The 230,686-nt window shown below is 66.8% G+C and carries 204 protein-coding genes and 2 pseudogenes (2 of these 206 running past the window's edge); 90 read left to right on the top strand and 116 right to left on the bottom strand.

Translation table 11 applies throughout. The annotated features are described in order from the left end of the window. Together JOF56_RS34720 and JOF56_RS34715 are read right to left on the bottom strand one after the other, a co-directional pair. Window positions 1-1,856 carry the 5' portion of an ABC transporter ATP-binding protein gene (locus JOF56_RS34720; protein ID WP_209643670.1) on the bottom strand. 13 nt of this gene lie to the left of the window's left edge, so 1,856 of the gene's 1,869 nt are visible here — the first part of the coding sequence; the start codon lies at window positions 1,854-1,856; its stop codon lies off the left edge, out of view. After that, window positions 1,853-3,583, bottom strand: a complete 1,731-nt coding sequence (locus JOF56_RS34715) for an ABC transporter ATP-binding protein (protein WP_209643669.1) — start codon at window positions 3,581-3,583, stop codon at window positions 1,853-1,855. The genes JOF56_RS34720 and JOF56_RS34715 overlap by 4 nt, the downstream gene beginning before the upstream one ends. A gap of 91 nt (window positions 3,584-3,674) precedes the next feature. Between JOF56_RS34715 and JOF56_RS34710 the strand changes: the two genes are divergently transcribed. Beyond that, window positions 3,675-4,268 carry a TetR/AcrR family transcriptional regulator gene (locus JOF56_RS34710; RefSeq protein ID WP_209643668.1) on the top strand — a complete coding sequence of 198 codons (594 nt, stop codon included), beginning with the start codon at window positions 3,675-3,677 and terminating at the stop codon, window positions 4,266-4,268. Window positions 4,269-4,273: 5 nt separating this feature from the next. Here JOF56_RS34710 and JOF56_RS34705 read toward each other — a convergent pair whose 3' ends face one another. Further along, complete coding sequence (locus JOF56_RS34705; protein WP_307855387.1) at window positions 4,274-5,092, bottom strand: AraC family transcriptional regulator; 819 nt, start codon at window positions 5,090-5,092, stop codon at window positions 4,274-4,276. A 65-nt stretch (window positions 5,093-5,157) separates the two neighbouring features. On the opposite strand from JOF56_RS34705, the gene JOF56_RS34700 reads away from it, so the two are divergent. The 5 genes from JOF56_RS34700 (at window position 5,158) to JOF56_RS34680 (ending at window position 10,807) form a co-directional block, all read left to right on the top strand. Beyond that, window positions 5,158-6,045 carry a DMT family transporter gene (locus JOF56_RS34700; protein ID WP_209643666.1) on the top strand — a complete coding sequence of 296 codons (888 nt, stop codon included), beginning with the start codon at window positions 5,158-5,160 and terminating at the stop codon, window positions 6,043-6,045. Between the two features lie 75 nt (window positions 6,046-6,120). Beyond that, window positions 6,121-6,669 (top strand): hypothetical protein, encoded by a 549-nt coding sequence (locus JOF56_RS34695; protein WP_209643665.1) that lies wholly within the window; start codon window positions 6,121-6,123, stop codon window positions 6,667-6,669. Further along, entirely contained in the window at window positions 6,666-9,212 is a 2,547-nt protein-coding gene (locus JOF56_RS34690; protein ID WP_209643664.1) for a BRCT domain-containing protein, read from the top strand. The genes JOF56_RS34695 and JOF56_RS34690 overlap by 4 nt, the downstream gene beginning before the upstream one ends. Window positions 9,213-9,461: 249 nt before the next feature. After that, window positions 9,462-9,869 (top strand): nitroreductase family deazaflavin-dependent oxidoreductase, encoded by a 408-nt coding sequence (locus JOF56_RS34685; protein ID WP_307855386.1) that lies wholly within the window; start codon window positions 9,462-9,464, stop codon window positions 9,867-9,869. Between the two features lie 17 nt (window positions 9,870-9,886). Next, window positions 9,887-10,807 (top strand): SAM-dependent methyltransferase, encoded by a 921-nt coding sequence (locus JOF56_RS34680; protein WP_209643663.1) that lies wholly within the window; start codon window positions 9,887-9,889, stop codon window positions 10,805-10,807. Between the two features lie 36 nt (window positions 10,808-10,843). Here the strand turns inward: JOF56_RS34680 and JOF56_RS34675 are convergent, their stop codons facing one another. From JOF56_RS34675 to JOF56_RS34665, 3 genes are read right to left on the bottom strand one after another with little or no spacing between them, the layout of a single operon-like run. Then, entirely contained in the window at window positions 10,844-11,866 is a 1,023-nt protein-coding gene (locus JOF56_RS34675; protein WP_209643662.1) for an LLM class flavin-dependent oxidoreductase, read from the bottom strand. Window positions 11,867-11,901: 35 nt separating this feature from the next. After that, window positions 11,902-12,936, bottom strand: a complete 1,035-nt coding sequence (locus JOF56_RS34670) for a ferritin-like domain-containing protein (protein WP_209643661.1) — start codon at window positions 12,934-12,936, stop codon at window positions 11,902-11,904. Next, the gene (locus JOF56_RS34665) at window positions 12,933-14,762 is read right to left on the bottom strand and encodes a hypothetical protein (protein WP_209643660.1); all 1,830 of its coding nucleotides are present in this window, start codon (window positions 14,760-14,762) and stop codon (window positions 12,933-12,935) included. Before JOF56_RS34665 ends, JOF56_RS34670 begins: the two co-directional genes overlap by 4 nt. Before the next feature lie 290 nt (window positions 14,763-15,052). Here JOF56_RS34665 and JOF56_RS34660 point away from each other — a divergent pair, with 290 nt between their 5' ends. Beyond that, window positions 15,053-16,798, top strand: coding sequence for a ferritin-like domain-containing protein (locus JOF56_RS34660; protein ID WP_209643659.1), 1,746 nt, complete (start codon window positions 15,053-15,055; stop codon window positions 16,796-16,798). A gap of 3 nt (window positions 16,799-16,801) precedes the next feature. Here JOF56_RS34660 and JOF56_RS34655 read toward each other — a convergent pair whose 3' ends face one another. The 3 genes from JOF56_RS34655 to JOF56_RS34645 form a co-directional block, all read right to left on the bottom strand. After that, the gene (locus JOF56_RS34655; RefSeq protein WP_209643658.1) at window positions 16,802-17,980 is read right to left on the bottom strand and encodes a low temperature requirement protein A; all 1,179 of its coding nucleotides are present in this window, start codon (window positions 17,978-17,980) and stop codon (window positions 16,802-16,804) included. 110 nt (window positions 17,981-18,090) lie between these two features. Further along, window positions 18,091-18,963, bottom strand: a complete 873-nt coding sequence (locus JOF56_RS34650; RefSeq protein ID WP_209643657.1) for a universal stress protein — start codon at window positions 18,961-18,963, stop codon at window positions 18,091-18,093. 67 nt (window positions 18,964-19,030) lie between these two features. Further along, window positions 19,031-21,844 carry a helix-turn-helix transcriptional regulator gene (locus JOF56_RS34645; RefSeq protein WP_209643656.1) on the bottom strand — a complete coding sequence of 938 codons (2,814 nt, stop codon included), beginning with the start codon at window positions 21,842-21,844 and terminating at the stop codon, window positions 19,031-19,033. Between the two features lie 223 nt (window positions 21,845-22,067). Between JOF56_RS34645 and JOF56_RS34640 the strand changes: the two genes are divergently transcribed. Further along, the gene (locus JOF56_RS34640) at window positions 22,068-22,754 is read left to right on the top strand and encodes a sigma-70 family RNA polymerase sigma factor (RefSeq protein ID WP_209643655.1); all 687 of its coding nucleotides are present in this window, start codon (window positions 22,068-22,070) and stop codon (window positions 22,752-22,754) included. Here the strand turns inward: JOF56_RS34640 and JOF56_RS34635 are convergent. Continuing rightward, complete coding sequence (locus JOF56_RS34635) at window positions 22,729-22,917, bottom strand: hypothetical protein (protein ID WP_209643654.1); 189 nt, start codon at window positions 22,915-22,917, stop codon at window positions 22,729-22,731. The two genes, JOF56_RS34640 and JOF56_RS34635, sit on opposite strands and share 26 nt — an antisense overlap. 160 nt (window positions 22,918-23,077) lie before the next feature. Here JOF56_RS34635 and JOF56_RS34630 point away from each other — a divergent pair, with 160 nt between their 5' ends. The 3 genes from JOF56_RS34630 to JOF56_RS34620 all read left to right on the top strand — a co-directional run bounded on the left by JOF56_RS34630 (window position 23,078) and on the right by JOF56_RS34620 (window position 27,873). Beyond that, window positions 23,078-23,791: an alpha/beta fold hydrolase gene (locus tag JOF56_RS34630; protein ID WP_209643653.1), complete on the top strand. Its 714-nt coding sequence runs from the start codon at window positions 23,078-23,080 to the stop codon at window positions 23,789-23,791. 91 nt (window positions 23,792-23,882) lie between these two features. Then, the gene (locus tag JOF56_RS34625) at window positions 23,883-25,415 is read left to right on the top strand and encodes an NB-ARC domain-containing protein (protein ID WP_209643652.1); all 1,533 of its coding nucleotides are present in this window, start codon (window positions 23,883-23,885) and stop codon (window positions 25,413-25,415) included. Next, complete coding sequence (locus JOF56_RS34620) at window positions 25,402-27,873, top strand: tetratricopeptide repeat protein (protein WP_209643651.1); 2,472 nt, start codon at window positions 25,402-25,404, stop codon at window positions 27,871-27,873. The genes JOF56_RS34625 and JOF56_RS34620 overlap by 14 nt, the downstream gene beginning before the upstream one ends. A gap of 49 nt (window positions 27,874-27,922) precedes the next feature. Here the strand turns inward: JOF56_RS34620 and JOF56_RS34615 are convergent, their stop codons facing one another. Beyond that, a complete protein-coding gene (locus JOF56_RS34615; protein ID WP_209643650.1) occupies window positions 27,923-28,438 on the bottom strand; it encodes an RICIN domain-containing protein in 516 nt (171 codons plus the stop codon). Between the two features lie 218 nt (window positions 28,439-28,656). On the opposite strand from JOF56_RS34615, the gene JOF56_RS34610 reads away from it, so the two are divergent. Then, window positions 28,657-29,619 (top strand): helix-turn-helix transcriptional regulator, encoded by a 963-nt coding sequence (locus JOF56_RS34610; RefSeq protein WP_209643649.1) that lies wholly within the window; start codon window positions 28,657-28,659, stop codon window positions 29,617-29,619. Window positions 29,620-29,623: 4 nt separating this feature from the next. Here JOF56_RS34610 and JOF56_RS34605 read toward each other — a convergent pair whose 3' ends face one another. Next, complete coding sequence (locus JOF56_RS34605; RefSeq protein WP_209643648.1) at window positions 29,624-30,559, bottom strand: hypothetical protein; 936 nt, start codon at window positions 30,557-30,559, stop codon at window positions 29,624-29,626. A gap of 75 nt (window positions 30,560-30,634) precedes the next feature. Continuing rightward, complete coding sequence (locus JOF56_RS34600; protein ID WP_209643647.1) at window positions 30,635-31,825, bottom strand: cytochrome P450; 1,191 nt, start codon at window positions 31,823-31,825, stop codon at window positions 30,635-30,637. Window positions 31,826-31,901: 76 nt separating this feature from the next. Between JOF56_RS34600 and JOF56_RS34595 the strand changes: the two genes are divergently transcribed. Both JOF56_RS34595 and JOF56_RS34590 read left to right on the top strand, forming a co-directional pair. Further along, complete coding sequence (locus JOF56_RS34595) at window positions 31,902-32,426, top strand: SigE family RNA polymerase sigma factor (RefSeq protein ID WP_209643646.1); 525 nt, start codon at window positions 31,902-31,904, stop codon at window positions 32,424-32,426. Next, on the top strand, window positions 32,416-33,354 hold the full coding sequence (locus JOF56_RS34590; RefSeq protein WP_209643645.1) for a hypothetical protein: 939 nt from the start codon (window positions 32,416-32,418) through the stop codon (window positions 33,352-33,354). The genes JOF56_RS34595 and JOF56_RS34590 overlap by 11 nt, the downstream gene beginning before the upstream one ends. On the opposite strand, the gene JOF56_RS60300 is transcribed toward JOF56_RS34590, so the two are convergent. The 4 genes from JOF56_RS60300 to JOF56_RS34570 all read right to left on the bottom strand — a co-directional run bounded on the left by JOF56_RS60300 (window position 33,338) and on the right by JOF56_RS34570 (window position 36,483). Then, window positions 33,338-34,540 carry a cytochrome P450 gene (locus JOF56_RS60300; protein ID WP_307855385.1) on the bottom strand — a complete coding sequence of 401 codons (1,203 nt, stop codon included), beginning with the start codon at window positions 34,538-34,540 and terminating at the stop codon, window positions 33,338-33,340. The two genes, JOF56_RS34590 and JOF56_RS60300, sit on opposite strands and share 17 nt — an antisense overlap. 95 nt (window positions 34,541-34,635) lie before the next feature. After that, a complete protein-coding gene (locus tag JOF56_RS34580) occupies window positions 34,636-35,076 on the bottom strand; it encodes a hypothetical protein (protein WP_209643643.1) in 441 nt (146 codons plus the stop codon). A 122-nt stretch (window positions 35,077-35,198) separates the two neighbouring features. Beyond that, window positions 35,199-35,747: a hypothetical protein gene (locus JOF56_RS34575; RefSeq protein ID WP_209643642.1), complete on the bottom strand. Its 549-nt coding sequence runs from the start codon at window positions 35,745-35,747 to the stop codon at window positions 35,199-35,201. Window positions 35,748-35,781: 34 nt separating this feature from the next. Next, a complete protein-coding gene (locus JOF56_RS34570) occupies window positions 35,782-36,483 on the bottom strand; it encodes a hypothetical protein (RefSeq protein ID WP_209643641.1) in 702 nt (233 codons plus the stop codon). 246 nt (window positions 36,484-36,729) lie between these two features. On the opposite strand from JOF56_RS34570, the gene JOF56_RS60295 reads away from it, so the two are divergent. After that, entirely contained in the window at window positions 36,730-38,043 is a 1,314-nt protein-coding gene (locus JOF56_RS60295) for an alpha/beta hydrolase (RefSeq protein ID WP_209643640.1), read from the top strand. Then, window positions 38,040-40,478, top strand: coding sequence for a rhomboid family intramembrane serine protease (locus JOF56_RS34560; protein ID WP_209643639.1), 2,439 nt, complete (start codon window positions 38,040-38,042; stop codon window positions 40,476-40,478). The genes JOF56_RS60295 and JOF56_RS34560 overlap by 4 nt, the downstream gene beginning before the upstream one ends. Window positions 40,479-40,483: 5 nt before the next feature. Here JOF56_RS34560 and JOF56_RS34555 read toward each other — a convergent pair whose 3' ends face one another. The 5 genes from JOF56_RS34555 to JOF56_RS34535 all read right to left on the bottom strand — a co-directional run bounded on the left by JOF56_RS34555 (window position 40,484) and on the right by JOF56_RS34535 (window position 46,246). Then, the gene (locus tag JOF56_RS34555; RefSeq protein WP_209643638.1) at window positions 40,484-41,653 is read right to left on the bottom strand and encodes a hypothetical protein; all 1,170 of its coding nucleotides are present in this window, start codon (window positions 41,651-41,653) and stop codon (window positions 40,484-40,486) included. After that, window positions 41,650-42,282: a CHAT domain-containing protein gene (locus JOF56_RS34550; protein ID WP_209643637.1), complete on the bottom strand. Its 633-nt coding sequence runs from the start codon at window positions 42,280-42,282 to the stop codon at window positions 41,650-41,652. Before JOF56_RS34550 ends, JOF56_RS34555 begins: the two co-directional genes overlap by 4 nt. Further along, window positions 42,275-43,090, bottom strand: coding sequence for a CHAT domain-containing protein (locus tag JOF56_RS60290; RefSeq protein WP_209643636.1), 816 nt, complete (start codon window positions 43,088-43,090; stop codon window positions 42,275-42,277). The genes JOF56_RS34550 and JOF56_RS60290 overlap by 8 nt, the downstream gene beginning before the upstream one ends. 21 nt (window positions 43,091-43,111) lie before the next feature. Beyond that, entirely contained in the window at window positions 43,112-45,025 is a 1,914-nt protein-coding gene (locus tag JOF56_RS34540; protein ID WP_209643635.1) for an NACHT domain-containing protein, read from the bottom strand. 369 nt (window positions 45,026-45,394) lie between these two features. Further along, entirely contained in the window at window positions 45,395-46,246 is an 852-nt protein-coding gene (locus JOF56_RS34535; RefSeq protein ID WP_209643634.1) for a cytochrome P450, read from the bottom strand. A gap of 184 nt (window positions 46,247-46,430) precedes the next feature. Between JOF56_RS34535 and JOF56_RS34530 the strand changes: the two genes are divergently transcribed. Further along, window positions 46,431-47,060 (top strand): TetR/AcrR family transcriptional regulator, encoded by a 630-nt coding sequence (locus JOF56_RS34530; RefSeq protein ID WP_209643633.1) that lies wholly within the window; start codon window positions 46,431-46,433, stop codon window positions 47,058-47,060. 2 nt (window positions 47,061-47,062) lie between these two features. Here JOF56_RS34530 and JOF56_RS34525 read toward each other — a convergent pair whose 3' ends face one another. The 7 genes from JOF56_RS34525 to JOF56_RS34495 all read right to left on the bottom strand — a co-directional run bounded on the left by JOF56_RS34525 (window position 47,063) and on the right by JOF56_RS34495 (window position 54,492). After that, window positions 47,063-48,016, bottom strand: coding sequence for a hypothetical protein (locus JOF56_RS34525; RefSeq protein WP_209643632.1), 954 nt, complete (start codon window positions 48,014-48,016; stop codon window positions 47,063-47,065). A gap of 9 nt (window positions 48,017-48,025) precedes the next feature. After that, window positions 48,026-48,688, bottom strand: a complete 663-nt coding sequence (locus tag JOF56_RS34520) for a DNA alkylation repair protein (protein WP_209643631.1) — start codon at window positions 48,686-48,688, stop codon at window positions 48,026-48,028. Between the two features lie 30 nt (window positions 48,689-48,718). Next, entirely contained in the window at window positions 48,719-49,006 is a 288-nt protein-coding gene (locus tag JOF56_RS34515; RefSeq protein ID WP_307855384.1) for a hypothetical protein, read from the bottom strand. Window positions 49,007-49,083: 77 nt separating this feature from the next. Continuing rightward, window positions 49,084-49,626, bottom strand: a complete 543-nt coding sequence (locus JOF56_RS34510) for a hypothetical protein (RefSeq protein ID WP_209643630.1) — start codon at window positions 49,624-49,626, stop codon at window positions 49,084-49,086. A 60-nt stretch (window positions 49,627-49,686) separates the two neighbouring features. Beyond that, window positions 49,687-50,622, bottom strand: a complete 936-nt coding sequence (locus tag JOF56_RS34505) for an alpha/beta hydrolase (protein WP_209643629.1) — start codon at window positions 50,620-50,622, stop codon at window positions 49,687-49,689. Between the two features lie 90 nt (window positions 50,623-50,712). Next, window positions 50,713-53,007: an ATP-binding protein gene (locus JOF56_RS34500; protein ID WP_209643628.1), complete on the bottom strand. Its 2,295-nt coding sequence runs from the start codon at window positions 53,005-53,007 to the stop codon at window positions 50,713-50,715. 33 nt (window positions 53,008-53,040) lie between these two features. Continuing rightward, a complete protein-coding gene (locus JOF56_RS34495) occupies window positions 53,041-54,492 on the bottom strand; it encodes an aldehyde dehydrogenase family protein (RefSeq protein WP_209643627.1) in 1,452 nt (483 codons plus the stop codon). Window positions 54,493-54,680: 188 nt separating this feature from the next. Here JOF56_RS34495 and JOF56_RS34490 point away from each other — a divergent pair, with 188 nt between their 5' ends. Beyond that, complete coding sequence (locus tag JOF56_RS34490; protein ID WP_209643626.1) at window positions 54,681-56,303, top strand: sialidase family protein; 1,623 nt, start codon at window positions 54,681-54,683, stop codon at window positions 56,301-56,303. A gap of 56 nt (window positions 56,304-56,359) precedes the next feature. Here JOF56_RS34490 and JOF56_RS34485 read toward each other — a convergent pair whose 3' ends face one another. The 5 genes from JOF56_RS34485 to JOF56_RS34465 all read right to left on the bottom strand — a co-directional run bounded on the left by JOF56_RS34485 (window position 56,360) and on the right by JOF56_RS34465 (window position 61,412). After that, window positions 56,360-57,838 carry a serine/threonine-protein kinase gene (locus tag JOF56_RS34485; RefSeq protein ID WP_209643625.1) on the bottom strand — a complete coding sequence of 493 codons (1,479 nt, stop codon included), beginning with the start codon at window positions 57,836-57,838 and terminating at the stop codon, window positions 56,360-56,362. Between the two features lie 68 nt (window positions 57,839-57,906). Beyond that, the gene (locus tag JOF56_RS34480; RefSeq protein WP_209643624.1) at window positions 57,907-58,446 is read right to left on the bottom strand and encodes a hypothetical protein; all 540 of its coding nucleotides are present in this window, start codon (window positions 58,444-58,446) and stop codon (window positions 57,907-57,909) included. Window positions 58,447-58,459: 13 nt separating this feature from the next. Further along, on the bottom strand, window positions 58,460-59,623 hold the full coding sequence (locus JOF56_RS34475) for an ABC transporter permease (RefSeq protein WP_245380406.1): 1,164 nt from the start codon (window positions 59,621-59,623) through the stop codon (window positions 58,460-58,462). Window positions 59,624-59,661: 38 nt separating this feature from the next. After that, a complete protein-coding gene (locus JOF56_RS34470) occupies window positions 59,662-60,345 on the bottom strand; it encodes an ABC transporter ATP-binding protein (RefSeq protein WP_209643623.1) in 684 nt (227 codons plus the stop codon). Then, window positions 60,342-61,412 carry a peptidoglycan-binding protein gene (locus JOF56_RS34465; protein ID WP_209643622.1) on the bottom strand — a complete coding sequence of 357 codons (1,071 nt, stop codon included), beginning with the start codon at window positions 61,410-61,412 and terminating at the stop codon, window positions 60,342-60,344. The genes JOF56_RS34470 and JOF56_RS34465 overlap by 4 nt, the downstream gene beginning before the upstream one ends. 90 nt (window positions 61,413-61,502) lie before the next feature. Between JOF56_RS34465 and JOF56_RS34460 the strand changes: the two genes are divergently transcribed. Together JOF56_RS34460 and JOF56_RS34455 are read left to right on the top strand one after the other, a co-directional pair. Further along, a complete protein-coding gene (locus JOF56_RS34460; protein ID WP_209643621.1) occupies window positions 61,503-62,204 on the top strand; it encodes a response regulator transcription factor in 702 nt (233 codons plus the stop codon). Next, complete coding sequence (locus JOF56_RS34455; RefSeq protein ID WP_209643620.1) at window positions 62,194-63,906, top strand: sensor histidine kinase; 1,713 nt, start codon at window positions 62,194-62,196, stop codon at window positions 63,904-63,906. Before JOF56_RS34460 ends, JOF56_RS34455 begins: the two co-directional genes overlap by 11 nt. A 7-nt stretch (window positions 63,907-63,913) precedes the next feature. Here the strand turns inward: JOF56_RS34455 and JOF56_RS34450 are convergent, their stop codons facing one another. The 5 genes from JOF56_RS34450 to JOF56_RS34430 form a co-directional block, all read right to left on the bottom strand. Beyond that, window positions 63,914-65,131, bottom strand: a complete 1,218-nt coding sequence (locus JOF56_RS34450) for an alpha/beta hydrolase (RefSeq protein WP_209643619.1) — start codon at window positions 65,129-65,131, stop codon at window positions 63,914-63,916. A gap of 13 nt (window positions 65,132-65,144) precedes the next feature. Further along, window positions 65,145-66,452, bottom strand: a complete 1,308-nt coding sequence (locus JOF56_RS34445) for a hypothetical protein (protein ID WP_209643618.1) — start codon at window positions 66,450-66,452, stop codon at window positions 65,145-65,147. Between the two features lies 1 nt (window position 66,453). Then, a complete protein-coding gene (locus JOF56_RS34440) occupies window positions 66,454-67,809 on the bottom strand; it encodes an nSTAND1 domain-containing NTPase (RefSeq protein WP_209643617.1) in 1,356 nt (451 codons plus the stop codon). Continuing rightward, a complete protein-coding gene (locus JOF56_RS34435) occupies window positions 67,806-69,845 on the bottom strand; it encodes a CHAT domain-containing protein (protein WP_209643616.1) in 2,040 nt (679 codons plus the stop codon). The genes JOF56_RS34440 and JOF56_RS34435 overlap by 4 nt, the downstream gene beginning before the upstream one ends. Before the next feature lie 155 nt (window positions 69,846-70,000). Next, window positions 70,001-70,918 carry an NAD-dependent epimerase/dehydratase family protein gene (locus JOF56_RS34430; RefSeq protein ID WP_209643615.1) on the bottom strand — a complete coding sequence of 306 codons (918 nt, stop codon included), beginning with the start codon at window positions 70,916-70,918 and terminating at the stop codon, window positions 70,001-70,003. 74 nt (window positions 70,919-70,992) lie between these two features. Here JOF56_RS34430 and JOF56_RS34425 point away from each other — a divergent pair, with 74 nt between their 5' ends. Then, on the top strand, window positions 70,993-71,898 hold the full coding sequence (locus JOF56_RS34425; RefSeq protein WP_209643614.1) for an AraC family transcriptional regulator: 906 nt from the start codon (window positions 70,993-70,995) through the stop codon (window positions 71,896-71,898). Window positions 71,899-71,947: 49 nt separating this feature from the next. Here the strand turns inward: JOF56_RS34425 and JOF56_RS34420 are convergent, their stop codons facing one another. After that, a complete protein-coding gene (locus tag JOF56_RS34420; protein ID WP_209643613.1) occupies window positions 71,948-73,069 on the bottom strand; it encodes an FAD-dependent oxidoreductase in 1,122 nt (373 codons plus the stop codon). Between the two features lie 78 nt (window positions 73,070-73,147). On the opposite strand from JOF56_RS34420, the gene JOF56_RS34415 reads away from it, so the two are divergent. Next, a complete protein-coding gene (locus JOF56_RS34415; protein WP_209643612.1) occupies window positions 73,148-73,849 on the top strand; it encodes a TetR/AcrR family transcriptional regulator in 702 nt (233 codons plus the stop codon). Between the two features lie 7 nt (window positions 73,850-73,856). On the opposite strand, the gene JOF56_RS34410 is transcribed toward JOF56_RS34415, so the two are convergent. The 3 genes from JOF56_RS34410 to JOF56_RS34400 all read right to left on the bottom strand — a co-directional run bounded on the left by JOF56_RS34410 (window position 73,857) and on the right by JOF56_RS34400 (window position 76,129). Beyond that, window positions 73,857-74,468: an FMN-binding negative transcriptional regulator gene (locus JOF56_RS34410; protein WP_209643611.1), complete on the bottom strand. Its 612-nt coding sequence runs from the start codon at window positions 74,466-74,468 to the stop codon at window positions 73,857-73,859. Between the two features lie 118 nt (window positions 74,469-74,586). Next, complete coding sequence (locus tag JOF56_RS34405; protein WP_209643610.1) at window positions 74,587-75,444, bottom strand: NAD-dependent epimerase/dehydratase family protein; 858 nt, start codon at window positions 75,442-75,444, stop codon at window positions 74,587-74,589. A 10-nt stretch (window positions 75,445-75,454) separates the two neighbouring features. Then, window positions 75,455-76,129, bottom strand: a complete 675-nt coding sequence (locus JOF56_RS34400; RefSeq protein WP_209643609.1) for a TetR/AcrR family transcriptional regulator — start codon at window positions 76,127-76,129, stop codon at window positions 75,455-75,457. Window positions 76,130-76,213: 84 nt separating this feature from the next. Here JOF56_RS34400 and JOF56_RS34395 point away from each other — a divergent pair, with 84 nt between their 5' ends. Next, on the top strand, window positions 76,214-76,759 hold the full coding sequence (locus tag JOF56_RS34395) for a DUF4386 family protein (RefSeq protein ID WP_209643608.1): 546 nt from the start codon (window positions 76,214-76,216) through the stop codon (window positions 76,757-76,759). Beyond that, window positions 76,756-77,364, top strand: coding sequence for a DUF4386 domain-containing protein (locus JOF56_RS34390; protein ID WP_209643607.1), 609 nt, complete (start codon window positions 76,756-76,758; stop codon window positions 77,362-77,364). Before JOF56_RS34395 ends, JOF56_RS34390 begins: the two co-directional genes overlap by 4 nt. Window positions 77,365-77,429: 65 nt before the next feature. Here the strand turns inward: JOF56_RS34390 and JOF56_RS34385 are convergent, their stop codons facing one another. Both JOF56_RS34385 and JOF56_RS34380 read right to left on the bottom strand, forming a co-directional pair. Beyond that, window positions 77,430-78,176 carry a DUF4241 domain-containing protein gene (locus JOF56_RS34385; protein ID WP_209643606.1) on the bottom strand — a complete coding sequence of 249 codons (747 nt, stop codon included), beginning with the start codon at window positions 78,174-78,176 and terminating at the stop codon, window positions 77,430-77,432. Window positions 78,177-78,272: 96 nt separating this feature from the next. Beyond that, window positions 78,273-80,597: an SGNH/GDSL hydrolase family protein gene (locus JOF56_RS34380; RefSeq protein ID WP_307855383.1), complete on the bottom strand. Its 2,325-nt coding sequence runs from the start codon at window positions 80,595-80,597 to the stop codon at window positions 78,273-78,275. Between the two features lie 183 nt (window positions 80,598-80,780). Here JOF56_RS34380 and JOF56_RS34375 point away from each other — a divergent pair, with 183 nt between their 5' ends. Then, window positions 80,781-81,416: a TetR/AcrR family transcriptional regulator gene (locus JOF56_RS34375; protein WP_307855382.1), complete on the top strand. Its 636-nt coding sequence runs from the start codon at window positions 80,781-80,783 to the stop codon at window positions 81,414-81,416. Here JOF56_RS34375 and JOF56_RS34370 read toward each other — a convergent pair. Continuing rightward, a complete protein-coding gene (locus JOF56_RS34370; RefSeq protein ID WP_209643604.1) occupies window positions 81,405-82,037 on the bottom strand; it encodes a LuxR C-terminal-related transcriptional regulator in 633 nt (210 codons plus the stop codon). The two genes, JOF56_RS34375 and JOF56_RS34370, sit on opposite strands and share 12 nt — an antisense overlap. Before the next feature lie 165 nt (window positions 82,038-82,202). Here JOF56_RS34370 and JOF56_RS34365 point away from each other — a divergent pair, with 165 nt between their 5' ends. From JOF56_RS34365 to JOF56_RS34255, 23 genes are all read left to right on the top strand, one after another. After that, window positions 82,203-82,544 carry a helix-turn-helix domain-containing protein gene (locus JOF56_RS34365; RefSeq protein ID WP_209643603.1) on the top strand — a complete coding sequence of 114 codons (342 nt, stop codon included), beginning with the start codon at window positions 82,203-82,205 and terminating at the stop codon, window positions 82,542-82,544. Between the two features lie 14 nt (window positions 82,545-82,558). After that, window positions 82,559-82,825, top strand: coding sequence for a hypothetical protein (locus tag JOF56_RS34360; RefSeq protein ID WP_209643602.1), 267 nt, complete (start codon window positions 82,559-82,561; stop codon window positions 82,823-82,825). Window positions 82,826-82,836: 11 nt separating this feature from the next. Beyond that, window positions 82,837-84,786 carry a phage tail sheath family protein gene (locus JOF56_RS34355; RefSeq protein WP_209643601.1) on the top strand — a complete coding sequence of 650 codons (1,950 nt, stop codon included), beginning with the start codon at window positions 82,837-82,839 and terminating at the stop codon, window positions 84,784-84,786. A gap of 22 nt (window positions 84,787-84,808) precedes the next feature. Further along, on the top strand, window positions 84,809-85,309 hold the full coding sequence (locus tag JOF56_RS34350; protein WP_209643600.1) for a phage tail protein: 501 nt from the start codon (window positions 84,809-84,811) through the stop codon (window positions 85,307-85,309). A gap of 6 nt (window positions 85,310-85,315) precedes the next feature. After that, complete coding sequence (locus JOF56_RS34345; protein ID WP_209643599.1) at window positions 85,316-86,197, top strand: T4 family baseplate hub assembly chaperone; 882 nt, start codon at window positions 85,316-85,318, stop codon at window positions 86,195-86,197. Next, a complete protein-coding gene (locus JOF56_RS34340) occupies window positions 86,184-87,374 on the top strand; it encodes a hypothetical protein (RefSeq protein ID WP_209643598.1) in 1,191 nt (396 codons plus the stop codon). Before JOF56_RS34345 ends, JOF56_RS34340 begins: the two co-directional genes overlap by 14 nt. Further along, window positions 87,371-88,210 (top strand): Pvc16 family protein, encoded by an 840-nt coding sequence (locus JOF56_RS34335; protein WP_209643597.1) that lies wholly within the window; start codon window positions 87,371-87,373, stop codon window positions 88,208-88,210. Before JOF56_RS34340 ends, JOF56_RS34335 begins: the two co-directional genes overlap by 4 nt. Then, window positions 88,207-90,378, top strand: a complete 2,172-nt coding sequence (locus tag JOF56_RS34330; RefSeq protein ID WP_209643596.1) for an ATP-binding protein — start codon at window positions 88,207-88,209, stop codon at window positions 90,376-90,378. The genes JOF56_RS34335 and JOF56_RS34330 overlap by 4 nt, the downstream gene beginning before the upstream one ends. A 4-nt stretch (window positions 90,379-90,382) precedes the next feature. After that, entirely contained in the window at window positions 90,383-91,282 is a 900-nt protein-coding gene (locus JOF56_RS34325) for a hypothetical protein (protein ID WP_209643595.1), read from the top strand. A 14-nt stretch (window positions 91,283-91,296) separates the two neighbouring features. Further along, window positions 91,297-91,647 (top strand): hypothetical protein, encoded by a 351-nt coding sequence (locus JOF56_RS34320; protein ID WP_209643594.1) that lies wholly within the window; start codon window positions 91,297-91,299, stop codon window positions 91,645-91,647. Next, window positions 91,644-92,324, top strand: coding sequence for a hypothetical protein (locus tag JOF56_RS34315; protein WP_209643593.1), 681 nt, complete (start codon window positions 91,644-91,646; stop codon window positions 92,322-92,324). Before JOF56_RS34320 ends, JOF56_RS34315 begins: the two co-directional genes overlap by 4 nt. A 6-nt stretch (window positions 92,325-92,330) precedes the next feature. Beyond that, window positions 92,331-92,840 (top strand): hypothetical protein, encoded by a 510-nt coding sequence (locus tag JOF56_RS34310; protein ID WP_209643592.1) that lies wholly within the window; start codon window positions 92,331-92,333, stop codon window positions 92,838-92,840. Window positions 92,841-92,845: 5 nt separating this feature from the next. Then, window positions 92,846-93,961 carry a phage late control D family protein gene (locus tag JOF56_RS34305; protein ID WP_209643591.1) on the top strand — a complete coding sequence of 372 codons (1,116 nt, stop codon included), beginning with the start codon at window positions 92,846-92,848 and terminating at the stop codon, window positions 93,959-93,961. Beyond that, entirely contained in the window at window positions 93,958-94,725 is a 768-nt protein-coding gene (locus JOF56_RS34300) for a phage baseplate assembly protein V (protein ID WP_209643590.1), read from the top strand. Before JOF56_RS34305 ends, JOF56_RS34300 begins: the two co-directional genes overlap by 4 nt. Beyond that, window positions 94,726-95,109: a hypothetical protein gene (locus tag JOF56_RS34295; RefSeq protein ID WP_209643589.1), complete on the top strand. Its 384-nt coding sequence runs from the start codon at window positions 94,726-94,728 to the stop codon at window positions 95,107-95,109. It abuts the gene before it with no gap. Further along, window positions 95,106-95,468 (top strand): GPW/gp25 family protein, encoded by a 363-nt coding sequence (locus JOF56_RS34290; RefSeq protein WP_209643588.1) that lies wholly within the window; start codon window positions 95,106-95,108, stop codon window positions 95,466-95,468. The genes JOF56_RS34295 and JOF56_RS34290 overlap by 4 nt, the downstream gene beginning before the upstream one ends. A gap of 9 nt (window positions 95,469-95,477) precedes the next feature. Continuing rightward, entirely contained in the window at window positions 95,478-97,019 is a 1,542-nt protein-coding gene (locus tag JOF56_RS34285; protein WP_209643587.1) for a baseplate J/gp47 family protein, read from the top strand. Window position 97,020: 1 nt separating this feature from the next. Beyond that, a complete protein-coding gene (locus JOF56_RS34280; RefSeq protein WP_209643586.1) occupies window positions 97,021-98,958 on the top strand; it encodes a hypothetical protein in 1,938 nt (645 codons plus the stop codon). A gap of 10 nt (window positions 98,959-98,968) precedes the next feature. Continuing rightward, the gene (locus JOF56_RS34275) at window positions 98,969-101,233 is read left to right on the top strand and encodes a DUF6519 domain-containing protein (protein ID WP_209643585.1); all 2,265 of its coding nucleotides are present in this window, start codon (window positions 98,969-98,971) and stop codon (window positions 101,231-101,233) included. 15 nt (window positions 101,234-101,248) lie between these two features. Then, on the top strand, window positions 101,249-103,879 hold the full coding sequence (locus JOF56_RS34270) for a choice-of-anchor X domain-containing protein (protein WP_209643584.1): 2,631 nt from the start codon (window positions 101,249-101,251) through the stop codon (window positions 103,877-103,879). A gap of 186 nt (window positions 103,880-104,065) precedes the next feature. Continuing rightward, on the top strand, window positions 104,066-105,073 hold the full coding sequence (locus JOF56_RS34265) for a GlxA family transcriptional regulator (protein ID WP_245378503.1): 1,008 nt from the start codon (window positions 104,066-104,068) through the stop codon (window positions 105,071-105,073). 64 nt (window positions 105,074-105,137) lie between these two features. Further along, window positions 105,138-106,289, top strand: coding sequence for an epoxide hydrolase family protein (locus JOF56_RS34260; RefSeq protein ID WP_245378502.1), 1,152 nt, complete (start codon window positions 105,138-105,140; stop codon window positions 106,287-106,289). 6 nt (window positions 106,290-106,295) lie between these two features. Next, window positions 106,296-106,814, top strand: coding sequence for an alpha/beta fold hydrolase (locus JOF56_RS34255; protein WP_209643582.1), 519 nt, complete (start codon window positions 106,296-106,298; stop codon window positions 106,812-106,814). Between the two features lie 379 nt (window positions 106,815-107,193). Here JOF56_RS34255 and JOF56_RS34250 read toward each other — a convergent pair whose 3' ends face one another. From JOF56_RS34250 to JOF56_RS34235, 4 genes and pseudogenes are all read right to left on the bottom strand, one after another. After that, window positions 107,194-107,439 (bottom strand): hypothetical protein, encoded by a 246-nt coding sequence (locus JOF56_RS34250; RefSeq protein WP_209643581.1) that lies wholly within the window; start codon window positions 107,437-107,439, stop codon window positions 107,194-107,196. An 81-nt stretch (window positions 107,440-107,520) separates the two neighbouring features. After that, window positions 107,521-107,994 (bottom strand): annotated as a pseudogene (locus tag JOF56_RS34245) (transposase); the annotation flags it as partial. A 13-nt stretch (window positions 107,995-108,007) separates the two neighbouring features. Next, complete coding sequence (locus JOF56_RS34240) at window positions 108,008-110,131, bottom strand: ISAzo13 family transposase (protein ID WP_209643580.1); 2,124 nt, start codon at window positions 110,129-110,131, stop codon at window positions 108,008-108,010. Window positions 110,132-110,184: 53 nt separating this feature from the next. Beyond that, window positions 110,185-111,003, bottom strand: a pseudogene (locus tag JOF56_RS34235) (IS256 family transposase); the annotation flags it as partial. Between the two features lie 642 nt (window positions 111,004-111,645). Here JOF56_RS34235 and JOF56_RS34230 point away from each other — a divergent pair. Then, on the top strand, window positions 111,646-113,505 hold the full coding sequence (locus tag JOF56_RS34230; RefSeq protein ID WP_209643579.1) for a reverse transcriptase/maturase family protein: 1,860 nt from the start codon (window positions 111,646-111,648) through the stop codon (window positions 113,503-113,505). Here the strand turns inward: JOF56_RS34230 and JOF56_RS34225 are convergent. Next, the gene (locus JOF56_RS34225) at window positions 113,496-114,179 is read right to left on the bottom strand and encodes an SAVMC3_10250 family protein (protein ID WP_209643578.1); all 684 of its coding nucleotides are present in this window, start codon (window positions 114,177-114,179) and stop codon (window positions 113,496-113,498) included. The genes JOF56_RS34230 and JOF56_RS34225 overlap by 10 nt on opposite strands. Window positions 114,180-114,297: 118 nt before the next feature. Between JOF56_RS34225 and JOF56_RS34220 the strand changes: the two genes are divergently transcribed. Further along, on the top strand, window positions 114,298-115,038 hold the full coding sequence (locus tag JOF56_RS34220; RefSeq protein ID WP_209643577.1) for a peptidase inhibitor family I36 protein: 741 nt from the start codon (window positions 114,298-114,300) through the stop codon (window positions 115,036-115,038). A gap of 439 nt (window positions 115,039-115,477) precedes the next feature. Here JOF56_RS34220 and JOF56_RS34215 read toward each other — a convergent pair whose 3' ends face one another. Then, complete coding sequence (locus tag JOF56_RS34215; RefSeq protein ID WP_209643576.1) at window positions 115,478-115,624, bottom strand: hypothetical protein; 147 nt, start codon at window positions 115,622-115,624, stop codon at window positions 115,478-115,480. Window positions 115,625-116,304: 680 nt separating this feature from the next. On the opposite strand from JOF56_RS34215, the gene JOF56_RS34210 reads away from it, so the two are divergent. The 4 genes from JOF56_RS34210 (at window position 116,305) to JOF56_RS34195 (ending at window position 120,575) form a co-directional block, all read left to right on the top strand. Continuing rightward, entirely contained in the window at window positions 116,305-117,630 is a 1,326-nt protein-coding gene (locus JOF56_RS34210; RefSeq protein ID WP_245378501.1) for an NF041680 family putative transposase, read from the top strand. Between the two features lie 19 nt (window positions 117,631-117,649). Further along, a complete protein-coding gene (locus JOF56_RS34205; RefSeq protein ID WP_209643575.1) occupies window positions 117,650-119,200 on the top strand; it encodes a transposase in 1,551 nt (516 codons plus the stop codon). A gap of 254 nt (window positions 119,201-119,454) precedes the next feature. Beyond that, window positions 119,455-119,865, top strand: coding sequence for an alpha/beta fold hydrolase (locus JOF56_RS34200; RefSeq protein ID WP_209643574.1), 411 nt, complete (start codon window positions 119,455-119,457; stop codon window positions 119,863-119,865). Window positions 119,866-119,966: 101 nt separating this feature from the next. Next, on the top strand, window positions 119,967-120,575 hold the full coding sequence (locus tag JOF56_RS34195; RefSeq protein WP_209643573.1) for a TetR/AcrR family transcriptional regulator: 609 nt from the start codon (window positions 119,967-119,969) through the stop codon (window positions 120,573-120,575). Window positions 120,576-120,670: 95 nt separating this feature from the next. On the opposite strand, the gene JOF56_RS34190 is transcribed toward JOF56_RS34195, so the two are convergent. Together JOF56_RS34190 and JOF56_RS34185 are read right to left on the bottom strand one after the other, a co-directional pair. Beyond that, window positions 120,671-120,982, bottom strand: a complete 312-nt coding sequence (locus JOF56_RS34190; RefSeq protein ID WP_209643572.1) for a YkvA family protein — start codon at window positions 120,980-120,982, stop codon at window positions 120,671-120,673. A 14-nt stretch (window positions 120,983-120,996) separates the two neighbouring features. Beyond that, window positions 120,997-121,143: a hypothetical protein gene (locus JOF56_RS34185; protein WP_209643571.1), complete on the bottom strand. Its 147-nt coding sequence runs from the start codon at window positions 121,141-121,143 to the stop codon at window positions 120,997-120,999. Window positions 121,144-121,154: 11 nt separating this feature from the next. Between JOF56_RS34185 and JOF56_RS34180 the strand changes: the two genes are divergently transcribed. After that, window positions 121,155-121,763: an SMI1/KNR4 family protein gene (locus JOF56_RS34180; RefSeq protein ID WP_209643570.1), complete on the top strand. Its 609-nt coding sequence runs from the start codon at window positions 121,155-121,157 to the stop codon at window positions 121,761-121,763. Here JOF56_RS34180 and JOF56_RS34175 read toward each other — a convergent pair. After that, window positions 121,739-122,926, bottom strand: a complete 1,188-nt coding sequence (locus tag JOF56_RS34175; protein ID WP_307855812.1) for an RNA-guided endonuclease InsQ/TnpB family protein — start codon at window positions 122,924-122,926, stop codon at window positions 121,739-121,741. The two genes, JOF56_RS34180 and JOF56_RS34175, sit on opposite strands and share 25 nt — an antisense overlap. A gap of 101 nt (window positions 122,927-123,027) precedes the next feature. Here JOF56_RS34175 and JOF56_RS34170 point away from each other — a divergent pair, with 101 nt between their 5' ends. Beyond that, window positions 123,028-123,555, top strand: a complete 528-nt coding sequence (locus tag JOF56_RS34170) for a hypothetical protein (protein ID WP_209643568.1) — start codon at window positions 123,028-123,030, stop codon at window positions 123,553-123,555. 30 nt (window positions 123,556-123,585) lie between these two features. Here JOF56_RS34170 and JOF56_RS34165 read toward each other — a convergent pair whose 3' ends face one another. The 3 genes from JOF56_RS34165 to JOF56_RS34155 all read right to left on the bottom strand — a co-directional run bounded on the left by JOF56_RS34165 (window position 123,586) and on the right by JOF56_RS34155 (window position 127,409). Continuing rightward, window positions 123,586-124,200 carry a class I SAM-dependent methyltransferase gene (locus tag JOF56_RS34165; protein ID WP_209643567.1) on the bottom strand — a complete coding sequence of 205 codons (615 nt, stop codon included), beginning with the start codon at window positions 124,198-124,200 and terminating at the stop codon, window positions 123,586-123,588. Further along, window positions 124,197-125,699, bottom strand: coding sequence for an MFS transporter (locus JOF56_RS34160; protein WP_209643566.1), 1,503 nt, complete (start codon window positions 125,697-125,699; stop codon window positions 124,197-124,199). Before JOF56_RS34160 ends, JOF56_RS34165 begins: the two co-directional genes overlap by 4 nt. A gap of 246 nt (window positions 125,700-125,945) precedes the next feature. Further along, window positions 125,946-127,409, bottom strand: coding sequence for an FAD-dependent monooxygenase (locus JOF56_RS34155; protein WP_209643565.1), 1,464 nt, complete (start codon window positions 127,407-127,409; stop codon window positions 125,946-125,948). Window positions 127,410-127,469: 60 nt separating this feature from the next. Between JOF56_RS34155 and JOF56_RS34150 the strand changes: the two genes are divergently transcribed. Continuing rightward, window positions 127,470-130,658 carry an ATP-binding protein gene (locus tag JOF56_RS34150; protein WP_209643564.1) on the top strand — a complete coding sequence of 1,063 codons (3,189 nt, stop codon included), beginning with the start codon at window positions 127,470-127,472 and terminating at the stop codon, window positions 130,656-130,658. On the opposite strand, the gene JOF56_RS34145 is transcribed toward JOF56_RS34150, so the two are convergent. From JOF56_RS34145 to JOF56_RS34130, 4 genes are all read right to left on the bottom strand, one after another. After that, a complete protein-coding gene (locus tag JOF56_RS34145) occupies window positions 130,648-131,856 on the bottom strand; it encodes a M14 family metallopeptidase (protein ID WP_209643563.1) in 1,209 nt (402 codons plus the stop codon). The genes JOF56_RS34150 and JOF56_RS34145 overlap by 11 nt on opposite strands. An 81-nt stretch (window positions 131,857-131,937) precedes the next feature. Next, window positions 131,938-132,234 (bottom strand): hypothetical protein, encoded by a 297-nt coding sequence (locus JOF56_RS34140; protein WP_209643562.1) that lies wholly within the window; start codon window positions 132,232-132,234, stop codon window positions 131,938-131,940. Between the two features lie 92 nt (window positions 132,235-132,326). Further along, a complete protein-coding gene (locus tag JOF56_RS34135; protein ID WP_209643561.1) occupies window positions 132,327-132,986 on the bottom strand; it encodes a lytic polysaccharide monooxygenase auxiliary activity family 9 protein in 660 nt (219 codons plus the stop codon). Between the two features lie 113 nt (window positions 132,987-133,099). Beyond that, complete coding sequence (locus JOF56_RS34130) at window positions 133,100-133,945, bottom strand: alpha/beta fold hydrolase (protein WP_209643560.1); 846 nt, start codon at window positions 133,943-133,945, stop codon at window positions 133,100-133,102. A 246-nt stretch (window positions 133,946-134,191) separates the two neighbouring features. Between JOF56_RS34130 and JOF56_RS34125 the strand changes: the two genes are divergently transcribed. Further along, complete coding sequence (locus JOF56_RS34125; protein WP_307855381.1) at window positions 134,192-135,379, top strand: FAD-dependent oxidoreductase; 1,188 nt, start codon at window positions 134,192-134,194, stop codon at window positions 135,377-135,379. Here JOF56_RS34125 and JOF56_RS34120 read toward each other — a convergent pair. Further along, complete coding sequence (locus JOF56_RS34120; protein WP_245378500.1) at window positions 135,367-136,566, bottom strand: hypothetical protein; 1,200 nt, start codon at window positions 136,564-136,566, stop codon at window positions 135,367-135,369. The genes JOF56_RS34125 and JOF56_RS34120 overlap by 13 nt on opposite strands. Window positions 136,567-136,747: 181 nt before the next feature. Between JOF56_RS34120 and JOF56_RS34115 the strand changes: the two genes are divergently transcribed. Genes JOF56_RS34115 through JOF56_RS34100 form a run of 4 tightly spaced genes read left to right on the top strand, consistent with a single transcriptional unit; the run spans window position 136,748 to window position 140,624 of the window. After that, window positions 136,748-137,662 (top strand): ABC transporter ATP-binding protein, encoded by a 915-nt coding sequence (locus JOF56_RS34115; RefSeq protein ID WP_209643559.1) that lies wholly within the window; start codon window positions 136,748-136,750, stop codon window positions 137,660-137,662. Continuing rightward, window positions 137,659-138,435, top strand: coding sequence for an ABC transporter permease (locus tag JOF56_RS34110; RefSeq protein ID WP_209643558.1), 777 nt, complete (start codon window positions 137,659-137,661; stop codon window positions 138,433-138,435). Before JOF56_RS34115 ends, JOF56_RS34110 begins: the two co-directional genes overlap by 4 nt. A gap of 42 nt (window positions 138,436-138,477) precedes the next feature. Beyond that, a complete protein-coding gene (locus JOF56_RS34105) occupies window positions 138,478-139,167 on the top strand; it encodes a response regulator transcription factor (protein ID WP_209643557.1) in 690 nt (229 codons plus the stop codon). Further along, window positions 139,164-140,624 (top strand): HAMP domain-containing sensor histidine kinase, encoded by a 1,461-nt coding sequence (locus tag JOF56_RS34100; protein WP_209643556.1) that lies wholly within the window; start codon window positions 139,164-139,166, stop codon window positions 140,622-140,624. The genes JOF56_RS34105 and JOF56_RS34100 overlap by 4 nt, the downstream gene beginning before the upstream one ends. On the opposite strand, the gene JOF56_RS34095 is transcribed toward JOF56_RS34100, so the two are convergent. From JOF56_RS34095 to JOF56_RS34080, 4 genes are read right to left on the bottom strand one after another with little or no spacing between them, the layout of a single operon-like run. Then, window positions 140,613-141,431 carry a carbohydrate ABC transporter permease gene (locus JOF56_RS34095; RefSeq protein WP_209643555.1) on the bottom strand — a complete coding sequence of 273 codons (819 nt, stop codon included), beginning with the start codon at window positions 141,429-141,431 and terminating at the stop codon, window positions 140,613-140,615. The two genes, JOF56_RS34100 and JOF56_RS34095, sit on opposite strands and share 12 nt — an antisense overlap. 5 nt (window positions 141,432-141,436) lie before the next feature. Then, on the bottom strand, window positions 141,437-142,366 hold the full coding sequence (locus tag JOF56_RS34090; protein ID WP_209643554.1) for a carbohydrate ABC transporter permease: 930 nt from the start codon (window positions 142,364-142,366) through the stop codon (window positions 141,437-141,439). A gap of 46 nt (window positions 142,367-142,412) precedes the next feature. Next, the gene (locus JOF56_RS34085) at window positions 142,413-143,705 is read right to left on the bottom strand and encodes an ABC transporter substrate-binding protein (protein WP_209643553.1); all 1,293 of its coding nucleotides are present in this window, start codon (window positions 143,703-143,705) and stop codon (window positions 142,413-142,415) included. Between the two features lie 15 nt (window positions 143,706-143,720). Beyond that, complete coding sequence (locus tag JOF56_RS34080; RefSeq protein WP_209643552.1) at window positions 143,721-144,749, bottom strand: carbohydrate kinase family protein; 1,029 nt, start codon at window positions 144,747-144,749, stop codon at window positions 143,721-143,723. A 123-nt stretch (window positions 144,750-144,872) separates the two neighbouring features. Here JOF56_RS34080 and JOF56_RS34075 point away from each other — a divergent pair, with 123 nt between their 5' ends. Genes JOF56_RS34075 through JOF56_RS34060 form a run of 4 tightly spaced genes read left to right on the top strand, consistent with a single transcriptional unit; the run spans window position 144,873 to window position 151,266 of the window. Further along, window positions 144,873-145,625: a DeoR/GlpR family DNA-binding transcription regulator gene (locus JOF56_RS34075; RefSeq protein ID WP_209643551.1), complete on the top strand. Its 753-nt coding sequence runs from the start codon at window positions 144,873-144,875 to the stop codon at window positions 145,623-145,625. After that, the gene (locus tag JOF56_RS34070) at window positions 145,622-146,956 is read left to right on the top strand and encodes a 6-phospho-beta-glucosidase (protein WP_209643550.1); all 1,335 of its coding nucleotides are present in this window, start codon (window positions 145,622-145,624) and stop codon (window positions 146,954-146,956) included. The genes JOF56_RS34075 and JOF56_RS34070 overlap by 4 nt, the downstream gene beginning before the upstream one ends. 19 nt (window positions 146,957-146,975) lie before the next feature. Then, a complete protein-coding gene (locus JOF56_RS34065; RefSeq protein WP_209643549.1) occupies window positions 146,976-150,002 on the top strand; it encodes an alpha-mannosidase in 3,027 nt (1,008 codons plus the stop codon). 16 nt (window positions 150,003-150,018) lie between these two features. After that, a complete protein-coding gene (locus JOF56_RS34060; protein ID WP_209643548.1) occupies window positions 150,019-151,266 on the top strand; it encodes an alpha-L-fucosidase in 1,248 nt (415 codons plus the stop codon). Here the strand turns inward: JOF56_RS34060 and JOF56_RS34055 are convergent. Genes JOF56_RS34055 through JOF56_RS33985 form a run of 15 tightly spaced genes read right to left on the bottom strand, consistent with a single transcriptional unit; the run spans window position 151,259 to window position 168,590 of the window. Continuing rightward, window positions 151,259-152,521, bottom strand: a complete 1,263-nt coding sequence (locus JOF56_RS34055) for an APC family permease (protein WP_209643547.1) — start codon at window positions 152,519-152,521, stop codon at window positions 151,259-151,261. The genes JOF56_RS34060 and JOF56_RS34055 overlap by 8 nt on opposite strands. Next, the gene (locus JOF56_RS34050) at window positions 152,518-153,744 is read right to left on the bottom strand and encodes a glutamate synthase-related protein (RefSeq protein ID WP_245378499.1); all 1,227 of its coding nucleotides are present in this window, start codon (window positions 153,742-153,744) and stop codon (window positions 152,518-152,520) included. Before JOF56_RS34050 ends, JOF56_RS34055 begins: the two co-directional genes overlap by 4 nt. Window positions 153,745-153,749: 5 nt before the next feature. Next, on the bottom strand, window positions 153,750-154,760 hold the full coding sequence (locus JOF56_RS34045; RefSeq protein ID WP_209643546.1) for an asparagine synthetase A: 1,011 nt from the start codon (window positions 154,758-154,760) through the stop codon (window positions 153,750-153,752). Then, on the bottom strand, window positions 154,761-156,089 hold the full coding sequence (locus JOF56_RS34040) for a methylaspartate mutase (RefSeq protein ID WP_307855380.1): 1,329 nt from the start codon (window positions 156,087-156,089) through the stop codon (window positions 154,761-154,763). It abuts the gene before it with no gap. Continuing rightward, window positions 156,086-156,499, bottom strand: coding sequence for a cobalamin B12-binding domain-containing protein (locus tag JOF56_RS34035; protein WP_209643545.1), 414 nt, complete (start codon window positions 156,497-156,499; stop codon window positions 156,086-156,088). The genes JOF56_RS34040 and JOF56_RS34035 overlap by 4 nt, the downstream gene beginning before the upstream one ends. Window position 156,500: 1 nt before the next feature. Next, entirely contained in the window at window positions 156,501-158,288 is a 1,788-nt protein-coding gene (locus tag JOF56_RS34030; protein ID WP_209643544.1) for an ABC transporter substrate-binding protein, read from the bottom strand. A gap of 34 nt (window positions 158,289-158,322) precedes the next feature. After that, window positions 158,323-159,624 (bottom strand): ATP-grasp domain-containing protein, encoded by a 1,302-nt coding sequence (locus JOF56_RS34025; RefSeq protein WP_209643543.1) that lies wholly within the window; start codon window positions 159,622-159,624, stop codon window positions 158,323-158,325. Continuing rightward, window positions 159,621-160,754 carry an NAD(P)/FAD-dependent oxidoreductase gene (locus JOF56_RS34020; RefSeq protein WP_209643542.1) on the bottom strand — a complete coding sequence of 378 codons (1,134 nt, stop codon included), beginning with the start codon at window positions 160,752-160,754 and terminating at the stop codon, window positions 159,621-159,623. Before JOF56_RS34020 ends, JOF56_RS34025 begins: the two co-directional genes overlap by 4 nt. Before the next feature lie 4 nt (window positions 160,755-160,758). Next, on the bottom strand, window positions 160,759-162,393 hold the full coding sequence (locus JOF56_RS34015; protein WP_209643541.1) for a class I tRNA ligase family protein: 1,635 nt from the start codon (window positions 162,391-162,393) through the stop codon (window positions 160,759-160,761). Further along, window positions 162,390-162,767: a cupin domain-containing protein gene (locus JOF56_RS34010; protein WP_209643540.1), complete on the bottom strand. Its 378-nt coding sequence runs from the start codon at window positions 162,765-162,767 to the stop codon at window positions 162,390-162,392. The genes JOF56_RS34015 and JOF56_RS34010 overlap by 4 nt, the downstream gene beginning before the upstream one ends. A gap of 2 nt (window positions 162,768-162,769) precedes the next feature. After that, a complete protein-coding gene (locus JOF56_RS34005) occupies window positions 162,770-164,266 on the bottom strand; it encodes a hypothetical protein (protein ID WP_209643539.1) in 1,497 nt (498 codons plus the stop codon). Between the two features lie 19 nt (window positions 164,267-164,285). Continuing rightward, on the bottom strand, window positions 164,286-165,611 hold the full coding sequence (locus tag JOF56_RS34000; protein WP_209643538.1) for a SidA/IucD/PvdA family monooxygenase: 1,326 nt from the start codon (window positions 165,609-165,611) through the stop codon (window positions 164,286-164,288). 46 nt (window positions 165,612-165,657) lie between these two features. After that, window positions 165,658-166,893, bottom strand: a complete 1,236-nt coding sequence (locus JOF56_RS33995) for a cytochrome P450 family protein (protein WP_209643537.1) — start codon at window positions 166,891-166,893, stop codon at window positions 165,658-165,660. Further along, window positions 166,877-167,293: an avidin-fold protein gene (locus JOF56_RS33990; RefSeq protein ID WP_209643536.1), complete on the bottom strand. Its 417-nt coding sequence runs from the start codon at window positions 167,291-167,293 to the stop codon at window positions 166,877-166,879. The genes JOF56_RS33995 and JOF56_RS33990 overlap by 17 nt, the downstream gene beginning before the upstream one ends. 1 nt (window position 167,294) lies before the next feature. Next, on the bottom strand, window positions 167,295-168,590 hold the full coding sequence (locus JOF56_RS33985) for a SidA/IucD/PvdA family monooxygenase (RefSeq protein WP_209643535.1): 1,296 nt from the start codon (window positions 168,588-168,590) through the stop codon (window positions 167,295-167,297). Between the two features lie 420 nt (window positions 168,591-169,010). Here JOF56_RS33985 and JOF56_RS33980 point away from each other — a divergent pair, with 420 nt between their 5' ends. The 5 genes from JOF56_RS33980 (at window position 169,011) to JOF56_RS33960 (ending at window position 174,959) form a co-directional block, all read left to right on the top strand. Then, window positions 169,011-170,036 (top strand): ParB N-terminal domain-containing protein, encoded by a 1,026-nt coding sequence (locus JOF56_RS33980; RefSeq protein WP_307855379.1) that lies wholly within the window; start codon window positions 169,011-169,013, stop codon window positions 170,034-170,036. A gap of 140 nt (window positions 170,037-170,176) precedes the next feature. Continuing rightward, the gene (gene ddaH / locus JOF56_RS33975) at window positions 170,177-171,028 is read left to right on the top strand and encodes a dimethylargininase (protein WP_372448293.1); all 852 of its coding nucleotides are present in this window, start codon (window positions 170,177-170,179) and stop codon (window positions 171,026-171,028) included. A gap of 46 nt (window positions 171,029-171,074) precedes the next feature. Continuing rightward, entirely contained in the window at window positions 171,075-172,382 is a 1,308-nt protein-coding gene (locus JOF56_RS33970; protein ID WP_209643533.1) for a cation:proton antiporter, read from the top strand. Window positions 172,383-172,415: 33 nt separating this feature from the next. Then, window positions 172,416-173,666 carry an ATP-grasp domain-containing protein gene (locus JOF56_RS33965; RefSeq protein WP_245378498.1) on the top strand — a complete coding sequence of 417 codons (1,251 nt, stop codon included), beginning with the start codon at window positions 172,416-172,418 and terminating at the stop codon, window positions 173,664-173,666. Between the two features lie 15 nt (window positions 173,667-173,681). Then, window positions 173,682-174,959 (top strand): MFS transporter, encoded by a 1,278-nt coding sequence (locus tag JOF56_RS33960; RefSeq protein ID WP_209643531.1) that lies wholly within the window; start codon window positions 173,682-173,684, stop codon window positions 174,957-174,959. 12 nt (window positions 174,960-174,971) lie between these two features. Here JOF56_RS33960 and JOF56_RS33955 read toward each other — a convergent pair whose 3' ends face one another. The 4 genes from JOF56_RS33955 to JOF56_RS33940 all read right to left on the bottom strand — a co-directional run bounded on the left by JOF56_RS33955 (window position 174,972) and on the right by JOF56_RS33940 (window position 178,376). Then, window positions 174,972-175,682, bottom strand: a complete 711-nt coding sequence (locus tag JOF56_RS33955) for a hypothetical protein (RefSeq protein ID WP_209643530.1) — start codon at window positions 175,680-175,682, stop codon at window positions 174,972-174,974. A gap of 553 nt (window positions 175,683-176,235) precedes the next feature. Continuing rightward, the gene (locus JOF56_RS33950; RefSeq protein WP_209643529.1) at window positions 176,236-176,691 is read right to left on the bottom strand and encodes a hypothetical protein; all 456 of its coding nucleotides are present in this window, start codon (window positions 176,689-176,691) and stop codon (window positions 176,236-176,238) included. Window positions 176,692-176,924: 233 nt separating this feature from the next. After that, window positions 176,925-177,590 carry an SDR family NAD(P)-dependent oxidoreductase gene (locus JOF56_RS33945; RefSeq protein ID WP_209643528.1) on the bottom strand — a complete coding sequence of 222 codons (666 nt, stop codon included), beginning with the start codon at window positions 177,588-177,590 and terminating at the stop codon, window positions 176,925-176,927. A gap of 120 nt (window positions 177,591-177,710) precedes the next feature. Then, window positions 177,711-178,376: a DsbA family oxidoreductase gene (locus tag JOF56_RS33940; protein WP_209643527.1), complete on the bottom strand. Its 666-nt coding sequence runs from the start codon at window positions 178,374-178,376 to the stop codon at window positions 177,711-177,713. Window positions 178,377-178,467: 91 nt separating this feature from the next. Between JOF56_RS33940 and JOF56_RS33935 the strand changes: the two genes are divergently transcribed. After that, window positions 178,468-179,028: a TetR/AcrR family transcriptional regulator gene (locus JOF56_RS33935; RefSeq protein ID WP_209643526.1), complete on the top strand. Its 561-nt coding sequence runs from the start codon at window positions 178,468-178,470 to the stop codon at window positions 179,026-179,028. Window positions 179,029-179,062: 34 nt separating this feature from the next. On the opposite strand, the gene JOF56_RS33930 is transcribed toward JOF56_RS33935, so the two are convergent. After that, window positions 179,063-180,484 (bottom strand): NAD(P)/FAD-dependent oxidoreductase, encoded by a 1,422-nt coding sequence (locus JOF56_RS33930; RefSeq protein WP_209643525.1) that lies wholly within the window; start codon window positions 180,482-180,484, stop codon window positions 179,063-179,065. 128 nt (window positions 180,485-180,612) lie between these two features. Between JOF56_RS33930 and JOF56_RS33925 the strand changes: the two genes are divergently transcribed. Next, entirely contained in the window at window positions 180,613-181,209 is a 597-nt protein-coding gene (locus JOF56_RS33925; RefSeq protein WP_209643524.1) for a TetR/AcrR family transcriptional regulator, read from the top strand. 34 nt (window positions 181,210-181,243) lie between these two features. Here the strand turns inward: JOF56_RS33925 and JOF56_RS33920 are convergent, their stop codons facing one another. From JOF56_RS33920 to JOF56_RS33890, 7 genes are all read right to left on the bottom strand, one after another. After that, window positions 181,244-182,806 carry a class I adenylate-forming enzyme family protein gene (locus JOF56_RS33920; RefSeq protein ID WP_209643523.1) on the bottom strand — a complete coding sequence of 521 codons (1,563 nt, stop codon included), beginning with the start codon at window positions 182,804-182,806 and terminating at the stop codon, window positions 181,244-181,246. Window positions 182,807-182,839: 33 nt separating this feature from the next. Continuing rightward, window positions 182,840-183,331, bottom strand: a complete 492-nt coding sequence (locus JOF56_RS33915) for a hotdog family protein (protein ID WP_209643522.1) — start codon at window positions 183,329-183,331, stop codon at window positions 182,840-182,842. Between the two features lie 78 nt (window positions 183,332-183,409). Then, on the bottom strand, window positions 183,410-184,207 hold the full coding sequence (locus JOF56_RS33910) for an ATP-binding cassette domain-containing protein (protein WP_209643521.1): 798 nt from the start codon (window positions 184,205-184,207) through the stop codon (window positions 183,410-183,412). After that, on the bottom strand, window positions 184,204-185,208 hold the full coding sequence (locus JOF56_RS33905; RefSeq protein ID WP_209643520.1) for an ABC transporter ATP-binding protein: 1,005 nt from the start codon (window positions 185,206-185,208) through the stop codon (window positions 184,204-184,206). The genes JOF56_RS33910 and JOF56_RS33905 overlap by 4 nt, the downstream gene beginning before the upstream one ends. Further along, window positions 185,205-186,038 (bottom strand): ABC transporter permease, encoded by an 834-nt coding sequence (locus JOF56_RS33900; protein ID WP_209643519.1) that lies wholly within the window; start codon window positions 186,036-186,038, stop codon window positions 185,205-185,207. Before JOF56_RS33900 ends, JOF56_RS33905 begins: the two co-directional genes overlap by 4 nt. 4 nt (window positions 186,039-186,042) lie before the next feature. Further along, a complete protein-coding gene (locus JOF56_RS33895; RefSeq protein WP_209643518.1) occupies window positions 186,043-186,963 on the bottom strand; it encodes an ABC transporter permease in 921 nt (306 codons plus the stop codon). A gap of 64 nt (window positions 186,964-187,027) precedes the next feature. Then, window positions 187,028-188,680 (bottom strand): ABC transporter substrate-binding protein, encoded by a 1,653-nt coding sequence (locus tag JOF56_RS33890; RefSeq protein WP_209643517.1) that lies wholly within the window; start codon window positions 188,678-188,680, stop codon window positions 187,028-187,030. A 144-nt stretch (window positions 188,681-188,824) separates the two neighbouring features. Between JOF56_RS33890 and JOF56_RS33885 the strand changes: the two genes are divergently transcribed. From JOF56_RS33885 to JOF56_RS33865, 5 genes are all read left to right on the top strand, one after another. Next, window positions 188,825-190,246: an amidase gene (locus tag JOF56_RS33885; protein WP_209643516.1), complete on the top strand. Its 1,422-nt coding sequence runs from the start codon at window positions 188,825-188,827 to the stop codon at window positions 190,244-190,246. Window positions 190,247-190,255: 9 nt separating this feature from the next. Next, entirely contained in the window at window positions 190,256-191,872 is a 1,617-nt protein-coding gene (locus tag JOF56_RS33880; protein ID WP_209643515.1) for a CocE/NonD family hydrolase, read from the top strand. A 43-nt stretch (window positions 191,873-191,915) separates the two neighbouring features. Next, on the top strand, window positions 191,916-193,376 hold the full coding sequence (locus JOF56_RS33875; RefSeq protein WP_209643514.1) for an FAD-binding oxidoreductase: 1,461 nt from the start codon (window positions 191,916-191,918) through the stop codon (window positions 193,374-193,376). Between the two features lie 150 nt (window positions 193,377-193,526). Further along, window positions 193,527-194,540, top strand: a complete 1,014-nt coding sequence (locus tag JOF56_RS33870) for an agmatine deiminase family protein (protein ID WP_209643513.1) — start codon at window positions 193,527-193,529, stop codon at window positions 194,538-194,540. A 7-nt stretch (window positions 194,541-194,547) separates the two neighbouring features. Then, window positions 194,548-195,486 carry a nitrilase-related carbon-nitrogen hydrolase gene (locus JOF56_RS33865; RefSeq protein WP_209643512.1) on the top strand — a complete coding sequence of 313 codons (939 nt, stop codon included), beginning with the start codon at window positions 194,548-194,550 and terminating at the stop codon, window positions 195,484-195,486. A 35-nt stretch (window positions 195,487-195,521) separates the two neighbouring features. On the opposite strand, the gene JOF56_RS33860 is transcribed toward JOF56_RS33865, so the two are convergent. The 4 genes from JOF56_RS33860 to JOF56_RS60285 all read right to left on the bottom strand — a co-directional run bounded on the left by JOF56_RS33860 (window position 195,522) and on the right by JOF56_RS60285 (window position 199,713). Then, entirely contained in the window at window positions 195,522-196,442 is a 921-nt protein-coding gene (locus JOF56_RS33860) for a UbiA prenyltransferase family protein (protein WP_209643511.1), read from the bottom strand. Further along, window positions 196,439-197,926, bottom strand: coding sequence for an AMP-binding protein (locus tag JOF56_RS33855; protein WP_209643510.1), 1,488 nt, complete (start codon window positions 197,924-197,926; stop codon window positions 196,439-196,441). The genes JOF56_RS33860 and JOF56_RS33855 overlap by 4 nt, the downstream gene beginning before the upstream one ends. 112 nt (window positions 197,927-198,038) lie before the next feature. Next, on the bottom strand, window positions 198,039-198,434 hold the full coding sequence (locus JOF56_RS33850; protein ID WP_209643509.1) for a hypothetical protein: 396 nt from the start codon (window positions 198,432-198,434) through the stop codon (window positions 198,039-198,041). A gap of 58 nt (window positions 198,435-198,492) precedes the next feature. Further along, window positions 198,493-199,713 carry a cytochrome P450 gene (locus JOF56_RS60285; protein WP_209643508.1) on the bottom strand — a complete coding sequence of 407 codons (1,221 nt, stop codon included), beginning with the start codon at window positions 199,711-199,713 and terminating at the stop codon, window positions 198,493-198,495. A 132-nt stretch (window positions 199,714-199,845) separates the two neighbouring features. Here JOF56_RS60285 and JOF56_RS33840 point away from each other — a divergent pair, with 132 nt between their 5' ends. Further along, complete coding sequence (locus JOF56_RS33840; RefSeq protein WP_209643507.1) at window positions 199,846-201,072, top strand: cytochrome P450; 1,227 nt, start codon at window positions 199,846-199,848, stop codon at window positions 201,070-201,072. A gap of 24 nt (window positions 201,073-201,096) precedes the next feature. Continuing rightward, window positions 201,097-202,584 carry a prenyltransferase/squalene oxidase repeat-containing protein gene (locus tag JOF56_RS33835; protein ID WP_209643506.1) on the top strand — a complete coding sequence of 496 codons (1,488 nt, stop codon included), beginning with the start codon at window positions 201,097-201,099 and terminating at the stop codon, window positions 202,582-202,584. Between the two features lie 3 nt (window positions 202,585-202,587). Here JOF56_RS33835 and JOF56_RS33830 read toward each other — a convergent pair whose 3' ends face one another. Genes JOF56_RS33830 through JOF56_RS33810 form a run of 5 tightly spaced genes read right to left on the bottom strand, consistent with a single transcriptional unit; the run spans window position 202,588 to window position 208,431 of the window. Next, a complete protein-coding gene (locus tag JOF56_RS33830) occupies window positions 202,588-203,067 on the bottom strand; it encodes an NUDIX hydrolase (protein ID WP_209643505.1) in 480 nt (159 codons plus the stop codon). Then, window positions 203,054-204,244, bottom strand: coding sequence for a flavodoxin-dependent (E)-4-hydroxy-3-methylbut-2-enyl-diphosphate synthase (ispG, locus tag JOF56_RS33825; protein ID WP_209643504.1), 1,191 nt, complete (start codon window positions 204,242-204,244; stop codon window positions 203,054-203,056). The genes JOF56_RS33830 and ispG overlap by 14 nt, the downstream gene beginning before the upstream one ends. Beyond that, a complete protein-coding gene (locus JOF56_RS33820) occupies window positions 204,241-206,058 on the bottom strand; it encodes a 1-deoxy-D-xylulose-5-phosphate synthase (RefSeq protein WP_209643503.1) in 1,818 nt (605 codons plus the stop codon). The genes ispG and JOF56_RS33820 overlap by 4 nt, the downstream gene beginning before the upstream one ends. Then, window positions 206,055-207,395: a 4-hydroxy-3-methylbut-2-enyl diphosphate reductase gene (gene ispH, locus JOF56_RS33815; protein WP_245378497.1), complete on the bottom strand. Its 1,341-nt coding sequence runs from the start codon at window positions 207,393-207,395 to the stop codon at window positions 206,055-206,057. The genes JOF56_RS33820 and ispH overlap by 4 nt, the downstream gene beginning before the upstream one ends. A gap of 7 nt (window positions 207,396-207,402) precedes the next feature. Further along, on the bottom strand, window positions 207,403-208,431 hold the full coding sequence (locus JOF56_RS33810; RefSeq protein WP_209643502.1) for a polyprenyl synthetase family protein: 1,029 nt from the start codon (window positions 208,429-208,431) through the stop codon (window positions 207,403-207,405). Here JOF56_RS33810 and JOF56_RS59655 point away from each other — a divergent pair. Then, window positions 208,424-208,552 (top strand): hypothetical protein, encoded by a 129-nt coding sequence (locus JOF56_RS59655; RefSeq protein WP_281065524.1) that lies wholly within the window; start codon window positions 208,424-208,426, stop codon window positions 208,550-208,552. The two genes, JOF56_RS33810 and JOF56_RS59655, sit on opposite strands and share 8 nt — an antisense overlap. 87 nt (window positions 208,553-208,639) lie before the next feature. After that, window positions 208,640-209,617 (top strand): ABC transporter substrate-binding protein, encoded by a 978-nt coding sequence (locus JOF56_RS33805; RefSeq protein ID WP_209643501.1) that lies wholly within the window; start codon window positions 208,640-208,642, stop codon window positions 209,615-209,617. Here JOF56_RS33805 and JOF56_RS33800 read toward each other — a convergent pair. From JOF56_RS33800 to JOF56_RS33790, 3 genes are all read right to left on the bottom strand, one after another. Next, window positions 209,614-210,636: a FecCD family ABC transporter permease gene (locus tag JOF56_RS33800; RefSeq protein WP_245378496.1), complete on the bottom strand. Its 1,023-nt coding sequence runs from the start codon at window positions 210,634-210,636 to the stop codon at window positions 209,614-209,616. The two genes, JOF56_RS33805 and JOF56_RS33800, sit on opposite strands and share 4 nt — an antisense overlap. Further along, on the bottom strand, window positions 210,633-211,613 hold the full coding sequence (locus JOF56_RS33795) for a FecCD family ABC transporter permease (protein ID WP_209643500.1): 981 nt from the start codon (window positions 211,611-211,613) through the stop codon (window positions 210,633-210,635). The genes JOF56_RS33800 and JOF56_RS33795 overlap by 4 nt, the downstream gene beginning before the upstream one ends. Window positions 211,614-211,684: 71 nt before the next feature. After that, complete coding sequence (locus JOF56_RS33790) at window positions 211,685-212,395, bottom strand: NAD(P)-dependent oxidoreductase (RefSeq protein ID WP_307855378.1); 711 nt, start codon at window positions 212,393-212,395, stop codon at window positions 211,685-211,687. 84 nt (window positions 212,396-212,479) lie between these two features. Here JOF56_RS33790 and JOF56_RS33785 point away from each other — a divergent pair, with 84 nt between their 5' ends. The 4 genes from JOF56_RS33785 (at window position 212,480) to JOF56_RS33770 (ending at window position 216,498) form a co-directional block, all read left to right on the top strand. Continuing rightward, window positions 212,480-213,163, top strand: a complete 684-nt coding sequence (locus JOF56_RS33785) for a TetR/AcrR family transcriptional regulator (protein ID WP_307855377.1) — start codon at window positions 212,480-212,482, stop codon at window positions 213,161-213,163. A 73-nt stretch (window positions 213,164-213,236) separates the two neighbouring features. Then, a complete protein-coding gene (locus JOF56_RS33780; protein WP_209648478.1) occupies window positions 213,237-214,013 on the top strand; it encodes a transposase in 777 nt (258 codons plus the stop codon). Between the two features lie 88 nt (window positions 214,014-214,101). Next, the gene (locus JOF56_RS33775) at window positions 214,102-214,851 is read left to right on the top strand and encodes a dienelactone hydrolase family protein (protein ID WP_209643499.1); all 750 of its coding nucleotides are present in this window, start codon (window positions 214,102-214,104) and stop codon (window positions 214,849-214,851) included. 66 nt (window positions 214,852-214,917) lie between these two features. Continuing rightward, on the top strand, window positions 214,918-216,498 hold the full coding sequence (locus tag JOF56_RS33770) for a long-chain-fatty-acid--CoA ligase (protein ID WP_209643498.1): 1,581 nt from the start codon (window positions 214,918-214,920) through the stop codon (window positions 216,496-216,498). On the opposite strand, the gene JOF56_RS33765 is transcribed toward JOF56_RS33770, so the two are convergent. Genes JOF56_RS33765 through JOF56_RS33755 form a run of 3 tightly spaced genes read right to left on the bottom strand, consistent with a single transcriptional unit; the run spans window position 216,462 to window position 219,554 of the window. Then, the gene (locus JOF56_RS33765; protein WP_209643497.1) at window positions 216,462-217,994 is read right to left on the bottom strand and encodes a tripartite tricarboxylate transporter permease; all 1,533 of its coding nucleotides are present in this window, start codon (window positions 217,992-217,994) and stop codon (window positions 216,462-216,464) included. The genes JOF56_RS33770 and JOF56_RS33765 overlap by 37 nt on opposite strands. A 9-nt stretch (window positions 217,995-218,003) precedes the next feature. Beyond that, window positions 218,004-218,516: a tripartite tricarboxylate transporter TctB family protein gene (locus JOF56_RS33760; protein WP_209643496.1), complete on the bottom strand. Its 513-nt coding sequence runs from the start codon at window positions 218,514-218,516 to the stop codon at window positions 218,004-218,006. Window positions 218,517-218,549: 33 nt separating this feature from the next. Then, window positions 218,550-219,554: a Bug family tripartite tricarboxylate transporter substrate binding protein gene (locus JOF56_RS33755; protein WP_209643495.1), complete on the bottom strand. Its 1,005-nt coding sequence runs from the start codon at window positions 219,552-219,554 to the stop codon at window positions 218,550-218,552. Between the two features lie 157 nt (window positions 219,555-219,711). Between JOF56_RS33755 and JOF56_RS33750 the strand changes: the two genes are divergently transcribed. Next, a complete protein-coding gene (locus JOF56_RS33750; protein WP_209643494.1) occupies window positions 219,712-220,623 on the top strand; it encodes a LysR substrate-binding domain-containing protein in 912 nt (303 codons plus the stop codon). A gap of 2 nt (window positions 220,624-220,625) precedes the next feature. Beyond that, window positions 220,626-222,038 carry a hypothetical protein gene (locus JOF56_RS33745; RefSeq protein ID WP_209643493.1) on the top strand — a complete coding sequence of 471 codons (1,413 nt, stop codon included), beginning with the start codon at window positions 220,626-220,628 and terminating at the stop codon, window positions 222,036-222,038. Here JOF56_RS33745 and JOF56_RS33740 read toward each other — a convergent pair. Both JOF56_RS33740 and JOF56_RS33735 read right to left on the bottom strand, forming a co-directional pair. Then, window positions 222,035-222,919: an SAM-dependent methyltransferase gene (locus JOF56_RS33740; protein ID WP_307855376.1), complete on the bottom strand. Its 885-nt coding sequence runs from the start codon at window positions 222,917-222,919 to the stop codon at window positions 222,035-222,037. The two genes, JOF56_RS33745 and JOF56_RS33740, sit on opposite strands and share 4 nt — an antisense overlap. A 91-nt stretch (window positions 222,920-223,010) precedes the next feature. Continuing rightward, window positions 223,011-224,216, bottom strand: coding sequence for an oxygenase MpaB family protein (locus JOF56_RS33735; protein WP_209643491.1), 1,206 nt, complete (start codon window positions 224,214-224,216; stop codon window positions 223,011-223,013). Window positions 224,217-224,342: 126 nt separating this feature from the next. Between JOF56_RS33735 and JOF56_RS33730 the strand changes: the two genes are divergently transcribed. Both JOF56_RS33730 and JOF56_RS33725 read left to right on the top strand, forming a co-directional pair. Then, entirely contained in the window at window positions 224,343-224,993 is a 651-nt protein-coding gene (locus JOF56_RS33730; protein WP_209643490.1) for a TetR/AcrR family transcriptional regulator, read from the top strand. Between the two features lie 48 nt (window positions 224,994-225,041). After that, entirely contained in the window at window positions 225,042-226,406 is a 1,365-nt protein-coding gene (locus JOF56_RS33725; RefSeq protein ID WP_209643489.1) for a sulfatase family protein, read from the top strand. Here JOF56_RS33725 and JOF56_RS33720 read toward each other — a convergent pair. The 5 genes in view from JOF56_RS33720 to JOF56_RS33700 are tightly spaced (at most 17 nt apart) and all read right to left on the bottom strand, a layout consistent with a single transcriptional unit that may run on beyond the window. Beyond that, entirely contained in the window at window positions 226,369-227,076 is a 708-nt protein-coding gene (locus JOF56_RS33720) for a methyltransferase (protein WP_209643488.1), read from the bottom strand. The two genes, JOF56_RS33725 and JOF56_RS33720, sit on opposite strands and share 38 nt — an antisense overlap. 17 nt (window positions 227,077-227,093) lie before the next feature. After that, the gene (locus JOF56_RS33715; RefSeq protein ID WP_209643487.1) at window positions 227,094-227,861 is read right to left on the bottom strand and encodes a cyclase family protein; all 768 of its coding nucleotides are present in this window, start codon (window positions 227,859-227,861) and stop codon (window positions 227,094-227,096) included. 12 nt (window positions 227,862-227,873) lie between these two features. Next, a complete protein-coding gene (locus JOF56_RS33710; RefSeq protein WP_209643486.1) occupies window positions 227,874-228,788 on the bottom strand; it encodes an aminotransferase class IV in 915 nt (304 codons plus the stop codon). Beyond that, window positions 228,785-230,386, bottom strand: coding sequence for an FAD-dependent monooxygenase (locus tag JOF56_RS33705; RefSeq protein WP_209643485.1), 1,602 nt, complete (start codon window positions 230,384-230,386; stop codon window positions 228,785-228,787). The genes JOF56_RS33710 and JOF56_RS33705 overlap by 4 nt, the downstream gene beginning before the upstream one ends. Beyond that, window positions 230,383-230,686, bottom strand: partial view of a tryptophan 2,3-dioxygenase gene (locus JOF56_RS33700; protein WP_209643484.1) — the 3' end only. Its footprint extends 899 nt past the window's final position; the window shows 304 of its 1,203 coding nt (coding positions 900-1,203); its start codon lies off the right edge, out of view; its stop codon occupies window positions 230,383-230,385. Before JOF56_RS33700 ends, JOF56_RS33705 begins: the two co-directional genes overlap by 4 nt.

Here is a 230,686-nt window from a genome sequence, read left to right as displayed (position 1 = left end):
GCCGCGAACTGCGCCGAGTACAGGCGGTAGTAGGCACCGCGTTGGTCGAGCAGCTCCTCGTGGGTGCCCTGTTCCACGATGCGGCCCGATTCCATCACCAGGATCAGGTCCGCGTCACGGATTGTGGACAGGCGGTGGGCGATCACAAAGCTGGTCCGCGACGAGCGCAAAGCCGCCATCGCGTGCTGTACCAACGACTCCGTGCGGGTGTCGACGGAGCTGGTGGCCTCGTCCAGGATCAGCAGCGACGGACTCGCCAGGAAGGCCCTGGCGATGGTCAGCAGCTGCTTCTCCCCTGCCGAGACGTTCGAGCCTTCCTCGTCGATGACCGTGTCGTAACCGTCCGGAAGTGTCCGGACGAAACGGTCGACGTAGGTGGCCCGCGCGGCCGCGATGATCTCCTCCTCGGTGGCGCCTGGCTTGCCGTAGGCGATGTTGTCGCGGATGGTGCCGCCGAACAGCCACGTGTCCTGCAGGACCATGCCCGTCTGGGCACGCAGGTCTTCCCGCCGCAGCGCGGTGATGTCCACGCCGTCGAGCGTGATCCGGCCGGCGTCCAGTTCGTAGAAGCGCATGATCAGGTTGACCAGTGTCGTCTTGCCCGCGCCGGTGGGCCCGACGATCGCGACTGTCTGGCCCGGTTCGGCCACCAGCGACAGGTTCTCGATCAGCGGCTGGTCCTGCTTGTAGGAGAACGACACGTTCTCGAACTCGACCCGGCCCCGCCGCTGGGCCGGCAGCGCGGCGTCCGCCGGGTCCGGCTCCTGCTCCTCGGCGTCCAGCAGCTCGAACACCCGCTCGGCCGACGCGACGCCGGACTGGAGCAGGTTGGCCATCGACGCGACCTGGGTCAGCGGCTGCGTGAACTGCCGTGAGTACTGGATGAACGCGGTGACCTCGCCGAGCGTCATCGAGCCCGAGGTGATCCGCAGCCCGCCGACCACCGCGATCAGCACGTAGCTCAGGTTCGACAGGAACATCATCGACGGCATGATCAGGCCGGACACGAACTGCGCGCCGGCCGACGCCTGGTACAGCTCCTCGTTGCGGCGCCGGAACTCCTCTTCGGACTCCTGCTGCCTGCCGAACGCCTTGACCAGCTGGTGGCCGGTGAAGGACTCCTCGATGTGAGCGTTGAGCGCGCCGGTGTGCTTCCACTGCGCGATGAACAGCTTCTGCGACCGCTTGCCGACCGTCCTGGTCACGAACACCGACGCCGGGATCACCAGCAACGCGATCAACGCGAGCAGCGGGGAGATCGTGAACATCATGATGAGCACGCCGATGACGCTCAGCACGGACGTCAGCAGCTGGCTCATGGTCTGCTGCAACGTGGTCGAGATGTTGTCGATGTCGTTGGTGACGCGGGAAAGAAGCTCACCACGCGGCTTGCTGTCGAAGTACCGCAACGGAAGCCGGTGCAGCTTCGCCTCGACGTCCTCGCGCAACGTGTAGACCAGCCGCTGCACCACGGTGTTGAGCAGCCTGCCCTGCGCCCAGCTGAACAGCGATGACGTCAGGTAGAGACCCAGCACCCAGGCGAGCACGCCGGCCAGCGCGCTGAAGTCGATGCCTGCGCCGGGCACGCCCCGGAACCGCGCCATGACTCCGTTGAAGATGATGTCGGTGGCGTGCCCGAGAACCTTCGGTCCCGCGACGGTGAAGCCCACGGCGAGTACGCCGAGCCCGATCACCAAGGCGATGGAGACGCGTTCCGGCCGCATGCGGGCGAGCAGCCGTTTCGCGGACGCGCCGAAATCGTCGGCTTTGCTGACGGGCCCCTGCATGCCAGGGAAGCCGCGGCCGATGGGGCCGGGAGCGGGCTGGGGCCGGCGGGTGACGGCTGGGGTGCTCATGCTGCCTGCTCCGGGGTGAGCTGGGACTCGACGATCTCGACGTAGGTGGGACATGCGCCCATCAGCTCGCGATGGGTTCCGGCACCGACCACTTCGCCGTTCTCCAGCACGATGATCTGATCCGCGTCGAGCACAGTGGACACACGCTGGGCGACCACGATGACCGCGGCCCGTTCGGTGAGCGGCCGCAGCGCGGCTCGCAACGCGGCGTCAGTTGCCAGGTCCAGCGCGGAGAACGCGTCGTCGAACAGGTAGATCTCCGGCTTGCGCACCAGCGCCCGAGCGATCGACAGCCGCTGCCGCTGGCCGCCGGAGACGTTGGTGCCGCCCTGCACTATGGCCGCGTCGAGACCGCCCATCTGCTCGACGAAGTCCTTTGCCTGTGCGATTTCCAGCGCTTCCCAGAGTTGTTCGTCAGGAGCGTCCGGATTGCCGTACAGCAGGTTGGACCGCACAGTGCCGGTGAAGAGATAGGCCTGTTGCGGCACGAGCCCGATCCGGCCGCGCAGCACTTCGGGGTCCAACTCGCGGACGTCCGTCCCGTTGACCTGGACCTCGCCTGCCGTCACGTCGATGAACCTCGGGATCAGGTTCACCAGTGTGGTCTTGCCCGCGCCGGTGCTGCCGACGATCGCGGTGGTCTTGCCGGCCTCCGCGCGGAACGAGATGTCCCGCAGCACAGGGTCGGCCGCGCCGGGATATCGGAATTCCGCGCTGGTGAAGGAGACCTCGGCCCGTGCCGGCAGCTCGACGACCGCGGAGCCGGGTGGCCGCACCGACGGCTCGGTCTCGATCACCTCCATGATCCGCTCGGCGCAGACGGCGGCGCGCGGGATCATCATCGAGATGAATGTGGCCATCATGACCGACATCAGGATCTGCAGCAGGTAGGACAGGAATGCGGTGAGCGCGCCGATCTGCATCTCGCCGGAGTCGACGCGGTGCGCGCCGAACCACAGGACCGCGACACTGGAGACGTTGAGGATCAGCATCACGGTCGGGAAGATCATCGCCTGCAGCCGGCCGACCCGTACCGCGGTATCGGTGAGCCGGCCGTTCGCATCTCCGAAACGATCGGTCTCGGCCTTCTCACGCACGAACGCGCGGACCACGCGGATGCCCAGCAGTTGCTCACGCAGCACGCGGTTGACCTGGTCGATGCGTTCCTGCATCAAGCGGAACTGCGGCACCATGCGCGAGATGATCAGGCCGATCGAGATGACGAGCGCCGGCACACAGACCAGCAGCAGCCAGGACAGCCCGACGTCTTCCCGCAGCGCCATGATGATACCGGCCACGCACATGATCGGCGCGGTGACGAACATCGTCGCCATCATGACGACCAGCAACTGCACCTGCTGCACGTCGTTGGTGGTGCGGGTGATCAGCGACGGCGCTCCGAACGTGGCGACCTCGCGCGCGGAGAACTCACCGACCCGGTGGAAGATCCCGGCCCGGACATCCCGTCCGAACGCCATCGCGGTACGCGCACCGAATCGGACAGCCACGACCGAACAGACAATCTGAAGCAGCGACACGGCAAGCATCCAGCCACCGGTCGACACGATGTAGTCGTTGTCGCCACGCGCGACGCCGTTGTCGATGATGTCGGCATTGAGGCTCGGTAGATAAAGCGAGGCGATCGTGCCGACGAGCTGCAACACGAGCACGACCGCCAACTCTCTGCGGTATGGCCGCAGATAGGTGGACAGCAAGCGGTTCAGCACCAGTTCCCCCTGGGAAGAAACGACCCGTATCTTATATTGAGGCAAGATAGACCACTCATGTAAGACACGCAACGTATCTTAGGGAGCTCGGGTGACGGACACCAGGACACGGCGCCACGGCACCGAGCTCGAGCGGGCCATCCTGGATGCCGCCTGGGCCGAGCTGACCGAAGTGGGCTACACGGCATTGACAATAGAGGCCGTGGCAAAACGGGCTGGGACAAGCAAACCTGTCATTTACCGCAGATGGCCCAGCCGCGCGGCCCTCGTCATCGCCTCCTGGGCCCAGCGCCAGCCGATCCAGGAAACAGTTCCCGACCTCGGCACCCTGCGGGCAGACCTGCTATGGCTGTTCACCCGGGTCGCCACCCGCATGGACGTCATGATGAGCCAGACAATCGCAGGCGTGATGGCCGAAGCGTTCAAACACCCCGAGGTCCAGGAACTACTGCGAGAGCGCCTCGACTCCGCCCCACTGACAAAGTCCGTCTGGCGCATCGTCGACAACGCCGTCGCACGCGGCGAACTACGCCCGATAGCCTTGCCGCGTCGCGTCCTGCGCCTCCCCCTCGACCTCCTCCGCTCCGAAGCCGTCATCTGCGGCAGCCACCTACCGGAAGCAACCCTGACCGCCCTGGTGGACGAGGTCTACATCCCCCTGCTCAAAGGCCTGGCACTCGACTGAGCCCGTCACCTGCCGGCGGTGGAGAACGTGCCTGGAGTGATTCCGTAGGTGCGGCGGAACCAGCGGGTCAGGTGGGCCTGGTCGGCGAAACCGGCCAATGTTGCCGCGGAGGCCACGGGATGTCCGGCGGCGATCAGGCGGCGGGCCTCGCGCACTCGGAGCATCCGCTGATAGTCGCTTGGCGACATGCCATAGGCGGCCTTGAAGGCCCGGTAGAGCGCGAATCGGCTGCAACCGGTCGCCACGGCAAGTTCATCAGCGCCAAAGGAATCCAAATAGGACTCTTGAATGAGCTCCCGGACTCGTCGTGCGGCGACAATGGAACCGCCCGGAGAAGGCTCCATAGCGACGGGAGCACTGTGGGCGGCACGCTGGACAAGCGCGGACACAGCCGAAGCCAGTGCCTCATCCCTGGCCAGGGTTGTCGCTGAGTCGCCGAGGCTGTTGTAGAGACGCCCCAATGCCTGCGCGAGTACGGGGTCGTGCAGCACGGGGTCGGCGAACAACGGCATTCCGGTGACCCGCCCGGCTCTGTCGGAGAGTACGTCCGTGATCAGAGATGGGCCTATGTGGACGATTCGGTAGGTGAATCCCTGCTCTGCGGCGGCGCGGCCGTCGTGGGGCTCGTCGGGGTTGAAGGCCATGATCATGCCTGCCGAGCTGGTCCGGGACTCGCCTCGGCATCCGAAGGCCTGCGCGCCGAAGTCTGTCAGCCCGAACGAATAGCTCTCGTGCGAGTGCACGTGGTACGTGTGCTGCTCGAAATGGGCGTGCATGGTCTCGACTGGTCTGTCCGGCAGTCGCCGGTAACGCACCCACTCCACTCGTCCATTGTGCGCGCACGAGCGTTCAAGACCGCCGCCGCCGGCCGGGACCACCATCCTGACCTGTGCGTACGTATTCAATGTTGGTGCTGGTCATGGTGTTCTGGGCAAGCGCGTTCGCTTCGTCGAAGATCGCTGTCCACGAGATCCCGCATGAGGTCGCGGCCTTCTTCCGGTTCGGGCTGGGTGCGGTTATCCTGCTGTTGGTGCATGCCGCGCGTGGCCGGGCCCGGCTCACGCCGCGGGATCTCGGCACTGTCGCCGGTCTGGGAATGCTCGGGATGTTCGGCTACAACACGTTCTTCTTCCTCGCGTTGTCGCTCGCGCCGTCGGCGGACGGGAGCGTGATCGTGCCGGTGAGCGCGCCTGTCATCACCGTCGCGGTCACGGCTCTGCTTGGCCGCCGTCGGTTGTCCACGCGCAAGCTTGCGGGGCTCGGGGCAGCCGTGGCCGGGGCGACGGTGTTCTTCGTGGGCATCCCGGCTGGCGGTCACGACCGTTTGACGGGTGACCTGCTGTTCCTCGGGGCGGCCGCGTGCTGGGCGGCGTACACGATGTGCGGCGCGCCTGTGCTTCGCCGCCTGCCCGCGTTCACCGTCACGACCTACGCGACGACTGCGGGCGCGCTCGCTCTGGGCGTAATGGCGATCCCGGCGTTCGACGACGTCGTGTGGTCTGGGCTCGGTACCGGGTTCTGGCTCAACCAGCTGTATCTCGCGGCTTTGCCGACCGCGCTGGCATATGTCATGTACTACCACGCCGTGGGACAGGTTGGCCCTGCCACGGCGTCGTCGATGATGTTCCTGGTCCCGGTGCTCGGGTTGACGTCCTCGTGGCTGCTGCTCGACGAGTCGATCACGCCGACGCAGGGTCTCGGCGCCGTGTTGATGCTTACCGGAGCGTGGTTGGCCACGATGAGCGAAATCGGCACTCGTGACCGCAGCAATGCCTGAGATCGTCTTTGGCGAAACCGGGCCCTGCTCCCCTTGTCCGTGGGTACTTTGGGAGCGACCGAAACGAGGTGATCTGTGCCGGACCCGTTGACCCTGGGCGTACTGGGCGGTGTCGCGCTTTCGGAGGGCATCAAGTTCCTTTATGGGCAGGCCACTGAGCTGCTCAAACGGCGCCGCGAGCGCAAGGACGCCAAGAAGGCCGCCGAGCCGGTCGAGACCCCGCAGCTGGAGGGCGAGCTCAAGCAGCCACTCGAAGTGGACGCGGAGGCGTTGGAACGGCTCGCACCGGACCTGCTGGAGCTGCGGCGTGAGCTCAACGAGTACGCCGACGACCTCAAGCCGGTCGACCCGCAGGACCCGCAGCTTCTGGCGACCGCGGACGCCGTCCGGCAGATCCTGGAAGCCGTCTACCACCAGCGGATCACGTTCCGCGGCGAGCAGCGTGAGGCCTCCGGGCCGCTGGTCGAAGGCCGGGTCGACGTCACCACGGTCGCCGGTTACGCGGCTGCCGTTCGCGCCAAGTCCGTCACGAGCGGGACGGTGCACGGTGGTGCGAAAGCCGACGAGGTGCAGGAAGGCGGCCGGTTGATCGGCGTCGACATCGACCGCATCGGCGAGCCGTGACCCCTCGGTTGACCTCGGCCGATCTGCTCTACGAACCACTGATCGCCCAGTACCTCGGGCCGGGTTTTGTCGAACGTGAGTGGCTGGTCAGCCGGGTCGAGCAACACTTCGCCGACCCGGACTGCCGGTTCGTGCTGCTCTCGGGCGGGCCGGGGACCGGCAAGAGCGCGTTCCTCGCGTGGTTGTCCAGGCGGCACGCGTTGTCGCCGCGTTACTTCCTTCGCCGGTTGAGCAGCCATCCGCTGGCCAGTGGCGACGCGTCCTCGTTGCTGCTGAGCATCGGGCATCAGCTGGCCGTGCTGCGACCGGACATGATGCGTGCCGACCTCGATGTCCAGGTCGAGCAGACCGTCGGCCAGGTGGCGGCCGGGGGTCACGTTGTGGGCGTGCGCGTCGGCGTTCTGCACATCTCGCCGTTCCAGCGCACCGCTGTGCAGGTGGAGCAACAGGCGGACCACGTCGAGGGCACAGTGGTCGGGTTCGAGATCGAGCGGATGATCGTCGACCCTCGCCTCAACGACCTGGGCACCCTGCAGAACCTCGCGCTGCTGGAGCCCGCGATCCGGCTCGCCGCCCAGGATCCGACCGGGCTGGTGGTCGTGCTCATCGACGCCGTGGACGAGCTCCGGTACCAGTTCGCCGGCCGTGGCGACATCCTCCAATGGCTGGCCGAGTGCCCCGAATTGCCCGCCAACCTGCGGATCGTGGTGTCCTGCCGTCCCGACCGGCAACTGCTGCACCGATTCCGGCTCGCCCAGGCCGACCGGTTACGGGAAGAGACGATCGAGCCGTCGGCCGCCGAGGTCACCGCCGACCTGATCGTGTACGCCGAAAGCGTGCTCGACGACCCCGCTCTCGCGGGTGTCCGGCGGATGAGCACCCGGCGCCTCGCCGAACACGCCCGCGGCAGCTTCCTCTACCTGGTGTTATGGGCACGGGGACTGCGGGACGCGGTCAACGACGGCGACGAAACCCGGATCGCGGCGCTGACGGACCTCTCCGTGCTGCCCACCGGCCTGGACGGGATCTACGAGTACTTTCTCACCCTGGTCCGGGATGCCGTCCGGCAACGCGAAGGCCGGGCATGGACGCGGGCGTGGAAATACGTCTACCGCCCGCTGCTCGCGGTCCTGGCCGTGGCCCAGGCGCCGCTGAGCGAGCGGCACCTGTTGCTCCTGGCCGATCTGGAGCGTCCGGACCTCGCCGAGGCATTGACCGATCTCGAGCAGTTCCTGATCGAGGACCAGAACGGCATCCGGCTGTACCACCTGACCGTGGCCGAATTCCTCGCCGACCCGCGGCGAAACCGGGATGATTGGTTCGTGGACGCCGAAGAGAGTCACCAGCGAATCGCGGAGCGCCTGATCGACGAGCACGGTGCCGCGTGGTCGGCCTGTGAGGACGAGTACGCGCTCACCCACACCGTCACACACCTGGTCGCCGCCGGGTCCACCGGACCGCTGACCGGTTTGCTGAGCGCGCCGGAGTTCGGGGTCGCCAAGGCGCACAAGATCGGCGTGGACGCGATGCTGCTCGACTACGTCGCCGCGAACGCCGCGCTGCCCGACAACGCCGAACTCGCCGCCGGACTGACCAAAACCTTGGCACAGCTGGTGAACGAAGGCGTGCCGAACGTCGCGGACACGCTGCAGGCAGTCGTGAGCTACCGGCGTGACGCGGCTGAGCTCAACGAGCGGGTGCTCAACCGGTTGAGCGATCCCGCCTACCTCGAACAGTCCATTGAGAACACAACCAGCCGGGCCGCCGCGCTCATCGCCTTCTCGCAAGGCCAGGCGACCCGGTTGCGGCGCGCCGGCGACCTCGACGAAGCCCGCCGGATCCTCGTCCAGGCGGTGTCCGGCGAGGACATCACCAGCGTGACATCGGCCAAACAACGCTCAACCCTGTGTTACGAACTCGGTTACCTGGACTTCCTGTACGGCGACACGGAACAGGCACGCGACTGGTTCCGGCGCTCGATAGAAGCCGCTGAGGAAGCCGGCGAACGAACCAGTGCCTACATCTCCCGGCTCGTCAACGCACGCGTCGGCCTGCTCAACGGATCAGTGCCGGCTGAGGAATACCTCGCCACGGTCGAGGAAGCGTCCGCCTACTTCAGCGACCCGGACGTCGCCGGTCCGCATGTGGCGCGCTGGCTGATGGCCGTGCAGGGCTACTTGCTGGATCTGGCGCTGTGGACGGAGAACACCGAGCTGATTGCCACCCAGCTACGGGTGCTGGCAGAGGATTCCTGGATCCAGCAGACCGGCCGCCACGACATCGTCCAGAAGCACCGCGCCCGCGCAGCCGCTATCACCGGCGACTGGGCCGAGTCGATCGCCCTCTTCGAAGCCCTGCTGGCAGAAGCCCCGCCACACCAGGAAGAACTCGCCCGCGAGCTCTACTACTACGGCCGTGCCCTGCTCGGCTCAGGAGACGCGGCCGAGGCCCGCGAGGTCTGGGAACGCGGCCTGCGGACGCCGGACAACGCCGCGAACTGGCCCTGGAAACCCAAAATCAGCACAAGCATCGCGCAGCTCTAGCTTGTGGCGCGGCCAGGCACAAAATCTTGCGCGCACAGGCACATCCCCAGGTCTCTGTCACGGGCACTGAGGCAGCACGCAGGGCAGGTCCGGTCTGGGCCTGCCCTGCGGCTTTTGGCTACGGATGTCGAGAACGTGATGCTGGCTGCGTCCCAGGGGCACGAGGGTCGCGCGACCAATGCCTTCCGGGCCTGAAAGGATCGCAGCCATGGCTGTTGCCGATGATCTCGACCGCGCTACCGACTCGCAGTGGACTGGGTCGCTGAGCAGACCCGTGCGTATCTGGCCTCGGGCGGAACTGAAGGACACGAGTCGAACGGTGTGTACACGCTTGTGCTTGCCACGACCGGGCGCAAGACCGGTGTGCCGCGTCGCACGTGCCTGATCTACGGCACCTCGGGGGACGACTTCGTCGTCGTGGCCTCCAAGGGTGGCGACGATGACGATCCAGCGTGGTTCAAGAACCTCCAGGTGGACCCGAGCGTCGGGGTGCAGGTCGGCACCCGCCGGTTCACCGCCCGCGCCCGTGTCGCGTCTCCGGCTGAGCGCGGGCCTCTCTGGGCCCAGATGGCGCGCATTTTCCCGCTCTACGACGAGTACGCACAGAAGACTGACCGTGTAATCCCGATTGTCCTGCTCACCCCGCACGAGTCCTAAGAAAGGCAGGGCGGCGTATGGCTTCCGCCAGGTATGACGGAGACACCTGGGACCTGGCGTCCAGCGTCGGAGCGACCGCCACCGCGGCTGCGGCGGCCCGGGCGATTGCGACCCGCGCGGATCGTTCGCTGATCGATGACCCGTTCGCCGAACCGCTTGTCCGGGCGGTCGGCATCGATCTTCTTACTCGGCTGGCGACCGGGGAGATGTCCCCCGGCGACTTGGTCGAGCAGGTGTGGATCGACGTTGCCAAGGTACGTACCAAGTTCTACGACGAGTTCTTCCTCGACGCGACGAACGCGGGTGTCAGGCAGGCCGTGATTCTGGCTTCAGGGCTGGATTCCCGCGCGTACCGGCTGCCCTGGCCATCCGGGACCGTGGTGTACGAGGTCGACCAGCCGCAGGTCATCGAATTCAAGACCCGCACGCTGGCCGAGTTAGGGGCTGTGCCCACCGCCGACCGGAGAGTGGCCGCGGTCGATCTGCGCGACGATTGGCCCGCCGCACTGCGGACCGCCGGATTCGATCCGGCCTTGCCGACCGCATGGAGCGCCGAAGGCCTGCTGGGCTACCTGCCGCCCGAGGCGCAGGACCGCCTGCTGGACACCCTCACCGGGCTCAGCGCGCCGGGCAGCCGGGTGGCCACCGAGAGCAGGCCCACTCCGCGACCGGGTGACGAGGACAAGACGAAACAACGCCTGCACAGCATGTCCGAACGCTGGCGGACGCACGGTTTCGACACCGACATGGCGAGGCTGCGATATTTCGGTGAGCGCAACGAAGCCGCTCCCTATCTGACCGACCGCGGCTGGGCGCTGAACGCGATCACCATCCGAGACCTGTTCGCCGCCAACGACCTTCCGCCACTCAAGGACGACGACCTGCGCACAGGCGACACGCTCTACGTCAACGGCACCCTCGACAAGACCGCGATCTAGGGCTGCCCGGCCCCGGTCGGCGGGGCCGGGCTGTGCTCAGCGCCAGCCGAGTTCGGGGGCGACGTGGGTGAGGATGTTCTCGATCAGGTGGGCGTTGTAGTCGACGCCGAGTTGGTTGGGCACTGTGAGCAGGAGTGTGTCGGCCTCGGCGATTGCCTCGTCCTCGGCCAGTTGCGTCACCAGTGCGTCGGGCTCGGCGGCGTAGGAGCGGCCGAAGATCGCCCTGGTGTCGGCGTCGATGTAGCCGACCTGGTCGGTGCTCTTGGCGTCACCGCCGAAGTACTGGTGGTCCTGTTCGGTGGTGAGCGCGAAGATGCTGCGCGACACCGACACGCGAGGCTCGTGCTGCCAGCCGGCCTCTCCCCAGGCCTTGCGGAACGCCCGGATCTGCTCGGCCTGCTGGACGTGGAACGGCGCGCCGCCCTCGTCGTTCTTCAGGGTCGAGCTCATCAGGTGCATGCCCTGCTCTGCTGCCCACACCGCGGTGCCGTTGGATCCCGCACCCCACCAGATCCGGTCGCGCAGCCCTGGCGAGTGAGGTTCGACACGCAGCAGCCCAGGCGGGTTGGCGAACATGGGACGTGGGTTGGGCTGGGCGAACCCTTTGCCTTGCAGCACCGTCAGCAGCACCTCGGCGTGCTTGCGGGCCATGTCGGCGTCGGTGTCGCCCTCGCTCGGCTGGTAGCCGAAGTACCGCCAGCCGTCGATCACCTGCTCGGGTGATCCCCGGGAGATGCCGAGCTGCAGCCTGCCGCCGGCGATGAGGTCCGCCGCGCCGGCGTCCTCGGCCATGTACATCGGGTTCTCGTACCGCATGTCGATCACGCCGGTGCCGATCTCGATGCGTTCGGTCTTCGCCCCGATCGCGGCCAGCAGCGGGAACGGCGACCCGAGCTGCCTGGCGAAGTGGTGCACCCGGAAGTAGGCGCCGTCCGCACCCAGTTCCTCCGCGGCCACAGCCAGGTCGATGGACTGCAGCAACGTGTCCGACGCCGTCCTCGTCTGCGAGTACGCGCTGTCCGACCAGTGCCCGAAGGACAGGAAACCGATCTTCTTCATGCCCTGTGTAACGCACCACCCCCTTAATTGATTCCTCAACTACCGAGGCTGCCGTACGTCCAGCAAGGTGTGACGCACTTGTCGGCGTGCTCGGGTCTGGGGTCGGGCGTCTTGGTCATGGCGATGACCTGCAGGCGCAGTTCGTACATGATTCCCATGGCCGCGTTGAGGGCCGACGGGCGCCCGGAGAAGGTCTTCTGCAGGGCGACCAGGAGGTGACGGAAGGTCCGGCCGAACTGTTCGGTGAGCCGTCCCGCGGTCGTCCCGGGCGGGTAGAACGCGGTTTTCGGGTCCGTGATCATCGGATGGACGCCGGACGGGGTGAACACGACCGGATCGCCGGTGTAGGAGAAACCTTCCGGCGCGCTGGGATCAGGCACCAGCCGACGGCCGTGTTTGATCTCGGCGAACCGGTAGTAGTGAGCGAGTTCACCCTCACCGTCGCCGTCCTCGGGGCTTGAGGTGGTGCCCTCGCCCTGTTCGACGACGACGCCGAGCGCCCTGGTGGCGGAGGCGACATCCGTGACGGCGAACAGCTGCCTTGACCCGAACCATGGCGCGGTGACCTGCGGCGCGGACGGCGTGGCGAAGGCGGGCTCGCCGAACTCCTTGATCTTCTCGATGATCGCGGCGTAGAAGTCACCGATGGTGACCACGTCGTCACCGGGCCGGTCGGCGATGGGATCCTCGGGCTGCTCGATCGCCATGAACAGCTCGGTCTGGCCGATGGACATAGGTCCGATGTGGACCTTCAGGCCGCTCACGGTGCCCATCGGCAGCGGGGCCGGGTAGTCCAGGACCACCTCGCGGCTGTCGAACACCGGACATCCGCCGACGGCGTTGAGCACGTTGGCCGCGATCGTCAGGTGCAGCATCTCCTCGATGACAACCGACCGGACGAGGTCGGCGACGTCGTCGTTCTCGCCGGGCTTCAGGCTGTAGTACGCCGTCAGGTACGGCGGTATGGTCGCCAGTTCCAGGACGACGGCGGCCTGCAGCGACTTGTGCAGATCCCGCGGGGTGGTCGCTGCTCGTACCGCGTCGAGGTACGACTTCTCGATCTCGATCACGGCTCGGTCCTTTCGATTGCCCCGGCGGAACGAAGGTAGGCGCGGGCGAACTGTCCTTTGGAGTCGGTCGGGTCGACTGTGTCGTCCTCGACGGCCTCGGCGACTCTTGTGTCCGGTTTGGATACAGGTCGTGGACGGCCTGTGCCGACCGGGAGATCGGGCAACGCCAGCCAGTTGAGGATCATCCGGCGCTTGGCACGGGACAGATCGCGGGTGACCGGCATCGCGTTGGGATCGCCGATGTCGCGCGAGAAGGCGAACTGCAGGATCGCCCGATGCTCACGCACTGCCTCGTAGTCGTCCAGCCGGATCAGGCGTTCGCTCATGATCGGGTACAGGTTGGCGTACTGCTTGAAGATCGGCTGTACGTCGTCCAGCCAGGTCGGGCCGGCCGGGATCTCGTAGTCGTCGAAGACCAGCGCGGTGATCGGCTCCAACGGGTTGTGCCGCAGCCTGTCCACGTCGACGCCACGGATGCCCAGCACCATCTGGTAGATCTGCCCGTCGATGTAGCCGCGTGGGGTGCCCGGATCCGAGCACCGAACCCGCAGGGTCGTCTGACCGTCCGCGTCGGTGCGCTCAGGGCGCTCCGCTGTGAAGGCGGTCGCAGGCGTGCCCGTCGGCGGCAGCGGGCCCACTTTGGCCGGTCCCAGCAGCAATGGCGTCACCTCGGCCCGTGGGGCGGGACGGCCGAACCGGGCCACGTGCACCCGAGTCTTGAGTGTGTCACCGGATTCGGCGCGGTGGATGTGCTTGTCGGCGCGCACCAGCCACCCGTCCAGCGTTTCCCTGACCACGACCGTGTGATCGGCGGCGTTGGCCCGCAACAGCGCCAACGGCCGGGCGGCGATGTCGACCCGCGGCGGGATGGCGATGGTGGCGATTCCACCGGTGTCCAGCAGCCATCCGGGATCGCGATACGGCAGTGGATCGCCGAGCGCGGTGAACCCCACGCCCTCGACGACAGTGGCCCCCTGGTCGGTCGCGGAGTCCGGCAGCACGCCGAAACGGAGTTCACCCTGATCGACGACAGTCCCCTTGTCGTCCAGGATCGGCAGCGCGTTCGCGAGGTCGACGACAAGCTGTTTGCCGGAACGGACGACACCGTCGAAGTAGTTGACGCCGGCTGAGTTCGTCCCGTTCTGGTCGACGATCGGGGCGAACCGGCGCCCGGTGACGAAGGTGTGCGGTTCGTCCGGGCGGTACGGCCCGATGGCGCCGACGACCGAACCGATGGTGAAACGCGGCGAGCTGACGTTGCCGTTGAAGGCGAAGGTCATCAGGCGGATCGACAACTTGCCGCCGGTGGACGCCTCCCGCAACCGGTCGGCGATCCGGGACACCCCGGGCCGGGCCCACACGATGTTGTGCAGCACCGACTGGAAACGCGCGGTGGGTCTGGGGCGCTGGGTGCCGAACACCGGCGGGAACCAGATGTCGCGGAACGAGGCCGGCTCGAAATCACCGGCCAGGATCAGGTTCTCGTCCGCCCGCAGCTCCACGCGCAGGCCCCACAACGCCGACGACAGCTGCCACTGCGGATCAAGGTCGACGATCTTGGCCGACACCCGGTCGACGGATCCCGCGATCACCGCGGTGAGCACCGGATCCTCTTTCGCCCCAGCCTCTTCCCGTTCACCGGGCGCGTCCCGCACCCGGCAGTTCAGCAGCCGGAACGCCGCACTGCCAGTCGGGTTCCACGCCCGATCGGCGCTCCCCGGGTCGAACGTGTCGATATCGAAGTTCCGCACGTCGTTGTTGACCGTGGACACATCCGCCTGGAAGTCCCCGTCGAAGATCACGCGCGGCAGATCCAGATAGCTCATAGCGACATCCCCCCACGACGTCGATCCCCCAAAATCGGGTCCCCAGTCCCGATTTCGAAGGTATCGCGAACCCTGGTGCCGGTCAAAGACACTCAGCTGCCCAAATGGCCTGTGAACGCACGCCTATCCCCTGGTCCACAGGGTCGTCACGACAGCCCGTGGCAGCCGGAGCTCCACACGTGTGGGTGAACTGCCGAAAATCTATGGCGTGTCACAAACCGAGGCGTTGTCCGGTCTGAGCTGTCGTCCCGACACCGACATCGTCCAAGCAAGGGGATCCGAAGAACGACATGGACACCACTGGCACGCACGCGATCGACACGCTCGACGATCTCCGCCGCCACCTGCAGTGGGCGATCGAGCTTGAGCACGCGACCATTCCGCCTTACATGTGTGCACTTTACTCACTGGATCCGGAACGCAACGGGGAGGCTGTGCATGTGGTCGGCAGTGTTCTCGCCGAGGAGATGCTGCATCTGGCACTTGCCGCGAACCTGCTGAACGCCGTGGGAGGGCGGCCTGAGCTCGACACGCCACGGCTTCTGCCGGCGTATCCGCATCCGCTCCCCCACGGCGATCGGTCCGTGGAGGTTCACCTGGCGCCGTTCGGGCCGCAGGCCCTTGACCTGTTCCTGCGGATCGAACAACCCGCGTCGGCCGACGCGCCGCCGCAATCCGACCAGTACCAGACGATCGGGCAGTTCTACGCGGCGATCGAGGCCGGGATTGGGAGGCTGTGCACCGAACTTGGCGAGGCCGAGGTCTTCTGCGGCGACCCGGAACGGCAGATCGGCGCGTTCCACCTCAGGGGCGGTGGTGGCCAGGTCATCGCCGTGCACGATCTCAAGTCCGCGATGGCCGCTTTGGCGGAGATCATCGAGCAGGGCGAAGGGGCCGCGCGCACGGACGTGTGGGACGGCGACCACGACGTCTTCCACCCCGAACGCGAGGAAGTCGCGCACTACTACCGTTTCCAGGAACTTCGGCTCGGCCGCCGGTACCGTACCGGTGACACACCGCAGTCCGGGCCGACCGGCGAGCAGATCACGGTCGACTTCGACGGCGTTCTTCCCATGCGGCACAACCCAAGGATCACGGACTACCCGCACGACAGCGCGATACGCGTTGCCCAGGAGGAATTCAACCACACCTACAGTACGCTGCTGCATCTGCTGGAAAGGGCATTCAACGGCAGCCCGTCGCTGATGCGCGTGGCCACAGGAATGATGTATGCCTTGCGAGCGCAGGCAAAGGCTCTCATGTCGATGCCGACGGGTGACGGACAGACCAACGCGGGCCCGACCTTCGAGTACGTGCCGCCGGAGCGCAGGCATTGGAGCACGGGGAACTCCCGGCGAATCACGTTGCTGGAGAATGGCCCGTACCTGGTGTATGGGCAGATTCCGCTGCGCCGCAAGAAGAAGATCGTGTCCGAGGAGGGTCAGTCGCTGACGTGGCAGACCCATGAGGACATTCCCACCGAGGAGACGTACGCCCTGTGCCGGTGTGGACGGTCCGGCGCCAAGCCGTTCTGCGATGGAAGCCATGCCCGCCCGGACTCGGAAGGAAAGCCTTTCGACGGCACCGAAGCGCCGAACATGCGTCCGTACGCCGAACTTCAGCACATCCACGACGGGGAGGGCATCTCGGCACACCGGGTCGGCGAACTCTGCATCCACGCCGCGTTCTGCATCGGCCGCACCCGGCCGATCGCCAAGATGCTCGACGACTCCGGTGATCCCGATGTCCGATCGCACATCATGGGCCTGATCGACCACTGCCCGTCCGGTTCGTACGCCTACAGCCTCAGCCGGGACACCGAGACCATCGAGGCGGACCTTCAGCCGGCGATATCGGTCCTGGAGGAGGAGAACGGTCTCGCCAGCGCCCTCTGGGTCACCGGCCGGGTTCCCGTCGAACGCAGCGACGGGCAGCCGGTCGAGGCCCGCAACCGGATGACGCTGTGCCGTTGCGGGCACTCGTCGAACAAACCGTTGTGCGACGGAACCCACCGGCAGATCGGGTTCCACGAATAGGGCTCACGCCTTCAGTTCCAGTTCCCGCCGTTGGCGGGACGCGATGGTCAACGCGGTGACCACGACACAGACCACCGCGATCAGGGCCACGGTACCGGCCGTCCCCACGGCTGGTACCGCCTGAGGCGAGAGCATGACGGCTACGGCACCGAGAAGCGGGCCGATGTGCCGGACAACCGACCGCCGGATGAACGGTGCGTGGACCGCCCACAGGAGTATCAGGAATCCGGCGACCGGGATGGCTACCGCGTAACTGGCTGTGGCCGGCGAGACTCCCGCGTGGTGCCCGCTCTGTGCGACGGCGACTTCGAGGCCCGCGCCGAGAGCCGCCAGCGCGGCGAACAGTCCGAAATGGCCGTAACCCCACTGGTACGAACGGTCTCGCAGGGCGGCCAGTGCCTCGCCGCCCGGTTCGAGGGAGTACAGCCACCACAGCGCGAACATCAGAACGAGCCCGGATCCCGCGACGATGATCAGCGACCACGTCCACCCGTCCCGCACCGCGGTACCGACACCCGTCGACGCCGCGAGCAGGGTCTCGCCGAAGAGGATGATCGTGAACAGGTTGTACCGCTCGGCGATGTGATGGGGATGCCAGTTCGTCGGGCTGGTCCGCTCGGCCCAGCGCGGCACCGCGAGCTCGAACACGGCGAGAACGACGAAGGAAAACAGCAGCGGCCCGCTGCCGGCGAGAACACCGGATTCCGCCAGCACCAGCCGCGCCAGCCAGCCGACCTGCAGGACGGAGAAACCCGCCGCGTATCGCAGCGCGGTACGTCGGCCTGTCGGGTCCTCGATCGCCGCTCGCACCCACTGCCCGACCAGTGCGATCCGCATGACGATGTAGCCCAGCGTCACCGTCCGGAAATTGCCTTCGTCAGCGGCCGCGGGCACCCCGGCGGCGAGGATGAGCACGCCCGCCATCTGGACCATGGTCATCAAGCGGTAGGCGACGTCGTCGGTGTCGTATGAGGACGCGAACCATGTGAAGTTCATCCACGCCCACCAGATCGCGAAGAACACCTCCAGGAACAGCAGGACGCCGGACGACGCGTGACCGGCCTCGACCGCGTGCGCCAACCGGCTGACGGCACTGGCCACCGCGACCACGAAGGTCAGGTCGAACAACAACTCCAGCTGGCTCGAGACACGATTCGGCTCTTCGATCGAACGCGCGCTCATCCGGATGCGGATGCTGATGGCCCTCACCTCTGTTCACTCGGGTCACCCGTGAGACAGGACAGGCCGCTTCGTTGTGACACGAGATACTGGTCGTCACACCTGGCACGGATTCACGACGGTTCGGGGCGGACGAATGCGACCGGGCACGGTGAATGGTGCAGCACAGCGTGGCTGACGGAGCCGAGCACGAGTCCGGCCGCGCTGCCCCGGCCGTGTGATCCGACAACCACGAGCTGGGCGTGGGCTGCCTGCCCGATCAGCGCGTGAGCGGGCCGGTCCCGTACGACCACACGCTGGACCGCGACGTCGGGATACTTCTCGCTCCACCCCGCGAGGCGCTCGGCGAGCAGCCGGCGTTCTTCGGTCTCGATGGCGTCCCAGTCCAGCAGGGGCGCCACGGCAGCGTCGAACACGCTGTCGGTCCAGGCATGTACCGCGATCAAGGGCACATTGCGCGAATCCGCCGCATCGAAGGCGAATGCCAGTGCGGCCTCGCTGACCGGTGAGCCGTCGATGCCAACCACAACCGGGCCGGTATCAAGCGGTCGTTCACCGCGCACGACGACGACCGGGCATTCCGCGCGGGCGGCCAGTCCGACCGCGACCGAACCGACCAGCAGGGAGGTGAAACCGCCAAGGCCACGGTCACCGATCACGATCAGTCCGGCCTGGCGCGACTCGGTGACCAGCAACGGTACCGGGAAGCCGTTGTTGACGAGTTCGGAGATCTCGACACCCCCGGCGGCCTCCGCAGCCGCCTTGGCGGCCATCGAGACAGCTTCCCAGGTGGTTCGCAACATCGTCTCGTGGTAGTTGCCGAGTCCCGGGTCGCCGAGATGCCGTGTCCCGGACCAGCCGAATGCGCTGATCAAGTGCAGTGGGGCGCCACGGCGCGTGGCCTCGCGTGCTGCCCACCGGGCGGCGTCGAGCGCCGACGACGACCCGTCGATGCCTACGACCACTGGCGCGTTTCTCTCTCGCATCTCTCGCTCCTGTCCCGCTCGAATGGGTCACAACGAGGACAGGACTGGGCATCGCGTTGTGACACTGTCAGTGAGAGGCCAGCGCTCCGCGGAGTTCCCTGCGCGAGTTGACGTCGAGCTTGGTGAACACCTTGCGCAGGTGCCATTCGACGGTACGGGGGCTGATGAAAAGCTCGGCGCCGATCTCGGAGTTGGTCATCCCGTCGCCGGCGAGCCGGGCGATCTGGGTCTCCTGCGCGGTAAGGCCATCGCGTGTCTCGGCCGCGCGTTGGCGTACCGGCTCGCCGATGGCCAGGAGTTCGCGTCGAGCCCGCTCGGCGAAGGCGTTGGCGCCGAACCGGTGCAGCATCTCGTAGGCGGTTCGCAGTTGCTCGCGTGCGTCGACGCGCCGGTTCTCGCGACGCAGCCATTCGCCGTACACCAGGTGAGTGCGGGCGAGGTCAACGGCGATCCGGCAGCGCGAAAGGCGCTCGATGGCCTCGCGGTACAGCAGGTCGGCGGCCTGGCCGTCGCTGAGCAGCGCTCTCGACCTGGCCAGCACCCCGAGGGCCCAGTCCGTGCCACTGGCGGTGGCTCGTTCCTCCAGTTGTCCCAGGGCAGCCGCAGCCGCCTCGGGAGCGTCACTGCGGGTGCCCGCCTCGACCAGCTCGGCGAGCGCGAACCCGAAGACACCCAGATCGTCGTGCTCGCACGCCTTTTCCGCGCACACAAGGGCGGCCTGGTACTGGCTGCGGCCGTTGTACAGCAACGCGTTCAGGTAGTTGCCCAGACCGATCGCTCGCCCCTCGCCCCAGGAGCTCGCCCACCGTGCACCGGACTGCATCAGCCCCGACGCACCCACCTTGCCGGACGTCCCGGTTGCCGTGACCGGCAGGATGTCACGGAGCCGTCCGGCGACAGAGCCGGGCTCCTGGTCATCCCCGCCCCGCCAGGCGATGAGCAGCAACGTGCCGTATCCGAGGTGCGAGTTGCCGATCGCCTCCGTGATCGCCTCGGACTCCTCGATCAGCGTCAGGGCCAGGTCGAACTCCCCGGCATGCACGTGTACGGCGGCCCGGTAGACGAGGGCCAGCGGAAGGAAGTTGAGCGCGCCGGTCTCGCGAGCCGTCCGGACCGCGCGTGTGGCCAGTTCATGCCACGCCTCGTCGTCCCACATGTCGCCTGCGGCCAGCCATGTGAGCCAGAGCCACCGCATGCTGTCGTCTTCGTTGTCTCCGGCGTCCCGCAGAGCGCACTTCAAGAGCGAAGCGCCTCCGACGTATCCCTCGGCGAACCGCGCCGCCAGGCCATCGAGAAGCGCGTCGGCCAGGCGTGGTGGTCGCGGTCCTTGCGGTGCGGCGCGGGCGGCCTCAGCCACCTCCCGCACGCCGCCGTTTCCGTTGAGGCGGCCTCCGAAAACCGCTGATCCGATTGCTTCGAGGTACGCCTCACGCGCTTGTCCGTCGTCGAGGTGCTCCAGCCGGTTGGCCGCGTCGAGCAGCATCGGCAGAGCCTCGCCACCGCGCCTGCGCGCGAACACGATCTGGCCACGCAGCCGCGCCATCCGCCCACGCTGAAGCTCGTCCAACGGGCCCATCTCCGCCGCGGCGAGCAGCTCAAGTGCCGCGTCGGGGGCCCCGGCCTCGAACGTGGCCTGCGCCGCGGCCATCGCTCTCGCTCCGCGTCTGACCGGATCAGGCGTCAGCCCGGTCGCACGCCGCAGGAACGCGGCCGCCGCCGCGATACCGCCGCGGGCCTGGGCGCGGTCGGCTGAACGCGCCAGTTCGTCGGCGACGGCTTCGTCCGGTTCGACCGCCGCGTGGGCGCGATGCCAGGCTCGGCGATCCGGGTCGGATTCCGGATCGGTCGCCGCGGCCAGCGCACGATGCACGTCCCGGCGTTCTCCGGCGTCTGCCGCGCGATAAGCCGCTGAGCGCACCAGCGGGTGGCGAAACCGCACCCGCGCACCGAACTCGATCAGCCCCGCCGCCTCGGCCTCCGACGCGGCGTCGGCGCCTATGTCAAGCCGCTCGGCCACCCGCCGCAACAACCACAGATCCCCCACCGGCTCGGCGGCCGCCACCAGCAGAAGCCGTTGTGTCGCAACCGGAAGCGACGCGATACGGCGAAGAAAGCTCTGCTCGATCCGACTCGCCAGCGGCCGCGTGTCCGGGTGCCCGAACCCACCGGCCAGCTCCGCTGCCGTCCACCCCTGCGGCAACTCCAGCAGAGCCAGCGGGTTACCACGGGCCTCGGCGACGATCCGGTCCCGGACGTGCTCGTCGACTCGTCCCAGGACCACCGAGCCCAGCAGCGCACGTGCATCGTCGTCGCGCAGCCCCTGAATCTCGAGCTCGCGCAATCCAGCCAGCTGGTCGTCGACCGTCTGGGTGCGTACCGCGAACACCAGCGCCACCCGTTCGGCGAAAAGCCGGCGCGCGACGAAGGCCAGCGTCTGTGCGGAGACCCGGTCAAGCCACTGAGCGTCGTCCACCACGCACACCAGCGGCTGCTCGTCAGCCGCCTCGGCCAGCAGGCTGAGCACCGCCAGCCCGACCAGGAAACGGTCCGGCGGGCTGCCCGTACTCAGGCCGAACGCGATGGTCAACGCGTCCCGCTGCGGGTCCGGAAGCCGGCTCAGATACCCCATCAGCGGCGCGCACAGCTGGTGCAACCCGGCGAACGCCAACTCCATCTCGGACTCGACACCGGCGGCCCGTGCGATCCGGCAGCCCGCCGCGCCGGCCACCAGGTATTCTACCAACGCGGACTTGCCGATTCCCGCCTCGCCGCGCAGCACCAGTACCTGGCTCTGACCAGTCTTGGTGTCCGCCAGCAACTGATCCAGCGCCGCACACTCGCCGTGCCTGCCACGCAGCCGACGAGGGTCGCTGCTCGACATCCACCACCACCGCGCGGGTCGCGGCAGCCCGACTCCGGTCAACGCGGGCCGCCCGGCTTCCGATCTTAGAAGCACCCGGTGCCCGGGTGATCCGTGTCGGTGATCACGGGCGGGCACGTGTCCCTGGCCGCGCAGGCCCAGGGATTTACCCGGGCGCGGCAGGACCCGCGCTGGCGCGACGGTGGTAGTGCCCCACCCAGCCACGACGAAGAGGACAATCCTCATGCGTTTGACGAACGTCAGCAACGCGTCAAAGTCACCTCGCCCGTCGCCGGACGCGGACGCGGCGGACTTCCAGAGCGTTCGTCCGCGCCTGTTCGGGATCGCGTACCAGATGCTCGGCCGGGCCGCCGACGCCGAGGACGTCGTCCAGGACGTCTGGCTGCGCTGGCAGGGCGTGGACCGGACACTGGTACGCGACCGGGTCGCGTTCCTCGTCAAGATCACGACCCGGGTCACGCTCAACGTCCTGGGCTCGGCCCGCGTCCGCCGCGAGGTTCTCGTGGATCGCTGGCTGCCGGGCCAGGTCCTCTCCCCCGAGGACCCGACACAGGCGACCGAACGGTCAGCAGACGTCGAGCAGGCCGTTCTGCTCCTGCTCCAGCGCCTGTCCCCGACCGAACGCGCCGTCTTCGTGCTCCGCGAGGCGTTCGACTACCCGTTCCGCGACATTGCCGAGACACTCCGGATAAGCGTGGCCAACGCGCGTCAACTTGGGCGACGAGCCCGCGTGCATCTCGCCGGGCCACGGCACGAGCCTGTCCACCCGGCTGCCCGCGACCGGTTGATGACAGCCTTCCTCAACGCCGCGCAGGCCGGCACCGTGGCGCACTTCGAACGCCTGCTGGCTGATGATGCCCGTGCTCAGTCCAGCCGCCGGCAGCTCACAGCTCAGCACCGAGCGCATTGAACAGGTCGTCCGCGGTCAGTCCGAGCTCGGACAGCAGTTTGGCGTGCGCGGCGTTGTGCAGGTCGATCCGGTCGGGCAGGCGCTCTGCGAGGGATTCGGCCCGGTCAGGTCCGTACACACGACGGACGACGTTGAGCGCGTGGGCCTTCGAGAAAGCAGTCATGGGGGCCTCGTTCCAGGACGGTGTGGCGGCTCCAGCTAGGACCAGGACGCCCTGCGGTCTGTGACGGACCGGGCGAAACGTGCCATCGCGTCACAAAACCCGAGCGCCGCGCTGTCTTCCTCCACAAGACACTTCGCCGACTTACGAGAAGAGAACGACCATGAAACCGACCGTTGTCCTCGTCCACGGCGCCTTCGCCGAATCCGCGAGCTGGTCCGGCGTCATCGAGCGACTGCACGACCGCTCCCTCAACGTCGTCGCGGTCGCCAACCCGCTACGCAGCCTGCCCGGCGACGCCGCCTACGTCCGGGACGTACTCGCCGCGATCGACACACCCGTAGTGCTCGTCGGCCACTCCTACGGCGGCATGGTGATCACCGAGGCCGCCGCCACGAGCGACAAGGTGACCAGCCTCGTCTACGTCTGCGCGTTCGCGCCGGACCAGGGCGAGTCCGCGCTCGAACTGTCGAACAAATTCCCCGGAGGCACCCTCGGCGAGGCACTGACGGCGTACCCGATCACCAACGGCGGCAACGAGTTCGCCATCCGCCCCGACGCATTCCACCACCAGTTCGCCGCCGACGTCCCCCGCACCGAGGCCGCCGTGATGAGTGCCTCCCAGCGGCCCGTCACAGAAATCGCCCTCACTACAGGGCTTCCGACGAACACACCGGCCTGGCGATCGATCCCGTCGTGGTTCGTCTTCAGCGACGCGGACCTCAACATCCCGGTCGCCCTCCACCGCTTCATGGCAAACCGCGCCAGTGCCAAGGCAACCCGCGAAATATCCGGCGCATCCCACGCCCTCAGCGTCTCGCAGCCTGAAGCCGTGACAGCGATGATCCTCAACGCCGTCCACGCACTCGCGCCCTGACCCAGCAGCCGAAACACCCGGACCTTGACGTCGGAGCAACGCTATTGGCGGGCGCGGCGATTACAAGGGACAGTCCGAGGGTGGAGCGTGCATGGCTGAACTTGTGGTGACGATCGCCGGGGCGGCGGGTCGGCTTGCTGGGCAGTTGCTGGGGCCGCGGCTTGCGGCGGCCGCGTTCGGGCCTGCTGAGGAGCGGGTCTTGCGGAAGGTGCTGGAAGAGGCGTTGAAGGCGTCGCTGGCCGCACAGTTGCGCGGGGCCGGGGAGCAGGCCGCGATCATGGTGATGCATCTGGAGACCTTGCTGGGCCGGTTCTTCGCTGATCCGGCTGTGGCGAAGGCGCTCGTGGATTCGGCCCTGGCCCGGACCGAACCGCCGTTGCCGGAGCTGCTGGCGAGTTTCGACGCCCAGGGTATGGACTCGGCCACGGTGGGCATTGATCTCCCTGCCCTGCTCAGCGCGATGAGCGCCGCGGTTGCCGAGCAGATTCGCGTGGAGGCCGGCAAGGCCGGCAGTCCGTTGTTCAACTTGCTTGTTGTCAATCATCTGGAACGGCAGGACGGCCGGGCCAGCACGCCTCGAATTGTCGGTATGGCGCCTCCGCCGCCGCAGTCGTTTGTCGGCCGGGGTGGGGATCTCGAGCAGTTGCGGGAACGGCTGACGGGCGGTGACCGGCAGCGTCTGCAGGTCGTCACCGCTGTTCGCGGGTGGCCGGGTGTCGGTAAGACGACGACGGCCGCGGCGCTGGTTCACGACGCCGCGCTGGCGAGTGCGTTTCCCGGGGGCGTGCTGTGGGCGCGGATCGGGCAGACCGATCGGGTGCGGACCGAACTGATCGCCTGGCTGCGCAGTCTTGACGAGGAGCCGGACCCCGATCTGGATGTGCCGCACCTGTCCTCGCGGTTGTCCGCGCTTCTGCGTGACCGCGCGATGTTGCTTGTTGTGGACGATGTCTGGGATCCCGCGCACGCCGCGCCGTTCCTCGTCGGTGGCGCGGACTGCGCGACGATCATCACCACGCGGGCCAAGTCCGTGGCCGAGGCGGTGGCGTCGTCGCACGACCAGGTGTACCGGTTGGAAGTCCTCGATGAGGAATCATCGATACGGCTGCTCGCGCAACTGGCGCCGCAGGTCGCCTCCGCGCATGAGCAGGGTCTGCGTGACTTGGCTCGTGCGGTGGAGGGTCTGCCGCTCGCGCTGCAGGTCGCGGGCCGCATGCTGGCTGCCGAAGCGGGCCGCGGGCTGCCGGTGGACGAGTTGCTTGCTGAAGTGACACAAGGCTTTCGGTTGTTCAGCGCGTCCGTGCCCGCGCATTTGGCGGGGCTGGCCGAGGAAAGCTCGGCCACGGTCGCCGCGGTGCTCGATCGCAGCGTGAGCAGCCTCGACCCGGCTGACCGGCTGCGGTTCATCTGCCTTGGCGCGTTCGCGCCCAAGCCGGCCACGTTCTCGATAGCGGAGATCCTGGGTGTGTGGGGTGCGATGAGCCTGACCGCTGACCTTGACGGCCTGCGAGTACTGGTCGACCGTGGCCTGCTCGAACCAGCCGGGAACGGTGACTACCAGATGCACGCGTTGATGGCCCTGTTCGCCGATTCGCTTTCCCAGGCGCTCGATGAGCCTTCATGAGCGCGTCCGGCACGCCCACGCCGAAGTGCAACTGGCCCGCTTCACGCAATTGGCGGAGCAATCCGACACGCTCGGGCTGGCCGGACCGGCCCAGGACGACGCCGCACGCATGTGGCCGCAGGTCGAACACGCACTGCGTTGGCTCGCATCCCAGTCTGACGAGAATGACACGGCCGCGGCCCAGCTGAGCACGGTCATGCGCGGCGCAACCGGGATGCTCACGATCGAGTCGGCGTCCCTCGATCAACGCGAGGATTGGACGCGAGCAGCGATCCGGGCAGCGCAACGGCTTGGCCGTGAGCGTGATGTCTGCCTGCTCTACGGCAACCTGGGGACGGTTCTGCTGGACCGCGACGATTTCGTGCCCGCGGTGGAATGCTTCGAGTCGGCGCTCAGACTGGGCAGCCAGTCCGAACCGATCCTGCGGGCACAGGACTTCGACGGTCTGGCAACGGCTTATGCCGCACTGGGCTGGCAGTCCGAGGCGGAGAAGCTGTTCGACGCCGCGCTGACGGTTTTCGCCGAGACCGCGCACCACAGAGACGAGGTCGCCACCCGGCTCCATCGGTGCCGGGCCCGCCTGTCATGGGAGGAACCCGGCGGCGCCCTGGAGGACATGCAGGTCCTCCGGCGCCTGATCGACGAGGACGGCGCCACATTCGCCAGTTCCGAGGTCCTGCGCCTGCAGCTCGAAGTCTGGGCACACGCCGGGATGGCCCGGCACGCGCTGGACCACGCCGACCGCTGGGTCGACGCGATGCGCGAGGCAGGCGAGCTGTCCCTGGCCGAAGTGCGGCTGGCGCGAGCATCCGTCAACTTCATCCTCGGCCGTCCGGACGCGGCCGTGCCCGATCTGACTGCGGCACAACAGATTGTGCAGACCAACCACGCCGACCAGATGCTGTACGAAGTCCTCACGCTGCTGGGAGCGTCCTATCGGGACACTGGCCGGTTCGACGACAGCCGCTCGGCCCTGCTTCACAGGCGGGATCTCGCCGCGTCCGCCGGGACGAAACGCCGGTGGCAGGCGGCAACAGACCTCGCCCATTCAGCGGCCGCGGCGGGCGACCTGGCAACGGCACGCACCTTCCACCAGCAGGCGCTCGACCTCGTCACAGCGGACACCGCGACCATCACAACCGTGGGAGAAAAGCGTTTCCCGGACGCGACGTATCAGATATACGACCAGCGCGCCAAAGCGCTGTCACTCTCGGCGCTGGCAGACCTCGACGTACGGGCGCAGAACTCAGCCGAGGCCTGGCAGGGCCATGACGCCGCGATCGACGAATCCTGGACCAGTGTTCGCCTGTGTGTCCGGATACTCGACCAAGCCGGGCGGAGCGCCTTTGCTGTCGAGGACTACGAACGTGTGCTGACCTACCAGCAACGCCGCGCGGAGATCCTTGCGGAACTCGACGACCCACGCGCGCTCGCCCACGCGTTCGGCGAATGCGCGGACGCACTCAGGCTGCTCGGCCGGTACGCCGAGTCGATCAGCCACTACGAGCGGGTCACCGAACTCGACCGGGAAGTGGCCAACCACCACGACGAGGCCCGCTCCTTGTGCGACATCGCTAACGTGCACGCGATTCTGGGCAATGCCGATCTCAGCGTGGAGTACTACGAGCGTGCCGCGCGCCTGGCCGCCTGCCACGACTACCGGATGATCCGCGTGCACGCGCTGGCGGGAATCGCCGAAGTGACAACGGATCCTGTGATCACCGCTGCCTCGCTGCTACGCGCATGGCTTCTGGCCACTGCGATCGAGTACGACGGCGGCATCGGCCACACCTCCGAACGACTGTCCGCGTTGCCCGACGCCGACCTGGACTTGTGGCGCACTCACGCGATCGCCGAGCAGGAACTCGCCACGACCAGTTCCCCGGAGCAGGCCGTCGAACACTTGCGCTCAGCTGTCAACTTCGCTGCGGCCTCACGTGACCAGACAGCCCTCTGGGACGCGCTCGACAATCTGGCGGGAGCCGCGCAAACGGTCGGAGACGTGGCGCTCGCCGTCGAGACGCTGCTCGATGCGGAGGCACTCACAGTCGTCGCAGACGCGCCTGACATCGAGGATGCAGTTCTCGACCACGTGAGCCTGCTTGTTGGCAGGCGCCTCGAAAACACCGACGCCGCAATCAGCATTCTCCGGCGCAGACTCGACCGCGCCACAGCACGCGGCGACACACGCGCCAGAATGCGGTCGCTGATCCGTCTGGCCCAGTTGCACGTCAACACAATTGACGAGGACAACGCACACGCGATGCTTGAGGAGGCACTACACCTCGCGCGGGCGCTGGGCGATCCGGTCGGCGAAGTCGATGTGCTCGGCCTGTCCGGTGCCATCGAACGACGTCACGACCTCGGTGACACACCGGACACATTGGTCAGAGCCATCTTCCTTGCCGAGCAACATTGTCCTGAGGCCGTCGAAAACCTGCGACTGCTCGCTCAGTGATTTTGCCGGGAAGGGAGCCCTTCCCGGCAAAGTCACGAATTGCTCCGGATCACCGGCGGATGAAGGCCCACCGCTGGTCGGCGTAGCTGGGCTCACACGTGAAGGGGCGTGCGGCGCCATTGATGGTAGGTGCCGCCAGGCATGTCCCGCGCAGGTGGTTGTACAACTGGTAGGTGTTGTATCCCGGCACGGGATCCAGGCGCCACCACTGGTCGTTGTAGCTGTCGACACAGCCCGACATCCGGACGTGCCCGTTCTTCAGAATCGCCGCGCATTGTCCCGAGGCCACATTCCGCAGCCGGTAGAATCCCGCCGCGGCGACCGGCTCGAGATACCAGTACTGGTCGGTGTAGGAGACCTCGCAGTGCGCGATGTTCACTCTGTCGTTGTTTCGCCCGGCAAGGCACTCACCGCTGTGCCACTGATTGCTCAGCCGGTATTGCACCCCCGGTGTCGGGGCGTCGAGCACACTTGACTGCGCGTTCGCATAAGCGGGGGCGATCATGGTGATCAGGGCTGTGACAACGCCGGACAGCAGCGCCAGCCCACGGGCGGACAGCTTCATGGAACCTCTTTCTCTCCTGGAATCAGGCAGACCGAAACCTTGGGAATTCCGGTGTTCGTGATATCCGGAGGCTGCGGGAAATCTTCTCGCCGCGGCCTGCGAAAGGGGAGCTTATTGCGTTTCGCAGGCCCGTGAGGTGCCGATCCCGTGGCCATCAAGGCCATTGGCCGGATGCGGCCTGCCCCCGCTACACTCGCCGGGGCGCTGCGGGAGGGTGAATGAGGACTGGCTTGACCAGTGTGCTTTCCGCGTCGGCCGCCACGCTCTACGAGCGCCTGATCGTCAGCGGTGGCCTGTCGCTCGTCGAGCATCCGGACCTGCCTGCCAGCAGCGAGGCCCGGGAGCTGATCGACAAGGGGTTCGCCCGGGAACGCTACGTGGACCTGCCCCGGCTGGTGCCGGTGGAGCCGATCCGGGCCGTGGACAACGCGATCCTGACCAAGCAACGGCAGATCCTGGACCAGTACCAGACTTTGCTGCACATGCGCGACGAGATGCAGGCACTCCAACAGGTCTACCGATCGTCGGTGTTCTCCGGCGAACCCGGCGACCTCGTGCGAGTGATCACCGACCCGCAGGAGATCGGGGCGCTGTCGGTGGAGCTCTGCCTGTCGGCGCAGTACGACGTGGTCAGCCTGGAAACCGAGCACTTCACCCGGCCGCCGGATCCACGATCGGCCCGGTCGCTGCCCGCGGAGGTGCTCGAGCGCGGGGTGTGTTTCCGTAACATCTATTCCCGTGCGGCGCTGGAGGTTCCCGGCGCGACGGAGATGCTCCGCAAATCCCAGGAATCCGGCTGGCTGTGCCGGGTGTACCCACATCTGCCGATGAAGCTGGTGCTCGTGGACGAGCGAGCCGCGTTGCTGCCACTCGGCCCCACGGGCATGGAAGGCGCGGCGCTCGTGCGGTCTCCCGTGATCACCGCGGCGTTGCGGACGTACTTCGAGCTGCTGTGGAGCCGGGCGGTGTCCATCGACGGCACGCCAGCGAAAGTACCGCCGGAACAGGACCAAGTGCTGCGGCTGGTGCTGACGGGCATGACCGACGGAGCCATCGCGCGCAGTCTGGGAATCAGCGAGCGGACCGTGCGCAGGCACGTCCAGGCGCTGCTCAAAGCACTCGGCGCGACCAACCGGGTGACCCTCGCCGTCGCCGCCGTCCGCGAGGGCTGGGTGGACTGAACCACTACTGCCATTCCCACGGATCGAGGTCGGGGCCATTGCCACCGGTGCAGGCTCGAAGCAGCCGCGGATCCATTTGCGGTGTCGGGGCCATTGACGGCCGCACGTCCGCATTTGCGCGCACCGGCACGACCACCCGGCTGAAGCGTCCCGGCGCCCGAGCCGACACCCGCCAGTCGTGACGGTTGGCGATCCGGCAGAGGGACAACGTCTGCTCCAGCAGCACCACGCCACCGGATTCCACGCCGTAGAGCTCGGTTCCGTCCCCAGTCACACCACTTACACCGGCGGGCAGCTTCCCGCTCGCGTACCACACGTCGTCGTGGGTGCCGCCGGATTGGCGCCACACGCGGTACTCCACGCCATCCCAGTTGCCCAGAGCGTTGCCTGCGCCTGTCACTGCGGTAATGGCCGGTCCATGGAAGATCGTGAGGAGCACACTGTCCTCGGATACCACCGTCCCGCCCGAGGACCACCCCTCGTGCCGGAACGTACGCACCGGCCCGCCGAAGTCACCGAGCTCGAGATAACCCGGACTCGCCACGAAAACCACGTCGTGCCGCCAGTCGACCGTGTCGCCGACTCGCACCGGCGCGCCCAGCGTCGCACCGGAAGCCGTCTGCCGGCGCCACCACAACTCGCCGGAAGCGGTGACCGCGTACAGGATCGCCGCGTCCCCGTCGTATGCCCCGAACACCTTCGAGTAGGTCCGCCAGTCGGCCGAGTCCACTTCCCCCATTGGCCTCAGCTGCCACGAATCGCCGGTGAAGCAGCGCCGGATCTCTCCCAGGTGCCCGGTTTTCGCGTCGACCGTGAACACCCTTGTGGTGGTCGGGCAGACGGTCTCCGCCGCGGACGGCGTGACCACGCCGAGCCCGAACACGGCAAGCACCACGAGCAGGCACCCGACTCGGTTGAGGACGCAGCCACGAAGTGTCACGGCGTCAACCTTAGGAACCGCAGGCACATCCGGACTGACCGGCGACGGCCACTGGCCTGAACCGGACAGGACGGGCTACCAGGCGACGTTCAGGCCCCGTGCGCCCCGCAGCAGCCGGTCGGACACCCACTCCACCTCCCTCGCAAGGCGTAGTCCGGGCAGCCGCCGCACCAGCGCCTCGAAGATCACGTGCAGTTCCAGCCGGGCCAGTGGCGCACCCAGACAGTGGTGCGCGCCGTGCCCGAAGGCGATGTGCGGGTTCGGGTCACGGGTCAGGTCCAGCTCGCCGCCGTCCGGGAACACCGCGGTGTCCCGGTCAGCGGAATGCAGCTGCACCAGCACGGCGTCGCCCGCGGGCACCACCTGGCCACCCACTTCGACGTCCTCGGTCGCGACCCGCGCGAAGTCCACGGACAGCGCCATCGGCGTGTAACGCAACAGCTCCTCCACAGCGGCCGGGACCGCACTGGGGCCCGCCTCGACCAGTCGCGACCATCGCTCGGCTTCGCTCAGCAGGAGGTACGCGAAGTTGCCGATCTGGTTGGCCGTGGTCTCATGCCCGGCGACCAGCAGTGTCAGCAACAGCCGCACCAACTCGTCCTCGCTGAGCGCGTCGCCTTCGTCCCTTGCCACGACCAGCGCGCCGACCAGGTCGTCGGACGGATGCCTGCGGCGTTCCGCGGCCAGACCAGCCAGGTAGTCCATGAGCCGGATCCGGGCGTCGGTGATCTGCTCGACCGATGTGCCGGCGCCCAACGCCAGTGTGCGTTCGGTCCAGCGGCGAAGATCCGCCCGGTCGTCGGCGGGCACCCCGAGCAGCTCCGAGATCACGATCATCGGCGTGGGCCAGGCCACCAGCTCGACGAAGTCCGCGGGCGGCCCGGCATCGGTCATCGCGTCCAGCAACTCGTCGACGACCTGCACGACCCACGGCCGCAACAACTCGACCCTGCGGGCAGTGAAAGCCTTGGCCACCAACCGCCGCAGCCGCGTGTGTTCCGGGGGATCCATGCTGAGCATCGACTCCGGTTCGTCGATCAGGGGCCGGGCCCTCGGCGAATCACGTCCCGCGGCCGCCGCCCGCGAAAACCGCGGATCGGCAAGCACTTGACGGGCGTCGTCGTATCGCGTGGCCAGCCACGCCTCGCCGCCATAGGGCATCCGGATGCGCGCCAAGCCAGGTTCAGCGCGCAACCGGGCGTACTCCGGGTGTGGCACAAGGCCTTCTTCGACCGGACCGAACGGATAAGCCTGCGCGTCGCTCACCCACTCGACGCTATCGGCCGCGTGGGAGTTGCGCGAGCGTGTCAACCCGTTCCGGCGGGCTGACGTTCTAGGAGGTATGCGGGTAGATCCCAGCTTCGAAACGTTTGTCGACGACAGATCCACGGCACTGCTGCGTACCGCGTACCTGCTCACGGGGGATCGGGGGCACGCCGAAGATCTGTTGCAGACAGCGCTGTTACGCACCGCGCGACACTGGTCGCAGGCGCGCGACTCCCCTGAGGCGTACGCACGCCAAGTGCTGGTGAATCTCTCCCGGGACCGGATCAGGTCGCTGTTCCGACGGCCACGCGAGGCGCCCATGCCGGAGGATCCGGACACATTGCGCACGGTGGACGGCGGGTACGAGCGGGTGACCGAACGCCGGGTGGTGGTGCGGGCGCTGGCCCAACTGCCCATCCGGCAACGGCAGGTCGTCATCCTGCGGTTTTTCGAGGACCTGTCGGTGGAGCAGACCGCTGAGCTGATCGGCTCCTCTACCGGCACGGTCAAGACGCACACGTCCCGAGCACTGGCCAGGCTGCGCGAGCTGCTGGCCGACTATCACGAGCCCTTTCCCATGGAGGTCCCCCATGCCCACTGAGCAGGAGTACGGCCAGGAACTCGGCACCAGGCTGAGGCACGAACTTCAGGACGTCCGCGCTTCCCCTGACCTGGCAAGGAAGCTACGCCGCCGACAGGCCAAACGCGCGTGGACGATTCGTACGGCGATCGCAGTCCCGGCAACCGTCGTGGCCGTTGCCGCCGTCATGGTGGCAACGACTACGACCGTGCAGAAATCCCCGAGCGAGGCCGTCAACAACCCGCCACCGGTGGAGAACGTGCCTGTGGAGAACGTCGCGCAGGTGCAGGCGCAGACCATCAAGGCAGTGAGCCAGGCCCCGCAGTACGTGATCCAGTCGAAAAGCACCTATGCAGGCGGCTACTACGACGAGTGGGTCGACAAGGCCACCCAGCGATATCGCAACGACGTCTACAACCGGAGCAGCGGCGTGTCTGTGCCGTCGTCAGACCGGAAGATGACGTTGCCCGCGGGGCCGGACACAGGGCCGCCGGCCCCCATCCATCTGAACCAGTCGCACGCCGTCAGCGGCCCGGACGGCGACCAGGACATGGTCACCGTCGACTACGACCTCAAGACGTGGTCCACCGACCACATGACAGACCGCAAACCTACCGACATACCGGACATCACCGACGCGGACAGCGTCCGCAAGGCGATCTCCGACGGCACACTGGAGTTGGTGGGCAAGGAGAACATCGACGGCATCGACACCCTGCGCCTGCGTCTCTACGGCCCGGACCGGTCCTACCGGATCGACATGTGGGTGGACGGCAAAACGTATCTTCCGGTCAGGAACATCGCGACCAAGGGCACGGGCGAGCCCGGTGACAAGGAGTTCCCGGCCTCAGCCGCGACGACCACGACCTACAAATGGCTGCCGCGCACCGAAGAGAACCTCGCACGTCTGGTACTGATCCCTCCGCCGGGTTTCAAGAAGACGAAGTGACCCACTCGACGGGAAGCGACCGGACTCCTCTGATCACCCCGTAGGTCCGCTCGGGCTCGGCCCCGTCCGCGAGCGAGAAGTCCGGGATGGCACGGAGTACCTCCTCCAGCACCACACGCACCTCCAGCCGGGCCAGGTGCATCCCCAGGCACCGATGCGCGCCGGCGCCCCAACCCAGTTGTGGCACCGGCAAACGCCCTCGGTCCAACCGGAACTGCGCACCGTCGGGGAACCGCTGTTCGTCCCGATTGGCCGAACCCCATGCCAGCAGAACCCGGTCCCCCGCCGACAGCGGCACGTCGCCAAGGCTCGTGTCCGCCCGGACGGTACGGCCTGTCGCTGCCACAGCGGATTCGTGCCGGACACTCTCCTCGACAACCTCTGCCAGCAACGACAGATCAGCGGTCACCCGGCGCCGCAGCGCGTCGTCCTGCGCCAGCACCAGCAACGTGTTGGCGATTGTGTCCACGGTGGTCAAGTGCCCGGCAGCCACCATCAGGAACGCGAGCTTCAGCAACTCACCATCTGTCGCGTGCCGGCCACCGATCTCGGTGTTCACCGCCGAGGTCAGCAGATCGTCGCCGTCGCGGCCACGCCGGGCCTCGATCTGCGCCAGCAGGAACTCCGCATAGTCGCGCCCGATCCGTTGCGCCTCCTCGACTGTCCCCGCTCCGAACAACCCGACTGTCAACGAACTCAACGCCGGCCGATCTGCCTCCGGAACACCCAGCAACGCACCTACGACGAACGGCGGTATGCGCTGCGCCAAATCCGTCACGAAATCCGCCCGCCCCAGCGGGGCCAGCCCGGCAACCGCCTCCTGGGTGAGCCGTCGAATGTACGGCTCGTGACGCGCTGCTCCCACCGGCGAGAAGAACTCCTGCAAATGCCTGCGCCAGAACGTGTGCTCCGGCGGATCCAGCTCGAACAACGGAGCCAGCACCCCGTCGACTCCAGGCACCACGACCACCGCGCCAAGCCCGTCCACCGCGGAACTGAACAGGTCCGCGCGCTGAGCGACATGCTTGATGTGGTCATACTTCGTCACTACGTAGAACCCGCCGTGCGCCGCACTGTGCGCCACCGGACACGATCTGCGGAACAACGCCAGGACATCGTGTACCCGGGGAGCGGTCCGCGGATCGAGGTGATCGAAGTCCTTGGGCACATCGCTGGTGGTGCTCACAAGTCTCCTCACCGTCGCATGCCGGAGCCGGGCACGAGTCTAATGAGGCACAACGACTTCATGCGACTCTTGACATCCTGGCCGAGACGCGCGTGCTAGCTCGCGGTGAGGGCGTCCCGCAGGGCGACGAACGCCTCGTACTCCGCCTTTTGGTCGACCGGCAGCTGGTAGGCGATCGACAGCACCTTCGGCACAGACGGGATGATGCTGAGCCGGAACGTCTGGCCGTCGGTGGTCTTGAGCACGAACCGGCCCTGCAGGTCACGCTTCTTCACCGACGCCCGGTTGGCGTCGGTGATCGTCAGCGGCACGCCGGGCGTGATCGTCCCGTTCTTCTCGTCGACCGGCACGACGACCAGGTCCGTCCCGCCCGGCTTGAAGCCCACGACGAAGTTGCTGACGGTGGTGGTGCGGAACACGATGAAGTTCTTCTGCTTGATCTCCGCCGCGTACACCTTTGTGTAGCTCGCACCATTCCCGACCACCGACTCGAAAGCGGCGTGCATGGCGGCCTTTAACTCTTCTTTGCTTGGCACAGGCGCACTCCCTCAAGATCTCTCCGACATGTGGGAGCGCACTATATCCACGCCTGATTCCGCCATTACGGCAACCGCCCACGTACAGTTTCACCGCAGCCGGTCGACTATTGGTTAATAACCTACCTGTCGATCAACGGCGCGAACACCGTGCGCCAATTGCCCTGCAGGGTGTCCGAAAGCGCCGCGAAGTACCGTGCCACCACCAGCTGCGCGTCCGGATCAGTCAGCTCCATGCAACTGTCGACGGAGTCCCAATCCTCGTCGTGGTCGAGGCCGAGCCGCTTCAACGCGGCGACAACCTCGTCGTCCTCGAACAAGCCTGTGTCCCACGAGCTTGCCGCGCCCAGCAGGTAGCGCAGATGGTACGTGGTCCTGCCTGCGCTGAGCTCCGAGCTGAGGAAGTCGCAGTCCTCCGGCTCTGCCAGGCTCGAGCATTCGGCCGCGTCGGCCACGAGTTCCGACCAGTAGGCCTCATCGTGGGCACCGTCGACCTGCGTCATGTATTTCGCGGCGTACGCGGCCATCGGGGCCTGGTCGTCGATCAACGGCGAGAGAACCAGGTCGCTGCTGTAGTCGAACCCGAAGAAGTAGCGCTTGCCGTCCAGGGTGAGCGACTCGATCCCGCCGACCCAGCCGATCCGATCGGCGTCCAAAGGCTCCACATTCACGCGGCCATTATCCATTTGTCCCCACCGGAGAACCTCAGAGGTCGAACTCGTCGTCGAATCCGGCGTAGCCGATCGACTCGAACGCTTCCTGTTGGCCTGCCTCGAAACCGGACTCCCATGAGCCGATGTCCGGGATACCCGGCATGCCCGCGAACAGCGAGCCGAACACCAGCGCCGATCCGAGACCGGCAGCACCGCCGATCAGGGCAGGCTTCCACCACGGCTGGCTGTACCAGCCCTGTGGCACCTGCCGGCCGTCGACCTCGCCGCCCGGGTGGTAGTGCGGAGTGGACGCTCCCGGCCCGGGCGAGACCTCGTAGGTGTGACCGTCGACGTCCACCTTCCGGTGTTCGGTGACCATGCCGGCTTGCTGGCGTTCCGCGTCACCGGGCAGCGCGGGACCGGGATCCAGACCCATCGCGATCCGTGCGGCCCGGATGTAGTACAGCCCTTCCAGCGCGGTCTGCGTTGCCAGCTGCGCCTGCTGTGTGGTCGACGCCAGCTCGAGCTGGGACCCTGCCGCGTTCAGCCGCTCGGAGGCGTCCGCGAGTGCCTGGCGCGACGCGGGATCGGTGCCAGTCAGCTGTACTATCTGCCCGCCGAGCCGTTCCACCCAGCGACGGGCTTCCGCCTTCGAGTCGTCCAGCTCGCGTCGCCTCGCCGCGGCTTGTCCACGCACGAGCATCACCCCCGCCACCGCGAGGCCCACAGCGACAATCACGAACAAGATCACCATGACCCGCTCCCCGATCGATCGTTCATGGATCCAGGTTCGCCAGTCCGCGCTGGATTTCCCATCCACAGGACGTCCGGTTCGCACCCGCCTGTCGGCTGGTGGCACCCCCGCCACCTGGATGCCCGGAAACGGTTCCCCAGCAGATCACTACCCGCCAGGTGACCGGCACCACAACACCTGATCCCGCATTACGTTCGTTGGCATGTCGAGAAATGAGCGTCCGGGTCAGGATCACGCTGGTGCCCGGTGAGCGGAATCCTGGACTGGGACCTGGTCCGTGGTGCCGTACCGGCTGTGATCACGACTATAGGGACGCTCGCGGGAGCGACGCTGCTGGCAAGGCGAGAGCGTCGTTGGTGGACACGCACGGTTCCGCTGATCGCAGCCGGAAGCGTACTGGCCTGCCTGCTGATCTGGTGGATCGTGGACGGACTGTGGCAGCCCTTTCCCGATTCCGTCCCCTTTGCGGTGATGGCCTGGATCGGGGCCGCGTTCTTCGCGGCCGGGCTGGCTGTCGCGACACTGCCGGTCAGCCGGTGGCGACGGCGAAGTGCCGCGCTGCTGGCCGCACTGCTCGTCGTGATCACGTCCGGCGCGCAGGTGAACGTCTACTATGGACAATTTCCGAGCTTGCGGGCGGCCTTCGGACTGCCTCCTGGCAACGAGATCGACTACAGCCGGCTCCCGGCGTCGTCGCCGAGTCCATTCCGGGCACAGCCGGGACACCCGCTCGCCGACGGCTGGCGGCCGCCTGCGGACATGCCCCGGCAGGGCGCGGTGACCCAGGTCGCCATCCCGCCGCAGGAGTCCAAATTCAACGCGACCAGGAACGCTTATCTCTACGTCCCACCGGCCTATCAGACACGTGACCGGCCATTGCTGCCTGTGCTCGTGCTGCTGCACGGGCAGCCAGGCGGGCCGAGCGACTGGATCAATGGCGGCCAGATCGCGACGATCATGGATCGCTTTGCCGAGGCGCACAACGGTCTCGCGCCGGTGGTGGTCATGCCGGACACGACCGGCACGGCTTTCGGCAACCCGCTCTGCCTGGACTCACGTCTCGGCGCGAGCGAAACCTACCTTACCAGGGACGTACCCGCTTGGATCGGGCAGAACCTCCAGATCGACACGGACACCCGGCACTGGGCGGTCGCGGGTTTCTCGTACGGCGGGACATGTGCGTTGCAGTTCGCGCTGCGTAAGCCGGATCTGTTCCCCACCTTCGTCGACATGTCAGGCCAGGAAGAACCAACCCTCGGCAACCGCAAGAAGACCGTCACGGAAGCGTTCGGCGGTGACGAAGCGGCGTTCCGTGCGGTGAATCCGCTCGACATGTTGACAGTCAACAAGTATCCGCGCTCAGCCGGCGTCATCACTGTCGCGGTGTCCGACAGCACCTACCGGCCACAGCAGCGCCGCGTGTTCGAAGCGGCCAAGCGCAACGGGATGGACGTCACCTGGCTGGAAGTCCCCGGCTCGCACAACTGGCATGGCTGGGCCGGCGGTCTGACGCACTCCCTCGGCTGGCTCATGGGCCGGATTGGACTGACCGCGTCATGAAGGACCGGCTGACGAGACTGCGCCAAGTGCCGTTCACGGTCACGTTCCTGGCCGTCTTGTGGATCATTGGAGCGGCCAGCGGGAGCCTGCTGTCCGGACCTCCGCAGGAGCTGCTCACCCGGATCGGTCTCGGCGCGGGACAACTGGCCGACGGGCGGTGGTGGACTCCGGTCACCTCACTGTTCTGGGCCGGCGGACTGTGGCAGTACATCGCCAACACCGTCCTGATCGCTGTGCTGTGCGGACTGGCGGAGCGGCGAATCGGCACGGCGCGGACCGCGTTGATCTTCCTGGGCAGCCATGTGGCCGGCGCGCTGCTGGCCACCGGGCTGGTCAACGTCGGCAAGGCCGCGGGCGACCTGTGGTCGGCCGATCTGGCCTCGACTGTCGTGACAGGACCGTCGAGCGCGGCGTTCGGCGTCGGGCTCGCCATCAGCGGCGGTGTGTTTCCCGTGTGGGGCAGGCGGCTGCGGCTGACCTTGGTTCTGACCATGGTCATGCTCGCGCTGTACATGGGGTCCATGATGGACCTCACCCGGTTGCTCGCAGGCCACACCGGGATGGTGATGCTGGGCCGTAAGCGGAGTTCTCCGAGCACCGCGCCGTCCAGAGTGGAGGGACGGCTCCTGGTCGCGATGGTCGTCGCGGCATCGGCGATCGGGCCGTTGCTGGCGACCATCTCCCGGACGAGTCAGGGTCCCCTGTCGGTGCTGCAGTTTCTGCTGGTCGGCGAGCAGCAGCCGGATCCCGCTGACGTGGCTGCCGTGTGCGCCGATTCGGCCGATGCGTCGATCTGCCGGCAAACGCTGGCCGCACTGCGGATGAGTGGCTTCTCCTCCGCGATCATGTCGGTCATTCCCGTGCTGTTGCTGCTGGTGACAGCCGAAGGGCTGCGGCGCGGCCGCCGGTTCGCGTGGTGGGCGGCGCTCGCGCTGAACGTGGTACTGGCCTGGCTGGGCATTGAGCTGACATCGTTCTATGTGGACGACTCCGTTCCGAGAACGGCCCAGGACTGGGTCCAGCTCCTGGTCCCGTTGCTGCAACCTGTGCTCGTACTCGTCCTCCTGCTGGCCAACCGACGGAAGTTCGACGTCGCCGCGCCACCAGGCACCTACCGCCGCTTCATGGCAATCGTCCTCGCCACGCTGACGGCATGTACCGCGGTCCATCTCGTGGGCGCCTTGCTGTTCCGCGACCAGTTCGAACGCTCACCGGACCTCGGCCAGATCCTGGCCGACCTGCCGGCCAGGTTCATCCCGCCCAGCTACCTGGACGCGGCCGAGTTCACGGTGTTGCCCAACGGCCCGGTGACAAGCCTGCTTTATCAGTGGACCAGGGTCGTGTTCTGGCTCGTGGTGATCATCGGCGGCCTGATCACCTTCCGGCGCGCGTGGATCACAAGCCGGGAGGCCGACCGCGCACGAGCCCACGACATGCTGGCCACACACGGCGGCACCTCGATGTCGCACATGATCACCTGGCGGGGAAACAACTACTGGTTCTCTCCCGACGGCGAAGCGGTGATCGCCTACCGCGTCATCTCCTCAGTCGCCCTCACCACAGGCGAACCAGTGGGCGCGCCCGACGTCAGGAGCGCCGCGGTCGCACAGTTCTCCCAGTTCTGTGCCGCCAACGGCTGGACACCATGCTTCTACAGCGTCAGCGAACAGCTGCGCGCCGAAATGGCATCCTGGAGCTCGGTCCAGGTCGCCGAGGAAACCGTGCTCGCACTGGACGGGCTGGAGTTCCGCGGCAAGAAATGGCAGGACGTCCGCACCGCGTTGAACAAGGCCAAGAACCTCGGCGTCACCGCCGAATGGACCACCTACGCGGGCGCCCCGGCCTGGATGACCCACCAGATCCGTTCGCTGTCCAGGGCGTGGCTGACCGACAAAGGCCTGCCCGAGATGGGTTTCACTCTCGGCCGCATGGAGGAACTCGCCGACGAGGACGTCCGCTGCATGGTCGCCGTCGGCCAGGACCAGAGGGTGCACGGCATCACCAGCTGGCTGCCGGTCCGCCGGGACGGCGAAATCGTCGCCTGGACACTGGACTTCATGCGTCGCAGCGCGGACGCCTTCCCCGGCGTGATGGAATTCCTGATCGCCTCCATGGTCGCCCGTTGCCGCGACGAAGGCGTCGAATACCTCAGCCTCTCCGGCGCACCACTCGCCCGCCGCGACCGCGGTGAGCTCACCGCACCCCTGCAACGTCTGCTCGATCTCACCGGCAAGGCACTGGAACCCGTCTACGGTTTCCATTCCCTGCTGGCGTTCAAAGCCAAATTCCAGCCACAGTACCGCCCCCTGTTCATGACCTATCCGGACGCGGCCGCCCTGCCCAGCATCGGCAACGCCATCACCCGCGCCTACCTCCCCAAGATCACCTTCAACCAGGCGGTCCGCTTGATCGGAAAACTGATCACCCGCCGATGAACGGTTCAGGTACCGAAAACACGGGACATCTCGGTCATGAGCTCGGCGGTTTGCCAGTAGGCGGAGTGCGTTGCCAGGCCTGTGGTGTACGAGTGCCGCACTTCTACATCCTTCGGTTGCGTGCCGTCGTACATCCTGAACACATCGCTGGCGAGAAACGCCAGTGGATCCGCTGGCTCCCACAGGTTTGTCCACCGGTTGACGGTTTTCGGAAGGCGTACGACTCCCTCTGCCTCGATCGCGACAAGGTTCGGGTGCCGAGGGTCGCACAGGTGGAACAATGGCCACGGTGAGCCGAATGTGATCACCGAGTCCGTCCACAATGGAGGGGATTCGGGCTCCATGGCACCGATGGCCATGTCGAGTGCGATGGTCGCGCCGAGACTGTGGCCGATGAGGTGCACGCGGTGCTTGTCGTCCGTGCCCAGAGCCGGATCGACCGAGGCGATGACCTCGCGCACGCGGTCGTGGATCTCACGCCACCTCCGCTGGTAGACGATCACGTCGCCGAAGTTCCGGGCCATCGCCGGCGCCAGCCTCCTACGGGTGTAGGCGTTGACATTGCTCGCGACTCTCTTGAGCGCGGCGCCGACAAGGTTGTCGAGCGAGTCGAGCCGGCGGCGCACCGCGTCGTGCAGGCGCGTCTCGTCACGCAGTTCGATCTCTTCGAGTGCGTCGGTGACGTCCTCGACGAGGAACTGGCCGATGGCACGCAGCAGCGTGGGATCATCGACCTGACTCAACCAGAATCGTTCCGGTGACCAGGTCTGAGCGGTCGCTTCAACGATCGAATCGGCCAGCTCGTCGGGGATCGGCCATCCATCGGACACGGTGGTTCTGATGCCCTGTTCGACAGCGGCCAGTTGTGTGCGCTCATCCGGCTCCACGGGCGTGGAATCGGAATCCAGTGCGCGTGCCAACGAAATGGCGAGCAGTTCGACGTCGTCGCTTTCCGGCCCGGGCTCATCTCCATCCCGGACGTCCTCGCGCCCGCGGCGGGTCGAGTCTGGCAGGATGCGGTCGAACCACTCGTCCTGCGCGCCGAGGTCACCCCAGTACACGGGGACCAGCTGCCATCGTTCACCGGTGGCAGCAGCCAGCTCGCTCACCCGGGTCCGGATGATCTTCGGGTCGCGATTGGACGTCCCATGCAGTACGAAGATCGGCTTGGTCATGTCTCACCGCTCCCGGCCACGGTCGACTGTGCCGAGCCATAGACCGCGTAGGCTGGCCAGGTGGGATCGTGTCCACTCCGGACCTCCGCTCTGGCGGCCAGAGATGCCGCGCCCAAGGTGCCACCAGGACTGATCAGCTTACGGTAGAAGGCTTCCGCGAAGAGTCGCGCCGTGCGGCTGCGCACCGGCCAGCTGGAGCCGACGAACGCACCAGCGCCTGCCCGCAGGAACGCCGCTGCCCAGGATGCCTGCATGGCATCCATAGTGCCTCCCGAAGTACTGCACGCGTTGAAGAACACCAAAGGGCGGTGGCTGTTGACCGGCTGCGCCGCCATCTCCGCCTGGGCCAGGTCATACGGGGTGAAGTGCTGGTCGACCAGCGGGATCCGATCCCACTTCCCCTTGCCCATCACGTTGTGCGCCGCGATATGCAGCAGGTCGAACCCGCGGTCGTTGATCAGGGCGCGAAGCTCCCGGTAACCGCCGATCTGTCCCAGGTTCTCCGATCGGTCACGGAGCAACACACGAATCGCGTCGAGCTCTTCCTTCGCGCCGGACGGTGCCGATCGCGGGAGTACGTACGCCGCGCGTGCCACCGACAGCCGTTGTGCCAGCCGGGCGCTACTCACGGCACGGACCAGCGGGATCCGTGCCGAGCATCGCCACCCCGTGACAGCCGAACTGCAGGATCTGGGCGTTGCCCACAAGGCGTTCGACGGCCTCCAGATCCGCGTCGGCGTGCCGCAGGATATCGGCTTCGGGGAAGCGCGCGGCCGCAGCCGCGGCTTCCCACTCGGTGTCCGGCAGCGCGTCGGGCCCGTCCGGGTTCGGGTCGACGACCGCGAGCAGTCTCCGTCCCATGATCGTCGCGGCGCGTCGCTCGCATTCCTGGTGTGCCTGCGCTTTGGCGGCGTAGGAAACGGCCGTCGCATCAACGACGTACCTGCGCCCGGTTGGCAATGACGCGTCCGGGGTCCATGCGGCGTGCAGCGGGAGCAGTCCGAACTGACCGCACGCGACCAATGTCGTTTGAGCAGCACCACCGACGGCGTCCAGCACCGGCCCCATGGCGGCGTCCCACAACCATTGCGTGACGCCGTCCAACGCCACCTGCCACCGCTCGTGGTTCGGCTCGGCCGGCTCGTGACGCAGCGCTTGGTAGGCGTGAAAATACTGGTGGACTTGTGTTCGCAGGTCTCCGGCGGTGAGGCCCAGCACGACCGGGACAACGTCGCCGCCGCGCACCACCAGTGCCGTGCCGGACGATTCCGTGGCGGTCAGGTAGACCAGCGGACCGCTGCCCGCGGCCGCGGCCACGGTGTCGAAAGCCGGTGCCGCGTGCACATCCCGGAACTCGGCGATCGCCTGGATCTCACGAACCACCTGGTCGAACTCCTCGCGGGCGGCAGCCAGACCGTCGAGCGGGTCCTGTGTCACCGGCGGCGCCGTTCGTGCCGGTCAGCCCGCGGTGGCCAACAGCCGTGTCTGGAGTCTGGCATGGCGGAATTCGTACACGGGTCCAACCTGGCGCAATATCCCCCGTTCGTGCGATTCGACCAGGAAGGCGGCCAACCTCCACGGAAGCTGTCCGGTGACGGCGAAGTAGCTTCTCGCGACGAGGAACTTGCCCCAGGCGGTATGCGCGAAGCTGCCTGCCACGACCGTCGCCAACAGCGCGAACGCGCTGACGACACCGATCGCGGGCGCTGCGGCGACGGCAACGACGACGCCACGGGCAAGGCCACGGCTGAGCGCGGACGTTCGGTCCTCCCGGAGCACCGTCCACGGATCGGGCGCCCGGCTGATGTCGCTGGGCACGTCGAACCAGATGTCGAGCAGGACAGCGAACGAAATGCCGGCGATCGCGCACACCAGGCCGACCGGCCCGGTGGCCACGCCCAACGCGACCACCACTGCGCCACCTCCGACAACCCAGCCGATCAGCCCTGCCGACCGCAGCGGATTTCCGGCCCGTGGCCGCATCGCGAACCGGAGTCGCAGGGTGCGCAGACTTCCACGGAGCCTCAGCCGCACTACCGCAGGCTCGGTGTGCTGCGGCAGCGTGATGAGCAAGGCGAACAGTGCCACCACGATTCCGCTGGGCAGTGCCGCTTGCACACCGGCGATCAGCGCCACAGTCAATCCGGTGCAGATCCCCAGAGCTGCGGCAACCAGCGCACTTATGCCCTTCGGCATGGCATGGTGCAACTGCCACCAGGCCAGCTCCCGCGCGTTCCTCCGGGACAGCACGGTCGCCAGCGTGGTCGCCCATCGACGCACGTCTCCATCGTGCGTGCCGCCGCTGTCGTCGTCCAAGTCCGGGTACATGGACGGAATGAGCTCGTCGAGCAGATGATCGGCAAGCCGGTCGGCGGACGGAAATCGTTGCTGGTCCAGCAGGTCCAACGGCTCGGCGCGGGTCTCGCTGTACGTCAGGCGTGCGAGCGATGCCATCAGCGGCGTCGCGAGAACCTCGCGTAACGCCGAGCCCTTCGCTCCGACCAGCGCCATGATCACGGGTTCCCACAGGGAGGCCTTGCCCTGCGCCTCCCGCACGCGACGAGTGGTGCGTGGCAGGTACTGCGCAAGCGCCTCGATACCCAGCGGCTGCAACTCCACCACCGCTGCCCCGGTGAGGACGTCGTCAGTGCTGACCAAGGCGCGGTACTCCTCGGTCCGGCAGGTCAGCACTATGGGGTCGCCAAGGTGAAGTTCAGCGTTGCACCTGCGGATCGCCCGCGTCCGCAGGCCCGGTGTGATCTCGTCAAGACCGTCGAGCACCGGCAGGACGTGACCGTTCTTGACGAGGTGGTCCGCCACCGTGCCATTGGCCCCATGTCGCTTGCGCAGAGCCGGGTAGTCCGCCGCGAGGCGGTGCGCGATCCACTCGTGGAGCCCGTGCCTCCTGGGATCCCAGGTGGCCGCCGAGAGCAGGACCGGCACACGCTGACCTGACGTTCTCCGGTCCAGCAAGGCCAACGTCAACCTGGTCGCGAGAACGGACTTGCCCGCACCGGACCTGCCGAGCACCACCATCCGCCGCGACGGGATGCGCTCGAAGATCTCGTGCACATGATCGATGCCGCCGTCGAGCTCCATGGGTGCGACGCGGCCGTCACCGGCCACGTTGATCCAGTGATCCTGCACCGGTGACTCCGGCGACTCGGTTCTCCACGTGACCGGCATCGGCACAGGGTCGTGCACGCGGCGGGTCGTCTCCTCGTGCCGCCACTGCGTGCGAACCGATGAGGCCAGCTCGTCACAGAGTTCCTCCACAGAAGGCTCAAGCGCGCGGAGCGGTCTGGTGCGTGCCAGAACCACCACGACGATCAGCAGGCCGACGGCGATCAGCACGAGTAGGTTCCCGCTCATCGGCACTGTTGGTCCTCCTAGGTGCGCTCCAGAATCATTCTCGGGTACCGGATCGACGCCGGATTCTGGAGGGCACGAGTGAAGCGCGGCCACAGGTGGTTGCTGAACCGGCTGGTAATGACGCGCTTCTGGTGGACACGGGCGTGGTTGCTGCGGTGGTTTGCATGGCTCACCACCGACGAGGCCCTCGAAGCCTTGTGCGCCCTGCGAAAGGACTGCGAAGCCGACGAAGAATGGAGCAATGTCCGCGTCGTCGAGCAGATCCGCGCGTCAGTGATCAGAAGCCGGCACATCGGTGTGCGGGCGGCGATCGCCGAAGCCCGAGTGGTGAGTTCGCTCGTGCCGGCGATGCTGGAGAACGCCACTGAATCACTGACCGCCCCCGACGGGGACGTCGGCGAAGCCGTGACCCTGCTCCGGGACACGGCCAAGATCGCGGTACCGCCCTACCCGGACAGAGCCGTGGCGCTTTGCTTGCTGGGCTACGCCTTGTTGCTCCGATACGAGGTCGGTGGACGACGTCAGGACCTGCACGACTCTGCTGCGGTGCTGGACGAGGCGTACCAGGCGGCCGGGCTCGATCCCGACAACAGATGTGCTGTGCTGGTGAACTACGCCAATACGCTGCTCGCGCTGGCGGCCACTGGTAGCGGAGACCTCGACCGCGCCGGAGATCACCTTGGGGTCGCCGGTGTCACGGATACGGACAAGGGTTCCCGGATTCTCCAGCAGGGCCAGGGTTCCGAGGCCGATCATGTTGGCTGTGGTCTCGTGGCCGGCCGACAGCAGGATGAAGCTGTTCATCGCGATGGTCTCGCGAGCCAGCTCGCCGGTCGGCAGGTACTCCTGGATGAGACGGCTGATCAGGGCGTCGTCCGGTTCACCTTGCTTACGCGCCACCAGTTCGTACAGATAGCCGAAGATCTTTCCGTTGGCCTTCCGCTTTTCTTCTTCCGTTGCGGTGCGGCTCATCAGGACGCCGGTGATGTCCTGGAAGAACTGGTGATCGGAGTACGGCACGCCGAGCAGCAGCGAGATCACCAGCGACGGGATGGGTAACGCGTAGGCCTGTACCAGGTCCGCGGTGTTGCCTCCGGCGATCATCGTGTCGATGAACTCGCCTGCCATCTTCTCGATCTCGGGGCGCAGCGCGTTGACCCGTTTGACTGTGAAGTCCTTGGTCAGCATCCGCCGCAGCACCGCGTGCTCCGGGTCGTCCATATTCCCGGTATTCGGGCGCCGGGTCGAACGGGCAACGGGCGGCGCGTTCGCCGGGGAACACCGGCAGATCGGCTGTGCTGGTCATCAGATCTCCTCGCACAAGATCTTGCATTCGACTGCAAGTTCATCCTGCCGCCGAAGCTGGCACAAGTTGCATTCGACTGCAGGTTGCTACCCTGTGGTAGTGATTCCCGATACCGAGCGCCCGCTACGCGCTGACGCGGCGCGCAACGCCGAGCGCATCCTGCGTACCGCGCGTGCGGTCTTCGCCGAGCTCGGTCCGGACGCGCTGCTCGAGGAGATCGCCCGCCGCGCGGACGTACGCATCAGGACGCTGTACAACCATTTCCCGGCAAAGGCGGACCTGGTCCGGGCCGCTCTTGATCAGAGCATCGCCGAAGACCTCACCCCCGCCACCGAACAGGCACTCGCCGACGAGGATCCATTGCACGGCCTCGTCAGCCTGATCGAGGCCGCGATGCGCCTGGCCGCGCGGGAGTTGAACACCCTGGCCGCCGCCCGCAACGCCGGCACCATCACCGCAGAGGTCTACACCCCGTTCTACGAGTCGCTGACCACACTCGCCCAACGCGCACAGGACGTCGGCCAGCTGCGCGCCGACCTCGTCCCCGACGACCTGACCCGGATCATGGCCATGCTGACCAGCACACTGTGGACCATGGACCCCAGCACCGACGGCTGGCGGCGCTACCTCGGACTCGTTCTCGACGGCCTGGCCCCTGCTGCGGCAAACCCCCTGCACCCGCCGGTCGCCCTGACAAAGGAGCCGAAGACGGGCTCCTGGCCACTCTGACCTCAGCGGGGAATGCGCACCAAGACGTTGGGCAGGCCGGCCTGGGGCCAGGCGACGATCAGGTCGAGTGTGTCGCCTTCCGGACGATGCGTCGCGAACTCCTGGACGGCGACAAAACTGTGATCTCCTCCGGAGGAGGTTGCCTCCTGCGCGCCGAGCCAGAGGGCGTCGTTTCCTCTGACGACAGCCAAGGACGGACCTTCCCACTGGTGCGCCGGGGGAAACGCCTCCGCGGTCAAGGTGTCGGCCAGCGATCCCGTTGCGGCGCCGAATAGTTCGATCGACAGTGCCGAGCCGATCGCGGTCAGCCGAGTGAGGGCTACTACCGCGTGGTCGCTACGGTGCAGCACCCGAGGCTCCGCGATGACTGTGCCTGCCTCGATCCGCACCGGTAGGTGGTCGTTGGTGTGGTGGTCGGTCAACGGTGTGGTGACCGGCAGTGCGTCGACGGGTGCTTGCCAGATCGACGTGGTGCCCTGCTCGACGGTGGCCTGATCCGGCAGCGGGATCGTGATGGTCGTTTCCTCGAATCCGATCTCCGGCCAGGCCAGTACCAGCGACAGCTGGTCGAACATCGGCGGCAGGACACAGATGCAACGCCAACTCGGGCCGTCGGACCCGGTGTGGTCGTCGCCGCTCCACGACCACACCGTGGAGCCGTACTCCCAGCGCGCGTGCCCGGCTTGGTCAAGCCAGCCGAGCCGCAGGTTCTCTCCCTCGTCGTGGTCAGGGAGGAGCCGGCGGGGCGCGACCCGTACTGGCTCATCTCGCCGCAACCGAATGTCCCGTTGCCGCTGTGTCGCGTCGCGACGGTCCAGTGGTTGCCGGGCAATCACCTCGACCGTCAGCCCTGAGGTTCGCGATACCGCCTGGATGACCCCGACTGTCAGCTCCGGCCGCTGCACCAGCAGCCCGCCGCGGTGTGCCACCACGCCCAGAGTCAGATCCGCATCCATGGCCCAGCCCTACCTGGCGTTCTGCCGGCGCACCATCTCGTTGATCCAGATGGGCGCGAACGGGGATGTGCAGTTCGGCGGCGTCGGATAGTCCTTGAGCACTTCCAGGCGCTCACCGATGTCGAGTGCGCGGGCGCGATGGGCGGCGTGCTCGATCCCGATCTGGGCCAGGCAGTGGTTCATCGCCCACCGCAGACGATCCGGCGCGTCCTTCATCTCGGCCTCGATGGCGTCGAGCAGTCCCTTGAGGTCGAGGCCTTCGGGCTTCTTCGCCACGCGCTCGGTGGTCAGGGCCCAGCCCGCACTCGCGACAACGGGATCCGGATCCTTGAACCAGGCCAGACGCAGCTCTTCGGCGTACGGGCTCTTCTTCACCACGTAGTTCACGAGCCAGTCGTGCACCTTGGGAGTACGCGCCTCACGCAGCATGACGTCCAGTTCGTCACGCTCGAACGCCTTCGGGCGGCAGATCAGCAGCGCGAGCAGTCTCGCCGCGGTGTCGTCGGTCTCCCAGAGCCGACGCGCGAGTTCCTGCTGTGTCTTCAGCCGCTTCGCGACCGCACGCAACTTGCCGAGGTTCACACCGTGATCGTCACCGTGCTTCTTGTTCACCTCGCGGGCTTTGGGGTCATCGAGTGCGGCCAGCTCAGCCATCACCTCGGTCAGCGTCATCCCAGTCTCCCCTCAGGTGTGCGGCTCAGCCTACGAGGAAAGCTGACGTAAGATCTTCGACACCCAGTCCAGAGCGGCCGTGCACATCGCGGCTTCGTCACCCCGGGCGTGGGCGACCACCTCTTCGTCCCGCCACACGATCAGGGCGACAGACGACTCCGCCGGGGTCAGACCGACCACCCACTGGTGCCCGGCGTGCTCGAACGAACGCTCGGCAACACCCCACCGGCCGCCGGCCAGGACACTGACCCGCCAGCTGGGATCGGCAGCCAGGCCGGCCACTCCCCGAGGGCCGTCGGGACTCTCAAGGCCGTCCACCCGAGCCCACCTCTTTGGTGTTCACCTCCAGTTCATCTTAAATACACCTGACGCACAGTGAATACCAGGAGGACGTCTCAGCGACCGGGGCGGCCTCGGCAGCCCTTGACGTCAGGGAGTGACGAGGCGGACGGCGCATCGAGGTAACGAGGGCAGTTGGTCACGACGACAACGCACCACTGCTCATCCTTGCTGTGTAGCAGCAGGACGAGATCCATGTCTGGACGCTTGGTCGTTGTCAGCGTTGCCGTCGCCACGCCGTCGCGTTCGGAGGACACATCGAGCACGCTTGTGCTGCCCATCTGCGTCCACGCATCGGGTATCTCCAGCTTGCCGCTGTCACAGACATACGACCTGAAGTCGGACATATCAGCGTCAGTGAGCGACTCGGCGACCAGCTTTGCCGTGCCGCGTGCGGACTCGCGCGGATCCGGCCCCTTGACGATGAACATGATCGCGATGACCGCCGCCGCCAGCAGCACCACGAGTCCGGCGGACTTCCACCACCAGGAAACCGGCGCGGGTTTCGGCCGCGACATCCGCACGTAGCCCGGTGGCAGATCCGCCTGCCCGGGCTCGTCCCCAGGCTCGTCGGCCGATCGCGATGCCTTCGGACTCATCCCGGCATCCTAGGCACCGCGGCCGACAGCGAGGGTCGGTAGAAATCAGGCCACCGGCGGCTACGCCCAGGCGTCCCGCAGTGCCTGCACCACACGTGCCCGCGCTTGCAGGGCTGCCTGGATCACCCCGGACAGTTCGAAGAACGCGTGGATCTGCCCTGGGTAACGGGCATGGTCCACGGTTGCTCCCGCTTCGCGGAGCCGTCGCACGTACTCGACGTTCTCGTCCCGCAACGGATCGAGGTCTCCCGTGATCACGAGGGTGGGCGGCGCCGTGGCCAGGACCTCAGGCGAGGCGTAGAGCGGGGAGAGACGCGGATCCGTCCAGTCGGCACCGGCGGCGTAGTGGTTGCGGAACCACTGCATCGCTTCCTTGGTCAGCAGCTGGCTGTGCCCGAGCTCGCTGATCGAGGCGTGGTCGAGGGTGAGGTCGGTCGCGGGATAGACCAGTACCTGCGCGGCGAAGGTGCCCGGCAACTCGTTGGTGACGACCGCACTCAGGTTGCCACCGGCGGAGTCGCCGCCGATCGCCAGCCGAGCCGGATCGCCGCCCAGCGAGCCGATCTCTTTGATCACCCACTCCGCTGCGGTGCGCGCGTCATCGACACCGGCCGGGAAAGGATGCTCGGGCGCCAGCCGGTAGTCCACGCTGACCACCATGCAGTCCGCTCCCTGACAGAGAGCACGCGCCGTTCGGTCGGCGGCTTCCACACCGCCCACGGTCCAGCCGCCACCGTGCAGCCAGATCAGCACCGGGTGGGTGCCGTCGCCCTCTGGCCAGTACACGCGGGCCGGGACGCCGTCGGCCGACATGTCCGAGACCCGCCCGACCAGAGCCGGATCCCCGCCAAACGCGGCTGTCTGGTCGTAGACCTCACGCGCCACTGGCAACGGCAGCTCGTGCAGAGGTGGCGCCCCCGACTCCGCGATCATCGCCAGCAGTCCCGCCGTGGCCGGGTCCAGCCCTGGCAGCGCAATGGGCTCGGGAACTGTCATCGGGTGTTCTCCTCGTCGTCGAGTGGCCGGACGTCGAGAGTGCCGGATCGCCACCCCGCTCACCAGGGTGGAATCACCCATTTCCGGCCGTCACCGGTGAGCGTGCTCGGTGACCCAGGCGGCCACCTGCGACCGGGACGTGAACCCGAGTTTCGCCAGGATGTGCTCCAGGTGACCGTCCACTGTGCGGGGTGAGATGACCAGGGAGTCGGCGATCATCCGGTTGCTCAGTCCGCGCGCGACCAGCTGGGCGACCTCGTGTTCGCGACGAGTCAGGGCCGGCTTGCCGACAGGTGGCTCGGTTGTGGTGGCCGCGGCCTCGTCCAGGGCGCACGTGATGGCCTGGCCAAGATCGAGCCTGCCTCCCTGCGCAATCGCGGTGGCGAACGCACTGGCCTTCAGGGCATGGGCAACGTCCCGTTCACAACGGTCGTGATGGTCGGCCAGATGTGGCCCGAACGCCGCGATGGTCGTACCGATCCGTTGCCAGATGGCACGCAACGAACCGAGCAGCCGGGCCGCATGGCGGGATTCGCCTTTCGATGCCGCGACCCAGGCCAGCAGTTCGATCATCAAGGCGGTGCCGACGTGGTCGTTGAACCCGCTCTGGATGGCCAGACCGGCCCGGGTCAGTTCGGCGGCGGAATCCAGTTCCCCGCGTACCCAGGCGTCGAACCCCAATGACCACAGGGCATACGAGCGGCACCATAGCTCACCGCACTCCTCGCTGAGCATGATCGCGCGTTTCGCGGTGTCCGCGGCACGTGCGTCGCCCGCACAGGCCTGGGCGATGGCGAGCTGGAAGAGCGTCATCAGCACGCCTCGTCCGTCGTTCACCGCCGTGAGCTCGCCGATGGCCTGTTCGAACCGGTCGATCGCCTCCGCCAACCGGCCCTGAAAATTCGCCAAGGTGCCGCGCAGGCTCATCACCTGACTGCGGGCCGACGCGTCGCCGAGTTCTTCGCACTCGTCAAGCCGTTCGGCGGCGGTCTGGTAGTCGCCCTGCAGCAACGTGGCCCACGCCGCGACCCACAACGCTGTCGCCCTGGCCGGACAGTCTCCGCCTGGACGTGCCAGAACTCGGTCCAGCCACCGCCGGCCCTCGCTGAGGAAACCGTCCGCGCACCAATGGAACCGCAGGGCCGAGACAAGGGCCAGCGCGGACGGTGTGCGGTCCGGGTCGGACACGCAGTACTCCAGCGCGGCGCGAAGGTTGTCCTTGTCGGCACGCAGCCGGGCCAGTCCGGCCGCCTGGCCGCCACCGTTCCAGCGTGCCGCGATGCCTTCCGCCAGGTCGAGGTAGAAGTCGCGGTGCCGCGACCGCAACCGCTCCAGCTCCCCCGCCTCCACCAGCCGTTCCCGGCCGTACTGGCGGATCGTCTCCAGCATCCGGTACCGCACCTGCCCGTCGGAGTCGACGAGGAGGACCACGGACTGGGTGATCAACTGACCGAGCAGGTCGAGCACGGCTTCCTGCGGGACGTGTTCGTCGGTGCAGACGCCCTCGACGGCGTCCAGGCTGAACCCACCGGCGAACACCGAAAGCCGCGCCCACAACAACCGTTCTATCGGCGAGCACAGGTCGTAGCTCCAGCTGATCAGTGCACGAAGCGTCCGCTGACGCGGCTCGACAGTCCGGCTGCCCCCGCCCAGCACCGTGAACCGGTCCTCCAGCCGCTCCACCAGTTCATCGAGGGACAGCACACGCAGCCGCGCCGCCGCGAGCTCGATCGCCAGCGGTATGCCCTCAAGCCGGGCACAGAGCTTGGTGACCGTGTGCCGGTTGCGTTCGCTGATCTCGAATCCCGGCTGAATGGTGATCGCGCGCTCGGCGAACAGGCGGACTGATTCGTAGCCCTCGAGCTCCTTGAGCGGAGATGTCTGGTCAGGTTCGGGCGTCGACAACGGCGGCACTATGTAGATGTGCTCGCCGTAGACGCCGAGGGTGCGTCGGCTGGTGGCGAGCACACGCAGCCGTGCACCGCCGCGGAGCAACCGGTTCATGAGCAGAGCACACGCGCCGACGAGGTGCTCGCAGTTGTCGATCAGGATCAGGGCCTGCCGCTCGGACAGGTACTCGGTCAGCTGTTCCTCGGCGGGCTTGCTGGATTGGTCGGGAATGCCCAACGCGGTCACCACAGCACGCGGTACGAGCGCGGGCTCGCCGACCGGAGCGAGATCGACCAGCCACACCCCGTCGGCAAAGGCCTTGCGTGCCTCGGCCGCGACCTCAAGAGCCAGCCGGGTCTTGCCGACGCCGCCCGCACCGGTCAGGGTCAGCAACCGGGCGGTCGCCAGCCGGGCGCGGACGTCAGCGATCTCCTGTCGCCTGCCGACGAAACTCGTCAACGCGACGGGCAGGTTTCCCGAGATCCGACCAGTCATGAACACCGCAGCATAGCTGCGGCAGATCACGAGTCAGAGTGCGACGACGACCGACTTCGTCCGCAGGTACTCATCAAGCCCTTCTGGACCGTTCTCCCGGCCGTAACCGGACTGTTTGCAGCCGCCGAACGGCATCGCGACGTCCAGCATCGCCCACCCGTTGACCCAGACGATCCCGGCCTGTAAGGCGGCCGCCACCCGGTGTGCCTTGCTCACGTCGCGTGTCTGCAGCCCGGCCGCCAGCCCGTACGAAGTGCCGTTGGCCAGCCGGACCGCCTCCTGCTCGGTGTCGAAAGGCTGGACGGTCAGTACCGGGCCGAAGATCTCCTCCTGCACGTAGCGGGACTCCTGCCCGGCACCGACCAGCACTGCGGGCGCCACGAAGAACCCATCCGAAGTGGACGGAGCGGCGCCGCGGATCACCCTGATCCCGTCATCCTCCGCGGTGTCCAGGAAGGACTGGACCTTGGCCAGGTGCCTCGGACCCGCCATCGGGCCGACGACGGTCTCCGGCGCGCGTGGATCACCGACCCGCACCTGGGAGCAGGCCTGGGCGAGCGCGTCCACGACGTCGGCGTAGACCGGCCGCTCGACGAGCAGGCGCGTCCCGGCCATACAGAACTGGCCGGTGTTGAACACGAAGCCCGACATGGCCGTGTGCACCGCGGCGGCCGGATCGGCGTCCGCGAAGATCAGATTCGCGCCCTTGCCACCAAGCTCGACAGTCACCTTCTTGAGCGTCTCCCCCGCCTGGGCGACCACCCGCTTCCCGGTCGACGTAGAGCCGGTGAACGCGACCTTGTCCACACGGGCGTCCCGGACCAGCGCCTCGCCGGCCGACGCACCCCCGGTCACCACATTGAACACACCGTCCGGCACACCCGCGTCCTGCAACAGCTCAGCGAGCCGCAACGCCGTGAGCGGAGTTTCCTCGGCCGGTTTGTGCACGACCGTGTTCCCGGCCGCCAATGCCGCCGCGATTTTCGTACAGGAGAGAATGAGCGGGAAGTTGAAGGGTGTGATCGCGGCGACGACACCGATCGGCTCGCGTCGGGTGTACGCCATGGCGGGGAACGCGGTGGCACGAACGGCACCTTCGATCCCGGCGGCAAGACTGCCGTAGTACTCGAACGTCTCGATGGCGGTCGGTACGTCTATGTTGCGCGTGAACGTGATCGGCTTGCCGACATCCGTCGACTCCAGCTCGGCGAACTCCTCGGCCTCATGCCGTAGCAGATCGGCTACACGCAGGAGGATCCGGCCACGCGCCCGCGGGCTCAGTCCCGGCCAGACACCGGAATCGAACGCCGTCCGGGCCGCCTGCACAGCACGGTCCACATCCGCGGGCCCCGCATCGGCCACTGTGGTGAGTACCCCGCCCGTCGCCGGGTTGAGGATTTCCCTACCGGCGCCTGACATTGCCGGTACCCACCGTCCGGCCACGAACAGGTTCCCCTGCGGAATCTGCAGGTGCGCCACCGTCATGACCACGACCTCCCTTGTCACACGCCTCATCGCGGGTCCCGTGAGCGTCACAGAGACCGGCACCGCGGGGCATGGGTGAAACCACCCCTTTTCGCGGGGGCGCCGACAATTGCGTTATCCGGCAAAGGCTGTCCGATTCGATCACGCGGTGGTACGAAGCTCGCGCACGATCACCACTGGGAGGATCCTTGAAGCGCTCGAAAGCCTTCAGCAGGCTGATTGTCCTGACGCTGGCCGCCACCGTGCCGGTGTTGATCCCTGGTACCGCACACGCCGCGGTCCGTACGTTCGACAATGAGACTGTTGGGCAAGCACCATCCGGCACACGCACTTATGGCACTGCCACTGTGCAGAACGTGACGGTCGGTGGGGTGCAGACGCGGGCGGTGCGGGTCGTGGACTCCACCTCCAGCGCGCAGTCGCGCGTGCTCTTCCTGCAGAACGGCCTGCCGGCGAAACGGTTCACGTTCGATCTGCTCGCCAAGAGCACGAGCCAGTCCACGATCCTCGCGGTGCACGGCAGCGGCGCGAGTGAGGACACGGGGGCGTGGCGGTTTCTGATCCGGCCCCCGGCCGCAGGCAGCACGACAGGCGTGATCTCCGTGTACGACGGCACAGCCTGGCGAGATCTCGCGACCGTTGCCGGGCTGCACAATCCGAACGCGTGGACGCGGGTGGTCATCGATGCCTCGGCCACGTGGGCGGGCATCACAGTCGCGGGCAAGCAGTACCGGACCAGCGTGCGCGCCGACGCTGCCGGCGACATCACCAGCTTCGAAGTGGCGTCCTCCGGTACCCAGCCGACCGGGACCGACACCTACATCGACAACCTCGACATCGTCTCCACCGGGTCCGTGGTGGCGACCGAGCCGGCCGGGATCGAGGCCCGCTTCCCGGATCTGATCAAGCTCGCCGACGGCCGCATGATGGCCGTCTACCACTCGGCGGCCGGACACACCGAAGCCAACGGTGTCATCAAACTGACCTATTCGTCCGACAACGGCAGGACGTGGACCCCGCCAACGGTCGCGGTCAGCAACGCCTATGACAACCGCGACCCCAAACTCACGCAGCTCGCGGACGGCACGGTGTTGCTGAGTTTCTTCCAGACAGACTGGACCGGCTCCGGTTCGTCGAACCGCGGCAGTTTCGTGGCACGGATGGCCCCTGGCAGCACGACGTTCGCCACCCCCGTCAGGATCGCCAGCAACCAGGGCGGGAACTGGCTGCACGCACCAGCAGTGGAGATCCCCGGCGGGGATGTCCTGCAGCCGCTGTACGGCTCCGGTGCCTATGTCGCGCGCAGCCACGACGGCGGCCGCACCTGGGACGCCTCAGCCGAAGTGTTCGCCGCCCGCGACAACGACCGCTACCTGTACCAGGAACCCAACGTCACGCGCCTGCCCAGTGGGCAACTGGTGATGCTGATCCGCTCGTTCGACAAGATCCAGAACAAGAACGTGCCGTCGTTCATCACCCGTTCCAACGACGACGGCCGCACCTGGACCCCGCTCACGCAGTCGGACATCACGACGGCCTCCCACCACCAACTGCTCACGAGCAGCGGTGCACTGCTGCTGACCTACGGCGATCCCGGCGTGGCCAACCGCCCAACCTTCGGCGCCCTGATCGCCGACCCAGCCGGACCCTGGACCGGTTATCCGAAGACCTTGCTCTACAACTCCGGCCACGGCGACCAGGCCAACCCCACCAGCGCCGAAATCGCACCAGGCCGGTATCTGACCATGAGTTACAACGTCACCACCCGGCAGCTGCTGGCCTTCGAGACCACCACCGCCACGTATCGCTAGGGTTCGAGCGATACGTGGCGGCCACTCTTGCCGCCTGGGTGGACCGGCCCGGAACGTCACTTGTCGGCGACGACCGGGTCGGTCAGCTTTCCGCCGTCGGCCTTGCCGACGAAGCAGTAGATGATGCGGTCCGAGGTGCGGTAACCACCGCTTGTCGTCTTCAGCTGCCATGCCGTGGCGGTGGGGACGATCACCCAGTAGCGCAGGGTGTCCTCTTTGTTCTGGCCGGTCACCTCGGCGGAGAGGAACTTCTGGGTGCATTCGCTGCCGCCCCGTCTGGCCAGCTCTTCGAGGGACGGATAAGGCACGTCCTTCTCCGGCTCGGCGTTGACCAGGATCGAATCCAGCCATTCCACGTCGTGTGGCCCGTAACAGCCGACTCTCGACTTGGGATCCGGCACGCCTTTCGCGGGTATCCAGTTGTTGATGCAGCTTTCGCGGTACGCCCCGAGCAGCTCGCTCTTGATGTCCCCGTCCGGTCCGACGGTCAGCACGGGCTGCATGGCCCGGGACGAGGCCGCCGGCACTGTGGTGGACGTGGTCGTATTGCCGGACCCGGCTCTGCCGCCGGTCAGGCCGAACAGGCTGCCCTGGTTGAGCACAAGGAAAACGACGGCCCCGACCAGCACCGGAAGCGAGAGCCCGACACCGATCGCCATCGCGCGGCCGCGTTTCACGGGCCGCGGGCTGGGGCTCACGCGTTGGGTCGGCAGGTCCACCGGCTGCGACTGGCCGGCGATCCGGTTGATCAACTGCTGCGCCTGGGGTGCGCGCAGCCGCAGTCCGGGGTCCGGCTCCAGCAGTCCCATGATCAGCTCGACGAGCGGTCCGCTGGTTAATCGCGGTTCCGGGCGTTCGGTCATCACCGCGAGAATGGTCGCCGAGGTGCTGTCGCGTTCGAACGCACCACGTCCCTCGGCAGCGAAGAACAACGTCGCGCCCAGCGCCCACATGTCCCACGCGGGCGAGGCCGCCCCGCCGGAAACCCGTTCCGGCGACATGTAGGCGGGCGAACCGATCAGCGAGCCGGTCGCAGTCAGTCGCGGATCGTCCAACGCCTGGGCGATGCCGAAGTCGGTGAGTTTCGCCGACCCCTTCACCGGCACCATCACGTTGCCCGGCTTGACATCCCGGTGCACCACGCCGGACTCGTGCGCGGCTTCCAGCGCCGACAGCAGTTGCCCCGCGAGGGCGGCCACGGCGGCAGTGCTCAGCGGACCGTCACGGTCGACGAGCTCGGTCAGGGTCGGGCCCTTGATCAGCTCCATCACGATGTACGTCTGGTCGTGCTCCTTGATCAGGTCGTAGACCGTGACCACGGCGGGATCGGCCAGCCTGCTGGCGATCCGCGCCTCCCGCAGCACCCGTTCCTGGTAGACGGCGCGCTCGTCATGCGGAACGCCACCGGGCACCATCAGCTCCTTGACGGCGACCTCACGTCCCAGCATCGTGTCGAGCCCGAGCCACACCGCCCCCATACCGCCGCGGCCGAGTTCGCGCACCAGCTGGTACCGGCCGTTGCCCACCTCTCGCATGGTCGGCAAGTTTTCCAGCCGGGCCGGGCAGGCTCACCATCGCCTGGCCCGCGGCCACCTGTGAATGCCTACTTGCGGGAGGCTGCGATCTCGCACTCCTTGGAGTACTGGAGCCCGAGTGTGATGGACTGGGAGTCGTTGTTCGGGCCGCCCAACGCGTAGCTGACCGCCTCCTCCCCCGGCTGGTTGTCCACCTCGACGTAGCGGACGCCCTTGCCGCGCAAGCACTGTACGACGCGCTGGGCGAAGTCCACCGCTTCGGGGTTGTTCGCGTCCTTCTCCCATGGCGGCAGCGGGTTCTTCGACAGACATGCCTTGTTCGCGGCATCCATCACCTCCTTGGACGGGACGCCGCTCTTCTCGAACTTGCTCTTGTCCACACCGTGTTCCGCCTGACAGCGGCTGTACACCTCGTACAGCGCGTCGATGTCCTCCGAGGTCATGTCCAGCCGTTCCCGGGGGCGTTGCTCGGTCGTCGTGGTGGTGGCGGGAGCAGAAGGGGCTGCGCCGCCCGTGTTCAGCGACGCGATTTCGGGTGCCTTCTGCTCGGGCGTCGAGCACGCGGCCAGCGCCGCGGCCAGCACCAGCATTCCAGCGAGTTGTCTCATTGTGGACTCCGTATTACTGGGCGGAAAGTGCCTGCGTCGGGGTAAGCCGGGCAGCGCGAATGGACGGGTAGAGACCGGCGACGATCCCGACGACAACAGCGGCGAGTACGCCGCCCGTCATCGCCGTCGCCGGTATGACAGTGGGCCAGGCCTGTGCGGTGGCGTAGCCGAACGTGGCAAGCACACCGAGCGCGGTGCCGACAAGTCCACCCAGGCCGGACAGCAGAACGGCTTCGGTGAGGAACTGTCCGCGAATCTGGCCGCGAGTCGCACCCAGGGCCCGGCGCAGGCCGATCTCCTTGCGCCGTTCCAGCACCGAGATGACCATCGTGTTCGCTACCCCGACGCCACCGACCAGCAACGCGACCCCGGCCAGACCGAGGAACAGCGCGGCGTACGAATTCTGGGTGGCGCGCTTGGCGGCGAGCGCGTCGGACGGACGACTCACCTGTACGAGGCCTGGAACCTCGGAGTACAAGGTGGCCGGTATCACCCGGCGGACGTCCTCAATGGACTCCTCGTGCGCCTTGACATAGACCACCGTGGGGTGGCCGTCGAATCGCAGTTCCTTGCGGGCCGCGTCCCAGCCGACGAGTACGGACCGTTCGATGTCGGGCGCCAGCGGCATCGGGCCGAGCACGCCGACCACCGTGAACCAGCGATCGCCGATGTAGACGGCCGGTTTGGCGTCGCCATCGGGGATCCGGTCTATCCCCAGCCTGCCCGCGGCCACGTATCCGAGCACCACCACGGGGAACCCCGCGTTCGCGTCGGTGAGGAACCGTCCGCTTTGGACTTGTCCGTTGACTGTTTCCAGCAGGCCGAGACTGCTGGCCAGCACGGTGAGGTCCGAGCTGTGGCTGGGATCCAGCCGATCGGAACGACGCACCCGCGTGTGTGTGTTGGCTACCGCCGCGGCCGCGGTGACCGGTCCGATCCGTTCGACCATCCCGACCGAGGCCTCGGGCAGCAGCACTGGTGTCTCCTGGCGCTGTGCCGGTTGGGCACGCAACATGTTGGTGCCCAAGGACGTCAGCTCGTCCATCAGTGCGCGCTGGCTGGACGCCGGGATGCCGGTCACGACGACCATGGTCGCAATGCCCAGCGAGATGCCCAGCGCAGACAGCGCCGCACGCATCTTGCGGGTACTCAATCCGAGCAGGCCGAGCCGGAACATGTCGCCGAACGACAACCGCGCCGGGTGAAGCTGGTCTGTCAACGCGGTCCCCTACGGGTGTCAGCGACGATCCGCCCGTCGCGTATCTCGATCTGGCGCGGCAGCATCGCGGCGACATCCCGGTCGTGGGTGATCACCGCGATCGTCGCGCCCTGCCGGTTGAGCTCGATCAGCAGGTCGAGCACGGCCCGGCCGTTCGCGCTGTCCAATGCGCCGGTCGGCTCGTCGGCCAGGACGAGCGCGGGCTGGTTGACCACAGCCCGGGCGATGGCGACACGCTGGCGTTCACCGCCGGACAGCTGCGGCGGAAGGTGGTCGGCACGGTGTGCCAGCCCGACGCGTTCGAGCGCGGCCACGGCGAGCGCCTTGCGCTTGCGGCGCCGTACCCCGGCGTAGAGCAGGCCAGTGGCCACGTTTTCGGTCGCGGTGAGCCCGTCGGACAGGTGAAACTGCTGGAAGACGAAGCCCAGACGGCTGGACCGCAACGCCGAGAGCCGGCGGTCCGACAGCCGCAGGACGTCGTGCCCGTCGATCTCGGCGACACCCTCGGTGGCCAGGTCGAGCGTGCCGATGATGTTGAGCAGGGTGGTCTTGCCCGAGCCCGACGGCCCCACGATGGCCAGCAGCTCACCTGCCATGACCTTCAATGACACGCTGTCCAGCGCGGTCACGCCGCCGGGATAGCGCTTGCTGACTCCGCGTAGTTCAAGCACGGTATTCATGAAGCGGTCACCACTTCGAGGCCCTCGGTGATGCCCGATCCACTGACCTCGACCTTGTCCTGCGAGTACAGGCCCGTCTTGACCGCCCGCAGTTCCCCGCCGCGCAGTTGCACGGCGTACCCGCCCTCACGCAGCGCGACCAGCGCTTCGACGGGCACGGTCAGCACGCCGGAGCGGCTCTCGGTGGTGATGTTCAGCTGGATCGGCGCCGGGGCGAGGTCGGCGACGTCGGCCGGGTCGTCCGCGACCATCACGACGTCGAGTTTCTGCTCGGCACCGGCACCACCCTGTGCCTCGGGATTCGGCACCGCGGGGGTAGCCGACTGGATCTTCGCCGGGACCTGCCTGGAGTCGGGCCGCACGAGCGACACCGAGGTGCCGGCTTTGAGCCCGCCCGCCTCCGTCATGGGCACCGACATCGTGACCACCCTGCTGTTCGGCGTCACCGTGAACAGCTGCTCGGTCGCCGCGGCGCCCGGCTGGGCCTGCACGGACGCGACCCGCACCTGGGTGTCCAGGACGAGGATCTGGCCGACGTCGACCGTGCCTGTGTCCTCGAGCCCGGCCTTGCGCTGCCACTTCTTGATGGCCTCGATGACGGTCGGCGTGAGCTCGGCCTTGGTGTCGTCCTTGGGCCTGCGACCCACCTGGTAGCCGAGCCGGGCGAGGTTGTCCATCATCATGGCCACGTCGGAGCCCTTGGCGCCGGGCGCCTCCAGCTTGCGGAACAGCGGAGTGGGGCCGAAGAACACCGGGACGGGCTGGTCATTCACCCAGTACAGCGGTTTGCCGGCCTGGGCGACGTCGCCGACGGCGGGCAGCCTGGTCACCACTCCCGTGCCGGTCCCCTTGATCTGCCGGGGCGTGCCGAATCCGATCATGGCCTGCATGGACTTCGTGTTGGCCAGATCCGCCTTGCGCACGGTAGCGACCTTGACCTGGGGCGCTCCGGCGGGCGTGGGCTCCGGTGGGCGGTTGTGGACGATCAGTGCCACGGCGGACGCGATGACGACCGCGATGAGTGCGGCCGTCACGACAACAGTCGCACGGCGGCGGGACTTCGGCATGCGGAGATGATCTACGAGACTTGTGAGGAACCTGTGATCCCGTGATGCGCTTCCGATGCGCCCGGCCGCGGCCTGCCTATCATCGCCAAGGTGTGCGCACTCATCCTGATCGCCGAGGACAACGCGGATCAGGCCGAACTGTTGCGGCGCTACCTCGAGTCCGACCACCACACGGTGGTGCTGGCGGCCGACGGCCGTCAAGCCATCGACTCGGCGCGCCGCCACCGGCCCGATCTTCTCGTCCTGGACCTGATGCTGCCTGAAGTGGACGGTCTGGACGTCTGCCGTGTGCTGCGGGCCGAGTCGAACACGCTGGTGCTCATGCTGACCGCGCGGTCCACAGAGGACGACATGCTGCTCGGGCTCGCCCTTGGCGCGGACGACTACATGACAAAACCGTTCAGCCCCAGGGAACTCGTTGCCCGCGTACGGACCCTGCTGCGGCGGGGACAGCAGGCACCGGCTCAGCCTGACCCGTTGCTGCGCGCGGGATCGCTCGTCATCGACCCGGTCCGGCACGAGGTCAGCGTCGCGGGCAGACAGATCGAATGCACGCCCGGCGAGTTCCGTCTGCTGCAGACGCTGGCGAGCGACCTGGACCGGGTGTTCACGAGGGAACAGCTGCTGGAGAGCATGCACGGCTTCGACCGTTACATCACCGGCCGGACGATCGACGCGCACGTCAAGAACCTGCGACGCAAGATCGAGGTGGATTCACGCCGGCCCAAGCGCCTGCTCACTGTCTACGGCTTCGGATACAAGCTGACGGCCGGCGGGTCTGATGCGCCGTAGCATCTTCGTCCGCATCCTCGCGGTGACCGTGCTCGTCGCCATGTGCTCGATCGCGGCGACGGCATGGATCGCGGCGCAGATCACCCGCACGACGCTGCAGCAGGAGCAGGGCCGGGAACTGGCCGCGGACAACAACATCTACACATCGCTGCTCACCTACGCGGTGACGCACAAGGACTGGTCCGAGGTGCGGTATGTCGTCAACGGGCTCATAGACCAGCACCCGAACCGACGGATCGCACTGCTCACAAAGGACCGCAAGCCGATTGTCGACTTCGGTGGCGATGGGGCGCCGTTGCCCGCGACAGCGTCGGCGGAGGTGGACGCGCTCGCCGTGAACCCGCTGCTCGTGCCGGACGCGCCCGCCGACCGGATCGACAAGCGTGTGCTGGGACCGTTCCGGACACCGATCAACGACCGCGTCCGCGAGGACAACACCGACACGCTCACCTGTCTGCGGTTCAACAAGACCCAGGCCAAGATCACGCCTGGGTTCGAGCCGAAGGACTGTTTCAGCGTCCGGCTGCCCACCGACACGGCCGCGGACTTCCAGGCCCTGATGGCGCTGGAGGACCTGGTCAACGTCTGCCTCGCCCGGCGCAACCTGCCGCCGGTCGAGCTGAACCTGCACTACACCCCGGCGAGATCGCAGAGCAGCGGGCGGCCGATCCCGGACGAGCCCACGGTGGCGGCCTGTGTGAAGTCGTCCCGGCAGGAACAGCTCGCGCCGTACGTGGCGCCCGCCGCGCTGTTGTTCGTCACCAGCCCGACCGGTACACCGACCACATCGTTCGATCTGTCGTCCGGCAACTGGGGGTGGATAGCGGGCGTGGCAGCGGCGATCCTCCTGGTCGTGGTGGCCGTCACGGCGACGGTGTGCATACGGCTGGTCCGCCCGCTGCAGGCCCTGACCAGCGCGGCTCACCGGATGGCGGCCGGCGACGCGACCCCGCACGTGCCAGTCCGCGGCCGAGATGAGATCTCGCAGCTGACCACGGCATTCAACACGATGACGGAGAACCGCGAGCGGCTGGAACAGAGCCGCAAGGTGATGGTCAGCGACATCGCCCACGAGCTGCGCACCCCCTTGAGCAACATCCGTGGCTGGCTGGAGGCCGCACAGGACGGAATCAGCGAACGCGACCCCGCATTGATCGCACTGCTGCTCAAGGAGTCGTTGATGCTCCAGCGCATCGTGGACGACCTGCAGGACCTGGCAGCGGCCGACGCCGGAAAACTGCATCTGCACCAGGAACAAATACTGGTCACGCCCGCACTGCAGCAGCTGCGTGCCACTTACCTCCCCCGAGCCGCACAGGGTGAGATCACACTGTCGGCGTCCGCACCGGAGAACCTGACCGTGAACGCGGACCCCGTACGCCTCCGGCAAATGCTGGGCAATCTCGTCACGAACGCCCTGCGCCACGTCCCGCCAGGCGGCTCGATCACGGTGACCGCCGAGCAGGACGGCCCGGACGTGGTCTTCAAGGTCGTGGACACCGGCACCGGCATCAGCCCGCAGGACCTGCCCCACGTGTTCGACCGCTTCTGGCGCGCGGAGAAATCCCGCAGCCGCCAAACCGGCGGAAGCGGCCTGGGCCTGGCCATTGTCCGCAAACTCGCCGAGACCCACGGCGGCACCGCCCAGGCAACTAGCGTGCTGGGTCAAGGGTCGACCTTCACCCTGCGGATTCCCGTCTGAGCCCCGCTCAGCGACTGGCAGCTACTGCCTGCCAGACCAGATGTCCCAGCTCAGGATGGCAGATGTCGTTGTGTGCGCCTGCGATACCGTCAGTCGTGGCTATCACCGTGCGAGCGTCCACATTGTGCACCTTGCCCGGCGTCAACTCCCCCAGTGCCCGTACGTCCTGGTGCTCCACCACATCGACATCCGGGCCATGCAGGCCGTGCACACCGATGCCGCCATATCGGGGCCACTCGTCTGCCTCGAACGCCAGCTGCTGACCCGACCACGCGCCCAGCGGATAGAATGTCCCGACTGCCCGATCGAACACCGACCTGGTCACCACGACCGGGCCACGTATCATCCGGTTGGCCACAAGCGGCCGGAAATGCCCGGCCATCGCCGGTCGCGCGGGCACGGCGGAACAGAACGACCACAGCGACATCGCGCCCTGGATCAACGAGAGCGAAGCGACCGGGCGGGCGGCGCCCATTGCCGCGGCCGACGTGACGATGCAGCCGAAGCTGTGTCCTACCAAGTGAATCCGCGCGTCCGAAGCCGCTTGCTGCAATTGGCCCACGAGCGCGGCCGCACCGGTCTCACCGAAGGTACGGGCTCGTTTCTTCATCTTCCAGAAGGACAGCACGCGCAGCGGCGCGAGTATCCCGCCGAAACCGAAGCTGCCGAACGACACCGGATCGTCCTCCAACCGGCATCCTTGGTAAAGCTGCTCGGCGTCGAACGGGACCCGATCGCCTTCCGTTGACTTGTCGTCGTCCAGGCCGTCCAGCTTCTCGTAGGCGCTGACCACCTCCGGTGGCAGGACCTCAGGCTCGATGTCGGTCATGGCATGGTCGACGATCGTCCCGATCGCCGCGCGTGCCTCGGGACTGCCACCGAACCGCTCCACCACCGGGTCGGTGCCGATTTCCTCATCGCCCCAGGCCTTGCTGGGCCAGTGCAGCCCGACCAGCAGCGATCGGAACCCGCCTGGCGAGTCGTGGGCGCGTTCGCGATCGGCTGCGCAGGCCGCCATGGTCGCGATCCATCGGCCGTACTGGGATCTGGCCGCCGGCACGTCGCCGTTCCAGCCATGGCTGAAAACGAACAGGTCAGTCGGCTGTTCGGCCTCGGCTCGGGCCAGGACCTCACGGCTGCCGGAACCGCGTTCGCGGCCTTGCTCGTCGAAATTCAGCAGGTTGTAGGTCAGATCGTCGTGACCGGGCACGGTTTCCTGCGACATCGGGCATCTCCGTTCAACCGGCGCGTACGGCGGGATCGCCGAGCAACACGTAGTTGCGGGCGTCGCTGCTCGCGGTCCACAGCCAGGCAAGCTCGCGCTCGTCGACGTTCTTGCGTTCCTTCAGTTCCTCCAGGCGCACAGTCAGTGTGGCCGCGATGGTCCCCCACCGGATGTTGAGGTCTTCCATCGCGTTGCCGATCCTGCGTCCTTTATGGATGGCCAGGACGCAGCTCATCATGGCAGTGATGTGCGCGCTCGAACCGCTCCACAGGAACGAGTAGCCCCACGCCCGATCGATATGACCGACGAACGCGAGAGCACCATGGGCGAGCAACCGCTGCGGCAGCCGCGCGACATACGGCTCAGTCGGAAATCCCGCGCTGTAACAGGCAAAGGAGAAGACCACGCGGGGCGCGACGGGGCCTGTGACGTCAGTGCCCGAGTAGTAGTGTCCGGGCAGTATCCCGTTCGCGGCCAGCGGTCCAGGCCAATCCTGGCACACCAAGGCACCCTGGATGTCCCGCGCTTCCCCGTTTGCCCTGCCAAGCCCGTGCGATGCGGTGAACAACACGGCAGGGCCGCCGGATATCAGCTCGGACAACCGATCCTTGGTCGCCTGCTCCCCGATGTCCTTGGTCACCTGGATTCCAGGCGCGAGTTCGATCAGTTCCCGTGCCAGCGGCTCAAGCAGCTGCGTCGAGCTCAGCTTCGTCGGCCGGTCCCCGGGATTGCAGGTGCCGAACAGGTGAACAGGCAGCTTCGCGCTGTCCCGCGCCTCCGCCTCGCACACCGCCAGGGCGTAGGCCTCGTACTCCGCCACCGAATCGAAGTCGATCCGGCCGACTGCGTACTGAACGTCCAAAAGGTACTGAAAAGTGAACGGCACCTCCGTGGGCGGGCCGACGATCAGCAGGTAGTACGGCACCTTGCGTGGATCAGCCGGATCCGGCCCCATCCCGTGGCGCCGCAGAAAAGTACTCGCGTCGTCACCCGGACTTACCACGAACTCCCGGTAGTAGCTGCCGGCCTGGCTCTTGCGCAGGTCCAGCAATGGCCGCAGCGCGTCCAGCACTCGCGGGTCGGCGTCCTGTGCCGACAGAACGCCCCAGCCAGTCTGCCCGAGGTCGTCTCTGTCGTCCGCAAAGGACGCCACACCATAGTTCGCTTCCGCGAGGTCGTGGCGGTAGCACATCGCCCGCAAGAATGGCGACGCGGTGTCCTGGCTCCGGACGGCCGCCACGAGCTCGTCGAGCGACCGCCCCGGGAACAGGTATCCACCGGTGTCCGCGTCGATTCCGTTGAACTCCACCAGGTCGCCCATGTCACAGCACCACCAGCAGGATGATCACGACGAGCTCGATCAGCACCAACGGAACCAGGACACGCGTCATCGTCGCCGCGAGCTTCGCCCGCCACTTCACTCCCTTGGAGGATTCATGGAGAAAGGCCTGCTCGTGCTCCAGCAGCCGGCTGACGCTCAGCGGAGCATAGTTGAGCTTTTTCTTGGGCAGCAGGAAGCTGGGGTCGCGACCGTGCCGGTCCCACTCGTACGCGGCCACCTGCCAGCTGTCGAGGTGATGCAGCTGCCAGCTCTGGTTGTTCTCCAGCACGACTCCCACGAGCCGGTCGTGCGCGAGCTCGTACCACCGAGTCTGGGCCCGCGTGTCACCGCGGATGAGATACATCTCCTCCAGGCGCGAGAGCACCTCCTGCTCGAGGTCCCCCACATCCGGTCCGCGCATTGTCTGGACCCGGAGACAATCCTTGATCAAGGCGTATTCGAACCAGTCGCGGATCACCCGTTCAGGCACATTCGCCTTGGCGACTATGTCGGCGACACACCGCGAGTAGTACTTGCCCAGAGCGCGGTCGATGTCCACCTCCTCGACCTCACTCACCTCGATCGTGGCCGCGGCCGGATTCCGGTCCCGCCAGAGCTGACGGCACACGACCTGCAGCTGGAACGGCTCGACAAAACCGCCGTTGCCGGCCAGCCGGTCGACCAGCTGTTCGGCCACGGCGTCCGGGAACTCCACGCCACGCTCCAGCGCCGGATTGCGCACAGCGGCCAGTGCGTCCTCACGCCCGAGAAAGTCCAGGCGGTAGGTCATCCGCATCTGACCGGGTATGAACTGCAGAAAGCGTTCCATGCCACCGAGATAGTCCTCGCGCACAGCCAGCAACGCCCACAGCGAGTGTTTCTCGATCGCCTCGCCGAGCTGGCAGAAGAACTCCTCCTTGGCCGGCAGGTCACTGGGATCCAGGGTGAGGATCTCCTCGAGCTGGTCGATGACGATCACCCGGTAGTCGCGCTTGCCGATCGCATGCCCCAGCACTTGCGACAGGCTCATCCCCGCCAGCCGCTCCAGGCCGACCTCGTCCGGCCCCAACAGGTTCAGCGCGAGCGAGAAGACATACCTGTTGCAGTTGCCCACGGACGGTCGCGGGCATTGCACCCGCAACGCCGCGGTGGGCGTGAACTTCAAGTCCTGCAACTGTTTCATCACCGATGTCTGGATCAGCGAGGTCTTTCCCGCGCCGGACGGGGCGTGCAGCAGCACCACACGCTCCGCCAGCACCAGGTTGACCAGCTCGCTGGCCTCACGATCGCGGTTGGGCAGTTTCTCGGTCGTCCGGAAGGCACGTGGCCCGATGTAGGGGTTGCTCGTCCTGCTCATCGCCGCGACTCCATCTGCTTGCGCAGCTCCGCCATGAACGTGGTGGTGTCGCTCCAGAAGATCTTGACGTCCGCGAGCGCACACTCCAGGTACCGCTGGGCCGCCTCCGGTTCGATCACGTCCACGTCCGGCATGAGCTGCACGCCGACGTTCTTGATCCTGCGGTCGCGGCCCTCGAAGGTCTGGATGCCCTGGAAGAGCACCTGGAAGTCCCATTCCCGCAACTGGTAGCCGACAAAAAGCAGCTTGCGCACGCTCAGGGCGGTCTTCAGATACGACAAAGACGGGGGCAACTGGCTGCGTTTGCCCACCCACGCGGTGAGCCATGCGAAGTAGTCGTCCTCGGTGAGCACGAGCGACCGTGGGTCGTCCAGGCGCCCGAACAGGTGGCACACCCAAGGTTCGCTGACAGTCGGCGCGGCCGTCTGCCGGGCCCCGGCGATGTCCTGCCACGTCTTCTCGCGATGCCAGGGATAACATATCGTCAGTGGTCGTTTTCCCTGTTCCTGCAACGCATCCTGCAGGAGGTTGGTCCAGCCGGTGGTGACGAAGATCGGCACCGGCAGCCCGGCGGCCACCCGGAACGGGTCGTCGGGGTCGTCCTGGCGCATCCGCCTGCCGACCTCCAGGATGACCTCCACCGGGTCGGCCTCCTCCAGCAGCCGCGCCGGCAGTCCGCGGAACGCCTGGTGCGGCGGGGTTTCCACACGCTCACGCAGATCCGACATCAGGAACTGCTTCAGATACAGCGGCACCATGTCGGGGTCCTTGGTCACCCGCAGGTACTGCGCGACCTGGGCCAGGTTGCTGCGCCCGTGCCAGACGATCGGCATCTGCCAGCGCAGGGCCCACCGCCGGGCGATCTCCGAGCGCGAGCCGACAATGCGCTCGGCCAGGCCAGGGCCGAGCACCGGGGTCACCATTTTGCCGGTCAACGCCAGCGACAGATTGTCCCAGAGGTCGCCGGCGTCCTCCGGGAACGTGGTGACGTGATAGGCACGACCGGACCGCAGCCGGGAGAAGAGCACAGGCGCCCACCAGTCCCGCCGGTCCCGCACGGCCAGCCGGGCCTTGGTCATCGCCCGGTCGACGAACGGGTCGTCGCGGAAGGCGTCGAAGAACTCGGTCACGAACGTCTGCGCGGTGGTCATCGTGATGTTGCCCTGCATCGCGACCACAGCAGGGATCCCCGCTCCCGAGAGCCTGGGCCCCAAGCCCGCCAAGGCGCCGGAGTCCGAGCTCTCACCGGCGTTGGCGGACTGGCATGAGACAAGCATGGCGAGCGTCGGTTTGTTGTCCAGGGCGTGAACGCGTTCGGCCAGCCTGCGGGCGTCGACCATGTCTCCCGTGCCGTCGGCCTTCTCCAGCAGCAGGCGCGGAACATCGTCGGTGAGCCAGCCGTGCGCGACGAGGTACAGCACCTCGAACCGCTCCTTGTCCAGCCGCGAGGCGATCTGCTGCAGGCTCGCCACCTGAAGCTCCTCCACGCGGTAGTTCGCCAGCGCGGCACGCGCACGCTCTATTTCGGCCTTGCGGTCCACTGGCGCTCGTTGCCACCCGTCCACCACGTCGCTGGGCGCTGCCACCGCGATCAGGGCGCGCCGATCCCGTTGCCGCCTGCTGGGGATCAGCGGCCAGTTCTCACCGCTGAGATACCGCGAGAACAGGAACTTGCCAGTCGTGGCGATCGGCGTGGCATTGTCGCCAGGCGCACGCAGCGATTCCCACCGCAACTGGTGAAACCGCGGCGGACCGCTGAGATGCAGGCGGAAATGCACGTTCTGGTCCTGCGCTGAGCGCACCGCGTTGTGGTAGTAATCCTTGATCTTCTGCCGGGCGAAGACCATATCGCTCAGCCGCGCGCCGTATTGGCGTTCGTCGTAGTGCAGCTCGCGCAGTTCGTCGGCGTCGATACTGATCGCGTGCGACAGGAAATCGACGTCATCAAGGCCGTTCGCCCCGCTCAGGCGCAGGTTGACCTCGAAGTCCGACTGGTCGGCGTCCCAGACCAACCCCAATTCCAGATCGACTGTCATGGCCCTCACCCAACCCTGCAGTCCGTGTATCGGACCTATCCGGCTCAGCGCGGGACGCGTGACAGCACCTAACAAGAATAACCCAAATGGAGTAGCGACGGCACCCGAACGTGGCATGCGGCGCCGTCGCACTTCCACACGGCCAGAATTCGTGGCTAACGCAGTACCGCCGCGGTCTCGCGCAATACGTCGTCCAATGGGGTGGGCTTCAAGTCGAATGCCGCCGCCGTTCGTGACCAGTCAATGACCGACGGCCGGAGGTACAGATACTGCATTTCCGCCGACTCGGCCATAATCGGGTCCGCCAGGACCGCGGTATGCAGTTCCAGCGGAGTCATCTCGCGAATCTCGGGCGCCGGTACCCCGGCCGCCTCGGCGAACCGGATCGCGATCTCCCGGACTGACATCTCGGACGTCTGCGGCGTGTGCCACGCCCGGCCCCACGACTGCTCGGACCTGGCCACAGCCACCAAGGTGCTGGCCACGTCGCCTATGTACGTCCAACTGCGTGTCGCGTCCAGGTCCGCGGGGAACACCACTTCCTTGCCCGCCAACGTCTGTGGGCCGATCAACAGGTTGAACATCGCGATCGCGTCGCCGCCCAGGAAGTCACCCGGCCGGACCTCCGCGAACCGCAACCGGCCCGCCTCATGCGCAGCGAGGCCGTCGAGGTACATCCGCGCCCGCACCCGGCCCTTGATCGTCGTCGGTCGCATCGGCAGGTCGTCGGACAGCGAGCCGTCGACCGAGCCGTAGCCATAGATGTTGCTGAGGTTGACGTATCCCGCGCCGGTCCGCTCGGCCGCACCCAGCAGCGCGGCGGACAGTGCGGGTGTTTCCTCCGGCCACCGGTTGTACGCCGGCGCGGCGCAGTTGATCAGTGTGGCCGCGCCCTCGGCCAGCGCGGTCAGCGTGTCGGCGTTCGAGGCATCAGCGGCGACGAGCTCGATCCGGGCATGGGACGGGCCGGTACCGCGCCGGGTGATCACCCGGACATCGTCACCGGATTCGGCCAGTCGCAGGGCGGTCGCAGTGCCGGTCGGACCGGCGCCGAGTACTACGTGGAATGTCATGTCCTTCACGTTATGGAGCTTTGACGAGCGTGTGGATGGTTCAGAAGCTCGAAAAGATGTCCTAGAGTCTTCGCATGGACGTACTCAGCGACGTGCTGGTTGCCATGCGCACCGGTCGGCCGTCCGCGGCTCGCACCACCAGCCACTCGCCATGGGGTGTGCGCTTCGATCGAGGCACGGCCGCCGGCTGCCATGTTGTCCTGTCCGGTTCGTGCTGGCTGTTGTCCCCGCAGCGCGAACCACTCACGCTCGGCGTCGGCGACGTGCTGTTCACTCCGCACGGCGACGGCTATGCCCTCGTCGATCAACCAGGCAGCCCAATCGTCGATTTCAAACCGGAAACCCACGACACCGCGCCGCTCGACGAGATGCACATCAGCGGCACCGGCCCGGCGACCGAGTTGTTGTGCGCCTACTACACGTTCGACCCCACCCGCCCGCACCCTTTGCTCGCCGACCTGCCGATGATCATCCACCTGCCGAACCGCGTCGGGCAGCACCCGTCGCTACGCAGTGCGGTCGAACTGCTCGGCAACGAACTGAGCGACCCACGCGCCGGCACCGAGGCCGCGCTGCCTCCACTCGTCGACATGCTGCTGCTCTACGTCCTGCGAGCATGGCTCGACGAGCAGCCCCGCGACACAATCGGCTGGGCAAGCGCCCTACGCGACCCGGCGATCACCACAGCACTCCACCAGATCCACCGCCATCCAGACAAGCCGTGGACAGTGACCGACCTCGCGGCCCAAGCCGGCCTGTCCCGAGCGGCGTTCGCCAAACGCTTCACCACAATCGTCGGCCAAACCCCGTTGGCGTACTTGACTTGGTGGCGTATGACGACCGCCGCACGCATGCTCCGCGAGTCGACCGCCCCGCTGCGCACCATCGCGACCCGCTGCGGCTACAGCTCGGAATACGCCTTCGCCAAGGCATTCAAACGTGCTTACGACGTGGCACCCGGCCAGTATCGCTCGCTCTAGGCCAACCCCCTCGGACGAAAAGGGGGCAAGGCACAGCCGGTCCAACTGTTCATGGGGTTTGCTCGTGTCCGGTGACCATGTCGATCATGCTCTGGGGTGTGTTGTCGCCGAACATGATGCCGTGGAGGTTGACGCCCTCGGCGGCGGCCACGGCGCTGCGGGGGAACAAGGCCTGCTCGTATTCGGTGAGTGCGGCCTCGATGTTGTCCGGGTGTGCGGCGAGGGCTTTGCCGAGTTCGGCGCCGTCGTACATGGCCAGGTTGGCGCCTTCGCCGTTTGGGGCTGCGAGGTGGGCGGCGTCGCCGAGCAGGGTCACTCCCGGCACGCGATCCCACCGGTGCTCGACAGGCAGGGCGTAGATGGTGCGCAGGACTGGCGCGGTGTCGCCGTCGGTGATCAGTGCCGTGAGTTCTGGTGCCCAGCCGTCGAACTCCTGCACTAACCGTGCGGTGGCCGCGACTGAATCGGTGAAATCGATACCGGCGAACCAGCCCTGCGACTGGGAGAGCGCTACGTACGTATGGAGCGTTCCGCCGCTTTCCCGGTGTGCCTGGATTCCCTTCCCCGGCTCAAGCGCGAACATCGACCCGCCACCGACTGCTTTCGCGGTGGCCGGGTGCCGGGTGTCACTGTCGAACAGGTAGGTCTCGATGTACGACCTGCCGACATACTCCGGTACCGCATCCGACAGCAGCTGCCGGACCCGCGACCACGCCCCATCTGCGCCGACCAGCAGGCTTGTGGTGACGCTACCGCCATCGGCAAAGGTGACCGAGTAACGGCCCTCACCGAGGGCACGGACGCCGCTGACTTTGTGTCCCCATCGGACAGTGCCGGCCGGGAGCGACTCGATCAGGATCCGTCGCAGCTCGCCGCGCAGCACCTCAGGCCGCCCTCGCGTGCTGTCGTCGTCGAACAGGACGGTCCCGTCCGAGGCGAGGACCCTGGTGGCCTCGCGGCCCTCCAGGATGAGGCTGCGGAACTCGTCGATCAGGCCTGCGGCTTGGAGAGCCGGTTGGCCTGTGTCGTCGTGGATGTCGAGCATGCCGCCCTGCGCCCGTGCCGCCGGTGACGGCTCCGCTTCGTAGACCGTGGCTGGGATTCCGTGGCCGTGCAGGACGCGGGCGAGCGTGAGGCCGCCGAGGCCGGCGCCGATGATCGTGACGTTCATGGTGACTCCTTCAGGTTATGGAATGCCGTTCCAGTCGACCATATTGGAACAACGTTCCAGACATGTCAAGATGGGGGCATGGCACAGCGCACACAGCGGACACGCAAGTCACGTACTGATGCGCTCTCCCGGGAGCGCATCGTCGAGGCCGCCGTCGAACTGCTCGACGCGGACGGCGAGGGCGGGCTGACGTTCCGGGCACTGACCGAACGCCTCGCCACCGGGCCCGGGGCGATCTACTGGCATGTGCGCAACAAGGACGAAATGCTCGGCGCGGCAACAGATGCCGTCGTGGCCGCCGCTCTGGACATCGAGCCCGCCGAGCCTCCGGCCTCGCCGCAGGACGAGATCCGTGCGGTCGCACTAGGTCTGTTCGACGCGATCGACTGGCACCCGTGGCTGGCCACACAGCTGGCCACGCAACTTTCCCGCAGCCCCTGGTCGTCGGTGACGCCGCGGATCATCGAAAGTATCGGCCAGCAGGTCCGCGCGCTGGGTGTGCCAAAAGGCAGCTGGTTCACAGCGTCTTCCGCGTTGATGCACTACATCCTCGGCGCCGCAGGGCAGAACTCCGCGAACGGCCGCGTTCTCGGCGCCGGAGTGGATCGCAGCGAGTTCCTCGACTCCGTATCCACCGCATGGGAGAAGCTCGATCCCGATGACTACCCGTTCACCCGGGCCGTCGCCGACCAGTTACGCGAGCACGACGACCGCGAGCAGTTCCTCGCAGGGATCGCGCTCATCCTCACCGGCATCACCACGGCCTACCCGCCCGCGTAGTCCGCCGTCACCGCCTGTGGTGTTCGACTGCGGCCGCGCTTACCTCGTCGCCGGACTGCCGGAGTCCGGCGATCACGCCGTCGATGTCGGCGGGCGGACGGTTCTGACTGAGCTTGAACTTGGCCTCGATCCGGGTGATGGCGACCTCGATGCCCACGATGGCCCGCAACTGCCCAGTGAAGAACTTCGCCGGCACGTCGTCGGCCGACCACGGATCCGGCCGGCCGCCTTCGTGGTGACTGGTGAGGCGGCGCACCACATCAGCCACCCAGTCCGGATCATCGTGCACTGTCAGCGTTCCGTACACATGCGCGGTCACGTAGTTCCATGTGGGCACGACCCGCCCATGCTCGGCTTTCGAGGCGTACCAGGAAGGCGTGATGTAGGAGTCGGGGCCACGCATGATGATCAACGCCTCGCCCTGTGCCGGTTGGCGCCAGTGCTCGTTGTTACGCGCCACGTGCCCGAGCAGGCGGTTGCGCTCCTGATCGTAGACAAAGGGCAGCAGGGTCGCGACCAGACCTTGGGGCGTGGAGGTGACCAGATCGGCAGCGCCGTGATGGGTCAGCAACTCCTGCACCGCGTCGTCGTCGGGGGCGAAGTGGGCGGGAACGTACATCGGGATGGGTCCTCGTCAGCAGTGGCCGGCTTCTCCCTGAAGCCTGCGCGTCAAAGCGGCATCCCCAAAGGGCCATATTTCACCGATTCCGAGATGCCACTTTGTCAAGCTGTCCGGATCAGCCCTGGTGGTCGCGCCAGGAGTGCCGCGGGTTGAAGCCGAGTACAGCGCGGGCGCGGTCGATGGACAGCAGCGTCTCGAACTCACCGATCTCCTTGGTCAACGGCGTGTCCGGGAACACCTCCCGCAGCAGCTCCGCCGACGCCCGGTTCATCACCGTGTCCGCGGCGGCGATGATGTAACTGCTGGCGCCCGTGACATCGGCTTCCAGCGCCACCCTGGACGCGGCCGCCGCGTCCCGCTCGTCGATGTAGCCCCAGAGATTCCACTTCCGAGCCGTCGCGTCCTCCCAGTACGACGGGAACCGCTCGTACTCCGCCGGCCCAAGGATGTTGGAGAAACGCAGCGCCACAAACGGAATCCCGGACCACGCAGCGAAGTGCTCAGCCAGCGTCTCCGCAGTGACCTTGGACAAAGCGTAGGACGAAGTCGGATGCGGGTAGTGCGCCTCGTCAATCGGGGCGTAGCGCGGCGGCACATCGAAGGGCAACCCGATCGTGGTCTCACTCGACGCCCACACCACCCGCTGCAGGCCAAGCGTGGTCGCCGCGGTGAACACATTGTAATTCATGCTGGTATTGGCCGTGAACGTGCTGACCGGTGTGTGGATCCCCGGCGCCGGGATGTTCGCGAGGTGAACCACCGCGTCCACGCCCTGAAGGACCTCGATCGCCTGCCCGTAGTCGGTCAGATCGGCGCGCAGCACCTGAACACCAAGGTCCTCTTTGGGCGCCACCACATCCGTTGCGACCACCTCGTACCCATGCTCAAGCAGGTCGCGGACAGTGACACGGCCGGCTCGCCCGCTGGCGCCGGTGACACAGATCGTGGCCATGGCCCGGATCTTCGCAGCCACGCGGCCGGCCTCACAATTCGGCCGCCGGGCCGATCGCCCGCGCCAGGCCGTCGAGGATCAGCTCTAGGCCGTACTCGAACTCCTTGCCGTAGTCGTAGCCGGGTTTGAGGACGTGTTCGACTGCCAGTTCGGTGAGGTGGGGGTACTCGCCTGCGGCGAACCGCGCCATGATCGCCTGGGCGGTCCTGGTGGTGGTCTCGGCCGAGCTCAGCGGCAGGTTCGTTTCCTGGAGCGCGAATCCGTAGATGTAGCTGTCGATCACCGAGTAGGCGTGCGCGGCCATCTCGATCGAGAAACCCGCGCCGCGCAGGAGTCCGATCACGGCGTCGTGGTGCCGCAGCGTCGCCGGGCCGGGTGAGGTCCGCGACTCCATGAGCGCGGTCGCCCACCGATGACGGGAAAGGACCTCGCGGGCCGAAAGCGCCCGCCGCCGCAAGGCCGCCCGCCAGCCGTCCTGCGCCACTGGCAGTTCGATCTCGGCGAAGACGCAGTCGATCATCCCGTCGAGCAGGTCGACCTTGTTGGCGACGTGGTTGTACACCGACATCGCCTCGATCCCGAGCTCGACGCCGAGTTTGCGCATGGTGAGCGACTCGATGCCGTTCGCGTCGGCGAGCGCGACGGCGGCCCGTAGCACCTGGTCCCGGTTCAGCCGGCCACGCGAGCGGCCGTCCGAGTCGATCATCCGCCGTCCTCTGCGCCTTGACGTTGCTTACGGTGTAAGTGTACTACTTACTAAGTAAGCTTATGTTGTAAGTGAGGTGGATCGATGTCCATGAGAACGACCGCCGTTCTGGTGGCACTGCTGTTTCTCACGTCGACAGCGTCCTTCGCCGCAGGCAGCTCGTTGATCGACACGCATTTCGCCGGTGCACTGCTGGTGGGCTACACGGGACTCGCGGTCGTGGGGATCGGGGCCGCGTTGTTCCCCGTCCTCAAGCCGTACGGGCAGGGCCTCGCGACGGGATATCTCGTCTTACGCACCGGCGAATGCCTTGTGCTGCTTGTAGCCGCAGCCGATGTTGCCGCGAGCGGGACCTATGAACTGCTCGTCTACGCGTTCTCCGGCGTCGGCGGGCTCGCCTTGTCCGGTCTCCTGCTGCGCTCAGGGCTTGTCCCGCGATGGCTGGCAACGCTGGGCATCGTGGGCTACGCGGCGCTGCTGGCCGGGGTGGTGAGTGACCTGCTCGGTCTGTCCAGACTGGACTCCGGGATCGGCGTCGCGTTCTACGTGCCCGGCGGCCTTTTCGAACTGGCGCTGCCGCTTCTGTTGCTTGTCAAGGGATTCACCCGAGCGGAAAGCGTTCGCCGATGACGACTCTCGCCCTGCCCGTGCGCAACGCCGGACTGGTCGCCGGCATCGGGCTGCTGTCGATGTCCGTGCTCGCCGGATTCGCCAACTTCGGTGTCATCGACGCTGTGACCACACCGCAGGACGCGGCAACGACGTCGTTCCGTGCCGGTGTGTTCGCCCTGGTCCTGGTGGTCGTGCTCGACGTGCTGGTCGCATGGGCGCTGCTGGAGTTCTTCACGCCGGTGCACCGCGCCCTGGCCATGCTCGCGGCGTGGTTCCGGCTCGCGTACTCGGCGGTGTTCCTCGTCGCGATCGCGCACCTCTTCGACGCCATCGACGATCCGCAGGCCCTGGCCCGGATCGAGGCGTTCCGCGGCGTCTGGGACGCCGGCCTGATCCTGTTCGGCGTCCACCTGCTGCTGATCGGCTGCCTGGCCCACAAGTCAGGAAACGTGCCCACCGTGCTGGGCGTGCTGCTCGCCATCGCCGGGCTCGGCTACGTGGTGGACGGGGCCGGGACCGTGCTCGTCGCGGACTATTCAGCCGACATCGCCACATTCACCTTTGTTGGTGAGGTGTTGTTCATGCTTTGGTTACTTGCTAAGGCAAGGAACACCGCCACGTGACCAAGCCGCGTGTTCGACTGGAAAAAGCCGAGGCGGACGCGGCCCGGCTACGCGATGACAGGGCGCTACCAGTCGGCGAACTGGAAGTCGATGACGAACATTGCGGGCCGGTTGTCGGCGGTCCGGCCGATCCAGGTCGGGTAGCTGCCGTCGCCCAGACCGGCGTGGAACGCCATCACGTTCCGGCCGGTGACCGGGTCACGGACCTCGGCGGCACGGGCTTCGTTGGGGTCGTCGCCCAACAGTGTCTTCTCGATCGGACCGTTTTCCGCGCCAAGGCGGCTCAGCGCTTGCTTCATGTCCGCGTCGAGAAAGGCGGCCAGTCCGGTGTCCACGCCGAAGCCGTAGTACTTCTCGCCGGTCAGCAGGCTGGTGTCGTCTGTCGGCTGCAGTGCCATTTCCCAACGCACAACAGGATCAGGCCGCACGGTCATGCGGGCGGCCGCCACCCGTTCAACGGTTTGCCCGTCGACGTCGCGCTGGACGACCGAGACGGACACCGGATAGCGCCCCGGCGGAACTGTCACAGTGAACGGCTGCTCTATTTCCGGATTGTCGGCTTGGAGCACCGGGTCGCAAGCCATCAGCCGTCCGCTCGGCATGTCCAGGTCTCCCAGGTCACGGATCTGGACCGGGGAGTCGGTGATGCCGAACCGGACCGTTGCCCCGGGCTGGAACAGCCGCTCGAACCCGTCCCGGCGCAACTTCCGCGACTTGTCCTGCTGTGCCTGTTGTCCAGGCGTGGCAGGCGTTTCCTGGGAGCGGATCCATCGCCACATACCCAGGCCGAACGCGACCACCAACACAACCACCAGGACCCTCACCTCGGTCCGGCGCCACATCCCGCTGATCGGATCCCCCTCAGTCCCAGTTGCGCCCAATCATGCACCAGGCAGGTCGACCGGAAGTCAGCGGACGGCGAGCAGTCGCAGGTCCACCGATGTGCCCATCGCGTGGTAGCCGGCCTCCGACGGGTGCAGGTGGTCGCCGGAGTCGTAGTCGGACCGCAGCATGTGCGGGTTGACCGGATCGCGGACCACCTGGTCGAAGTCGATGACTCCGTCGAAGGCGCCGCCGTTGCGGATGAAGTCGTTGGCTGCCAGCCGGACCGATTCCCGGCGCTCTGTGTAGGAGCGCCAGCCTTGGAACGGCGTGATGGTTCCGGCGATGACTCGCAGGCCTTGGGCACGTATCTGTGCGGCGGCTTGTCGTAGTGCGGCTGTCAGCTGGGATGCGTCCGGCATGTCGAGGTTGCCGATGTCGTTGATGCCCACGAACAGGACCACCGTGCGTACGCCTGGCGCGGTCAGTACGTCCCGGTCAAGCCTGGCAAGCGCACCGGGGCCGCCGATGCCGCTGCTGTCGTGCATCAGGCGGTTGCCGCTGATGCCTGCGTTGAGCACGCCGAGCCGGGTGGGTCCGGGTTCGGCCGCCAGCCTGTCTGCCAACACGTCCGGCCAGCGCCGGTTGGTGCTCGGCGTGGACTTGTCGCCGTCGGTGATCGAATCGCCGAACGTCACCACAGTTCCTTGCGCGGTACCGGAACGGACGTCCACTCCGGCGACGTAATGCCAGGCTGGCGTGGGCGTCGTGAACGGCGTACCAGATTCGGACCCGGCATGATCGCCACCCGCGGCGAGAAACGACGTCTGGTACGCACGCGGATGCATGGTCACCGGGCCTGTCGCCCCTGGCGTGAACACCGTGACGAGCAGGTCACCGTCTTCCGGCACGGCCAGCGGCACCATATCGCTGACCACCTCTGCGCCCGGTGGGATCGTGACCGACGCCGAGCCACCGAAGGACAGCTCACGCATCGTGCCCGGGACGGCATCCGGCGCGTCGGGGCGGGCAGCGACCGCCACGGTGACGTGTCCCATCAGGACAGGCACTTTACTGAGCACATTGGACAGACGGACCCGCACTTCCCGGCCGCCGATGCTGGTGTGCACGAGGTTTCGAATCGAGTAGTCCGGCATCGCGGCGCCGGTGTTGGCCATGCTGGTCTGCCACGTTCCCACCCACCAGTCCCTCGGCCGGGCGGGCAGGGACAGTTGCGCGATGGGCACGGCGTTGCCCATCGCCTGGTAACCGGCGTCAGACGGGTGCAGGTGATCGCCCGAGTCGTACTCGGGCCGCAGCCGGTGTGGATCAGCGGAATCCCGCAGCACGGCGTCGAAATCGACCACGGCGTCGAACACACCACCGGTACGGACGAACTCGTTCACAGCGAGCCGTACGTTCTCCAGTTCCGCGGTGTAGTTGCTGGACCCACCGAACGGAGTCAGTGTCCCGCCCAGGACACGAAGTCCCCGGCTTCGTGCCTGCTCGGCGATCTGGCGTAGCGCGGCGATGATCGGCGCGGGCTCGCGGTGCTGCGGCTGGCCGCCGATGTCGTTGATGCCCAGAAGTACGACCACCGACCGTGCTCCGGTCGCAGTCAGCACGTCCCGGTCGAGCCTGGCCAGCGCGTTGGGGTTCCACGTGTCGCTCAGCAGCCGGTTGGAACTGATCCCCGCGTTCAGCACGCCGAGCGAGGAGCCCAGGCGCCGGGACAGGACATCCGGCCAGCGGCGGTTTGTGTTCACAGTGGACGCGTTGCCGTCGGTGATCGAATCACCGAGCGCGACCACCGAGCCGAACGCCGGACCGCCACGGACATCCACCGCGCTCACATAGTGCCAGGACGTTGTCCGCGTGGTGAAAGCGGCACCGGACTCGTCCGCCGCGTGGTCGCCGTCCGGGCTCATGAACGACGTCTGGTTGGCGACCTGGTGGTAGGTGACCGGACCGGACAGCTCCGGGGTGTATGTCGTGATCAGCAGGTTTGTCTGCGCCGGTAAGGCGATCGGTACCGCGTCGCCGAGTACCTCGGCGCCTGCCGGGATCGTGATCGACGCCGAGCCACCGAAGGTCAGCTCACGCATCGTGCCCGCCACCGCGTCGGCAGCGTCCGGCCTGGCGGCGATCGCCACCGTGACGCGCCCCATCAGGAGCGGCACTTTCCCGTACACATTGGACAGCTTGACCCGGGCCTCGGTCCCGCCGGTGCTGATGTGCACGACGTTACGGATCGAATGCTTCGGCAATCCCTGGTCAGTCTTCGGTGCGGTGCCCGACATGGCCGTCTGCCACGTCCCGGTCCACTCCTGGCCAAGGGCCGCCTGCACCCTCTCCGGTGCGACGACAGGGGCGACGAGCAGGAGAGCCGCCAGTGCGTACGTGCGTAACACATCTCCCCCATTGGAGCCGGCCGACGGTTTGCCACCAGACATCCCACATCCGATGTCCTACCGATCCCAGCACCCCGATCCACCGAAGGTCAAGAGAGCACCGGCCCGACTCCTTTCCCGTCGAGACCTAACATGCCTACACGCAAGTTTGCGCGTACGCATGTACGTTGGAATACTCACCAGGTGACCACACGACGAACAGGCCTACGGGAACAGAAGAAGCAGGCCACCAAGGAGGCGTTGCGCGAAGCGGCCTTGCGGCTGGCCCTGGAACACGGCGCCGAGAACGTGCGGGTCGACGACATCGCCGAGGCGGCCGGAGTCTCCCCCAGGACCTACAACAACTACTTCTCCAGCCGGGAACAGGCGATCGTCGCCGCGGTCACCGCCGAACGGGAAGCACGAGTCGCGGCGGCGGTTGCCGCCCGGCCTGCCGGCGTCGGCCTCGCCGACGCCGTGGTCGAAGCGATGGTGGAGCAATACACCGATCCAGGAGAACAACACCGCGACGCGCTGCTGTTGATCAGCACCCGTCCCGCACTGCGCGACGCACTCGTCGAGACAGCAGGCGCGATCGAACACGCCCTCGCCGACGCGATCGCCCAACGCCTTGGTGACAGTGAGCCGTACACCGCCCGCGTACTCGCGGCGAGCGTCGCTGCCGCGGCTCGAATCGCGCTACGCCAATGGATAGCGCCTCCCACAGCCAGTGGGCTCGTCGTGCCGTCCGGCTCGCTGCCCGACCTGCTCCGCGCCACACTCGCACCACTCGTGCCCGCACTCGACGCGGCCGAAAACCGGGCACAACTACCGCTGTAGCAAGGCGTATTGCGCGGCCGCGTCGGCGCGGGTGCGGACAGCCAGTTTGCCGAGAAGGTTGTGGACGTGGTTCTTCACGGTGGCCAGTGAGAGATACAACCGGGTCGCGATCTCCCTGTTGGACAGGCCCAACGAGACCAGCCGGAGGACCTCCAGTTCACGTTCGGTGAGGCCGGGCGACTCGGTGCGTGGCGGTCGTTCGGCAGCCAGCGACCCGACCCGGCGGATCAACGCCGCCGCGACCCGGGGCGTGCAGGACAGCTCGCCCCTCGCCACTTCTTCGATCATCTGGACCAGATCGTCGACGGAGCCGTCGCGGGGCAGGTACCCGGCCGCGCCCGCTTCCGCGTAGGTGACGATCTCCGCTTCGGTTTCCTCGACACCGAGCACAACGGCTCGCAGTTCAGGCACCGCGGCCACCAACGACCGCAGCCCGCTGTCACAAATCCTGCGCGCCACATCCAGCAGCAGTACCGGCAACGTGCCGTCGTCCGGTTCTAGATCCAGTTCCTCACAACGCGCGACAGAGGCGACGACGCGCAGGTTCGGCGACTCCCCAAGAGTCTTCGCCAGGCCGTCCCGCAGCAGCCTCACCTCGGCCACGATGTACACGTCGATCATCGCGCCCGCCCTAAGCTTCCCTCTCGCGCGGCCGAACACACCGCTCACTGGAGAAGGTGCGGCAACCGGCCCGTCAGATACGTCGGATCCGGACCGGGATATGAACCCGGCCCGGATCCGGCGGTCTATTTCTCCCGCCCGGCGCGCGGCAAATACTCGGAAACCATGCGGAAGACACGGATCCTGCTGGTGGACATGTCTCCGCTGCTGCGCGACATCATGGCCAGGCTGATCGCCGCGCACGCCGACCTGGAGGTGACCGGATCGATCCGCGGCGGTGGCGGGCACCTGGCCGACACCGTGCGCGAATCCGCCCCCGACGTGATCGTGGTCGGCACCGACCCCTCCGATTTCGCCGACGTCATCGCGTATCTCGTCGACATCAGGTCGGCCATCCGGGTGGTGGCCGTCGGCGGCGACGGCCACCACGCCGTGCTCTGCAGCCCGCTCGGCGAGGTGTCCGCCGACGGGCTGCTCGCCGCCCTGCGCACCCCCGCCCAGCAATGAATTTTGGAGGCTCGATGACGGTCCGAATGGAGAACCTGACGATCCGGCTCGTCACGGTCGTACTCAACAGTGGCGAGGTACTGCACCTCCCGCCACGGCAGGCCGTCGAGCGTGAGCCGGTCGAGGTGGCGGACAACGCGAAGGTCCAGAAGCTGCAAGACGCCCTCGTCATCTCGGTGACCGAGTCCGATAAGGACACTGCGGACACCGGGGATGACACCGACCAGGAGGCCACCCGCAAGCCGACCAAGGCGCGGGCGCGCCGTCAGCCGAACACCTGAGGAGCACAACGATGGCGAGCGTCTCCTATCCCGGCGTGTACGTGGACGAGGTGTCCAGTGGCGTCCGGCCGATCGCGGCCGCCGGGACGTCCACGGCCGCGTTCATCGGGCAGGCGCAGAAAGGCAGCCTCACCGAGGCCGTCAAGATCTTCACCTTCACCGAGTTCCAGAACCTCTACGGCGACTTCCTGAGCACGTCTTTCCTTGCGCACGCGGTGTTCCAGTTCTTCAACAACGGCGGATCGCAGTGTTATGTCGCCCGGGTCGCCGGCGCGAACACCGCCGCAGCGAACATCGTTCTGAAAGACCGTGGCACCACCGCACAGGCAAGCCTGACCGTTGAAGCGCGCTCCCCCGGCGTGTGGGCCAACACCCTCGCACTGCTGATCTCCAACGGCACCAACGATCCGGCGAACGAGTTCAACCTCAGTGTGTCCCAACAGGACCAGACCACCCCGGCCGAGGTCTTCGCCAACCTCAGCATGGTTCCCGGCGCACCGAACTTCGCCGAGACCGTGACGGCGTCATCGAACCTGATCCGGGTGACGGTCAATCCGTCCAACACCAACGTGCAGGCAGGCACAAGCCGGGGCGCGGCGGCCCCGCTGTCGCTGACCGGACTGCCCAGGACCCGGCTCGCGATCAACGTCAACGGCGACGGCTACCAGGAGATCAACCTGACCACGGCGGTCGGCGCGGGCGCGGGCCAGGTGCCCGACCTGACCACGGCCGCCAACCAGGCCGGTGCGATCCAGTTCGTCGTCCGGGCCCTGACCAAGCTGCGGACCTCGACCAGTACGTCCGCGTTCACCGGGTTCACGTGTGTGGTGGATTCCGGTGTGCTGTTGCTCCGGTCCGGGTTCGCCGGCCCGGCGTCCTCGGTCTGGATCACCGACTCCGCGAACGCGGCGGAGAACGCGACCGGATTGTTGCGGCTCGGCAAGGCGAACGGCGGCGTGGAGACAGTCGGCGCGGCCGTCACGCGGCCCAGGGTCAACCCGGCGGGCGTGCCACCGGCCAACTACTACCTCATCGGCGACAACGCCGCACCGACCGCGGACGTGCTCACGGTTCGTGCCGGATCCGACGGCGACCCTGTCCTCAACGACGTTCCGTACATCGAGGCTTTCCAGCGCTTCAACCGTTACGACGACGTGAGCCTGCTCGCGGTGCCTGGCATCGGATCCCCGGTGCTCGTCGGCGAAGGCGTGAACTACTGCGCCCGGCGGTCGCTTTCGGACTGTTTCTTCGTCGGTGACATGAGCCAGGACGACGACACCGTGCCCGAGGCCGAGGCGTTCATGGCCGCGATCAGCCCGAAGAACTCCTACGGCGCGGTATACCTGCCCTGGATCAAGATGCTCGATCCGTCCGGGCTGTCGAGCGAGCCGATCCTGGTTCCGCCATCGGGATACGTCGCCGGGGTGTACGCACGCAGCGACGCCCAGCGTGGTGTCTGGCGGGCACCGGCAGGCACGAGCCTTGGCCTTGGCGGGACCGCGGGCCTCGCGGTCGACCTGACCGACGTCCAGCAGGGCAACCTGAACCCCAAGAACATCAACGTGATCCGCAACTTCGCCGGAGCCGGGATCGTGCTGTGGGGGTCGCGGACCATCTCCTCGGACACCGAGTACAACTACGTCCCGGTCCGCCGGATGGCGATCTTCCTGCGGGTCAGCATCTACCGCGGCATCCAGTGGGCGGTCTTCGAGCCCAACGACGAGCCGCTGTGGGGACAGCTGCGGCTCAACATCCGATCGTTCATGACCACGCTGTTCCGGCGCGGGGCGTTCCAGGGCGCGACCGCCTCGGAGGCGTTCTTCGTCAAGTGTGACAGCGAGACCACCACCCAGGCCGACATCGACGCGGGCGTGGTCAATGTGCTCGTCGGTTTCGCGCCGCTGAAGCCGGCGGAGTTCGTGGTGGTCCGGATCAGCCAGCGGGCCGGGCAGACCGCGTGACATCGGAAAGGGAGCGAGCGGCATGGCGAGGTTCACCGTCAACTCGGAACGGTTCGACCCGTACCACAACTTCAAGTTCAAGATCAAATGGGACGGCGAGTACGTCGCCGGCCTGAGCAAGTGCAGCGCGCTGAAGAAGACCACCGAGGTCACCACCTGGTACGAGGCCAACGACCAGAGCACGCCGCACAAGATCCCCGGCAAGACCACGTTCGACCCGATCACCCTGTCGGGCGGGGTCACCCACGACACCGCGTTCGAGGACTGGGCCAACAAGGTCAACAACTTCGCCGGTGAGGCGGCGATGTCACTGAAGTCCTTCCGCAAGGACATCACGCTCGAGGTGTGCAACCTGCAGGGCGCGACTGTGCTGGCCTACAACGTGTTCCGCTGCTGGGTGTCGGAGTACACCGCGCTGCCGGAGCTGGACGCGGCGGGCAACGCGGTGATGATCCAGACCCTCAAGCTGGAGAACGAGGGCTGGCAACGCGACACCCAGATCACCGAACCGGCCGAGAGCTGAGCGACCATGTCCCTCTCAGGTGCCGGCACCGGGCTGGCGATCCTGCCGGGCGGCTGCACCGGCGCCGATGGCGTCGTGCACCGCGAGGCCGAGGTCGCGGCGATGACCGGCCGCGACGAGGAGATGCTCGTCGCCGCCGGTCGTCGTTCCGCCCTGCTGGTCACCGAGTTGCTCACCCGCTGTGTCCGGCGGATCGGCGCCATCACCCCGGTGACCGCCGACGTGGCCCGCCGGCTGGTCGTGGCCGACCGGCAGTTCCTGTTGCTCAAGATCCGGGAGGCGACGTTCGGCACGTCCGTGCGGTCGAGTATTTCGTGCCCGTGGGCCGACTGCGCACAACGGATCGACATCGAGTTCACCACCAGCGCGATCCCTGTCACGCAATCCGCCGACAAAGGGCCTGAATACGTCGTCACGCTCACCAGTGGGGACGAACTGGCCTTCCGGCTGCCCAACGGCGCCGACCAGGAAGCACTTTCGCCGCTGTTGCAGGACAACGAGGCCGCCGCACTGACCGGCCTGTTAGGACGGTGCGTCACCCGGATCGGGCCACATCGCCCGGCACCGCCGGAGCTTGTGGCCCAGTTGCCGCCACGAGACCGGCAGGCCATCGAGCGGCGCATGGCGGAAGTCGCGCCACGAATCGACCTGACCATGGAGTCCACCTGCCCGGAGTGCCGGCGGGAGTACTCGGTGCCGTTCGAGATCCACAGTTTCCTGTTCGGTGAGCTGAGCGTGAACTCCGCCCTGCTGCGCCGCGAGATCCATTACCTGGCGTACCACTACCACTGGAGCGAGCGGGAGATCATGCAGATGCCCCGGCAACGGCGCCAGCGTTATGTGTCCCAGCTGGCTGAGGAGATCGAGCGATCCCATGACTCGCCCTGACCCGCCGGCCACTCCCGGGCCGCTCTACCTGTCCCTGCTCGACGGCGCGGGGCCACTGACCTACCGCGACGGCGTCCGTGGCCTGCTCGGCGAACTCGGGACCGCACCGCTCCCGCCACTACCCGGCGTCGAGGACCTGGAGCTCGAAGAGGTCATCGAGGTGTCGCCACCGGCAACGCCCTCGGCAGATTCCGTGCCTGCTTCCGTGCCTGTTGTGCAGCCATCTCTCGAGCCTGAAATCGTGCTGTCACCTCCGGACGTGGTCTGCGCCGATTTCGCACCTCCTGTCCAGCGTCCCTTTTCGCCAGAAATCTCGCCAAACATTTCGCAGCCTGTATCACCTGAACCTGCGCCGGTTGTCCAGCAAGTCTTTTCGCCAGAAATCGCGCCCGACGTTCATCAGCCCGCGGCGCTCAGTCTGACACCACCGGAACGCATACCGGTCGCTGCACATCCGGTGCCCCTTGCCGCTGCGGAATCCCGGCCGGACGAGCACCGGCCAGATCCGGCGCGACCAGATCCGGCCGAACTCACCCCGGCCCAGCCCGCCCCGATCCTGGTCCATCCTGTCCTGGTCGATCCGCCTCTGCCGAGCCCGCCACCACCGGGCGCCCGCACAGTAGTGCACCACCATCACCTGCCCGCGCCGATCACCGAGCCACAGACTGCCGGACCGCACCAGCAGACTCCCGCGAAAACCCCAGCTGTGCAGCCGGAATCTCTGTTGTTGGTTCCGGACCGGATACCTGGAAACACACCCGAATCCAGCCCGGTCGAAATGACCGCACCGCCAGCCGTCGCCCACCCTCTATCCGCACCAGCCGAACCACGGCCGATCACCGTGATGGAGTTACGGCCGCCTGTCCTCGTAACAGGTCCACGCCCGGTAGCCGAGCCGGTCACCCATCGCCCTATGGCGCCACTCGTGCCCGACATCCCGCCCAGACGTCCTGAGTCCGATGTAGACAATTTACGGCAGGCCCTGCGGTCGTTGACAACCAAGGTCGAGCACGTGGTGGCCGAGTCACGTCCGCAACCGCAGGCACAGTTCGTGCACCTGCCTGCCATACCTGAACCCGCGCCGAATCCGTCGCCCACACCATCAGAACACGTTCCGGCGGCGTACTGGCAGCGCAGGCATCTGGGCACGCACCTTCGCAGAGGAGTATGGCGATGAGCGCGGCGACCGCGATCGGGATGGTCAGCGAGTCGTTGCGTGGCTTGTTGTCCGCCGAAATGACGTTGACCCCGGCTGTGCCGGTGACCGTGATGGCACCGGACGAGGCCGGTGGGCCGCGCCGGATCAACCTGTTCCTCTACAAGGTCGACGAGAACCCCGCGTTCAAGAACGCCGACTGGCAGGTGTCCCGCACCGACCCGGCCGTGCTCGTCCCGCCGCCGCTGTCACTGACCCTGTCCTATCTGATGACCGCGTACGCCCCGAACGACGCCCAGAACGGCAACGCCACCGCGCACGCGATCCTCGGTGAGGCGATGCGGGTCCTGCACCAGAATCCCGTGATCCCGTCCACCGATCTCGTACCCGGCCTGCAGGACGCCAAGGAGCTCATCCAGATCATCCTCAACCCGGTGAACCTCAACGAGCTGAGCACAGTGTGGGCCACGTTCAGCCAGCCGTTCCGGATGTCCGTGCTGTACGAGGTCACGGTCGTCCAACTCGACCAGGCGGCCGAGGCACAGGTCCCAGCGCCACAACGCGTCCGGGCCGTTGGCGTGCCTGACATCCGCGCACCGTTCGCACCGCCCACAATAGACAGCGTCGCCGACGTCTCCGGTCCGGCAGGACGGACGGTCACGGTCTCCGGTACGCAGTTCGCTGGCTGGCAGGCATCGGTCACGCTGTCGGGCGAGTCGCTGCTCACCGCGTTGCCACTGACCACCGACACGTTCCCGGTCACGTTGCCCGCCTCGCTGGCACCTGGGTTCTACGAACTGCGCGTAGACATCTCCCGGCTGACCCGCAAGACCCTGTTCGTGGAGGTGACGCCATGACCAGCAGCACAGTCATCACAGACTTGCCATACGAGGACGGCTTCGCCCACATCGCCGATCACCTGCTGGCACTGGACCGGCTGATCGAACGACAGGTCGTCGCCCAGCGCCGCGAACACAAGCAACGGCGAGGGCTCGACGCCCGCAATCATGTGTTGGTGTCCGACGATGAGGTCGACCGGCTGCTCGGCACGTCGCCGTCGGACATCCTGATGCGGCCCACCGGCGACGGGCATCCGATCGACACGGAGATCCTCGGCCGGGCGGGTGCCAGCCTGATCGCGGGCGTGCGGCTTCCGCTCGACGACCTCGTCCGTGTCTTCCAGCTCAGCCCGTTCGAGCTGTGGACCGTGGTCATCTGCCTGGCTCCGGAGGTCGACCGCAAGTACGACCGGCTCTACGCCTACCTGCAGGATGACATCACCCGTCGGCGGCCGAGCATCGACCTGGTGATCAGCCTGCTCTGCGACTCACCGGCCGAGCGATGGCGGGCCCGCGCCCATCTCAGTCCAGAGGCTCCACTGCGGGCCAGTCGCATCCTGCATGTCGCCGACGACACGACGAGCCCGTCCGGTTCGAGCGATCTGGCCCGGTTCCTGCGGCTGGACGGCCGCATCCGCTGCTATCTGCAAGAGCAGGAGAGCATCGACAGCACGGTGTCGGACGCCGTCAGGGTGCTGCACCCGACCGGCGATCTCGGCCAGGTGCTCGTCGAGCCGGACGTGAAATCCCACGTACGGGCCCAGGTCATGCGGCATTTCACCGAGGAACGCAACGGACTCCGGCTGGTGCTGGGACTGCACGGCCCAGCCGGCGTCGGCCGCAGGCAGATCGCCGAGGGGATCTGCGCGGAGCTGGGGTGCTCGCTCACCTATGTCAACACCCGCAGATGGGCCGGCCGCGAACAAGACGTCCCTGCGTTGCTGCGACTGGCATTCCGGGAGTGCCTACTGCATCAGGGGATGGCCTACGTCGACGGCCTGGACAGTCTCGCGGGCGAACACGAGGCGGAGAACATTCTCGCCGCCGTGGGGCGTGCCGCGATCGAGTCCAGCACGGTGACTTTTCTCGGCACAGAGAAACCGATGCGCTTCGACACCGCCCAGCCGCAGATTCTGTTCCACTCAGTGGAGGTCACGCGCCCCGGTCTGTCACTACGGCAAACGACCTGGCAACGCGCGCTGGCACACACAGCGTCCGAAGTGGACCCGGGCTGGCCGCGTGCACTGGGTGCTCAGTTCATCCTGACACCCCGCCAGATCTTCGCCGCCACCCAGGACGCGCGACTGGCCACCGAGGCACACGGCCAGGAGTTACGCCTCGGCGATCTGCAGGCGGCCTGCCGCAGGCAGAGCCAGCACCATCTGGGTGATCTCGCGACGAAGATCTCACCCCGGCGGTCGTGGCCCGACCTGACGCTGCCTGACACGCAACTCGATCTGCTCAAGGAGTTGTGCGCTCAAGTCCGGCATCACTGCACGGTCTTCGAGGAGTGGGAGTTCGGCCGGGTGGTCGGCCGCAGCCTGGGGCTGAGCGCGCTGTTCGCCGGTGTCCCCGGCACCGGCAAGACGATGGCCGCCGAGGTGATCGCCGGCGAGCTCGGCGCCGACCTGTTCGCGATCGACCTGTCCGGGGTGGTCAGCAAGTACGTCGGGGAGACCGAGAAGAACCTCGCCAAGATCTTCCAGGCGGCCGGCCACAGCAACTCCATCCTGCTGTTCGACGAGGCGGACGCGTTGTTCGGCAAGCGAACCGAGGTCTCCGACGCGCACGACCGGTACGCCAACATCGAGACCAGTTACCTGCTGCAGAAGATGGAACAGTACGACGGTGTGGTCATCCTGGCCACGAACCTGCGGGAGAACATGGATGAGGCGTTCACCCGCCGGCTGCGGTTCGTCGTCGAGTTCCCCTTTCCCGACGCACCGAGCCGGACGGCCATCTGGCGGTCGCATTTCCCCGCGGCCGCGCGGTTCGCCGCCGACGTCGACGTGGATCTGCTTGCCCGGCAGTACTCACTGTCCGGGGCCTGTATCCGCAACTCGGTGCTCACGGCCGCCTTCGCCGCCGCACAGGACGGGACTGCGATCGGCCTTTCCCATCTGCGGCATGGAATTCGCCGTGAGTACGAAAAAATCGGCAAGCTCTGGACCACAGCAGAGGAGTGAGACCATGCCGCTGCGCACACCACAGCGAACCGCCGCCGAGCGATCACCGAGCTCCCGGCATGAGAACCCCGCTCAGGCGAACGCCTCGCCGGCGGCGCCCACACTGCGAGAAGCCCGGAATCTCGGCAACGACCATGTGCGATCCCTGGACTTCAGGACCTGCGGGCCGGGCGGTTGCGGGAAAGGCGACGAGGAGGTCCAGACCGCGGCCGACTGCCCGATGGCGAGCCTGCTCGAGACGTGCAGCGGCGGATGCGGCGGATGCGCCCGCCAGGCGGAAACGGGCAATGCGCCGACGCTCACGCCTGACGAGGACGCCAGCGGCGAATTCGTCACACTGGTCACCGGGGAACTCCAAACTCAGGACGCCGGTGCGCCCGTGCCCGCCGCTGGTACCCACTGCTCACCCACCTCGGCGAAGTTCACCGACATTCCCTCCGGCAAACTCACGCCGACCTTCGGGTCCGGGATGTTCGGCCGCAGGTTCAACATGAAGGCCGAATTCGAGACACCCATTCCCTGCACATGTGTCTCGGGCGAGTACCGGCAGTTCGTTCGCGGGTACGCCAAACACAACGGCACCGCCGTCGTGCACCCGTTGTGCAGCAACACGCTGGACCCGGCCACGTGGCACGAGGACTGCATGACCTCGGGCGGGGTCGACCTCAAGTACGGCTACCACTCGATTCCCTTCCCCACCAGCAAATTCACCAACCCGGACCAGGCCACCGGCTGTAACTTCGTCGGGATCGACCATCCCGGATTCCCGCTCAGCGGCTTGTCCAAAGGCGACACACTGGAGCTGCACCTGGAGTTCCAGGGCAAGCTCGTCGACGCGTCCGACGGCGACCGGGTGCTGAAGTCCAGTTCCTGGTCGGTCGAGGGCACCGGAACGGTTCCCTGATGGAGGCTGCATCCATGAGTGCACACCGCGTTGTCGTGCCAAGGTCCCAGGTGCTGGGCGACTGGTCGGTCTCCGCTGAACTGGGCTACGACCCGGCCACCGGCAGGACCGATGTGGTCGTGGTGATCAGCCGGGCGGCCGGCCAGCCGCCCCTGCTGGCCGAGGACATCGACGTCCGGCTGCTCGCCGCTGACGAACAGCCGTTGCAGGTGGCTCAGCAGCCGACGGGCCCGCTCGTCGAGTTCGGCGGCAGCCTCGGCACGTCCGTCAATGCCCGCTTCGATTTCGAAGGCGCGGAGCCGGCGTTCCTTGCCGTGGCAGCGCACGGCGGAAGCGTTCGATTCCGTGTCGAGGAGGCACCGTGACCGACGGGTTCGGCAACCGGCCGAAGATCCTGCGGGGTGCGCTGGTGGAGTTCGGGCTGAGCCTGCCGCCACTGTTCGTGGTGTTCCAGTTCAACCCGCTGCAGCTGACCCGCAACCGGACGTTGAGCTACGCGCCGGGTGCGGGCGGCGGGACCTCGTTGCGGGACTTCCACAAGCGTTACGACAGCCTGACCGATCTGCGGGACGCGCAGCAGGTGACGGTCTCCGAAGAGGTGATCGGGCTGGAGATCCGGCTGGACGCGAGCGACGGACTGGAACAAGGCGATGCGATCACCGGGCAGTTCGGCATCTCGCCGCAGCTGTCCACTTTGGAGCTGATGGTGCACCCCAAGGACGAGAGCCTGATCGGCCAGGTGGTGGGTGACCTGCTCGGAGCGCCGGACGGGTTCAGCTTCACCAAAAGGCCCCGGCCGCCGCTGACGCTGTTCGTCTTCGGCCGCAAGCGCGTGCTGCCGGTCAACATCACCAGCCTGAACATCACCGAGTTGCTGCACAGCCCCGATCTCAACCCGGTCAGGGCGACCGCGACCCTCGGGATGACGGTCATCGAGGGCAAGAGCATGCCGTACCTCTACTCGAAGGCGATGAAGGAAGCGATGTCCGTGCTCAACCTGGCCAACGTCGCCGACGTGGCCAACGTGATGATCCCCGGATAGGCCGCCATGTTCGCCAGAATCTCCCGTTACCAGGCGCTCGAAGACGTCGCCACGACCGGCGCCGACGGCCGCAGACTGTCGGCCAAGGCGTTGCGTGTCGCCGCGACAGCCACCGGCCGGTATCAGCACACGATCACTGAGGGCGACCGGCTCGACGGGCTCGCGGCGCACTACTACCGGCAGCCGCGCAACTGGTGGCGGATCTGTGACGCCAACCCGGAAATCCTGTCACCGCAGGAACTTCTGGGCGCCGAACCGGTTGTGACATACCGCTTCGAGGTCACCGCCGCCAGTCCACAGTGGCCGAACCTGTTGCGCGCGCTGACCGGGATGGTCGGCGTGACACAGGCTGTGCTGGACGGCGCCGCGACTGTGCAGGTCACGTTCAACCGGCTCAACGTCACCGTACCGGCCCTCGCCGCGGCGATGCAGGCACAGGGTTTCACCGCCGTGGCGGCCAAGCAGTCCGGCCGGACCGGCAAGCAGATCGTCATCCCACCGGACGTCCTGGGCTAGCCGGCATGCGGGCGGAGACCTTTCGCATCGAGATCGGTGGCGCCGAGGCCACCGATCTGTACGAGAATGTGCTCGGTCTCCAGGTCGAGCTGGACGACGAACTGGCGGCGATGTTCACGCTGCGGCTGGCCATGGCCAACCAGCCGGACGGCACCTGGGCCCTGGTCGACGACGAGCGGCTCACGGCCTGGCAGCCGGTGCGGATCTCGGCCGGGTTCGACAGCTCGGATGGACTGATCGACGGCGTGATCACGCACATCCGCCCCGCCTTCGAAGCCGACCCGTCCGCCTGCACCCTGGAGATCCGCGGAATGGACCGCAGTGTGCTGATGGACCGCGCACAGGTCCGCAAGGACTGGCCGAACCGGCGGGACAGCGACATCGCGAGCGAGCTCTTCCTCGCCCACGAGCTCACCCCGCAGGTCGAGGACACGCCAGTCAGTCACGACGAAGCCGTCTCCACAGTGATCCAGCGGGAGACCGACATCCAGTTTCTCGCCAGACTGGCGCTGCGCAACGGTTTCGAGTGTTACGTCGAAGGGACGAACGGATTCTTCCGCCCGCCACAGTTGACGGAACCGCCTCAACCGGTGCTCGCTGCGCACTTCGGCGACGACACGACACTGCGCAGGTTCACCGTTCAGGTCGACCCCGCGACGCCGACCGAGTACACGATGGCCCAATTGTCCCGTACCACCAAGGAAATCGTGGACGTCACGGCAAAATCGACCACACAGCCCGCATTCGGTGCGAACGGCAGCGCGGCATTACTCAAAGGCGGTGTTCCGGCCGCCAAGACCGTGCTCGCCCAAACCGTGACAACCGGCGAGGCCGAACTGACCGCTTTGTGCCAGAGCGGTTTCGACGCCAGCGAGTGGTTCGTCCGCGCGGACGGCGAAGTCCTCGCCAATCACTACGGGCATGTGCTGCGACCGCGGCGGACAGTGACAGTCAAAGGCGTTGGCGCGACGCACAGTGGCGTCTACTACGTGTCGCATGTGTCGCACGAGTTCAGTACAGACGGCTACATCCAGCGATTCCAAGCCAGGCGCAACGGACTGCTGCCGACCGGCGACGAGCAGTTCGCCGGTGACACAGGGTTGTTGGGAGGACTGCTGTGACGGTGGAACGTGTGGTGGCCGGCCTGGCCCAGCGACTGGATCACCGGTTCTTCGGCAAGTACCGGGGACTGGTGGTCGACAACGCCGATCCCGAACAGCTCGGCCGGCTGCGGGTACGAGTGCCGAGCGTCACCGGGCCTGACGTGGTGACCGGCTGGGCCACCGCGTGCGTGCCGTACGGCGGGGCGGCCGATCAAGGGTTCCTGATGATCCCGGAGATCGACGCCGGGGTCTGGGTCGAGTACGAGGAAGGCGACCTGGAGTTCCCGATCTGGACCGGCACCTTCTGGAGCAAGCCCGGCGGCAGCACCGAACTGCCCACAGTGGACGGCTCCGCGCAGGACCCGCCCACCCGCAAGATCCTCAAGACCGCCCGGGGGCACACCATCCAGTTCGAGGACAAGGACTCCGAGGAGCTCGTCACCATCGTCGAGGCGGCCACCGGAAACGTGATCACCTTGGACAAGAACGGGATCACCATCAAGGACGGCGCCGGCGGCAACGAGATAACGATGGCGTCCAGCGGCGTCACCGTGAAAAGCAGCGGTACCGAGATCGTGGTCGGGTCAAGCGGTGTCAAGGTCGGCGGTTCGGGTGCGGCAGAGCCGTTCGTGCTCGGCAACCAGTTCAAAACGCAGGTGATGTCGTTCATCATGTCGCTGGCCACCCACACGCACGTGGGCAACCTGGGCGCGCCGACATCCCCGCCGTCCTCGCCGATGAACCTCGACGTCCCGCTGTCGACGAAACACATGGTGGAATAGATGAGCCTGACCATCGGTACCCCGGAAGCGAACGCCGGAATGAGCCAGGCGATCTTCGCACAGCTCGACGCGCTGTTGTCGCCACCGCTGCAGGCCGCGGTGGACAACGCCACCGACCCGGCCAAACCCGGTGCGCAACAAGCGCTCGACGCCGCCCGTGACGGCTGGCGCAAGCTCGCCTTCGCCATCGCCAAAGGTGTGATCGATCATCTCGTGTCCAATATGGAGATCAACGGTGTGACCGTCTCGGGCACGGTGAACGTACCTGTTTCCGGCAACACCGGGACGGCAGCGCCCAACGCACACTTCCACAGCGTCGCCATCACCCCGGCGGTCGCGGTGGCGCTCAGCCAGAACAACAACGGCACAGGACGTGTGAAATGACCGGGGCTGCGTTCGGATTCCCGTTCGCCATCGACACGGGTGGCCGGGTGGCGGTCGGCCGGGGCGACGACGCGCTCCGGGCGAAGATCGTCCAGGTGCTGCTCACCTCCCCCGGCGAGCGGGTCAACCTGCCCGATTTCGGCTGCGGGCTGATGAACCTCGTGTTCGAGCCGGACGACGGCGTACTCGCCGCCGCGCTGGAGTTCACTGTCGGCCAAGCGCTCACTCGATGGCTGGGCATTGAGATCGTCGTGGACGGCGTCGACGTTTCCGCCCAGGACGGGCTGGTCACCGTCGAGGTCGCGTACACCAGACGAGCCGACCTCACCCCGTTCGCCCTACGCGTGTCGTTCCGGTAAAGGACAGCCATGGCCGAAATCAACATGCCCGAGAACCGCCCGGTCATCGACTACATGGCGCGTGACTACGACAGCATCCTGCGGGCGATGCGGGCACTGATCCCCGACAAGCTGCCGGAATGGACCGAGTACACCGCGGAGGCGGACTTCGGCAACGCGCTGCTGCAACTGTTCGCGCACATGGGCGACATCCTGAGCTACTACCAGGATCGGGTGGCCAACGAGAGTTTTCTCGCCACAGCGCAGACCCGGCGCAGTGTGATCAACCACCTGAATCTGATCGGGTACCGGATGACGACCGCGGTCCCGGCTGCCACGCGGTTGACGGTCACTGTGCCGCAGTCGGCGACCGGATCGGTCACGGTCAGTCGTGGCGCGGCGTTCGCCACCGCGAGCCAGCCTGGACGGCCAAGCGTTCGCTTCGAGTACAACGGAACGGCACCGCTGACGATCGATCTCGGCACACTTCCGCCGGATCCCGCAGACGCGACACGCAAGATCTATGCCGACGGCATCCCTGTCGAGGAAGGCCGGATCGTGGCAGACGAGGTGGCCGGCGCGTCCGACGGCTCCCCTGGTCAGCGATTCCCGTTGCTGCGGGCAGGAGTCATCCTGCGCGGAACCGACGACATCGTGGTGCGCAGCGAACTCGGTGGGGTCGTTCAAGCGTGGACGTTCCAGCGCAGTCTGGCGTTCAGCCGCTCACAACAAGACTTCACAGTGGACATCGACGAGAACGACCGGGCGACACTCCGGTTCGGCGACGGACGGGTCACCGGCTTCATCCCGCCGCTCGGCAGCACGATCCGCGTCACCTACCGAGTCGGCGGTGGCGCCCTCGGCAACGTCGCCGCGAACACCATCAAGACAGTGGCCGACGCGCCCGCCCTTGCCACTGCTGGTGCCCGGGTCTTCAACCCCGCGCCCGCGACCGGCGGTGCCGACCGGGAGAGCATCGAGCACGCCGTGGACAACGCACCCGCGGTGTTCCGTTCCCTCGAACGGGCAGTGACCACTGAGGACTATCGAGCGCTCGCCCTGTCCGTCAACGGCGTCGGCAAGGTCCGGGCCAGCGCGGACCGCCGCAACGTGATCACGCTCTTCGTGGCGCCCGACGAAGGCGGCCAGGTCAGTGATGTGCTGGCGGCGGCCCTGCTGTCGTATTTCGCGGACAAGCGGCCGATCACCACTGTGGTCGAGATCGCCGATGTCGACTACGTCCCGGTGTGGGTGACCGCGACCGTCGGGGTGGACAGCTTCTACGCCCAAACCGCCGTGGCGGAGGCCATCCGGATCACCGCAGGAGGTCTGCTGGCGTTCTCGGCTGTCGACTTCGGACAGAATCTCTACCTCAGCAAGGTCTACGAGGCGATCGAGTCGGTCCCTGGGGTCGTGTTCACGACCGTGACCGAGTTCCGGCTGGACAGCATGCCCGCGGGCACGGTCGAGCCCACCGGCCGGCTGTCGCTGGGCCCCAACGAGATCCCTGTCGCCCCGGCCGCCTCGGACTACCAGGGCGGGATCAGACTGATCATGGAGGGTGGGTACTGAGATGCGCCTGCGTGCCCTGACCGCCACCGCCGGCCCGGCAGCCAATCGGATCACCCTGACGTGGGAGAATCCACAACCCGCTGCTTTCCCGGGCGTTCGAGTGGTGCGCCGGACCTCCCGTTACCCTGCCTCTCCCACTGATGGCACAGTGGTCGCGCACGGCACTGGCCTCACCCAGGCCCTGGACACCGGCCTGCGCGGCGAAACCACCTACTACTACACGCTTTTCCCGTTCTCCGGCGGCCCGCCGGTGTTCGACATCGACCCCGGCAACCGGGTGTCCGCACTGGCCACTTCGCCGTTCGGCTACGCCGGGCAGATGTACGACCTGCTGCCTGCTTTGTATCGGCGTTACGACACACAGAACACCCTGCGCAGGCTGCTGGACCTGCCTGGTGGGCAACTCGATCAGCTTCGCGGCTTCGCCCAGGCAGTGCTCGACCAGCACGATATCGACCAGGCCGACGGCGCGTTGCTGCCACTGCTCGCCCAGTGGATCAACTGGCCGCTCGATGTGAGCGTCGACCTGGCCGCGCAACGTGATGAACTGCGTGCCGCCCCTGCGGTGTATCGAGTGGTCGGGCTGGTTCCCACGCTGGAGGCGACGGTCAAGCGGATCCTCGGCCGGGAAAGCCGCACCAAGGAATACGCCGCGAACGTGGCGCACTCCAACGCTCCGCCACGGCTCAACATCTGGGCACGGCAACGCACCGGGGCGACGTGGACCACACCCGAAGCACCACTATCACTGGACTTCAGCCACCAGGGAAGGCCGGCTACTGCTCGCAGCAGCGACGGCACGTCATGGTTGTTCTACCACACTCTCCGAAGTGGACGATGGCAGCTGTGGTTCAAGTCGGCAGCCGCCGAGACGTTCGGCCCCAGCAGGCCGCTTTCGCCCGCTCGAACTGAGCAGTTGCACCCGTCCGCCGTCGTGCAGGGAACGCGACTGTGGGTGTTCTGGTCGGCGTACGACTCGGTGCGCGACAACTGGGAGATCCGGTACCGGACAAGAGAAGGCGGGAACTGGTCCGACGATGTCGTGTTCGGCGCTCCTGGCGTCCAGCGCCGACGCCCCGCAGTGGCTGCGGACGACACCGGTGGCGTGTGGCTGTTCTGGCAGGAGCGGCAGGTGGACACGTGGGTCGTCCGTTATGCCAGGCGTGATGGGACGACGTGGAGCACGCCGGTGACGTTCCCGCTCGATGGGGGCGCCGCACCCCGGGTCGAGGACGATCCGATCGCGATCGGCGGAGTGAGCGGCTCGCCCGCGCGGCTCTGGCTGTTCTGGGCAAGGCGAGACACCAACGGTCAGTGGATGATCGCGTACCGCACCAAGAGCACGCTCGCCCCCGACGCAGCCGGGTGGAGCCCGGTGACCCGGCTGACTCCGCCGTTGGCATCGGACAGTCGTGAGCCCGCGCCGGTGGTCGTGGCGGGGCGGATGGAAGTGTTCTTCTCGTCCAACCGCAGCGGTACCTGGTCGCTGTGGCACAGCACATTCGACCCAGTCGCCGGTACCTGGGCCGCGCCCGACGCGGTGAGCAGCGGCCCGTACGCCGAGCGCGGCCCGATACCGCTGCTGACCGCGACCGGTCTCTGGGTGTTCAGCGGGTCGAACCGGCCGGTGACCTACACCAGCGAGGTCTACCGGGCGACCAGGACCGTGGACCGGCGCTACTCCGGTAGTACCACTGTGGACACTCGCGATACGGCGAAAACCCAGTTACGTGGTCGTCTCGACGACTTCGCGACCTACTCCTACGCCACCGGACGCAACAGCCGGTACGGCTACGACGTTGTCGGAGTCTTCCTCGGCACGGCGATCGACCTGCCGCACCAGGCGGCCCGGGGCGGCCAGCTGGAGCAGGTCAAAGAGAGCCTGCGCGCGGTCCTGCCCGCGCACGTCCGCGTCATCCTGATCAACAGCCCGAGCTAGGAGCACAGCCGTGGGTGACTTCTCCCGCACGACATTCGACCGGATGAAACACTATGTCGGTGTCCGGCTGCAGCAGGGCGTGCCCATTGTGGACGCGGACTGGAACGAGCTTGAGGACATCCGCAAGTACGAGTTGCAGGCGTTCCTGAAGTGGTTCGTCGGCGACGGCGTCCCGGCGGGCAACGACGGGTTCCGGATCGCGCCACTGGCCGGTGGCGGCGTCGGGACCGTCCGGCTGACCTCGCTGGCAGCCGGGCCGGTTCGTTCGTCGGTCGCCGTCGACATCGCGGCGTCGACAGCCGCAGCGGCCCTCGGATTCTTTCCGGGCAACCGCGCCACCTCACGCACAGGCTCTCCCGCACAGCTGACCGGTGACGCTGCGCAACCATTCGCGCTGACCGCAGGAATGACGCTCGCGATCAGCGCCGACGGAGCTGCCAACGAGACGGTCACCTTCAACGCTGCCTCGTTCGCCAATATCAACGCTGCCACCGCGGCCGAGGTGATCAACGTGATCAACGGCGCTGTCACCAGGGTGAACGCGTCGGCCGGCACGGGCGACGACTTCACAGTCATGGGCGGCGACGGCACGCCTGAGGGAGCGGGCCGTTGTCTGGTCGACGGCCGGGACGCGATCGCCGAAGGTCGCCTGACCTACAGCTCACAACCTCTGTTCAACAACAACCTTCTGGCCACCATGTGGGGCGTTCCCGTGGTGCCGCCGCTGTCGGCGCCGTCGAGCAACCGGGATGACCTGGTGTACTTGGATGTCTGGGAACGCGAAGTCACCGCCGCCGAGGACGACACGCTCATCAATCCATTGATCGGCGTCGAGTCGTGCGTCCGGACGCGGCGGGAGTGGGCGATCCGGGTCCGCCCCGGCCTGGACAAAGTCCCGGCCCCGGGCGACACGGATTTCCGGGCCGGGCACGCCTACTGTGCGCTGGCCAGGCTCAACCGCCGCGCCGGGGCCGCGGCCGTCAGCACGGTCACGGATGTACGCCCGCGCAGTCTGCTCGTACCGCCAAGCACGCTGATCGAGGACGTGCTGGGCACGAGCCCGGATGCGTACCGCCGGGGCGAGAACCGACCGACAACGAGCCTGCGCGAGGCGATCAACGCGTTGCTGCGGGGTGAACTGCCCAGCACCGCCGACATTGTGCTCGCACCGGCCGCCGCGCAGGACTTCATGTCCACCGCGTTCTCGGTTGTGGGAAACGACATCGTGGCGCTCTGGCACTCCCGCCGGGCCGCAGGTATCAACCAGGTCTTCCTCAGCCGCTGGCCGCTGTCCTCCCCCGGCGCGGCAGCCAGCAACCTGCCGGTCCAGCTCACGCCCGGTCCGACAGCCCATGCGTTCCCGGCGTCGGTGACGCTGCCGACCGGCGAGTTGGTCGTGGCATACGAAACCGGAAGCACGGACATCGTCGCCCGACGCGGAACACCCAGTGCGTTGGCCGGTGCTGCGGAAATCCCCGTGGCGGCCGCCGTGACAACCGACCGCCAGCCGTACGCCGTGCTCGCCGGCAACCTTGTGGTGTTCTTCTGGTTGCAGTTGGGCGCCACCCGCACCTGGATGTACCGGCGTTGGCGGCATACCGACAACACGTTCGTCGACGCCGGCCCGCAACAGCTTTCGGCCACCAACGCCACAGTGCTGTCCGGTAGTATCGGCGATTTCTCGGCCGCAGTGGACGACACCGGCGACATCTGGGCAGCGTTCCGTGCCGATGACGGCGGTGGCAACGCCAGCATCCGCATGGTCCGCCTGCGCCCGTCGACCTTGCAGATCGACGAGCAGACGATGTCGACCGGCACCGCGAATGAACAGCCTTTTGTGCTCGCTGACGGAGGCGAGGCCATTTGGGTGTTCTGGCGCGCCGGGACCGATACGGCGGCAACCGTTTCCTACCAACGCATCCGGCTACCAGCGGCGGCGACCTGGGCAGTCACGCCGCCGCCCGTCGCGGTCAGCGGCTCGGCCGCCACTGGTTCGATTGTGGCCAGGCCGAGCGCGGTTCGCGGCACCGACGGCGCGGTCTGGCTGTTCTGGAGCCAGGCACAGACGCCCAGCAACACCTCGGCGATCTGGCTGCAGCGCTACCTGAAAGCCAGCAGCAGTTGGGGAACCGCCCGCCAGATGACCGGTTCCACCGCCACCGAGACCCAGCCTTTCCCGGTGATCGGCCCCGGCGGCGTGGTGCTGCTGTTCTGGCTGAGCAGCCGCACCGGGAACCTCGCGGTCTTCACCAAACAGTTCATCACAGCCATCTAAGGAAAAGGCCCGCCAATGCCACCCACGATCGCCCCCAACGCGCTGGGATTCTCGTCCTACACCGTCAGTGACTCGGCCAACGCCTGGTTCTACCTCGACATCGACCTGGACGCCGGCACAACGGCCGAACTCGAACTGCACTGCCCGGTGGCGGCCACGGTCACGCTCACCGAAGGCGCGGGCGCGCCCATCAGCCTGTCGACCACCGGCATGATCCCGACCAACAACAACGGCACCCGCACGGTGGACAGCGCCGGCGCGGCAGGCGCCGGTGGTTCCGTCGTGCTCGTGACCATCACAGCCACGAACCCGTTCCACACGACCTGGCAGTTACGGGTCAGCGGTGTAGTGCCGCCCGCCACAGCACTGCTTCAGATCAACGCCGGAACCGCCGAGATCACCAGGGTCCTGGCTGACCCGGTGGTGACAACACCAGCCCTGAGCCCATTGCTCGAGAAGTCCCCGATCACCCTCACCGGCACCGCCAACTACACCACCGTCCCGGTTGGCGTGGGTCCGGCCGGGACACCGGCCCCGCCGCCCCTACGCGCCCGTTGGGAGCAGGTCCCGTCCACGATCAGCGCGCCACCACCGAGCACCCTGTTCAGCGCCACTGTCGCCACCGCCCCGCTCAATGCGACGATCGCGCCCTCGCCTGCGTTCATCGCTCCGGGTGTGTACGGCCCGCTGAACATCGACTACAGACTGACCGCGTTCTACGACGACAACGCCAACATGCTCGCCGACGGGGCCGAGCCTGTCGCCAGTTGCGTGGTCACTCTCCCGGTGAAGCCCCGCAACCAGCACATGCTGCTGGTTCTCGACCGGTCCGGCAGCATGCTGGCCACCATGCCCGGCACGTCGAAGACCCGGTGGGACTTCGCGGTGGAGGCAGCGCACGTCTGGGCCGATCTGTGGATCGGGTTGCGCGGCGGGATCACCGGCACGACCGACAAGGCCGGGATCATGGTCTTCGAGGCGAACGTCTGCGGCTGGAAGAACAAAACCGCCGCACCGATCGAGATCCTGGTGCCCAAGAGCGGGAATCTCGGCGGTGTCACGGACCTGGACGTCCAGACGCTCGACCTCGGCATGCCGGGCGGGTGCACGCCGATCGGCGATTCGCTGGTCACGGCCATCGACAAGTTCGCGGCCCTCGGCGGCACCGTTGACGACCGGTACGTGATCCTGCACATGACTGACGGTTTCGAGAACAGCGGTGCGGTCGTCATTGAGGATGATTCCCCCGTACCGCCAGGCGCCACGTCGAACTTCACCGCCGCGCGTGTGTCGACTCCGGCCCGTACGACCGTGAACAACACGCTGGCCATCTACACGGTCGGTCTGGGCCCGAAGGCCTCGGTGCAGGATTCGGCGCTGGTGGATCTCAACGAGAACGGGGAACACCGCGGGCTGTACAAACCCATCCAGGCCAATGAGCTCATGTCCACGTTCGGCCAGATGTTCGGCCACGCACTGGAAGCCCAGGACCTCACGCCGCCCAATCCCAACGACCCGTTCCCGGTCAGTGCCGGTGAACACCGGCTCGCGATCGCGTTGCTGAGGCCGTCGACGAACAGGATGAAGGTCTATCGCTCTGTCGGCGGCGGACCCGAGCTTCAGGTGGCCGGGCCCGGAGCGGCCCTGGGCACGGGAATCACCACGGAAGACCGCGGGGGCCACAGCATCGTCATGGTGGACCTGGAAGCTCACCTTGGTTCGCCAGTGCCCGCGAGCACCTGGCGGGTGGAGGAGTACCTGGCGGACGGTACGACCCGGGTGCCGATCGGGGCGGGCAGGCTGCTGGCCCTGGTGGATCTGTTCCTCACCGCGAACATCCGGTTCGACCGGGACCGCTACGCCACCGGGCAGCGGGCTCTGCTGACATGTCAGATCGCCGCGGGCGGTGCACCGGTCCCCCGCTCCCAGGTGCGCGTCGAGCTGGCGAGGCCCGGCGAGGGACTCGGCAGTTTCCTGTCGGCGAACGGCTCCGGCTACAAGCCGGGCAACCAGTCGGGCCCAGACCCGTTGGCGCCCAAGGCAGCGATGCTCAACGCACTGTTGCAACGCAAAGATCGCCACGAACTGCCGGTCGAGACGCCCAAGGGTTTCTTCCGCGACGGCACCGACGAACTCTGGGACGACGGCCGTCACCGCGACGGAGTCCCGGACGACGGCACGTACACCAACACCTACGACAAGCTGGACAAGGAAGGCCTTTACACCTGGCGCTTCACGATCACGGGCCAGACACCGGACGGCAACCCGTTCCTGCGAGTGGCCACCCGCACACTGTGGGTGTCAGTCGGCGTCGACCCGGCAGCGTCCAAAGTCGAGCAGAAGCCCGTCGAAGTCCGCGGCGAACGCCAGGCCGTCGCGATCACCGTGACACCAATGGATTCCCGCGGTGAACGCCTCGGCCCGTTCCGGGCGAGCGAGGTCAAGTTCACCACCGACCAGGGCCGGTTCGTCCCCTTCACGCCCACACCGTCCGACGGCGTGGTCTACCCCCAGCAGGAGAAGGGCGAGCTGCTCAGCCACTACGACGGCCGCTACACCCAAATCCTGACCTACGACCCCCGTGTCAGGACAACAGTCACGATCACCGTCCAGGGAAGGAAACTTCCCGTGATCACCATTCCCTGACCAGCCCGGCCGGCGGGTCCAGGCGCGAACGGGGACCCGCTGGTCAAGCTTGTCCGTGAACTGCCGTGATCCGGTTGGCTCTTCGCCCCCGTCAGGGTTTCAGGCAGGGCTGAAAAGGCTGGTCAAAGGCGGTGTACCGGGCCCTAGGATCGCCATGTTCGTGGGTGGCGAGAACTGGGGACCAACATGAGCCGTGACAACACGATGGCCGTCATCGACCCTGCTGTGGCCGAGCAGATCTCCGTACGGCACCTGGCCGTGGTGGTGTTCGACAGTGTCTCGCTGGGCATCATGTCCTTCGCCTTCGGTGTGTTCGACATGGCGGCCGCGCACGGCGAACTGTCCGATTTGGACGTACGGGTGGTCAGCGGTGAACCGGACGCGACGCTGACCGGCGGTGGACTGGCCTGTCCGGTGCCCTACGACCTCGACGCGATCCGCACCGCGGACCTGGTGATAGTGCCGAACTGGCGGTCTCCGCAGGAAAGCCCGCCCGAACCCGTGCTCAATGCGCTACGGACGGCCCATACCAACGGCGCGCGAATCGTCGGCCTGTGCAGTGGCGCGTTCGTACTGGCCTCGGCTGGTCTGCTCGACGGCCGGTCGGCGACGACGCACTGGGGCCTCGCCGGCCTGCTGGCCGACATGTATCCGCAGGTCGAAGTCGACGCGGCGGCGCTCTATGTGGACGATGGCGACGTGCTCACGGCCGGCGGTGGCGCGGCCGGAATGGACCTGGGACTACACCTGATCCGCTCGCTCTGCGGCGCGGATGTGGCCACCAAACTGGCCAAGGGCATGGTTCTGCCGCCGCACCGGCAAGGCGGGCAGGCCCAGTACATCGAGTCACCGATCCCCGAGTTCGACGACGAGGACCCGGTCACCGAGACGATGGCGTGGGCGTTGACCAAACTGGACACGAACCTGCCGGTGGACGAGCTGGCCAAGCGCGCGCACATGAGCAGACGCAACTACGACCGCCGGTTCCGGGAGATCACCGGCACCGCCCCGGCGACCTGGCTGACCCACCAGCGCGTGATCCGGGCGCAGCGCCTGCTGGAGTCCACAGTGCTGCCGGTCGACCAGATCGCCCGGTACTGCGGCTTCACCTCGGCCGCCGCGCTGCGACCGCACTTCCGCAAGCTGCTCGGCGTCGCCCCGGCGGCCTACCGGGAGACGTTCGGTCTGTCCTGAAACCGACGCTCCTTGGCGGGATCACCTCTCACCGAACTGCCCGCACGCACGCCAAGCTATGGCCATGAGCAGCGACAACACCGAAATCCGGCCCTTCGCGGCAGAGATCCCGCAGGCCGAGATCGACTACCTCACCGACCGCCTGGCGCGTACCCGGTGGAGCTCCACGCCGTTGCCCGGCTGGGACCGCGGCGTCCCACTCGACGCGCTCAAGGAGCTCGTCGAGTACTGGGCGAACGACTACGACTGGCGCGCCCACGAGGCGCGGATCAACAGCTTCCCGCAGTTCAAGAACGAGATCGACGGCGTGGACGTGCACTTCCTGCACGTGCGTTCGCCCGAGCCGGCCGCGTTCCCGCTGATCCTGACGCACGGCTGGCCGGGTACCTTCGTCGAACTGCTCGACGTCATCGGCCCGCTCACCGATCCCCGCGCCCACGGCGGCGACCCGGCTGACGCGTTCCACCTCGTCATCCCGTCCGTGCCCGGCTTCGCCTTCTCCAGCGTGCCGGCCGAGGCAGGCTGGAACACCGGGCGGATCGCCAAGGCGTGGGCCGAGTTGATGCAGCGGCTGGGCTACAACCGTTACGGCGCAGCGGGCAACGACGTCGGTTCGATGGTTTCGCCGGTGCTGGGCCAGATCGACGCCGAGCACGTCACCGCGGTGCACGTGACCCAGGTGTTCTCGTTCCCCAGCGGCGACCCCACCGAGTTCGAGGGCTTCGGCCCGCAGGAGTACGGCAGGCTGGCGTTCCTGCAGCGGTTCATGGACGAGCACTCGGGCTTCAACAAGATCCAGTCCACCCGCCCGGAGACGCTCGGGCACGCGCTCGCCGACTCGCCCGTGGGTCAGCTGGCCTGGATACTGGACCTGGTGCGTGGTTTCGGCGACCACCCGGCCGAGGTGGACAAGATGCTCGATGCCGACTTCGTGCTCACCATCGCGTCGCTGTACTGGTTCACCAACACGTCGGCCTCGTCCGCGCGGCTCTACTACGAAAACGAGCACCACAGCGCCGAACCGGCCGCACGCGGCACGATCCCGACCGGGGTCGCCGTGTTCGCCAACGACTTCAAGGCGATCCGCCAGCTGGCCGACCGTGACCACAACATCGTGCACTGGTCGGAGTTCGACCGCGGCGGGCACTACTCCGGGACCGACGCGCCCGACCTGCTGGCCGAGGACCTGCGCACCTTCTACCGCTCCTACAGGTGATCATCCATGGGTCTCAACCGGCGCAACCTGTTCTCGCTCAGCGCGGCCACCGCGGTCCTCGCGGCCACCGACCAGACGGCTTCGGCATCGGCGGACCAAAGTCCGTCCGATGAGGCGTTGGCCCGGTCGTTACCGGGTTTCCGCAGCGGCTACGCGAAAGTCAACGGCATCCGGATGCACTATGTGGCCGGTGGCCGCGGCACACCGGTCGTGCTGCTGCCCGGCTGGCCGCAGACCTGGTGGGAGTTCCGCAAGATCATGCCCGCCCTGGCGGCCCGTCACCGGGTGATCGCAGTGGACATGCGCGGCCAGGGCGGCACGGACAAACCCGCTGGCGGCTACGACAAGAAGACCATGGCGCGGGACATCTATGAGCTCGTGCGTTCGCTCGGGTACTCCACAGTGGACATTGTGGGCCACGACATCGGGGCGATGGTGGCGTTCAGCTTCGCCGCCAACCACCCCGACGCCACCCGGACAGTCACCGTGATGGACGTGGGGCACCCCGATGAGCTTGACGTTTAACCTGCCCTCTGAGGAGCTGGGTGGGGGTGCGATCGTCCTCGTCGCTCAGGTCGTATTCGTCGATGTCCAGCGTGGCCCCGGTCGATGACGCCAGAAACGTGAGAGGACCTCGCACGCTTCACCTGGGTGCTCGGTCTCGGCGACACCGAACCGCTCGCGAAACCAGACCAGCGCTAGCGGTGCGCCGCGCCTGTCGTTGGCGTCCAGTTCGCTGCCAAGCAGTTGCTGCCGCTCGGGCGGCCCACGCGTCGACCGACACCGCCTCCACCCCGGTTCTCTCGTCGGCACCCTGACCGGGGCACGGCTCACCAAATCGGGCCGACGTCAACCCTGTCCGCTTGACAAAAGGTGCCTCCGCCTGCCGTCCTCAAGGCGGCGGTTAGCGGTGGTGTTCGTATTCGATGTAGAGCGGCGTGGCGAGCAAGAAGGTGTCGTCCAGGACAAGCACTCGAGCATGCCCGCTGAGCACGGCTGTATCCGCCCAGCTGAGGGGGGATCTACACAGCGCACGGATCGCCGTGGCCAGGTCCCGTCTGGCGCGCCCCCGTAGGTCTGGTGGGGCCGTCACCGCGGCCTCGTCCGCAACCATGGCCACTCGCCGGGCGTAGTCAATCAGAGCGGTCACGTAGAACCCGTCGCCTCTGGGGTGTTGTGGCGGATCCGATGTCTGCCGGAGCAATAGTCAAGACCTGTGGATGAAGATCTTTTAGGCTGCGGTGGATGAGGTTTGTTCGTCGGGTCGTTCGACGAGTTTGCCGTTGTCGAAACGGGCGCCGGCGCGGACGAGGGCGACGAGGTGGGGTGCGTTGACCGCGCGCCAGCGGGTTTGTGCGGACTCGATGAGTTTGAATGCCATGGCCAGGCCGGCTGCCCGGGAGCCGGGGCCTTTGGTGACCTTCGTGCGGTGCCGGACGGTGGCGAAGGTGGACTCGATCGGGTTGGTGGTGCGCAGGTGGACCCAGTGCTCGGCCGGAAAGTCGAAGAACGCCACCAGTTCGTCGAGATCATCGGTGATCTTGCTGGCGGCTTTGGGGAATTTCGCGCCGTAGGCGGCGTCGCACGCCTTGGCCGCGGCCAGGGCGTGCCGTTTGTCCTCGGCGTTCCAGATCTCCGCGAGGGCCTTCTTCGCGCCAGGGTGCGCGGTCTTGGGCAACGCGGACAACATGTTCCCGATCTTGTGAAGCCGTAAAAGATCAACTTGTCGGCGTGTCGGTTTCCGCTGGGTTCGGAGAGGAAGCCGTCGAGGCCAGGAGTTCGGCGGCGGTGCGGTAACGGGTGGACGCCGGGGATGGGAGACAGTCGTCGCGCTCCAGGAGTGGCCGGGTCTCGCGGATGACACCGGCGACGGCCGAGCGGCTCACGTCGCCGAGAGCGTCGGCAAGAACGTCCAATGTGCACAGTTTCCTGAGATACAAGACAGTGAGCAGGATGCGTTCACTGTTGCTGATCTTCTGGGGAAAGACACCACTTCGGGCGCCGGGCCGGCGGGGGCCGCCACGGCGCTGATGAGTGAGACGTTCAGCGTGAGCGGCCTGTCGGGACGCGAGCCGTTCGGTGAGGTCGTTCAGTTCGTCTCGGCTTATCCCGGTCAGGGCCGGATTGGATAGAGCCTCAATGATCGCGGTGCGAGCTGGGTGGATTCCTTCATCGAGGAACGTGAGCAGGTCATCAGCGGCGGCGAACCGCACCGAGGCCGCTCCTGGGTTGTGGCCGTGGTCTTCGAGGACGTCGCGGGTCTCCTTCACCAGATCGCCGATGCAGGTGTTGGTGACCTCCAGCAGGTCTGCGAGCACGTTCATGGAGCAGACTTGACGCTGGTAGATCAGGGTGAGCAGCAGGCGGTCGGCATCGTCGAACAACGGCTTGCCGCCGCGGAGTTTGCCGGTCGCCCGGCGGGCTCGGCCGCCGCGCTGCTCGCTATAACGTTGCTGTGCCCGAGCGGCTTGGGCTTGGGCCACCGCGGCGGACAACTGGTCCAGTTCGGTGCTGGTCAGGCCGGTCAGCCGGAGGTCGGCCAGCCGGGCGAGCATCGCTCGGCGGCGATCGGCCGGTCCGTCCTGCTCGCCGACCGCAACGACGTCGCTGGAACATGAGACAGGCTGCGGGTGCAGGGTGTAGTTCCAGGTGCCGCGGGTGGCGTGCCGCTTCAGCGGCAGGGCGTCGAAGCGTTGTTTGCTGATCGACACGCCGATGGGGTAATCGCCAGTGTCCAGGGCTGCTTCAACCCGCAGCCCACCCGTGGTGCGGGTCGCCGCGATGGTCTTGACCACGACCTCGTGGCTGGTCAGCGGTCGGCCCCGCCAGTTGAGGGTGATGTGGGAGAACAGCCGATGCTCGATCTTGTTCCACTTCGAGGTGCCCGGCGGGAAATGGCAGACTGTGATCGCCAGCCCCGTCTCAGCGGCCAGTGCGGCCAACTCGCTCTTCCACACGCGATAGCGGTGACTGTTGGAGCCACCAGCATCTGCCGTGATCAACAGCCGCGTGGCGTTCGGGTAGTCGAGGCTGCCGCGTGCCTTCCACCAGCGGCGGATGGACTCGACCGCGAACACGGCGGTGTCGTGGTCGACGCCGACGTTGATCCAGCCGGTGTTGCGGGCGATGTCATAGATGCCGTACGGGATGGCTTGCTGCACATCTGGGCCGGTGAAGAAGAAGTGATGATCTTCCACCTCGACCGGCTGGCCCTTGGGCCGCCACTCCCGCCCGGCCATCGGCAGCCGCCCCAACTGTTCCCGCTTCTTGGTGTCCACACTGATGACCGGCTCGCCGCTGGCCTGATGGTCCTTGGCCTGGTCATTGATGTAGTGAAACTGCGCATCGCGATCCGGATGTTGGGCGCCCTCCAGGGTTTTGACGTTGGCCTGCAGGCTGAATCCGGCCGACTTCAACAGTCGGCCGACCGTCGGTGCCGACGCCGAGTGCCCCAGCCGGGCCAACTCCGCTGCCAAGTGCCGCAACGACTTCGTCGTCCACCGCAACGGCGATTCCGGATCACCCAGCTCGTCCGGCTCGACCATCCTCAGCAAGGTCGTCACCACGGTGGGATCAGTTTCCTCGATCGACTTACGACCACCACCCAACGCTCGGACCCGACCGTCGGGCAGCCGCTCGACGCTTGCCTCCAGTTCCCCCACCCCACGGCGCACTGTGGTCTCGCTCATCCCGGCCATGCGGGCCGCGGTGCGCACCCCGCCATGCCCCAGCAACCGAGCCTCGACCGCCACGGCTAACCGCCGCTGCCGCTCGTTCAGGTGCGGCAGCAGCACCGCGAACCGGCACTGGAGCTGGGACAGTGCCTCTTCCAAGATCGCCATACAACACCAACGAACCTAAGATCCAAAAAGCAACAAGTTGATCTTTTACGGCTTCTGTGGAACCAGCAGCGCTGCTCACGCGTGTCCGGAAACACCTCGCGTAACGCACCCCAGAACCCGAGTGCCCCGTCACCGACCGCGAGCACCGGGGCGCACATGCCACGCCGGGCGCAGTCACGCAGCAGATCGGCCCACGACTCGGTCGATTCGCGGTAACCGTCGGCCAGGGCGACGAGCTCCTTGCGGCCGTCGGCGCGGACTCCGATCATGACCAGCAGGCAGAGTTTGTGTTCCTCCAGGCGGATGTTGACGTGGATCCCGTCCGCCCACAGATACACGTAGTCCACATCGGACAGATCGCGCTGGGCGAAGGTGCGTTGCTCGGCCTTCCACTGCTCGGTCAGCTTGGTGATCACCGCCGCGGACAAGCCCTTCGCGCTGCCGAGGAACTGCCCCAGGGCGGGCACGAAGTCCCCCGAGGACAGGCCGTGCAGATACAACAGCGGCAACACTTCGGTGATCTTCGGGGTCTTGCGCGCCCACGGCGGCAGGATCGCCGAAGAGAACCGCTTCCGCTCGCCGGTGTCCGGGTCGATGCGCTTGTCGTTGACCCGCGGCGCGGTGACCTCCACCGCGCCGGCACTGGTGAGCACCTCACGCGGCTGGTGGTAGCCGTTGCGCACCACCAGGCGACGGCCGTCCGGATCGCGCTGGTCGGCGAACGCGGCGATGTAGGCGTCGACTTCGGCTTGCAGGGCTTCGGCCAGCATCCGGCGGGCACCCTCGCGAACGATCTGGTCGATCAACGACCCCTCGGCCGCAGTCGGGCGGTCGTTGTCACCGGAAGCAGGATCAGGGACTACGCTGAGCATCAGGGCGTGCCTTCCCGACCGACGCGCCAACGTCGGCCTGTTTGAGACCGCTACTCGATCACCGGGAAGGTACGCCCTTCCTCGGCCGATCCACAGGTCTCAAGCATTGCCTGCGCCACGAGGTGCAGTGTCGTATCGCTCGCGCAGCGGGCAGAGATTGGAGGTACGTCTCTGGATCTGATGCCTTACCTTGATCCGAAAGGAAAAACGGGGACAACAGCATGGCAGGAAACCGGCGGTCAGGCCCAGGCGTATGGGGTGACGCGTCGAGGGATCCGCGTGATACGGCGAAAGCTAGACTGCCTGAACCCCAATCTCCAGAAGGTGCAATTGAACACCCGTTGGAAAGACGCCTGTAACCAACGCCGACCCTGCGGCAGGATGAGCAATGGCCTGCAACAGACCTCCGGGGCACGGAGCGATGTCCGATAAGGACATTCAAGGAGATGAGTGGGGCGCCTAAGTCGCGCTAGAACGTACGACATTGTCAAACGTGGGATCACCTACGGGACGCGAGTCCTAAGGTGACAGAGGACCCGTAGTAGTCGCAGGAGTCACGTCCTGCCAAGGAAGGCGGGAGACCCGTCTACAGGGCGAAGGGGTCCAGGTGATCGGACATCATAAGGCCGAAAGGTATGCGTAATGCAGAACGCCGACACGGTACTGGGCGTCCTCCACGATCGAGGCAGGAACGGTCTGCCGTGCGATGAGCTGTATCGCCAGATGTTCAACAAGGAGCTGTACCTGTTGGCCTACGGGAACATCTACGCCAACCAGGGCGCGATGACACCCGGGGCCACGGATGAGACCGTGGACGGCATGTCCGAGGAGAAAATCGACGCCATCATCGAGGCGATGCGCCACGAGCGCTACCGGTTCGCTCCCGCCCGACGCGTATTCATCCCGAAGAAGAACGGAAAGTTACGCCCGTTGGGACTGCCGACCTGGTCGGACAAACTCGTCGGCGAGGTGGTGCGCCTCCTGCTGGAAGCCTACTACGAGCCGACGTTCTCCGACCGCTCACACGGCTTTCGCCGGAAACGAGGGTGCCACACCGCGCTACGCGAAGTGGAACACACCTGGACCGGCGCCGTGTGGTTGATCGAGGGAGACATCGCCGACTGCTTTGGCAGTTTGGATCACGACATCATGATCAAGATCCTGGCGGAAAAGGTCCACGATAACCGGTTTCTCCGGCTTGTTCGTCACATGCTCAAAGCCGGGTACCTCGAAGACTGGGAGCACCACGAGACACTGAGCGGAGTCCCGCAAGGTGGTGTGGTATCTCCCGTCCTCTCCAATATCTATCTGAACAAGCTGGATGAGTTCGTCGAGAAAACCCTTATCCCGCAGTACACCCGAGGACAGCGCCGACGGCGCAACCCCGACTATTCACGGGTGAAACGCCAACGGCAAGAAGCACGCAGCCACGGCGATCGGGCCACCGCCCGAGCGTTGACCAAGCAACTGCGCGCTCTGCCCTCGGGCGACCCTCTGGACCCCGGATACCGGCGGCTTCGGTACTGCCGTTACGCCGACGACCACATCCTGGGGTTCATCGGACCGAAGGCCGAAGCCGAGGCCATCAAAGACGAACTGGCCAGGTTCCTGCGCGACGAACTCGCGTTGGAGCTCAGCGCTGACAAGACGCTCATCACCCATGCCCGCACCCAGGCGGCGCGATTCCTCGGCTACGAGATCACCGTCCAGCACGCCGACAGCAAGCTCACCCACGGCCGACGATCGGCCAACGGAGCGATCGCGCTGCGAGTGCCCTGCGATGTGATCACGGCCCACTGCGCCTCCTACCGGCGCCACGGCACACCCTGGCACCGCCCGGCCATGCAGAACCTGCCCGACTACGACATCGTGCAGACCTATGCGGCCGAATATCGGGGCGTGGTCAACTACTACCTGCTTGCCATCGATGTCTGGCGACTCCACACGCTGAACTGGAACGCGCAGACATCCATGCTGAAGACCTTGGCAGCCAAGCACAAGTCCACGGTCACGAAGATGGCGGCCCGACACCGGACCAAACTCGAAACACCGTATGGGCTGCGCACGTGCTTCGAAGCCCGGCTTCACCGTGACGGCAAGCAAGACCTGGTAGCCCGGTTCGGCGGGATACCTCTCACACGGAACAAGAGCGCGGTCATCATCGACCGCGTTCCGGTCCGGATTCCCTACCCGCGCAAGGAGATCGTCAACCGGCTCGTGCGCAGCAGATGCGAGCTGTGTGAGGACACCGGCCCCGTGGTGGTCCACCACGTCGCTAAACTCGCCCGGCTCGGTCAACCCGGACCCGACCAACCAGCGTGGGCGACGATCATGGCCGCCAAACGGCGGAAACCCTCGTGGTTTGCCGACCGTGCCACGATGTCATCCACGCCACCCCTGTCACGAACGTGGCGTAGTCACTGGAGAGCCACGTGCATCGAAAGGGTGCCCGCGTGGTTCGGAGGGAGGCTGCGCGAAAAGGACCGTGTTCATCAGCGATGAACACGGCACCTCACGTGCAGCCCACCCTGTTCTGTCTGCCGTTTGTCTAGCAGGTGCACTAGAGAGCCACACAGGACGATCCTCGTCTTGGGTTGGCCGGTCCAGAAGTAGACGAGATCGCTCGGCGGCGAGTAGTTAGAGCGGAGGGGACTCAGCAACTCACCATAGTGGAACTCCTCGGTGAACCGGATCCAGTCGCCTGCGCGCAGCTGCGGATCGTCATGGCGACGGGGCGACCGCTCCGCGTCGATCATCCTGATGACCGCATCGAGCATCTCTGGCCGCGGTTCAGCCCGTAGCGCGGCACTTTCCGCGTTTGTCCCGGCGTTCATGCTGTGCCGCGGACGGTCTGTATCTGGCAGCTGTGGAATGAGAATCCGCATCTTGCTCACTGACAGGTAGAGCAGGTCGCGCATGGGGGTGCGGTGCGCCGGCGACACAGCGGTCCCCGACTTCGCTGGTAGCCGGATTCGATCGTAGCGCTCCCGCCACATTGTCAGATCGAACTCCTCGGCAGCAACCGACATTCGTCGAGTTGCCATGTGTCGCTGGCATGCCAACACGAATGTCTCGACCGTCTCCCACCGTGGTGTCCCGGAACCGGTGAGCAGGGTGCCCGTGGTGGAGGTAGCCAGCTTCAACCCGAGCCGAGCGGCATGCGCCTTGTTCGGCATCGATCCACTCTAGCAAAGCTGAGACGAGACGGTCCGTCTTGACAACCGGCGCCGACTGGCCCAAGCTTGCGTCATCAACGAGACGGACCGGTTCGTCTCGACAGCCGGAAGGAGCCCCATGGAAACCTCAGCGGAATCCCGCGTCTGGTTCATCACCGGAGCCAGCCGCGGCCTCGGCCGCGCGTTCACTGAGGCCGCGCTCGCCGCTGGTGACCGGGTTGTCGGCGCGGCCCGCGACGTCACCCCGCCAACGTTGCAGCTGACCACGGCAACTGCGGTCACTGGAACCCAGCCATCACAGCCCGAGGCGAACGTCATGTCACGTCGAGATCGCCGAATCCAGTGGGCGCGTTATGCGGAGGGACCGCATGTCACAAGAAAGGCAAATCCAATGAAGTTCAGACACATCATAGCCATTGTCATGATCAGTCTTCTAGCCATACTGACCGGTGGTCTGATGCCCTCAGCGCAGGCCACCGACGGCTTGCCGGCCTACTCGGCAAAGCCCGTCCCCCAAGCTGTCTCTGTGTCCTCACCCGAAATGTCCGAGGAAGCGTGGGAATGCAACGCCGGCGACCTCTGCGTATGGAACGAATGGGGTGGAACGGGCCAGAAATGCTCGTGGACGAACAAGGATAATGACTGGCAAGCTCTCCCAGTCAGGTGCTCATGGTCGGCAAATAAGCGCGTACAGTCGTACCGGAACAACGGGCAGAACGCAAGCTTCACGGGCGTGCAGCTATTCCACGAAGAGAATTTCCTGGCTCCCTGGCATTGTGCGCCGCAAGGCACTAAATGGAATGTAACCGGAGGCGGCGTGTTCTTACAGTCTCACCAGTGGACGTCGGGCACCTGCTGATAACGTAGGGATTCGTTCAACAGTCCAACGGCGGCGCCACTCCGTGATGATCGGAGTTGCCGCACGGCACGTCGAGCCCTTGGCAGAACTGGAGAAACACATCCAGCCAAGGGCTCCACGTGATTACCTATCGTGTCGCCCCACATGGCCACACCCGCCCATGGTGGAGCCGTTCGGTTTGACCCGGAGGAGTTGTTCCACCTGGCCCGCGATGCCGAGGATAACCTCATCTGGGACGTGCACGTACCGCGTGGCCACGGATGCCTCGGCCCATCCCATCACTTCCATGTGATGGCTGGCAGCGGCACTTTCAGCACGAGCAGCATGGTGGGGCCGTGTGCCGGGCATCGTGCAGGCGAGCGTCCCGCACGCCGGCATCGTCCAGTAGGCGTTTCCACTCGGCGTGGTCGGCCCGAGGGTCGATCGGCCGGCCGTTCGGCTACGTGAACACCCATCCACCTTCGTGCCACTCCGAGTCGGCGAACTCGCGCTCTCGATCCTGCGCGACCTTGTGCGCCATGAGTTCGTTGAGCAACGGGCCTGGGATACCCACGGTGCGTTTCCCGGACCGGGACTTCACCTCCATTTCGCGTAGCCCGCCGCCGTGGCGGTTCGGGCACGCAACCGCGTGGCCGGTGCAATTCGGCGGGCACTTCTGGTGCCGCTTACACGGGGCTTGCACGGCTTGATCTTGTGGAGCCGCTTACTGGGACACCTCGACGAGGCCAACCAGGTGGGGGCAGAGCTCAGATCACTGGCCCAGGCCGCCGACGCCACCCCGCACCCACGCGGCCACCTGCGGATGGGACGCCTGGCCCTGCAGTACGGGACACTCTATCCAGTACCAAGCGCAGCAGCAGCGGGCCCGCTAGGCGCTAGTGCAGCCTGACCAAGCCCAGGACACCGCCAGCCCATGAACGCCACGCGACTGGCACACCATCCCGGCCATCGCAGGAACGCTGGCCGCCCAGTCGTCCGCTTCTGCCCGCATAGGGCACGTTTGCCGGTGAACGGCAACAACAACAAAACAATGGCGCACGGGCGTGATCACAAGGTGGGACACCTTCGGCTGAGTTCTCGCTGGTCCACCCGGGTGAGGTGCGCGTGGCGGTCCTCATAGGACGGCGACCTCCGCGTGAGGATGTGTTCACCCAAGAACCACACCCGAATCACGGAGAGACCGTCGTGGACAGTGTTGCCAGGCGTGATGCCGGTGTCGAGGCCCTCACGGTGTTGGCGGCGTTTCGCCAGTAGTTCTATCGCTGCTTGTCCGCCCGGGCGGATGCCCTGTTCGAGATGGCCGACGCCGTGCTGTGCACGGACGGCCCAGTCCGGACGCTGGTGGGGTTGTCATTGGCGCCGGAGCACCGTCGGGGCCATGGTGCCTTGTACGACGCGATCAACAACGGTCAGATCGATCTCCAGCGGTTGCGGATCGCGCTGGCGGGCCTGCCGCTGCCCCGCGCCGCAGACGGGCGGCTGGTGCTGGCGGTGGACGTCTCGCCCTGGCTGCGACCCGATGCCAACACCTGTCCGGACCGCTCGTTCTGCCACACCTACGGGCGGGGCAAAGACCAGCACCTGATGGTGCCGGGCTGGCCGTACTCGATCGTCGCCGCCCTGGAAACGGGCCGCACATCCTGGACCGCGGTACTGGATGCGATCCGGCTCGCACCGGGCGCCGACATCGCGGCGGTGACCACCGCCCAAATCCGCGAGGTCGTCGAACGCCTGCAGGCCGCAGGCCAGTGGCGCCAGACAGACCCGCAGATCCTGGTAGTGCTCGATGCCGGCTACGACGCCCCACGCATCGCCCACCTCCTGCAGGATCTGCCGGTGCAGATTCTCGGCCGGATGCGCTCGGACCGCGTACTACGCCGGGCGACCCCGCCCCGCATCTACAACCCGATCGGTGGCCGGCCGCCCACACACGGCAGCGAGTTCGTCTTCGGCGATCCCGCCACCTGGGGCACCGAGCAGGCCGTCACCATCACCGAGACCCGCCTGTATGGGAAGGCCAGAGCGCAGGCATGGGACCGCCTGCATCCCCGGCTGACCCGGCGGGCGGCCTGGGAGAATCATGCGGGGCCGTTGCCGATCATCGCGGGCACGGTGATCCGCCTGGCCGTCGATCACCTCCCCAACGGCGGCGACCCGAAGCCGGTGTGGCTGTGGTGGTCCAACGTGGACGCATCAGAGGCGGATGTCGACCGTCTCTGGCAGGCATTCCTGCGACGTTTTGACATCGAGCACACCTTTCGCCTATTCAAGCAGACCCTGGGGTGGACCGCCCCGAAGCTGCGGGATCCGGATGCCGCGGACCGGTGGAGCTGGCTGGTGATCGCCGCCCACACCCAGCTCCTCCTCGCCCGACCGCTCGCCGCCGACCTGCGCCGGCCGTGGGAAAAGCCAACCCCACCCCACAGGCTCACACCAGCGCGCGTCCGCCGAGGGTTTCGGAACCTGCGCGCGAAGACCCCGAGGCTGTCGCGCAACTGTGGGGCTTATGGTGTCAGTCGGCCGTTGGGGGTGCCGTGGCGCAGCAGTTTGGCTAGGTTGTGCGCGGCGTGTCGTCCCTTGGGGGTGACCTGAGCGCGCGAGTCTCGCCCGCATGGGCTTCAACTTCGTCTCCTGCGACAGTGACCGTGCGTTTGCCTTGCCCCAGGACGTCCGGGAGTGGCTGCCGCCGGGGCATCTGTGCTGGCGGGTGCTGGACGTGGTCGGGCAGCTGGACCTGTCGGGGTTCCTGGCCGGCTACCGCGCCGACGGGCAGGGCCGCGCCGCCTACCCGCCCGCACTGATGGTCGCCTTGCTGTTCTACTGCTACCACAAGGGAATCCGCTCCTCGCGGGCGATCGAGGCGGCCTGCCTGGACGATGTGGGCTGCCGGGTCATCACCGCCAACCACCAGATCGACCACGCCACCATCGCACGGTTCGTCCAACGGCACCGACCAGTCCTCAAGGAGCTGTTCATCCAGGTGCTCGCGTTGTGCGGTCGGCGGGGGCTGGTAGACCCCGCGGCGGTGGCGGTGGACGGCTCCCCGATGAGCGCGAACGCGGCCCGCTCCTCGAACCAGTCACTGGAAAGGTTGGAGGCGATCATCGCCCAGTCCGAGGCCGAGGCCGATGAATTGATGTGGGAGGCGCTCGCGCAAGCGCGGGCGGCCGAGGCCGAGCCCGGCGAAGACCATCAGGCGCATGGCCTGCCCCGGGCGGACACTTCTCCAGCGCGGTTGTCCCGGCTGACCGACCGGCTCGCCCGGGCTCGCTCGGCGAGGGACAAGATCTTCCAGCGGGCACTGCCCTCCGCCGGCGAGGCCAAGATCAAGCTCGACGCGGCGCATGGTCGCCCGGGCCGAGCAGCGTCTGGCCGTGGTGATCGCCTCCCAGCAGGCACGCTTGGACGAGCATGCCCGACGGACCCGCGAGGACCAGGCGGCGGGGCGACGGGCCGCGAACGGGCGGCCCCGGTCGCGCTGGAGGTCAAAGCGGTGGTCGTGCGGCAACGCGCCCGGCTGGCCACGGCGCAGCAGCACCTGCAGCGCGCACGCCACCCCAGGCCGACCCCGTCGTCTGCGGCCCGGGCCTCGCTGACCGATCCTGACTCGCGGCTGATGCTGGACAAGCGTGGCGGCTACCTGCAGGGCTATAACCTCCAGATCGCCTGCGCCCGCGGCCAACTCCTGCTCGCGATCGAGTTACAGGACAACCCCGCCGACATGACGGCCCTGGCCCCGATGGTCCAGCGATCACAGCGCAACCGCGCGGCGGCCGGGCTGACCGACGAGGTCCAGGCATGGCTGGCCGACAGCGGATACGCCTCCGCGGCGAACTTCGAGGCGCTGGCAGGGTTACCCCTCCTGGTGTCGGTCACCAACGAGAGACAACACATCGGCGACTCGCCGCCGGAGGAGAACAACATCCCTGTCGGCCAGCGTGAGATGGCGGCACGCCTGGCCACCCCGGCCGGCCAGGCGCTCTATCGGCGGCGTGGAGCCCTGGTGGAGCCCGGCTTCGCGCAGCTGTTCCAGCGATTTGGCCGCCACCTCAACTACCGGACCACTCCAGCCGTGGACACCGAGGTCAAACTCCTGGGCACCGTGCACAACCTGGCCAAGCTACTGCGCCACGGCACCCCCAACGGCCGATTGACACCATGAGCCCCACAGTTGCGCGACAGCCTCCCCCATCCCCAGCGCGTGCACCAAAACCCACCCGACCCGGCCCTGGACGCCCACCCGGTTCCAAGAACCGCCATACCGCCGCACGCCACGACGTCGGACGCATCCTCGCCACCGGCGAGCCATACACCCGCCCCGCCCACCACAAGAAGGGCACCAAGCCGCGCCGAAAGGTTTAATTCCAAGATGAGAGCCTGTTCAACATCCCGCTCCTCGCGCCGCCGGGGCAGCCCGTGCACGTCTGGTGGTTCGCCTTCAACCAGGTTCGCGGACTGCCGGAGCAACTGCTGGCCGGGCGGTTCCGGCCGATGGTGGACTGGCTCTTCGACAACCTGATGGTCAACCCGGCCGCGATCAGCGACGCCGACCGGGCCGTGTACGCACGCGCCTACTCCAGCCCGGCGGCCATCCGGGCTGGAAACGCCTGGTACCAGGCCTTCTACCAGGACATCGAGGATCAGAAGGCGTACGCCAGGATCACGGCGCCGATGCTGGGGCTCGCCGCCGAGTACGACGACGCGTTGACGCACCTGTTGCCCGAGAAGGGGACCAACGTGCGTGTGGAGAAGATCGCCAACACCGGGCACTTCTTCGTCGAGGAACAACCCGACGTGGTCCTCAGGGCGTTGACAGCCTTCCTCTGAGCGGGGTTTGTCGTTCGCGGCGTATCGGTCCCCGGTGCGTCGCGAACGACATACCACTAGACTCAGTGACTAAATTTAGTCACACGAGAGAGTGGGACCGGATGCCCAGGACCGGAGAGCGAGGCGGGCCGCGGACGCGTGCGCGGATCTCGGAGGTCGCGACCCGGTTGTTCCTCGAACGCGGGTTCGACGCGGTCACGGTCGCCGAGGTCGCGCGGGAGGCCGGCGTCTCGAGCGTGACGGTCTTCAACCACTTCCCGCGCAAGGAGGACCTGCTCCTGGATCGCCAGGTCGACGCCGTCGAGCTGCTGCGCTCGGCAGTGCGTGACCGCGCTGCGGGCGTCGACGTGCTGGCGTCTCTGCGCGAGGTGAGCCTCCGTCTCCTCGACGACCGGCACGCGCTGTCCGGCGTCGGCGACGGCTCCATCCCCTTCTTCCGGACCGTCGCCGCGTCACCCGCGCTGATCGCCCGTGCGAGAGAGATCTCCGCCGAACTTCAGCGGATCCTCGCCGAGGAACTCGAACACGACCCGGCCTTCGACGGCGACGAGACACTACTCGCCGCCTTCTTCATCGCCGGTTATGGCACCGTGCTGGTGGAGACCGCGCGTCGTCTCACCGCCGAGGAGCCGCTGAGCGCCGTCGTGGACGATCACCGTGCGCGCCTCGAGCGACTGTTCGGCACTCTCCGCAACGGAGTCCTCCCGTAAGGAAGCAAGCTGGGTTCAGGAAGGACCTCGCCGGCTGGGTCTGGAGCGGCTCCGGAGGCCTTCCCCTGGACATCGACCGGTTGCGCCGACTGTGCTTAACCCAGAGGTTGGCTGCGCTTACGGCTGACCCGCTTGAGCACGCTGCCCACGTACACCAGCGCGGCCGCCAGCACACCGATATCGTCCACCAGAATCGGGTCCGGCAGCAGGTCAACCGGCAGCACGGCATAGATGATCGATCCGTAGTACGAGACCTTGGCCGACACCGGAACACCAGGCTGATGCACCTTGCGGTGCCGCCGGATCATCGCGATCGCGAGCACCACCACAACTACCGCGGTGACCACGACAACGATCAGCGCCACAACACCCAACGCGGACAGCACATCCCAGCCCGGCTCCGGCATCGGAGGTTCCGTACTCAGCGCCTACGGCGAAGCTTGTCCGCCGCCCGGCGGGCGCGCTCACGGTTACGCGGGTCCTTGGCCATCTCACGCGCCTTGTTCGTCATCTGTCGCCCCTTGGGACCGCGCAGGAAAGCCTTGATCCGGGTCAACAAGCCGGCCATCGTGATCCCCTTTGGTCGTTTTGTCTCCCTCCAGGTATACCCCGGCAGGACCGATCCCAATCCGGCCCGGGATTGTCAGTGGGCTCTGCCACGACCTCAAGGAGATCGGCCTGCTCGACAGATACAGCCTGTATCCCCTGCGCACAGTCGTGGACCGCTATCTCGAGCGCGATCCGGGCTGCTGGGGCTGGGAAGACGGCTTGTTCGGGCTCGGCCGGGCAGTGATGGAGGCCTATCCCTTCGATGCCGTGCGCCGGGTTTCGCGCAACGACTGGTGGGTCGTCGTCGGCTCCGACTTCGGCGGAAACGAGTGCGCGGTCGACCTCGACCCCGGTCCGGGCGGCAAGTCCGGGCAGCTCATCGCATACGGCAGGGACTTCCACGGCCCGGTGGGCCTGGAGGCCGGATCGGTGACCGAGCAGCTGACCGCTGTCGTGGATGCGTTGCGGCGTGGGGATCTGGACTCCGGCTACGAGGACAGTGACTACTACATCGGCGTCGAGCTGCCAAGGAAGACGACCCCGCGTTACGTTGCCTCCGAGTTGACGTCCTCCCCACGGCTGAAGCCGGGGGATTCCAACCCACCACCCACCACTCAGGGAGCGGAGGTAGCGAGGTGAGGTTCACGGTTCACAGCCCCGCCCAACGGCTGGAGGGCTCCCCGCGCTGTCACCGCCCGCCCGGCGGCGATGTTACGAGCCGCGTTCACGTCAGCATGGCAGGCGAACCCGCAGGCGACGCACCGGAAAACCGCTTGGCTCTGACGATTCTCCGGCGCGATATGCCCGCAGGCAGAACACTGCTGCGACGTGTACGCGGCCCTGACTTTCCTCACCCGGCCGGCAGCCTTGTGCTGCAAGCGGGCCACCAACAGTCCCCAGCCGTTGGCCAGGATGCCCCGATTCAATCCCGCCTTCTGCCCGACATTGCGCCCCGGCCGCTCGACGGTTCCTTTCGCCGAGCGGGTCATGCCCCGGATATCGAGATCTTCCACCCGGATCAGATCGAACCGGCGGGCCAGATCGGTCGAGATCTTCTCCACCCAATCCTTACGCCGCTCCGTCACACGGGCCTTGACTCTCGCGATCGCCGCCTTGACCCGCGCGCGCCGGTTCGACCCGCGCGCGCAGCGAGCAAGCCTGCGCTGCAGACGCCGAAGCCGCCGCCGCTCACCCTGACTGAACCCCGCAACAACCAGCAGCTCACCAGTCGAGAGCGCGGCCGACACGGCAATACCACGGTCCAGCCCGACGGTCTGGCCATTGCCGGGGCCAGGGATCGGATCAGGGATCGCGGCGAAGGCGACATGCCACCGGCCCGCCCGATCACACGTCACCCGATACGACTTCACCCCCTCCGGCACCGCACGCGACCAACGAAACCGCACCCACCCCACCTTCGGCACCAACACCCGGCCATACCGGCGGTTGAGCCGCTGAACATGCTCCGGCTTCACCCCGACCTGCCGGAACCCCTCATCCCGGCCCGCCTTTCGCCAGGACGGCCTGCGATGGATTCCGCGAAAGAAGCTGCTCATAGCATGAGCAAAATCACGCAACGCCTGCTGTTGCACCGTCACGCTCCCCGCCCGCAACCACGCAAACTCCGCCCGCGCCTCCGTCAACTGACGCGCCTGCTCGTTGTAGCCTGGCGCTGCGGCACGCCCCGGCCGCCAATGCGCGTGCTGCTCGCAGGCCAGATTCCACACGAACCGGGCCTGCGCACAATGCTCCAGCAACTCAGCCACCTGCTCAGGTGCAGGCAACAGTCGGTAGCGAGACACGGACCCAACGTTAACGGCCGACACCGACAAAACCGGGCACACCACGCCCAGACCAACAGAATCGGCTTCCTCCCCACGCCCGAAGGCAGGGGTCCCCGCCGATGAACAAGATGATCGGGTCCAGAGATCTCGCAGACGTCATGCCCTCGATCGACGAAGCCGTGCAGCAGCTTTACCTCAACGACGCCGAGTCGCTGGATCTGCGTGCGCTGTCGGCGACGCCTTATGTGCGCGAGCTGAGCATCAACCGGGCCGGCACAGTCCGACTTTGGCTGCCACCGCGGCTCGAAATCCTGTCACTGGAGGCAACCCAGGCCGATCTGTCCATATTGGAGGGAAACCGGACGTTGTGGGACCTCACCCTCAAGGGCCTGGATGTGTCGGTGGATCACCTGGCCGCCTTGCCGGCGTTGATCCGGCTGGACGTGTCCGACGCCTCGGTCGACAACGTGGAAGCGTTGACAGACCTGGACATCCGGGTCCTGGTCCTCAACAGCGAGCAGTGGCAGCGGTTACGTGCCTCAGGCCGTCTGCCCAAGCGTCTCGCCGGTGCCATGTGGGCGGGCCACGCCATGCTGGAGGATGCCACTGAGTGGGCGACCTGGCTCAGGTCGCACATCCCCAGCTAGAAACGCCCGCCCACGTCGCGGAAACCGGAGTCAGTCGTGCTTGCGGTAGACCAGGCGGAGGTTCTGCGGGCCGATGGCGGCGCGGCGGCGTTCGAACAGCTGGTCCAGCGTTGTGATGATGGGGCGGCGGCGATGGCGCTTGATCACGGGCCGCCAGAGGAAGAGGACGAGTTCTCCGCCTGGTCGCAGTACCCGGTGGGCCTCGCGGACGGCGGCGAGCGGGTCCGGCATTTCCTCGAGGCTGTAGCCGTAGAACAGGGTGTCGGCGCTCGCGTCGGCCAACGGGAGACGGCAGCCGTCGGCGGCCAGGTAGGTCATCTGCGCACCGGGCAGGGTGTCCAGGCTTCGCCGGAGAGAATCCACGCCGCGTGCCGACGGGTCGAGGGCGATCAGCGTGCTTTCGTTGCCGAGGTGGGCTTTCAGCGCCTTGGTGTAGAAACCGCCTCCGCTGCCGACTTCCAGGCAGACTGTCCCGGGGCGGCGGTCGACGATCCGCACGTCGTAGCGGGGCAGGTCCCAGCCGAGGATCGCGCGCAGCACCGGGCTGCTGATCAGCCGGTACAGCCCGGCAGGTGTGCGCCAGCCGCCCCGGATCGCCGGCTCGGCCGGTTGCGTCGGGGTAACTGGATGATCAACCGTGGTCATATCTGGCGGGTTTCCTTCGATTTCGGTAGGGCACGCGCTGCAGCGACCGCGGCCAGGACAAAAAGGACGGTTCCAGCCACGAGCGCGACCCGTAGACCGTCGACGAATGCCAGCCGGGCCGCTTCAAGCAGCGCGGCACCCGCTTGGGGCGGCAAGGCGGAGGCGACCGTCGTCGCTTCGGTGAGGCCGTCTCGCGCGGTCCCCGGAACATCAAGACTGGCCGCGTAGACCCCGGTGGCCAGGCTGCCGAGAATCGCGACACCAAGCCCCGCACCGAGTTCGTACGCGGTCTCCTCGACAGCCGCGGCCGCACCGGCGTGTTCGGCGGGTGCTATGGCCAGCAAGGAATCCGAGGCCGCGGTGAGCGACACCGAGACGCCGAACCCGGTCACGGCGAGCACTGGACCGAGCAGCCACAGGTTCTCGGTCACCGCAATGCCCATGGCCGCGAACGCCAGGGCGATCGCACTGACCGCGAAACCCATGATGATCATCAGGCGATTGCCGAACCGCTGTAACAACGGACCGGCGACCAGGCTGCCGACGATCGCCGCCACCATCACGAACAGCAGCCTCAGCGCGGCGTCCATCGGCTCCAGCGCGAGCACCAACTGGAGGTACTGCGCGAACAGCAAGCCCAGTCCGACCAGCGCGGCCAGGACCACGAAGACGCTTCCCACCGCGACACTGAACGCCGGGTTGCCGAACAGCTGGACCGGCAGCAGCGGGACGCGGAGCCTGCGTTGCCGCCGGACGAATGCCGCGAGCAGCAGCCCACCGGCCAGCCCGGCCGCCGGGCCGAGAACGTACATCGCCCCGCCGTGCTGGGTCTGCTTGATCAGAAAGGCGATCCCGACCACGCCGAGGGCGGCCAGCACCGCGCTGCGCAGGTCCCACGGCCCGTCCGGCGGATCCGACGACTCCGGGATGAGCCAGAAAGTGAGCGGCACGGCCGCGACCATCACCGGCACGTTGATCAGGAACGCGGCGTGCCAGGAGAACGTCTGCACGAGAAAGCCGCCGAGCAGCGGCCCGAGCACGGCCCCGGAGCCGGCCACCCCGCTCCAGATGCCGATCGCCAGCCGGCGTTCGGCGCGGTCGGGAAATGCCTGGCGCAACAGGGAAAGCGTGGCCGGCATGATCATCGCGCCGCCCACCCCGAGCAGCGCCCGCATCGCGATCATCACCGGCACGTTCGGCGCCAGCGCACAGCCCAGCGAGGCCAGGCCGAACACCAGGTAGCCCAGCACGAGTATCCGGCGGCGGCCGTATCGATCGCCGAGCGTGCCGAACGCCAGCAGCAAGGGCGCGGCCACGAGCGAGTAGACCGAGATGATCCACAGTTGCGCCGTCGCAGTGGGCCGCAGGTCTGCGGACAACGCGGGCAGCGCCATGTGCAACACGGTGGCGTCCACCGAAACGAGCAGCAGGCTGGCACACAACATCGCCAGCACGACCCAGCGCCGACGAACCACGGCCAGGACGGGCGCAGCGGTCATAACTCCACTCTGACCTGCCAGGACCGCCGCGGGCCTCCTCCTTCAGGCCAATTCCGGATCATCCTTAGGTATCCATTCCGGCACGTGCGGACACCAGGCGATCTGGGCGGTCAGCGATCATGCCGACAAGGGTCTTGGACGCCCTTTGGCCCGCGCAATCCATACAACGTCTATCAGACCCCCGCCGATCGGCGGGGGTCCAACAGATGATCGGCGGGGGCCATTCGGTCCCGCGACCAGGCTGTTTCAGATCGCTGGACTGCCGAACCAATGGGCGGTGACCTGCTCGAACGCCGCACGATCAGAGGCGGGATCACCCGCCCAGGCGACCACGCCATCCGGCCGGACAAGCACGGCACCGAATCCGAGGTCGTTTTCCGCCGGCCCGGCCACATACCGAATCCGGCCCTCCCAGCCCGTCGCTGAATCGCGCAGGTGGCGGTCGGCGCTGAAATCGAGCACGACGCCTCGTCCGTCGTGCATCTGTTCGCCAAGGCGAGTGCCGTCCTGCAGAGCGAGGTCCGGGACGTTGCGGCCGACCAGAGGCTGCTCGCTGCCGAGGTCGTAGCGGATCGCCGATCCCGACACCTGCTCGGACACGTAGGTCGTGCCGTCACGGGTCCCGAGCAGATCGCGCATCACTGTTTGGAGCGCGTGGGCATGCGGGTCCGGCCTCATGACCGCCGCCTGGGCGCGCGTCCAGTCAAGAACCCAGGCGCCGATCGGATGGCGCTCGCGGGTGTAGGTGTCGAGAAGCCCATCCGGCGCGTGCCCGTGCACGGTTGCCGCGAGCTTCCAACCCAGGTTCATAGCGTCGCCGAAGCCGGTGTTGAGTCCCTGCCCGCCAAGGGGTGAGTGGATGTGCGCGGCGTCGCCCGCAAGCAGGACACGTCCCTGCCGGTAGGTCGTGGTCTGCATCGCCCGATCGGTGAAACTCGAGGCGAGATGGACGTCGCTCAGCGTCACGTCGGTGCCGGACACGCGACGCAGAACCGCCTGGAGATGATCACGAGTCGGCTGCTGCGAACGATCGAACGCGCCGCCGTCGAAGTCCATCATGCCGATGTGCCCCTCGGTGGGCATCTGGATGTACATGCCCGCCGGCGTCAGGTTGAACCCTGGGCTCAGCTTCCCGGGATCGGGGATGGTGGCGAGCAGGACGTAGCCGGTGAACTGCGGCTCGGTGCCGACGAAGTCGAAGCCCGCGAGCCCGCGTACCGCGCTGCGTCCGCCGTCGCAGCCGACGACCCAGCGGGCCGCGTATTCGTGCTCGCCGGCCTGCACGACCACGCGCTCATCGTCTTGGGTGAGAGCGGAAATCGTGACGCCGCGCCTGATCTCCACGTCGAGTTTGGCTGCTCGCTCGGACAGCACGGTCTCGGCCGCTTCGAGGTTCGTCATCACGCCCTGCATCGCCGGGCCGGCGCCGTTGACCTTGGACGGGTCGAGCATCATGCCCGCGAAATGGCCAACGCCACGGGAGGGCGACGGGTTGCCCGACGCCGTCAGCAGCGAGTCCAGCATCCTGCGGCGGTAGAACGCCTCGACAGACGCGCCAGACATGCCCCGCATCCCGAGCGGGGCCGCCCGCCACTGGGAGTGGGGCTCGGGCTCCCGCTCAAGCACCAGGACAGAGCAGTCCGCGAGGCCAAGCTCGCAGGCTAGGAAAAGACCAACGGGGCCAGCGCCCACGATCACTACGTCATGCATGATCAAAGGCTGATGTGGGCCGCTCACACGGGGCGCACACAACGCTGACAGGATCGGGGAATGAACGGGGGTGCGCGGCTGTGCGTCACGCTGCTGGGCGCATTCCAGCTGTCTCGCGGTGAAACCGCTCTGCCCGTTCCGGGCGCGCGGTTGCAGGGTCTGGTCGTACGGCTGGCGCTCGCGGGCGGGCGCGCAGTCGAGCAGAGCGTCCTCATCGACGCGATCTGGGCCGAGGACCCGCCAGCCGACCCCGCCCACGCCCTGCAGGCCCTCGTCTCGCGGCTGCGCCGGGCACTTGGCTCGGCCAGTGAAGTCGCGCAGGTCGCGGGCGGCTACCGACTGGACATTGTCGCTGCCGACGTGGACGCGCTGCGGTTCGAACAACTCGCCGCCTCCGGCCGTGAACGCCTGCGCTCCAGCGACCCGAATGCTGCGGCGCTGCTCGGCGAGGCCGTGACGCTATGGGGAGACCGTCCCGGCGTCGAGCCCGCGGTCGTCGCGGCAGTAGCGCCCGCCGCGGCGACCCGTCTGGCCCACGCCTCGGTCGAGGTCGTCGCCGACCTCGCTGACGCCGAACTGTCCTTGGGCCGTGCCGACGTGGCCGCCGCTCGACTGACCGCTCTGCTCGCCGACCACCCCATCCACGAACGCACCGCCGCGCTGCTCATGGACGCACTCGCCGCCCAAGGTCGTCAAGCCGAAGGCCTCGCCCTGTACGAGCGGGTACGCGAAACCCTGGCCGATGTCCTCGGCACCGACCCGGGCGATGCCCTGCGCGAGCGTCACCTGAGCCTGCTGCGCGCCGAGCGACCCGCCCCGAAGACCAGGTCCAGTAACCTGCCCGCACCGCTGACCAGCTTCATCGGGCGCGACGACGACCTCGCCCGGATCGAGACGCTGCTCGCCGCCGGGCGCCTGGTCACCGTGCTCGGTCCCGGCGGCGCAGGCAAGACCAGGCTCGCCATCGAAGCCGCCCGCCGGCACCGGTACCCCGACGGCGCCTGGCTGATCGACCTCGCCTCGATCACCGAGCCCGCCAAGGTGGGTACGGCAATGCTTGCCGGGATCGGGCGACGCGGCAGCGCGATGTTCCAGGCCCGGATGGCAGTCGACGGCGACGAACTCGACCTGCTCGCCGACCAGCTTGGTGGCCAGGAAAGCCTGCTGCTCGTAGACAACTGCGAGCACCTGATCGACGCTGTGGCCCATCTGATCGCGGCACTGCTGTCCCGCTGCCCGAGGCTGCGCGTGCTCGCCACCAGCCGCGAACCCCTCGCGGTCGACGGCGAAGCGTTGGTGCCGCTCGGCCCACTCGCGCTGCCAGGCCCAGACGACGGCATCGAGCAGGCCCAGCAGGCGGCGTCGGTGCGCCTCTTCACCGAACGAGCAGCAGCCGTGCGCCCGGGTTTCAAGGTCGACGAGACAACGCTTCGTGATGTCCGGAGGGTGGTCCAGAGCCTGGACGGGATGCCGCTGGCCCTCGAACTGGCCGCCGCCCGGCTACGGACGCTGTCATTGCCCGAGCTCGCCGACGGGCTCTCCGACCGGTTCCGGCTGCTCACCACAGGCAGCCGCACCGCGCTCCCCCGGCATCGCACGCTGCGCGCAGTCATCGCGTGGAGCTGGGACCTGCTGAGCGAGCACGAGCGTACGGTCGCCGAACGCGTCTCGATCTTGCCTGGCGGCGTCACGTCGGCCTCGGCCGCCGCGGTCTGTGCAGGCACCGCAGTGCTCGCCACCGAGATCCCCGAGCTGCTAGGAAACCTGGTCGACCGGTCGTTGCTACAACTCGCGCCCGCCCCGGGCCGCTACCGCATGCTGGAGACGCTGCGCGAGTACGGCACTGACCGCCTGGATGAGACAGGCGACCTCGGCGCCGTCCGCGACCTGGCCTCCGGCTACATCGCCGAGCTGATGGCACGGTACGACCCACAGTTGCGCGGGCCCGGCCAGCTGACGGCCATACGGGTCATCCGCGCCGAGTACGACAACGCGCTGGCCGCCCTGCGTCGACGATGCGAGACCGGCGACGCGGTCCCCCTCGCACTGAACCTGACCTGGTACTGGCACATGGTCGGCCGACAGTCCGACGCGTCCTACTGGCTAGGTGAGGCATTGGCGGTACCCGGCGGCGAACCAACGCCCGACCGTGACTGCGCGCAAGCGATCTACCTCCTCAATCGGGCCGACACCCCCGCCACGCACGATCAGGCCGAGATACGTGAGCTGGCCGCCCGGCTGCTCGCGTACCCGAGGCTGCCAGATCCGCACGGCGTGCTTGTCGCGAGCGCGCTCGCGTTCCTACAGCAGGAAAAGGCCGCGCTTGCGATCATCGAGCGCCTGGCCGACAGCGACGACGTCTGGCTGTCCGGGCTGGCCCGCATGTTCCGGGCCCAGTTCGCCGAGAACGCGGGCGAACTCGACAGGATGCGCACCGACATGGACGCGGCCCTGGCTTGCTTCCGGCAGACCGGCGACCACTGGGGCCAGGCCACGATCCTGCCGATGCGCGCCCAGCTGCGGCAGTACGACGACGACCTCGACGGTGCCCTGGCCGACCTGCGCGAGGCCCGATCGCTGGCTGACGAGTTCGGCTCGCTCAGCCTCACCGACGAAGTCTTCGGCGACCTGCGCTGGATCGACCTGTACCTGCGGCGCGGCGACACCGACCAGACGATCGCGACGATCGGCTCGGCACGTGAACGGGCGCTGCGCGCGAACTCGCCAGGGATGCTGGCCCTGGTGGACACATGGGATGCCGTCCTGCGGGTCCGCCTCGGCGACTTGGACCGCGCGCGGGAACTGATCAACAACGCCGAACGGGCTCTGCACGGAGACACCACATTCCCTGGCGACCATGCGCGAACGCTGGCCAGCGGCGTACAAGCGTCGCTCTGCCTGAAGACGGATGACCTGATCGGCGCGGAGAAGGCTCTGGAAAAGGCGTACGCAACGGCGCTGAAAACCCGGGACCTGCCGATCCTGTCACAGGTAGCGGTGAGCACGGCCGCGCTCGCCGAGGCGTACGGCCGGCATCGCGAGGCCGCCGTCCTGCTCGGCGCCGCCTCCCGGCTACGCGGCACTCACGACCGCACCGACCGACAGGTCCAAGAGCTCACCCGGCGAGGACAAGCCTTGCTGGGCAAGGAAAACTTCGCCACGGCATACGAGAAAGGCTGGAAGCTGGACGCAAGGACAGCCGTGGCCGATGTCGATCCAGCCCGGCTGTCAAGGTTCGTCACTGGTTGAGGAAGATCTCGTCGAGCACGGTGGCCAGCGACTGCAACTCCACCCGGCGCGCGGCCGGATCCCGGGCCTCGGCGCTCGTCGCGTTGCCGAACGTCTCGATCGTGATCACGTTCATCGCCGGACGGGCGCCGGCGGCGTGCGAACCGTACGCGCCGAAGGACACGCCGGGGTCGTGCGGTGCGGAGGACGTCGGGTACCGCGCGGTCTCCGTCCGTTCACCCAGGCGATTGCCCGGCACCCTCGCACCGCCCGGCACCGACGATGCCCGTCGCGCCATGTCCAGTGCCAGCTTGTCGTCCTCGGTCTCGTGCCCCGGCCGCGGGTCTGAGGTGATGCTCGGCTCACCGGCGCTGCTCGGCGGGGTGTCCCGCTGGTGCGGCCCGGTCGCGCCGTGACCGTGACAGCTCGCGATCCGCTCGGGACGGAAGCGCTCGATGAGGTCGAGCAGGATGCGGTTGCCGGCTTCCACCGGACGCCCCTCCGAGTCGACAGCACCGGGCGAAGCTCCCAGCGCGGGCATCTGCCGGTTGGGATCCACGTGCCCAGGAGTCTTGCGCTGGTGCGCGGCCAGATTCTCCGGGAACAGCACCGGAACGACGATCACGGAAAGCAGCGGCATCGGGGCACCGGGCCGGCGCAGACGTTCCAGCAACATGTTGGCCACCTCGACACCGGCTGCCTCGGTGCCGTGCACGCCACCGATGACCATCGCGCGGCGGTCGGTGCGTCCAGGGAAGTAGTAGGCGGTGACGGGCACACGGCCCGGCCCGGCGTCGAAGCTGGCCGCGATGTTGCCCGGTTCCGGTGCCCAGTGGTTGGTCTGCGCACGGCGTTGGCGTTCGACGATCTCGTCGTACGGCCAACGAGGCTCGGCGCCGTACCGCACCAACCGCTCGGCCAGCCAGCGATCGTCCGTGCCGGCCGGGAAGTGGGCATTGATCCAGCCATCGAGATCGGGATCGGTGACCGGCCCCACCTCCCGGAGGATGTCGAAGGCCCTGCCCTTGTCCGCGCCGGTCGCGGCGACCCGCTCACTGAGCGGGCTGCGCTGTACGGCCACGCCGTCGAACAACCGTTGTACCGCCTGGTTTCCGGCCGCCTGCAGCGCAACCAGCGAGACCGGCCCGCCCGGCCCGTCCTCGCGCCGGGCGGGCGAGCCGGACACCGGTTGCGACCGAGTGGGCTCGTGTTGACGCATAACTTCCGACGGTAACAAGCGACAGCGCCGAGACAGGGCAGGATTACCCCTTTCCGGTGATACCAACCGGCCCGGCTCGAATCAGATACTGCGGCAGTTCGTCCCGCTGACAAGGAGTTTGTTCGCCGCGTTGCGGGAGGTGGTGGCCGAGGAACAGCGGATGATCAGCGTGCTGTCGAACATCAGCACACTTGTATATGTCCCGTCGGGCCCGGAGCAGTCGAAACCGCGGGCGACGAAAGTCGGTGCGCCGCCCACCGGGGTGACGAACACGCATTGGTAGTTTGTGGCCGCGTGGGCCGTTCCGGTGATTGCCAAGCTCATCCCGGCCGCCGCGATCGAGGCAGCCGCCAGCCGTCGCTTCCAAGGTGAGGTCATGGTTCTGGCGTCGTACCAAGACATCCGGTCGTTACTCCGGACACCGCGACGGACCGGCGCGTCGCCGCGCCGGTCCGTTCTGCAGGAGCCTCTTAACCGAAGTTCACGTCACTGCACCACATGTACGTCTGGTCGAGGTGCGAAGCCTGCCAGATCGTGAAGATGACGTGCTGCCCTCGGTAGCCGGAGGTCTGGACATTGAACGTGATGTCCTTGGCCGGCGGGTATTTGCCGGTCTGCAGAATGAAATCGAGGTTCCCCCAGCCGAGGCGCTGGGTGGCCGGGTTGAACCCGTTCTTGCTGACGTAGACCCGTAGGAAGTCGGCACCGTGACTGGCCTGGTCGTACAGGTGCATCGAGAAGTTGCCGCCGATGGTGGTGGTCTTCCACTGTCCGACGGTGTTCAGGGAGTTGTTGCGCGCGAGGCCGTTGCTGCACAGCTGTCCGTCCGGGGTCGATCCCTGGAAGTTCCCGCGGAGACCGTCCCGCAGCGCGCTCATCCAGTTCCACATGGTGTCGGCGTTGGCCTGGAAGGCCTGCCAGCACATGGGATCCTGCTGCTGCATGGCTGGGTTCATATGGTCCTTGCCCCAGGTCTGCCAGCATTGATAGGCGCGGGTGGCGGGACTGACGATCGTGCCGTGGGCCGAAGCCGTGGGAGTCCAGACGAACAGACACACTATCGCGGCGACGACCGCCACCACGATACCGCGCCGCCTGACAAGAGACTCGGAGGTGGTGCGCATACGCATGAGGAGGCCTCCGTTCTTCGGCTGATCGGATGATGGGCAATTCTGGGAGCGCTCCCAGAATTGCCCATCAGGCTATACGCTACGGACTGGAACCGCAACGACACATTGGGTAGCTAGCGGTCGCGGTGCACCGATGCGATGACCCGGGCCAGCTCGGCCGGCTGGGACAGGAACGGCGAGTGCGATGTGTCGAGTTCCAGCACAGTGGTCGGTTTCGCCGACACAGCGTCGATCTCCGTGATGAAGCGGCGTTGCAGAGCGACCGGGAATGCCTTGTCCTGCAGGCAGACCAAGTACGTGTGCGGGACCGCCCCATACCGCTCGGCGGTCACAGTGAACGTCTCCCCCGGAATGCCGACAGGCCCGTCCGGAGTGAGCAGTGATATCGCTGCGGCCGCAGTGGCGTCGTCGACGTCGTTGTAGAACACGTCGCGGATGGCGCGATGCCGATCGGCATCACCCGTGTCCAGCCGCAGCGCCCCACTTACGGCGGGATCGCCGACAAGCAGTGCGGACACCGGCTGTCCGGCGTTTTCCGGCAGCCCGAAGTAGTAGGCCACGGGCTTGCCACTGACCGGAGCGAACGCAGACAGGTAGACCAGTTCACTGACAAGCTCGGGTGCCTTCTCAGCAACCATGGTGGCCACCGCACCACCCATGCTGTGCGCCACAAGCACACACGGCCGTCCATTGCCGATGCGGCGCAACTGATCAATGAGCGTTGCCGCCGCAGAGGATGTGGTGACAGCAGCAACCGGCGAGGGCTCGGCGACGAACACAGCCGGGTCGAACGGACGACTCCAACGGGACCGCGGCGAGGGACCTTTCAGCCCGTGCCCGTCCATATCCACCGCCACCGCCGGCACACCGAGGCCGGCCAGGTGCTCGGTGACAGGACTCCAGCACCAGCTGCCGTGCCAGGAACCGTGTACAAGAACGACTGGGGGAACAGAACGCATGCTTTCCTTCACGATTTCGCACCGTAGCGAAAGGGGCGGGAGCGCGACTTTGAGTAGCCGGCACTTGGCACGTCTTTGCCTCGTTGTCCGTGACAGCCGCGGCACTCGTCGGTATGGTGATCTTGAGGACGCGCGAAGACACAGTCCGGTATGGGTTAGTCCGGGCAGCGCAGAGCGCTTCACACCACACTCGAATGGGTGCGACCTGTGCGTCCCTTCCGTCGAAGCCGCGTGAAGGGACCTGTCGTGCCGGATTTTCGTGTGGTCGTGATCGGTGCCGGCCTGGGCGGGCTCGCGCTCGCTCAGGGATTGCGCCAGGCAGGTGTCGAAGTCGCTGTCTACGAACGGGATGCAGCGCTGACGTCTCGACGGCAGGGTTACCGGCTGCATCTCGATTCCGAGGCCCATGACTGTCTATTGCGGCTGCTGCCGTCGCACTTGGGGAAGTTGTTCCTGGCCACCGCAGGCATGCCTGATCCCCGGTTCGTCCTGCTGGACGAGCAGCTCAACCAAGTCATGTCCCAGCACTCCGGCCAGACCACGGACTTCGCGGTCGACCGGTTGGTACTGCGGCAGATCCTGTTGTCAGGCATTGAGGATGCCGTAGTTTTCGGCAAACAGTTCCGCGGCTACGAGACCGGCTCCGACGGGCGCGTCACCGCGCATTTCGCCGACGGCAGCCAAACCGGCGGCGACGTCCTGGTGGCGGCCGACGGCGTGAACTCTGTGGTGCGCAAGCAATATCTGCCGCACGCCCGAGTCGTGGACACCGGCGTGCGGCAGATTTACGGAACAATCCCGCTCACCCAGCACACCCGTGCGCTGTTCGACGACACCATGTTCGGTATCTTCACGGCGGTCGCCGGTCGTGAGCGCACCTTTCTGGGCATCGCTCCGGTCGAGTTTCCCGAGCCACCCCAGGACGCCGCGGCCCGGTTGGCGCCCGGAACTCGTTTGCCGCCAACGTCGGACTACATGACATGCTCCTTCGGCGCACGCCGCGAATGGTTCGGCGACAACCTGAGCACAATGAGCGGCCCCGACCTGCACGAGATCATGAGTGAGGGCGTGCGGGGCTGGCACGCGCGGGTGCGCGAGATCGTCGCCCACTGCGATCCAGCGACGATGTTCGCGTTCCCGCTACGCACCAGCGTGCCCATCTCCCCTTGGCCGGCAACACCGATCACCCTCGTCGGCGACGCTATCCACGCGATGAGCCCCGCCGCCGGAGCCGGAGCCTGCACCGCCCTACGCGACGCCGACCGCCTCACCAGCGCGCTCACCGCCGTCAAGACCGGTGCACACAACCTGGTTGACGCCATCCGTGACTACGAATCGGACATGACAGACCACGGCTTCACCATGGTCCGGACCGCCGCGGCCAACGGGCAACGGTTCCTCGGCCAGGATCCTCTGCCTGGTCAGCCGTCATAGGCGGACTGCTGGACGGCGAACACGTTACGGTTGCCCACACCTTCCTGCAGTGTCCACAGTAGATCGGGGTTTGTCGTGTCCTCCCAGTAGGAAATGCTCTCGGCGCCGCTCACCCACGGGTATGTTGTGGAACCCGCGGCCGGAGTCCAGTAGTAGAGCTGTTTCTGGCCGGAGGACGCGAACCACCAGCGGTTGTTGTGCGATGCCAGCCCGTTGAGTTTGTACCAGGGCAGCTGTAGCGCCTGGCTGGCGGTCGTCGTCGCGGCGAATGTCGTTGTGCCGGCGGCGAACGGGTAGCGGATCGCACGCGGCGCACGGTTCGGATAGGCGGTGCAACCGGACTGGCAGGTGTACTCGGTCATCACGATCGACGCGCTGACCCGGTCGAGCGAGATCGACGACCACCTCAGGCTGGTGCCCGATGTCGTGTTCGAAGTGATCGTGCCGATCTGCGGCAGGACGTACGCGTAGTTGTGCGCGTAGTAGACGGTGTCCGACTGACGGCCGATCTGGTCGGCGGTGCCGCCGGTATTGGTCTTGAGGATCTTGCGCATGTCGAAGACCCGCATGCCCCGGCCGGTGTCGGCGACATAGAGGTAGTCGCCGTACCAGGACACTCCCCCGGCGTGAATCGGAATGTCCTTGAAGTTGGGCGCGGCGGCCGTCCCGGTCGGTTCGACGAGCAGGACCTTGCGGTACTTGTTCGGGTACGTGGCGTCCCAGTCGACGAGGGTGATCCGGCTGCGTTCCCCGTCGCCGTCGCAGGCGTCGTTGGTGTACCAGCTGACCACGACGAGCTGGTGTCCGTCGTAGTTGCCACTGTTGGCGGTACCTACGGCGTCCCGACTGGTGGTGATGCCCTGCGGGTAGTTCTTGCAGTCGGAGTTGTCCCCGCTGTCGAACCGGAAGCCGGTCTCCAGGCCGTTGATGGAGAACGACGACGGCAGGCCGACCCGGTCGTGGTTGGCGTTTTCCATCACGGTGTGGACGGCCGCAGTTCCCAGCTTGGAGACGAGCGCCGCGTTGACCGTGTCGAACTGGTGGTAGTTCGCACTGAGCGTGTACTGGCCGGCAGGCAGAGTCGTCGGCCCGGCCGCAGCGGTCGCTGTCGTGGGCACGAGAAGTAACCCGGCGACGAGCGTGGCGGAGGCAAGGCGGGCCAGGACGGCACCGCAGTTATCTAACATTCGCGCACCCCTCAGTGTCGACAATTTACGCAGTCCAGCGCACATTAGTGACTGATTCTCCGTCGAACAACTGCGGGTTTCCTGTGAGCCCACCGCCCAACGGCCGCCTGAGCCGCTGGATTCTCAGAGTTCTCCCAGAAGCTCCCAGAAACCGGCCAACCCGGCCGCCAGCATCGGATCCATGACAGCGATCGAAGTGCAAGGGCTGACCAAGCGGTACGGACCCGACACCGTGGTGGACGACTTGTCGTTCACCGTCAGTCCGGGACAGGTGACGGGGTTCCTCGGCCCCAACGGCGCGGGCAAGTCCACCACCATGAAGATGATCATGGGGCTGGCAGCGCCGACCCAGGGGTCCGCCACCATCGGCGGCCGCCACTACCGCGACCTTCCCGTCCCCCTGACCGAGGTAGGTGCGCTGCTCGACGCGGGCGCCGTCCACGGAAGCCGCAGGGCGTACGACCATCTGCTCGCGCTCGCGGTAAGTAACGGCCTGCCAAGGCGCCGGGTCGACGAGGTACTTGCGCTGACCGGGCTTGAGGGCGTGGCCGGCAAGCGGGCCGGAGGATTCTCGCTGGGCATGCGGCAGCGGCTCGGCATCGCGGCGACGCTGCTCGGCGACCCGCGGGTGCTGATCTTCGACGAGCCGGTGAACGGGCTCGACCCCGAAGGCATCCGCTGGATCCGGGACTTCATGCGCTCCCTGGCCCACGAAGGCCGGGCGGTGCTGGTCTCGAGCCACCTCATGGGCGAGATGGCGCAGACCGCCGACCACCTGGTCGTCATCGGCCGTGGGCGGCTCATCGCCGACACCAGCGTAAGCGAGTTCCTACGTGCCAACGGCGAGGGCACGGTCCTCGTCCGCACGTCCGAGCGGAGCGATTTCGCGCTTCGGTTGACCGCCGCCGGAGCCACTGTGCGCGAAGGGCTTGAGTCCTCACTTGTCGTCTCCGGCATGACGAGCCACGAGATCGGCAAGCTCGCCGCCTATCACGGCATCGCACTCAGCGAACTCACGCCACAGCAGGCCTCACTGGAGGACGCCTTCATGGAACTGACCAAGGACAGCGTCGAGTACCAGGGGGCGGCAGCATGAGGACAGCCACTCGCACACTGCGGGCCGAATGGATCAAGCTCCGCAGCCTGCGCTCCACCTGGTACACCGTGGCCTGCCTGTTCGTGGTCGGGCTCGGCATCACGGGCCTGTCCATGAGCGCGAAAGAGCAGGAGTACCGGACCGCGACGGCCACGGAACAACAGGCGTGGGATCCGACCAACCTGAGCCTGACGACGTACATCGTCGCCCAGTTGATCATCGGTGTGCTCGGTATTCTTGTGGTCACCTCCGAGTACGCGACCGGCTCGATGCTGGCGACGCTGGGCGCCACACCTCGCCGGCACCGGCTGCTGGCCGCAAAGATGGTGCTGGCCACCGCGGTTGCCGTGGTGGCTGGTCAGGCGCTGATGTTCGGGTCGTTCTTCCTTGGCCAGGCGATGCTGGCCGCACAGGACGTGCCGAACGCGAGTCTCGGCGATCCGGGCGTGTTCTCGGCCGTGGTGGGTGGCGGCGTCTACCTTTCGGCGATCGCACTGCTCGCCGCCGGGCTCGGCACGATCATGCGGGCCACGGCCGGAGCGCTCACCACCTTGGTGGGCATCGTCTTCCTGGTCCCCGCCTTGGGAAGCATCCTCCCGTCATGGCTGCAGGGACTGCTGTACTTCTGGCCGACTCAGGGCGCGGCGTCGGTCCTCACCACGGTCCCGGACCCCGCCTTTGCGCACCCATGGCTGAACTTGGGCGGGATGTGCCTCGGGGTCGCCGCTGTGGTGGCTGTCGCGTTTGCCGTCTTCCGGCGCCGCGACGTGTAAGAGGCTCCGTATCGTGACGGCGTGGAAGGACAAGATCAGGCGATGAGACTGCTGGTGGTGGACGACGAGGCCACCGTTCGTGAGTTGCTCTCCGCGGCGCTGCGGTTCGCCGGGTTCCGCGTGACCTCCGCGGAGACCGGTTGCGAGGCAGTCGCCGCGGCCAAGCAGCAGCCGCCTGATCTGGTGCTGCTCGACGTCATGCTGCCGGACATGGACGGCTTCGAGGTGGTCCGGTTGCTGCGTGAGCAACGCCCGGAAGGCCGCAACGGACCGATTCCCGTCCTGTTCCTCACCGCACGGGATCGTCAGGCCGACAAGGTCACCGGCCTGTCCCTGGGCGCCGACGACTACGTGACAAAGCCCTTCGACCTCGAGGAGCTGATCGCCCGGATTCGCGCGATCCTTCGTCGTACCAAGGGTTTCCAGGTCGATTTGGTGACCGTCGGCGCACTTGTGCTCGACGCGGAGGGACACCAGGTGACGCGGGCGGGGCAACCCGTCCGCGTCTCCGCCACCGAATTCCGGCTGTTGCGCTACCTGATGGAGAACGCCGGGCGGGTGGTGTCCAAGGCCCAGATCCTCGATCAGGTATGGCACTACGACTTCGGCGGTGACGCCAGCATCGTGGACACGTACATCTCCTATCTGCGGCGCAAGGTCGACACCTCGGAGCCCAAGCTCATCCACACCGTGCACGGTGTGGGTTACGTGATGCGGGAGCCCCGGTCGTGAAGCGGTTTTCCTTGCGGGCCAGGCTGTTGGTACTGACCGCGGGCCTGCTGTTGATCGGTTTGAGCCTCATCAGCGCGCTCGTCTCCGACCACCTGGAGCGTTACCAGCTCGACAGGATCGACGGCCAGCTGCTCTCGTTCAGCGAAATCATCGCCCGGGTGTCGGCCAACGGGCCACCTGACGTCGTGAATCCCGCCTCCCGTCCCGAACTCCTCGACCCGGCGCTCGATCTGATCGGTACCCCCTATCTGGTGTACCTCGGCGTGAACGGCGCGTTCGCCGGTGATGTCCAATCGTCCCGTTTGGACAGTGCGAGCTTCCCGGCACGCGACGAGTTGCGCGCGGTCCCCACCAACGCGACGGCTGTCGACCTGCCTGCCGCGGACGGCTCCGGACGCTGGCGGGCCGTCGCCCGGCCGACCGCCGGAGGAACCTTGATCGCGGCCGCGCCACTCACCCAGGCTGACGCCACTATCGCGCAGCTGCGGACAAGCAGCGTGATCAGCGGCGCGGCGCTGCTCGTCCTGCTGACCGCGGCCGGCTGGTTCGCTCTCGGCCGAGGCCTGCGGCCACTGCGCCGGATCGAGCACACGGCCGCCGCGATCGCCGGCGGCGACCTCACCCAACGGGTCCCCGGCATCGCCGCGCCCAGCACCGAGATCGGCCACCTTTCGGCGTCCCTCAACACCATGCTCGGCCAGCTCGAACAAGCCTTCGCCGACCGGGCCGCCGCCGAGGCACGGATGCGTACCTTCGTCTCGGACGTCAGCCACGAACTGCGTACCCCGCTCTTCGGCATCAAGGGCTCGACCGAGCTCTACCGGATGGGCGCGCTGCCCGAGCCCTCCGACGTCGACGAAACAATGCACCGCATCAACCAGGAAGCCACGCGCCTGACCGCCCTCACCGAGGACCTGCTGCTACTCGCCCAGCTCGACGAAGGCCCGGACGGACAACTCGACCAGGCCCCCATGGATCTGCGTACCCTCGCCAACGACGCCCGCCACGACCTGCGCGCCCTCGACCCGTCCCGCCCGGTCGACCTCACCGGCCCAGACGGCAACGGCCCGCCCGCCCCAGCCCCCGTCCACGCCGACGAGGCCAGACTGCGCCAGGTCATCACCAACCTCGTTGGCAACGCCGTCGCCCACACCCCGCCGGGCACCCACGTCCGCATCGGCGTCGGCACAGTCAACGGCCGCGCCATCCTCGAAATCGCCGACCAAGGCCCAGGAATGACACCCGAGCAAGCCGCCCGCGTCTTCGACCGCTTCTACCGCACCGACCGCTCCCGCAGCCGCGCAGGCGGCGCGAACGCAGGACTCGGCCTCGCCATCGCCCGCTCCCTCGCCCAGGTCCACGGCGGCGACATCGAACTGGAGACCGCACTCGGTGAAGGCGCCTGTTTCCGCCTGACACTGCCATTGCTTGAACAGCAACGGATGTCAGCCTCGTAGAGCGCCCTTGACGGCGTCGGCGATGAAGTTGCGGGCGAACAAGATGAACAGGACCACCAAGGGGAGTACGGCGAGCAGGGCTCCTGCCATGACCATGCTGTAATCCTGGCCGTAGGACCTGTTCAGCTGGGACAGGGCTACCTGAAGCGTCAGCCGGTCGGGGCTGACGAGCACGATCAGGGGCCAGACATAGTCGTTCCAGGCTGTGATGAATGTGTAGATGCCGAGGAAAGCAAGGCCGGGGCGGATCGCAGGGAGGGCGATGTGCCAGTACTGGCGCAAGAAGCTGCAGCCGTCGAGGCGGGCCGCGTCGAGCAGTTCGTTCGGCACGGCGCCGGCGATGTACTGGCGCATCCAGAATATGCCGAAGGCGTTGGCGGCCGCGGGAATGATCAGCGCCTGCAACTGGCCTGCCCAGCCTATTTTCACCATGATCACGAATTGCGGGATCAGGGAGAGCTGGGCCGGCAGGGTGAAGATGCCGATCAGGATGGCGAACAGGACTCGCTTACCTGGGAAGGTGAACTTCGCGAAGGTGAAGGCGGCCAACGAGTCCAGGAAAAGCACCAGCAGGGTCACGCAACTCGCGACCAGGATCGTGTTTCCCATCGCGGCGAAGAAGTTGATCCGCTCGAAGACGTGACCGAGGTTGGTCCACAGTTCACCGCCGATGGTCACTTTCGGCGGGTACTGGTAGATGTCGCTGGTGTTGTTGGTCGCCATCACGATCATCCAGTAGAACGGGAAGATCGAGACGAGCACACCGAGCAGCAGCACCAGGTGCAGCACAAGTCCTCGAAGCCGCATCGCCCTCACTTCTCCCGCCGTTGGACCAGGCGCCAGTTGATGGCGGCGAACAGCATCACGACGAGGAACACCATCCAGGCGATCGCGGCCCCGTAGCCGAAGTCGCGGTTGTCGAAGGCCTGGTGGTAGAAGTAGAGGACCATGGTCAGCGCCCCGTTTCCCGGCCCGCCGGTATTCGGGTTCAGCGTCGTGTTGGTGCCGAACAGCACCTGCGGCTCGGTGAAGCTCTGCATCCCGGTGATGGTCGAGACGACCACGGTGAACAGGATGATGGGGCGCAGCATGGGAACGGTGATCCGGAAGAAGATCTGGACCGGCCCGGCGCCGTCGACGCGGGCCGCCTCGTACACTTCGGACGGAATCGTCTGCAGCCCGGCGAGGTAGATGATCGCGTTGTAGCCGGTCCACTGCCAGGTCATCACCGTGGCGACCGCGATCTTCATCCCGAGCGGGTCGCTCAGCCAGCGCACCGACGGCAGGCCGGCCCACTGCAGGACCCCGTTGACCAGGCCGAAGTTCGTGCCGAACACCGCGCCGAAGAAGATCGTCATCGCGACCAGCGACGTGATGTTCGGGACGAAGTACGCCACCCGGTAGAACGCGGTGAACCGCACGGTCGAGTGCAGCATCGTCGCGATCACCAGGGCGATGAACAGCATCGGGATGGTGGAGACGAACCAGATGACGAACGTGTTCCGCATCGACAGCCAGAACGTGCCGTCGTCCAGCAGGTAGCGGAACTGGTCCAGACCCACGTACTGCATCTCGCCGAGGCCGTCCCACCGGTGGAAGGCCAGGTACAGCGAGAACAGCACGGGAAACAGCCCGAACACCGCGAAGATCAGGTAGAACGGGGAGATCGCCAGGTACTGCGGCCAGAACGACCGCACACGACGGCCGGCGGCACGTGTGGAACGCACCGGCTCGTCGGTCACCGGGCGAAACCGTCTGGGTCTGGAGACCGTGCGTCCGCTGGTCAACTCAGCTCACTCCGAGGCGCTGGGCGATCTTCTTGGCCTGGTCGACCGCGTCGGTCCAGGCCGCGCCGGGGTCCTTGCCGTTGGCCTCCACATTGGTCAGTTCGGTCGCGTAGGGTGCCGAGACCGCCTGGTCGTTCGGGCTCTCGTACTGGACCGGGATCTTCTTGGCGGCCGCACCGAACACCTCGGTCGTGACCTGGCCGCCGAAGAAGGGATCGGGTGCCGTCAGTGCGGGCATCGTGTACGTCGAGGGGGACGACGGGAACAGCGCGGAGTCGGTGAATCCCTTGGCCTGGTTGTCCGGGCTGAGGATCCAGCTGATGATCTTGAACGCGACGTCCGGCTTGGCGCACTTCTTGGTGACCGCCAGGAACGAGCCGCCCACGTTGGCCGCCCCGCCCGGCCCCAGTGCCACGCCCCACTTTCCGGTTGTGTCCTTCGCGGCCGACTTCAGGTCGGCGGCGACCCAGGCCGGGCCGGTCTGGCTGGGGATCGTTCCGCCTGCCAGGCCCGCGTTCCAGTCCGGTGTGTTGGCCTGGACCTTCCCGTCGATGCCGAGCTGGATGGCGCGCACAGTCAGGTCCCAGGCGCGGCGAATATGCTCCTGGTCACCGATGAAGCGCTCGCTCTGGTCGATGTAACGCGCCTGGCTCTGCCCGACGACGAGGTTGAACACCGACCACGCCTCCGAGACCATGAACGCGTTGGGCACGGCCTTCTTCAACTGCACGCCCGCGGCGAAGTAATCCTCCCAGGTGGACATCTGCGCGGCCACCTGGGCCGGTTCGGCCGGCAGCCCGGCCTTGGCGAAGACGTCACGGCGGTAGAACATCGCGGTCGGGCCGATGTCGATCGGGAAGCCGATCAGCTTGCCGTCCTTGGTCATGCCCTTGCGCCACTTCCAGTCCAGGTACTGGCCGGCGAGCGGGCCCGCGCCGAGGTCGAGCAGGTTGACGAACCGGTCGGCCTGAGGCGCGAAGGAGGCGAAGTCCTCGCCCTTGATCCCGGTGATGTCCGGGACGAACTGGTCGCCGCTGGCCATCGTGGTGACCAGTTTCTCCTTGAAGTTCCCGCCGATCTGCTGCGGTTTCAGCGTCACCTCGCCGAACTGCTTGACCGCCTCGTCGACGACGTTCTTGCTCAGCCCGTCCGCCCAGTACCACATGTCCATGGCGTTGCCACCGCCGCCGGATCCGCCCGCGGTCGACGTCGAGCACGCAGCCGTGCCGCCGAAAGCCGCGCCCGCGATACCGAGCGTGCCTAACTGAATGAGTCGCCGACGAGACAGTTCCATCAGTCCTCCTACCGGTCAGAAGAGGTTGTGGTCCGCGGGGATCACGTCGTCAAGAAAGGCGTAGTCACGCCTCAGGCTGTGGTCTGTCCGGGCGGTGAGCCACCAGTTCGCCACGCCTTTCCACCCCGGGGCCGCCAGTGCGCCGCCGATGCGTTGCACCGAAAGGGCCGCGGCGAGATTGGCGAACCGCAGCCGTTCGACCAGCCGCCAACCGGCCAGCGTGGCGGCGACCAGGCTCGCACCGAACACGTCCCCGGCGCCCGTGGTGTCCACAGGCTCCACGTCGAGTCCGAGGACCGTCGCGGTTTCGCCGGTTGTGCCGTCGACGGCGATCGCACCGCCACCGCCTCGCGTGATGACGGCCAACGGAACCAGATCGCCGAGTTTGGACAGAGCCGCCCCCGGGCTGTCGGTACGGGTATAGCTCATGGCCTCGTACTCATTGGGCATGAACGCATGGCAGAGCGCGACCTGGTCCAGCAGCGCCGGCGTCCACTGTTGCGAGGGATCCCAGCCGACATCGGCGAAGACCAGGCTGCCTGCCGCACTGGCCGCGCTCAGCCACCGGCTGGGTTCCGGTCCGATGTGGACGACCGACGCCCGGCTGGCCGGCGGCTCGCCGATCAGGGTGTCGGCGCTACTCGGCGGGGGCTGACCGTGGGTCACAAGCGCTCGGTCACCGTCATAGGCCATCGAGACGGTCACTGGCGACGGCCAGCCGTCGAATCGAGCCGACCGCGAGAGGTCGACGCCTTCGACGTCGGCGAGCAGGTGCCAGCAGTAGTCACTGTGCATGTCCGTGCCGAACGCGGCAGCCAACGACGTACGTAGCCCGAACCGGCTCAACGCGACCGCGAAGTTGGCGATCCCGCCCGGACTGGTGGCCATGCCGCCGGTCCACACCTCGGTTCCGGGTGTAGGCGGATGTCCGAGCCCGGTGAAGACGATGTCCATGAAGAGCAGGCCAGAGAGGAAGACGTCGACAGTAGGGGCAGCAGCCGGGCTCACCGCGGAACGCGGGGCTGCTTGCTGACTGGCGGCCATGCACGGACCTCCTCGACGAGGCATGCAACATTGCGCAAGAGCGTGCGCCCTCGCGCGAGATTTGGCAATAGTCGCGCAGTCATGAACATGGTGATGCGCGTTTTTGACTGTTATTGTCATCGCATGATCCCAGAAGGACGCCGTGAGTTGATCTTGCGCACGCTTCGCACCGACGGTCCGGCCGAGGTGCGGGCGCTCGCCGAGCAGTTCGGCGTCAGTCAGGCGACCATCCGCCGTGACCTGGTCCAGCTGGACAAAGAGGGCCGGCTCAGCCGGGTGCACGGCGGGGCAGTGTCCGCGGCGGACACTGACGACCCGTTCGCCGAGGTCGCGCGGGTACGGGTCGACGAGAAGGATGCCATCGCCGAACACGGCGCCGGGTTGATCAAGGATGGTGAGGCCGTCCTGCTCGACATCGGCACCACAGCACTCCGGCTCGCCCGCAAGCTGCACGGCCGCTCGCTCACCGTGATCACCAGCAACCTGGCGGTCTACGAGGAGTTGAAGAACGACAACGACATCCAGATCGTGCTGCTGGGCGGCATCCTGCGGCGCAGCTACCAGTCGCTCGTCGGCTTCCTGACCGAGGACAACCTGCGCCAGGTCCACGCCGACCGGTTGTTCCTGGGCACCAGCGGCATCCGGGCGGGCGGGCAGATCGTGGACACCACCGCGGTCGAGGTGCCGCTCAAGCGTGCCATGATCGCCGCGTCCGACCAGGTCGTGCTGCTCGCCGACGCCAGCAAGTTCCCCGGCACCGGAATGGCGAGGGTCTGCGACCCCGGCGACATCGACGTCGTGATCACCAATGCCGGCGCGGACCCGGTGACCTGTGCGGCCTTACGCCAGGCGGATGTCGAGGTGATCGAGGTATGAGACTCACGGTTCTGGGCGGCGGCGGCTTTCGTGTCCCGCTGGTCCACCAGGCGCTGCTGGCCGATCGCGCGCCAGGCCGTGTCACCGATCTGGTGCTGCACGACCTGGACTCCGACCGGCTCACAGCGATCGGGCATGTCCTTGTCCAGCAGGCGAATGGGATACCGGACCCGCCCCGGATCACCGTCACGACCGATCTTGACGAGGCCATCTCGGGCACGGACTTCGTTTTCTCGGCGATCCGGGTCGGTGGGCTCGCGGGCAGGGTGGCCGACGAACAAGTTGCCCTCGGCGAAGGCGTTGTCGGGCAGGAAACCGTAGGCGCCGGTGGGGTCGCCTACGGCCTGCGCACAGTCCCGGAGGCGGTGCGGATCGCCCGGCGCGTCGCCGACCTCGCGCCCGAGGCGTGGGTCATCAACTTCACCAACCCGGCGGGCCTGGTCACCGAGGCGATGTCCCACCATCTCGGCGACCGCGTCATCGGTATCTGCGACTCCCCCGTCGGTCTGGGCCGCCGAGTCGCCCGCGTGCTCGGATTGGACCCGGACAGAGCCTGGTTCGACTACGCCGGCCTGAACCACCTCGGCTGGCTGCGCGGTGTGCACGTGGGCGGGCATGATCACCTGCCACGGCTGCTCGCCGACTCAGAGGCCCTCGAATCCTTTGAGGAAGGCAAACTCTTCGGGGCCGACTGGTTGCGCACTCTCGGCGCCATCCCGAACGAGTACCTGCACTACTACTACTTCACCAGGGACACGATCGCCGCGGCCCGGGAAAGCCGTGGCGCCGTCCTGGCCGGACAACAGCGCCGCTTCTACGAATCAGCTCTACGCGAACCCGATTCCGCCCTGACCACTTGGGAATCAGCGCGGATGGAACGCGAAACCACCTATGGGGCCGACAGCCGTGAAGCGGCAGGCATGGGCAGTCGCGACTCCGCCGATCTGGAGTCCGGCGGTTACGAGAAGGTGGCGCTCGCGCTGATGCGCGCGATCGCACACGACGAGCGGACGACCCTGATCCTCAATGTCCGCAACAGGACAACGCTGAACATCCTGGACACCGACGCGGTCGTCGAGGTGCCATGCGTGGTCGACTCAGGCGGCCCGCGCCCAGTCGTGATCAACCAACTTCCCGGCCACGCAGCGGCGCTCGTCTGCGCTGTCAAGACGGTCGAGCGCACGGTGATCGACGCCGCGAACAACGCCTGCCACGCCACTGCTGTCAAGGCGCTCGCCCTGCACCCGCTCGTCGACTCGGTCACCGTCGCGCGCCGGATCCTCGCCGGCTACCTGCGGGAGATCCCGCAACTGGCCTACCTGAAGCCATGAACTCCGTACGGAGGCTGACGTGCACGACGATCGACGGCTGGTCGAAGGCCGACTGCACCGCGCGCTGACCCAGCGCATCAGACCAGCGCAGTACGCCGCGTCGATACCGCTGGAGGTCGAGGTCTGGCAGGTGCCGGACGAGCCGGTCCCCGTGGCCACGGCGCTGGCCGCCGAGTACCAGCCGTTCGAGATCGGCCAGCCGTGGGGACCGCCCTGGTCGACCAGCTGGTTCCGGCTGCGGGCAACAGTTCCGGCCGAGTGGGCGGGCCGGCGGGTGGAGGCCGTCGTCGATCTCGGGTTCGTCGGGGACTGGCCGGGCAACCAGGCCGAGGCACTGGTCTACGACATGGCCGGATCGCCGGTCAAAGGCATCGCGCCACGCAATCAGTACGTGCCCGTGGCGAATCCCTGCCAGGGCGGCGAGCAGGTGGCGCTTCTTCTCGAGGCGGCGGCCAATCCGGACATCCTGGCCGGTGGCTTCGTGCCGACACCGTTGGGCGACAAGGCGACCGCAGGCCGTGCACCTCTCTATCGGTTCGCGCGCGCCGAGCTTGCCGTGCTCGACGAGGACGTCTGGCATCTCGGCCTGGACATCGAAGTACTCAGCGAACTGATGACCGAGCTGGATCTCGCCGATCCACGACGGCACGAGATCCTGCGGACCTTGGAACGTGCGCTGGATGTTCTTGACGTGCATGACATTTCCGGCACAGCGACGGCTGCCCGAGCCGAACTGACGGAGGCGCTGTCGCGGCCTGCACATGCGAGTGCGCACACGCTCCACGCGGTGGGGCACGCGCATATCGACAGCGCCTGGTTGTGGCCGGTCCGGGAGACGATTCGCAAGACAGCACGGACTTTCTTGAACGTCACAGCGCTGGCCAGCGAGTACCCCGAGTTCGTTTTCGCGTGTTCGCAGGCACAGCAGTACGCTTGGATCAAGCAGCACTATCCGGCGGTCTTCCAGCGCATCGTCACGGCCGTCAAAGCGGGACAATGGGTCCCGGTCGGCGGAATGTGGGTCGAGTCGGACGCGAACCTGCCCGGTGGTGAGGCGCTGGCACGTCAACTGATCCACGGCATGCGGTTGTTCCAGGACGAGTTCGGCGTGACTTGCCAAGGCGTCTGGCTCCCGGACTCCTTCGGCTACACCGCTGCTTTCCCTCAACTCGCCCGGCTGGCCGGGATGCGGTGGCTGCTGACGCAGAAGCTGTCGTGGAACCAGACGAACAAGCTGCCACACCACACGTTCTGGTGGGAAGGGATCGACGGCACCCGCGTGTTCACCCACTTCCCGCCGGTGGACACATACAACGCCACGTTCGCGGCAGAGGAACTGGCGCATGCCGTGCGCAACTACGCCGAGAAGGGACGCGGAACGAGATCACTCGTCCCCTTCGGACACGGCGACGGCGGGGGCGGCCCAACCCGGGAGATGCTTGAGAAGGCCCGGCGGTTGCGCGATCTGGAAGGCTCTCCGAAGGTCGTCATCGAGCCGCCCGACGAGTTCTTCCGTGCGGCCGAGGCGGAGTACCCGGACGCTCCGGTCTGGTCCGGCGAGCTGTACCTGGAGCTGCACCGCGCCACGTACACGACGCAGTCCCGGACCAAGGCAGGCAACCGGCGCTGCGAACATCTGCTGCGCGAAGCCGAACTCTGGGCCGCGACCGCATCCGTCCACACCGGATTCGACTATCCCTACGACGAGCTCGACCGGTTGTGGAAGATCGTTCTGCTCCAGCAGTTCCACGACATCCTTCCGGGCAGCTCCATCGCCTGGGTGCACAAGGAAGCCGAGGCGAACTATGCCGAGGTGACCGCCGCACTGGAGAAGATCATTGCCGAAGCGTGCCGCGGCACGGCGCAACCGTTGGTCTTCAACTCCGCCCCACATCCGCGCATCGAGGTGATCCGCACCGGCGAAACAGCTGTGTACGCTGCGGTACCAGCGTTGGGCTCGGCTCCGCTCGACCAAATCCTGGTACTACCTGATCCAGTCCGGGTCACCGACCGCACGCTCGACAACGGCTTGGTCCGCGTGGAACTCGACGACAACGGCCTGATCACCTCGGTGGTCGATCACGCGACGGGCCGGGAAGCGCTGCCGGACGGCGGCCGGGCCAACCTGCTGCAACTGCACACCGATCTGCCGAACCAATGGGACGCCTGGGACATCGACGAGCACTACCGGCGCAGGCACGTGGACCTGACGGCGGCCGACTCGATCACGCCCGTCGAGCGCGGCCCGCTTCTCGGTGCGATCAAGATCGAGCGTTCGTTCGGCGATTCGCGTGTCAGCCAGACGATTCGGCTGAACGCTGGCAGCCGGCGGATCGACTTCATGACCGAGATCGACTGGCACGAGTCGGAGAAGATCCTCAAGGCGGCCTTTCCGATCGACGTGCACGCCGACCGCTCCGCCGCCGAGATCCAGTTCGGGCACGTCTTGCGGCCGACGCACGCCAACACCAGCTGGGACGCGGCCAAGTTCGAAATCTACGCGCACCGGTGGATCCACGTCGCCGAGCCAGGCTACGGCGTGGCCGTGCTCAACGACTCCACCTACGGCCATGACGTCACCCGAAACGGCTCAACAACCACGGTCAGGCTGAGCCTGGTCCGAGCGCCGCATTGCCCAGATCCACACGCCGACCAAGGTATGCACCGGCTCACGTACTCGTTGCTGCCCAACGCATCCGTGGTAGATGCCGTCGCCGAAGGATACGCGCTCAACCTACCTCTTCGAGTAGCTCCTGGGCCAGCGACACCACCACCCGCACTGGTCACTGTGGACAATACCGCGGTTGTGGTCGAGGCCGTCAAGCTCGCCGACGACCGATCGGGAGACGTCATCGTCCGGCTCTACGAATCGCTCGGCGGCCGAGCAGTCGCGACGCTGCAAACCGGATTCCCACTTGCTGCCGTGGAAGTCGTCGATCTGCTCGAACGCCCGACGACGGGCTCCGCCACGGATGCCGGGCCGGACGGTGTGGCGATCCGGTTGCGACCGTTCCAGATCCTGACGCTGCGCCTCTCACGCGCCTAGAAAAGGAGCCTGTGTCATGACCGGACAGGATCGGACCGCATGGTTCTCCGACGCCCGGTTCGGGCTGTTCGTGCACTGGGGCCTCTACTCGCTGGCCGCCAGGCACGAGTGGGTGCAGCAGCGCGAACGTCTCAGCGAAGCCGACTACCAACGCTACTTCGACAATTTCCGTGCCGACCGCTTCAACCCTCGCCAGTGGGCACGCGATGCCAAGGCAGCCGGGATGCGTTACGCGGTGCTGACCACCAAGCATCACGACGGATTCTGCTTGTGGGACAGCGAACTGACCGGCTTCAAGGCGACCAACACGCCCGCACAGCGCGATCTGGTCGCCGAGTTCGTCACGGAGTTCCGTGCCGAGGGCCTGCGGGTCGGCCTCTACCATTCCCTGCTCGACTGGCATCATCCCGGCTTCACCATCGACGGCTGGCATCCACAATGGACCGATAATCCCGACAACACCGGCCGCGACATGGATCGTTACGTCGCCTACCTGCACGGACAGGTCCGGGAACTGCTGACGGCACATCAGCCTGACGTGCTCTGGCTGGATTTCTCCTACGCCGACGACCATCGAGTGACGGTAGGCAAGGGCAGCGCGGACTGGCACGCGGAAGCCCTGGTCGACATGGTCCGCGAAATCAGCCCGCACACCCTGCTCAACGACCGCCTCGACCTGCCCGGCAGCGAAGACTTCGGCACAGCGGAGGAAGCCTCGCCCCACGCGGGCAACCAAGTGCCGTGGGAGGCCTGCCGCACTCTCAACGGCTCCTGGGGATACGCCCCCGGCTTCCAGGAGTGGCTCGACCCCGGTCAAGTGGTCCGCATCCTCGTCGACTGCGTCGCGAAAGGAGGGAACCTGCTGCTCAATGTAGGCCCCGACGGCCGAGGCGCGTTCGAACCACGCGCTCAGGAGCTGCTGGCCGCGGTCGGCGCATGGACGAGCGTGCACGCCGACGCGATCTACGGCGCGAGCGGAGTACAGGAACTCGTCCCGCCACCGGACTGCCGGCTCACCCGGTCAGGCAAACGACTCTTCGTGCACGTCTTCAGCTGGCAGTCAGGAACCCTTGTCTGCCAAGGACTCTCGGCCCAGTACGCGTCGTTCCTCCATGACGGCGCGGAAGTCCGGTTCAGCGTGGTCGACGAAGAGGGCAACCTCCCCCACCTGAGCAACGCCGGGCCGCCCGGATCGCTCGTCCTGCACCTGCCCGCCCGGCGCCCGGACGTCCTGGTCCCGGTGATCGAACTCGTTCTCACCTGATCGACGATCGCCGGAGATAGAGCAGCGCCCCGCCCGTCACGAGCGCCGGCCAGATCAGATACACGCCCGACATCACCAGGAGAACCACGACGATCGCCAGCGCCACGAAGGCGGCCGCGCGTGCCATGCTGCGCCGAGGCAGCAGGCGAATGGCGGCGGCCACCCCGATCGCGTACACGGTCGCGAAAAGGCTGGTGGCCAGCAGCACCAACGGCTTCGGCCCGACTCCGGTCGCCAGCACAGCCAGCTGCGCGACCATGGACAGGACGCCGACGACAGCAAGGCTTCGGCGAGGCGTCTCGCCAGCGACACTGCCGGAGGCCAGCCACGCAGGCAGTGCACCGTCCCGGCCAAGGGCTGCACCGAGCTTTGACGCACCGGCGTAATAGGCGTTCATGGCTCCCAATGTGAGCAGCAACGCCGTTCCCGCAGCCAGTATCCGTGCGTGCCCGCCGAGCCCCACTGCCAGCAGATCCCCCAGCGGCGTGGCTGTTTGAGCGGCAGCAGGTCCGAGAACGGTGATCGTGGCGAACGCGACAGCCAGGTACATCACGCCAACAACAAAGACGGCAGCGGCGGTCGCTCGGGGCACGTCCCTTGCGGGCCTGCGGAATTCGGCTGTCAGGTACGTGACCGCCTCCCATCCGACAAAGCTCCACACCAGCAATGTGGCGGCTTGACCGATCGCGAACCAGCCGTGCGGTGCGAACGGCCGCAGGTTGTCCATCCGGGCCGACGGGAGCGAGAGTGCGATGGCGACGACCAGGAACACCACAAGAAGCAAGCCAAGGCACAGCTGTACCCGGCCAGTCAGACGAGCCCCGAAAGCATTGGCAATCGGGACAACGACCATGATCACCAACGAGGCCACAGCGATCGTGGTCGCGCCGCCACCCAACGCTCCGGCGACATACGCACCCGCCCACAGGGCAGCGGCCGGGGCGCCAAGCGGAACGGCGAAATAGAAGCACCAGCCGACCACTGCCGCCGCGGAATCGCCAAACGCGAGGCGCGCGTATGTGGCCACGCCTCCCGCATCCGGATACCGGGATCCCAGCGCCGCGAATGTCGCCGCCAGCGGAGCGGACAAAATGGCGAGACCCAGCCAGGCCAGCAGGGACGCCGGACCCGCGATCTCGGCGGCGAGAGCAGGCAACGCGATGATCCCTGTACCGAGAACCGCGCCGACGTAGAGCGCGGTTCCCTGCCCGGCTGTGAGTCCGCCACCCTGTCTGGTCCCGGCGGCCCGCGTCACGGCGAGGACCACACGTCGTCGGGTGCCAGCTCGTCGATGTGGTACTTGCCAAGCGCGCTGACCAGCATCCGCAGTTCCAGCGACAGGCACTCGACAAGGTTGACCAACCCGTTCTCGGGATCGGTGTCCACGGCTATCAACGCCGAACGCCCAAGCCCGGCCGCGGTCGCACCGAGCGCGAGACACTTGGCGATCCGGGTACCTTCCCACATCCGGCCGGACACCAGCAGGCTCGATGGGTGATCACCGATCCTGCGAAGGCATTCGGCCAACGGCAACCCGACATGACGCAGGAACGACACCGGCGCCCAGCCGGTACCGCCTTCAGCACCATCCACGGTCACCGCGTCCGCTCCCGCGTCCCACGCCACCAGTGCAGCTTCGCGCACGTCCCGCGCGGGTGGCAACTTCACCCAGACCTTGGCACGCGGGAAGTTGTTACGCATCAACCGGATCTGCTGTCGCAGGATCTCCTCGGTGAACGTGCCGGGGCTGCTGCTGCGCAACACCCGGCCGCTCTCGGCGCCGAAGACCGGGTCCAGCGTGAACGCGTCCGCCAGCCGGGCTGCCGCGCCCCGGTCGACCAGGGTCATCCCGCCCAGCCCCGGTTTCGCGCCCTGACCCACCTTCAACTCGAACGCCAGCCGGCCGGACTCGAGCAGCGGCTGGGCGTTCGGGTCGCTGTAGACGATGTTCCACACCTCCGCGTCGGCGTCCTCGGTGCTCTGCTGGACCACGACCCCGCCGTACCCGTCCAATGCGCACGCGGTGTACGCCTTGATCCTGGCCAGCAGGGAACGTTCGGCCTCGTCCTGGTCGAGACGGCCGTACCCGTTGACCGGCATCACGTTCTCGCCGATGACCAGTGGGATGCCGAGGCTGCCCGCCTGACGGCTGGCCGCCGTGCCGTGGTCGACGCTCGCCGCCACCGTCGAGCCGAACGCAGAGACATAGAGCGGTAGTGCGGATCGCAGGCCACCGACCGACGTCTCCAGTTCGACATCCTGGTACACCGGTTCCCGTGCCAGATCGACGAGTTTGGCCAGCCGCCGGGGCACGAAGACCGGCGGCACCAGTCTGAGCCTGTCGATCAGGTCTGCCGGCACCGACAGGTCATCACCGAACAGTGCGTTTCCATACTCGTCCGAGTCGGGAAACACGGCCGCAGCGCCGGATCGGGCCCGTTCCCGGACGGCAGCCTCCGGGAAGCCCTCGGCGCGCAACGCGTTCAGGGTGACACCATTCCGGGCACCTTGGGGTAGGCGCTGGCCTGCCACACGGAGTCGAGTCCCGCGACGTAGCGGGTGAATCGCTCGAGCCCGATGCCGAAGCCGGCGCTGCCCGGAATGCCGTCTCGCACCATCTCCAGGTACCAGCCGTACTTGGCCGGGTTCTCCCCTGTCTCACGCATCCGCGAGATGATCGTGGCGTAGTCGTTCTCCCGCTCGCTGCCGCTGCACAGTTCGCCGAACCCCTCCGCCGCGATCAGGTCGAAGTTGCGCAGGTACCCGGGCCGCTGCACGCTCTCCCGGTCATAGAAACCGCGTGAGCCCTTGGGATAGTCGGTGATGAAGAACGGCCGGCTCGTCTTGCTCGACAGCATCGCCTCCCCCACCCAGTCGATCTCCGCGTCGGGGCTCTGGTCGTGGCCGAGACCTCGCAGGTCCGCCACGGCGTCGGCGTGGGCCCGGCGCTCGAACGGCTCCGCGTTCAGGTTGGTGATCATCCCGGTGTCCCGGCCGATCCCCGCCAGTTCGCCGGGCAGTTCGGCGACGACCCGCCCGACGACGTGACCGACCAGGTCTTCGGCCAACTGCATGATCTCCTCGCGGGACGCGCCGGCCGCCTCCACGTCGATCTGGTGGAACTCGGCGAGGTGCCGGTCGGTCGACGCGGTCTCAAGCGGTTCCAGGCGGACGTTCGGCGCGATGCAGAAGATCTTGTCGAACATCGTCAGCGACGCCTGCTTGTACAGGATCGCGCTGGTCATCAGCTTGTAGCGGTGCCCGTAGTAGTCGACATCGACCTGCTTGGCCCCACGGGCACCAGGATCGGTGACCGGGCCGATGACCGGCAGCAGGATCTCGGTGAAACCACGCCCGGCCAGGAATTCGCGGGTCGCGTCGAGCATCCTGTGCTGGATCGTGAGCACCGACTTGGTCACCGGCGAGGAGAGGTGATCACGCGGACTGTCCGGCGGCGCGCGGGTGACGTCGGGTGTGGGGGCCAGCTGTGCCATCTATTTCGCTTCCTTCAGTTCTCGGGCCCGGCCCGCGGGCTCGTCCGGCATGGCGAGCCACTGCGGCAGGCTCGCGTCGTCGAACTTACGTTCCACATAGGACAAAGAGGTGAGCAGTTGCGCCGCGGTGAGGTCCACCGATCCCGTCGCGCGGTCCGTTGCCCGGATCGGCATCGATCCGACGCGGGACCAGTTCAACCGTCCGGCACTGTCGATATAGGACCGGGTACGGCCCGCGTTGTCCGGATGCAGGCAGTACGGAATGTCCAGGTATCCCAGCCGGAACGCGGCCGCCAACGCCTGACCGAGATCGTCACTGAGGCTGGTCACCGCGTCGATCAGTGTCCTTGCCTCGGCGTAGATTCCGGTGTCGACGTCGTCAGCCGGCATGCGCGGTTCAGCAGCCGCAGCAGCGGCGGCTGTCTCCAGAGCACTCACGTTGTCCGCGATGGTCGGAATCCAGTGCGCCTCGGCGGTCGTTTTCACGATCAGCCTTGACGCGCCGGTGCGGACCGCAAGACGGGCGGCCTCCACCAGCAGATTGGTAGCGCCATGGATCGTGCGGGGATACACACCCATGTACGCGTAGACGACGATGTGGGAGTCGACGTCCGGCAGCAGCTCATCCGCGAGCCGCTGCAACGCCAGTATCGCTTCCCGATCCTGATCGGGGTTCGTCTGCTGGGCGTAGCTCAACGAGACGCTGCGGATGCCGTGCTGGCGAAAGAACATGCATTCCAGCACGCTCATCGCGATCAGGAGACTGGGTGGGCAGAGCTGACCCAGCATGCACCCGCCGAAGCTCTCCAGATGCGGCTCGACGCCGGTGCCGCGCAGCCCGGCAAGCATTTCGGTGCACCGCTCCCAGTTCCGGATCGACTCACCGAGCGGCGCGCGGCTGTACGGCAGGCAGTACGAGACCGGACCGCCCTCGGTCGCGTGCAGACCTGCAGCCATCAGTGCTTTGAAAAGCTGTTCCGGGCAGGGCGAGCCGTGCCGGACCTGGACCGGGAAAACGGGGCCCATCGCGCCGTCGAGCACGGCTCGAGTGGTGGCCACATCGTGGGCCACGATCGGATAGCCGTTCAGCTCCACACCGGAATCGAGTGCCGCACGCGCTTTGTCGTCGAACCCCATCCGGGTGTAGCTGTCCAGCGTGATCGTCCCGACCGTGGTGGCGGCAGCGCCTTTGGTGGCGAGCAGTCCCGCACGCATTGTGCCGGGATTGCTCATTCCTATCCGTGGCTGGACAACGAGGTCACCTGCCTGGCGCGAGCGAGCGATGAAGCCACCGAACGACCGCGCCAGACTGCCATCGACGTGAGTCACGCGTTCACGCTCACGTCGAGCTGCTCGACGAACGACCGGAACGCGGGCATCCGGGCCCCGTCGTCGAAGACCGCGGTGTAACCGGCTGCTCGCAGCAGGTTCTGGCTACGCTGTCCGTCCGGACCGGCTATGCCCAGCATGCCGCCGATCGCCACCGGCGTCTCCGCCAGCTCGGGACGCGCCCGCAGTTGGGCGATCAGCCGCATACCGTCGATGAACCCGTGCCCGTTGACGCTGCTCACCACGACAAGGCCGGGACGGACCCGAAGGCACTCGTCGACGAGCAGCTCGTCCGGCACGCAGGCGCCGAGGTTGATCACCCGGTGCCCGAGTTCCTCGATGGCCAGCTGAAGGTAGACGAGATTCCAGGTGTGCGAGTCCGAAGACACGCTACTGACGATGACCACCATGTCATTCCCCCTTGCCCGCGACGTAGTACCAGGTCTCCGGCGTGAGCATCCCGTAGGGATTGACCGGCTCGATTCCGCGCAGATCCTCGGCGACCGCGAACACCCGCATCGGGAAACCCGGCATCCACACCACCGGCACCTGATCGGCGACGTAGTCCTGGTACTCGTACAACGCGTCGAGGTCGTCGCTGACCACAGTCCGGTCGATCAGCTCGTCGGCCTTCGGGTCGCTGTAGTGCCCGAAGTTGCTGGCCGCGCCGGTTTTGAACAACGTCTCGCCGGTCGGATGCCCATGGAACACCCAGCCGCCGTTCCAGCACTGCAGTTCCCACAGGTGTGGGTTGTCCGGCTCGGTCTCGCTGTGGTCCTGCCCGACGAGCGTCGATCCGAACAGCTCATGCGGACGCACCTCGATGCCTGCTTTGGCTGCGTCGGCAACGATTTGCTCCACTGTCCTTGTCAGCGAGACGCGTCCAGCGACGTACCGCAGGGTCAGCGAAAGCTTGTCGCCCGCCTCGATACCGGCGCCCGCGCAACCGGGGCCGTCACCGGGCCGGACACACGTCGCCGGCGTCGTGCTCACGTCCCAGCCGTTGTCCTCCAACAGCTTGCGCGCACGCTGGATGTCGAGCGCCATCGGATCGCGGCGGCGGTCCGGGGAGAGATAGTCGCTTTCCGGCATCGAGGGGACGGGCCCGGTCGTCCGGTAACCGTGCCCCTGGAAGATGTCTTGAATCGCGGTTTCCTGGTCGACCGTGCACTGCAACGCCTGACGGAAGTAGGTCTGGTTGATGATCCGACCGGCGGTCGTCGGGTTCTTGAAGTTGAGCGGCATGTAGTGGATGAGGCAGATGCTCTGCGGGACAAGCCGGTACCGTCCCGCGAGAGGGTTGGTGCCCGTCCCGTGGTCCAGGCCGTAGGGCAGGTAGCCGACCTGGATCTCCGCCGGGGCGTCCGGACCTGCCTGCAGCAGGCCGTACTCGTGCTCGTCGGATTCCATCGGCACGAGCCGGAACTCGTCCAGGTGCGGCACGTTCGGGCCCGAGTAGTGCTCGTTCGGCACGAAGGTCACGCTGCCGTCGAGCGCGAACTCCTTCATCCGCCACGGCCCGTTCACCACACTCCATACCGGACTGGTCGGCCATCCCGTCCGGAACTCGTTGTCCTCTTCCGTCCACTCGCCGTTCTGCGCAGCCAGGTAGTCGTACACCGCGGGGACATCGGCGATGTCGCCCGAGGCGTTGGCCGGGGCGTCGTCGGCCGTGCGGTCCCACGCCTTGGGCATCGGGGTGATCATCGTGAGCTGGTTCATCAGCACCCACGTCTTGGAGTACTGCTTGTCGAAGGTGAGGGCGACCTTGTCCTCGGCGATCTTCTCGTAGGACTCCAGGTTGTCCGGCAGGTAGCCGGGTGAGTACCCGCCGTACCGCACGCCCTTGGTGGCCAGCATGTTGAGCCAGAACATGACGTTGTCGGCGCACACGGTCTCGCCGTTGGACCACTTCCACGGCTTAAGGGTCACCACGACCCGTCGCCCGTCCGGGCTCCACTCCGGCGGCTCGGCCAGGCTCAGGTCGAAGTCCACACCCGGCTGCCCGTCCCGGCCGAGCCAGTACAGCGGCCGGTACATCAGCGTCTGGAACTCCATCAGGTTGCGGATCCCGATCCGTTCCGGCGGGGTGAACGGAAAGATCGTCGAAGGCGGGAAGCCGGGGTTGCAGGCCCAGCTCGCACTGCCGCCGTGCAGCGGCTGTTCGGCCTGCTCGGCCAGTGCGGTCGGTTGGTTCATGGGTGGTGGATGCCTTTCGTTGTCATGGTCCTGCTCACCGGCCGGCGACAGCACCCGGCATCGACGAGAGCTGGAGCGGCCTGGCCGCGGATGCGGTCGACAGCCGTACCTCGATCTGCTCGGCCAGCTCGTAGGCCGCCGCCATCGCATCGTCGAAGGACGTGCCGGTCGTACAGAGGAATCCGAGGATGTTGTTGCCGTGCGGGGGCCGCTTGATGACGTCCCCCGGCTTCGCGGTGATCTTGAGGAAGAAGACCCGGTCGGACTCGGCGACCGACGCCGGCACTGTGATCTCCTCGACCTGGCCCGGTCCGCTGATCAGACACGTGCCTGCGGTGTGGACGCCGGTGGGCCGGTAGTGGGTCACGTCGGGGCGCACACCGCGGGCGACGTCCACCATGGCGCGGATCGGGCAGTAACCCGCGCTGAGCCTGGCGAAGTAGTCCAGGCCACCGCCGCCGGGCCGGACAGCGATCTCCAGCAGGTGGGGCTCGCCGCGGTGGAACCGGACCTCGGCGTGCAGCACACTGCGGTTGATCCCCTGTGCCCGCGCGGCCGCGGCGATCACCCGGTGCACGGCTGCGAGGTCGTCCTCGCTGAGGGCGGTCGGCGCGTGGTGGACGTCGTCGTCGAACGTGCCTCCCTCGATCGTGACCCGATCCACGATGGACCCGATGTACACCTCGCCGTCCCAGATCAACGACTCGGTCAGGAACTCCGGACCGTCCAGGAAGGACTCCATGAGCAGCCCGTGCGGACCGGCGTCCTGGCCGTCGGGCTGCATCCGGAACCAGGACATCTGCTCGATGCCGTCGACCGCCTGGGCGAATCGCAGCCGCACGTCCTCGGGTCCGTCGAGCCGGAAGACGAAGTTGCTGGCCGCGCCCAGCGTCGGCTTGAGGATCACCGGGTAGCCGAACTCCTCGGCCGTCACGAGCGCGGACGCCAGATCGGGCACCATCCGGAACTGGGGATGCGGCACGCCCGCTCGCTGGTGCGCCTGGCGCATCAGGAGTTTGTTGCGGCTCGTCCTGGCGGCATCGGCCCCGATGCCGGGCAGGCCGAGCGCCTCGGCCACCGTGGCGACAGCCACCACAGCGGACTCGGAGAACGACAACACGCCGTCGAAGTCCTCCTCGGCGTGCCAGGACCGCGCCGCCGCGACGAGATCGTCGATGTGCTGGGAACCCACGACGCGGTACCGCTCAGCGGGCCAGAAGCCGTTGTCCCCCAGTCCATTCAGGACATGCAGCTGCACCCCGTAGTCCTCGATCTGGCGGTAACGGGACAGGTAGTAGGTCGCGTTCTGGACAGCTTCCAGTGCGAGTAGCTTCACGAAGACCTCCGTCTCAAGTGGGCGGCGGCGAATCGCCGCGGCTGGTCGACCGCGTCCAGTCCGGTCGGCTGGGGTGTTCGCCCCACGGCTCGGCCGGCCAGTGCCCTGGCCACGGCAGGGGCGAATTTGAACGACATTCCGCCGCAGGCGGCGTACGCCCATACCGCGTCACCGAGTTCCGCGAGCAGCGGTCCTTCGCCGTGCTCGTCGGTGAGGTAATAGGCATCCGTCGCACCGGTCACAGCGCCCGCGTCGAAATCGGTCAGCAGGGCGCTGAACCGGTCGGTCAGGTGGTCCAGCCATTCGCGGGGCGTCTCGTGGTCTGTCATTTCAGGCACCGCGCGGCAGGCACTCGCCGCGCTGAGCCGTGCGGACGCACCCAGCACCGGCGGCATCAGCCAGGCGTCCCGCTCGTCGCCGAGCCCGAGCACCGCGGGCGAGCCCCACCATCCCGCCTGCGACGACGTCGCCGCGTAGGTCAACATGGTCTGACGCATCAAGGTCAGCCCCATGACCAGACCGGCGGGCAGCAGGCCGCCTGACCACGGACCCGCAGCCACGACAACACTGTCGCCAGTCAGAACCGTTCCGTCGGCCAGACGAACCTCGCCGGACCCATCCACCTCAGTTACCGGGCTGTTGCGATGCATGCGCACAGTGGGCTGATCACGCAACCAGCGGGCCGCGGCCAACAGCGCCCGGTCGGCCAGGACAGCACCCGCTGCCGGTTCGAAGACGGCCTTGGTCCCGTCTTCGAACCGGATGTGCGGGCACCGCAACGAAATGTCCTCGGCGGAGAGCACCTGGACCGACGCCCCCGCCTCGATGAGCATGGCGAGGTTGCCCCCGGTGTCTGCCGCCATCAGGGTCAGCGCGCCCGACGGGTGGTAGAACCGCGAGCCGAGCAGGCGCTCCATCGCCGACCAGTCCTCGTGCAGGTGCGCGGCCGCCATGGTCAGCGTCGGGCTGCCGCGATGCAGTGTGCGCACCACACGGCACCTGTCGTAGGACGTGGCCGACGCGGACGGGATGTCTGCCTGGTCCACCAGATCGACCTGTGCCCCGGCGCGTACGCATTCGACTGCGGTCAGCATGCCGATCACACCGGCACCTACCACCACGATCCGCATGTCGTCAGCGCTCCCCTGCGGAATCAGGCATGACCGGCAGAAGCGGCGGGGCGAACGGCACGACGTCGGGCACGTCGAACGCCCCCGGCGCGAGCACGCCGTCGAAGCCGCCTGCCTGTCTCGCGGCTGCGGCCAGGTCGATCAGGATCGGCGCGCTCACCGCCAGCAGCGTTCTCACCTGCAAGAAGAGATCGCCCCAGGCATCTGGCTCCTCGTCGAGACCGCGACCGTCGAGCGTGGCCGCGATCCGGCCCAGGCGGGTGATCTGGGCCAGGATCGCTTCCGCGGCACGGTTCATGCTGTAGTTCGGCATCTCGTAGTGGAAGTCGAACCGCTCCAGCATCGTGGCCGCCAGGCTGCGGCCGGTCGCCGAGACAGGCAACGAAATCGTGTCGCCGCCGGCGTTCGCGACCGCCTTGCCGAGTGTTTCCGCCAGCCGGTTCCACGGCCCGGCCAGCCGCTCCCCGACGACCTTGGCCAGACCCGCGCGGGTGAAGGTGGTGCGCTGGTACTCGGGCGCGGTCAGCGCGAGGTACAGGCGGACCAGATCCCTCGGCACCTCCTTGAGGATGTCCTGAACCGACAGCACGTGCCCCTTGCTGGTGGAGAACTTCTCGCTCTCCAGCTCGTAGAACTCGTTGGTGAGCACCGATTCCGGCCGGATGTACCGGTCGCCGTGGGCCATCAGCAACGCCATGTGCGCCAGCGCGAAGAAGTACGCGTTGTCGAAGCCGAGGAAGTGCACAATGCGTGTGTCCTCTTCGGGCAGCCACAGTTGACCGGGCGTGGTCTCACGGCCGGTCCGCGCGGCGGCGTAGGACGACGTGTACATCCCGGCGGGGATCAGCTCGAGCCACGCGTTGAGCACCTGTCCCGGAGTCTCGGGGAACGGCGCCGCCATGCCCCAGGAAAGCGGATAGGTGATCGGCAGGTCCAGCAGCGGCCGTGAAAGGACGTCACGGACCATCTGCACGAGGTGCGGACGCCAGTACGGCGCCCACTTCTCGTGGTAGGCGGTGAGCTGCTCCCGGTACTCCTCCATCGGGAGCACCAGGATCGTCGCCTCCCGGACGGTGGGCACGTCCCGTGGGTCGACAGTGGACCGCGGGTTGATCAACTCGTCGAAGTTGTTGGGGTGACAACAGGTCTCACACAGTCCGCCGCGGCAGGTCGTCAGGCAGACCGGGCACTCCCCCTCCACCATGCCCTCGACCAGGAATTCACCAGTGCGTTCCAGATAGGGCAGGCGCACGGTCCGCAGCCGGAACTTCCCGGCTGCGTGCAGTTCGCGGAAATAGTCGATCACGGTCGCGTGGTACGTCTCGTCGAACGGGCCAAAGCCGTCCACCGAGATGCCCATGGCGTCCAGCGCTTCGCGGATCAGTTCGGTGGAGGTCCGGCACAGCTCCTGAGGGTCCGTGCCGAGCCGTCGGGCGGACGCGAGCACGAACGTCTGGCTGTCGTCCGTGCCTGTCGAGAAGACCACCTTCCGGCCACGGGCCCGTTGGTAGCGCGCGTAAACGTCGCCAGCCAGATACGGACCCGCCATGTGGCCGAGGTGCATGCCGCCGTTAGGCGTGGGGTTGGGGCCGAGGACAAGGACGGGCCGGTCGTCCTCTGCAGGGCGAGGATGGGTCATGATCGCGCTCCCGAGCGGGAGCGGTGCAGGAATTCCTCGGACATCTTCTCGTCCCACCAGACGCTGTAGAACATGAACTCGTCGTCTCCGTCGTTGAGCAGGCGGTGTTGCTTGCCGGGCTGGAAGAACGCGACATCGCCCTCGGCGAAGAGGGCCTGCTCCCCGTCGCACTCGATCACCGCCGAGCCACGCACGGCGATGAAGATCTCGTGTTCGTGATGGGAATGCAGGGTCGACCGGGTACGCGGCGCGGCCACCGCCCACGAACTCTCGAACGGCGAGTTGAGCACGGCCCACGGCTTGAGCCGCTGGGTGTCGAGCCCGTATTCGTGTAAAAGGTTGTCCCGCTGGAGATGGACGATCTGGACTCCCATGGCTACCTTCCCGAGATCTGTTCGAGCGTGTTCGGGCCACCCGGGGCGTGCCGCGTCCGGATGACCGCCTTGTGTGGATCGCCGGCCAGCACGGCGTCGATCGCTTCGCCTTGCGCGTCACGGCCGGGGCGGCGCAACGAGCGGCCGTGGAGCACCCTGAGCTGCGGCAGTTCCAGGCCGCTGATACGGCACAGGTCCACTGTCAGGCGTGCGTCTTCGAGTGAGTCATTGGCCAGCAGCGCTTGGATGGCGTCGACTTGGCCGGCCAGTGCGGGGTGCTCGTTCTCAAGGAACTGCGCGAGCCCCACAGCCTTCTCTGCGAACGGCGAGTACACCAGACAGACCAGCTGCTCTTCGGTGAGACCGAACGTCTCCATCGCATAGTCCGCTGCCGCGCGCCGCATGCGGGTCGCCGCATCAGGACTGTCGTAGCGTGCACGCATATGCTCGACCAGCTCGGGCGGAAAGTCCTTCTCGCGCATGAGGCCCAAGGCGAAGTCGACGTACTCCGCCAGGCCTTCGTCGTAGGACCGCTTGTACACCCGCTCACACTTGAGACCGCGCAAATGCGCCATCAGAGCGGGGTTTCCGCAGTCGGACTCGGTGAAGCTGAACGCGACGTCGTCGAAGGCGAAGCCGAGGAAGTCCGTCAGCAGCGACATGTGGTCGCCCGCGCGGTAGGCCGTTTCGGAGTAGATGGAGAAGAACCGCATCCGCTCCGGCACATCGGAGGTCACCCGCCGCTCCTCGACCGCTTCCGGGCCGTGGATGTCGGTGAAGTACGACTGCGCGATTCCGTCCACATGCGACAGAAGACGGCCGAACCCGGTGCCGCTGACGTTCTTGCCGGACGGGGCGATCCGCCGGGAGAGGCGACTCACCCAGGCCGAGTACTGACGCTGCTCGTCCTGCGAGTCGCCGGTGATGATGAGATCGGCGCCGTCGCCGTGGGCCGCGGCGACACCGAACGAGTTGATCACGCTCAGGTTGCACGCGTTGCAGAACGTGGGACGCCCGTCGGCGAAGGTCCGGTGGCCGGTCATCAGGATGTCGAGCCGGTTTCGGCGCACGACGTGCTCACGCTGTGGCGAGTCCACATCGAACGCCGACACCTCGTTGCCGTCGATCAGCAGCAGTTCGCAGTCGGGATCGTCGGCGAGCTGAAGTGCCTGGTACGCCCGGTCGATGTTCTCCATGACCGCGCGGGGCATGCCGGCGTGCCGGTTGGTCGCCACCCTCATCTGGAAAGTGGTGCCGTGCTCCCGGAAGAGCAGCAGCTGCATCGCCCGGACGAATGCCAGGGTGTACGAACTGTCCTTGCCGCCGCCGTAGGCCACCATGACCCGGTTGCGGTGCAGGTTCTCACGGTCCGGCAGGACATCCAGGAGGCGTGCGCAGCATCGTGCCGCCTCCTCCATGTTGGTGGCGGACATGGCGACCCGCAACGTCTGGAAGGCATCGTCCCGCGCCGTGGCGAGATCGGTGCTCAGTAATCGCATTGTCGAAGTTCCTTTGGAATCAGTGGAGACGCGACTGGGCGGAGACGAGGCTCGGGACGACGGAGTGGGAGTCGTGCCGGAACCGGTTCGCGGCCCGGTGCGCGACGATGTCGAGGGTGATGTCCTCGGCCCGGCGCGCCAGCACGCTCAGCAACGACTCGCTGATGCCGTGCGTTGCCTCGTTGACGCCCTGCAGGTAACAGCCGGCTTCGGCGGGCTCGTCGACCACCAGCCGGTAGCGGCGGGTCACTTCGACCTCCGCCAGGCCGATCGCGTCGGCCAGCCCCTGGATCAGCCTCGGTGGCCGCCAGGCGAACCCGGTGCCGAGGAACACCACATCGCGGCGCAGTTCGGTGACCTCGCCGGTCCTGCGGTCGGTCAGTTCGAGGATCACCTCGCCGTCCTGCTCACGGGCGGCGGTGATCTCGGTCATCGTGACCATACGGCGGTCCTCGCGGTTCTCCAGACGGTCCCGGTAGAAGTCCGCGTAAAGACTCCGTTGCATCGCAGGCGTGACGCAGGAGTAGTTGGTCCGGTACAACTCCCGCCGGATCCGGTCGCGCCCTTCGGCCGGTGTGTCGAAGAACTCGTCGATGTAGGAAGGGAAGTAGAGCTCGTTGGTGAACTGGCTCGACGGGTCCACAGTCGGCCCGATCGAGCGCATCACCCACGCCACATCGCTGTCGGGCAGGTCAGTGCGCAGCGCCTTGAAGACTTCGGCGGCACTCTGCGAACTGCCGATCACGGCGACGCGGTACGGGAACTGCTTCGACAGGCCTGCGACACCCTGCTTGTACCCGGTGCTGTGGATGACCCGTCCCTTGGACAGGCCGGCCAGGACCGGAGGGATGTTCGCGTCCCGGCCGGTACCGATGACCAGGTAACGGCTGGCGATCTGGCTTCCGTCGGCCAGCGTGGTGACCCAGCCGGTCAGCGTGCCGGAATCGTCGCGGGACGGCTCGATGCGGACGCAGTCGCGGCCGAGTTCCACCGACACCTTGGACAGTGACCGCGCGACCCAGTCCAGATAGGCCGATATCTCCAGGCGGTACGGCGTCAGGCTGCCCATGTTGATGAAGCCGTCGATCCGGCCGGTGGCCTTGAGGAAACTGAGGAACGTGAACCTGCTGCGCGGATTGCGAAGCGTGGCCAGATCCTTGAGGAACGAGACCTGGCTCTTGGCCCAGGGCAGCAACATCCCCGACTGCCACTCCACTGTCTGGTTGCGCTCGATGATCAGGGAGTTCTCGGCAAGGTCGGGCGCGAGTTCCTCCAGCGCCACCGCCAGGCCCAGGTTGGACGGGCCCGCGCCGATCGCGAGCAGTTCGATTTCACGGCTGTTCATCAACACTCTCCATGCCACGGACCTTGGGCGGACAAACGAAAGGGCATCACGACACCAGCACCGGGAGCGCCTCCAGGCCGCGCAGCAGCGAACTGCTGATCCACGGCAGCTGATCGGGTTCCACGGCCAGCCGCAGGTTCGGGTAGCGGGTGATCAGCTTGGTCAACGCGATCTCGATCTGCAGCTTCGCCAGTGGTGTGCCGATGCAGTAATGGATCCCGTGGCCGAACGCCATGCTGCCGACCGGGCGGCGGTTGAGGTCGAGGCGGTCCCCGTCGGGGAAACGCCGGTCGTCGCGGTTGGCCGAATGCCAGGACAGCGCCAGGATCTGATCGGCGGGAATGACGGTGTCCCCGACCGGGATCTCGGCTTTGGTGAACATGAACGTGGCCACCGCGGCGGAGCCGTCGTAACGCAACAACTCGTCCACGGCCACGGGCATCAACGACAGGTCGGCCCGCAGCTTGGCCAGTTCTCCGGGGTGTGTCAACAGGTTTGCGGTCGCGTTGCCGATCGAGTAGATCGTGGTGATGTGCCCGGCCACCACCAGCACGAAGATCATCGCCCGCAGCTCGGCCCTGGTCAGCCGGTCGTCGCCGTCGGTGACCTGCACCAGCGCGCTCACCAGGTCGTCGCCGGGGTTCGCGCGTTTGGAGTCGATCAGCTCGTCGGCGTAGTCGTTGACCTTGTTGGACGCGTCGGTGACCTCGGCGGGATCGTGCCCGGCGCCCACGAGTTTGAGCGACCACAGCCGGAAGTCGTTGAGCTCGTCCTCCGGCATGCCGAACAGGTCCGACAGGATGGTGATCGGCAGGCGTACCGCGAACTCGCTCATCAGGTCCACTTCGGACCGTCCGGTGAAGGCATCCAGCAGGCCGTCGACGACCTCCTCGACCCGCGGGCGCAGCTTCTCCATCCGCTGACGGGTGAACGCCTTGCTGACCAGGGAACGCAGCCGCGTGTGCCGTGGCGGGTCGGTGTTGATCAGGTTCGCGGAGAGCTCGTCGTCGAATCCGACGCTCGCCGTCTCGTCCTCCTCGAAGGGCACGCCGGAATGCCGGGCGAACAGCTCGTTCATCCGCCGTCCGTCCTTGCTGACGCGCGGATCGTTGACCAGGGCGCGGATCTCGTCGTAGCGGGTCACCAGCCACGCCTTGGCTCCGTGCGCGAAGATGACCTCGTGCACGGGTCCCTTGTCCCGGTACTTCCTCAGCAGCTCGTAGGGGTCGCGCATGAAGTCGGCGGGGATCCGCTCAAGGGGCTCTTCAGGTTCGGCTTGCATGATCTGGGACTCCTGTCGAAAGGTCCATTAAGGATTCAGCCGGTGATCCGGGAGTACGGCCGGGGACGGTGGCGGGCAACTCCACCAACGCCGAGATCCCGCTGGCGGGGTTCGGCCCGTATCGCTGCCAGTGCTCGGTCAGCCGGATCCGGCCGTCGTCGAGCACTTCGGGAACGCTGTGGCAGAGGCCGGTGACCACCGTGCCGCTGTCGAGCACCATGCAGTAGGCGAACTCCAGCAGGCCGTCCGGGTCGCTGGTCCCGGCGATCGACCCACGCCGCACGTCACCGCCGGAGAACTCACCCCAGATCAGGTCGTCCCGCTGGTGGTAGTGCGCCACGGGCGAAGGGCCGGGCGTCTCGGTGGCCGGGCTGAAGCGCCGGCCGTCATAGTCGATCACTTCAGGCCCCCGCGTCGGCGAACTCGGTCCGGCCGGCGTGATGACGACGGCTCACGATGTCCTGGACCGTGGCCGCCGTGCGATCGACGACGACACTGAGCAGTGAGTCACCGACGCCGTGCGTGTCCTCGTTCAGCCCCTGCAGGTAACAGGCGGCATCCGACGGCTCGTCGAGCACCAGCTGGTACCGGCGGGTCACGGTGATCTCGCTGAGCTTCAGCTCGTCGGCGAGGCCCCGGACCAGCGCGGGCATCTCACCGCGGAAACCGGTGCCCAGGAACACCAGGTCGCGCTCCAGCCGGGTGATCTCCCCGGTCGCCCGGTCGGCCAGCTGGAGAACCACGCCGTCCTCGGTCTCCTCGGCGCCGACGAGGTCGACCATCGTGACCAGACTCGTGCGGTCCTGGCCGGCGAGCCCTTTGACATACCGGTCGGAGTACAGGTTCTGCAGCAGGTCGGGCTCCACTCCGGAGTAGTTGGTGCGGTGCATCTCCCGCCGGATCTCCTCCCGGCCCGCGGGAGAGGCGCCGTACACCTTGTCCACAAAGGACGGGTAGTACATCTCGTTGGTGAACTTGCTCGACTGCAACGCGTTCGGGCCGAGCGAGCGCATCACCCAGGCGATGTCGGCTTCGGGAAGGTCGTCCTGCAGGGCACAGAACATCTCCGCGGCGCTCTGGCCGCCGCCGATCACCGCGACCCGATAGGGCAGATCGCGGGGCAGAGTGGCCAGCCGAGGGGTGTAGCGGGTGCCGTGGATGACGCGATCAGCCGACAGTCCGGCCAGCACCTCGGGAATGTGGGGATCGCGCCCCGGCGCGATCACCAGGTAACGGCTGGAGACTGTGGACCCGTCGGCGAACCGTGCGCTCCAGCCGACAAGCTTGCCCGCGGCGTCCCGGCGCGGTCCGACGGCGACGCACTCCCGGCCGAGCTCCACCTTGACCTTGGACAGCGAGTTGGCCACCCAGGCGAAGTAGTCGGAGATCTCACTGCGGTAGGGCCAGAGGTTGCCCATGTTGATGAAGTGGTCCAGCCTGCCTGAGGCGTGCAGGAAGTTGACGAAGGAGAACTCGCTGGACGGGTTGCGCAGCGTCACGAGGTCCTTGAGAAAGGAGATCTGGCTCGTCGCCCACGGCAACAGCAGGCCCTGCTGCCACACGACCGTGTCGGCGCGGTCGATCAGCATGCTGTTGCGCGCCAGATCGTCCGGTGCGAGTTCTTCCAGTGCTATCGCGAGGGCAAGGTTCGAGGGCCCGACACCAATGGCGAGTAACTCGACATCCTGGTGTTTCATAAGGTCTGCGTCTCCTTTTCGGGAGTGATGCCGCCTGCCGACAGCGCGATCCAGTCGACTTCACAGTCTGGGAAATCCGGGTTTTTCCGGCCCCGGGCGATTCCGGTGAGCGTACTCACGGGAATCCGGGTCACCCGGACATCCGAGGGCCAGTGAGGAAAGCCGCGCCCGTTCAGCTCGGCTTTACTGTGATAGCAAAAGATCATGGTGCCGTGCAACCGGCGGCCAGTTGGCCTTTGAACACCTACGCCGGCACCGGCATCGCCGTCCTAGCACAAACCGGCATCAATGTCTCCCCGGGCCGGTCGGCCCGGATCCGGCCGTCGGCACACAATGTGACAAGTAGCCTCGAACGCGTTCAGAACCAGGCTGAATATCTCAACTGGTGCCACGAGAAGGCATCGTCGCCGAGGGGCAAGCGTGCGGAACACAACAAGTGCAAGTCCGGGGGGACAGTCCGAAGCCGACGGTCAGTACGCACCGGCACAGATAGGGCCGGTCGTCGAATTACCGGTCGATTCGCTCCGGCGGGCCGACTCACCACGGCAGTCCGGCGAGAGCGAGAAACACATCAAAGCACTTGCCGAATCGGAATCCGATCTTCCGCCGATCCTCGTGCACCGGGAAACGATGCAGGTCATCGACGGGATGCACCGGTTGCGCGCGGCCCTGGCGCAGGGACGCGAGACGATCAGTGCGCGGTTCTACGACGGCGACAACGCCGACGTGTTCGTGGCCGCCGTCGAGGCGAACACCGCGCACGGATTGCCGTTGTCGCTCAATGATCGCAAGCGAGCCGCGGCGCGGATCCTGCTCAGCCACCCGCACTGGTCAGACCGCGCGATCGCCGCGGTGACGGGTCTCTCGCACAAAACTGTCGGCACTATCCGGCAACGTTCAGCCGGGGAATCGCACCAGTCGAACGCCAGGGTCGGCCGCGACGGCAAGACCCGGACTCCCAACGTAGCCGACCGGCGACAGGCTGCACGCGAGCTTATCTCCGCACGCCCCGACGCGTCACTCCGCGAGATCGCGAAATCAACGGGCATCTCGGTCGGCACGGCACACGACGTCCGCAAACGGATGAATCAGGAAAAAAATCCAGGCCTGCCCAAAAGTGCGATCGGACGGGCACAGCACAAACAACCGGCGGCGCAGAGGCCCAGACCGCCCGATATCAGGGACCACTCGAACAATCAGCGAAGCGAGCCGCCCGCGGCACTGCGCGATCTGGCCAGGGATCCGACGCTGAGATTCTCGGAGGCGGGCCGTGCCCTATTGCACTGGCTGGCCGCGCGGGGCGTCGAGTCCCGGGACTGGTCGGATTTCGTCGACACGATTCCGGCGCACTGCACGCACACGGTCGCCAAACTGGCGAAAACCTACGCGCAAGCATGGCAGGAGTTCGCGCTGGAATTGGAGCAGCGAACAACCGAGGCGTGCTAGCAGACACCCGATTCACGTGATATCTCTGTGCAGCACATTTCCCAGGCGTACTCGCCCGGTGATCGTTTGCTGCACTCATGGCCGTCCGGCGACCTCATAAGGCACTCGCCGGAGGCCGACACCACCACGAGAGGACCTCCGTGTCGCACCAGCCGACCACACACATCACGCGACCGATACGCGTCGCACGCCCACGACGTTTCCTCATGTGCAAACCGACGCATTTCGAGGTCACGTATTCGATCAACCCGTGGATGCAGCCCGGCAAACCGACCGACGCCGGCATCGCGGTGGCGCAGTGGGAACGGTTACGCAGCCTGTACCTCGGATTCGGTCACGAGGTGGAGTTGATCGATCCGGTCCCCGGGCTGCCCGACATGGTGTTCGCGGCCAACGGCGCCACGGTCGTGGACGGCAAGGTGCTGTCGGCGAGCTTCCGGCACTCCGAGCGCGTCCCCGAGGGTCCCGCGTACCTGAAGTGGTTCCAGGACAGAGGTTTCCCGGCTCACGAGTCGGAGTTCGTCAACGAGGGCGAGGGTGACTACCTGGTCACCGGAGAGCGGATCCTTGCGGGCACGGGGTTTCGCACGGACCGCCGCTCACATCTGGAGGCGGCGCGGGTCTTCGGCCGGGAGGTGGTGACCCTCGAACTGGTCGACGACCGGTTCTACCACCTCGACACGGCGCTGGCCGTGCTCGACGACGACGAGGTCATGTACTACCCGCCTGCGTTCTCCGCCGAGAGCCAGGCCGTTCTCCTCGAGTTGTACCCCGACGCCATCCTGGCCACGGATGCCGACGCCGAGGTCTTCGGCCTCAACGCGGTCTCCGACGGCAGGCACGTCCTGCTGGCGCAGGAGGCCACCCACCTGACCGAACAGCTGTGGGCACGTGGCTTCGTCCCGATCGGGGTCGATCTCTCCGAGCTGCTGAAGTCCGGTGGCAGCGCCAAGTGCTGCACGCTCGAGATTCGCGGGGCGACGGCGAAGTGATCACGTACCACAGCCTCCGAGACGCGCAGTCCGGAAAGGAGTTTCGATGACGCTCGCCGCCGCCCCCGTCGCGCCCATCGGTGCACATCAGATGCTCGTGTTCCTTCTGCAGCTGGGATTGCTGCTCGGTCTCGCCTTCGCGTTCGGCAGGCTGGCGACCAAATGGAAACTGCCCGCGGTGGTCGGTGAACTCACCGCTGGGGTCGTCCTCGGTCCGTCCCTGCTGGCGCACGCGATCCCCGGCCTGTCCCGGTGGCTGTTCCCGGCCAACGTCGAACAGTTGCACCTGCTCGACGCGGTGGGACAGTTCGGCGTGCTGTTGCTGGTCGGCTTCACCGGCATGCACGTCGATCTAGGTCTGTTGCGCCGCAAAGGAAAGACCGCGTTGTCGGTGAGCATGGGCGGTCTGCTCATCCCGCTCGCCCTCGGGTTCGGGGTGGGGATGGTGCTGCCGGCATCGCTGCTCGCCGAGGGAGGCAACCGCTCGGTGGTCGCGTTGTTCCTCGCGGTCGCGATGTGCGTCAGCGCAATCCCGGTGATCGCCAAGACGCTGCTGGAGATGAAACTCCTGCATCGCAACATCGGGCAGCTCACCATCAGCGCGTCCGCGGTCGACGACATAGTCGGCTGGGCACTGTTGTCGATCGTGTCCACGATGGTCACCAGCGGTCTGCGCGGCGGCCAGGTCGCCCTGACCATCGGCAGCCTGGTCGCGGTCGGTCTCATCGCGTGGCTGGTCGCCCGGCCCGTGGTGCGCGCGGGACTGCGGGTGGCGGCGAAGTCCAGCGAACCCGGTGTCACCGTGGCGATGATCGTGATCCTGTTGCTGCTCTCGGCGGCCGGGACGCATGCCCTGGGCCTCGAACCGATCCTGGGGACGTTCCTGTGCGGCATGCTGATCAGCTCCTCGGGGTTGCTCGACCGGACGAAACTGGCGCCACTGCGGACGTTCGTGATGTCTGTGCTGGCCCCGATCTTCTTCGCCACGGCCGGCCTGCGGATGGACCTCACCGCGCTGGTTCGCCTGGATGTGCTGCTGACCGCGTTGGTCGTTCTCGCGGTCGCGATCGGCGGCAAGTTCGCAGGCGCCTATCTCGGCGCCCGCGTGGCCAGGTTGTCGCACTGGGAAGGCCTGGCGCTGGGCGCCGGCCTGAACGCACGCGGGGTGATCGAGGTGATCGTCGCGATGGTCGGCCTGCGGCTGGGCGTACTGACCACCGAGACCTACACGATCGTGCTGCTGGTCGCGGTGATCACGTCGTTGATGGCGCCGCCGACCCTGCGCTACGCCGCTCGGCGGATCGCTGTGACAAGCGAGGAGAACGAGCGGGAAAAGGTGTTCAGCGGCAGTTGATCCCCCACATTCACCTCCTGCAGGGAAGAGATGATGACAACCCACAGTAATCGCCCCAAGCTGCTTGTGGTCTCGACCGGCTGGCGCCCGTTCCGGGAGTACCTGCTGCGGTCGATCAGCACCCGGTTCCGGGTGCACCTGCTGCATGTGGCCGAACCGGACTGGGAGCGGGAGTACATAGAGGACTGGACAGTGCTGCCCAGCACGACCGACGGCCCCGCGATGGCCGCCGCCGCGCTGGAGTTGCACGCCAGGGATCCGATCGCCGGTGTCCTGTGCTGGGACGAGGTGCGGATCCACCCCGCAGCCTTCATAGCCGGTGCTCTCGGACTTCGTAACGGCGAACCATCGGTGATCTGGCGGCTACGGGACAAAGGCAAGACTCGCGCTTCGCTGGCCGCGGCCGGAGTGCCGCAACCGCACTCGATCCCGGTCAAGACAGTGCAAGAGGCTCTCGCCGCCGCGACAGAGGTCGGATACCCGGCCATCCTCAAACCCCGCGGCCTGGCCGCCAGCCTCGGCGTGATCAAGGTCGAGGACGCCGATCAGCTGCGGGCCGGCTTCGCCTTCACCGAAAGCGCCCATGGTCCTGAGCCGATCGCGTACGACACCGATCAGCCCGTCCTGGTCGAGGAGTTCGTTGCGGGCGAGGAGATCAGCGTCGATTCGCTGATCCAGGACGGCAAGGTCACGCCGCTGTTCATCGGCCGCAAGGTCGTCGGCTACCACCCGTACGCCGAGGAGGTCGGCCACTTCGTCGACGGGGCCGACCCGCTGCTGACCGACCCGGCACTGCTGGACATCCTCCAGGAAACCCATGAGGCACTGGGTTTCACCGACGGTGTCACGCATTCGGAGTTCATGCTCACGCCCCAAGGGCCGAAGGTCATCGAGGTCAACGGCCGGCTCGGCGGCGACATGATCCCGTACCTCGGCCTGCTCGCCACCGGCATCGACCTCGGTGTGGCAGCCGCGTCGGTCGCGTGCGGCCTGACGCCTGATCTCACGCGCACCCACGACCGGGTGGCCGGCATTCGCTTCTTCTATGTCGAGGACGACGACACCGTGATCGACTCGGTCGTCTTCGACGAGACGAAGTTGCCGGACGCGATCGACCAGGTGGTGGCCATCGCGCAACCCGGCGCGGTGGTCTCCCCACCGCCGAAGGGAACTGTCTGGGGCCGTGTCGCCTTCGCCACCGCGGCCGGGGAATCCCGCCTGGCGTGCGAGAAGGCGCTCGACGCAGCCCAGTCCCTGCTCGAAATCAAGATGACCCTCGACTAGGAAACGAGAACGTCCATGTCAAGCAAGTCCTCGCAAAGCGCTGGTGTCTGGAACACCTTCGCCCAGTCACCGCTCGCTGTGAAGGCGGTGCTGGCAGGCGTCTTCGTCAACAAACTGGGTGGATTCCTCAACATCTTCCTGGTCCTGTTCATGACCGCACAGGGCTACTCGGGCGGCCAGGCGGCCACCGCGCTCGGTGTCTACGGCGGCGGGTCCGTGATAGGCGTCCTCATCGGCGGGGCGCTGGCCGACTGGCTGGGCGCACGCAACTCGACCGTGCTCAGCATGGGCGGCTCGGCTGTGCTGATCGCGGCGCTGCTCTACCTGCCCAACTACCTGCTGCTGATCGTCGTGGTGGCACTGGTCGGCACCGTGAGCCAGCTCTACCGGCCCGCGTCGGCGACCCTGCTGGCCGAGCAGACCAGCGAAGAGCGCCAGGTCATGATCTTCGCGATGTACCGGTTCGGGCTGAACCTGGGCACCACTGCCGCACCGCTACTCGGTTTCTGGCTCTACAACCTCGACAACCAGCAGTACACCCTCGTGTTCCTGGGCGAGGCCCTGGTCGCATTGGTCTACGCGGTGCTGGCGTTCTACGCACTGCCGCGCCGAGTGGCCAAGAAGGCCCAGGCCGACTCCCCGGCCGCCGAGAAGAGCAGCTACCTCGAGGTGCTGAAAGACCGGCGGTTCGTGCTCTTCCTGATCGCCAACCTGTTCGTCGGCGTGGTCTACATCCAGTACCTGGCCACGTTGCCGCTGGACGTCAGCGCCGCGGGCGTGCCGATCTTCTGGTACACCCTGGCGATCGCGCTCAACGGGTTCATCGTCATCGCGATCGAACTGCCGGTGACGAAGGTGACGCAGAAATGGCCGTTCAAGCTGACGGCGGTGCTCGGCTGGCTCCTGCTCGCCGCCGGGATCGCGGTCTACGGCCTCCCGCTCGGCCCCGCGGTGATCCTCATCGGCACGATGCTGTGGACCCTCGGCGAGATCGTCGGCGGTCCGGCGGTGTTCAGCTACCCGGGCACGGCCGGCCCGGCGCACCTGAGAAGCCGTTACATCGGCAGCTTCCAGTTCATGTACGGACTGGGCACGGCGATCGGCCCGATCATCGGCGGCGCGCTGTATTTCCAACTGGGCCACGGGTTGTGGCCGGTGATGGCGGTCTTCGCACTGCTGGCCGCCGCGCTCGGGCTGGTCGGGTTCACCAAACCGGTGAAGCCGACCGGCCACGAGCCCGCCGAAGAGGCCAAGCACGAGAGCCTCGCCCCTGAGGTCGGCAGCGATGCCTGAGGTCATTCGCTGCTACGACAGCACTTTCCGCGCTTGCGTGGATCGTGTCAGGCGTCCACGGCGCAGCATGTCCAAGCCTCTGGCGTGGACGTAAGCGACCAACGCGCTTCGCTTCCACCCCGCGCTCCGCCTGGCGGGCGCGGGGATACCCAATCTCGCGATCAGGTAGTCGATGTGCGCGTCCACGGCGCGCGGGCTCAGATCGAGCTCGACCGCGATGTCGGCGGACGTGGGAATGGGGCCGCCGACGGTGTGCGGCCGGTACAGGATCTCCAGCACGGAGAAGTACCGTGATCGCGGGTCGAGATATGCCTGCTCGTCCTGCCAGATCTCCGGACAGCTGCCCGTCCGCGGCTTCGACGCGGGCGCCGCGGCGGCGAAGACTGTCACCGACAAGGCCTTCGCCGCCCGCAAGGGCCGCACGATCGCCATGTCGAAGCCGAACGGCAGCCGGTCACCGGGCCGCACGGTGGCCGACCCGGTGTCGTCCACATCGGACACCGACAGCGGTTCGTAGTCCGACAGGTTCGCGATCCACCAGACCGATCTGCCGCCGGTGACCTCGCCCCTGAACTGCAGCGGTGAATCCGCGACGATTCTGATGTCCAGCGCGCACCGTGTGCACGCGCACGCACCGAATGTCCCATTCCCTCCTTCGGGAATGTCGAACCTTTCCGGCACGCGCCCGCGTTCGGCTGGCCCCTGGATGGTCAGGACTGACACGACTCTCCTCCTCCGCCGGCACGCTCCGCTTCCCAGCAAGCGTCAGCTGCGCGCCGTACACCCCCGTGCTGCCGCCAGGCGGCGAGCACACCAAAGATTGATCGCGGTGTTTCGAAATTCGCCCAATACCCGCGATTCACTCCCGTTTACCAACACCTGCCATCGATCACAGACCCCCAGGCCAGGTCAAACATATACAACCGCACACCCCTGTCAAGGCACATTTTCCCCGGTCGTGAAAAGTGGCCCGCAAATCATCACGATTGGCACGCCCTCAAAGACGTCCGCGAAATCGCGGCATAACAGAGAGCGGTCAGGGCGACCGGATCAGTGATATTCCCCGCCCCCTGGCGCGAAAAGTATTCACACGATCACAGCCTGGATGTACATATAGCAGTGGACGCATTGATTCCCCGGACGATAGCCGGCAAGCCCCGAAAAACCGGAAGCCGCGCCACCCGTGACGAACCGTGGTGACGCGGACCAGATGAGTCAGCAAGTATCTACAGGTCAAGGCCCGCCGCGTCCCAGAGGCGGCGGGCCCGATTCGCGGTCAGAACGTGCCGGCCTTCGCCCGTGCGAAAGCGTCGGCGAATTCGCGCATGTCAGGCACCTTGCCCTCAAGCTTGAAGGACGTGCCGGCGACCGATATCTCCATCACGCCGGCCAGGCCCATCCGCTTGACCTCGACGGAGTCCACGGCGGCCAGGGGCACGACGCTGAGGACCTCCTTGACCTCCTTGATCTGGCCGCTGAAGCTGACGCCGACCGCCATCGTCACGAGACTGGTCGGCGTGACCGCGACAGCCCCGGGATTGCCGAGCTGGATGCCGGCGGCTGCCGCCCCTTTGTGCTGCGAGCCTGCCCACTTGCCGCCGATGGCCCCGGCGATCCCGCCACCCGCCGCGGCCGTCGTCGCGCCCCGTGGCTTCGCGAACGTCGCCCCGAGCAGCTCCTCGGACACCTTTCCCTGTGCCGCCTGAAAGATCTGTTCCCGATGATTCGACACTACGCTCCCTTATGGACGATTCAGCCGTGCAGCGGGGAGCATAGAAGAACAGATTGCAGCCACATTGCAGCAGCCGGACACCGGGAAAATCACGCACACACCCAAGGGTTCGCCACAGATACATCACAATTCAAAGTTGCGGGAATGCGTACCCATTCGGGCACAAGTTTCTCCGAATCATCGACGAATTCGCCCGAATCAGCCGTCGCCGGACACATCGAGTGGGCGGGCTGTCACTTGCCGAGTGCGATGTAGTGCAGTTCCGGTTCGGCGCGGGTTTCGTACAGCTCGACGTAGCTACGCGCGATGACATCGGGAGCGGCGCCCGGATGACCCGCGCCGATCCACGCACTGATGGCGATGTGCGCGACGTAGATGCCCTGCGGCTTGAGTTCGTTGTGCAGGTTCAGGGTCCAGTTGCGTAGCCCCGCGGCGGCGATGTTGATATTCGCCAGGAACGGCACCGGCGTGATGGAGCCGCCGCCGGTGGTGATGAGGATCGCCCCGGACTTGGCCGCGATCATGTCGGGCGCCACCTGTTTGACGGCCTGGATGGCGCCGGTGATGTAGAAGTCGATCTGCGGCTGAAGGGTCTCCGGGGTGACCTCGAGAACCCCCGTGGCACCGAGGGCCTGGTCAGCGGGAGAGAACTCCAGGACGTCGACCGGGCCGAAGCGTTCCTTGATCCGGGTGAACGCCTCAGCGACGGTCTCGGGCTTGCCGATGTCGCCGGTGAACCCGGCGGCCTCGATCCCCTCGGCGTGCAACTCCGCCACGAGGGCGTCGAGTTTCCCGGCGTTGCGGGCCACCAGGGCGACCTTGAACCCCTTGGCGCCGAAGGCATGAGCGATCTGGATTCCGAGCCCGGGGCCGGCTCCGACGATGGCGATGACAGGCACAGCTATTCCTCTCTTACTGGTTGTTGTTCAGCACCCGGCCACGCACACGCCCCGCTTACCGGGTCGCAGTAGCCATCCGCCTCGGTCTCGATGAGCACCAAAGGCGACGCTGGCGTGTCCTCAGCCATTGACCTGCTCCCATGCCTGATCGATCGCGGCGACATACTGGTCGACACTCACGGCACCAGGGATGCCCAGGCGTCCACCGAGGACGGTGAACGGCACGCCGCGCGCCCCCAGCCGCTCAGCCTCGGCATGGTCGGCACGCACGGCATCCGCGTAACGATCGCTGGCGAGCACGTCCCGAATCTCGCCGCCGGGGATACCCAACTGTTCGCCGAGACGGATGAGCGTGCCGTGCTCGAAGGCATCGAAGTTGCCGGCGAAGACCTCAGCCTGCATCGCACGCAGGTACTCCCAGGCCACGCCGTACTCGGCACCCAGGTGCACCAGACGCAGCATGTCCAAGGTGTTGCGCATCGGCCGATGGACCTCGTACTTCAGCCCTTCCCCGGCCGCCTGCTCGGCCAATCCCTGTTCCATTGCCCGTCCCTGCGCCTCGGACACGCCGTACTTCTTGGTCAGGAAGCTCAGAGTGGGCGTGACCGTCGTCCCGGCGGCCGGGTCGAGCTGGAACGTATGGATCTTCAGCTCGATATCGCCCGCGTGCGCGGACCGCTCGACGGCGGTGCCCAGGCGCTGCTCCCCCACGTAGCACCAGGGGCACAGCACGTCCGCCCACACGTCGATCGTCAGCCGGGTGGCCGTTTCTGTCGCCGGCTCCATCCGAGGATCACCTCCGGTAAACTGAACCTACCTTCAAGATAGGACCGTAGCACGTAACTTGAAGGTGGGTTCAAGATGTGACGGGGTGGACATGGCAGAACCGAAGGCACTGCGCCGGGACGCACGCGACAACGCGGCCAAACTGCGAGCCGCGGCGCTCGACGTCTTCCTGACCAAGGGGCTCGACGCGCCTATCCAGGAGATCGCGAAGGCCGCGGGGGTGAGCGTCGGCACGCTCTACAACCGTTTCGGCACCCGCGAAGGCCTCATCGACGCGGTCATCCCCGACGTCGCCGGTGCCCGCCTGCAGGCCCTGGGCGCCGCCGTGATGGCCAAGCCCACGGTTAAGGAGCGGCTGCGGACGTTCGTCCACGGGATGATCGACCTGCAGCACCAGGATCCTGCCCTGAACGACGCGGTCCTGCGCCGTTACCCCGACGCGGTCGCATTGCTCGGAGTGTGCGACGTATCTGCCCGCCTAGGACAGGACCTCGTGCGCGAAGCACACCGTGAGGGCGCGCTCTCGGCCGACTTCACTGAGGACGACCTCTTCGGTCTCCTCTGGTTGTCCGGCACAGCAAGCCGCGACCCCGCCGCACCCCCCGGGTGGCGACGGCTGCTCGAACGCGCCCTCGACTCCGCATTGACCTGATCCGAACAGGCCTCCAGGATTGTCGGCCGGCTGTTCAGCTGTCGAAGCCGAGGCCGATGGCGTCCATGGCTTGCAGCCACAGGTTTCGTTTGCCGCTGTTGCTGTCGGCGCGTGCCATGGAGCGCCGGGTGAGTTCCACGCCGAGCCAACGGACCGGTTCGGGTGGGAACGGCAACGGCTTGCTGCGGACCATGTTCAGCTCGGTGCGTGACGTGCGCGCGCCGTCGAGGCGGTCGAGCATGACTTGGGCGGCGAACCGGGTCGCGCCGACGCCGTGGCCGGTGAAGCCGAGTGCGTAGGCGACCTGGCCTCGCGCGGCGGTGCCGAAGAAGGCCGAGAACCGGGTGCACGTGTCGATGACTCCACCCCAGCTGTGGGTGAAGCGGATGCCTTCCAGCTGAGGGAAGGTGTCGAAGAAGTTCGTCGCCAGGACCTTGAACGTGTCCGGGCGCTGGTCCAGTTCGGCCGACAACTTGGCGCCGTAGTGGTAGATCGCGTCGTAGCCGCCCCACAGGATCCGGTTGTCCGGGGTGAGCCGGTAGTAGTGGAACTGGTTGGCCGCGTCGCCCATGCCCTGGCGGTTGTGCCAGCCGAGGGAGTCTTGTTGCGACTGGGTCAGCGGTTCGGTGACCAGCACGTAGTCGTACACGGGAATCACGTACGGCCGTGCCCGGCGCAGCAGGGACGGGAACGCGTTGGTGGCCAGCACGACGTGGCGGGCCACGATGCGTCCGTAGCCGGTGGTGACGACCATGCTGGCGCCCCGGCGGCTGAGGCCGGTCGCGTGGGTGCGCTCGAAGATCCGCACGCCCAGTCGGGCGCAGGCCTCCCGCAGTCCCCACGCGAGCTTTGCCGGGTTGACCAGCGCGCAGCCGTCGCGGTCGCGTAGCCCGGCGAGGTAGGTCGGCGATGCCACCTCGGCGCGCACGGCGTCCGTGCCGAGGAATTCGTAGGTTGTGCCGTAGCTTTTCGCGAGCTCGGCTTCCTCGCGCAGGTGTTCGGTCTCGTGTGGACGGGTGGCGACGTTGATCGTGCCGGTGCGTTCCCAGTCGCAGTCGATGCCGTAGCGACGCACGGTTTCCTCGATGCCGTCGAGGTTTTCCATCCCGAGCCGTTGCAGTTCGGTCAGTTCGTCAGGCCAACGTGCCAGGCCGTTGTTGAATCCGTGGGTGAGGTTGGCGTCGCAGAAGCCGCCGTTGCGTCCTGAGGCGGCCCAACCGACCTCGCGCGCCTCGATGAGGATCACGTCCCGGCCTGGATGTCGTTCTTTGGCAAGCAAAGCGGTCCACAGCCCGCAGTAGCCGCCGCCGACCACGACGAGATCGCAGTGCTCCTCCCCGGCCAGCGCGGCCACGGGTGCCGGCCGCGCCGGATCGTCGAGCCAGAACGGCACAGGTTCGGCGTCCACGAGCGCACGGACAGGGTCAGCGGTGGTGACACGGTGAACGATCGTCATCGTCAGGGCTCCTTTATGGAACGGATGTTATATTACTTCACGTAAAGATTGCTACATGAAATCGGTGGTGTGTCCGGCGTCGCGCAGGCGCTGTAACGTCACGGACTGGCGGACTGGGAGGTACGAGGTTGCCGAAGTACGTGGACCCCGAGCAGCGGTCGCGCGAGATCGTCGAGGCCGCGGTCGCCGCGCTGAGCGAAGGCGGGTTCGCCAAGTTCACGCTCCGCAACCTGGCTCAGCGGATGGGCGGCTCGATGTCGCTCATCACGCACTACTTCCCCAACCGGGAGGCGTTGATCGAGGGCATCCTGACCGCCTTCGAGCAGGACATCGCGGAGTTCAACGAGGAGATGCAGTCGGTCGGCGATCCGGCCGAACGGCTGCACCGGGTGGTGGAGTGGGCCCTGCCCCTGGCCGAGGACGGGCTGATCATGGAGCGGGCGCGGATCGCGCTGCTCGCCCACCGCGACGCCGAACCGGCCATCGACGCGTTCTTCGTCCGGCTGGAACCCCTGATGCGCGGCGTCTACCGCGACCACGTGGCGGCGCTCGTGGACGAGGCGGACCTCGAGTTCGCCGTCGACCTGATGCGCGCCTGGGTCAACGGCCTCACATTGTCGGCGATCGAGCACCCCGAGATCTGGACCCGCGAGCGCCAGCTGCGCGTCGTGGACGCGTTCTTCGCGACACTGCCGCTGCGCGAACCTGTCACGCTCGTCCGGTGAGTGGGGCCGGCACGCGCGCGGCCCCACTCGGCCGTCAGACCAGATCGGCTGCCGGGGCGAGCACATCGACGACGCCGGCGGTGAAAGGGGCCTCGGCCTTGAGCGCCGCCTTGGCGATCTTGCCGCTGCTGGTGAGGGGCAGTTCCTCGCGGAACTCCACATAGCGCGGAACCTTGAACGACGCCAGGCCTTCGCGGCACCACGCGATGAGGGCCGCGACGGTGAGAGCAGCACCGGGCTTACGCACCACGATGGCCTTGACCTCCTCGTCACGGTCGGGATCGGGCACTGGGATGACGGCGGCATCGGCCACCTCCGGATGCGCCAGGATGTGCATCTCGACTTCGGCGCAGGAGATGCTCTCACCGCTGCGCCGCACCATGTCCCGGGTGCGGCCGATGAAGTAGTGCCTTCCGTCCTCGGTCTTGCGCACCAGGTCCCCGGTACGGAACCAGCCGCCTGGCAGGAAGAGTTCGGCGTTGGCCTCAGGCCGGTTGTGGTAGCCGAGCATCAGCCCGCGGCCACGGAAACAGAGTTCCCCGGCCTGTCCGGGCGGGAGCTCATGGCCATCCGAATCGACCACTTTGGACTCTCGGTTGGGCACGCACCAGCCCATGGATCCGTCCCCCATGAGATCCGGGCGTTCCCACGGCACGAACGTACCGATCCCGACCTCGTTGCTGCCGTACAAGTCTCTTGCCATGAGGTGGAAGCGCTCCTCCAACGGCCGGTGCAGCGCCGGCGGGACCGCGGCGACCGGCGCTTTGCGCAGCGGGAGCTGACTGTCCAACTCGGACGGCGGGAAGTCCAGCATGCCCTCGTCGATCCAGGCGTGGTCGATCTCGTGGTCGATGAGCCAGCGCAGGAACTTGCGCCTGCTCAGCCCAGGCGTGACATGCAGCTGGCCGCCACCGGCGAAGGCCAGCATCAGATACGACAGGTTCTGCATGTAGTGGAAGGGATGGTCGGCGAGGATGTGCTGCGGGTCGTCGAACAACGCCGCGCCGTAGGCGCCGAGCTCCAGCCAGTACGCGTGCGAGTGCAGGCATCCCTTGGGCAGCCCAGTGGTTCCGGAGGTGAACTGGATGCCCACGAGATCGTCGCGTCCGGCCTGGTACGTCCGGGCTGTTTCGGGATGGTCGAGCAATTCGGCGAACGAGGGGCCGGTCACGATGACATGGTCGGGCGGCACCGTTCCGCTGGTGAGCTCGGCCAGGTCCGCGGCGACGATCAGCCATGAGGCCTCCGCGTCGCCGAGCACGAACTCCACTTCCCGCCGGGTGTACTTCGGATTGACGGGCACCGCGACGGCACCCGCCTCGATGATCGCGAGCCACGCCAGCGGGAATTCGAGCTGGTTGCACAGCATGATGCCGACCTTCTCGCCGGGTTGGAGCCCGAGCGCCACCAGTGCCGAACGCAGCCGTGCGACGGCGTCACGCACCTGCGACCACGTGAGCCGTTCTCCCGATTCGACGAAATGCAGGGCCGTCTTGTCCGGCCAGGTCCGCGCGGCGTGGTCGAGGACGTCCGGGATCGTCGACTCAAGCAGGACCCGGTGATTCGGCGTCAGATCGACCGACAGCTGCGTCTGCACGTAAGGTTCTCCTTCTCCTATGGGTGGTAGGCGTCAATCGGCCTGGTGGGTTGTCCACAGCACGCGATGGGTCGCGACGAACCCTGGGCGTGCACGGCCGTCGACCTCGCCGATGTAGTCAAGGACGAGCAGGTGTCCCTGTTCGCCGCGGTCGATCACGTCAGTGACCGTTCCGCGGACGCGGAACCGGTCGGAGAACCGGATGGGGGTCACGAAGCGGACCCGGTCCAGCCCGTAGTTCCAGCCCAGGCACGGCCCTTCCGACCAGAGCACGTGGTTGACCAGGTGGTCGAGCATGGCCACCAGGTGGAATCCTTCGACCAGGTCGTCGCCGTAGCCCGCCTCGCCGCCGAACGGATGCGGCGAGAGATCGAGATAACTCGCCCGTTCGAACAGCTCGGAGCGATCGGGATCCATGCGGAACCACGGGCTGACGAAATGCTGTCCGCGCAGCAGCGGCGCCTCACTCGGATCGCGCACGCTCACGGCCACGACTTCAGATGTGTCGCTGTCGTCGACAGCCATGTCCGTCCCTCCCGCCAGAAATGTAAAGGTTGTTCCATAACAAGCGCAGCCGTGTTCCCAACACGTCCTTCAGCCTGCTCAGACCGCTGACACCGAAGGACGCCTGCGCGGTGTCCAACCGGGACGCGGGACGGCGTCCAGCAACAGTCGTGTGTACCGGTCCTGTGGGTGGTCCAGCACCTCGCCGGTGGCGCCGTGTTCGACGACCCGACCGTGCTGCATCACAAGACAGTGGTCACTGACCTGCCGTACGACAGCCAGATCGTGGGACACGAACAGGTAGGAGATGCCCAGCCGCGCTCGAAGGTCGATCAACAGGTTGAGCACCTGCGCCTGCACGCTCACGTCAAGCGCCGACACAGCTTCGTCGAGGATCAGGACGCGCGGCTGCTGCGCCAGAGCCCGTGCAATCGCCACCCGCTGCCGCTGCCCGCCGGAGAGATTGGCCGGATACTCGCCGGCGTGACGCTCGTCGAGACCGACCTCTGACAACAGTTTCAGCACCTGTGCCCGGCGCTCCGCCCGCGTATGGCGTACCGCAAGGATTTCACTGATGGCGTTGCCGACTTTCTGCCGGGGATCGAGCGATCCGAACGGGTCCTGGAACACCATCTGGATGCCGTGTCCACCGCGGCGGCTCCGTGACCCGGCGATCGGGCGGCCGTCGAGGAGGATCTCCCCGCCGGTCGCCGTCTCCAGCCCCGCGACTATCCGCGCGGTGGTCGTCTTGCCCGAGCCGGACTCCCCCACGATCGCCAGCGAACCACCCTGGGGCAGGTCGAAACTGACGTCGTCCACCGCGACAAGCCCGTCCCCGGATCGTCGCGAGCCGAACACCTTGCGCAAGGAGCGCACACTGAGCAGCGGTTCGTTCATGCCATCGCCACCTTCGGCAAAACGGATCCCAGTTCCTCGGCGCGGTGACAGGCCACCGACCGTCCCTCGATCAGCTGCGGTGCCGGTCGTTCCGCGCGACAGCGGTCCGTGGCGTAGGCGCATCGGGCAGCGAACACGCAGCCCGGCCCGGCCTCGAACGCGGAGATCGGGCGCCCAGGGATCGCCGTGAGACGCGTGACGCTCGACAGACTCGGCCGGGATGCCAGCAATGCAGCCGTGTAGGGATGCCGTGGATTGGTGGACACCTCACGGGACGGGCCCCGCTCCACGATCACGCCCGCGTACATCACGGCGAGGGAATCGGTCACCGCCGCGGCGAGGTCCAGATCATGGGTGATGAACAGCAGGCCGAGCGAACGGTCGCGGATCTGCTCCGCGAGAACCGCCATCACGTCGGATTGGACAGTGACATCCAGTGCCGTGGTGGGTTCGTCGGCGAGCACAAGATCTGGCGAAGGCAAGAGCGCCATCACGATCATCATGCGTTGCAGCAATCCACCGGAGAGCTGATGCGGATATTGCGTCAGCCTGCGCTCCGCGTCGGGTACACCGACATCTCGCAGCAGGGCACACGCGGCCTCGAGCGCTGCTGTCCGTGTCATCGCGCCGCTCGCGACGACACCTTCAGCCAAGAAGTCGCCGATCGTGCGCAGCGGATTGATGTGCGCACGAGGATCCTGGTAGATCGTCGAGATCCGGCGCGCTCGGAACTGGGCGAGTTCGCGGCCGGACAGGCCAAGCACGGAACTCCCCCGGAAGATGATCTCACCCGTGGTCGCCGCGCCTCTGGGCAGCAGGCGCGACACCGCCTTGGTGGTCATCGACTTGCCCGAGCCGGATTCGCCGACCACGCCGACCGATTCACCTGGCGCCACCGACAAACTGACGTCGTGAATCACCACGCGGGGCTCCCCGCCTCGCCGACGGGCCGGAAGCTCCACATGCAGGTGCTCGATGTCGAGAAGGCGCTCGTCCGTCATCCGTCTGCTCCGATCCGCGCCGAAAGGCGTGCCCCGACGATGTTGAACGAGACCACGGCCAGCACGATGGCCAGGCCCGCGGACACACTCTGCTGAACCGCCCCGGTCAGCAGGTCCGACCGGCCGTCGCTGATCATCACTCCCCACTCGGCCTGAGGTGGCTGCACGCCGAGGCCGAGGAACGACGTCGCCCCGAAGTCCGCCAGCGCCCACCCGAACCCCAAAGTCGCCTGAGCCACAACAAGTGGAGCGACATTGCGCAGCAGATGCCAGGTGCAGATGTGCCACGCCGACAGACCGGCCAGCTGACAGGCTTCCACGTATGGCAGGTGCCGTTGCCGCACCGCCGCGCTACGGACCACACGCGCGATGTACGGGACGTACACGACGCTCAGCGCGATCACGGGAGCCCAGAAGCCCGCCCCGAAGATCGCCGCGGCCAGCACCGCGACAAGGATGCCGGGCACCGCGAACATGACGTTGAGCACCCGGGCAACAAGCCGATCGACCCAACCACCGTGCCACGCGGAGAACAACGCGATGGCCGTGCCCAGAACCGAACTCGCGACCACGATCAAGGCCGGACCGGCGAAACTCAGCCGCGCACCCACCAGCAGCCGGGACAGGATGTCGCGGCCCAGCGAATCCGTGCCCAGCAGATGCTGCGCCGACGGCCCCTGCGACGCGGCAAGGATGTCCGTCTGATCCGGCGCGTACGGCGCGAGCGCCCCGCCGAATATCGCCACCAGGACAAGGATTCCGCACAGCGAGCCGAAAATCGCGAGCATCGGGTCGCCGCGACGCACAAGCCTCAGCTGCACAACAGCCATCGCGTTATGTCCTTTCCCTGAGCCGCGGATCAAGGGCGGTGTGGACAAGGTCGACAACGGTCGTGACCACGACGAACACCACAACGATGATCAGCGAGACGGCATTGACGACCGCGTAGTCCTTGTTCAGCACACCTTTGACAAGCAGAGACCCAAGCCCGTCGATGCCGAAGGCGTTCTCGACGACGACCGACCCAGCAACCAGGCCACCCACCATCAACCCGGAAACCGTCAGCACCGGAATGAACGCGTTACGCAGAACATGTCGCCGAATCACCAGCAACCGGGGAAGCCCACGGCCAATCGCCGTCGCGACATGCTCCTTGCCGGCCTCCTCCGTCACGGAAGCCGTCGTGATCTGCGCAATGTAGGCAGCCCAGGCCATCGACAACGCCACCGCGGGCAACGCCAGATGCCACAGCTGATCGCCGAACCCGTTGCCCGCACCATAAGTGGGAAACCAGCCAAGCCCCACCGCGAACACACTGATCAGCAGCACAGCAGCCACAAACCCAGGAACCGCGGTCCCCAACCCGGCAAGACCGTTCACAAGCGGCCGCCACCGCGCGCTGACCCCACCAACAGTCCCGAGCAGCACGCCCACCACCAACGTGATCACCGCAGACATCGCCACCAGCACAAGCGTCGCCGAAACCCGCGGCCCCAAAAGAAGCGTCACATCCTGCCGATAAGTCAGCGACAGCCCAAAATCCCCATGAAGAACCCCGGTAAGCCAGTCCCAGTAACGAACCAACAGCGGCTTGTCGAGCCCCAACTGCGCCCGCATCGCCACACGCTCAGCCTCAGTCGCCTTCTGCCCCAGAATCTGCGCCACCGGATCCCCCGGCGCAAACCCCAAAGCAGCAAAAACAACAAACGACGCAGCCAGAACCGTCCCAACCGCCCCCACAACAGAAGTCGCCACCCGCCGCCCAAGCCCACGCCCAGCCTTGACAACCAACCCCGAGTCTACTGTAGACATGCCACTCCTACTTGGCTGAGCCGACATAGGCCATCTGCGGGGTTGACCAGTAGGCGAAAGAGGTTATGCCGCCGGCGAGGCGGTTGTTGAGGAATGTGACTGTGTGCAGGCTGAGCAGCGGGACCAGGGCGGATTCCGGTTCGAAGATCTGCTGGGCGGCGATGATCTTTTTTGCTCGTTCGGCGCCGTCGAATGTCTGGCGGGCTTCGGTCAGGAGGTTGGTGACTGTTTCGTTGGTGTAGTTGGTGTAGTTGTAGACCTGGTCGGGCAGGAAGTCGAAGCCGAGTGGCTCCAACGGTTCCGGGGCGGAGTTGAAGCTTGTTCCGAGGATCAGGTCGATTCCCGCTCGCTTGTTGGCGTCGTAGCCTGCCTGGCTGAACACCAGCGGGGTCAACGGCTTGATCTCGATGTTCACGCCCACTTGCTTGGCCTGTTGCTGGATCAGTTGCGCTGTGCGGGAGATCGCCTCGTCGCCTGACTGGATCGCCATCACGAGTGACTGGCCTTGATACGTTGACTCGCCGACGAGTTTCTTGGCTTTCTCGATGTTGTAAGCGCGTTCCCGCACGAACGGGTCGTATGCCGCTTGATACGCGGTCTTCTGGTCGTTCGGCCAGGTCGCTGGGGTCAGGACTGTGTAGACGGGCATCGCCGCGCCGTTGTACACCGCTTTGGCCAGTTCGTCCCGCGTGACAAGGGTTTGCAGCGACTGGCGCAGCTTGACGTCGCTCAGCGGGCCGTCCGGGGTCGCGACGCTGAGCAGCATCGACTGCATGGACGGACCGAACGTCAGCTTGCCTGCCTGCGAATTGCGCAGCGCCGGAATCGCCGACGGTGGAATCTCGTAGGCGCCGTCGATCTCGCCCGCGTTGAGCGCCTGGACGAGCGCCGTCCCGTCGGTGACGAACGTGAACTTCACCTGCTTGGCGAACGGGCGACGGTCGGCGTTCCAGTAGTTGTCGTTGAGGGAGACCGTAATGCTGTCGCCGCTTCGCCATGAGTCCAGTTTGAACGGTCCGCTGCACATCAGGCCGCCCCCGGAGGAACCCAGAGTCTCACCGGCTTTCTCCGAGAAGGCCTTCTGCAGCACCATCCCGCCGATACTGGCCATCCCGCCGTTGAACATGACGTCGGGCCGGGCGAACTTCACCGTGACCTCGTTCTTGCCGGTCACCGTGATGTCCTGCACGTTCTGGTAGGCGAAGCTGACGATCGTGGACGGGTCCTTGGCACGGTTCATGCTGTAGGCGACGTCCTCGGCGGTCACCGGCTGGCCGTCCCAGAACTTCGCGTCGTCACGGATCGTGTAGACCAGAGTCAGCGGATCGGCCTGCCGGAAGGTCGCCAGGTTCGGTTTCAGGGTGAAGCCGGCGTCGAACGTCAGCAGCGTGTCGCACAGGTTCGCGGCGACCTGACCACCGCTGTAGGTCGCCGCGTTGGGCGGGAACAGTGTGTCCGGCTCGCCGGTCGTGAGGTTCCAGGTGACCGTGTCGACCGCGCCTTTGGCGGGCGGCAGGCTCGCGACAAGCTCCTGCTGGGTCGGCCCGCCCGGATTCGACTGCGTTCCCGTCGAACAGCCGATCACAGCCAGTACCGCGAGAACGGCGGCGCCTGCGCGAAGCGGCCCGCGAGAGTGAGGCGTTGTTGGCGATGTTGCCATGGGCCGCTCCTTCTGCTCAGACCTCTGGCCAGCTCAGATGTAGATTTGACGGGCAACATATAACAGCTGTTCCATATCAGCAAGGGCTTGACGGGCGTTGGGCAGAGCTTGTTATAAAGGTTGTTCCATTACCGAGGAGCGCCGATGGCCGACGAGTTGATCTGGATGAGCGCCCACGAGTTGCGAGACGGGATCCGCCGCAAGGAGGTCTCGCCGGTCGAAGCGGTCGAGGCCGTACTGAACCGCCTTGAGGAAGTGAATCCCGCGATCAACGCGTTCGTGACGGTCACGGCTGACGCCGCGCGTGCCCAGGCCAAGCAGGCGGAAGCGGCGGCGTTGCGCGGTGACGACCTCCCGCCGTTGCACGGTGTGCCGATCACGATCAAAGACCTTGCCGACACCGCCGGAGTCCGCACCACGTACGGCTGTGTCGCGCACGCCGAGTACGTGCCCGACACCGACGCCATCTCGTGGGCGAGGTTGAAGGCCGCCGGGGCGATCCTGATCGGCAAGACGACAACACCCGAGTTCGGGATGCTCGGCGTGACCGACAGCCACCTCACAGGAGCCACCGGCACTCCCTGGGACCCGACCCGGACGTCCGGCGGATCCAGCGGAGGCGCGGCCGCAGCCGTCGCCGCCGGCATCGCACCGCTGGCCCTCGGATCGGACGGCGGCGGGTCCATCCGAGTACCTGCCTCATGCTGCGGCGTCGTTGGCGTCAAGCCGTCACTCGGCCGGATTCCGACCCGTCACAATGTCGACGGCGACTCGACCGACGGGCCACTCACCCGCCGGGTCGTCGACGCGGCACTCATGCTCGACGTCCTGGTCGGCCCGCACGACGAGGACCGCTTTTCCTTGCCCGCCACCGGCGAGAACTACACCGAAGCGGCCATCCGCGGGGTCGACCTCGGCGGGTTGAGGTTCGCCTACAGCGTCGGCCTCGACCAGGGACCAATCGACCCGGAAACCCGCCGCGTGGTCGACGCCGCCATGCGCGACCTCGCCGGCAACGGCGGTGCAGGCGTCGACACGGTCACCATGGATCTCCCGGACGCGATCGACTACTTCCTGCACTACTGGTCCGGCGGTATCCAGGAGTCCATGGCGGACGCGTTCCCGGAGGGAACAGAACCCTGGCCGTCGATCGTGGAATTTCTCCAGTGGGGGCGAAAAGTCTCGGCCGCGGATGTCAGCCGCGCGTTCCGCGAGACCAGGACCCAGATCTACGACGGTTTTCTCCGGATCCTGAGGGAGTACGACTTCGTGGTCTGTGCCACGACACCGACTCCACCCTTCCCGCACAGCAACGGCAAAGGCGGCCTTGACATCGTCGACGGGCAACAGGTCCGCCATCCCGACCTCTTCTTCCACCGCCTCACCGAACCACCGACCCACGCCGGGCTTCCCGTCATCTCCGTGCCGTGCGGGTTCACTCAGGACGGTCTGCCCGTCGGCCTGCAGATCATCGGGCGACCCCACGCCGACGCGCAGCTCATCGCGGCGGCCGCGGCCTTCGAACAGTTCGCGCCCTGGTCGCATCACCGCCCTCTGGACCACTGAGGACACAAAATGGGAATCGAATACCTCCGCCGTACACCCGCGCCCATATCCGATCTCGCAGAAGAGACGATGGTCCGGATGCGCGACGGAATCCGTCTCGCGACCGACGTGTACCTGCCGGACGGCAATCGCGAGCCAGGCCCCACCATCCTCGTCCGGCTGCCCTATGACAAAAACGGCGCCTACTCGTTCATGCCCGAGATCGCCGAGCACATGACGCGCCGCGGTTACCGGGTCGTCGCCCAGGATGTGCGCGGAAAATTCCGTTCCGAGGGCGAGACGCTGATGGCCGTCAACGAGGCGTACGACGGGTACGACACCATCGACTGGATCACCAAACAGCCGTGGTCCGACGGCATTGTCGGGATGTGGGGCGAGTCCTACTACGGGTTGACCCAATGGGCCGCAGCGTCGACCGCGCACCCCGCGCTACGGGCCATCGTCCCCCGGCACACCGGTACCCGGCTCGCCGAGATCCCGCCAACGGAACCAGAATGGGCCTTCGGCCGTCAGTACCTGCTGACCCACTTTCACGGCAACGATGACATCGAGTGGGAATTCGACTGGACCCGGCGCCCCTACGCGGACACCGTCGAGGAGTTCTTCGCCACCGTCGGATCGCGCTCCGCTTCCTACGACCTCACGTTCCCGCACCAGGTCGCGCTCCGCCGTTTCCCCGCAGGCCACCCGTTCGACGCTCCAGCCGTGCCGACTCTGATGCTGATGGGCTGGTGGGACAACTGTGCGCACTGGCAGTGGCAGGACTACGCCGAACTGCTGCGCAGGCCGGCGTGGTCACGGCTGCTGTACCTGCAGATCGAGGCGACCGACCACGAGAACTACTCCCACTTCGACCTGCCGATCACCCCGGAGAACGACCCCGCGGTCAACCAGCGGGCCCGGCAACGGATGTTCGGCCGGTACATCGACCCGTCACTGGATTTCTTCGACGTGTTCCTGCGCGGCCACGCCGGCACGATTCCGAGAATCCGGTGGCAGCTGGCCAACAGCGGCGACCGAGCCTTCCACGAGTCGCCGTCCTGGCCGCCGCCGGGCACCCGCACCCTGGTCCTGCACGCTTCCGGCAGCAGTCTGATCCACGAACCTGGGCCGTCCGAAGTGGTCACCTGGGTGCACGATCCCGAGGATCCCGTTCCCTCGCCGATGCCGGATTCGTTCGCGTTCCTGCGCTACCACCCGGACGAACAGGACACTATGAACCGCAAGGATGTCCTCGCGTTCACGACGGACCCTGTGACCACGGATCTGGACCTGACCGGCCCGGTCACGGTACAGGCCAGGGTCAGCTCCGACGGCCCGGAACTGGACCTCTTCGCACGACTGCTCGACGTCTCCCCCGACGGCGCGGCCCATCTGATCACACGCGGCCGGACGACCGCCATCGGCCTACAGGACATCACAGTCTCTTTGGGACATATCGGGTATCGTCTGCGATCGGGACACTCACTGAGGCTGATGATCGCCAGCACCGACGCGCCCGAATTCATTCCCGCACCGGGCAACGGGGAACATCGCTGGCTCGCACAGTCCACAAAGCCCAACACCCAGCAGGTCCATCTCGGACCGGACGGCGGCCTGACAGTGCGGTTGACCGTCGCCGGCTGATCGATCCGGGCAACCCGTTGCGCGGCCGGACGTCCTGGATGGCATGAACCTCGGGAGACGATCATTCCTGCGACTCGCCGGCATCTCCGCGGCCGGCGTACTCGCCACGGCGTGTTCGTCCGAAGCCACGCCCGCGCCCAGCAGCGGAGTCCCGTCGCCGTCCAGCGCCGCCCCGCCACCCTCGGGCCCGCCCGGCTGGGACACGCTGCGCAGCAACCTGAAAGGCCGCCTGCTGCTGCCGGACGACAGCGACTTCGCCACAGCCAAGCGTGTGTTCAACCCGCTGTTCGACGGACGCAAGCCGTCCGCTGTGGCCAGATGCACCACGCCCGAGGATGTCGAAGCCTGCGTCAAGGCGGCCGCCGGCCGGGTCCCGATCGCCCCACGCAGCGGCGGGCACAGCTACGCCGGATACTCCACCCCGGACGGTGGCCTGGTTGTCGACATCACCGCCATGTCGAAGATCGACATCCAGGGTGACACGGTCACGATCGGCGCCGGTGCCCGGCTGAAGGACGTCTACGCCGCGCTGGGCAAAGCCGGGCGGTGCCTGCCCGCGGGGACGTGCCCGACCGTCGGCATCGCCGGGCTCACCCTCGGCGGCGGCATCGGCGTGCTGACCCGTAAATACGGCCTGACCTGCGATCATCTCGTGTCCGCCCAGGTCGTCACGGCCGACGGGAAGCTGCGGACAGCCTCAGCGGACTCCGAGCCGGACCTGTTCTGGGCGCTGCGTGGCGGTGGTGGCGGCAACTTCGGCATCGTCACGGAGTTCACGTTCACCACCGTGCCCGCACCCGATGTCACCGTTTTCGAGCTGCGTTTCCCGGCGAGCGCGGCGAACGACGTGGTCAACGCCTGGCAGCGATGGGTGTCCTCGGCGCCCGCCGAATTGTGGACCAACCTGGTGCTTTCCGGTGGGTCCTCGGTGCAATGCCGGGTCGGTGGGTGTTACGTCGGCGGCGAGTCCGGATTGGCCAAGCTGCTGGAAGCCTTCATCACCGACACTGGAGCGACGCCCACGTCGCGAACGGCCCGCAGCATGGGTTACCTCGCCGCGATGAACCACTACGCCGGCAGCGAGAAACGGCAGTCGTTCATCGGAGCCTCGCGCGTCATCACCTCACCGGTCGACGCCGCCGGCCTGACGTCCCTTATGGAGGGTCGCACCGAGACGGACCTGCTGATCGACAGCATGGGCGGCGCCGTCGCCGGCATCGGAAAACAGGACACCGCGTTCTGGCACCGTGACGCCCTGGCCACCGTCCAGGTCTACGCCTCGGCGACGGCCGCGAACAAGGACCAGGTCACCCAGTCGGTGAGCGAGGTGGTCAGTCAGCTGGCCAAGGCCGGAGCCACCGGCGCCTACGTCAACTACATCGATCCCACTCTGCCGGACTGGATGACCGCCTACTACGGCGACAACGCGGTGCGCCTGAAGAAGACCGCACAGACCTACGACCCGGACAACGTTTTCGGCTTTGGGCAGGGCATCCAGGCATAGGAACTTCACGCAACCGATTACGATGCCGTAACGGCCATTTCACAACGGATTTCGTCGTACAGTAGGCTTGACAGAACTGAATCAGCACTGTTGTATATCGCTCGTACCCTGCGCGCCGGCCGTGGAGTGAAGGTCTTGACAGTGATCAGGATGCCCTCTGAAGCCGAGCCGCACGAACGCACGTGGATGGCGTTCCCGACACCGAACCAGACTTTCGGTGACGAGGGCTCCCCCTCGCTTGCCGAAGCGCGGCGAGTGTGGGCCGAGGTGGCCAACCTGGTAGCCCGCTATGAACCGGTCACGCTTGTCGCCGACAGCGGGCAGGCTCGCGTCGCGAGGTCGCTTGTCCGGCCCGAAGTCGAAGTGGTCGAGGTACCGCTCGACGACGCGTGGATGCGGGATATAGGACCGACTTTCGTCCACGATCCGGCAACCGGGCTCGCGGCCGTCGATTGGCGGTTCAACGGCTGGGGTGCGCAATCGTGGGCGAGTTGGGAACGTGACAAGCATGTCGCGGCCGAGGTCGCCGCGCTGGCCGGTCATCCGCGCGTCACGTCCGCGTTGACAACCGAGGGCGGCGGCCTGCACGTCGACGGCGAAGGAACTGTGCTGCTGACCGAAACAGTGCAGCTCGACAACGCACGCAACCCTGGCTGGACAAAGGAACAAGTCGAAGCCGAGGTGCACGCGCGCCTGGGCACGACCACCGCGCTATGGCTTCCGCGAGGACTGACGCGTGACTACGGCGAGTTCGGCACCCGTGGGCACGTCGACATCGTGGCCACGTTCCTCCGCCCGGGTGTTGTTGCCGTGCACGGCCAAACAGACCCCGCGCACCCCGATCACGAAGTGTCCAAAGAGGTCATTGAACTGCTCGCCACAAGCATGGACGCTCGCGGCCGACGGCTTCAGGTAGTCGAAGTACCCGCGCCCACAGTGTTGGAGGCCGACGGGGAATTCGTGGACTATTCCTACATCAACCACTACGTCGCCAACGGAGTCGTCGCGCTGTGTGCGTTCGACGACCCCAACGACGCGCTGGCCGCCGACATCCTGGGCCGCGCCTACCCGGACCGGACCGTGGAGCTCGTCGATGCCCGGCCGATCTTCGCCAATGGCGGCGGAATCCACTGCATCACCCAGCAACAGCCAGCGATTTCGTGAGGAAACGATGCACCTGATCACCGCCGCACCACTGCAGTCGCCGGCACGAGTGCACCCCAGCACCCGTCCGCCGCTCGTCGTGGGAGTGGTCCAGACCCGCTGGCACGCCGATCCCGCCGAACACCAGGCGGTACTGAACGACGGCATCCGCACTGCTGCCGAAGCCGGTGCACACGTCGTGTTCCTCTCCGAACTCACGCTCGCCCGCTACCCCGCGGACCGAATCCCCGATGCCGATGCGACCGCCTCAGCCGAAGACCTGACAACCGGTCCCACGTATGCCTTCGCGGCCGCAGCGGCAGCCGAACACGGCATCGCCGTGCACGCGTCTCTGTTCGAACGCGCCGACGGCCCAGACGGCCTCGGCTACAACACCGCAATCCTGGTCAGCCCGGACGGTTCCTTGCTCGGCCGAACCCGGAAAATGCACATTCCCGTCACTGCGGGTTACTACGAGGACCGCTACTTCCGGCCCGGCCCAGCCGACGGCGAGCCTTATCCCGTCGTCGGGCTTCCCGGCGACCACGAGGCCCGCCTGGGCCTGCCGACATGCTGGGACCAGTGGTTTCCCGAACTCGCCCGGCTCTACTCACTGGGCGGCGCCGAACTGCTGGCCTATCCCACCGCGATCGGCTCCGAGCCCGACCACCCCGACTTCGACACCGAACCCTTGTGGCGCCAGGTGATCGTCGGCAACGGCATAGCCAACGGCACCTTCATGGCAGTCGTCAACCGCTGGGGAAACGAAGGCACAATCACCTTCTACGGCTCATCCTTCATCTCCGACCCCTACGGCCGGATCCTGGCATCAGCGCCCCGCGACGCGGATGCGGTCCTCGTGGCCTCGCTCGACCTCGACCAACGCCAGGACTGGCTCACGTTGTTCCCCTTCCTCACAACCCGCCGTCCGGACTCCTACGCAAAACTCGCCGAACCAACCCGCTGATGCCACGCGCCTTACAGTTGCTGCGACGGCCATTCCTAACTGCTTGTCACCGACGCGATCAGGGGGATGGCGACGAGCAGTATGTCGGACACCATGACGAGAGTCAGCGTGTGCACACGCATGTGCCTGTCATGCGGGAGGTTTCCTCCAGGGGTGTGGCGGACGCGGCGGAGCAGGCCGAGCTTGTCGATCAGGAAGACTCCGCTGGATATCACGCCCACGACTGACCACAGTGGACCGTAGTGCCACCACAGTCCCCAGCCGATCAGGGCCAATCCGCAAGCGGTGACGACACAAGCGACGGCAAGCGCGCGAACTGCTCCATACCGTACGGCCGGAGTGCGGTCGCCTGCCGCCGCGTCACCCACCACGTCCGGTACTGACCACCACAGCGTCCGGCCGACGAGCAGCATCCAGATGCCCAGGAACAATGGCCAGGTCCAGGCTGGGAAGTCGCCGCGGACAGCCGCGAACGTCCCGATGCAGGGCAGCAGCGAGAAATGCATGCCCAGAAAGATCGGATTCGCGTAGCCACGCCGTTTCAGCCGGACGGGCTCCATGTTGTACAGCAGTTCGACGACGATTCCCGCCGCGACGGCGATCACTACCAAGGGTCGGCCCACCCAGACCGAGACCATCAGGGCCAGCAGCAGCGCCGTGGCCGCCTCCGCGACGATCCATTGGATCAGCCGGGTCCGGCCAAGACGTACTGTGGCGGTGGCGATGCTGCCTTTGCCGGGTGTGTGCGTATCTGCCTCAACATCGAGCAGCCCGTTGAGCAGATTCTGTGTCACCAGGGGCATCAGGTTCGCGACAATCGCGAGAACCACCGGAAGGGCAAGCAGGGACGCGGGTGTGGTCACCGCGTACGCCGCACCCCACAGTGCGTGGCACAGGTAGATGACTGGGAACGGATATTCCAGGCGGTGCACCCGCACCAGGTCTCGTGTGGTCATGTGGCCACCGACTTCATCGCGACCCGGCCTGGCAACCAGTCCACGAACTCCACCGAGCACAGTCGCGCACCTTGGCGCCGGATCCAGTCCAGCAGGCACCGGGCGTCGACTCCCCCGTTGGCGACGACCAGCGCGTGCGGTAGCTGTTCCCCGCCCGAGCCGGGCATGCCTATGACAGTGGCGTCGACGACGCGTGGATGCGCGCGCAGAAGGCCGGTCAGTCGCGCACGGTCGTCGGCGTACTCGGCGGGACCCGCAAGGCGGCCCACGATCCAGAACATCCCCTGCGCGTCCACCCGGACCAGGTCTCCTGTTCGAAACCAGCCGTCAGCCAGTGCGTGCTCCCCGAGATATCCCCGCATCACCTGTGGCCCGCGCACCCATAATTCCCCGGCGTCCGCATCAGCGCCGGTTCGCAGATCCACGATTCGGCACGCCGTGTTCGGTAACGGACGGCCGACTGCTCCGGCTGGGACCGTCATGAACTCGTTGTCGAACGCCACGTGTGTCGCCGGGCTCGCCTCAGTTGCCCCGTAACCCTGACGGATCGGGCAGCCGAGCCGTTCCTCCACCACACGCACCACGTCTGGGTCGATGGGCGCGGCTGCGGATGTTGCCTGACGCACCGAGGAGAGGTCGTAGTGCTCCATCTCCGTGGAGTTCGCCAGCGCGACCAGGATCGGTGGCGCGAGATGGCCGCGAGTCACTCCGTAACGCTGGATCACGTCGAGATACCGGTTCAGTTCGAAACGCGGCAACGTAATCACGGTGGCGCCGCCGAGCAAACCGCAGTTCAGCACGAGCGTTGTTCCGTACATATGACAGAACGGCACCGACGCACAGAACACGTCGAACTCGGTGACCGGGGCAACCGCTTGGTGCTGCTGCAGGTTCGCGACGAGGTTGCGATGGGTCAGCACCGCGCACTTCGAGCCGCCACCGGCACCGGTCGTGTGCGGCAGGATCGCTACGGCGGTCGACGGCTCGATGCCGACGTCCAGGCTGCTGTCCTGGGTCGCGAGCAACTCGCCGAACGGCCGGCACCAATCGGCTTCACCCATCACGTAGACCAGGTCGACGCCGACCCGCCGGGCCGCCTCGATCGCATTGTCCGCCGCCTGGACCGAAGTGATGATCACGCGGGCACCGGCCGTCCGCAACTGCCTGATCAAGTTGTCCACCGTGAGCCGCGGGTTGATCGGCGCCACGGGCAGGCCCGCCCGCAGCGCCGCGTGCAATGCCACCGCGTAGGCAGGCTCGTTGTGGCTGATCAGCGCGACGACATCGCCTGGCGCAGTAACATCGAGCAGGCCAAGGGCGGCCCGCCGACTGCCCGAGTCGAGTGCGCTGTACGTCAGGACCTCGCCCGTGACCCCATCAATGAGCGCCGCCCCGTGCGGACGGCGGGCGCACTCGGCCAGGACGTGGTCGGAAAGGCTCACGTCCGGGATATGGACGTCGGGTACGGGACTGGTGTAGATCATGAGGCCGACCGCCGCCCTCGTCGAGGCACGCGTACAGGGTGCCGGAGCGGCCCCGCAGATCACCAGTGGCCGTGCAGCCACAGCCGGGGTAGCCGAAAGTCCCATTGACGGGTCACACCAAAGTGCGCATCGACCTCGCCAACGGCGGCACGACGTCGCCAGGTTCGGCGAACCTGTGCACCACAGCCCGCCCTTCCGGCCGGCGCAACACCCCGGCGACCGGCTCCGGGACGGAGATCGTGCACAGGTACCCGGACTCTTCGAATCCTTTGACGACAACGCCTATCCAGGGCAGGCGGAAGCTGTCCGGCGTCGGGGTGGGGCAGAAGAACGCGGGCCGGTGCCCGTCGAACGTGACCCCGTAGACGTCGAAGCCACTCCAGTTGGTGAGCAGGACCGAGTGGCGAGCCGGGTCGATTCCGAGGAACATCAGGGATCGCAGATCAGCCGGCTCGCACGACTCGATGAAAGCGCGGTCGGCGCGCATGTTCAGGTGCCGATCGGCCACCCACTGACAGCTTGTATGAATCCTTCGGCCATCGGCGAAACTTGGCGAATCCGGCGCACTACGCCGTGGTGTCCCAGGTCAGCGGCACTTCCTCCAGGCCGCCGCTGACCACGTGAAGGCGGGGCCTGAGGTGCCCGGCCGGCACCGCCAGGCGCAGGCCGGGCAGCCGGGCCGGTACCCGCTCGAAGACGGCGGTGAGTTCCAGCCGAGCGAGCGCCGCTCCGACGCAGTGGTGCGGTCCGTGACTGAAGACCAGATGCGGGGTGTCCGTCCGGCGGATGTCCAGCCGGCCGAGGTCCTGGTCGCCTTCGTTGGCGTACGACAACGCGCGGAACGAGAACATCAGCGTGCTGCCCGCCGGGATCAGGACCCCCGCCACCTCCAGATCGGCTGTGGTGAACCGGACCGTGCCGACGTCCCCCGCGGTCGGTGGGTAGAGCCGGAGGATCTCCTCGACAGCGGCGGGCACGAGCGCCGGATCGGCGGCCAGCCGGGCGAACTCGCCGGGATGGTGCAGCAGACCGACAGTGGCGTATTCGATGACCACGGCTGTGGTCTCGTGACCGGCGACCATCATCGTGGCGGCCAGCGCGATCACTTGCTGCTCAGTCAGTTCAGGATCCGCGTCCAATGCTGCCACGAGATCCGACAGCAGGTCCTCGCCCGGCTCGGCCCGCTTGGCCGCCAGCAGGACGCCCAGGTGATCGCTCAGCGCACGCCAGTCACGCCACGCCCGATCGCCGTCGCCCTCGTCGGAGGACATCAGCGCCGAGTCGGTCCACCGGCTCAACTGTGGCCCGTCCGCACGCGGTACCCCAAGCAGGTCACAGATCACCCATACCGGCAACACCGACGACAGGCTTGCCCGCAAGTCGGCGGGCGGGCCCTCGGCGAGCATCCGGTCGATCAGGTCGTCGACCATCCGCTCGATCCGTGGCCTGAGCCTGGCAAGGCGGCGTACGCTGAACGCTGGAGTCACCAGCCGCCTCAGCTTCGCGTGCCCGGGTCCGTCCAATGCGAACAGTGACTGGGTCACCAGAGGTGAAAGTCCGTACCGGGACTGGCGTGCGCCACCAGGTGGCGTCACGACGACCGATGGATCGGTAAGCAACCGCTTAGCGTCCTCGATCCGCGTCACCAGCCACATCGGGTGGCCGGCCCGCTTGCGCACGCGTACGACCGGATGTTCGTGCAGAGCAAGAAATTCCGGGGAGGGCGCGGCGCCGTACGGGCGCGGCATCGGCACGGCTGGCAGGTCTACGGTCGTCTGGACGTCCACGTGCACTCCCGGGCTCCGGGCGGCTTCGGTGATTCAGGCTGGCACAGACGACGACCGGCGAGATGTAGACCTTCGTCCACGAATGCGTGTGATGCTTCGGCCCTCCGTCCGCACCGAAGCTACCTTCGTGTCATGACGGTCGTTGACACAGCCGCAGATGTCGTCGCCGAACTGCTGACCGAAGAGGGGCAGGAGAACCCGTACCCGTGCTACGCACGACTACGCGAGATCGCGCCGGTCTACTACAGCGAGGCCTTCGGCAACTACCTTGTCACGCGGCACGACGACTGCGACAGCGTCCTGGTGTCCTCGGATATCGGCAAAGCGGACGCGAAATGGGCCGACACCGCGATCCCTGATTGGCGCGACCGTCCGACGTCACGGTATCTGTTCGCTTCCATGCTGCGACTCAACCCGCCCGACCACAGCAGGGTCCGTGGCCTGGTCAACAGCGCGTTCAGCGAACGCCGGGTCGCCACCATGCGCCCACAGATCGAGTCCATCGTGGACAATGTACTGGACGGCCTGGAAGACGCCGCCGGCAACGGTTCTGTCGTCGACTTCATGAAAGTCGTCTCGTACCCGATGACTGTCGCGATCATGGGCGACCTGGTCGGGGTGTCGGCGCGGGACAACGAACGCTGCCGCGACTGGACCGGCCGGATCGCCCGCATCCTCGATCCGGACATTTCCGCCGAAGACCTGGCCGCCTCGGACACCGCGACCACAGAAATCCAGGACCACTTCGCCGAGCTGATCAGGCAGCGCACTGCCGCGCCTCGCAACGACATCGTGTCCGCGCTGATCGGCGTACGGGCACAGGACGGCGACCGGCTCAGCGTTGATGAGATGCAGTCCACACTCGCCTTGCTGTTCCTCGCGGGACTCGACACGTCGGCGCTGACCATCGGCACCGGCGTGGCGACTTTCCTGGACCATCCGGACCAGATCGCCGTACTGCGGGCGAATCCGGTTCTGTCCACTGTGACCGACGAGGTCATCCGCTGGGACACCGCCGCCCAGGTCGCCCACCGCCGAGTATTGCGCGACACCGTGATCGGCGGCACGCCGCTCGCCGAAGGTTCGACCATCAGCGTGATGCTCGGGGCGGCCAACCGGGACCCCGTCCGGTTCGAGAACCCGGACACCTTCGACATCACCCGCCCCAAGCCGCGCAACCTCGGCTTTGGCGCCGGTGCCCACTTCTGTATCGGCTCGGCCGTCGCCCGGCTTGAAGGGTCGGTGTTCTTCCCCAAGCTCTTCCAGCGTTTTCCCAAGCTGGCCAAGGCCGGGAAACCAGTTCGCCGCAACACGCTTGCCATTCGCGGGTTCCGCCAGCTGCCCGTGTCGATCACCTAGCTCCTCGCCAAGGGAGGTTCCGCCGTGCTGCTCCCGAAAACCCTGTCCCGGGTGCGCCAACTTCTTCCCGAACCCAAGATCACATCCATTTCCACCAGCGCGTACGACACCGCTGCCCTGGCCGGCCTGCGGACACCGGACGGCGCCGAACCGCTGTATCCCTCCACAATAGACTGGCTGGTGAGCAGCCAGCACAACGACGGATCCTGGGGTGCGACGATCCCGGCACCGCACGATCGCTTCGTCTGTACCCTCGCCGCTGTCGTCGCACTGGCCGAGATCGACCGCGACCATCCTGCCGACCTGCCGGGCACCGGTGTCCGGGAGATCATCGACCGTGGCGTGCGGTTTCTCCGGCAGGCAGCCGGATCACTGCGACCGGACGACCCACTAGAGACCATCGGTTTCGAGCTGATCGTGCCCACACTCCTGGTCCGCGCGGCCGGGCTGGGCATGCGGCTGCCGGCCGAGCAGATCTCCTGGGTGTTCGACGAGCACGCGAACAAGATGGCGAAGGTTCCCATCCAGGCATTCGAACGCGTCACCACCCTGGTGCACTCACTGGAGACATTCGGTGACCGGTGGCCGCGCTCGGCGCTCCCTGGCCTGCAGGCGCCGGACGGTTCCTTCGGATGCTCGCCAGCCGCGACCGCAGCGGCCTACCAGCAGCTGCGATCCCCCGCCAGCCTGGACTATTTCAACACTGTATTGCGCGCCACCGGCTCCGGCGGTGTGCCCACCGTCTACCCGTACCGTACCTTCGACGACGCGTGGACCTTCAACGCCTTCATGCTTTGTGGTGTGCCCGCCGACCAGTTGCGGCCGCATGTCGCACGGTTGGCCGCATCGATCACCGGTCAAGGGATCGGTCCGTCGGCCGGGCTGCCTCCGGACGCCGACGACACCGGCATGGTCCTGCCCGTGCTCGGCTACTGTGGTTTCCCGGTCGATCTCACTGTGCTGAGCGCCTTCGAGACTCCTCACGGCTACGTCACCTTCGAGCTGGAGCGGGGCATCTCGGTCAGCACCAACGTGCACGTCCTCGGTGCGCTGGTGCTGGACCGGGCCGGGATGGCCGGCCAGATCGAGATCGTGCTGAACCACCTGCGGTCAATGCGGCTGGACAACGCCTACTGGGTGGACAAATGGCACCTGTCACCGCTGTATCCGACAGGCCATGCCGTTCCCGTGCTGCATGGCCTGGACGAGCAACTGTGTGAAGCCGCCGTGGACTGGATCCTTGCCACGCAGCATGACGACGGCTCCTGGGGTCTGGCCGGTGGCACGTTGGAAGAAACCGGCTATGCGCTGGTGGCCCTGATGACGGTCGCGGACGCGCACGCATACGTCGAACCGGCTCTGCACAAAGGAATGCGTTTCGTGCACGAGCATTGGCAGGAAACAAGCCCGGCTCATCCTGAACTATGGATCGGAAAGGTGCTCTACGCTCCACACCGAGTCGTGGAGGCCACGCTTGCCGCAGCGTGCTTCTGGTACGCCAGCCACCGGTAACAGTCACCGCACGGCCGCCATCGCCTGTGTCACCAGGAGACGGCGGTCGTCGGCGTGCCCGAACCCGACTCTTTCAATGTACTCGTCCGGACTGACTACCACGCGGCCGGCGGATTCGTTCTCCTGGACGAACGTCGGCATCGACGTCACACGTCCGGCATAGACCACGACGTGCCGGACGACCGCCAGCGGCGTGTTCTGTTCGACCCGGACAAGCTGGATGAGCACCAGCGGCCCGAGGCGGATGCATGTCTCCTCCCATGCCTCACGCCGGGCCGCCGCCTCGATGTCCGGGTCGGACACGATCACATCTCCCCCAGGAATCTCCAATCCTCGCGCGAGCTTCGCGAGCACGATCTTCCCATCCGCGGTCACCGGAACGACGCTCGCGGAACTGATGGTCCCGACATCCGGCAGGCACGCCAGATTCAGCCACGTCAACGACATCGGCACGCCCTTGTGCCGGACGTCACGGCTGGACATCGACGATCGGTGTCCCTTCGCCCGGGGCCATGTCCTCGGCGATGCGCATCGCCTCTTCGATCAGGGTCTCCACGATCTGGTGTTCGGGCACGGTCTTGATGACTTTGCCGCGCACGAAGATCTGACCCTTGCCGTTGCCGGACGCCACGCCCAGATCGGCCTCCCGGGCCTCGCCCGGTCCATTCACGACACACCCCATCACCGCGACCCGGAGCGGAACCTCCATCCCCTCCAGGCCCGCCGTGACCTCATCGGCCAGTTTGTACACATCCACCTGTGCCCGGCCGCACGACGGGCACGACACGATCTCCAGCTTGCGCGGCCGCAGGTTCAGCGACTGCAGGATCTGCGTGCCGACCTTGACCTCCTCCACCGGCGGCGCGGACAGCGAGACCCGGATCGTGTCGCCGATGCCCTGGCGCAGCAGCGCGCCGAAGGCCACCGCGGACTTGATCGTGCCCTGGAACGCCGGACCGGCCTCGGTCACACCCAGGTGCAACGGGTAGTCACACGACTCCGCCAGCAACTCGTACGCCCGGATCATCACCACCGGGTCGTTGTGCTTGACCGAGATCTTGATGTCGTGGAAGTCGTGCTCGGCGAACAGCGACGCCTCCCACAGCGCGGACTCCACCAGCGCCTCGGGCGTCGCCTTGCCGTACTTGGCCAGCAGCCGCGGATCCAGCGAACCCGCGTTCACCCCGATGCGGATCGGCGTGCCGTGGTCGCGCGCCGCGGCCGCGATCTCTTTGACCTTGTCGTCGAACTTCTTGATGTTGCCCGGGTTGACCCGCACCGCGGCGCACCCGGCCTCGATCGCGGCGAAGACGTACTTCGGCTGGAAGTGGATGTCGGCGATCACCGGGATCTGCGACTTGCGCGCGATCGCCGGCAACGCTTCGGCGTCGTCCTGCGACGGGCAGGCCACCCGCACGATGTCACAGCCCGCCGCGGTCAGCTCCGCGATCTGCTGCAGGGTGGCGTTCACGTCCGCGGTCACGGTCGTGGTCATCGACTGCACCGAGACCGGGAACTCACTGCCCACACCGACCGAACCGACCATCAACTGCCGGGTCTTACGCCTCTCTGACAAGACCGGCGGCGGCAATGACGGCAACCCCAGATCAACCGCGCGTTGTATCCCCCTCAACGTTGGGGTGGTCACGTTCGAAGTCATGCTGTCACCCGCACTTCCGCGTCTCGATTGCGCCGCAATGCCATGACGTTGTCCCCGGCAAGTGCCGACATGATCCGGCTTGCCAGGCCGGCCGCGTCGAGCCCGGCCTCCGCGAGCAGATCCTTCCGCTTGCCCGCAGGCTGGAACCGGGGCGGCAGACCGATCCCGAGCACCGGCGTGGTCAGGTGGTGATCTCGTAAGAACTGGGTGACCGCTGTACCGACACCACCGGCCCGATTGCTGTCCTCGACGATGACCACCAGGCGATGCATTGCGGCGAGGCCTGCCAATGCGGGATTGATCGGAAGCACCCAGCGGGGATCGACCACGGTTGCACCGATCCGATGCTCGGCGAGCATGTCCGCCGCGCGAAGGCAGGATTCGGCCATTGCACCGACCGAAACCACCAGAACATCCGGATGTTGCCCCTCGGCGAGCACATCCATTCCCTCGATCCGGCGCACCGCTGAAAGATCAGACCCAATCGCGGACTTCGGGAAGCGCAACGCCGTAGGACCACTGTGGTCATTCACTGCCTCGGTCAGCTCAGCTCGCAAGGTGGCGGCATCGCGAGGAGCCGCGACCCGCATGCCAGGGATGAGATTCATCAGTGTGAGGTCCCACATCCCGTGGTGACTGGGACCGTCCTCCCCCGTCACACCGGCCCGGTCGAGTACAAAGGTGACCGGCAGTCGGTGCAATGCGACGTCCATGAGGGCCTGGTCGAAGGCTCGGTTGAAGAACGTCGCGTACACGGCGACCACCGGATGCATCCCGCCGATCGCCAGCCCGGCCGCCATGGTGACCGCGTGCTGCTCGGCCATGCCCACATCCACCACCCGGCCGGGGAACGCCTCCGCCAGTTCCGCGAAGCCCACCGGCCGCAACATCGCAGCGGTGATCCCGACCAGGTCGTCCCGGTCCGCGGCCAGCCGGGCGATCTCGGTGCCGAACACATCCGTCCAGGTCGCGGCACGTGCAGCCGCGGCCCCGGTCTTGGGGTCCAAGACTCCGATGGCGTGCATGCAGTCGGCCTCGTCCGATTCGGCGTACGAGTATCCCTTTCCTTTGACAGTCAGACAGTGCACCATCACGGCGCGACGACGCACGCGAGCGAGGTCCCGTGCCTGTTCGAGCACGTCCTGAAGTTCGGTGACATCGTGCCCGTCGACCGGTCCCAGATAGTCCAGCCCGAGCTCGGTGAAGATCGAGCCCCCGCCGAGGTGCCGCCGCAGTTTCGCGAAATGTTCGGCCAATCCGCCGACGGTCGGGGCATACGATCGACCGTTGTCGTTGACCACGATCACCATCGGCCGGGTGCGCGCGGCACCGATGTTGTTCAGCGCTTCCCATGCCATACCGCCGGTCAGGGCGCCATCACCGATCACGACGACAGGTACTCTGTGTTGCTCACCGCGCAACTCGAAAGCCCGAGCCAGTCCGTCCACATAGGCCAGTCCGGTGGACGCGTGCGAGTTCTCCATGACGTCGTGCCCGGACTCGCCGCGGCTGGGATATCCACTCAGACCGGAAGCCTGCCGCAGCCAGGCGAACTCGTCCTGCCTGCCGGTCAGCAGCTTGTGCACGTAGGCCTGATGCCCGATGTCCCAGACAATCGGGTCGACCGGTGAGGTGAACACCCGGTGCAAAGCGATGGTCAATTCGACCACCCCGAGATTCGGCCCGAGATGGCCACCGGTGCGGCACACCGTGCCGACCAGCACCTGCCGGATCTCGGCAGCCAGCAGGTCCAGTCCGGCGCGGTCGAACCGGCGCAGATCCGCCGGCCGCTCAACCGACTTCAACAGGGTCATCGCCTGCCTCCTGCCTCGGTACGCATGTCCTTCGGTAGTCCGAACCGGATCGTCTCGGCGGCGACCTGCCGCTCCTGCACGGTCGTCTCGCCGAAGCCACCCAACGCGCCGATCACTTCGGTCACCAGCCTCGGCGGCACCGACGCACCCGCTGTGAGGCCGACCGTGTGAACACCAGCCAGCCATGCGGGATCAATGTCACTGGCGTCGTCGATGAGATGGGCCGCGGTTGCGTGCCGATGCGCCAGTTCGACCAGGCGAACCGAGTTGGACGAGTTCACCGAGCCGATCACGAGCACCAGGTCGGCGTCCGCGACCACCGCACGCAAAGCGTCCTGCCTGTTGGTGGTCGCGTAACAAATGTCCTCGGTGCTCGGCCCGGTCAAATGCGGGTACCGGGCCCGCAATGCATCGACCACGCGACCGGCCTCGTCCACCGCCAGCGTGGTCTGGGTCAGATACGACACCGGCCCGTCGATCTCCAGCCGATCGACATCCTGCTCGTTCTGCACGAGCACAGTACGGTCCGGTGCCTCCCCCAACGTCCCTTCGCTCTCCTCGTGCCCAGCATGCCCGACGAGCACGATGGTGTCCCCGCGTGCGGCGAACCGCTTTGCTTCACTGTGCACTTTGGTCACCAGCGGACACGTCGCATCGACCACTTGCAATCGCCGGTCAAGCGCCTGCAGCCGCACAGCGGGCGAAACGCCATGTGCCGAGAAAACGACAACCGAACCCGTCGGTACCTCGGCCAGTTCGTCGACAAAGATCGCACCGCGTTGTTCGAGTTCCTGCACCACATGCAGGTTGTGCACGATCTGCTTTCGTACATACACCGGCCTGCCGTGCCGGGTCAGCGCCCGGTCCACGATCTCGATGGCACGTTCCACTCCCGCGCAGAAGGATCGCGGCCCTGCCAACAGAATTCGTCGACTACCGGCAGCCGCACCCCATGCCGACAGCGCAGTGAGAACAGCCGGCTCCTCGCCTCCCACCAAAACGGCCGGACGCCCAGAGTCAATGATCTGCCTCGTCAGTTCGGCGGTATCCGGATCGGTGTGCGTCCGCACCACCGTGGCGGGGCATCCCCGACGCCGGAATTCACCGGCCAGTATCGGTGCCGACGGGCAGCGCCGGCCCCAACCTGGACCCGTTACCTCGGCAGCAATGGTGACACCAGCAGGCGAAGGTCGACCGCGCACGGCAACTGCTCCGGCGTTGAGCTCTTCGACCGCTGCCAGGAGAGACCCGGCCGCACCGGCCAGCATGGTCACGCCGTGAGTCACGGTCGCCGCGCTCTCGGCGGCGAGCTCGCAAAGTACGACTGGCGTTGTCATGCCTGGCTCATCCGGCGTTCGTGTACACAGGGGATGAGACCATTCGCTGGTAGCCCGGGGCGACCTTGTTGGCCAGAGCACCGCAGACGTACCGGCGCGGCAGCGTGGCCAGCCGGGCGCGTGCAGTCGACGGGGGCAGGGCGCCCAGCGCGGTCTCCGCGCGGTGGACGTGATCTTCGATCAGGTCGAGGGCGGCCGTCATACCGAACTCACAGACCTCGTCGTGCGCCTGCTCGATCTGAGCCGTAGTCATCTGCTCTCCTAGCAGGTCGCGCAGTCGTGAGCGCGGGTCGGCGAGCGCTGCGATCGTGCACGCGGTGTAAACTCCGTTGGCCATGTCCTGACGCACCGGCTTGCGCCACAACCGCTCGGTGGACACGACATCCATCAGATCGTCGATAAGCTGGAAGACCATCCCGAACGCGTCTCCGAAATCCGCCAGCGCACCGGTCTGCGGCACGGTAAGCCCGGAGCACAGGCCACCCAGGCGGCACGCGATGCTCATCAGCGTCGCGGTCTTTCCACGCACAGCAGCCAGATATTCCGGCATCGTGGTGTCGGCCCGGTACCGATTGCTCGTTTCCTTGGCCTGCCCGACACACAGCTGGGCGTATCCCCGGTGCCAGATTGCCGCGGCCTCACCGGAGAACCCGGCCACCAGCCCGCCACCGGCGGCGAGCAGGTAGTCGCCGGCCAGGATGGCCGCGTCCCGCCCGATGGTGACGTGCAACGTGGGCACGCCACCACGGGAGGCGGATTCGTCCATCAGGTCGTCGTGGATCAACGAGCTGAGATGCATCAGCTCCACGGAGGCGGCGCACTTGATCGTGTCCGAAGTGTCGGCGGGGCCGCCGCACGCGGCTGACGCGAACACCAGGGCCGGCCGCAGCCGTTTGCCCGGCCGGGTCAGCAACGGGAGCATTCCGGTATCCAACCAGGACTGTCCACATCGGCCTGCCGTGGCGATCGTCTGTTCCAGGCGTTGTTTCAGCGCGTCGTCGGTCAGCACAAGACCGAGATCGGTGACAGTGACCATCTCACGCTCCACTGGTGGGTTCTCTCCAGGCACGTGGCTCAGTGCCACCGACGGTAGCCGCGAGATCATCGACGGGACGGGAATCTGGCCGGACGAACAGGCCCGGGAGTCCGGCCAGTAGACGATCGGCCACGTCGGTCACTGCTTGTAGTCAGCCCGGGAATTCGGGGAAGATGGACACATGTCCACGGCTGCCCAGGGAGGAGCCATGCTGTTGCGCAGGCGGACGTTTCTGGCGGCGATCGGCGCCGCAGCCTTGGCTTCCAGTGGATGCGGGCCGGGCACGCAGTCACCGGCTCCCGGCCCTGGGGCGACAAAGCCGGTCACCCACCCGTACGGCAAGAGCGAAGTCCCGATATCCCCGAAACGAGTGATCGCGCTCGATCCAGGGCAGGCGTTGCAGATCGCTCTCGAGCACGGGATCCCGTTGGTCGCTTCGGCAACGCTGGACGCCAACCCGCCCGTGCCGCCGTACCTGCCGGCGCCCGCTCACCCGTTCGAGCACTTGGGGTTCGGCCAGGTGGACATCGAGAAGCTCGCGACGTTCGGGCCGGACCTGATCATCGGCAACACCGCGTCCCTGCAGGACAAGTATCCCGCGGTGTCCGGTCTGGCCCCGACTGTCGCCTACGCGAACACCCGCGACAAGGTCGAGTGGTACGACGCGGCGCTGACGGTCGCCGACATTTTCGGTGTGCGCGATGCCCAGCAACGCAAGCTGGACGAGTACCGTGCTCGCGCGTCGGAGTTTCGGGAACGCAACAAGCAGGTACTCACCACGAGAAAAGTCGCGTTGCTCAGGTTCACCACCGACGAGCTCAGAATCATCACCGACTCGGTCATCTTCCCGTCACGTGTGCTCACCGACGCGGGAGTCCAGCGCACGGCGTCCAGCGCGCCTGCCAAGGCGGGTGACACGTACACAAGGCTGTCGCCGGAGCAGGTCGGAGTGCTCGCCGACGCCGATGTGATCATCCATTTCACCGGCGGCGGAGCGTTCGAAGGCGGCCAGGTCACCTCTACGTTCGTCAAGTACACCAGCGGTGACTTGTGGAAGCGGTTGCCCGCGGTGCAGGGCGGCAAGGTGTTCGAGGTGCCGAGGACGTCATGGTGGGACGGCGGCTCGACGTCCGCGGCCAGTGCGATGCTCGCCGATCTCGACCAGATCATGCCGAAACTGGGTTAGCGCCACCGGGTGCCCAGCACAATGGCCAGGTACAGCCCGCCGAGTGCGCCCGTGGCCACTCCGGCGGGCAGGTCACCGGTCGGGAACACCTGCTGGCACGCCAGATCCGCGCCCAGTAGCAGGATTGCACCGACCAAGCCCGAAGCAATCAAGCTGGGACCGGCAGCATGGACCATGCGCCGCGCGATGTGCGGAGCGGCCAAGGCGATGAACGCGATCGGCCCGGCGCTGGCGACCGCGGCACCGGTGAGGCCCACGGCGATCACGAACAGGACTGCCCTGCTGCGTTCGGGGGCGACGCCAAGGCTCGCGCTGGTGTCGTCGCCCATCTCCAGCAAAGTCAGCCGCCTGGACATCAGAAGTGCCGCCGGTATCAGCGATCCGGCCGCGACCGTCGCGATGGTGACGTGCTCCCACGTCCGGTCCAGCAGGCTTCCGGTCAGCCACACCGCAGCACGGTAGGCGTCGTTCAGCTCGGCCGTGATCAGCAGATACCGGTTCAGCGCGGTGAGCAACGCGGCGATGCCGATACCCGCCAGGACAAGCCGATAGCCGATGACACCGCGGCGGTAGGCGATCAAATAGACCACCGCCGCGGTGGCGAAGGCACCGACGATCGCGCCACCGGCGACCGCAGAAGCGCTCGCACCGAAGACCAGGATCTGCAGGAGCGCTCCGGTCGCGGCACCGCCCCCGAAGCCGAGGACATCCGGGCTGCCCAACGGATTGCGGGACAGGCTTTGAATGATGTCACCCGCGACACCGAACATGACACCGACGAGCACCGCCGTAAGCACCCGTGGCATGCGCACTGTCCAGAACACGTAGTCGATGCCTTGAGGCCCAGGGTTTCCCACCAGCATCGTGAGTACTTGCCCGACCGGGATCTCGAATTTGCCGACGGTCAGTGCGTATCCGCAGAGCACTGCGAGCAGGATCGCGAGCAATGCCGACATTGCGAACGCGCGCAGTGAATAGCGCACCGACAGGCCGGCGACCCGCACGACCCGTGTGGTCATGCGGTGGCTCGTTTCCTGCGGATGAGGACCACGAAGAAGGGAGCGCCGACAATCGCTGTCATGATCGATACCCGGAGTTCGCCCGAGGGCAGGACCACCCGGCCGAGGATGTCCGCCAGCAGGACCACGATCGCGCCGATGACAGCCGAATAGGGCAGCAGCCACCGTTGGTCGGCGCCCGTGACCGGCCGGGCCAGATGCGGTGCCACGAGTCCCACGAACGCGATCGGCCCGGCCGCCGCCGTCGCCGAACCGGCGAGCAGAAGTACCGCGACACCGGTCAGTACTCTGGTCCGGGCAATCCGGACACCAAGGGCGCCACCGATTTCGTCGCCCAGTGCGAGCGCGTTGAGCGCCGGGCCGAGCAGCAAAGCCAGCACGACTCCCACGGCGAGCAATGGTGCGAACTGGCCGGTGACCGTGAGATCCGGTTTGGCGACGTCCCCGACGATCCAGAACCTGTACTCGTCGAAAGCCTTGGGGTCAAGGAAGATGATGCCCTCGGTGCACGCGACCAACGCCGCACCGACCGCTGTGCCGGCAAGAACCAGTCTGACCGGCGCAGTCGTGGGTGGCCCGGCAGTACCGATCAGATAGACCAGCGCGGTGCTCACCATTGCACCGAGGAACGCGAACCAGACATACCCGGAGAACCCAGCGACACCGAACCCCACCACAGCGACCAGTACTCCGAGCGCAGCACCTGCATTGACCCCAAGAATGCCCGGATCTGCGATCGGATTGCGCGTCAATGACTGCATCAACGCACCGGCAAGGCCAAGCGCGATCCCCGTGCAAACACCGAGCAGGGTGCGAGGCATTCGCAGATCGTGCACGATGACAGCCGCATCGCTGCGATCGTCGGCGAACAGCACACGCAGGGCAGAACCGACACCAACCGGCTGAGCACCGACAAGCAGGCTCCCGATCGCGGCAAGGCCAAGAACAGCAATTGCCGCCACGAGCGGGAGAACCATTCGCTTGACCACGTGCCCCCTGAGTGCAGGCCGACCCGTTCAATTCAGCCAGTTCGACGCGGCCGGCGCAATCAGGCGGGTTTGCCTGCGTGGGCGAGGGCGGACGGGGTCAGCCGGCCGACGATGGCTGGAGCCTGGTGGATGAGGCTCTCGTCTGTGACCGCTTCGACCATGAACTGGGCGTAGTCCACGCGACGGGTCATGTTGCTGGCCAGGACTGGGTCGCCCACGTGCCGGCTCCATACTGGCAGGCCCTGACTTTCGCCCTCCTCCAGGTCGCTGCCCCGCACGACTGTCCAGCTGGTGTCACTGGCGAAGATCCGTCGGCACGCTTCCACCTGGTCGTCGATGTCCACGACGCGGAGAAGTTTGGCCAGCCGTCCGAACGCGGCCGCATACAACAGGAACTTCCGGGAGTACACGTCCTTGCCGTCCCGGGTGATGTGCCAGCCGCATGAGAACACCAAACGGGCGCCTGGACGTGCGTAGTCGAGCACAGCCTGGGCCGTACCGGAGGAATAGTGCTTCCTCCCCCACGGCACCAGCACCGTGAGCACGGCGTCGCACCCGTCGACCGCACGCGCGATGACGGCACGGTCGTTGGTCGGTCCGGGGATCACCGTGATCTGTCCCTCGAACTCGGCGAGCTTGGGCACGCTCTTCTCCCGGCACACGCCCACGACCTCGTACCCGCGGTCCAACGCGTGCCGCACCATGTAGCGCCCGAGCCTCCCGGACGCTCCGATAACGCATAACTTCTGATTCCCGCCGATCGATGCCACGACTCTCTCCTCGGTTCGCCACCCTTACGCCGTAAGGTACAACCTTGCAGTGTAAGGTTGTCAAGTCTCAGACAGGAGGACTACGTGGCCACGGAGCCGGCCGGCACATCGCGCCGCAACTCGCTCAGCAAGGAGATGGTGCTTCGTACGGCGGTCGCGTTGGCCGACGAGGACGGCACCGGTGTGCCGAGTACGCGCAAGCTGGCCAAACAGCTCGGCGTCGAGGCCATGTCGCTGTACCACCACTTCCGCAACAAGGACATGATCCTCGACGGCATGGTCGACCTCGTCTTCAGCGAGATCGAGCTACCGGCCGGCGACACCACCGGCACCGACTGGCAGGCCGCGATGCGGCAGCGGGCCGTCTCGATGCACGACGCTCTGATCCGCCACCCATGGGCGGTCAGCCTGATGGACTCACGGACAAACCCTGGTCATGCGACTCTGCGCCACCACAACGCGGTGATCGGCTGCCTACGGTCGGCGGGCTTCTCGATCGCCGGTGCGGCACACGCGTTCTCGGTGCTGGACAGCTACATCTACGGGTTCACCCTCCAGGAGCTCAGCCTGCCCTTCCAGCCCCCGGCCGGCCTGGAGGACGTGGCGGGCTCGATCCTGCGTCAGCTGCCCCGCGACGAGTTCCCGCACCTCGCCGAGATGATCGCCGGCCACGCCCTGAAACCCGGTTACGTCTACACCGAGGAGTTCGGCATCGGACTCGACCTGATCCTCGACGGCCTGCGACACCGGCGCGAAAGCTGGCAGTGAACCCGGCGGCGCCGGACGATGAGGACTAAAGGTTGTCCCGTAATGGCGGGAACCGTTGATCGTTGATCATGGTGTGGAGCAGGTGATCAGGGCGGACCGGCCCGGGTGGGTGTCGGTGTTCACGGGTTTGTCGGTCCGGCAGTTTCAGGAGTTGGTGGGCATTGTGGCCGGTCGGGGTGGTGAGCAGGTCGGTGTTGGCCGGCGCTGGGGCCTGCCGCTGACCGACCGGGTGTTGCTGACTGCGGTGTACTACCGCACCAACCTGACCTTCCGGCAGATCGCGTTGCTGTTCGGGATCTCCAAATCCGCCGCCAACCGCGTTGTGGAGCACGTCGCGCCGCTGCTGGTGCTCCCGCCGGTGACCATCCCGCACAGCCCCCACACTGTTCTGATCGTGGACGGCACGCTGGTCCCCACCCACGACCGCAGCGTGTCCGCATCCAGCAAGAACTACCGATACTCGGTGAACATGCAGGTCGTCATCGACGCCAACACCCGCAGGGGTGTCGCGGTCGGGAGCACCATGCCGGGCAACCGACACGACAGTCGGGCATATCGGGACTCGGGCGTGGACCAGCAGTGCGTGGGCGCGAACGTGATGGCCGATGGCGGCTACCTGGGCAACCCGGAGGTGATCATCCCGTACCGCAAGCCGGGTAAGGGACGCAGCCTTCCCGTGTGGCAGGAGGATCTGAACACGGTGCACAAAAGCATCCGTGCTCGGGTCGAGCACGCGTTGGCGCATATGAAGTCCTGGAACATTCTCCGTAACTGCCGACGTAAAGGCGACGGCGTCTGGTATGCCCTGCGTGGCGTGGCCCAGATGCGCAACCTGGCCATGACCTGCTGATCGATCCACATCACACCTGGTGGCGGGCACTGGTCCACCACCGACCTACACCCAAGATCATTACGGGACAACCTTTAGATTCGCAAGCATGCGAACCTCAATGGTCGACGTGCCGACCGAAGACGGCGTGGCCGATTCGTATCTTGTTGTCCCGGAAGGGGATGGTCCGTTCCCTGGTGTCCTGTTCTTCGAGGACGCGTTCGGGTTACGGCCCAGGCTCTTGGAAATGGCCGAGCGGATCGCGGCCGAGAAGGGCTACGCCGTACTGGCGCCGAACATCCTCTACCGCGGCGGCCGGTGCCCGCAGTTCGACCTGGCCGGAATGGACGATCCCGCCCAGCGGGGCCAGATCTTCGGCAAGATCATGCCGTTCATCCAGCAGCTCACCGCGGCCGCGATCGCCGCCGACACCCAGTCCTATCTGGACTTCTTCGCCGCTCAGCCCGGCGTGGACGCGGGCGAAGTGGTCGTGATCGGCTACTGCATGGGTGGCACCAACGCCCTGCGTGCCATCGAAGCGCATCCGGACCGCATCAAAGCCGTGGCCGGTTTCCACGCCGGCCGCCTGGCCACCGACGACGCGGACAGCCCGCACCTGAGCGTCGGCAACATCACTGGTGAGGCCTACTTCGCCCACGCCGACCAGGACCACGCGATGTCCGCGGAGCAGATCAAGGTCCTGGAGGCAGCCCTCGACAAGGCCGGCGTGCGCTACACCTCCGAGGTGTACGAAGGCGCGGAGCACGGGTTCACCATGTCGGACACGGCCGCCTACCACGCGGAAGGCGAACGCCGGCACTGGGACAACCTGTTCGCTTTGCTCGACCGCGTGAGTTAGTCCCACCAGCACCGCCTCCGCGATGGTAAGAATAGAACCTGTTCTACTCTTGCTGGAGGAGTGTGGATGAGCGTCCCGACGGTCACCGACCTGCTGCTGGCCCGCGCCGAGGACGACCATCGCGGCCTGTGCTTCGAGGACGAGACATATTCCTGGGCCGAGCACGTGCGGGCCTCGGCATGCCACGCGGCTGCCCTCCGGGCGGCGCTGCGCTGGGATGTACCGCCCCATGTCGGCGTTCTGGCCGACAACGTGCCGGCCTTCTCGTTCCTCCTGGGCGCGTGCGCGTTCTCCGGCGCGGTGCTGGTCGGGCTCAACCCCACCCGGCGAGGGGAAGCCCTCGCGCGGGACATCCGGCTCGCGGATTGCCAGCTTGTGCTCGCCGAGCGCAAGCACCTGCCGCTGCTGGCCGGGCTGGATCTGGACGGTATCGACGTGCGCGAACTGGAGTCATGGACGACGCCCGCCACCGCACCGCTCGATCCGGTCCCGGCATCCGCCGACGACCTGCTCATGCTGATCTTCACCTCGGGCACCAGCGGCAACCCGAAAGCCGTGCGCTGCACGCATGGCAAGATCGCGTTCCCGGGCTGGATGCTCGCGGACCGCTTCAGACTCTCCGCGTCGGACACGGTCTACGTGTCCATGCCGATGTTCCATTCCAACGCCATCATGGCGGGCTGGGCCGTCGGGCTCGCGGCAGGCGCGAGCGTCGCCCTGCGCCGACGGTTCTCCGCCTCCGGTTTCCTGCCCGACGTACGGAAGTTCGGCGCGACCTACGCCAACTATGTGGGCAAGCCACTGTCCTATGTCCTCACCACTCCCCCACGCCCGGACGACGCGGACAACCCACTACGCCTCGTCTACGGCAACGAGGGAGCCAGCGCCGACCTGACCAAGTTCGAACAACGCTTTGGCTGCAAGGTCATCGACGCCTTCGGCTCAACGGAAGGCGGAGTGGGCTTCGCCCGCACTGACGACACGCCACCCAATTCACTCGGCAGACCCACCGACGACGTGGCCATCCTGCACCCGCACACCGGTCTCCCCTGCCCACCGGCCGAATTCGATCCCGACGGCCGCCTGCTCAACGCCGAAGAAGCAGTCGGCGAACTGGTCAACACCTCCGGCGCCGGATGGTTCGCCGGGTACTACCGCGACCCCGATGCCGACGCGGAACGGTTACGTGACGGCCGGTACCACACCGGCGATCTCGCCTACGCCGACACCGAAGGATTCTGCTACTTCGCCGGACGGCTCGGCGACTGGCTCCGCGTCGACGGCGAGAACCTCGGCACAGCCCCGATCGAGCAAATCCTGTTGCGGCACCCCGCAATCACCGACACCGCCGTCTACGCCGTGCCGGATCCCGTTACCGGCGACCAGGTGATGGCCGCCATCGTCACCAACGGGACACCGCTGGACCCAGCCGACTTCGGCCGGTTCCTCGTCGGCCAGCCGGACCTCGGCCCCAAACAGATCCCCCGGTACGTCCGCACAATGCGCGAGCTACCCCGCACCTCGACGTTCAAGGTCCTCAAACGGCAACTGTCCACCGAAGGCCTGAACTGCCCCGGCACGATCTGGACGCGATCCGGCCAGGACATCACCTACACGGTTCTGTCCTCAGCGGACGATTCCGGCTGAGCGGTCACCGGCCCGCCCTTCCTGCGGCGGATTACCCTGCGCAGCAAGGGAAGTAAGGCTACTAGGACGACCAGGGCGAGAACCGTGCCTGAGATCGGGCGGGTCAGGAAGCCGGTCGGGTCGCCGCCGAAGATCAGCAGGGACTGCCGTGCGGAGCTTTCGATCAGCGAGCCGAGGACGAACGCGAGCACCAGCGGGCCGGGCTCGAACCCGAACTTCTTCATCAGGTAGCCGAGCAGGCCGAAGGCGGCGACCAGGAAGATGTCGTAGACCTGGTTGTTGACGGTGTAGGCGCCGAGCAGGGTGATGAGCACCGTGATCGGGGCGAGGACGCCGGGGCGGACCCGCAGGATCCGCACGAACAGGCCGACCATGGGGATGCTCATGATCAGCAACAGGATGTTGCCGATGTACATCGAGTTGACCACGCCCCAGAAGAGGTCGGGGTGCTCGGTGACCAGCTGCGGCCCTGGCTGGACGCCCTGGATGAGCAGCGCGCCGAACATGAGGGCCATCGTCGCGTTCGCCGGGATGCCCAGGGTCAGCAGCGGGATGAACGACGACGTGGCCGCCGCGTTGTTCGCGGTCTCCGGCGCAGCCACGCCTTCGATGGCGCCCCGGCCGAAGCGATCCGGTTGCTTCGCACGGCGTTTCTCCACCGCGTACGCCACCAGCGAGGACAACGTCGCGCCACCGCCAGGCAGCACACCGAGAACGAACCCGATCACCGAGCCTCGGCCGATCGCGCCTTTCGCCTCGCCGAGGTCCTTGCGGGACGGCCAAACGTTGGTGACTTTGGCCGGCGCGTGCACCTGATGATGCCGTTGCTCGATGTTGTAGAGGATCTCGCTGAGACCGAACAGGCCCATGGCGATCGGGATGAAGTCGATGCCCTCGGCCAGATTCAGGCTGCCGAAGGTGAACCGTTCCGCACCGGTGAAGGTGTCCCGGCCGACTGTCGCGAGGAGCAGGCCCACACACGCCGCGATGATCGCCTTGAGCCTGTGGCCGTTGCCCACTGTGGAGATCAGCAGGACGCCGAGGATCCCCAGCGCCGCGTACTCCGGCGGGCCGAAGTCGAGTGCGAAGCTCGCGACGAGCGGGGCCAGGATGGTCAGGGCGATGACCGAAACGGTCCCGCCGATGAAGGAGCCGATAGCCGCGATGCCCAGCGCGGTGCCGGCCTTTCCCTTCCGGGCCAATGCGAATCCGTCGAACACGGTCACCACTGAGGACGCCTCACCGGGCAGGCGCAGCAGGACCGACGTGATCGTGCCACCGTACTGGGCGCCGTAGAAGATGCCGGCCAGCATGATGATCGCCGACACCGGCTCGATGCCGTACGTGATCGGCAGCAGGATCGCGATCGTGGCGCCGGGACCCAGCCCCGGGAGCACGCCGATCAGCATGCCGATGATGACACCTATCAAGCAGTAGAGCAGGTTGCCCGGTTCGAGCACGACGCCGAAGCCGTCGAGGATCGGGGAGATGTCCATGTGTCCTCTTCAGACCAGGCGGGGCAACGGGATCTGCAGCAGCACGACGAACAGCAGGTAGAGCACGGCCACAGTGCCGACGCTGAGCACGATCGCCGACCGCCACGATTCCCGGCCCAGCCAGCGCAGCCAGACGAACATGAGCAGCAACGACGGGATCTCGAACCCGATCAACGGAAGCAGCACGGCGAGCAGGATGAGCGTCACCACGGCGAGACCGGTGAGCAGGCTCGCTTTGGAGAACTGCTCGGCGTCCTTGGCTGTCCGCCCTACAAAGACAAGCACAGCCGACAGCACGACGATGACAACGCTGATGGCAAACGGCCACAGGCCGGGACCGGGCTGCGTGAGCCGCCCGAGTCCCAGCCCGCTGGACACGACCACCCCGAAGACACCGACGGCGCACGCGACCAGAGCCGCACCGACCTGGGCGGCAGCGCCCGCCGGCGGTGGGCGTTCCTCGGCCAGATCGGCCTGTAACCGTTCAGCGTCAATGGGCTCGTCAGCAGACGACTCGGCCATGCTCACTCCCTTGTGGCGGCAGGCAAGCGGAGGTCAGCCGGCCAGGCTGATGCCGAATTCGTCCAGCTGCTTGCGGTACTTCGCGGAGTCGCCCTGCAACGAGCCGAGGACGTCCTGTGGGGAGACCTCCATCGGCGTGAGTGAGTTCTCCTCGTTGAACTTCTTGTACTCGTCGGTGGTGAAGGTCTTCTTGGCGGCGTCGAGCAGACGGGCCTTGGCATCCTCGGGCGTGCCCTTCGGCGCGGTGAGGAAGCGGTACTGGGTCACCTGCACGTCGAAGCCCTGTTCCTTGGCAGTCCGCACATCGGGCAGGAAGGCGACACGTTGCGCCGAGAACACTGCGAGCGGAACCAGTTTGCCCGCCTTGATGTTCTCGATCCCCTCACCGATCTGCATGGTCGACACGTCGACCTGGTTGCCGAGCAGAGCCGTCAGCGCGGGCGCCCCACCGTCGAAGGGCACGGCCGTCGCGGTGATCCCGGCCGACTTGAACGTCAGCGCGGACGCCAGCTGGGCGCCGGTTCCGACGCCGGTCGTGCCGTAACGGACCGTCTTGCCGGACTTCTTCAGATCCTCAATGGACTTGAAGCCGGACTGGGCACTGGTCGCCATGACGTAGTCGTCCCGGGAGATACCGGTGATCACGTCGAACTTGTCGATACTGGTCGCCTCGGCGGCGGACACGGTCAGCGGCGTGATGGTGAACAGCGACGCGTTCTGCACCGCGACCTTGTAGCCGTCGGCCGGGGCGCCCTGGAGCTCTTTGGCGTTGAGCGCGCCGTTGGCACCGGGCTTGTTGACCACCGGCATGGCGACGCTGAGCTGCTTGCTCATGCCCATCGCCAGCGCCCTGGTGATCAGGTCCGTCGAACCGCCCGCGGACGATCCGACGCTGAACTGGACATTGCCCTTCGGATAGCTCTGTCCCCCGCCACCCGACGAAGTCGTCTTGACGTCACACGCCGTCAGTGCAATCGCGGCCGATGCCCCGAGGGCACACACGAGGACACGGCGACGGATGGACCCAGATGTCAGCATCGACTCTCCTTCGTGCGGGCGGCCGCGCGGTTTTCCGCTGGAACACAAGGCATCCGCTGAACGGATGACCGTTTTCCATAAATACCGGAGATTAGGGAAAGGTTTTCATGGCGTCCAAACCCAATTCGGCATCGGGTGATACCTTTCGGGCATCGTGATGACGCTCGACCAGATCAAGGCTTTCGTGGCGGTCGCCGAGGAACTCCACTTCGGCCGGGCAGCGCAACGGTTGCGCATGACGCAGCCACCGCTCAGCCGCCACATCCAGAAGCTGGAGCGCATCGTCGGCGTGGCCCTGCTCAAACGCGACAGCCAGCGTGTCCTGCTCACCGACGCCGGACGAGCCTTCCTGGAGGAGGCCCGGCGCATGCTCACCCTGGTCGACACGGCCAGCGACCGGGCCCGCCGGATCGCGAGCGGCGCGGCCGGGACAGTCCGGCTCGGCTTCACAGCCGTCTCGGCCATCAGCACGCTCGGTACATTGCTCCGGCAACTCTCGGAGCACCTACCCGAGATTGACGTGATCCTGCACGAGCGGGTCACGGCCGGACAGGTCGACGGCGTCCTGCGCGGTGAACTCGACCTGGGCCTGGCCCGCCCGCCCTTCAACGTCAGCAGCATCGACTCCCGAGTGGTCTTCCGCGAGCCACTGTGTGCCGTGCTTCCCGTCGGCCACCCGCTCACCACACTCGATCGCGCCCTCACCCCGGACGACTTCGACGGCCAGCCGATCGTCAGCTACAACCCAGGCCAAGCCCGCTACTTCCACGAACTCACCGTCCAGTTCCTCACCAACGCCCATCCCCGGATCGAGCAGCAGGTGCACCAGATCCTCACCGCCGTGCTGCTCGTGGCGGCCGGCCGTGGCGTGGCGCTCGCTCCGGCCAGCGCACGATCCTTGGGCATCAACGGAGTCGTCTTGCGTGACCTGATCCGGGGCGGCAGCGATCCGCTCAACGGCAACAGCGGCGTGGCAGGCAAACCGGTGGAACTACACGCCATCTGGGACCGTGGCTCGACCAATCCGGCGCTCTGGCGCGTTCTCGATCTGCTGCCCAGCCTGGACTGAGCGTGTACAAGGAGAAGATGGCTGTGCCGGCGTACTTCGAAGTGGCCCATCATTCCCAGGAGCTCGAGGTGGGCGCGGGCGTTCCGATAGGCGGCTACGGCTGGGGCGTCGACCGGCGGACCAACGGTCGTGTCACCAGTCCGTTGATGGTGAACTGCGTGATCATCGTTTCACCACAAGGCCGGCGGATCGCGTTGATCCAGGTGGACGTGATCAGCATTCCGCATCCGGTGTACGAGCAGATTCGCGATCGGATGATCGCGCACGGCGTGGTCAGCGAGGCGAAAGACCTCATCGTGGCGCAGAGCCATACCCACTACGGCCCGATGGTCGGCGGGAAACCTGATCCCGAGGTTCTGCTGGGCTCCCCGGAAGCGGTCGGCGACACGAACGCCTACACCACCAAGTTCGTGGACGACGTCGTGAACACGGCAATCGGTGCAATGACGAAGCCGCTGACCGAAGTCACCCTCGGATTCGCCGAAGGCCACGCGGAAACAGCCAGCAGCCGTCTCGATCCACAACTGCCGTGGGGCACGTGGGCGCCTCGCGAAGTTCCAGTCCTGGTGGCTCGCCGCGCAGGTGACGACGAGCTTTTCCTGGTGCTCGTCGGGCACGCCTGCCACCCGGTGTGCGCCGAACGGATGTCACCCGACCTGGACGCCGACTTCTGCGGCCGGCTGGTCGCCGACATCCGGCAACGGCTGGGTGTACCCGCGATCTTCTTCCAAGGCGCGACGGGTGACGTGGACCCGCTGCCTGCGCCTGAGGGCGTGAACCGGGCGGCGTTCGTGGGAAAACTGCTGGCAGACGCCGTGGTCGCGACGGTCCGCGACGCCGTGTTCTCCCCCATCTCCGGTCCCATCACGACCGCCATGGAAACGGCCCCGCTGCCGTACGCCGTGAACTTCCGTGACAGTGCGGAGGTCGCCGAACTCCAGCAGAAATACCAGGATCGCGTTGACGAGAACGACCAAGGCGAGGTGGGACAGGCCGGGGTGCGGCACGCCCGCAAGATGCTCAAGGAGCTCGCCGACGGCAACCGGCCCAAATCAATGCCGATGACCGTGCAGAAGATCGATCTCGGCGGCCTGACGATTCTCGCGCTGTCGCACGAGGTGCTCAGCGGTTACCACGCCAGCACCAAACTGGAGCACCCTGACCAGCGGTTATGGATCATGGCGTACGCCAACCACGTCGACTGCTACGTGCCGGCCAGCGATGTGCTCTGGGCGGGCGGGCACCTGGAATCAGGCTGGCAGGACGACCCGAGGATGGTCGGCGTCGGAACGTACTCCCATTCGTACTCCATGCTCTCGCCGTTGGCGTCCTCGCCGGATCGGAGCAATCCCAGGGACGAACGCGGAGTCGAAGGCGTGGTGGTCAAGTACATCAACCGAGTACTCGGGAATTAGGGCTTGCGCGCGACCGCACCGAGGGCAAGGCGTTGCACCGGGTCCTGCTCCTTGAGCCTGGGGCCGTCGGGCCACCAGTCGGACACCGCGACCAGGCCGGGCTCGACCAGTTCCAGCCCGTCCAGGTAGGACAGGATCTCTGTGCGGCTGCGGAAGTACCCGAGGCCGACCGAACTGTTCTGGTAGATCTCGCGCAGTTCGGGCGTGAACGAGCCGTCTTCCGGGTCGTATGCGTGCGCAAGCACTATGTAGGACCCGGAAGGAATGCGGTCGGCGTAGCCCGCGATGATCTCCGCAGGTCGCCGGGTGTCGCTGACGTACTGGACGGTGCCGACGTGAAAGACGGCCACCGGCTCGGACAAGTCCAGGTACTTGCGCACGTCCGGGTGCTCGAAGACCTGATTGGGGTAGCGGAAGTCCGCCTCGACGGAATGTGTCCGGTCGTTGTCGGCCAGCAGCGCCCGGCCGTGTGCGATCACGACCGGATCTGTCGCCGTGTACACGACCGTCGCCTCGCGGTTCAGGCGCTGAGCGACCTCGTGGGTGTTCTCGTCATTGGACAGTCCGGGCGCGCAGTCCAGGAACTGGTGGATGCCCGCGTCGCGGGCGAGGAACCGCGTCACCCGGCCGACGAACGACCGGACGTCCCAGGCCAGGTCGCCCAATGCCGGCGCACGTTCCAGCAGCCGGTCCCGGACATCCCGGTCGACCTGGTAGTTGTCCTTGCCGCCGAGCAGAGCGTTGAAGATCCGCGCGACATTCGGGCGATTGGGATCAATGGCAGACGGAGATTCGCGGTTGCCCTCGAAATCCGCCACCTGAACCCGCCTAGGACGTACGTACTTGAGCTTCTCGATCACCCCCAGGGTATGCGATCGCACACTGCCGCGATACATGGGGCATCGCTGACCTGCTGCCATACGCCTCACGGGTGGGGCACGGCCGGCCGCGCCCCACCCTGGCAAACGGGCTTCAGGACGGGCGGTTCATGTCGGGGATCTCGATGTTGATCTGCCGTCCGCCGGAGAGATAGAACAGGATGTACTTGCGGATCGCGTCGTCGATCGTCCGGGTGATCTGCGGGACCAGTGGCAGCGGAATGAGGTTCTCGCGCAGCGCCACCCAGACCGGGAAGCCGGTGCCCACGAGTGGGTCCAGCAGGAACTCGCGGGGAATGGCGGCCATCCCGGCGACCCGGTCGCCGACTATGTGCCGGGCGAGGGAGTTGACCAGCGGGCGTGTGCTTCCGTCCGGCGTGATTCCCTTGGCGGAGATGGTCAGGATCTTGTCGGCCAGGTCGACGCCCTCCCGGGTGGTGGCCAGGACCGGGTCGAGGACCTGCTTGGACTGGGCGTCGGCCGCGTCCCACGAGGCCGGGATGTATTCGTCCTTGATGCCCAGCATGTGCGCGGTCACCTGCCAGATGTGCAGGAACGCGGCGGACTCGGCGGAGCCGATCCGCACTCGCCACTCGGTGAGCTTGCGCATGACGTAGGTGGGCAGGGTGTGCCAGGTGACCAGCATGTCGTTCTGGCTGATCGGGATCTGGCCACCGTCCTTGGGCCAGTGCGGGGACTGCGGCAACAGGTGCCGTACGGCGGCGTGCACCAGCCGGGTCTTGACCGCGGTGACGATCATGCGGCCGTCGGGCCGGTAGGCGTTCGGCTCCTGCAGGTCGTATCCGAGCTTGCCTGTCTTGGCGGCGCGGTCTTTCAGATCCGCGCCTCCCTTGGAGTAGTAGACCGCACGCGCCTCATTCGGGATGGCGCAGCTGAGCATGCCGCCGCCCAGCCCGTACAACAGGATCAGATAGGTCCCTTTGGTCGTCACGAAGTCGGCTGCCCGGTCCAGCTTGGCCTGATCGGCCCACGCGGGCAGCCGCCGCGCCTGTTCCATGAACGCCCGCAGGTCCTCCGGCAGCCCGGCCGGCAACGGCTGATCGTTGCGGGTCCAGGTCCGCAGCAGCCGGTTGACCTCTCCCACCAGGCCCCGGTCGAGAATCGAGGCGACGACCGGATCGGCCTCGGGATCCCACACCCACCGGGGATCGGCTCCTGCCCCCGCACCGGCCACCGAGCCGCTCGGGCTCCATGCCCAGGCCGACGTGCCCAACGCGCCGAGCGCTCCCAGCGCCCCGCCACTCACGATCAACATCTTGCGTCTGCTGAGTCCGTCCATCCTCGGAACTCCTCCTTGAGTCCTGCGGACCTACGTTGATACCGTGATACAAGATGTGTTACTGCGTATCTTTCTAGAAGAGCACGACGCAAGCGGCGGCACCAGACCCCATTGGCGGATTTTCCGATGACAACTTCGGGCCCGGAATCGTTGCTGGAGCGTGCCTTCATCGATGCCGTCGAACGCGCGGGCGACTCGGACGAGATCACCACACGTGTCCTGGACGGCGCGTACGAGCAGTTCTGCCAAATGGGCATCCGGCGATCCACCATGGAGGACGTCGCCCGCCGGGCCGGGGTTTCCCGAATCACCGTCTACCGCCGGTTCGCCACGAAGGACGCCCTGGTCGAGCAGGTCGTACGGCGCGAGTTCCGCCGGTATTTCGACGAGTTCCTCGCCAACATCAAACAGGCCAGGACGGTTGCCGATCGGATCGTGCTCGGCTTTGTCAGCTCGCTGCAGGCCATCCGGCGCAACCCGTTGATCGGCGGGCTCATGGCCGTCGAACCGGATGTTCTCGTTCCCTACCTGGTGGGCGGCGACGGACTGACGCTGGCCGCAGTGCAGCGATTTGTCGCAGGCCAGCTCCGCTTGGAGCAACGCGCCGGAAACGTGTCCGCAGACGTGAGTGTGGAACTCGTCGCGGAGCTCATGGCCCGTATTTCCGCGTCCTTCCTGCTTACCCCCAGCCACGTCGTCGACCCTGACGACGATGAGCAGATGCGTTCCCTGGCCCGCCAGTTCCTAGTACCCATGCTGGGCGATCACCCCCATTAGGCTGGTGGCACTGGGGTCTGGGGATGACCTGCTGGGAGGAGCTTTCGCGTGCGCGAGATTTCACGCCGCAGTGCCGGTGCGCTGGCCGGTGCCGCACTTGCCAGTACAGCGCTGCCTGCTGAGGCTGGATCTGTTGAGGCAGGGCAGACGAAGAAACCCAATGTGCTGGTGATTCTGGCCGACGACCTGGGCTGGGGGAACCTGAGCTGTTACGGCTCACCGAACATCAGCACACCGAACCTGGATGCCCTTGCCACACAAGGAATCCGGTTCACCGACGGCTATTCGGCCGCGGCGGTGTGTTCGCCGACGCGCTTCGCCTTGTACACCGGGCGTTATCCGGGGCGGTTACCTGGCGGCCTGGCCGAACCGATCGCGCAGCCCAATGAACTGGAAGGGCTTCCCGCAGATCATCCGACGCTGGCGTCTCTGCTGCGGCAGGCCGGTTACTCCACAGCGATGTACGGCAAGTGGCACTGCGGGTATCTGCCGTGGTACTCCCCCGTCCGCTCCGGCTGGCAGGAGTTCTTCGGCAACTTCGCCGGGGGCCTTGACTACTACTCGAAGATCAGTACCAACGCCACGCACGATCTCTACGAAGGCGAAGTACCGGTCGAATCGCTGGACTACTACACCGACACGCTGACCGAGCGCGCGGTGTCGTACATCAAGCGCCCGCACACTTCACCGTGGTTGCTGAACCTGAACTACACCACCCCGCACTGGCCGTGGGAGGCGCCGGGCGACGTCGCCACGAGCCAGGAACTCACCGCGCGGGTGAAGACCGGGGACAGGCTCGCCCTGGTGCACCTCGACGGCGGCTCGCTGGACATCTACCGCCGAATGGTCGAAAGCCTCGACGCAGCGGTCGGCCAGGTGCTGCGCGCACTGCAGCAGTCCGGCCAGGAACGCGACACACTGGTGTTGTTCATCAGCGACAACGGCGGGGAGCGGTTCTCGTATCACTGGCCGTTCTCCGGAAACAAGGACGAACTGCTCGAAGGCGGCATCCGGGTTCCCACGATCCTGCGCTGGCCCGCCAAGATCCGCGGCCACCAGACCAGCCGTACTCCCGTGATCACCCAGGACTGGACGGCGACGATCCTGGCCGTCGCAGGCGCGCAGCCCGCACCGTCGCATCCGCTCGACGGCTTGAACCTCGCCGACCATCTGTGGAGCGGTGCCCCGGCACCGACGCGCGACCTGTTCTGGCGCACCCGCAGCCAGGCCGCATTACGCCGGGACCGTTGGAAGTACTATCGCTCGCCGGCAGGTGAGTACTTGTTCGACCTCGGCACCGACGAACACGAGCAAGCCAACCTCGCGAAGAAACAACCCGCGCTGGTCACGACTCTGCGCACCCGGTGGGACGAGATCAACAGCGGCCTGCTCCCCTACCCGCCGCGGGTCTGATTTCCAGCAGCTGGAACTCGATGGTGATCTCGGTCTGCCGTCGCTCCGAGCGAAGCAGGCTGATCTCCAGCCCTGCCTGGGCGCACAGCCTGCGCAGGGCCGTCCAGTTGCCGAGATCGGTGAACCCGAGCAGGAGCCGCCCGTTCTCGGTCAGGTGCCGTGGCGCGTCGTGCAGGTACCGGCGGTGCGCCACGTAACCGGGGTCGAAGAAGGCGTGGTGCAGGTCGGTGTCGTTGACGAAGTCCCGGCGCATTTCGACGAAGTTGGAGTTCCAGAAGATCATGTCGAACCGGTCCCCGGGCTGCAGCTCGTCGAACAGATCGCTCTGCAGCACTCGTACCCGGTCCTCGACCGCGTGCAGTTCGGCGTTGTGCCGGGTGTTCTCCACTGCCGCCTGGCTGATGTCGAGCGCGGTCACGGCGTCGCAACCGGACAGTGCCGCCATGACCGCGGTCACGCCCGCGCCCGACCCGACTTCAAGGAATGTGCCGCCCTGTGGATACGGCAACCACTCGGTGAACAGCCCGGTCACCGGGGTATAACACGGCGCGAAGACCCCTTCCAGCAGCTCCCACTTGCGGTCAAGGAGCGTGAACTCGGTCGGTCGGCCGCGGGTCTCCCGGTTGCGTTCGAAGAGCGCCTGTGCGCGCGAGGCACTGCGTTCGTCCATTGTGGCGGGTCCTTTCGCTAGTGGCGCTCGACGAGTGCGAGAACCCTGGTGGGGCTGCCGGATCCGCCGACGATCGGCAGCGGCGAGGCGATCAGGACCGCACCCTGCGGCGGCAGCAGCCGAAGGTTCTGCAACTGGGTGAGCCCGTACTTGTTGGCTCCCTGCATGTGCCAGTGGCACGGGTACGGCTGGTCCTCGAAGGTCCCGGCCAGACCGGCGTCCGTGCCGACCGTCTCCACCCCGACGCCGACCAGCGAGGTCTCCTCGGCCAGCCAGTGCGCGCAATCCGGTGCTATGCCAGGAGTATGGCCCTCGTTGAGAAACTTCTCCCTGGCACCGACCCGGCTGTCCCAGCCGGTCCGGTACAGCAACCAGCCATTCTCCGGCAGGGCGCCGTGTTCCCGTTGCCAGTCTTCGATGTCCTTCTGCCGCAACAAGAAGTCCGGGTCAGCCTCGGCCTCGGCAGAGAAGTCGAGCACCGCCGCGGGGCCGACCAGCCGGGCGGGCGGGACCTGGGACACATCGTCGAACTCCTTGCCGGACAACCAGTGCACCGGCGCGTCGAAGTGCGTGCCGGTGTGCTCCGACAGCCGGATGTTGTTCCAGTAGACCACCGGGCCGGCGGCGTCGTACCGGCTGATCACTTCCCGCTCGAACGGCCACGGCTGGCCTCGGTCGGCCGGCAGCTCGATGATCGGAGTCTCCTCCGACAACGGCGCCGTGAGGTCGATGACCTCGATTGCCTGTGACTTCAGTGCGGCCACCAACGCACCCAGAACAGACACACTGCCTCCTACCTAGTACACCGGGGTTGTCCACTGCGGGTGCCCGAGCACGGCGTTCCCGTACAGCTGCTGAAGCTTGCCGGTCAGCACTCCGGGCGTCCCGGTACCGATCGGCAGCCGGTCGACCGAGGTGACCGGGAGGATCTCGGCCATCGTTCCGCACAGGAATATCTCGTCGGCCACGTAGAGCTCGGTCCGGTCGATGGCGCGCCGCTCCAACTGCAGCCCGAGCTCGGTATGCGCGATCTGTTCCACTGTGGCCACTGTGATGCCTTCCAGCACCCCGCTGGTTCCAGGTGGCGTGACCAGCTTGCCGTCCCGGACCATGACGACACAGGCACCAGGCGACTCGGAGACCGTGCCGTGCTGGTTGAGCAACAGCGTGGTCTCATAGCCATTGCGGACCGCCTCGTGCTGGGCGAGCCGGCTGTTGTGGTAGTTCGCGCCTGTCTTGATTCGCGGCGGCATCGAGTCGTCACTGATCCTGCGCCATGACGAGATGCACGCGGCGACCCCCTGCGAGTAGCCACGTGAACGCGGCATCGGCGTCGCCGTGATGTGCACACCGGTGTGTTCGGTGTGGTTGAGCGGATCGAAGTTCACGCCTTCGTCGAAGTACGCCACGACACAGGCATGCACGTCCTGGTGCCAGTCGTTGGCCTTGATCAGCGCGATGACCGCGGCGGTGATGTCGGCCGCGGTGTAGCCGATCTCCATCCGCAGCGACCGCATCGACCGGCCCAGCCGCGTCAGATGTTCCTCGACCCGGAACAGATACAGCTGCTTGTCGTCTTCGTTCCAGTAACCACGCAGACCCTCGAACACGTTGGCGCCCCAGAAGGCGCCTTGCGACCGTGCGTGCAGGACACATTGGTCCCACGGCACAATCTCGCCGTTCTGCCAGGCGAAGCCGGGTGGCACTGTCATTGGGGAACCTCCTGCTGGACGTGAGCGTCGATGCCGTCCGAAGCGCGGCGCAACACCTCCGCGAACCGCGACGCGTCAGCTGCGTTCCCTGTCGCCGCGACGTGCCCGTCCGGCCGGATGAGGAACCACGTGCCATCCGTGGCCCCATAGGACGCCCGGAGCTTGGAGTCCTTTTCGTACACAACAGTGACATCGTCAGGAAGGCCCTGCGGCTGCACGCCGTCTGGGAGCACGAGCACAGAGCGCGTCGGCAATGCTTCGTGCGCGAACCTGACCGCCGCGGCAGGGTCACTACCGAAGTAGAGGCCGACGAAGTCATGGCCGAGCAATGTGCGGAGCCTGACCTTCCTGGTATCGATGATCACCTTGCCGTCCGGCGCGAAGGAACCCAAGACCGGGCTGTCTCCGGGTGGTTCGACGATCGGCGACTCGCGGTAGACGTGGGGCTCAGCCATCCGGCCGCTGTTGACATGGCGGCGCAACGACTTCACGGGTGGTGCGAGGAACAAGAGGGTGTTGCGGAGCATGTGCTTCCACCGGCTGGGCGGCACCATGAACCGGATCGTGGCCTCGGTGATCCGCAGGTTCTCCTCGGCCGCCGCGTACCGCTCGGTGTGGTAGGTGTCCAGAAGGGACTCCCGGGCCTTGCCCGCCAGCACCAGCGCGAGTTTCCAGGCCAGGTTGTCGGCGTCCTGGATGCCGCTGTTCATCCCCCGGGAACCGTACGGCGGCAGAGCGTGGGCGGCGTCACCGGCGAAGAAGATCCGGCCGACCTTCAGCCGATCGACGACCCGCTGATGGAAACGGTAGGTGCTCAACCAGTCGATCTCGTACGGAATGTCACCGATGACAGCACGGATACGCCGGTCGAGCCGTCCATCCCGTTGCTCGGCCTCGATGTCCGCGTCCGGCGGAAGCTGCCAGTCGATGCGCCACACGTCGTCCGGCTGAGGATGCATCACCAGCTGCCGGCCGGGGTTGAACGGCGGGTCGTAGTGGAAGTGACGTTCCTTGGCCAGCGGCAGCACAGCCTTGATGTCCGTGATCAGGAACCGGTCCTTGTGGCTGTATCCGGTCCACTCGACACCGACTATCTCACGCAACGTGCTGCGTACTCCGTCACACGCCACGAGATAGGCGAACCGGTTGTCCTTCCTGCCATGCTGCGTCTCTGCCAAGACTGTGACACCGTCTTCATCCTGGGACACGGCGGTGACGTTGTGACCCCACCAGACTTCGGTGAGCGGGTTCGCCTCCACGCGTTCCAGCAGAACCTGTTCGATGCGGTACTGGGAGATGTTGTGGAACGGCCCGTACCCGACCGGGATGTCGAACTCGGTCCGGCGGATCTCCTTGCCCCGCACATAGGTGTGGCCGATGTGCCAGCGCACGCTCTCGTCGGCGACCTGCTTCGCGCAGCCGACCTTGTCCAGGATCTCCAGGGCGTCCCCTTGGATGAGGCACGCTTTCGACCCTTGCTTGAGCAACTCCGGACGCGTTTCCAGGATGACGCTGCGAACACCGAACGACGCCAGCCGCAACGCGGCGACCAGGCCGATCGGCCCCGCTCCCACGATCCCGACCGGGGCCACGGTCATGACGGTTCCCCCTTGCCATCCTTGGCTTCGATTCCCGGGAACACCGGGATCTTGCGAACGGAGTCGAGATACGGGGTTCCCTCGGTATAGCCGGTTCCACTGCGGTTGCCGAGCATGCGGACCGCGAGGCTGTAGTGGGTCTGCCGCCATTGCAGGAGCGTCTTGGCGAACGCGTGCATCGCGGTCTCCAGCTCCGCACGGGCAGCCGGGTCGAGCTTCCCGCCGGCCGCCGCGTCCTGGATGACCTCGTCAAGGGTGGCCTGTCCGGCGAGCACCCGGTCACGGACCTCGGGCACGGAC

It is taken from the genome of Kibdelosporangium banguiense (assembly GCF_017876405.1).
GTDB lineage: Bacteria > Actinomycetota > Actinomycetes > Mycobacteriales > Pseudonocardiaceae > Kibdelosporangium > Kibdelosporangium banguiense.
The sequence above is the reverse complement of the archived record's forward strand: the minus strand, read 5'-3'. Positions and strand labels throughout refer to the sequence as shown.

What these genes read in the sequence shown, in the direction of transcription:
- JOF56_RS33840 (WP_209643507.1), top strand. Translation starts at nt 199,846, where the DNA reads ATGACGGTCGTTGACACAGCCGCAGATGTCGTCGCCGAACTGCTGACC.
- JOF56_RS34230 (WP_209643579.1), top strand. Translation starts at nt 111,646, where the DNA reads ATGCAGAACGCCGACACGGTACTGGGCGTCCTCCACGATCGAGGCAGG.
- JOF56_RS33870 (WP_209643513.1), top strand. Translation starts at nt 193,527, where the DNA reads ATGCCCTCTGAAGCCGAGCCGCACGAACGCACGTGGATGGCGTTCCCG.
- JOF56_RS34615 (WP_209643650.1), bottom strand. Translation starts at nt 28,438, where the DNA reads ATGAAGCTGTCCGCCCGTGGGCTGGCGCTGCTGTCCGGCGTTGTCACA.
- JOF56_RS33750 (WP_209643494.1), top strand. Translation starts at nt 219,712, where the DNA reads ATGACGCTCGACCAGATCAAGGCTTTCGTGGCGGTCGCCGAGGAACTC.
- JOF56_RS34185 (WP_209643571.1), bottom strand. Translation starts at nt 121,143, where the DNA reads ATGGCCGGCTTGTTGACCCGGATCAAGGCTTTCCTGCGCGGTCCCAAG.
- JOF56_RS34240 (WP_209643580.1), bottom strand. Translation starts at nt 110,131, where the DNA reads ATGGCGATCTTGGAAGAGGCACTGTCCCAGCTCCAGTGCCGGTTCGCG.
- JOF56_RS33830 (WP_209643505.1), bottom strand. Translation starts at nt 203,067, where the DNA reads ATGTCCAGCCGTGACGTCCGGCACAAGGGCGTGCCGATGTCGTTGACG.
- JOF56_RS34320 (WP_209643594.1), top strand. Translation starts at nt 91,297, where the DNA reads ATGAGTGCACACCGCGTTGTCGTGCCAAGGTCCCAGGTGCTGGGCGAC.
- JOF56_RS34410 (WP_209643611.1), bottom strand. Translation starts at nt 74,468, where the DNA reads ATGTACGTTCCCGCCCACTTCGCCCCCGACGACGACGCGGTGCAGGAG.
- JOF56_RS34085 (WP_209643553.1), bottom strand. Translation starts at nt 143,705, where the DNA reads ATGGAACTGTCTCGTCGGCGACTCATTCAGTTAGGCACGCTCGGTATC.
- JOF56_RS34675 (WP_209643662.1), bottom strand. Translation starts at nt 11,866, where the DNA reads ATGAAGAAGATCGGTTTCCTGTCCTTCGGGCACTGGTCGGACAGCGCG.
- JOF56_RS34400 (WP_209643609.1), bottom strand. Translation starts at nt 76,129, where the DNA reads ATGATCGACTCGGACGGCCGCTCGCGTGGCCGGCTGAACCGGGACCAG.
- JOF56_RS34480 (WP_209643624.1), bottom strand. Translation starts at nt 58,446, where the DNA reads ATGAGACAACTCGCTGGAATGCTGGTGCTGGCCGCGGCGCTGGCCGCG.
- JOF56_RS33875 (WP_209643514.1), top strand. Translation starts at nt 191,916, where the DNA reads ATGAACCTCGGGAGACGATCATTCCTGCGACTCGCCGGCATCTCCGCG.
- JOF56_RS34430 (WP_209643615.1), bottom strand. Translation starts at nt 70,918, where the DNA reads ATGACATTCCACGTAGTACTCGGCGCCGGTCCGACCGGCACTGCGACC.
- JOF56_RS34680 (WP_209643663.1), top strand. Translation starts at nt 9,887, where the DNA reads ATGGCTTCCGCCAGGTATGACGGAGACACCTGGGACCTGGCGTCCAGC.
- JOF56_RS34470 (WP_209643623.1), bottom strand. Translation starts at nt 60,345, where the DNA reads ATGAATACCGTGCTTGAACTACGCGGAGTCAGCAAGCGCTATCCCGGC.
- JOF56_RS34265 (WP_245378503.1), top strand. Translation starts at nt 104,066, where the DNA reads ATGAGCCGTGACAACACGATGGCCGTCATCGACCCTGCTGTGGCCGAG.
- JOF56_RS34465 (WP_209643622.1), bottom strand. Translation starts at nt 61,412, where the DNA reads ATGCCGAAGTCCCGCCGCCGTGCGACTGTTGTCGTGACGGCCGCACTC.
- JOF56_RS34665 (WP_209643660.1), bottom strand. Translation starts at nt 14,762, where the DNA reads ATGAGCTATCTGGATCTGCCGCGCGTGATCTTCGACGGGGACTTCCAG.
- ispH (WP_245378497.1), bottom strand. Translation starts at nt 207,395, where the DNA reads ATGACAACGCCAGTCGTACTTTGCGAGCTCGCCGCCGAGAGCGCGGCG.
- JOF56_RS34395 (WP_209643608.1), top strand. Translation starts at nt 76,214, where the DNA reads ATGTCCATGAGAACGACCGCCGTTCTGGTGGCACTGCTGTTTCTCACG.
- JOF56_RS34645 (WP_209643656.1), bottom strand. Translation starts at nt 21,844, where the DNA reads ATGTCGAGCAGCGACCCTCGTCGGCTGCGTGGCAGGCACGGCGAGTGT.
- JOF56_RS34280 (WP_209643586.1), top strand. Translation starts at nt 97,021, where the DNA reads ATGCGCCTGCGTGCCCTGACCGCCACCGCCGGCCCGGCAGCCAATCGG.
- JOF56_RS34450 (WP_209643619.1), bottom strand. Translation starts at nt 65,131, where the DNA reads ATGTCGCAGGAAACCGTGCCCGGTCACGACGATCTGACCTACAACCTG.
- JOF56_RS34155 (WP_209643565.1), bottom strand. Translation starts at nt 127,409, where the DNA reads ATGCATGACGTAGTGATCGTGGGCGCTGGCCCCGTTGGTCTTTTCCTA.
- JOF56_RS33930 (WP_209643525.1), bottom strand. Translation starts at nt 180,484, where the DNA reads ATGACGATCGTTCACCGTGTCACCACCGCTGACCCTGTCCGTGCGCTC.
- JOF56_RS33915 (WP_209643522.1), bottom strand. Translation starts at nt 183,331, where the DNA reads ATGGCTGTCGACGACAGCGACACATCTGAAGTCGTGGCCGTGAGCGTG.
- JOF56_RS34000 (WP_209643538.1), bottom strand. Translation starts at nt 165,611, where the DNA reads ATGAACAGCCGTGAAATCGAACTGCTCGCGATCGGCGCGGGCCCGTCC.
- JOF56_RS34355 (WP_209643601.1), top strand. Translation starts at nt 82,837, where the DNA reads ATGGCGAGCGTCTCCTATCCCGGCGTGTACGTGGACGAGGTGTCCAGT.
- JOF56_RS34270 (WP_209643584.1), top strand. Translation starts at nt 101,249, where the DNA reads ATGCCACCCACGATCGCCCCCAACGCGCTGGGATTCTCGTCCTACACC.
- JOF56_RS33735 (WP_209643491.1), bottom strand. Translation starts at nt 224,216, where the DNA reads ATGGACGGACTCAGCAGACGCAAGATGTTGATCGTGAGTGGCGGGGCG.
- JOF56_RS34135 (WP_209643561.1), bottom strand. Translation starts at nt 132,986, where the DNA reads ATGCGTATGCGCACCACCTCCGAGTCTCTTGTCAGGCGGCGCGGTATC.
- JOF56_RS34255 (WP_209643582.1), top strand. Translation starts at nt 106,296, where the DNA reads ATGGGTCTCAACCGGCGCAACCTGTTCTCGCTCAGCGCGGCCACCGCG.
- JOF56_RS34590 (WP_209643645.1), top strand. Translation starts at nt 32,416, where the DNA reads ATGCCCACTGAGCAGGAGTACGGCCAGGAACTCGGCACCAGGCTGAGG.
- JOF56_RS34190 (WP_209643572.1), bottom strand. Translation starts at nt 120,982, where the DNA reads ATGCCGGAGCCGGGCTGGGATGTGCTGTCCGCGTTGGGTGTTGTGGCG.
- JOF56_RS33705 (WP_209643485.1), bottom strand. Translation starts at nt 230,386, where the DNA reads ATGACCGTGGCCCCGGTCGGGATCGTGGGAGCGGGGCCGATCGGCCTG.
- JOF56_RS34420 (WP_209643613.1), bottom strand. Translation starts at nt 73,069, where the DNA reads ATGAACGTCACGATCATCGGCGCCGGCCTCGGCGGCCTCACGCTCGCC.
- JOF56_RS34640 (WP_209643655.1), top strand. Translation starts at nt 22,068, where the DNA reads ATGCGTTTGACGAACGTCAGCAACGCGTCAAAGTCACCTCGCCCGTCG.
- JOF56_RS34340 (WP_209643598.1), top strand. Translation starts at nt 86,184, where the DNA reads ATGACTCGCCCTGACCCGCCGGCCACTCCCGGGCCGCTCTACCTGTCC.
- JOF56_RS34285 (WP_209643587.1), top strand. Translation starts at nt 95,478, where the DNA reads ATGGCCGAAATCAACATGCCCGAGAACCGCCCGGTCATCGACTACATG.
- JOF56_RS33800 (WP_245378496.1), bottom strand. Translation starts at nt 210,636, where the DNA reads ATGACCACACGGGTCGTGCGGGTCGCCGGCCTGTCGGTGCGCTATTCA.
- JOF56_RS33770 (WP_209643498.1), top strand. Translation starts at nt 214,918, where the DNA reads ATGAGCGTCCCGACGGTCACCGACCTGCTGCTGGCCCGCGCCGAGGAC.
- JOF56_RS34205 (WP_209643575.1), top strand. Translation starts at nt 117,650, where the DNA reads ATGGGCTTCAACTTCGTCTCCTGCGACAGTGACCGTGCGTTTGCCTTG.
- JOF56_RS33910 (WP_209643521.1), bottom strand. Translation starts at nt 184,207, where the DNA reads ATGAACGAACCGCTGCTCAGTGTGCGCTCCTTGCGCAAGGTGTTCGGC.
- JOF56_RS34345 (WP_209643599.1), top strand. Translation starts at nt 85,316, where the DNA reads ATGTCCCTCTCAGGTGCCGGCACCGGGCTGGCGATCCTGCCGGGCGGC.
- JOF56_RS34160 (WP_209643566.1), bottom strand. Translation starts at nt 125,699, where the DNA reads ATGACCGCTGCGCCCGTCCTGGCCGTGGTTCGTCGGCGCTGGGTCGTG.
- JOF56_RS34425 (WP_209643614.1), top strand. Translation starts at nt 70,993, where the DNA reads ATGGACGTACTCAGCGACGTGCTGGTTGCCATGCGCACCGGTCGGCCG.
- JOF56_RS34310 (WP_209643592.1), top strand. Translation starts at nt 92,331, where the DNA reads ATGTTCGCCAGAATCTCCCGTTACCAGGCGCTCGAAGACGTCGCCACG.
- JOF56_RS34105 (WP_209643557.1), top strand. Translation starts at nt 138,478, where the DNA reads ATGAGACTGCTGGTGGTGGACGACGAGGCCACCGTTCGTGAGTTGCTC.
- JOF56_RS33820 (WP_209643503.1), bottom strand. Translation starts at nt 206,058, where the DNA reads ATGACCCTGTTGAAGTCGGTTGAGCGGCCGGCGGATCTGCGCCGGTTC.
- JOF56_RS34520 (WP_209643631.1), bottom strand. Translation starts at nt 48,688, where the DNA reads ATGACGCTGACCGAGGTGATGGCTGAGCTGGCCGCACTCGATGACCCC.
- JOF56_RS34535 (WP_209643634.1), bottom strand. Translation starts at nt 46,246, where the DNA reads ATGGACGACCCGGAGCACGCGGTGCTGCGGCGGATGCTGACCAAGGAC.
- JOF56_RS34170 (WP_209643568.1), top strand. Translation starts at nt 123,028, where the DNA reads ATGAACAAGATGATCGGGTCCAGAGATCTCGCAGACGTCATGCCCTCG.
- JOF56_RS33880 (WP_209643515.1), top strand. Translation starts at nt 190,256, where the DNA reads ATGGGAATCGAATACCTCCGCCGTACACCCGCGCCCATATCCGATCTC.
- JOF56_RS33755 (WP_209643495.1), bottom strand. Translation starts at nt 219,554, where the DNA reads ATGCTGACATCTGGGTCCATCCGTCGCCGTGTCCTCGTGTGTGCCCTC.
- JOF56_RS33900 (WP_209643519.1), bottom strand. Translation starts at nt 186,038, where the DNA reads ATGGCTGTTGTGCAGCTGAGGCTTGTGCGTCGCGGCGACCCGATGCTC.
- JOF56_RS34295 (WP_209643589.1), top strand. Translation starts at nt 94,726, where the DNA reads ATGAGCCTGACCATCGGTACCCCGGAAGCGAACGCCGGAATGAGCCAG.
- JOF56_RS34140 (WP_209643562.1), bottom strand. Translation starts at nt 132,234, where the DNA reads ATGACCTCACCTTGGAAGCGACGGCTGGCGGCTGCCTCGATCGCGGCG.
- JOF56_RS33935 (WP_209643526.1), top strand. Translation starts at nt 178,468, where the DNA reads ATGGCAGAACCGAAGGCACTGCGCCGGGACGCACGCGACAACGCGGCC.
- JOF56_RS34325 (WP_209643595.1), top strand. Translation starts at nt 90,383, where the DNA reads ATGCCGCTGCGCACACCACAGCGAACCGCCGCCGAGCGATCACCGAGC.
- JOF56_RS34195 (WP_209643573.1), top strand. Translation starts at nt 119,967, where the DNA reads ATGCCCAGGACCGGAGAGCGAGGCGGGCCGCGGACGCGTGCGCGGATC.
- JOF56_RS34045 (WP_209643546.1), bottom strand. Translation starts at nt 154,760, where the DNA reads ATGGCACAGCTGGCCCCCACACCCGACGTCACCCGCGCGCCGCCGGAC.
- JOF56_RS33855 (WP_209643510.1), bottom strand. Translation starts at nt 197,926, where the DNA reads ATGATCTACACCAGTCCCGTACCCGACGTCCATATCCCGGACGTGAGC.
- JOF56_RS34525 (WP_209643632.1), bottom strand. Translation starts at nt 48,016, where the DNA reads ATGGATGCGGATCTGACTCTGGGCGTGGTGGCACACCGCGGCGGGCTG.
- JOF56_RS34020 (WP_209643542.1), bottom strand. Translation starts at nt 160,754, where the DNA reads ATGCGGATCGTGGTGGTAGGTGCCGGTGTGATCGGCATGCTGACCGCA.
- JOF56_RS34635 (WP_209643654.1), bottom strand. Translation starts at nt 22,917, where the DNA reads ATGACTGCTTTCTCGAAGGCCCACGCGCTCAACGTCGTCCGTCGTGTG.
- JOF56_RS33795 (WP_209643500.1), bottom strand. Translation starts at nt 211,613, where the DNA reads ATGGTTCTCCCGCTCGTGGCGGCAATTGCTGTTCTTGGCCTTGCCGCG.
- JOF56_RS34560 (WP_209643639.1), top strand. Translation starts at nt 38,040, where the DNA reads ATGAAGGACCGGCTGACGAGACTGCGCCAAGTGCCGTTCACGGTCACG.
- JOF56_RS34570 (WP_209643641.1), bottom strand. Translation starts at nt 36,483, where the DNA reads ATGGTGATCTTGTTCGTGATTGTCGCTGTGGGCCTCGCGGTGGCGGGG.
- JOF56_RS34165 (WP_209643567.1), bottom strand. Translation starts at nt 124,200, where the DNA reads ATGACCACGGTTGATCATCCAGTTACCCCGACGCAACCGGCCGAGCCG.
- JOF56_RS34130 (WP_209643560.1), bottom strand. Translation starts at nt 133,945, where the DNA reads ATGCGTTCTGTTCCCCCAGTCGTTCTTGTACACGGTTCCTGGCACGGC.
- JOF56_RS34095 (WP_209643555.1), bottom strand. Translation starts at nt 141,431, where the DNA reads ATGCGGCTTCGAGGACTTGTGCTGCACCTGGTGCTGCTGCTCGGTGTG.
- JOF56_RS34145 (WP_209643563.1), bottom strand. Translation starts at nt 131,856, where the DNA reads ATGCGTCAACACGAGCCCACTCGGTCGCAACCGGTGTCCGGCTCGCCC.
- JOF56_RS34075 (WP_209643551.1), top strand. Translation starts at nt 144,873, where the DNA reads ATGATCCCAGAAGGACGCCGTGAGTTGATCTTGCGCACGCTTCGCACC.
- JOF56_RS34660 (WP_209643659.1), top strand. Translation starts at nt 15,053, where the DNA reads ATGGACACCACTGGCACGCACGCGATCGACACGCTCGACGATCTCCGC.
- JOF56_RS33960 (WP_209643531.1), top strand. Translation starts at nt 173,682, where the DNA reads ATGTCAAGCAAGTCCTCGCAAAGCGCTGGTGTCTGGAACACCTTCGCC.
- JOF56_RS34495 (WP_209643627.1), bottom strand. Translation starts at nt 54,492, where the DNA reads ATGACGGTGGCGCACCTGCAGATTCCGCAGGGGAACCTGTTCGTGGCC.
- JOF56_RS34010 (WP_209643540.1), bottom strand. Translation starts at nt 162,767, where the DNA reads ATGGGAGTCCAGATCGTCCATCTCCAGCGGGACAACCTTTTACACGAA.
- JOF56_RS34540 (WP_209643635.1), bottom strand. Translation starts at nt 45,025, where the DNA reads ATGAGCGGGAACCTACTCGTGCTGATCGCCGTCGGCCTGCTGATCGTC.
- JOF56_RS33940 (WP_209643527.1), bottom strand. Translation starts at nt 178,376, where the DNA reads ATGGAGCCGGCGACAGAAACGGCCACCCGGCTGACGATCGACGTGTGG.
- JOF56_RS34030 (WP_209643544.1), bottom strand. Translation starts at nt 158,288, where the DNA reads ATGAACCAACCGACCGCACTGGCCGAGCAGGCCGAACAGCCGCTGCAC.
- JOF56_RS34035 (WP_209643545.1), bottom strand. Translation starts at nt 156,499, where the DNA reads ATGGTGGTCATCGTCAGTAGCGTGTCTTCGGACTCGCACACCTGGAAT.
- JOF56_RS34335 (WP_209643597.1), top strand. Translation starts at nt 87,371, where the DNA reads ATGAGCGCGGCGACCGCGATCGGGATGGTCAGCGAGTCGTTGCGTGGC.
- JOF56_RS34360 (WP_209643602.1), top strand. Translation starts at nt 82,559, where the DNA reads ATGACGGTCCGAATGGAGAACCTGACGATCCGGCTCGTCACGGTCGTA.
- JOF56_RS34150 (WP_209643564.1), top strand. Translation starts at nt 127,470, where the DNA reads ATGAACGGGGGTGCGCGGCTGTGCGTCACGCTGCTGGGCGCATTCCAG.
- JOF56_RS34415 (WP_209643612.1), top strand. Translation starts at nt 73,148, where the DNA reads ATGGCACAGCGCACACAGCGGACACGCAAGTCACGTACTGATGCGCTC.
- JOF56_RS34305 (WP_209643591.1), top strand. Translation starts at nt 92,846, where the DNA reads ATGCGGGCGGAGACCTTTCGCATCGAGATCGGTGGCGCCGAGGCCACC.
- JOF56_RS34215 (WP_209643576.1), bottom strand. Translation starts at nt 115,624, where the DNA reads ATGGAGGTGAAGTCCCGGTCCGGGAAACGCACCGTGGGTATCCCAGGC.
- JOF56_RS34445 (WP_209643618.1), bottom strand. Translation starts at nt 66,452, where the DNA reads ATGGGCGACCTGGTGGAGTTCAACGGAATCGACGCGGACACCGGTGGA.
- JOF56_RS34120 (WP_245378500.1), bottom strand. Translation starts at nt 136,566, where the DNA reads ATGTTAGATAACTGCGGTGCCGTCCTGGCCCGCCTTGCCTCCGCCACG.
- JOF56_RS34365 (WP_209643603.1), top strand. Translation starts at nt 82,203, where the DNA reads ATGCGGAAGACACGGATCCTGCTGGTGGACATGTCTCCGCTGCTGCGC.
- JOF56_RS33710 (WP_209643486.1), bottom strand. Translation starts at nt 228,788, where the DNA reads ATGACAGTGCCACCCGGCTTCGCCTGGCAGAACGGCGAGATTGTGCCG.
- JOF56_RS33995 (WP_209643537.1), bottom strand. Translation starts at nt 166,893, where the DNA reads ATGCAAGCCGAACCTGAAGAGCCCCTTGAGCGGATCCCCGCCGACTTC.
- JOF56_RS34595 (WP_209643646.1), top strand. Translation starts at nt 31,902, where the DNA reads ATGCGGGTAGATCCCAGCTTCGAAACGTTTGTCGACGACAGATCCACG.
- JOF56_RS34440 (WP_209643617.1), bottom strand. Translation starts at nt 67,809, where the DNA reads ATGAGCAGGACGAGCAACCCCTACATCGGGCCACGTGCCTTCCGGACG.
- ispG (WP_209643504.1), bottom strand. Translation starts at nt 204,244, where the DNA reads ATGACTTCGAACGTGACCACCCCAACGTTGAGGGGGATACAACGCGCG.
- JOF56_RS33810 (WP_209643502.1), bottom strand. Translation starts at nt 208,431, where the DNA reads ATGGTCACTGTCACCGATCTCGGTCTTGTGCTGACCGACGACGCGCTG.
- JOF56_RS34650 (WP_209643657.1), bottom strand. Translation starts at nt 18,963, where the DNA reads ATGCGAGAGAGAAACGCGCCAGTGGTCGTAGGCATCGACGGGTCGTCG.
- JOF56_RS34060 (WP_209643548.1), top strand. Translation starts at nt 150,019, where the DNA reads ATGACCGGACAGGATCGGACCGCATGGTTCTCCGACGCCCGGTTCGGG.
- JOF56_RS33730 (WP_209643490.1), top strand. Translation starts at nt 224,343, where the DNA reads ATGACAACTTCGGGCCCGGAATCGTTGCTGGAGCGTGCCTTCATCGAT.
- JOF56_RS34080 (WP_209643552.1), bottom strand. Translation starts at nt 144,749, where the DNA reads ATGGCCGCCAGTCAGCAAGCAGCCCCGCGTTCCGCGGTGAGCCCGGCT.
- JOF56_RS34225 (WP_209643578.1), bottom strand. Translation starts at nt 114,179, where the DNA reads ATGCCGAACAAGGCGCATGCCGCTCGGCTCGGGTTGAAGCTGGCTACC.
- JOF56_RS34260 (WP_245378502.1), top strand. Translation starts at nt 105,138, where the DNA reads ATGAGCAGCGACAACACCGAAATCCGGCCCTTCGCGGCAGAGATCCCG.
- JOF56_RS33885 (WP_209643516.1), top strand. Translation starts at nt 188,825, where the DNA reads ATGGCCGACGAGTTGATCTGGATGAGCGCCCACGAGTTGCGAGACGGG.
- JOF56_RS33985 (WP_209643535.1), bottom strand. Translation starts at nt 168,590, where the DNA reads ATGAAACACCAGGATGTCGAGTTACTCGCCATTGGTGTCGGGCCCTCG.
- JOF56_RS34500 (WP_209643628.1), bottom strand. Translation starts at nt 53,007, where the DNA reads ATGACTGGTCGGATCTCGGGAAACCTGCCCGTCGCGTTGACGAGTTTC.
- JOF56_RS34390 (WP_209643607.1), top strand. Translation starts at nt 76,756, where the DNA reads ATGACGACTCTCGCCCTGCCCGTGCGCAACGCCGGACTGGTCGCCGGC.
- JOF56_RS33720 (WP_209643488.1), bottom strand. Translation starts at nt 227,076, where the DNA reads ATGGACGAACGCAGTGCCTCGCGCGCACAGGCGCTCTTCGAACGCAAC.
- JOF56_RS33965 (WP_245378498.1), top strand. Translation starts at nt 172,416, where the DNA reads ATGACAACCCACAGTAATCGCCCCAAGCTGCTTGTGGTCTCGACCGGC.
- JOF56_RS34630 (WP_209643653.1), top strand. Translation starts at nt 23,078, where the DNA reads ATGAAACCGACCGTTGTCCTCGTCCACGGCGCCTTCGCCGAATCCGCG.
- JOF56_RS33905 (WP_209643520.1), bottom strand. Translation starts at nt 185,208, where the DNA reads ATGACGGACGAGCGCCTTCTCGACATCGAGCACCTGCATGTGGAGCTT.
- JOF56_RS34555 (WP_209643638.1), bottom strand. Translation starts at nt 41,653, where the DNA reads ATGACCAAGCCGATCTTCGTACTGCATGGGACGTCCAATCGCGACCCG.
- JOF56_RS34070 (WP_209643550.1), top strand. Translation starts at nt 145,622, where the DNA reads ATGAGACTCACGGTTCTGGGCGGCGGCGGCTTTCGTGTCCCGCTGGTC.
- JOF56_RS34370 (WP_209643604.1), bottom strand. Translation starts at nt 82,037, where the DNA reads ATGATCGACGTGTACATCGTGGCCGAGGTGAGGCTGCTGCGGGACGGC.
- JOF56_RS34655 (WP_209643658.1), bottom strand. Translation starts at nt 17,980, where the DNA reads ATGAGCGCGCGTTCGATCGAAGAGCCGAATCGTGTCTCGAGCCAGCTG.
- JOF56_RS33775 (WP_209643499.1), top strand. Translation starts at nt 214,102, where the DNA reads ATGCGAACCTCAATGGTCGACGTGCCGACCGAAGACGGCGTGGCCGAT.
- JOF56_RS33765 (WP_209643497.1), bottom strand. Translation starts at nt 217,994, where the DNA reads ATGGACATCTCCCCGATCCTCGACGGCTTCGGCGTCGTGCTCGAACCG.
- JOF56_RS33865 (WP_209643512.1), top strand. Translation starts at nt 194,548, where the DNA reads ATGCACCTGATCACCGCCGCACCACTGCAGTCGCCGGCACGAGTGCAC.
- JOF56_RS34115 (WP_209643559.1), top strand. Translation starts at nt 136,748, where the DNA reads ATGACAGCGATCGAAGTGCAAGGGCTGACCAAGCGGTACGGACCCGAC.
- JOF56_RS34015 (WP_209643541.1), bottom strand. Translation starts at nt 162,393, where the DNA reads ATGACCCATCCTCGCCCTGCAGAGGACGACCGGCCCGTCCTTGTCCTC.
- JOF56_RS34485 (WP_209643625.1), bottom strand. Translation starts at nt 57,838, where the DNA reads ATGCGAGAGGTGGGCAACGGCCGGTACCAGCTGGTGCGCGAACTCGGC.
- JOF56_RS33805 (WP_209643501.1), top strand. Translation starts at nt 208,640, where the DNA reads ATGCTGTTGCGCAGGCGGACGTTTCTGGCGGCGATCGGCGCCGCAGCC.
- JOF56_RS34005 (WP_209643539.1), bottom strand. Translation starts at nt 164,266, where the DNA reads ATGCGATTACTGAGCACCGATCTCGCCACGGCGCGGGACGATGCCTTC.
- JOF56_RS33760 (WP_209643496.1), bottom strand. Translation starts at nt 218,516, where the DNA reads ATGGCCGAGTCGTCTGCTGACGAGCCCATTGACGCTGAACGGTTACAG.
- JOF56_RS34620 (WP_209643651.1), top strand. Translation starts at nt 25,402, where the DNA reads ATGAGCCTTCATGAGCGCGTCCGGCACGCCCACGCCGAAGTGCAACTG.
- JOF56_RS34110 (WP_209643558.1), top strand. Translation starts at nt 137,659, where the DNA reads ATGAGGACAGCCACTCGCACACTGCGGGCCGAATGGATCAAGCTCCGC.
- JOF56_RS33890 (WP_209643517.1), bottom strand. Translation starts at nt 188,680, where the DNA reads ATGGCAACATCGCCAACAACGCCTCACTCTCGCGGGCCGCTTCGCGCA.
- JOF56_RS34505 (WP_209643629.1), bottom strand. Translation starts at nt 50,622, where the DNA reads ATGACAGTTCCCGAGCCCATTGCGCTGCCAGGGCTGGACCCGGCCACG.
- JOF56_RS34475 (WP_245380406.1), bottom strand. Translation starts at nt 59,623, where the DNA reads ATGTTCCGGCTCGGCCTGCTCGGATTGAGTACCCGCAAGATGCGTGCG.
- JOF56_RS34510 (WP_209643630.1), bottom strand. Translation starts at nt 49,626, where the DNA reads ATGAGTCCGAAGGCATCGCGATCGGCCGACGAGCCTGGGGACGAGCCC.
- JOF56_RS34455 (WP_209643620.1), top strand. Translation starts at nt 62,194, where the DNA reads ATGCGCCGTAGCATCTTCGTCCGCATCCTCGCGGTGACCGTGCTCGTC.
- JOF56_RS34220 (WP_209643577.1), top strand. Translation starts at nt 114,298, where the DNA reads ATGGAAACCTCAGCGGAATCCCGCGTCTGGTTCATCACCGGAGCCAGC.
- JOF56_RS34625 (WP_209643652.1), top strand. Translation starts at nt 23,883, where the DNA reads ATGGCTGAACTTGTGGTGACGATCGCCGGGGCGGCGGGTCGGCTTGCT.
- JOF56_RS34290 (WP_209643588.1), top strand. Translation starts at nt 95,106, where the DNA reads ATGACCGGGGCTGCGTTCGGATTCCCGTTCGCCATCGACACGGGTGGC.
- JOF56_RS34350 (WP_209643600.1), top strand. Translation starts at nt 84,809, where the DNA reads ATGGCGAGGTTCACCGTCAACTCGGAACGGTTCGACCCGTACCACAAC.
- JOF56_RS34610 (WP_209643649.1), top strand. Translation starts at nt 28,657, where the DNA reads ATGAGGACTGGCTTGACCAGTGTGCTTTCCGCGTCGGCCGCCACGCTC.
- JOF56_RS33970 (WP_209643533.1), top strand. Translation starts at nt 171,075, where the DNA reads ATGACGCTCGCCGCCGCCCCCGTCGCGCCCATCGGTGCACATCAGATG.
- JOF56_RS34435 (WP_209643616.1), bottom strand. Translation starts at nt 69,845, where the DNA reads ATGACAGTCGATCTGGAATTGGGGTTGGTCTGGGACGCCGACCAGTCG.
- JOF56_RS33860 (WP_209643511.1), bottom strand. Translation starts at nt 196,442, where the DNA reads ATGACCACACGAGACCTGGTGCGGGTGCACCGCCTGGAATATCCGTTC.
- JOF56_RS34330 (WP_209643596.1), top strand. Translation starts at nt 88,207, where the DNA reads ATGACCAGCAGCACAGTCATCACAGACTTGCCATACGAGGACGGCTTC.